Below are 201,175 nucleotides of genomic sequence, written 5' to 3'. Positions count from 1 at the left end.
GACGCCCAGCACATTTGTTTTCATCGAATATTTTGTTCAGTTTTCAAAGGTCTACTTGCATTGCTAAGAACTTATTCATCTCTTAAGCAACGTGTTATATCATATCATCAGAAGCGCTTGTCGTCAACAACTTTTTAAAATTAATTTTCAAAAGCTTTTCGTTGATGTGTTACCCGTCGCAACCGACAAGAACTATTAAACCATATACAAGTGACGAGCACAAGCCTTTTTTGTAAATTAGTTTCATTTTTTGAGATGTATTCCTTTACATTCAATTGAAAGGGGATTAAATTAGAACTGTTCTAACTAAATCAAGGAAGTGAACCCCATGTTAATGACTAATTCCAAAATTATCGCTGCTTGTTTCACCATATTATATGCGATTTTAATTTATTTAGTATTTGCTGGGCAAATGACTGCAGCTATGTACGTGATGGCTGTTGGTATGTTTTTAGAATCCCTGATCTGTCTAATTGATTGCTTTCGAAAATAACTAATACATAGGAGGAAGCTTAATGAACTCACCAATTCACGATTACTTTTTTGATAAAACCGCATTTGACTCCCGAGACGGTGCTTACATTCATTTACAACAACCGAATACTCCAGAAGCACCATTAAATGTTCCGGAGATGTTAACTCCAGATAAAGTAGATGGCGATGATATCTACTATACCCTAACCGCTCAAACAGGTTCTACCCAACTACTTACCGGAGCAGTTACCCAAACTTGGGGCTACAATGGCTCCTTATTAGGACCGACCGTTTTATTTGAAACTGGTAAAACCTACCATATTACCTTGAAAAATGCGCTAAACGAAGTCACTACCTTCCACTGGCACGGCTTAAACATTGTGGGTCCTTATGATGATGGTGGTCCCCACGCTCCAGTATATCCTGGTGGCGAACGCAAAATTACCTTTACCGTAGATCAGCCTTCTGCTACGTTATGGCTTCATCCCCATCCATGTCCAGAAACAGCTCGCCAAGTTTGGAACGGGTTAGCTGCCATGGTACTGATCAAGGACGACCACGAACGTTCATTAAATCTACCAGCTGACTGGGGCAAAAATGATATTCCGGTTATTATGCAGGACAGAACCTACTATGATAATCAACTGAACTATCAGAAAAGCTATGACGTCGATGGCACCCTTGGCGAATACCCATTAATCAATGGGACCCTCAATCCATACTTTGAAGTTACTAGCCCGATTGTGCGCTTGAGGTTTTTGGACGGTTCTAATAGAAGAGAATGGCGTCTACACTTCAGTGATAACCATCCCTTCACCCAAATTAGCAGTGACGGTGGTCTCCTTCCTCAACCAGTTGAATTCGACCACTTAATGCTAACTACCGCCGAACGAGCTGACGTTTTAGTTAACTTTTCTGACTACCAAGAGGGCGACGTGGTGACCCTTCAAACCGATGATTTGTCATTTTTGACTTTTAAAATCGGCAAGTTTGATCCTGAAGATTTGAATTTACCGGAAACTTTGGCTACAATTCCTGATCTTACCCCTGACGATCCCGAACCAACATTTCATACCGTTATGTCTGGAATGGATGACGAAGTTCGCTTGGATGGCAAGTTATTTGATATGCAGCGAATCGACACCCGGCAAGAATTAAACAAAGTGGCTCTCTGGGAAGTCACTAACACCAACGATATGGATGATGGTATGATCCATCCCTTCCACGTTCACGGTTGCCAATTCCAAGTTCTTAAACGAGATGGTCACGACGTCTATGCCAATGAACATGGTTGGAAAGATACCATCGGCGTCAATCCAGGTGAAACCGTCTTGATTAAAATTCAATTTACCAAGCCCGGAGTATTTATGTATCATTGCCATATTTTGGAACATGAAGATACTGGGATGATGGCTCAAATTGAAATTTACGATCCTAAGCATCCAGTTAAGTACCATTTATTATCAATGGATGAAATGATGCACGATCCAACTAAGAAATAAAAGTACTTAAATTTAAATAGGTAATAGTGATCAACATTGACCGCTATTACCTATTTTTTCGATTATTCTGAACGTTCTTGAGATTCCAAAAAATTATAAAGTCCCAAAATAGTTTTATCCTCTAGCTCAATGGGCTTACCATTAATGGTTGCATCTACCACCACGTAATAATCTTCTAGGTCCGGCACTTCTAATTGTTGGTTAGCTACAAAGTCTTTAGCTGAAGCATAGCTAATTTCTGCTGGTTCGCCACCATCTGTATACACAATTTCGAGCATCTCGGTCACTTTCCTTCTATATTATGATTAGATCTTCTTCTTGATTTTAAATCTTTAGGATTAAAATACAAATTAAACGACTTGTAAAGTAAAAACAGGACTTAGCTACATAAGCTAGGTCCTGTTTACTTTAATTATTTAACCCGAGCCAAGAAATACTTCTTCTTACCTCGCCGAACAATCACAAAGCGACCATCAAAATGATCAGCTGGATTAATAGTAGCATCGGTATCAGTCACTTTTTCACCGTTAATCCGGATGGCACCATTAGAAACGTCCTCCCGAGCTTGACGCCGTGAAGGTTCAATCCCAGTCACATCTACTAACCATTCTACGATGTTAGCTGGTTCACTAGTTACGTCCACAGTAGGCATGTTCTTAAAACCTTGTTCAATTTCGGCAGCGGTTAAGTTAGCGACATCACCGGAGAACAAAGCTGCAGAAATATGTTCAGCTTCCGCCACTGCACTTTCTCCGTGAACAAAGGCCGTAACTTCTTCAGCCAACCGACGTTGAGCAGCTCGCTTTTCAGGTTGGGTCTTCACTTGTTCTTCTAAGTCTTCAATTTCCTCTTGGGTTAAGAAAGTGAAGTACTTCAAGTACTTGATTACATCCCGGTCATCTTGGTTCAACCAGAATTGGTAGAATTCGTAAGGGGTGGTCTTATCGGCATCTAACCACACGGCTCCACCAGCAGTTTTACCAAATTTAGTACCGTCGGCCTTTAACATCAACGGAATCGTTAAGCCGTAAACGCCAGCGTTAGGGCCTTCAACCTTGTGGATCAAATCAATTCCGGCAGTAATATTACCCCATTGATCGGCACCACCTAATTGGACTTGGACTTCATTATTTTGGTAAAGGTGCAAGAAGTCGATAGATTGCAAAATTTGGTAGGTAAATTCTGTGAAGGAAATTCCGACTTCTAACCGGCTAGCCACTACTTCTTTGTTTAGCATGGTATTAACGTTAAAGAGCTTACCGTAGTCTCGCAAGAAATCTAGAAGTGATAATTGAGATAACCATTCATAGTTATTAACAATATCAAATTTACCGTCGCTACCAAACAACCCAGTTAGTTGCTTAGTAAGGGCTTGTTCATTATGGTGAACTTGGTCCATGGTTTGCAAAACTCGTTCAGAGTTCTTACCACTTGGATCACCAATTGAACCAGTTCCCCCACCGATCACGATTACTGGTTTGTGACCGGCTAATTGGAATCGTTTCAAGATCATGAAGGGAATTAAATGTCCGATATGCATACTGTCACCAGTAGGATCGATTCCCACGTAAATTCCCACGGATTTGTCGTTAACTAATTCGTATAAACCGTCGTGATCGGTTTCTTGGTTAATGGCGCCCCGCCACTTTAAATCATCTAAAATATTCATCAAAAGTTCCTCCTAAATAAAAAGTCCCCAACATCAATTGATGTCAGGGACGAAATTTTCCGCGTTACCACCCAGGTTATTATCAAATAAGATAATCGCTTCATTAGCATTGATAACGAAATGACCCGGATTTTAAATTGCTCCCAAATTGTAATTTCAAAGATTAGTTTGGCTAACTTGCAGCGTCCGTTAGCTTTCTATTTGGCCCCTAACCTTCTACTCTATTTGCTCAACGCAATATGATATTTTCATCTTACGGGGTATCACTATAAATGTCAATCACATCAAGCCATACTAGCTGGCAAAATCTAATATCTAGTTTTAATTTCCGAGATATTTTACTAATTATTTAAAAGTACACTTTTTCAGGTCAACTTAATTGTATTTGCCTAACTGTAGCGCTAGACTTTGGGTAAGAAAATTATAAATTTACATATTGAGGAGGAAGTTAGCTATGAGTGAAACCATTAATTCAGGCGTTGCCATGGTTCAAACCTTGGAAAGTTGGGGAGTCAATCATGTTTATGGACTACCGGGAGGAACCGTAAATAACTTGATGTATGCCTTAGATGCTGAAAAAGACAATATTAACTTCATTCACGTCCGCCACGAAGAAGTTGGAGCAATGGCTGCCAGTGCTGATTATAAAATCGCCGGTCAAATTGGGGTAGCGATTGGTTCTGCTGGTCCTGGCGCTACTCACTTGTTACAAGGAATCTATGATGCCAAAATGGATAAAGTTCCCGCCCTTTACCTAGTAGGTCAGTCCCCACAAAGTGATATGAATTTCGATGCTTTCCAGGAAATGGACGAAGATCCCCTCTTTCAAGATGGTGCAGTGTACGCACGTACAGTAACCACCGCAGTTAGTTTGCCACATGTGGTAGACGAGGCTATCCGTCGCGCATACGCTTATCACGGACCTGCCGTTGTTATTATTCCTAACGATTTAGCTGGGAAAGAAATTCCGGCAGAGGGTAACTATTCTTCTGCCAATGCTCACCGCTATAACCATTTAGCCGCTCCTAACGATCAAGACATCAAATCTGCCCTCAGCTTAATTGCTGAAGCTAAACGGCCGGTGATGTTTGTAGGGGTCGGTACTAAAAACGACGCAGATGCCATTATGGAATTATCCACTAAATTACAAATGCCTGTGATGACTTCTGCTATTGCCAAGGACATTATTCCTTCTGACTTTGAAGCATTGCTAGGATCTTCTATGCGAGTGGCATCTAAGCCAGCTAACGAAGCCCTTACTAAAACGGATTTGATTTTATTCGTTGGTTCTGATTTGCCATTTGGTCAAATTGAATTCCGACCTGAAGTTAAATTTATTCAAATTGATTCTAATCCAGCTAAGCTGGGTAAACGACACCACGCAGACGTAGCTATTTTAACTGATGCTTCCGAAGCCTTGGCCAAGTTAGTAGCATTAAGCACTCCAGCTCCTAAGTCTGATTGGTATGCTGCTAACGTAGCTAACGTTGCTAACTGGTGGCAGTACCTTAACCACCTCATGGATCGCACTGATGATCCAATGAGAGTCGAACCAGCTTTCAAGCAACTCAATCGAATTGCAGATCCAGATGCTATCTTTTCAATTGATGTTGGACAGGTTGATCAAAATGCCGTACGGATGTTAAGAATGAACGGTCAGAGACGCTGGTTTACTTCAGGACTGTTTGCTACGATGGGCTTTGGTCTTCCGGGAGCTTTAGCCGCAGCCTTACAATATCCAGGACGCCAAGTCTTTAACCTAACTGGTGACGGAGCCTTCTCAATGATTATGCAAGATTTAATCACCGAACGCCGTTACCATTTACCAATTATCAACGTCGTTTTCTCCAATGACGTTTTAGGTTTTATTCAAGATGAACAAGAAGACGAACACCACGAATTTTTCGGCATTGATTTAAATTCTATGGACTTTGCCCAAATTGCTGAGGCTCAAGGAGTCAAGGGCATTACGGTTACTAAAATGAGTGAACTAGAAGCCGCCTTTGATCAAGCTAATGAAGTAGCACAATCCGGCTCTCCAGTTTTAATTAACATTCACATTTTAGATGAACGTCCTATTCCAGTAGAACACTTACAATTAGATCCTAGTCAGTTTAGTGCCGACCAGATTAACGCCTTTAAGAAACGCTACCTAGCTGAAGATCTTCAACCACTTAGCTACTTCTTAGATCAACAAAATTAAACATTTTTTATCAGTACAAATCTGCTATAATAACGCAGAAGGGACTGATAATAATGGGATTTTCTCCTAAGTTAATTTTGGCGGATATCTGCCTAATCATTTCCATCTTGTTAGCATGGTACATTCAACGATCTGAATCAACAACCACTATTCGGGTATTACTCATTATTGTAGCCGTAATTTGTTTGGGAATTTCCATCTGGATTAACTTTGCTAACGCTAGGGATAAACGTAAATCAAAATAAAAGGACTTAACGAAAAATCGTTAAGTCCTTTTTTAATATTTAAATCAGTCGTCTTCTCGCCAACTATGGTAAATATTGACTAAGCCATCCGTACTTTCGTTGCCTAAGCCAGCACCATTAACCATCCTATCGTATAATCGTTTAGCCAGCTCGGTCGCTGGCAAATTCAATTCCATTTCGTCAGCAACGTCTAAAGCAATTTTAAGATCCTTCAAAAAATGTTTAGCGTAAAAGCCGGGCCGATAATCTCCCTTTAGAACTCTGGGGCCATAATTTGCCAAACTCCAATTTTGACCACCACCGTTATCCACTGTCTTGATTACTTGCTCTAGATCAAGGTTGGCTGCTTTAGCATATACTAACATTTCGCTCATCCCAGTCATCGTTCCGGCAATCATAATTTGATTAGCCATTTTAGCGTTCTGTCCCGATCCAGCAGCACCAAAATAAGTAATTGATTGGCCAACCACTGAAAATACTGGTTGCATTTTTTGATACGTGGACTCTAAGCCCCCTACCATAACAGTAAGGGTAGCATTTTGGGCCCCTACATCGCCACCAGAAACCGGCGCGTCCAATACTTCCACTCCCCGTTTTTTACCTTCAACAAAAATCTGTTGGGCTAACTTGGGAGAACTAGTGGTCATATCAACTAACACCTGGCCTGCATGAACCCGCTTGAAAATTCCTTTACTACCAAAATAAACACCTTTGACGTCTTTAGGAAAGCCCACCATTGTAATCACCACGTCAGATTGACTGGCCACTTCAGCTGGTGAATTAGCCCAGGTAGCGCCAGCAGCTATTACGGCTTGAGCATGCTCCTTTGTGCGATTATATACCGTCACTGCAAAATCAGCTTTCAATAAATTTTTAATCATGGCGCTCCCCATGACTCCGGTTCCGATAAATCCAATTTTCATACTTAATCCTCCGCTTCTACCATTAACTTACGGATTATATTAACAGCCGGTTCTTCCTTAGTTACCATCCCAGCAACTTGACCTGCCATCAACGAGCCGGTGGTAACATCACCGTGAATGGCTCGTTGTAAACTACCGGTGGTCAGTTCAGCTAATTCTTCAGGCCAGGCATTGTCTGCTGCCATCTGAAAATATCGTTTAGTTAATCCATTAGCGATTCCCCGCACTGCATCTGCTCCACTACCCGTTACCACCGTAGCAGTATCACTGGCCTCGATAACAGCTCGTTTGTATTCTGGTGAAATCGGGGTTTCCTTAGCCACTAAAAACGCCGTTCCAATCTGAACTCCTTGGGCTCCTAACGCTTGAACCGCTTTAACTCCACGATGATCAGCAATCCCTCCTGCAGCCACCACCGGAATATTCACGACCGTTGCTACTTGAGGTACCAAACTCATAGTAGTTAATTGGCCAATATGGCCTCCGGACTCCATTCCTTCAGCAATTACGGCATCTACCCCTAGCTTCTCCATTTTTTGTGCAATTTTAACGTTGGGAATCACCGCCAGGGTTTTAATTCCGGCCTGCTTTAAAGCAGGGATAAATTTTTTAGGCGTCCCGGCACTGGTAATTACCACCGGTACTTTTTGATCAATTACCGTATTAACTAGTGATTCTACGTTGGCATCTAGTAAAGTTAAATTAACCGCAAACGGATTATTAGTTAACTCTCTTACCCGCTGAATTTGTAGCGTGAGTTGTTTAGAATTCAAGCCAGTAGAGCTTAAAGTACCTAAACCACCAGCTTCGCTAACTGCTGCTACCAAAGGATAAGTTGAAATATGAGCTAGTGATCCTTGTATCAACGGATACTGAGTGCCCAATAAACTAGTAATTGGATTCATGATATGCCCCTCTTTTTGTCTTTTTCCAAAGTGTAATCGTTTTATTAAAAGGAAACAAGTGGCTTAATATCATAAAAAAGACGATCTTGTCAGATCGTCTTTTTCTTTACTATATTATTTAACGTCAACAGAAGCACCATAAATCCAGCCAACTAGTTTGCCGTTGTAATATGCTCGATAGTATGGAGTCTTCCAGCCATACTTAACCCCAGCAGCGTTAACTGTCAAAGTTTTACCAGCATAGGCAGAACCATTATGGGTCTTTTTAACAGTGTACTTACTGTTAGTAATGTGATTGTAGAAGTTAGAAGTTGGGTTAGCCTTTACTTTTACTTTCAAGCTAGGAGAAGTATAAGTAATCTTAGCGGCTAAAGCCTTATCGTAGATCCAACCAATCTTCTTACCCTTATAGTATGCTCGGTAGTAAGAATGAGAAGAACCAGATTTTATGGTTCCTTGGGAATCAACAGTAATGTTCTTGCCAGCATAAGCCGAACCATTGTGTAACTTCTTGTAGCTATAACGTCCTTCATTAGGAATATGGTTAAAGAAGTTATGTCCTGGATTATTTTTAACGGTAAACTGGCTATCGATATTAACGTAATTAAAGTTAGAACTTGGCTTAGTAGTAGAATTGCTGTTGTTTGAACCAGTGGAATCATCTGGATCGGTACTACCAGTATTATCGGTATCGCCACTATTATCTGAACCAGTATTACTATCAGAACCAGTGCTTGCTCCACTTAAGAACCAAGAACTATCCTTACTAGTTGAAACACTAGCATCTACTGATTGACCCAAAGAACTCATGTAGTATGAGTCCGTGTATTGCCACAACACGTGGCTAGCAGTAGTTGGTTCACTAGTTTGGTAAGCAGCTAACCAAAAACCGTCATAGTCTTTAACAGCCTTACTTGCATATGATTGCATAAAACTAGCGTAAGAATAAAGTAATACTTTTCGTGAACCAGCTAACGGCTTAATTGTGTTGTACCAATTAGTAGCTGCGGTATTAGTGTTGCCACTAGAAGTTTGGTCTTCGTAATCATTAACGTAAAATTCAGCATCCGGAGCTCGATTATACAAATCTCTAGCTTCAGTCTTAGCATCGCTAGCAGAACTATATTGACTAAATGAATATACCCCATAAGGCACACCATATTTTTGCATCAATGCTACGTTGTGATTGAAGGTCTTATCCTTGTAATCACTACCGTATTGAACTCGTAAAATAACAAATGGCACTTGATCCTTTAATTTTTTTACTTGGGCATCCGTAAAACTACCTTGCCATTCAGATAAATCAGGCACTGAATTGGAGCGACTAATGGAAACCCGTGACTTTGCAAACGCGTTGTACTGTTGCACTGGGTAACTAGATCCCATTGTTCCGGCAGGTTTTTCGCTTAACGTAGTATCGGCACTTGCCGTTGCTCCGCCAGCCATCAACATTCCACCGACTAACCCTAATCCTAATAATGCCTTACCTAATCTCGTTGTCATAACTGTATCCCTCTATTTTCCAAGCTTAAGCTAAATTAGCTGGTCGTGAATAACCAACTTTGTTCCACCATGGAGCGTTAACTTTTTCAATTACCACACCATTGTTTTGAGAATCAATCATATTGCCATTACCGATGTAGATTCCAACGTGGCTGATGCTTCTCTTGCTAGCACCAAAGTATACCAAATCGCCCTTTTGGACTTTAGAACTGGAAACCTTACTGGTACTATTGTACTGAGCTTGGGCAGTTCGAGCAAGGTTCTTTTTAATTGACTTTTTATATACATATTGAGTATAACCGGAACAATCGAATCCATAAGGAGTAGTCCCACCATAAATGTAGCGGGTTCCTAGGTATTTCTTGGCAGTGGCATACACATTAGCAAACGTTTTAGTGCTCTTAGCTTTTAAATAGCCACTCCAAATCCAACCATTAACGGTTTTCTTACTATTAGTAACGTAGTAAAAAGTTCCGGTCGTATTTTTAGAAGTAGTAACTTTCATTGACTTAGTTACATACCAAGTTGTGTTAGGGTAATTTTTTAAATAGTGGGTTTTCTTTCCCCAGTTAAATGTTTTATTAGCAGTATTAATATTATAAGTCCAACCAGTGGCCGACTTTCTAACGTAAGCTTTTTTGGTCACCGACTTCAAATTAGAAATAGTATTGGTGCCGGCAGCGTGTGCTGTTGATGTGGAAGTTACGTTTGCTCCAATCGTCATTGCTGAAACTGCGACGCCCACGATGGCTAATTTACTTATGTAATTTTTCAAAACATATCCTCCGAACTGATTTCTCTAATCTACAGTGAACATTGTACTGTGCAATTGCTACAGGAACCGAACGGAAAAATTTCAAACAGGTAAAGAAATATTACAACGTTTTAACCCTTATTTTTCTGAAAATACCGGTAAACTGGCTTTAATCGCATTTATTTTGTGACAATTGTTAAAAAATAATAGAATTTTGTAACTCGCAACATAACCATTTAGCCACAACACAATAACTAATAACGTTGTCCAAATAAAAAAGATGGTTAGCTACAGTAACCATCTTTAACCAATTAGTGCCATCCCGTCCTTACGGTAAGCAACTAACACTACTATTAAGTTAATCAGAACTAAAATACAAGTCATTAAAAAGACAAACCGGTAATCTAAAATCCCTGCCACTGCAGAAGCCAGCAATGGTCCCACCACGGAACCCATGGCTTGAGCTGATTGATTATAACTAAAAATCCGACTAATGGCATCTGGTGGAGTGTTTAGCATCGTTACCGTTTGGGTTACCGGCATTAATGCCGCATCAGCAATTCCAATTATGAATCGCAAAATCCCCAACACAACTACTGAAGTGGTGAGAAACATTGGGAAAAACATCGCAGCAGATAGAATCAAACCGCCTACTAATACTTTTCTAGGCCCAATTCGATCACCCAAAGCTCCCAGTCGTGAAGCCGTCGCCAATGTGGCGATTCCAGGCAATGCCGCAATAACCCCACTAACCCAGGCAATGTTACCAGTTCCGTGCATTAATTCCCTAACAAACAAACTCAAAATCGGGTTAATAGAATTGGTAGCAGCTTGAATTAACATGGAAGAAATAATCATTGCCCAAACAATCCACAAATTCTTGATTCCGGCAAACGCGCTTTGCTTAGCTTGTTGACTATCCTTTTCAATCGGAGTGAAGTCTTCTTTCACTCCAAAATAAGTTGCTAACGCTGCCAAGAACATTAATCCACCGAAAACGTAAAATGGAATTCGATAGCCCCAAATACCGGCAATAAAGCCGCCAAAAATGGGACCGACTAATTGCCCCCCCACACTTCCCGTGGTCAAGGTCCCCATCGTCTTGCCGCTTTGTTTTTGAGGAACTTCACTAGCAATCAAAGCAAAAGCGTTATTAATATATCCGGAAAACATCCCTTGAATAAACCGCAAACTAATCAACATCCACACACTAGTGGAAAAACCAGTTAACGTGGCGGTAATTGTCATCCCAATACTAGCTCGCAATAACATCGGCTTGCGACCAGTACGATCGGCTAACTTACCCCATAGCGGTGAGGCAATTGCTTGACTTAAATAGGTAGCAGCGTAACCTAATCCAGCATACAATGTTAATTCCCACTTAGGAAAATTTCCCATAGTGGCAATGAATAGTGGTAAAAACGGTAGGCTCATGCTAGAACCAGCTCCGGTAGCAAAATTACCAATCCACAATGCGTAGACGTTTTTTTGCCACTGGGGTTGCTCTTTATAATTCAATAATTTCAAAATTTATGCACTTCCCATTTTTTATTAACTATTTTAGTATTCACCCCCGCTAAAACTACGTCAAGACAGAATTGCAAACTATTTTCATCTGATTACAGTTCACTGTATACTATGACTTAGTAAGTGTATTCGAAAGGAGAAAACCATGACTGCCACTTTTTTTGTGTTAATTATACTATTAGGTGTAGTCGCAGCTAATGTAGTTAGTAACCATATCAAATGGCTACCACTACCCATGCTCTATATTCTTGGTGGCCTGTTACTATCGATAATTCCGTTTTATCGCCATTTTTTATTTAATCCAGAATTATTCATGTTCCTAGTGGTTACCCCTTTACTGTATAACGACGCTCAAAATGCTTCTCGTTACTGGATCGGCAGGGGGGCTGTTAACATTTTGTCACTATCGATCCTGTTAGTGGTTACCACCGTTTTAGTAGTTGGCGGCTTAATTAATTGGCTATTTCCAATTGTGCCGTTAGCCTTAGCATTTACCTTAGGTGCAATTGTTACCCCTACCGACGCTTCAGCTGTTAGTGCGTTTGCTAAGCCTAATCCTAAGTTTCAGATTCCGTTTATTATTTTACAAAATGAATCGTTATTCAACGATGCTACTGGATTTGTTGCCTTTAGCTTAGCCCTCAGTGCATTCTTGCAGGGACAATTCGCTTGGAGCCACGCCATCGCCTTATTTTTAGTTGAGTTTGTAGGAGGATTGGTATTAGGCTCTCTAATCGGTGTTTTATTTCATCGTTTACGACTATGGTTGATCTCATTAGCTGATGATAGTCCTTTAATCATGATCGTTTTGGAACTAACAGTACCATTTTTGGTCTACTACTTAGCTGAAGAATTAGATCTTTCAGGAATCTTAGCGGTCGTTGCTGCTGGATTGGTTCAGGGAGTAGAAAACGATAATCTTCGTTTTGTTTCTGCTCGAATGCAATTGGTGAAAACTAACGTGTGGGAAGTCTTAGAAAACGCCCTAACCGGCATTATTTTCATTTTGTTAGGGTTGTCCTTACCCACTATTACCCTTGCTATTTACGCTCAACACAAGAATCTCTTAGGTTTGTTGGTATTAATTGGAATAAGTTTATACATTTTTAAGTTCATTATTCGTTTAGTTTGGACTCGCTACCTAGTCTGGATGCATTTGAAGAGTCCTCATCGCTGGCAAGATAGTTGGTTGATGGCCGTCAGCGGTGCTAGTGGAACCATCTCGCTCTCATTGGCTTTTTCCATTCCAGACAATCTTCATTCCTATATTAATCGCAATTCATTAATATTTATTATTGCCGTTATCATTTTAATTAGCTTAACCGTTGCAGCAGTTTTTGTCCCAATTATCACTAAAGCAGATCCAGCCGATAACGCTAAAGCTCATAAGCATCAATGGTTGCGTGAAATGATCATGGTGGCCTTGAACAAAGTAAAGCAACAATCCTCAGATCATCCTGCTGAAAGTCAAATTGTAGTTGACGCTCTTAGCCAGCAGCTACATCAACATGGCCATACTAATAAACGATATTTGCGTCAATTGTATCAATTGGCCTACCATGCTGAGTTAACCGCCGTACAGGAATTAGAACAAGATAATAAAATCACTGCAACCGAGTCCCATTACTACCAAGAATTCATTTCAATGAGTCTTTACACGGTAAACAATAACCAATTAAAAAACTTTTGGTTGCGAGTCAGATTTGGAATGCATACTGGTCGGATGTCACAAAACCTACAAGCCACTCAAAATATGTTCTTAACTTCACCATTAATCGCAGAACAATACTACTGGAAGCATACATTTGATAAGCATGGAGAAGACTTTGCTAAAATCGAAAATATCGGCTACAACGCCGCAGAACATGCATTAAGAAATGCCCGTCGGCAGCACAAGGACACTGTCGAACTGCACCTAGTACGTCGCTTTTACTTACAACGTCACCGCCGAATCAACTACGGCGAGCCGGATCCAACCATTCTATATCAAACTTTTCTATTAGCTTTTCATAGTGAATACGAATTCATGCAGCAAGCCATAAGTGACCAGAAACTCTCCGTCGCTGATGCCCAAATTTTACAAGAACACATTGTTTACGATGAAATGGCCTACTTACAAAATAACGATGCTTTTACACCTCAATAATAAAGAGGAGTGAGTTTAAAAGTCCCTAACTTCTAAGCTCACTCCTCTTTTTATCTGGGTTTAGTTACCGCCACCCAGGTTCCCTGACTATACTTAGCTAATTCAGCCACTGTTAGTTCAATTGTGCTATCTGGACTTCCTGCTGCCGGATAGACCGTTTCGTATTGATTCAATGATTCGTCTAGATAAATTGAGATACCGGGATTAATTGCAAAAGGACACACTCCTCCCGGTTCGTGTCCCACTATGGTAGCCACTTCAGCAAACGGCACCATAGAGGCTTTTTGGTGAAATTGGGCCTTGTAGGCCTGATTGTTAATTTTATAATCACCGGCCATAACTACTAACACCACGCCTTCTTTTTGTTGAAAAGCCATGGTTTTAGCAATTTGCCCTGGCGAACAACCAATTACCGTTGCCGCATGTTCTACTGTATCACTAGCCTGATCGTGAACTACAATTCTACCTGCCAATCCTTGTTCTGCAAAATACTGTTTAACCGCCTCTAAACTCACCAACATCACCGCCTTCAATTTGCCCTCATTATAAACCGGTAACTCAAATTAACAACCATATTTTGAATTGCCGGCATTCAATGCTACAATATAAGCTACAAAACTTTCGAACTGGAGATGAAACCATGACTGATAATCGGCCAATTGGGGTATTTGATTCTGGAATCGGGGGGCTTTCAACTCTAAAAACTATGGCAACTATCTTGCCTAACGAGTCATTCATTTTTTTAGGGGATTCTAAAAACGCCCCTTATGGTGACAAGGAAAAAGACCAGATCCTCCAATTTTCTCGCAATAATGTGGAATTCTTATTGAACAAGGGTGTTAAAGCCATTGTAATTGCTTGTAACACGGCCACCAGTGCTGCTAAAACTGAATTAATGGCTGAATATAATGTTCCTATCATTGGCATTGAACCAGCCCTAAAACCAGCTGTGGAAGCTGGCAACCAAGATATCTTAGTGTTAGGGACCGCTTTAACTATGAAACTAACTAAGTTTCAGGCTCAATATCATCGCTTTGAAGATCAAACTCAAATTGATCTTAAGCCACTACCCGGGCTAGTTGATATTATTGAAACTGGGGTAGTTAGTGGTCCAGCTATTAAAGACTTTTTAGCTGATAACCTCAGTGAATTTAACGCCAACCAAATTGACGGCGTGGTCTTAGGCTGCACTCACTACCCATTTGTCCGTAACAGCATTCAAGAATTTTTCCCTAATGCCAACTTTTACGATGGTTTCTTAGGGGTAACCAAGATGCTCAAGCACAAACTCAACGAAGGCAACCTTAACACCGATAACCAGGAAAAAGGCCAAATTAGTTTTTACAGTACGGAAGATACCCCAGAAGAAATTGACCGTTACCAAAAACTATTTAACCAATACCAAGTCAGTGATGCGGATTTGCCAACCACCGGAACACTAGAATAATCATCCACAAAACTACAGTCAGTAAGATGACCATGATAGCTTTCAAAAAAAGGATTAACACAATTAAGTGTTAATCCTTTTTTGAGTTTAAAATAATTTCCCAATTCCGTAGTGAATAATAATAGTAATAATTCCCACCAAGATATTTCGAATAACGGCAACTTTGACGTTGCCTTTTCCTAGCTTAGCACTTAAATAACCAGTTAACGCCACGGAAACGCAGACTGCTAAAATAGTTCCCGGCCATTTAATGGCATCCGGCAATAATGTAATCGCAGCTAACGGAAAAATTCCTCCGGCCGCTGCGGAAAACAGTGATGCAAAAGCTGCATCCCACGGATTCATATAATGACCTAGTTTAATGTCGTACTTAACATCCACGATCGTTTCTAACGGCTTTTTAGCCATTAAATCTTGTGCAATTGCCAACGCCGTAGCTGGAGTCACTCCCTTAGCTATGTAATATTGCTGAACTACTTTGACTTCATCTTCAAAATTAGTTTGTAATAGCTGCTCTTCCTTAGCCACCGCTGCTTTTTCAGTATCTTTTTGGGTACTTACAGAAGCATATTCTCCGGAAGCCATTGAAAACGCACAGGCGAGTAAATCAGATAATCCAGCAATAAAAATAGTAAAACTATTAGTCGTCGCTGCCGCAACACTGAATAAAACGCCAACTACGGTTAGAATACCGTCATTGGAGCCGAGGACCCCGGCTCTTAACGCGTTTAATTTTTCATCCATCGTCATTTTATTCTTAGCCGGTTTGGTAGCTTGGGATGATTTATGAGTTTCAACTTGCATATTTTTCCCTCCTAGGCAAATAACGTCCCGATATAGTAAGTCACAATCATGGTAAGCAATCCTGCCACCACGTTCCGTAAAATGCCTCGTTTCCAATCGGACTTACCTAAGATGGCGGCAAAATAGCCGGTAACTGCTAACGCCAAAGTAACGGCAATAATAGTCGCGGTAACCCTGATGTCCTTAGGAAAGAGCCAAATAGCTAGTAAAGGTAAAACCGAACCGGTTGGAAATGAAATCATGGAAGCAATGGCGGCATCATAAGGACTGGTGAATTCATTAGCATCAAATCCATATCGTTCCCGGACTACTGCAGTTAATGGATCTTTGGCTAGCATTTCCTTAGTGGCTTGATGAGCCAGAGCTGGTGCCATACCAGTATCACTGTACTTGGTTTCTACAAATTCAAATTCCTGTTGGTAGTTATCTTTTAATGCCTGTTTTTCATTTTCTACCGCCTGTTTTTGAGCATCTTTTTGGGTATTAACTGAAACGTATTCCCCCATGGCCATGGATACTGTCCCCGCTAACATGCCAGCCAACCCGGAAATTAAAATTGCAAAGCTATTAGTGGTAGCACCAGCCACCCCAACAACGATTCCGGCTACTGATAAAATACCGTCATTCGCCCCCATAACGCTGGCCCGCAAAATATTAACTTTTTGAGCAAGTGATAGTTTTTTCTTCAAAATGTCATCTCCGTATGTAAATTAGAATCATTATTAACAAATTCTGATTCTACGCTATTTTGAATAAAAACGCAACTTACCAAGGATTGATAAGGAAGCTGAGCCTACTTTACTGGCCGTCTAATTCATTAATCCGCTGTAAGAAATTGGCAACTACCTGGAGATCCGCGGCAGAAAAATCGCTTAAAGCCTTTTTCATTTTTTGCTGGTTAATTCGATGAAACTCAATATGAAGTTCAGCTAACTCAGTTCCGCTAGTGGTTAATTGCAAATAAGTGTTCTTTAAATTATCACCTTGATGATATTTAGCAACTAATCCCAGCTTTACAAACTTATTTACCATTTTCGAAACGGTCCCCTGCCTTACATTAGTAAATTGCGTCAAATCACTTAGTCGACTTTCAGGATACTGTTCAATAATGGTAATTAAATCCAAATCAGTAATTTTTAACTTAGTAATTAAGTCCCTTACGGCTGATGAACTGTGCTGTTTGAACCATTCATTAGTTTGGGGATCAATTTCTCGATTACGAAACGTAGTCAATTCACTATTAATTTGATTGGCTAATGTATCCAAAGTTTCATTATTAATGTTTTTCATTTTATATTCCTCCGAATATATTTGACTTTTCTTTTACTATGTATATAATATTCCACGGAATATAAAAATGCAAACGAGGTAGTTAATTATGAAAACAGTAATCGTCTTTGATCATCCCTATACTTTAAGCGCTGGATTTAATCAGCCCCACCACCGTAGTTACGGCGCCGCTATCACTCAAGAATGCCTTCAAGTCCTTCAACAACGAAATGAAGAGGTCGACGTAATCGATTTACACGCAGACCACTTTAACCCGGTTATGAGTGCAACCGAACTAACTAATTGGCGAACCAAACAAATTGTCGATCCCGTTGCAGAGGACTATTATCAACGGCTAGCTCAAGCCGACCAAATTATTTTTATCTTTCCTATCTGGTGGGAAGTAATGCCAACCATGACCAAGGGTTTTTTAGACAAAGTCCTCAGTAAAAGCCACTACCAATCTAGTCGCCCCCATATCTTACCTAAGAAATCCAGAGTTGTTACCTTTACTGTCTCTGGTACCCCCACTTTCCTTTATAAACTGGTCTTTGGTAATCCCGTCAGCAAAGCCTTAAAACGTGGAACCTTTAACAAACTAGGGTTATTCAATTATCACTGGAACAATTTCAATCCAGAAAATCGATCTGAAACTCAACGTCAAGCCGATCTTAAGAAGGTATCTAAATATTTAATTTAAAAATATTATTTACCCCACTAAATAATATAGGGCGTGACTCAACTTTTTTATGATTTTTGTAATTTGTTATTGAATAATAAGTACCCTGTCATTATAATTAACCTGTAAGCGCTTATATTTTTTTCATAAACATATTGATTTGTCCCTTGAGACGGAAAGAAGGATTGTTTTTATGAGTGAACGCAGTTACGATTTCTTGATGCCCAGTGTGAATTTCTTTGGGCCTGGAGTCATTGAAAAAATTGGTGACAGAGCCAAAATGCTGGGAATGAAAAAACCAGTCATCGTTACCGATAAATTTTTGGAAGGCCTAAAGGACGGAGCAGCTCAACAAACCTTAGCATCTTTAGATGCTGCCGGAGTAGATTACGTTATTTATAACGGTGTTGAACCTAACCCTAAAGTACGCAACATTAAAGAAGTTAAGAAACTTTATGAAGAGTCAGGTGCCGACTCAATTATTACTGTCGGTGGTGGTTCTGCTCACGATACTGGTAAGGGTGCCGGCATTATTTTAACTAATGGCGATGATATCACCGAATTAGCCGGAATCGAAACTTTAAACAATCCCCTTCCTCCACTAATCGCTGTTAATACTACTGCCGGGACTGGTTCAGAACTAACCCGACACGCAGTAATCACTAACGAAGAAACCCACTTAAAATTCGTAGTTGTTTCTTGGCGTAACATTCCACTAGTTTCATTTAATGATCCAACCTTAATGTTAGATGTACCCGCATCTTTAACTGCCGCAACCGGGATGGACGCGTTTGTTCAAGCCATTGAACCTTACGTTTCTGTTGATCACAACCCCATTACAGATTCTCAATGTATTGAAGCTATTAAGTTAATTGAAGGTTCTTTACGAGAAGCTGTTGCAAATGGTCACAATCTCGAAGCTAGAACCGCAATGGTAGAAGCTGAAATGCTAGCCGGAATGGCATTTAACAACGCCAACCTAGGTTATGTTCATGCCATGGCTCACCAACTCGGCGGGCAATACGATGCCCCTCATGGTGTCTGCTGTGCTTTACTTCTCCCTTACGTAGAACAATACAATTTGATTGCTGATCCACAACGATTTGCGGAATTAGCAGAATTCATGGGCGAAAATACTGACGGTCTTTCAACCAGAGATGCCGCTGAATTATCCATTAAAGCCATGAAGCAAATGTCAGAAGACGTTGGTATTCCAAAATCCATCAAGGAAATTGGTGCTAAGCCAGAAGACTTCCGGATGATGGCTGAAAATGCCTTAAAAGACGGCAACGCCTTCTCTAACCCTCGCAAGGGAACTGTTGACGACCTCGTTAAAATTTTCCAAGCAGCATACGATGCAGAATAGCAATAATAAAAAGGAATGCCACTGGCATTCCTTTTTATTATTTTTTTGCTTCCGGTAAAGTTAATTGGGCCTTGTTATTATAAAAACCTTTATACGACCAATATACCGCCAAAAATGATCCTAAACTAGTGGCGGCTAGCAACATGAAAGTTACCATGATTTGGTATTTAATGGCATAGACTGGATTGACTCCGGCAAAAATCATCCCACTCATCATCCCAGGAAGTGCCACAATCCCCATCGTTTTGGTGGCATCTACCGTTGGCTGCATTCCAGTTTTAATGCTTTCTCTAATGATATGCATGGAAGACTGTTTTACCGTTCCCCCTAATGATAGCTTTTCCAGAACTTGCTGGCGTTCATCATGGAAATTAGAGTTAAGGTTACGATAACACAAACCAATTGCCACCATGGATTGAGAAGCCATCATCCCGGTGATTGGAATCATTTGAGCCGGAATGAATCTCAGTGCGTGAGTTAACACCATCGTCCCCACGGCTACCGTAGTACTGATAAAAATTGCACCGACTGAAATCCAAAAAGTGTGCGGGATTCCCTGGCTGCGCTTCATTGCATTATACCCAGCATTGAAAATGATAATCAGCATTAGGACAACCGTTAAAATAATACTGTCGACCTTGATTACATAACGCAGTAAGTAACCTACCAAGAATAACTGAATAACGGCTCTGATCACCCCAATGACCATATCACGGTCAATTCCCAACCGTTCACGATAACCAATAAAAAGAGCGACTAAAACTAAGCCGGCAGCCATTGCCAATGATGTATTTGAAATCGCTAAATTATTCACGGTTTTCATCCCCCTTAAGTTGACCATTTTCAATGGTAATTAACCGTTTAGCACTATCCATTTCCTCTTGATCATGGGTAATAATCAACATCGTAATTTTGTCGTCTTGATTGAACCGCTGCATCATCTGGTGAACAATATGTTTATTGGTTTCATCCAACCCAGCGGTAACTTCGTCTAAAATTAAAATCCGCGGAGGAAACATCACGTTTCTAAGTAAAGCAACTCGTTGTCGTTCCCCCCCAGACAGTTCCGTAATTTGTTTATCCAAATAGTTAGCAGCTAAATCTACTGATTGCAGAGCATTTTGAGCGTGTTGTTCATCAAAAGCTTGGTTACGAATGTCATACGGAAACTTCAAATTATCCCGCACCGTATCGCCAAACAGCGTTGGCTGTTGAAAACAGTATGACACTTCTCGCCGGTATTCAATCGGATCATAACTATCAATACTTTTACCGTTGTATGTAATCTCACCGGCAGTTCTAGATTGCAACGTAGCAATGATTCGCACCAACGTTGATTTACCACTCCCAGAAGGTCCCGAGATGGTCACCACTTCTTGGTCGGCCACCGTAAAATTAATGTCATTTAAAATTTGCCGATTGTCCGCTTGAAAGCCAACGTGCTCCACTTCTAAAATGTTCATTCCCTTGTCTCCCTCTTTAGAATCATTCCAATAATTATGTACTATCATTGTACGCTAATTTGGCATGGTGGTGAAGTAATGACCCCTAAATAAATCAGCCATCTTGCAGTAGCCGTTCAGCTATGCTAAAATCAAGCCAATCAGAAAAAAACGAGAAAAGCGGACAAGTAAGTTACTAAAGTTTTGAAGCGAGTTAGGAAGAGTGCGAGCCTAATAAAATTTGGTAACCGAATAACACCCTTTTAGTTGCCGTCTGAACTCCTTAGTAGGACGCGCCGTCACCGCAACGTTATCAAGCGGAACGTATGTTAGTACGTTTAAGCTGGTCCGGGCAGTAACGGACAATTTGGGTGGTACCGCGGAAGTCTTTCGTCCCTATCAAGGGAGGAAAGGCTTTTTTATTTTCTCAACTATCGAGAGGAGAACCATTATGGATATTACAGTTAAACAATTATTCAGCGACCAACACTTTGCTGAAGACGAACAAATCACCTTACACGGTTGGGTTAAAACCGTTCGGGGCTCTAAACGAGTTGGCTTCATCGAATTAAGCGATGGTAGCTGCTTCAAGCGTGCCCAAATCGTTATGCAAAGTGACTTACCTAACTACGAGGAACTCACTAAATTGCCAATTAGCTCTACGATTGGCGTTACTGGGACCGTTGTTTACACTCCAGAAGCTAAACAACCCTTAGAAATTCACGCTGAATCCATCGAATTAGAAGGTCATTCTGACAACGATTACCCACTTCAAAAGAAGAAGCACACTTACGAATACTTACGGACAATGGCCCACTTACGTCCCCGGACTAACACATTCTACGCTGTTTTCCGGATCCGTTCCTTAGCTGCTTTCGCTATTCACCAATATCTTCAATCAGAAGATTTCGTTTACGTAAACACCCCAATTATCACTAGTAGTGATGCTGAAGGGGCTGGCGAAATGTTCCGGGTAACCACCTTGGACATGGAAAACTTGCCACGCACCGAAGACGGAAAGGTCGATGACCACGAAGACTTCTTCAAGAAGGAAACTAATTTGACAGTTAGTGGCCAATTGGCTGTAGAACCATTCGCGTTGGCGTTCAAGAACGTTTATACTTTCGGCCCTACCTTTAGAGCTGAAAATTCTCACACTTCTCGGCACGCTGCGGAATTTTGGATGATCGAACCCGAAATGGCATTTGCTGACTTAAAAGACGTTATCGTAGAAGCCGAAGGACTCTTGAAGTACGTAGTTAGCTACCTCTTCGATCACGCTATGGATGAACTACAATTCTTAAACGATAACGTTGACGAACACTTAATCGAACGTTTGACTAAGACTCGCGAAGAACCATTTGCTCAAATCACTTACACCGAAGCTATCGACCTTTTGCAAAAGGCCGATGTTGACTTCGAAGTACCAGTTTATTGGGGGCTAGATCTTGAAAGTGAACACGAACGTTACCTTTCAGAACAAGTCTTTAAGAAACCAGTTTTCTTAACTGACTACCCTAAAGACATCAAGGCTTTCTACATGAGAGTTAACGATGATGATAAGACCGTTGCTGCTGTGGACCTTTTAGTTCCTGAAATTGGGGAATTAATCGGTGGTAGTCAACGGGAAGAACGGGAAGACGTCCTCGCTGCCAAGATTAAGGAACTAGATATGCCAATGGAAGAATACCAATGGTACCTTGATTTACGGAAATACGGGGAAACAGAACATTCCGGATTTGGTATTGGCTTTGAACGCCTCTTGATGTACGTAACTGGGATGGAAAACATCCGAGACGTGATCCCTTACCCAAGAACACCGGGGAATGCGGAATTCTAAAAATAGAGTACTAAGGAACTCGGGAACTAACGAGTTGCTAACCTAAAAATGACAGGTAGTTTGGCAATAGCCACTACCTGTTTTTTTGTAGTTAGGTGAGTTAGTTGGGTTCCGAAGCCGTTTTACAGAGTAATAAGGAGCTAAAATGAATTTGAATTATAAGTGATTTATTTATGAGCTTTTCGTGAACCCTTAATTTAGATTTATGTTATTCTTAATTTATTCAATAAGAGGGGGGATTTATATGATTGAATCATACAAACGTTTCTGGAGTAATCTAGGAAACTTTTCTGGAACTGCAAACCGGCCAGATTACTGGTGGCCAATGATCCTTAATTATATTTTAGCTATTGTTGTTGTTATTATTGCCGACTTAATTACCGGACACTCCATTGATAGTGACATTATGACCTGGAGTCAAATTACCACTAACTTGGTTGTCCAAATTGTATTTATTATTGTCTGGTTTGGAACCCTTTCAGTAAAGTTCCGCCGGTTGCATGATACCGACCACTCTGGTTGGTGGATTTTAATTTCGATCATTCCAATTATCGGGACCATCTGGTTCTTTATCTTAATGGTACTACCATCTAAGCCAAACCGTTGGAGCGATAACTACGTAGCAGAAGACTAAGAATAAAAAAAGTTTTGACAATAATGTCAAAACTTTTTTTCATTCAAATAAATGTTCGTATTCCTCAGCAAAGTAGCTGTCCTTTATCCAAACCAGCGTAAGTTCATGTTGCAATTGTAGGTCCTGTAATGGTAACTTAGCTAATAGGCCAGCATCAATTTCACTTTGAACTAATGACTGATACATAAAGCTGATCCCGGCGTTTTGTAACAATAACTCCCTAATTGCCGTCGGACTATCTACCGTTACTACCTGGCTAAAGTCAGTCAACTCAATATTTAACGAGCCCGCAAAATTTTTAAAAATATCGCGCGTTCCTGAACCAGGTTCTCTTAATAATAAGGATTGAGCTTGTAATTCCGGAACGGTCAAATTAGTTTGATTAACCAATTCATTGGCTACTGAGGCCACTCCAATAAATGGTTCCTGCCGAATTACTTGGTAATCGTAATTATCCTTATCAAAATTACCTTCAATCAGTGCAAACTGACTAGTTCCATCATCCAATTTTTTTAAAGCTGATTCAGTGTTTGCAGTTTGACAATCAATTCTAGTGTAGCCCAACTTTTGAAGCTTTAAAATCAATTGGGGAACTAAAAAATCACTCACTGATAAGGTAGCTGCAAACGAAATTTCCCGTTCTACGTTGGGGGTTCTTAATTGCTGCATTACCTGTTGTGATTGTACTTCAATCGTGGAAATAAATTGGGCTAGTTTTTGACCTTCAACCGTAATTTGCAGATGAGGTCGATGGTATCGTACTAATGGCACCCCAATTTCGCGCTCTAAGCTCTTGATTTGTTGAGTCACTGCTGGTTGACTAATATATAAGTGTTCAGCAGTAACGGTATAGGAACCGGTCTGAACCAACGTCAAAAAAGTATGGTAACGATGATCAAGCATGGTGGCCCTCCATTTTAGATAAGTTATTTTTATTAATGAATAACAATTAATAATTTTATTTTATGCAACAAAACTAGTAAAATCAATAGGTAATGTTTTTTTAGAGAGGAATGTATTCATGAAGGCAATTATCGAAACAATGTCCACCCGCAGCTTCTGGGTCGCAGCGATTTTCACTTTGATCTGTGCGGTAGCGGGGTCTTTCTTAGCCACTTTACCATATTTGGCAGTGGTTGGTTCATTAGTTATTTCATTATTGTTGGGAATGGTCTTTCAAGTTTGGCGTACCGGGGTTAACGCTGCTGAAAGTGGAATCGGCTTTATTTCCAACAAATTTTTACGGCTCGGAATTATTTTATTAGGGTTCAAGTTGAACTTGATTGACTTGGCAGCTGCCGGAGTCAAAACCATTACTTTAGCTATTTTTGTAGTTACCGGGACAATTATTTTAACCTACTGGATTGCTCGGAAAATGGGGGTAGATCCTGCCCTTTCTATCTTAACTGCCAGTGGGACTGGAATTTGTGGGGCCGCTGCGGTGATGGGAATTTCACCTCAAATTACGGTTTCCAAATCTGAAAGTCAAAAAAAGCACGAAGACGAAGTATTGGCTGTAGCCATCGTTGCCATTATGGGAACGGTCTTCACCTTGCTTGAAATTGGTTTGAAGCCAATTTTACACATGACTCCTACTCAATTTGGGGTTATGACCGGTGGTTCGCTTCACGAAATCGCCCACGCTGTTGCTGCTGGTGGTGCTGGTGGTCCAGTTAGTTTGGACACTGCCATTATCACTAAGCTTTCTCGAGTTTTGATGTTAGCCCCAGCTGCCTTTATCATTGGAGCATGGTGGCAACGTCAAGCTAAAAAACACGGCGTTCAATCTGAAACCAACGGTAAGTTACCAATTCCTTGGTTCATGGCCGGTTTTATTTTAGCTAGTGTGATTGGGACTTTCGTTCCCCTTGGCGCAACTGTTTTAACTTGGTTGGTTAAACTAGCCTACATCTTCTTAGGAATGGCCATGGCTGCCTTAGGAATGAGTGTTAATTTCCGAGTAATTGCTAATCGAGGTGCTAAACCATTTACCGCCTCAGCAATTGCTTCTACCATCCTATTAATTTTTGTAGCGGTAGTAAGTAAGTTATTCTTCTAATATTTACTTCATCGATTTATTGCGGGTAAGATGAATATAAATAAGAAACCTCCTAATTCGGATCAATTCCAATTAGGGGGTTTTTGTTTTACACTAATAACAATAAGTTAGGAGTGAGGATTGTGGAAACATACCTATCAACAGACCAAGTTAAACTGGCACGACAATTAGTGACCGATAATGATAATTTAGAGGGGCTGGTCATTAGTGCCGGCAGTTTAGATCCTAAGCTGGTATTAGTAGCTGAAGCCCCGGGCGCTAAGGAAATCGAAACTGGCCTACCGTTTATGGGCCCCAGCGGTCAAGAACTTAATAAGTGGTTAGACTATCTAGGTATTAAGCGTACTGAAGTCTACTTTGCTAAAACCGTATTTGGTAGACCCTTCAAGCTTAAAGCCGAGCGTAAGAGTGACCGAAAGCCCACCAATGCAGAGTTAAAAGCCTTTGCTCCGTTATTGGATGCCGAGCTCACTCATTTTACTGATCGCTTAATTGTCCCGGTCGGTGGCACCGCCCTATCTCGGTTGTTAGGAAAACAAGCAACCATTACCAACCTCCATGGTCAGTTAATCACCGCGCCCGTCCAACGATTAGATCCCGTTACTAACAAATACGAATTAACTCAACAAACTTATCAATTATTTCCGCTGTTTCATCCTTCATACGTTCGTCGGTTTCCTAGCAAACGTAATTTAGCCTATCAGGATTTAGATATCCTCAAGCAATTACTTAATCCATAGGATAAATTTCTTGGGCAATTTGTTTTACCGAGTCATACACCAGTTCTAGGATTTCCCTGTTCATGTGCTTGCTGTTTAAAAAGTATAGCGAACGCTTGAAGTGCGGATTTAGTTCAGTATACGGATAATCTGACGGCAACACACTTTTAGAAATAATGGTTTCGCCTACGCCACTAGCAACTAGTTCCATGATTAAATCATTACGGTTCAACATGATAGTGTGTTCTGGTTTGATATCATACTCGTTAAAGAAAAGTTCTGTGTAGTGTTCAATTCCCGATCCCGGTTCTCGAATTAGCCAGGTGCCAGTGGGTTCGCCGATCCGGACCAACTGGTCAGTTGCTAGTTCCCTTCTAACCACCAAGTCAGTATCAGTGAGCATGGACTTTTCAATTAAGCCCACGTCTAAGCGTTTATTATCAATTAAGCCCAGAATACTTTCGGAATTATCCACGGTAATATTCCAATCGTAACTGGGATTTTTTTGTTGGGCGCTTTTTAAAAACCGGGGAGCAATCGTTACTGCTAGTGTTTGTGAAAATCCCATTCTGACTAAGTGGCGTTCGTTATCGCCTACGTACCGAATTTCATCTTCGGTATCACGCCATAGTTCGCGCATCCTAATTGCTTGGTGGTACAAAATTTTTCCGGCTTCGGTGGGGACAATTTCCTGCCGGTACTTTCTGACAAATAATTGGACTCCTAACTTCTTTTCTAGTTGCTCAATTCTAACCGATACGGTCGGTTGGGTTACAAAGAGCTCTTTGGCGGCAATTGAAAAGCTCCGACTTTCGTAAACACTGATAAACGTTTCCAAGTAATCATTCATGGCCCTTACCCCTTTTTAGCAAATTTACTATTAAATATTTTTATTATAACAATAAAAATGATTGTTTTGACTTATTATAGTAATCTTTCTAAAATAAAAACCGTAAAGAAAAACATTTAAAAAAGGAGCTTACTATCTATGTTGGAAATCTTAAAAAAAGTTCCCATGGCCATTTGTGGTTTAATCTTGGGGATCGCCTCACTAGGTAACTTGTTTGTAAACGAAAATCTAGCTTCTATCGGTAACATCTGGGGAGTCATTGCCATGATTTTAATGGCTATCGTAATCTTAAAATTAGCCCTAGCCGGCGGTTCAGTTTGGCAAGAACTAACTAACCCGATGTCAGCAGCTACTATGCCTACTTTTACCATGGCCTTGATGGTCATCGCTACTTTCTGGGGGCGCTGGGGGTTTCATACCTTTGGCTTAATCTTATGGTGTGTAGCGATTGCCATTCACCTATTTATCACTGGAACTTTTATTTACCTTCATTTGATCAAGCCAGAAGTTGGAATTGAACATGTTTACCCAAGCTGGTTTGTAACTTTTGTGGGGATTGGCGTAGTACCAGTTACTGCCAGTCAATTCATCCCATTACTAGGTCGCATCCTTTTGTACGTAGCGCTCGTATTTTACGTTATTTTATTGCCAATCGTTTTATGGCGGTTGTACAAGTACAAGGAAATGCCGGAAGGCGCCTTACCACTTATCACCATTACTGCCGCTCCAGCTTCCCTGTGCTTAACTGGTTACCTATTCTCATTTGCTCAGTTTAATGTTCTTTTTGCCTCAGCACTGGGAATCTTGGCTCAGTTACTTTACTTCACCACTATTTTGACCATGTTACGAATTTACGTTTCTTCTCGACATTCCCTACTACACTTCTTCCCTAGTTTTGCAGCATTCACTTTCCCAATGGTAATTTCTTCTACCGGATTATTCTTGCTAATGACTCGCCTACCTCAAACCAGTTTTACTATTGCGGGAACTTGGTTGGCATACATCGAACAAGGCTTCTCCGTAGTAGTGATCTTGTTTGTATTAGTCCAATACGCTCGTTTTCTTAGAATTACGATTACGGAACATGTGCACACTAGTAACGTGGGTAACAAAGAAGTAAGTAATTATTAAAAATATACAAGTCAAAGTCGGTATTAGAATTAGTTCTAACACCGGCTTTTTCTTTTTATTCTCACCAACAATTCCTAATCATATTATCCCCAGAAAATTTATGGTACATTAAACATATAAATAATCTAGTTAGGAGTAGTCTCATGCATAACAACGTATATTCTATTTCACCAGCCGTTTACTGGTTGTGGATAATCCCGGTTGCTTGCTTTGCTATTTTTGCATTGCGATACCGGCACAACAAAGTGAAGCTAGTTGACGGTGTTTGGTTTAATCTCTTCTTCTTTTCATTTTTAATCTGCTTAGGCTTTAGTATTATTGGTACCCAAAACGCACTTCTAATTAATACTGCCATGTACATAGCTTTAGCCATTATAGTGATTATCATTCTTACTTTTATGCTCCAAGCCTTTTTCTTTATTTGGAACGGTATCATAATGTGGCGCAGAGAAAGTCATACTCTAGCTAATACTTTGACTCTGATTATTGGGATTGTGCTCTTATTAGAACCCATTGTCATCCGATTACTTCAACCGTTTTTACCCAAAGTCATTAACGTCTTTTTCACCAATCTTGGGGATTCAGTTCTCTTCTATATATTCGTTTGGGCCTATAATTTCCTTACCGTTTCGTTACTGTACCAATTTAACCGACCTAAACCGGATCAAGATTACATCATCGTTTTAGGTGCCGGCTTAATGAACGGGGACCAGGTTACCCCTTTATTAGCAGCCCGGATTAATCGGGGCTTAGCCTTTTATCAGCAACAATTAGCCCAAACGGGGAAAAAAGCCATTTTGATTTTTTCTGGTGGCCAGGGGCCTGGTGAAACTACTTCAGAAGGTCAAGCCATGTTACAATACGCGTTACAACAGGGTCTACCTGCGGAACAAGGGATCGCTGAAACTAAGTCCGCTAACACCTACGAAAATATGCGTAACTCTAAGGAAATCATTGAGCAACGTCCAGGAACTCACAATACCATCTTTGTTAGCAACAATTACCACACCTACCGGGCTGCTAGGATGGCCCGCCAAGTAGGCCTTAACGCTGATGGTATCGGGGCCAAAACTTCCCTCTTCTTCATTCCTGCCGCCCTCATTCGAGAATACGTAGCCATCTTTTTAAAATACAAAAAGTGGCACATCTTTTTCTTCATCCTTGCTCTTCTTTCAGCTTCAGCGGCAGCTTATTTTAGTACCCGCTAAGTCAAATTCCACTGCTTTTAGTCCATTAAGCGCTATACTAATGTTGTAAAAAATAAGGGGGAATTTTATTATGGATATGAGCAGTGAAGATCGAAACCAATTTATTAACGCCGTTAAAAAGGAAACCTCAGGTCAAATTGACTCCGCTAAAGTGATCGGTGATCGGCGCTTTGAAACCCACGAAGAAGCAGAAGCCGCACTGGGAATTGCCAAAGAAGTTGCTCCTAATAAGCATTTTGAAATTAAAGAGGCTAACGGCAAATACTACGTAGAAGTTAAGTAGCTTAATCGTTAAGCTACAACTCTAAACTTTATAAATAAAAACTGGAATCTTGACGTCAATATCAAGATTCCAGTTTTTGTTTGGTGCTATTTATTACTAGAATGGAGCCGTTAAACTTATCTAGCTTAACTATTTCTTCTTACTGGGAAGAACCAACAACCGGTATAACCACACCGTGAGTAAATAATAAACCAGATAGATCAGGACAAATATTAAAATGATCCAACCGATTTGGTAGTAAGGATCAGTCATTACCACCTTAAATAGTTGAAGGCCAAAGAGGACATCCACCACCCCTAAAATAGCTGGTAGTGTGAAGAGCACTAAAATTTCTCGGTTAATACTTTGTTTGAGTAATTTTTGTCGCGCCCCAATCTTGGCCAACATTTGGTAACGAATTTGATCCTGAGTAGCTCCGGATAAGATTTTAAACATTAAGCAACTAGCTAGCATTGCTAAGAAAGCAATTCCTAAGAAGTAGCCCACAAATTCCAAGCCCCCAAAGATGCCAATAACCAACTGATAAGTCGTGAAGGCCCCAAATCCACCAGTACCAACTGCTCTTGGGTGTTTTTGATTTTGGGAATCAGCCAGCTTAACTAGTTTTTGGTAGTTAGCTGGAATGTCTTGAACCTTCACCAAGGTTACCCGTTTAGTATTAGCCGCTAATTGGTTAAATTGGCTTTGCGAAACAAATTTTGCGTTTAGTTGCTTCTCGGTTCCCGCCAGATACCCAAACTCAGATTGTTGCCCGTTAGTTAATTTGTTAGTGGGGGTGTCTTGATACTTAGCCTGCGCATGGGCTTCATTACCAATCACCGCCGTCTGGTAAGGATGACTGGTGAACTCGGATTGGAGGTAATAAACCGTTTGGCCGACTATTTTTTGTTGATAAGTAATGGTCTTAGCATCACTTAGCCCACTAATTTGCTGCTTTTGCTGCTCGTCAGCATCATTAATCGCTAAAGTGTATGCTGATGAATTTTTGGCAATTGTGGGAATGTCACGCCGAAATCCCGTTCCAACGGTAATTGCCCCTAAAGCCATGGCAAACAACAGCGAAGTCACCGTCAAAATTTTAGTATAATCGCGAACCCGAAACATTATTTGAGACAGGGTAAAGCCGTTTAGGCCCTTAATAGCCCAGTTGGTTTTCTTTAGAGCCGATAATAATAATAGGACCACCGAATGAAAAATCAAATAACTTCCTAGGGTAATAGTAACTAAGGCGATTGGAACCGCACTTAACACTAACGTGGTGATGTTAGCCATTGCCCAATAACCAATCGCAAGTAACCCAATCCCAAGAATCGTTTGTAGAACTAACCAGCTCGGCTTAAAAACCACCCGGTCAACAGTGTCTGACTGTCGCAATAGTTTGAGAACCGGGGTCTTAATCATCCGCTGTAAGTTCATTAACGCTGCAATGATGAATAACGCCACGAATAACAATAAGGTAACTAAGATGGCCTTCGGATAAATTGGATTAAAATTGTGCATTACCAATCCTAATTGGTCCAACAACCAGCCAGAAAGCCACGCGGTAGCCAGAATTCCTAAGACAATTCCGATTGCGGTAGCTACTAACCCCACCAACAGGGTCTCTAGTACCATTAAGCGACTAACCCGGCTCTTTTTAGCTCCCAGCATCATGAATAAGCCGTAATCATGTTGCCGCATATTAAGTAAAAAACTATTGGCATACATTACATAGACTAAAGTGATTATGGCTAATAAAACTAATCCAAATATAAACATAATGGAAGCGTATTTAAAGTTAACGTTAGACTTAATCAAAGTCTCGTTAGTTGCTAAATTAGCAAACATATAAAAAATAGCTGAAGACATGACTAACCCGGTCAATAAGACCACGTAGTCTCGAATATGGCTTTTGATGTTAGCCATCGTTAATTTAACTATCATGACACCACCCTCCTTTCTACTGTTCAAACGTTCCTAGCTGTTCTAAAATATCGTGATAAAATTCTATTCGGTCGCGACCATCCCTGCTGATTTCTTTGCCGATAACCCCGTCTTTAATGAACAAAATCCGGTTACAGTAACTAGCAGAAAACGGATCATGGGTAACTAAGAGGACTGAAATATGTTGTTTACGGTTAATTTCAGTTAAGAGCTCCAATAATTCTCTGGCACTACTAGAATCCAACGCTCCAGTTGGTTCATCCCCAAATAACAGCGCTGGGTTAGCTATAATCCCGCGAGCAGCCGCTACCCGTTGTTTTTGGCCCCCGGATAATTCTGCCGGATACTTACTTAAAATATCCGTAATCGAAAGGGTTTCAGCAATTTTCTGGACAGCAGCGTTAATTGCACTACGATTAGTACCTTGCAGAGACAACGGTAATGCAATGTTTTCAAAGCTAGTGAGGGTCTCTAACAGGTTAAAATCTTGGAAGATAAACCCAATTTGCTTAGCCCGAAAGTCAGACACTTGATCTCCCCTTAACCGGGTAACGTCTTGACCGTTAATTTCTACCCGCCCACTAGTGGGCTGATCTAGCGTTGCAAGCATGTTTAACAAAGTAGTCTTCCCGGAGCCGGAAGCCCCCATGATACCGACAAAATCTCCTGGTTGCATTGTGAAATTAATGCCCTTCAAGGCCTCGTATTGCTTTTCACCTTTACGACCATAGGTTTTTCGCAAGTCCGTTACTTTAATAATTGGTTGTTCTGTCATAGTAATCTCCTCGATCCTAGTTTGTTTGTTGGTTAATCACTTGTGTAACTAACTATATTGGTATTCAATTTAAAAGTCAACTATTTTTCAGTAGTAACCTTGTTACACCCCCAGTTTACGTTATTTCATTCGAACTCACGAGCATTTAGCCCTATAATTCAATTAATGAAGTTGGGAGGTACCCAGATGAAGTTAATCGCTATTAACGCCCTAAATAAACATCTCAAATCTTTTTGGAAGCGACCAAATGATCAGCGAATTACCCTTTTAACGTTTAAAAAAGATCGTTCGTTAACCGTAGTGGGAATTGAAAATACCATTACCATTATAGAAACCGGCTATCGTCACCAAACTTATTCTGAATTAACCATCGCAGAGGCCAAGCATCAATTTAAGCATAGTTTTGCCACTGAATTTCCACGAAGCCATAATGTATACTTTGAACAGTATAAGAAAAACTAAACTAAAATGACTATACAAGTGTCATGATTAGCATTAGGCTAATAGTAGAGAAAGTGAGGTATTGCACATGCTTAATAATATTGAAGACACAGTCACTTTGGCTAACGGCGTCAAAATGCCCAGACTCGGGTTAGGCGTCTGGCAAGCAGCCCCCGAAGACACGATTAACGCGGTTAAAACCGCCATTGAAACTGGCTACCTATTAATTGATACCGCCAAAGCTTACGGCAATGAAGCCGAAGTTGGTGAAGGAATCAAAGCCGGACTAGCTGCTACCGGCAAAAGCCGAGAAGATTTATTTATCACCACTAAGTTAGCTAATGCGGACCAAGGTTATGAATCTACCCTAGAAAACTTCCAAGCTAGCTTGGACAGGCTACAACTTGATTATCTGGATCTCTACTTAATTCACTGGCCAGTCGCTGGCAAGTGGGCCGAAACCTGGCGGGCGTTTGAAAAACTATATAACGACGGCAGAGTTAGAGCGATTGGGGTTTGCAACTTCACCGAAGCTACCATGCAATCTTTAATCGCCCAAAGTGAAATTAAACCGATGGTCAACCAAATCGAATACCATCCCCTCTTGCAACAACCTGAATTGAAACAATATTTGGATGCTCAAGGGATTCAGGCCGAAGCCTGGTCCCCACTTGGCGGTACTGGTGGTAACTTGATGCAAAATCCAATCATTGGCGACATCGCCTTAAAGCACCACAAGTCACCTGCTCAAGTTTTAATTAGATGGGATCTTCAAAACAGTTACGTTACGATTCCGAAATCAGTTCACCCAGAATATATTCAAGCTAACGCCGATGTGTTCGATTTTGAGTTAGATTCCGACGATTTGTGTCAATTAAAGGCCTTAGACCAACATTTAAGAACTAGTTACTGGTTAACCACCTTTGATTGGTACACCGGTAACGAACAATAAATTACTAAAACCAAAACGCTTAGCATTCCCCGCTACGTTTTGGTTTTTTATTTTAGTCGCCAAACTGGTAAATTGACGTGGGCCAGACTCTTTCGTACGCTATACGTAAATAAAGTTTGAAAGGGGCGAGGCCAGATGCACAAATTTATCAAGGAGCTGGGCTATGGTGTGGGGTTAGGAATTATTACAGCGCTTATTATTGTTCTATTTACTAGTTTAGTTCACTGGGGAACTTGGCTACTTTGGGAATTTTTGCCGGCAGAATTAGGCCAACCGGTATTTTGGCCACTACTCATTGGTTTAGTGGGTGGCTTGGTGGTCGGACTTCTCCAAAAATACGTTGGCCCCTATCCTTACCATATGCAAGAAACCCTAAAAAGGACTAAGCAGCCTCAATTTTACCGGGGCAAAACCTGGCGTAATTTTGTAAACGCCATAGTGATCTTAATTTTTGGAGCGGGGGTCGGACCAGAAGCGGCCTTAGTTGCGATCGTAGCTTGCTTTGTAGTTTGGATTAATGATCGACTGCAGTACGCTGATTCTAATCCTGAGTTTTTGACCACCAACGGTCTTGGAGCGGTGATGGCCCTTGTCTTCACCAATCCCTTCTTTGGTCTGTCGGAACAAATCGATCACGAACCAGCCAAAACCAAATCCGCTGCCCACTACGCTGTTAACATTGCGACCATCGCTAGTGCTTGGTTAGTTTTTTCTACGCTGCAAAAATTGGTGAGCACTCCTTTTTTCCACCTACGTTTTCAACACTTTAACTGGTCTTGGAGCTGGTTATGGGCCGGATTATTAGCCTTTGTCTTAGCTGAAGCTTATAGTTGGTTGTACTTTCAAGCCATCAAACCGCTTGAAGCCCTTGGTAAACTGCCACAACCGATTTGGCTGGCTCTGTTAGGTGGGTTAGTTTTAGGTCTCACTGGAATGTGGTCTTCCTATTTATTATTTTCTGGCGAAGAAAGCATCGTCACCCTATTACAAAACTACTCTAAAATGTCCGTAGGCTTTTTGATCATCTTAGGCATTGGCAAAATGCTCTTAGCAATTTTTTATAATGCCACTGGTTGGCGTGGGGGTGATATTTTCCCTAATATTTTCGGATCAATTTGCTTAGGGTTAGCCGTCGGAGTCGCCTTGGGACTGCCAGTTATTGCAGTAGCAACGGTCTCTTGCGCGGTGATTTTAACTAACATTATGCAAAAACCATTATTGGTTTGTGGGCTGTTAATCTTAGTTTTACCACTATCACTATTTCCGATAGTGGTAGTTAGTAGCTTAGCCAGTGCTGGAGTACACAAACTACTGCCCCGTTCTGAATCTGCCGCCTAATTAACGGTTTAGCACTTGTATTTAGTAAGTAATAGTGCTAGGTTAAAGGTACTCAAATTTTCGGGAGGTAGCTTATGGCCGTGCACGATGTTAACTTTAGTACCTATGTTGGTTTAGAAATCATCGCCGACAAATGGAACGCCTTGATTTTAACACAACTGACTTCAGAATTTATTCCGTTTATGGAATTAAGAACCGCCATTCGGGGGATCTCGACCTTTAACTTTTTACTTAAATTAGAACAACTGGAAGAACTTAATTTAGTGGCTAGTAATACCGATTATGAATACCGGCTCACAGCAAATGGTCAACAAATCCAACGAATATTAGCCCACATTGAAACGCTAGGTCGCCAAGCTCTCAACCATTTGGCTACCGAAGTAAACTAAAAGCCACCAATCAAATGATTGGTGGCTTTTATTACGATTGGCGAATATTCTCTACTATTAATTGGCCAGTTGAGTTGGTTGTGAGCTCCCACACCTCAGTAAAGCGTTGAATTAACGCTTCATCTTGCTTGAACTGATTATACTGTTCAGATTGGTGCGGATATTCAAAGTAGTCTTTGGCTTGCGCAACCACCACTACATGAGTGGCGTGGGGATCGCTGAATTCTTGTTGTAAATCAACAATGGCCACGTTATCTAGCCGATTGATTTTACCTTCTTTTTGCCAATTAGTCAGAATTCGTTTTTGCTTGTCATAGTAGTCCGGGGTCATTAATTTCACTAACTGTTCCTGATCAGTTTGGGACCAAGCGGATTCCACCGTATAAAATAATTCTTCGAATTGGGCAGCTAGCTGCGGATCAATCGGGCCCACATCATGAGGCAGGTTACGTTCGAACTGCCGTTGCTTGTAGCGATTACGTCCCGCTAAAATTCCAATGAATCCTAACGGAGCTAGCAATGCCCAGCCAGCACCGCGACCATAGCCGCGGCCGCCGTAATAGCCGCCACCGTAACTGCTAGTGCCGCCACCAACATAGGTACTACCGCCGCCTCCAGTACTTCCACCAGCACTACCGCCGCCACCGGTGGAACCACCGGCACGGGCAAATGCTGGTAAAGCCGGCATCCATAGCAGTACAACTAAGCAGCCGATAATTGTTAACCATTTTTTCATGTAATTTAACTCCAAATTTAGTTTCGACTAGAACATTATCCCACAATCATTTTAACTTGACTGCATTTTTTCAAATTTAATTGGATCGTAACCGACTGATTGCTGGTATTAATTAAATAAGTTTAAAGTCACTGTAAAAGCTTGCTTTTCGGATGGAAACTGGTAAAATCATTTTTCAAATAAAAGAATTATGGAGGAACTTTAATTGACCCTTAACCTGTTTAGTCACAATCCGTTACGCTTTATTATTTCAACCGTACTAATCGTTCTTAGTCTGGTTTTAGCATGGCGGTTAATCTTAGCAGCAGTGGTTGTAGCTGCGGTTGTCGGCATCTTCTTTTTCGTCCGTAATCGTATTCAAACCCGTCAAGCTAATACCAAGGCCCAGGAATCCCCTCAGGCTGAATTTTTCCGTGACGACACTCCTCATCCTGAACGTAAAATCCTCAAGAATGTCGAAGAAAATGACCTATAGTATTTTTAAAATAATAAGTGCCCTTGGGGACAACCTTTAATATCTTTATGATAATGGGTGCCCTTGGGGACAACCTTTAATATCTTTATGATAATGGGTGCCATTGGGGACAACCATATCAATCCAAAAGAGCCGGAAAACTTTCCGGCTCTTTTTTACGCACTCGCAATCTGATTAAATTTATCCACAGCGGTAGCTTTTCCTACCACGGTCAGTCTATCATCCAACATTAATTCTGTGTCTGGACTAGGAGATACGTGGACTTGATCTTGGTGACTAATGGCAATTACCGTTACCTGATAACGATCATTTAACGCCAATTGTCTTAAAGTTTGACCCACTAACTGCTTGTTTTCTAACCGAACGTCAGACAAAGAAACATCTTTGTTCAGCATCAAATAATGCAAAATATTGGGTTCCAAAATTCGTTCCGCTACTCGCCGTCCCATATCCACTTCTGGTTGAATTACTTGATCGGCACCAACCTTTTTCAACACTCGCGCGTGCAATGGTGATTCTGCCTTGCAGATTACATTTTTTGCACCTAATTCTTTCATGATCAAGGTGGCCATGATACTAGCCTGCATGTTTTGACCGATGCAGATAAAGACGTGGTCAAATTGGCCTAACGCCAAATTTTTCATCGCAATCTCATCAGTAGCATCCGCAATCACTGCTTGAGTAACTAGCGGAGCATAATCATCGATCACCGTTTCGTTACTATCAATTGCTAACACTTCTTGGCCTCGTTTAACTAAGGTCTTACAAATACTGCCGCCAAACAGACCTAACCCGATAACCGCATAATTTTTTGCTGCTTGCTTAGCCAATTAACACACTCTCCTCTGGATAACGATAACCATCGTCGAGATGGTTAGAATTTAATACTGCGTACATAACGGTGTAGATTCCGACCCGACCGATAAACATCATAAAGATAATGACTAGTTGTCCCCAAACGGTTAGGTCCGGGGTCAGTCCCAACGTCGCTCCGGTCGTTCCAAATGCCGTTAGTACTTCAAATAAAATATACTCAAGACCCACATTTTGGGGCACCGTTTCAGTAGCAGCCATAATCATAACTGCTACTACTACCAAAGCCAGCGCAATAAAAAACATGGTCATAGCGTGCGCAACATTTTGGCGGGTAAATCTACGATGAGCAAAGGTGGCATCTCGCTTGCCACGTAAAGTAGCCATTCCTTGGATAATCAATACCCCAGCTGTGGTGGTTTTGATTCCCCCAGCGGTTGATCCAGGCGTTCCCCCAATAAACATTAAGACCATGGTGAAAACAATGCCGGCCATGGATAAATGTGCAAACGGAATGGTATCAAAGCCTGCCGTTCTAGGAGTGACCGCCAAAAATAAGGTATTAACAAATCTTTGCACTGGCGTTAGCTGAGACAGTTGCTGAGCATTTTGTTCTGTAAATAAATACACCACGACACTGAGTCCCAGCAAAATCCCAGATGTGGTCAGCGCCAATTTAGTATGTAACGTTAAATGGTGTTGTTTGCGGTAGGCTAATAAATCAGCCAAAACTAAGAAACCAAACGAGCCGCTAATAATCAACAGCATAATTACAATCAAAACATAGGGATCAGTAGCGAAATTTTCTAAACTATTCCCGAATAAATCAAATCCTGCGTTACAAAAAGCTGAAATAGCGTGAAAAAAGCTATACCACATTCCCTTACCTAGTCCGTATCGTGGAATGAAATCAAATGATAGCAACACCGCTCCCACCATTTGGACCCCAAAAGAAAACGAAACGATCCAGCGAATTAATGCGATCTGGGATAAGCTCACCAGATTTAGTGATTCTTGCGCCATCAGCTGAGTAGACAGATCCAAATGACGCCTGGTAGACATGAACAGTAATACTACGAAAGTCATAAAACCTAGTCCACCAATTTCAATCAAAGCTAAAATCACTAGTTTGCCAAAAATAGTCCAATGCGCTGCAGTATTCACAACGGTCAAGCCAGTTACGCAAGTTGCTGAGGTGGCCGTAAACAACGCGTGAATCAAACTGGTAGATTCGTGCGCCGATACGGGCAGCATCAACAACCCAGTCCCTAAAACAATGAAACCAATAAAACCTAATGTTAGCCCCTGCACCAATGACAGTCGGTGTTGGGTAAGTTTTTTAAACATGGAACAACTACCTCCCGTTAGTTTAAGTTTAACAAACCTAAAGCCAATTGGGGAATAAAGTCGTAGAAATTCCACTCGTTCATTCGATCAGATACAATTACCTGTAAACTAAGAAATGAGGTGGCAAAATGATTGCTAAAACCCGGATCATGTTTTACGTAGATAATGTTCAAACCATCAGTGAATTCTGGCAGACTAATTTGAAAGCTCAGGTAGTGGAAAACTTAGAATTACCAGAAAAGTTTGTCGGTACGGTGTTACAATTATCCCCAACTACCGAATTAGCACTCTTTTCCAAAGAATTTATTCGCAAATATTCCCCAGAAGTCTTGGACAACCTTCCATCGTTAATGTTATTTGTGGATAACTTTGAACAATTACACGCCCAGCTTCCCAATACCGGTGTAATTATGGCGGATAACGATATTGCCACTTTTAATTTTAGTGATCCTGAAGGCAATTATTTTGTTATTGCAAAGAATAGCTAAGTTTTCCACATGGGGATAAGTGCAAATAAAAAAGAGCTAACCCTAACTGTTCTTTTTTAATATATTTACGTTAGCCAATTGCTTTCATTTTATCGGCATTGAACTATAATGAGGATAATCTTGATTTGGGGGAATCTAATATGACAATGCTTGATGTAAAAGGATCTATTAATAATTTAACAACTACAACGGAGCAACACTTCAATTATATTCAGCAGCAACGCTCGTTTACCCGGGCATTTCCCATTCATTTTGAACTAGCCTATACTGACTTTCGGGTTATTGAGGTAGCTTTGCAATTAACTGGCGAGCAAAATCACGCCTTACTTGCCTCGTTTGCTGCAGCGTACGAAGCCGTTTACCAGTATGAGGATGCTTATGCTACTGGAGGCTTAGAAGGTTTTAACGATAAATTTGCTAACAACTTAAACGATTATCGGCAAGCCAAGGCCAAGCTCTTAACTATTATTGACGAAATTAACAAACTTCAACCTTAATTTAAAAATCCCAGCAGTCGTAATGATTGCCGGGATTTTTTTGACATTCTTTGGTTACTTCACCTTAAAGTTCGATTTAAAAATATAGCGACATTTCGGACACCGGTTCAATCCATAATGAATTGTCATACTACGCCCGCAATGAGGACAATTTCCAGAAATACTACGTTCATGTAATTGTGAAATATTGGTAGTCACGGTTGAGGTTCCTTTCGTGAATAAATTTCAGTCTTTCAGCTTCCCATCCACCATCGTATACACTCGATCAGCTTCCGCCAATAGGTCATCATCATGGGTCACCATGATCACAGCAACTTTGTGTTCCTTGGCTTGGTTTTTTAATGTTTGAACCACCTGAAAGGCACGCTTAGAATCTAATGCCGCTGTCGGTTCATCCGCAAAAATAACCGCTGGATGATTGTACAGCGCTCGGGCAATGGCCACTCGTTGTCTCTGCCCACCTGATAAATTGGCAGGTAAACTGGCGCGCTCGCTGGCTACTCCCAACTCATTTAACAACTGTTCAGCGTAACCATCGTGATCTTGCTTGCTAATCAGATCGACTAATTCAAATTGTTCTCCGACCGTCAAAAACGGAATTAAATTTGAAGACTGCAAAACAAATCCGTACTGATCAAATCTAACTTGGCCACGTTGTTTTTCCGTCATCTTGCTTAGATCTTGTCCCTTTAATAATACTTGGCCATTTGTTGGGGTTAATAATCCCCCCATCATTGTTAATAAGGTAGTTTTCCCGGAGCCTGAAGGACCAGTTAAAATAATGAATTCGCCAGCATCAACGGTTAGATCTAACGGTGCCACTGCAGTAGTTGCTGTCTCGTTGCTCCCGAAGGTTTTGCTCACTTGTTTTAACTCTAGTACTGCCATTATGCTGTCCCCCCAATCGCACTAATTGGATCAATTTTAAGAATTTGCCGAATTGAAAAGATAGACCCCAAAACAACCATAATTAGTAAACCGATAGAAAAACCGCCTACCAACAAACCATTATTCGCATACGGTATTGCCGCAGGTAAAACTAGCACTGTTAACTGGTTAGCAATCAGGCCTAAGCCAATACCAATAATTCCTAAGATTAAAGCCTGCGCCACAATACTATTCACTAAAATTCTGCTACTAATTCCCTGCGCACGCATGATTCCATAAACACTAATTTTTTGAACCGTCAAAATATACATAAAAATTCCCACGATAAATAACACAATGACAAACAATGAACCAATCATCAAACTAAAGGTTGAGTTTTGAGCACTATATCCCGGAATATTGTTAATTAACGTTTTGGGAGTGATCACTTCGGCATTAGTAATTCGCTTAATATCGGATTGCTTTTTGTATACAATGCCACTGATATTACCTGCATTAGCATTAGTATATTTAAGTTGATTATATGTTTGCAAAGTAGTGAAAACCACCGGTAATGTCCCGTATAAATTGTCCTGAGTTAACCCCACCACCCGGTAGCGCTGCTTACTTCCGTTAATTTTTAACCTATCTCCCAGTTTAACTTTACCGTCATTAAACTGTTCATCAACTACTACTTGGTTATTAGACCGCACTTGATGACCCTTCACTAATTTCGGTTTAATAAAGCTCTGAAAGTTAATTCCAAAAATAGTAGCATCAATGTTATCATCACCGCCGTTTAAGGTCGCTACCGCGTTCATTTCTCCTACTGGTGCCTGATTGGAGTTTAATTGCTTTAAATTGATTCCTGAAAGGGTTGAAGCCGCTAAATTACTGTCGGCATATTTACTGATACTGACTCGGTTAGCATCCCATTGATCAACCGCTAGCCGGTTGTTAGAAGCAAGCCCATAAGCTAATCCCGTAAGAAAATAAATCAAATATGCAATTAAAAAAAGCATCAAGATCACCAGTCCATAACGGCCCTTATTAGCTTTTAATTCATGTGTCGCTAAATACATAACACGAGATCCTCCTCTCCTACAACGAAGTTTAATCAATTGTACAACATTGAAACCGTTTGCTAAAGCTTAAAAAATAAAAAGGTATTTCCCCCGAAATACCTTTTTAGTCAATATTTAGATTACTGTTTATCCTTCGCAATCGACTTAGCAACCAATCTAGCAAAGTAGCGAACCCCAGTATTATTAGGATGAATACCATCACTAGTAAACCAGCCCGGATGCTTTTTAGCCAAACTGTACCAATCAATAATGTGAAGATTCTTATGCTTCTTAGAAGCGGCAATAATTGTACTGTTAACTTCGTTTTGCCAACTTCTATTTGGAACATAGGCGGTAGTCCAGTAAACATCACATTTCTTACCAACAGCGTCCATAACGGCTTCGACCTGATCGGAAGTAACTGTTCCGTTAGTTCCTAGGTTCAATAGCAAGTTGTTGCTAATTTTACCACTGCTTGCCATTTGCTGAACGATAGATTGGGCCGCATCCATTTGACGTCCAACCTGTCCATCTACGACAGCTCCTGGGAAGAGTTGTTGCAAGCCACCTGAAATATCAATCATAACGGAATCCCCTACACTGGTTAAAGGAGTATGTTGCAAAGTGACCATTTCCTGAGCAGTGATTCCGTATTCTTTCATAACTTTGCGTTTCTTAGCTGACAAGTGCTTAATTGCTTGCTTTTCTAACTTTCGATTATGTGCAAACTTCTTAGCCTGAGCTGCTTGCTTCTTTTGAAGCAATTCTGCCTTTTGGTTTTTCTTATCTGCAGCAGCTTGCCGGGCAGTAATCGTCTTCTTTAACGAGTCAGCAGTAGATTGTTCTGGTTTAGTAGCCATTCCCACAAAGGTCAAAACAACCATTACAGCCATAATAGCAGCAGTTACTGCTCTAGTTGGGTTCTTTAAGCTGGCACCTAATTGATGCCAATCAAAATGTTTAAGAGGTGTTTCAATGTAGCGGTAACTTAACTCACTAATTAAAAGAATAATCGCTACTTGAATCAGAGCATTAATCACCGGATGGTTACCAATACTCTTCACACTATTTTCGTAGAAAATCATTACGGGGAATTGGTAAACATAGATCCCGTAACTGCGTTTACCGATATAAGTGAATACCGGATTAGTTAACCACTGATTCCAATGACTAGCTGGATGGACAATAATAGCAACGAATAAAGTTGCCAAAAGTGAGAAGATAAACATTCCGCCATGGTAAGCCCAAGCATCTGAACCGGACATGGTGATATAGTAATAAATCATCCCTAGCATCAACAGCAAGCCCACTCCGTCAAACGTCAAGCGGCTTCCCTTGCTAGCATTTTCTGACAATTTATGAATTGGCCAGATGAACGCCAATGATGCTCCCAATAATAATGCGAAAAAGCGGGTATCAGTACCGTAATATACTCGGTTAATATTGTTAGGATCATACAAAATCGCCATTTCTACAGCTGACGCAATCGCACCTACAAATAAAATCAAGGCTGATTGCCACCGTTTCTTAGTAATGGTTAATAACAAAATAATTACAAAGGGCCAAATTAAATAGAATTGGCCTTCTAAAGACAATGTCCATAAGTGAGTAAATGGTGATTCCCCCATTGCCCGATCAAAATACGATTGGCCATGGCCAATTTCAAACCAGTTATACACAAAGGTTAGATTAGTGGCCAGAGTGGCCTTGATATTAGTTAATAGTGACCGATTAAATAACGTAATGTAAGCCGTGGTTGCCACCAAAACGGTCACTAACGTTGGATACAACCTGGATATTCTTCGCTTCAAAAATGCCCAAATATGTAATGAGCGTTCATTGTCCCAATCCAACAACATAAAGTAGGTTACCAAATAACCAGCTAATACTAAGAAAATTGGAACCCCTAAGAACCCCCCTTGAAGAGCTGACGGAGCCAAATGAAAGACAATCACACCAATAACCGCTAAGGTCCTTAGACCATCAATTCCTGAAATATAACGTCGTTTATGCGTTTTTTTTGCCATTTGTTGATTTCGCCATTCTGCACGTTTCATAATTCTTTTCCTCTAGACTTTCTTTCCCCAAAAATTATTAATTACTTAATTAAATTTACCATATTAGAACTATGATAGGGGGTAAATCTAAATATTTAAAAAAACCATAATATTTTCAATTATTCTTTACAATTGAACTTGACTAGGTCAATCGTTTTACTTCTCTATATGTAAATAATTCTGACATAATATTACGATCTTCAATTTCACAAGAATTAATAACCAATGAGTTTTTATAATGATAATTAAATGATATAGCCATTAGTAATAACTAAATATTTATTTTAGCTATTGCAACAAAAATTATATTAAAATAACTACCTTTAAAAGGATAACACATAAAACGGAAATTAATAAAATTCATTACTCTAATAATTTGACCTATTAAAAAAGTGCCCTATTTTATCAACTGGCACCTTTTCGTAGAGTTTATTTCAATTAATATTCCTTCGCGTTCGCACTAATCTCTAAGCAAGAATTAGTTTCATGACAGTTAGGGCACTTCAATTTGCGAGTAGCAAGCGTGTGAGCTGAGAAAAAGAAGGCCTTTTTAGTTGGTCGAAAAATGAAGCCGCAATTGGGGCAAACGTAAGCGACCCGGTGGTACATAAAATTAACTAACCAGGTAGCACCTAAAACAGCAAGCACGATGGCACCGATGAACCACCCCCACTGACCGGTTCGCAAACTAACCACAAACGCCACTACTTCCACGATATCAATTGCAATTCCCGCCGCAAATAAAACGGTTCTAGTGTTACGCAAATCTTTCTTATTTTGCATAATGTCCCCCATTTCTCCGATACTAGTGATCGGTAAATCATTTAAATGACTTAAATATGGCTGCAGAGCTTTTATAGTTTCCACTGATTCTTTAGCAGCATCAATTTCGGTTTTAAATTCCTGCAACTGTTTATCTAAACGATCCTGAATAAATTCACCGGGGTTTTCTTGCCTGAGAATTTCACGAATATCAGCTAATCGGAAACCGAGAACCTTGAGGAGCGCAAAGGCAAGAAATAATTTCAAATTTATTTTTATTGCCTTAGAGTCAACTTTAGGGATTATAGTAAGAACAATTAATTTTGAAAGGAGAATCATTATGCCAAAGAATTTAATTATTTACTTTTCGGCAACTGGAATAACCCAAGAGGCTGCTCAGCAATTAAAACAACTAATTAATGCTGATTTAATTCAACTTGAACCAGTACATGGATTTTCTGATGATTACGAAAGTATCGTTGCCTGGGGTAAGCAACAATTAGACAATCAACAGCACCCCCAAATTAAAACTAAATTACCAGATTTAACTACCTACCAAACTGTTTATATTGGTTTTCCAACTTGGTGGCAGCAACCGCCGATGATTATCCATTCTCTATTTGATGAAGCCGATTTTAAAGATAAAACTATTGTCCCCTTCACAACTAGCATGAGTACCCCACTATCTGATTCTTTACCTTACTTGAGAAAAATGAGTAAGAGCAGTGGAGCAACGTTAGCAGGAGGATTTCGTTATACTAATAAAAATGATCTAAAAAACTTTTTGTTAAAAAATAGTAGTTACTAACTGAAAAAAACAATTTAGATAATCAACTCATTAGCGTCAAATTAGTGACCGCTGGTGACCATTTCATCATACGGTATCGCAAGTTATCAAAAAAAGAGACCCTCTCACATTGGGGTGTACCCCTAAAGTTAAAGTATTTTTACTTCAACTTTAGGGGTATGGCACAAGTCGAAGGGGGCTTTTATTTTAGTTTGAGGTTTGCATACCTACTTAAAAAAGTAGGGCAGCAAAACGTCAAACAGGTATCAGCTAATTGCACCATAGGGTGCGCTGATACTCGGCTCAAAAGAGCCGACAGATCCGTCTGCAAGACCCCTCGGCGAGCCCACCTTTACGAAGTAAAGTATAGTGGGTTATACTTTACTTGGAAGTAATCACCGAATTCCAGTTAGAAACCATTTTGTAACTACGTTTTGAGGAGGAGTAAAATGCTTTCTTACGTCCGGCATTACCCACTAGCGATAGCTAAATTAATGTGTCTGTGCTCCCCTAAAATCTGCTGATTTATTACTGACTAATACAGGAGGTTTTTTATGGGACAGACAATCATATCTGCTATTGGTGTTTATATTTCCACCAGTATCGATTATTTAATTGTTTTGATTATTTTATTTGCACAGCTATCACAGAATAAACAGAAATGGCATATTTATGCGGGGCAATATCTAGGCACGGGCTTACTTGTAGGGGTGAGTTTAGTTGCTGCTTATGTCGTCAATTTCGTGCCTGAAGCATGGATGGTTGGACTGCTTGGTTTAATCCCTATCTATTTAGGGATTCGCTTTGCAATTGTTGGAGAAGGTGAGGAAGAAGAAGAGGAAGAGGAAGAAATTATTGAAAGATTAGAACAAAGCAAGGCAAATCAACTGTTTTGGACAGTTACATTGCTGACAATTGCGTCTGGCGGAGATAATTTAGGTATCTATATACCTTATTTTGCTTCGTTAGATTGGGCACAGACCCTCGTGGCGTTGCTTGTGTTTGCAATCGGCATAATTATCTTTTGCGAGCTTAGTCGGGTGCTATCCTCTATTCCGTTAATATCCGAGACAATTGAAAAATACAAGCGAATCGTTGTTCCCTTAGTATTCATTCCACTTGGACTATACATCATGTATGAAAGTGGCGCGATAGAGACTTTTCTAAACTTTATTTTATAGATAAAAAAGCCCCTTAAATGGGGCTTTTCTTATATTTTTTTAATCCTAACTTCAAAACCCCAGATACGTTTTTTTACCGCTAATTCGCCAAACCAAAGAATGGAGGACTTATGATGAGTTATTTAGTCGCAAGAATGCAAAAGATGAAAGCTGGAAATTTAGTCGGCATGGGTAATCATAATCAACGGTTAACTGACAATCATTCAAACAAAGATATTGATACGGAACGCTCGTATAAGAAAAGAGGATATCTTATGATAAGATATCCTCTTTTACTTTTCGTAGCTCGTCACTACTCTAATCATTCCAAAGGATTCGGAGATATTTCGGTTCAATTTGAGTTGCTTAATTGAATAGTTTACACTCAATAGTGAGCTATTAATTCTGAAAGGATGATTATCATGGGAAAAGGATCCCGAAAACGCAAAGAACGCCAAGCAGCCATGGCCAACTCAGGAGCAGATACTACACTGACTTGGCAGGATCAACCAATTCATACCAGTAACACCAATGATCCTATCAGTTTTACCGCCTTTTTGTCCGAACGCAAATCACGCGGACAACAATTACTTATTGCCGAATTCGACGATGGCGCTATTTATGGTGGCTACAATCTACATCCGATTGGTAACTACACTAAGTTTAACCAAGCTTTCTTGAACGGAATCGAAGACGTTTTTCACCAACCAATTACTTACAAGAACGACACAATGTTCTTCGGTGAAGACGAACTAGTCGTCATGGATTATCCCGTTCCAGACAAAAAACAGAAAGATATTGCTGTCTTCTGCCTAAATGCTGAACGTATTTATTCTCGCTTTAAACAAGGACCAGAATTAAAGCGTTACTTGGATCAACTCTATAACGTCATGGTTAAGCTGGCAGAACAACAAACTAAATAAAGACTATTCACAGCTATAATTATTAGAAAAGAGACTTTCTCACATTGAGACGGTCTCTTTTATTAAATTTTCTATGTTTTGGTTACTCTAAAATATGTCAAACTTATTTGACATTAAAAATTTAATTTCCTATACTCTAATAGTCAAATACTTTTTACATTTGGAGGCCCAATTATGGAAATCGCTATTTTAATTTTTGTATTATTTTTTTTAATCGTTTCGTTTGGTGCCATAATCACTATGTTTCGAACCATCAGTAAACAGGGTGACGAACGCCGCAAACAAATTATCATGACGGCTTCGGCCAACACTTTTTATATTCTCATGGGACTACTGGTTCTTGACGTGATTGGTCAAATTATTAGTATCTTTCTCAGTAAAACCCCCACTAACTTGAAGCCCTTTCACTTATTACTGATTAGCGCCATTATCTTTTTGCTAGAGTTACATACTACCTCTAAAAAGCTTGGTGATTAACATTGCAAAATCAAATTCGCATTTTACGTAAACAGGCTGGTATTTCTCAAGATACACTGGCTAAACTCTGTAACGTCAGTCGCCAAACTATTAATGCCATTGAAAATGACAAGTATGATCCAACCTTAAAATTGGCCTTTAGTTTAGCGCAACAGCTAGAAACAACGGTGGATACGCTATTTCATCCCACTTCTTAGTAATTTTGACTTATTTAATTTTTGGCCTCAACACCTTATAATCAAGCTAACAAATCCAATTTCACTTATATTCAGTAAAAAGAGACCCCCTCACATCGAGGCGGTCTCTTTTCTTTTGATCAATTTAATTAGTCAAGCTTAGTCTTTGATACTACGTTCAACTTATCATCGAAGTCGTACCACCAGTAGCCATTTCAAGGTTGATGATGTCTTCATCAGAAATGCCTTCGATTTACTTAATCAAGACATAGATTGTTTTCCGACATGTTTTATCTCCCAACTAGCCATCCCCGCTTTACGCATATAGACATCCAGGTTTTTATTGTTTACTACAGTAACGTAATACACATTCTCGTTAGATCCGCCTTGAAAATCTGAGGTGTCATAAACTTTATCTTTACTAGACAAGTTTCTTAGAAATAGATATGTATCATGATTATTGGCAACGGATTTCATTTGCTTATAATCTTTTTTGCTAATCATGTTATTCATCTGAGTATTCAATTGATTCACCGTATACATGTCAGAATTTAAATACATATATCCACCTGCAAAGCACAGTATGACAAAAACTAATACTCCGAAATATTGATAACCACTTTTTTTATTCATACAACACCTCTCATCCAAAAATAACACATTTTAAGTTATTAGTAAGTAGTTGTGAAGAAACTCGCCTCTAAGGCTTCAAATTCTATGACAAAGGAAATATCATAATTACAAATTTATCTTAGTGATTTAATTAAAATAAAAACAACCTGTGATTTAGCAATCCTAGGCTGTTTTAAGTCAACTATATTTAGTTAATCCATTTTGCTACCTGATCCGCAAATTCTTGGCCTTGTGGAAAAATCCCAAACTTATCTAAAAAGGCATGCGTCATTCCCCGATAATTAGAATAGTATGTAGAAACGCCGTTAGCAGCCAACTTTTTAGCATAAGCATATCCTGTCGGTCTTAGGGGATCAAATTCATCTGTAGCAATAAAAGCTTTCGGCATATTTTTATAATCTTGGTCCGCCATATTATACGGTGAAAATCTTGGATCCTTAGTATCGCCACCATTAATATAAACATCTATAATTGCCGGTAACCCTTTATCAGAAAAGATACTATCTTTTTGGTATCTAGCTTGCATAAAACTGTCTAAATGATATTTAGATTCTGGCCATGCAATCTGGTCATTGGTCTCCTTATCTAAGGTAACGCACGGGTAACACATTACTTGATGAGTAACATAGTTATGGCCGGCTTTTCGATCCATATAAGCTATTGCAGCGGCAATGGTCCCGCCTGCACTATCCCCATATACCACAACGATATTGGTGTCGACATGTAGCTTATCAGCATTTTCCACGATGAAATTAAGGGATTCAAAACAATCATCAGTGGCCGTATATTCAGGATACTCAGGAGCAAATCTATAATCCACGTTGAAAACTCGCAAATGAGCTTTTTGGGCGATGTATTTACAAAAATTTTCATTAACCAAAACGTTACCGCCAATCCAACCACCACCATGATAGGCAATAAAAGCTCCCAGCTTTTCATTAGGATTTTTAAGCTCTGGCGTGTAAACACTAATAGGAATCTGATTTTTATCAGAATAAATCTTGCTGGTAGTTACTCCATCAGAAATATCCACCCCCATAGATCCCATATGATCACGCCATTGGTAACAAAATCTTGCCGAAGGACTATCGGGTTTAACACCCTTAAATCGTTTCATAATTTCAGATTCAGGAGCATATGGTCCGCCGTTATCTTGCATGAAGTGGAGATTAAAATCATCAACAGAATATTTTGCAACTACTGAAAGATCTGAAACAACCCTAGTCATAACGTTGTTTTTATCCTTTTTAAAATCCGGGCTTTTCCGCAAACGATTTAATTTATTATAGTAATCTTTAGTTGTTGGTGTCCAAGCTAACATAAAAAATTCCTCCTTAAACCTTTTTCTATAACTAGTTTAAACAAGAAATTTATAAATTGGTTGTAATTTGATTTTAAATAATTACTGATACTATACAAATGAATTTTAATAAAAAGGAGACCCTCTCACCTTGAGAGGGTCTCTTTCATTTTGATCAATTTAATTAGTCAAGCTTAGTCTTTGATACTACGTTCAACTTGTCATCGAAGTCGTAAACCAATGGTTCACTAGTAGCAATTTCCAGGTTGATCTCTACGAGATCTTTAATGCCGTTCTCCATATTCTCCGTACTGGATCTCAATAGCGCCAGTTACCTCCCAATTGGCAAACGTTTTAAGGCTACTTCTGCCGCTGGTTAGAAACTGTTTGATATTTTCAAAAGCGCTGCAATAGAACTGACATAAAGGCTAAGGTCATCATCATAGCGTTCGTATGTAAATTGGCATCTTAGCGTTTTTAGTATTTTATTACTCAAGAGATTTTAGACAACTTCTAAGTTCTTACATAGGTGATGCTTTGTTATATTAGATGCTTTAATGAGCTTATTTAGATTTATCGAACACAGCTTCCCAATCTTGTGCTGCCTGTTGAACAGGGTCCCACGGTGACGCAATTGGCGGTGAATATGATAAGTCTAAGTCGTCTAGATCATTAATAGTCATTTTATTGAAAATTGCGGTTGCAAAAATATCATTTCGTTTTGCAATCTCACTTCCATAGTTCCCAATTAACTGTGCACCAAGTAGCAATCCGCTTTCTTTGTCAGCAGTTAATTTAATGGTGATTTTACTTGCATTTGGAAAATATGAGTTATGGTCGAACACTGTACTTGTACTGGATAAAGTAGAAAAACCAGCGTTTTCTGCTTCTTTAGGCAATAGCCCAGTTCTAGCAATAACTAAATTGAAAACCCTTATAACTTGGGTTCCAACGATCCCCCTAAACCGGCGTCGCTGCCCCACGACATTCAATCCGGCTATCCGGCCTTGTTTGTGTGCAGTAGTTCCTAAGGGTAGGTATGTTTTTCCAAGTAACCTATGGTCAGTCTCAACCAAGTCACCGGCGGCCCAGATATCTGGCAAAGTCGTATGCATGAATTCATCAACTGAAATTGCTCCGGCCACACCAGTCTTGGCACCAGCTGCTTCTAATAATTGCGTATTGGGCTGAACTCCAGTAACAATTAAGACCGTATCAAACGATCGTTCATCAGTGATATTGCCCAAATCTGTAGATTTAATTTTTACACTAGTATCAGAACTAACAACACTCAAAATAGTGCGGTCAGTCAGTACTGTTACTCGATTTTGTGTTAGTTCCTGGTGAGCCATAGATCCAAATTCATTTTCCACTGTGGAAAGAATTTCATTACTACGTTGATATAGCGTCACGTTTAATTTTCGTCGTGCCATTGCTTCGGCCATCTCAACACCGATATACCCAGCCCCGATGATGGCGGTGTTTTTAGCTTGGTTTAGTGCTGTATCTAACGACAAATAATCAGACATTGTGTGTAAAACGTGAATCTTACTATTGTTTTCTTGGGTATCATTAAATGAAAAACCTTGAAAAGCGTCTACTTTAGGAATTGCTCCCGTGGCAACTATCAATTTATTATATTTATAAGTAACAGCACCATTCGATCGAACACCTGACACGAGATGATTTTCTGCGTCTATTGAGTTAACTAAAGTGTTTAAGTCAAACTCAATTCCAAGCGCTTCTAGCTCCTTAAGCCCACGGTGAGAAAGCGAATGCCAATCTGGTACTTCTCGACTAGCAGCATATGGAAAACCACAAATGGATAAATTAGGGTATTCGTCTGCAAGGATTATTTTAACTTGTAGTGTAGGCTCACTCTCTTTAGCTTGAATTGCCGCTGAAATACCAGCGTCGCTACCGCCAATTATCAATAGTTGTTCATTTTTAACTGTCATAAATAGACTCCTGTGATTTATTTGATAACATATGGATGTCTATATTATATATAGACGATTAACTATGTGTCAATGAGGAGAAAAAATGAATTATACAGATTATGCTATGGTTATCAAAGCAATGGGCGACGCAAGTCGCCTTGAAATTATCGACATGTTATCTTGCGGTAAAATGTGTGCCTGCGATATTTTAGATCATTTTGATTTTACCCAACCAACACTTTCTCATCATATGAAGGTATTACAAACTGCGGGGATAGTAGATGCACAAAAAGATGGCAAGTGGCAGCACTATTCATTGAATTCAAAATTTATAACAAGTTTCCCTGAATTTACACATCAACTGTTACAAGTTGAGGAAATCTGTGTCTGCCATCCACTATTTTAAATTATATTTACTTTTGACAAAAACATTTTGAAAGTATATTATATAGATAAACATCAATGTATGGAAGGTGTATACATGAACTATAACCAACTGGCTAAAATTTTTAAGGCTTTATCCGATAAAAATCGAGTTAAAATCGTTGATTTATTATCTGCTGGGGAAAAATGTGCTTGTGATTTATTAGATCAATTTGAATTTTCACAGCCAACACTTTCGCACCACATGAAAGTCTTAATTGAGGCAAATATTGTCATAGCCCGAAAATCTGGCAAGTGGCAACATTACTCATTAAATGTTGATTTTGTAGACAGCCTTGATGAACAGATTAAATCATTGTTATTAGAAAAAATAGCTAATTAGGCTATATTTTTTATACAATAAATAGATACATTTAAATGTGTTGATATGATATTGGAGGAGTTTATTATGAAAAAAGTAGAATTATTTGAAGCAGCACTATGTTGTAATACTGGTGTTTGTGGTCCAAGTGTCGATAAAAATTTAATGTTAATGACTGCTGCATTTAATACCATGGTTAAAAATACTGATACCTTTGATGCTTATCGCTATAACCTAAATAGTACGCCGGACGCATTTGCTCAAAATCCGGATATTTTAGCGCTTATTCAACAAGAAGGTAATGCTGTTTTACCAATTTTACGTGTTGATAACGTCATTGTTAAATCGGGTGACTACCCAACTTTGGCGGAACTATCAGAATTTACCGGTGCCTATTTTGTTGAACAATCTTCTAATGCTTGCTGTGGTGACAATACAACTAATTGCTGTGAATAATAAACTAAAAAGGATGGTTTACTGATGAATTTTAACTTATATAATCCGAATGAAGTGCTCGACACAAAATACTTATTCTTCACGGGAAAAGGCGGCGTTGGCAAAACAACCTCAGCTTGCGCAACTGCCATCCAGCTGGCTGACAATGGTCGACGGGTCATGTTAGTTAGTACTGATCCAGCTAGTAATTTACAAGATGTTTTTCAACGAGAACTAACAAACCAAGCAACTCAAATCGAAGAAGTCCCAGGTTTAAGTGTTGCTAATTTTGATCCAGTCACGGCTGCTGAAGACTATAAAGAATCGGTAATCGCACCTTATCGTGGTGTTTTACCTGAATCTGCAATTGAAAATATGGCAGAACAGCTATCCGGGTCTTGTACCGTTGAAATTGCCGCATTTAATGAATTTGCTAATTTCTTAACCAGTCCAGATGTCGCCAACAGCTTCGATACAATCATTTTCGATACTGCCCCTACTGGTCACACACTCCGTTTGTTACAACTACCATCAGCTTGGAGTGGCTACTTAGATGAAAATCAACAAGGGGCTTCTTGCTTAGGTCAACTAGCAGGTATGGGTGACCGCAAGGCCGTTTATGAAAAAGCGATGGCAACCCTAAATGATGGTACGCTAACAACCCTCATAATGGTTACCCGTCCACAGCTTGCCCCGTTACTTGAGGCCGATCGCGCTTCAACTGAGCTTAAAAATCTCGGCATTACCAATCAAAAATTAATTTTAAATGGTGTTTTTGAAACAGCCACCGACGCTGTCTCTCAAATTTTCTACGACCGTCAACAAGCTGATTTGGTCCGGATGCCTGATACTTTAAAACAACTTAAAAGTTATCAAATTCCCTTACGGGCTTACAATATTGCTGGGATTGATAATGTTAGAAACTTATTAAAGAAGTCACAACCGATTACTAAAATTACGAATAATAGGGACACCAATCTACCCGAATTTGGTTTAATGATTGATGATTTCGTCAATACTAACAAGAAACTTATTTTCACGATGGGTAAAGGCGGTGTTGGTAAAACTTCAATTGCCATTAAAATCGCAACTGAACTCGCTAAACGTGGTAAACGTGTTCATCTTGCATCAACTGATCCAGCCGATCATATCTCCGAAATATTAACTGACACTACCAATATTAAATTAAGTCACATTGATGAAGCCCAAGAATTAAAACATTATCAAAATGAAGTGATTGCTAAAGCTGCTTTGACGATGTCACCAGCTGATGTTGATTATGTCAAAGAAGATTTACAATCGCCTTGTACTCAAGAAATTGCAGTCTTTCGCGCTTTTGCAGAATTAGTAGCCGACGATGATTGTGATATTGCCGTCATTGATACTGCACCAACCGGGCATACATTACTCCTATTAGATTCCAGCCAAAGCTATGCCAAGGAAGTAGAACGGACGTCTGGAGACGTTCCTGAATCAATCGTCAATTTACTACCAAAACTCCAAGACGCTAGACAAACGGAAGTGGTCATGGTCACTTTACCAGAGACAACTCCGGTCTATGAATCAATGCGCTTAGCTGATGATTTGGATCGCGCTAATATGGCCCATTCTTGGTGGGTTATTAATCAAAGTTTATTAGCCACGCACACTAATAATCCGATTCTAGCATCACGTGCAAACAACGAAACTGCTTGGATTAATAAGGTTGATCAATTGTCTGCCGGGCAATACAACGTCATTAGCTGGCAAGCATAAATTTTAATTGAGAAGGCGAACGGCTTTCTCGATACATAGGAGGATATTATGCAAGTTACATTTGCAGTTAGCATTTTTTTATTAACACTTTTATTTGTTATTTGGCAACCTAAGGGCTTATCAATTGGCTGGTCAGCCATGGTAGGAGCTGGTTTGGCCCTACTATTTAGAGTTGTAACGCTTAAAGATGTTTGGACGGTTACGGGTATTGTTTGGAACGCAACATTATCATTTATCGCCATTATCATGATTTCGCTAATTCTTGATAAAGTTGGCTTCTTTGAATGGTGTGCGCTACACATGGCTAGAATTGCTGATGGCCATGGCATTCGCATGTTTGTCTTAATCTCAGTCTTAGGGGCCTTTGTTTCTGCACTCTTTGCTAACGATGGTGCCGCACTAATCTTGACGCCCATTGTTTTAGCGATGGTCCGGGCCCTAAACTTTGATGAGGAAAAAGTATTTCCATTCATTATCGCTAGTGGTTTTATCGCCGATTCAATGTCATTACCTTTAGTTGTTAGTAATTTAGTCAACATTGTTTCTGCTGATTTTTTTGGTATTAGTTTTTCAACATATGCATTGCACATGTTAATCCCAACATTGTTTTCACTCATAGCTAGCATTATCGTTTTATACCTTTATTTCAGAAAAACATTACCACGACACTATGATGTTTCCCAAGTTGCTGACCCTAAAACGGCGATTACTGATCCATTCTTATTCAAATTTTCTTGGATCGTTTTGATCACTCTATTAGCGGGCTACTTCATTGGTAGTTTTTTAAAGATTCCCGTCTCTTTCATCGCGATTACAATTGCTGTCATCTTCTTGTTAGTCGCTAATCGTAGTGCTGCGATTGAAACTAAAGCAATTATTAAGGGTGCTCCTTGGAATATTGTCTTCTTTTCAATCGGCATGTACGTTGTTGTTTATGGACTACAAAATGCCGGTATCACCACTTTAATTGCATCTGCTATTACGTACATTGCCCAAAAAGGGCTCTTTATTGGCACAGTCGGTATGGGCTTTATTGCAGCGATTCTATCGTCCTTAATGAATAACATGCCAACCGTTATGATTAATGCTTTATCAATTGATCAGGTTCAGGCTTCTGAACTCGTGCGTAAGGGCCTGATATATGCCAACGTAATTGGTTCCGACTTAGGGCCCAAGATCACCCCGATTGGATCACTTGCAACCTTATTATGGTTACACGTTTTAGCCCAAAAAAATGTTAAAATTAGTTGGGGGCAGTACTTCAAGATTGGGATTACCATCACGATTCCAGTTCTATTTATTACGTTGTGTGGCTTGTATTTATCATTACTATTATTAGGTTAGGTGGATAATATGAAAATCGTCGTTATCGGTTCTGTTGCGGCAGGTACCAGTGTCGCGGCTAAGGCTCGGCGAAACAATGAAAAGAATAAAATTACAGTTTATGAAAAAGGAGAAGATATTTCTTATTCCGTCTGTGGTGGATGTAAGCTGATTCCTGAGACAACTTTTAAGAGAGTGATATGACCGATGTTTCTGGGAATCAATCTGGGTGGTTAACCCGCGTTTTAATTCGCGAGAAATGGTGCTGGGACTCCGGTGAAGCCGGCTGGCGATCTGACGAACGCCAAATCCTAATTGAATCACGTCCCATTTCGCGTCTGCGGATTTATAGTAGTTATTTGCTCACCGGGGTTTTAACATCAAGTATCACTTTATTCATGATGACTTTTGGTTTGTTTATTGGTCAAAATAGTTCTTTAAGCGATCCATTTTCATGGTCAGCAATCAGCAGAATATTCATTGGGTATTGGCCGTTAATGTTATTTATTTTTGGTTTATTATCGGTACTTACTGGATGGATTCCCAAAGCAACCATCATTATTTACCCTGTAATTATTTTCGATTTTATTATTTTAATGTTTGGTAAATTACTTCAGTTAGATGACTGGATTATGAATTTAGTTTCTTTCCATTGGGGATGATCGTTACCATCTGATAGTATAGATTGGACAGTATCTTGGTACACATTCCTGGTCACGATAGCATTATTCATTATTGGCTATTGGGGTTATCGTCGTAGAGACTTATAATGGTGTTCCAAAAATACTACGTGTTAAGTGGCGCTCATGTATAAAAATATATAAATACGATAAAATTACCAGTAAAAGTCGAGCATATGCTCATTTTTACAAAAAATCCTTTTCTATTTTTATCCTCACCCTAATAGTACCGTTAGGGTAAAATATAAGTCACTAAGTCGCAAACACTATAGACTTAGACTGGTAGGCTATCAGATCAATAATGCGCCTAAAGGCGGAATTAAAAATTCCATCACCGTTAGTATGACTAATAGCAAAAAAATGAAAATCAAATTCAATCAGTCTCACAATGATAAATGGCATAACACCACTTATTACAAATGCTAAGCAAAGAGGATATCTTATGATAAAATATCCTCTTTTACTTTTAGTAGCTCGTCAATACTCTAAATATTTTTCATCATATGTTATGAAAGTTAACAAAAAAAGAGCCCATCTATTTTGGATGAGCTCTTTCATTTCAATCGATTTAATTAATCAAGCTTAGTCTTTAATACTACGTTCAACTTATCGGCGAAATCGTAAACCACTAGTTCACCGGTAGCCATTTCCAGGTTGATGATGTCTTCATCAGAAATACCTTCAACGTACTTGCTTAAGTTACCGTGGACAACAATGATAATGTGCTTGCTGTCAAGCATTTAGGAGTAATTTCATCTTCCGTCAAATGTTTTACACAGAATATAAATGATCAGCGTCCATTTAGTGACCACTAGTGACCATTTCATGACACGTTATCGCAAGTTAGCGACAAAAAAAAGAGCCCATCCATTTTGGATGGGCTCTTTCATTTCGATCAGTTTAATTAGTCAAGCTTAGTCTTTGATACTACGTTCAACTTGTCATCGAAGTCGTAAACCACTGGTTCACCAGTAGCCATTTCAAGGTTGATGATGTCTTCATCAGAAATGCCTTCGATGTACTTGCTCAAGGCACGAAGTGAGTTACCATGGGCTGCAATGATAATATTTTTACCATCTAAAAGCTTCGGAGCTATGGCATCTTCCCATAGTGGCATAACACGTTCCAAAGTAACCTTAAGGTTTTCACCACCAGGAACGATGTGTGGATCAAGGTTAGCGTAACGACGATCGTTAGCTGCTGAACCTTCATCGTCTGCACTCAAAAGTGGAGGCAATACATCGTAAGAACGACGCCAAATGTGAACTTGATCTTCACCAAATTTTTCAGCGGCTTCCTTCTTGTTTTGGCCTTGCAAAGCACCGTAGTGACGTTCGTTCAAACGCCAAGTCTTAGTTTCTGGGATCCAGAGTTGGTCTGAGCCTTCAAGTGCGTAGTGCAAAGTCTTGATGGCCCGAGTCAATACTGAAGTGTAAGCGAAATCAAATTCGATTCCAGCTTCCTTGATTAACTTACCAGCGTTTTGAGCTTGCTTAACGCCTTCTTCACTAAGATCAACGTCAACCCAACCAGTAAATTGGTTGGAAAGGTTCCATTCACTTTGACCGTGACGAATCAATACTAATTTTGCCATGTTTATTACCCCTTTTCAATTTCTCTTAATCCATATTATTTTACATCATTTCACGCTAAAATTCAGCTTTTATTTGGGCTGATCACCGGTAATTCCTTTAGTATGATCCGCACTCTCCGTTTGAACTCCAGTAATATCTAGGAAGAACGTGAAGATTGGTACCCCACAAATCAATCCCCAAGTACCAAAGAAGTGTTCTGCCACTAATAACACCACAAAAGTGTAAAAAATGGGCAGATTGGTTCTAGACGACATAAACTTGGGATTTAGTACGTAAGCTTCTAAGGTATGCACCGCTAAGATCATCAACCAAATATACAAAACATCGGTGAAGCCCCCAATAGAGTAAGCCACTAATGATAGTGGTACTAGTGACACAATCACTCCAGCAACTGGAATTAAGCTCAAGATAAAAATCATAATTGAGAGAACTGCCAATTCTGGCATGTGCATAAAGTACATGACAATCGTGGTTAACACGGTATTGACAATGGCAATGAAGAATTGAGCTTCAATCACTACCCCGAAGCTACCCACAAACTTTTTACCAAAGAAGTAAAGATCGCTGAAGAACCAGCTAATATCACTACTTAAAAACTCTTTAGAAAATTTAGCCATGGAGTTTTGTTCAACTGCATAAAAGAAACTAAGAATCAGTGACAGGAACAAGGTAACTCCCATTGCTCCAACACTAGTCACGTAGTGCCAAACCAGCGACACGCCGTTTTGAACTTGATCCATCAAATGTGCCTTTTGAATCGCATCATTGATCCACCCCATGGTCTGGCCATCAGGTAAGTTCTTCGGATCAGAATAAAAATCAATCATATCCTTAGTAGAACTAATAGTTTGATCCAATAACTGAGGCAAGTAGTCAGTGATAGTAATAAACAACCCAATCAGGATTAATACATACACCACTACTACCACCAAAGTACGCGGAATCGGTGTCTTCTCACTAACAAAGTTAGAAAGTTTAACCACAATCAAAGTAAAAATAAAGGTCAACAAGATCATACTCATCATCCCTCTAAACACTACCAAGATTGCAATTGCTAAGGCTAAAACCACAATTCGCCTTAATTGAATATTATTAACAAATTTTTCCCACACGTGTTAATTGGCCCCCGTTATTAAAAGTTTTCCTTAGCATATTGTGCCAAGGATTCATTCTTCTTGAGTGCACCGTTAATTGCATCAATAATGTCTTGATCACTTAATGCCCCTTCATCTACTCCAGCAGCTTTAATGGTTGCTCTAGCTTCCTTAATTTGCATAGCAGTAGCATCTTTACCATTAATCTTCTTCTTAGAATCTGGAACGGTGTATTCATTACTTCCCTTGTAATTATCAGCGGCTTTTTTCTCCGAACTAGTCAGACTAGCACTAGAGCTAGAAGAACTAACAGCTGAGTCCTTAGATTCACTGGTGCTAGCTGTATCAGAACTGGCACTACTGGAGCTAGTAGAATTAGCTGCCACATTCGGGTTATCCACCGGATCATTACTTGGTTGTTCAAAGTTATCGGCTTCATTAGGATCAGTTGGGATGCTATTGTTTTCAATCGCACTGTTATTAGAATCCCGTAATTTTTTAGCCTTGTTAAAAATAGTTTTGTAGTAACTTTGACTAGCATTCTTATCAGTCAAAATTTCATTCAAAGTAATATTAGAATCAACATATTGACCAGCTTTTTGCTGTTGTAATGCTTTGTTATAAACTTTGGTGTACTTGGCTAAATTGGTTTGAATCTTTTTAATCAATGATAATTGATCCTTAGCCCGATCAACTAATTGCTGATTACCACCCTTGGTGTTAGTAACCTGGGTATAACTTGTTTTAGCATCCGGATACTGCCGCGCAGCAAAACTGCTATCGCCTGCAGCATATTCCTGCGTTTGCTTCAATAAGACATTAGCCCGTTTATCTCCTGGTTTCTTCTTAAGGGCGTTCATAAACTCAGTTTCAGCAGCAGTATATTTTTTATTGGAAATCTGTAAATTTCCCTGTTCAATTGCATCTTCATAAAGTTTTTGATTTTCAGCATGGCGAGCATAGGAATAGCCTCCAACCGCCAAGCCGACGATAATGGCGACGACTAACCAGATCCACTTTTTCACGTGACCCCTCCTAAGCTTTAAATATTTGTTTCATTATACCATTAAGTCCCCTAATGTTCGAACAGGGGAATTTATTATCTCCCACTTACAAAAAAGAATCCAAAAGAGTTATAATGCTAATTGTGTATTTTATAGTGAAAGAAGGAGAAGTTCATATGTTGGAGAAAAGATTTTACCATACTTTTTTCAAAAATGGTTTCTCCATTCCCTTACAAGTAACGTATTGGGATGGCAAAACGGAAACCTATGGAGAAGGAATTCCAGAAATATCCATTGTATTCCACCAAGAAGTACCGGTTCGGGCAATTTTGAAAAATGCCTCAATTGCGTTAGGTGAAGCTTATATGAACGGCACCATCGAAGTTCATGGCAGTCTAGAAGACCTACTAACTTCTGCATATGATACCGCTGGTAGTTTCTTCCATAACAAGAAATTCATCCACTATCTACCAAAGATTTCACATGATGAGACTGAAAGTAAAAAAGACATTCAGGAACATTATGATATCGGTAACGATTTTTATCGGTTATGGTTAGACAAAACGATGACCTATTCTTGTGCTTACTTTGAAACTCCAGAAGACGATTTGGAAACGGCTCAACTCAACAAAGTTCACCATATTTTGAAAAAGTTGGACCCTCAACCAGGCAAAACCTTCTTAGATATTGGTTGTGGCTGGGGTACATTGATGCTTACAGCTGCCGAAGAATATCATTTGGACGTTACCGGGATCACATTGAGTCAAGAACAGTATGACTACGTTCACGACCAAATTAGAGACCGGGGCTTACAAGACGTAGCCCATGTCAAATTAGTAGACTACCGCGAATTAGGTGATGTTCAATTCGATTACATTACTTCCGTGGGAATGTTCGAACACGTGGGTAAGGAAAACCTTGGTGAATACTTCAAGTGTGTTAACAACTACTTAACAGATGATGGTGTAGCCTTGATTCACGGAATTACCCGTCAACAAGGTGGAGCTACTAACGGTTGGTTGAACAAATGGATCTTCCCAGGTGGTTACGTTCCCGGTTTAGTAGAAAACATCCAACACATTGAAGAAAACGATTTGCAGATCTATGATATGGAATCTCTTCGTAGACATTATCAAAAGACTACCGAAATTTGGGATGCTAACTTCAACGAAGTCCGTGACCAAGTAGTTGAAATGTTTGATGAAGACTTTGCTCGGATGTGGGATCTTTACCTCCAGGCCTGTGCAGCATCATTTAAGTCAGGAAATATCGACGTGATCCAATACTTAATTTCTAAGGGTGCGGCCGGCAAGTCATTACCAATGACCAGAGATTATATGTATAAGTAAAGTGCTGAGGGGATCGGGAACTAACGAGTTTCTAACCTAAAAACAACTGGTAGTTCGGCGACAGTTGCTACCTGTTATTTTGTAGTTAAGTGAGTTAGTTGATCCCCGAAGCCGTTTTTAGTAAAGTGCTAAGGTTTTGCTTTTTGAAACTCATTCAACTACTGCGCTTGGAAACTACGGTTTATTTCGGAGTAATTAAAAATTAATCTAATAAAAAGACCGCAAACTAAGTTTGCGGTCTTTTTCTAATTTTTTAAATGAACGCTGCTAACAAGAACACAGCAACTAATCCCAAAATAACAGACAAAGCCATGGAACGAGTCCAATAAGCAATTCCGATTACTAACACTGCCGCAATCATTTGCGGTGCTTTATCAGCAAGGGAGAATGCATAAGCTTCGTTAATAAAGATGTCCTTAACCACCAACGCCGTGAATAGCGAAATGGGAACGTATTTCATCCATTCGTTAAACCATGTGGGAATTTTTCTAGTTCGGAAAAACAATAGCGGAATAAACCGTGGAGCAAACGCCACCACGAAGCACGCTAAAATTAACCACACATGTTGCATCGTATTCCATTCCATGCCTTACTCCTACTCTTCTTCGTCTTCAAGATCTTCTTCCACCGGTGATCCCGCTGGGTTCTTCATTGGATGAATCCACCGACTCTTAGGATTATGCTTGCGAATTTGAGCTTCAATTGCAAACCCGATCAACGAAGATACGATCGTTGAAATAACTAATCCCAGTGTCGACTTCGTCAAAACTAAGAAGAAGACGGCCAAAAATCCTGATAAAATGCAGATCACAATTAACAGCCATTCCTTTAACTGCATCACGATCATGTATAAGAACAAGGCCGTTAACGCAAAATGAACCACCGTTAAATCAATATGAATAGCGTTACCAATTAAGCTTCCAATAATATTACTTACCGCCCAAAAGAGTAGCGTAAAATGTTCCACCTTCAAAGCATCCTGAGGGGTAAATTTTTTATCAGTTGAAAACTTCAAGTAATTGATCGCGTAGTTTTCATCGTTCATTGAAGCGGCGAAAATCGCCGTAAATTTCAGTGACTCTCCGTGTAAATACTTGGAGAGACTGGAACCTAACAACGCATACCGCAGTTCAAGAAAGAATAACATCAAAACTACCGAATACATAGGGGCATTGGTCGCTAGTAACGATGCAATCAAAAATTGCGCCCCACCAGAAAAGACCATTACTGATACCATCAGTGTTGTCCAGACATTAAATCCAGACGCGTTGAGTAAAATCCCACAAGCTAAACCAATAGGAATATAACTCAAATCAACGGGTAAAGAGACGTTTAAAATCTGTCGCCACTTTGGCAACTCTACCCTAGAATTAGCTACTTTGTTGGCCAAAAGGAATCCTCCATCTAATTAAAACCGAATTGATTCAAAAAGAAAATCCAGGATTTATTATAGGTGATTTTCACAAAATAATAAACCCCTTTACACACCGGTTTTCCTAAAACCAGTTAACAATTGCCCGCCAAGCCCGCACAAAGATGTTGGCTTTATCCACTGAATTAACAGTGGTCAAAGAAATTGCACTGGAATTAGATGGCAAATACGTTGGGCTTGTTCCATCAACTTTAAAATACGCGTTACCTACTGCCACATTATTAACTACCGGCGCCGTCAAAGTCTTTTCGCCATTATCTAGTTGCAAACTTCCAGTGACAGAATTTTTACCGTCTCTTTTAGGAATCCATACACTTTCGATATTAGCAGTTCTTAATCCAACGGTAGTTTGCTTACCATTAGGAACTTCGGCACTGCTGGCTCCCTTTAACTTAGTGCCCGCTGCTATAGTGACTGGTTTAAAAGTCTTATAAACGTATTTCATTAATTTAGCAGTCTGTTGGTAACGAGCTGGGTCAGTTGGCGATTGATTGCCAGCGTGCAAGACCACGGTGACAATTCGGTGCCCCCGTTTAGTTGCCGTTCCCACAAAAGATCCGCCAGCGGCATCGGACGTTCCAGACTTCAAACCATCCACGTTTAATCCGGGTTGTGCTTGAGACTGCCCCTTTAATAAAAGGTTATGTCCTTCGTAAGTAGTCCCCTCAAAATTAAGATTGGTCTTTTTAGTAATTTGGGTAATACTAGGCATTTCTTGCAGAAGCTGACTAGCTAACAATGCCACTCCTTGAGCGCTCATTTTATTTTCAGCATCATCAGAAACCCCAGTTAATTTTAACCCACCAGCTAAACCGTTAGTTACCCCAGCAGCGTTGTATAATTTTGCGCCCTTAATACCTAATTGCTTAGCAGTGGTTTGCATTAGTTTCCTAAAGTTCGCACTCGACCCGGAAACCTTTTGTCCCAGTACCAATGCTGCTGCGTTAGCTGACACCACCAAGCTAGCATTTACTAGTTCGCGAACCGAGTACGATTCACCGCTAACCAGTGGTACGTTGGTTAATTCGCTGTTTTGACTAATTTTAGCAACGGCAGGAGAAATCTTAACTTGATCCGTCCACTTTAATTTTCCGGCCTGGATTTGTTGAACCACAATGTAAACAGTCAGCAATTTAGAAATGGATGCAATCGGCAGTGTTTGCTTAGTATTTTTGTGATACAAAATTTGACCGGTAGAACTATCCACCGCAATTGCTGCCTTGACAGCAATTTTAGGAGTTGTCGTGGTGGCAGCTAGAGCCGGGGCTACAGTGAAGCTACTAGCTAATCCGATCGTTGCAGTACCGATCAGCAAAGTTTTCTTGAATCGCATCATTTCTTTTCTCCTTGCTTAGAAATTAATTGGTGGGATTGAGGATTAGTAATTTGATCATTTCTAGTAATCGGGATATGAATTGCAAACGTAGTAAACTCATCATCCGAAGTAACATCGATGTAACCACCATGGAGTTGCACAATACTTTGGGCAATCGCTAACCCCAGACCGGCTCCTCCAGTATCCTTATTTCGGGATCCTTCCACTCGATAGAACCGTTCAAAAATTTGGTTAAGTGATTCTTTGGGAATTTTAGGACCATCATTGATAACCTCAATGACGGCTTCTTCATCATTTTTTTTCGTGGCCTTGAGGTAAATGTGCTTACCACCCACCCCATATTTAATGGCGTTAGCAATCAGGTTATTAAATACCCGTCCCAGTTTTTCAGCATCCGCTTCAATGAACAATTGGGAGTCATTATCGTCAGCCGTAACCACCAAGTCATGCTTGTTAGCTTCTAACTCAAAGCTGGCCACTAACTGCTCTAACATTTGGTCTACGTCAATTCGATTATACGACAACTGCGTCCCGGTTTGTTGTACTTTAGTGTACTCAAACAAATTATCAACCAGCGACTTCATTTGCTTTGACTTTAAATACGCAATTTCCGTGTATTTCAACAGGTCTTCTTCGCTATGGTACTGTTTGTCTTGAATTAAGCCGAGATAGCCTAAAATTGAAGTTAACGGCGTTCTCAAATCATGGCTGACGTTAGTAATCAACTCATCCTTAGAATGTTCGATTGCCCGTTCTTCTTCAATAGATTCAATCACACTATCTACCAAAGCATTAATACTTTCCACTACTGTTTGAGTATTTCCCGACAAATGAAAATCAATTCGGTGATCCAAATGACCATTAGCAATGTAATGAAGCTCGTTAATGATGTGGCGCAATTCAATTTGATGATAACGCCGGATTAATCTCCAATATACAACTGCGGCGTCAAAAACAAACATTGCAGCAATGAAAATATTTTCCCAGCTCCAAATCTGATAATGGTTGGGACCAATCACGATAGATCGTTTTATAATAAAAATCCCGTCTTGTAAGCCGGGATTAGTCGATAAGGTTTCGTTGATTAGAACAATGATCGACAAGTTCAAAAGCAGTAGCAGAATAACCGTAACGACCCCTTCTAAAAATAATTCAGTTTTTTCACGGCCAGTTAGTTTCACGTTATCTGCTTCCTTTTCTTAGATTAATGGGATTCGATTTTATAGCCTACGCCCCAAACAGTTTGAATAACCTTTTCACCGTTGGTAGCTTCTTCAATTTTATCACGTAAATGACTCACATGAACCATAACCGTTTTAGCGGAAACGATACTTTCTTGCCGCCATACCCGTTCAAAAATTTCGTCAGCAGAAAAGACCCGGTTCGGATGACTAGCTAAGAGGTATAAAATACCAAATTCCAAGGCTGTCAACTGGATTGGGGTACCAGTGATAGTTTTTACTTCGTGAGAGTCCTTATTAATCGTTAACGGACCGATGTCTAAAATATCTGGGGTATCATCGGTTACATGCTCTTCTGCTCGCCGGAGTAATGATTTCACTCTAGCCATTACTTCTAGTGGGTTGAATGGTTTGGTAACGTAATCGTCCGCACCACTGATCAAGCCTTGAATTTTATCCATATCTTCGGTCTTAGCAGAAAGGACGATAATTGGAATTTGAGAGTCTTTACGGACTTCCTTAATCACTTCAATTCCGTTCATCTTAGGCATCATGATATCTAAAATCATCAAGCCGATATCTGATTCAGTCCGTAACTTAGTAAGTGCTTCTTGACCGCTATAAGCAGAGACTGGTTCATACCCTTCATTTCGAATGTAAATTTCTAATAATTGTGCAATTTCTTTATCGTCATCAACAACTAATATTTTCATAATAGTAACCTCATTTAATAATTAATGATAGATCAACCTAACTTAATTCTACACTTTTTGGATATGATGACCAACTAGGGGCCTTTAAGCTTAACGAAAACTATAGAGTGCTAGAACCAACGTAGTTTAAAGTGCTTCTAATTTTTCAAATATCTATAACTAAATAAAAAGCCGGCATTAACCGACTTTTTCTTTTAATGTTCTGAATAGTTTGGAGCGTCTTTTGTCATTTTGACGTCGTGCGGATGAGATTCAATCAGGCCGGCATTAGAAATTTCCACAAATTGAGCATTATCGTTCAACGCAGTAATGTTAGCAGATCCTGTGTATCCCATTCCGGAACGTAATCCTCCAACTAATTGGAAGATAATATCGTTGACGGAACCCTTGTAAGCAATCTCTCCTTCAATTCCTTCAGGAACCAACTTGTTAGCTTCGTTAACTCCACTTTGGAAGTAACGATCTTTAGAACCATGAGCCTGTTCCATCGCAGCCATGCTTCCCATTCCGCGGTAGGTTTTGTACTTGCGACCATTGTCTTCAAAGACTTCGCCTGGAGCTTCATCGGTACCAGCAAGCATGCTGCCTAGCATTACGGCGTTACCACCAGCAGCTAATGCTTTCACAATATCACCAGAGTACTTGATGCCACCGTCGGCGATAATTGGCTTACCCCATTTGCGAGCAACTGAAGCAGCATCATATACAGCAGTTAATTGAGGCACCCCTACCCCAGCAACTACCCGGGTCGTACAGATAGAACCTGGTCCGATACCCACTTTAACTACGTCAACTCCGGCTGCAAACAACGCATCGGTACCTTCACCAGTAGCCACGTTACCAGCAATCAATGTGGCGGCAGGGAATTGGTCTCTAATTTCAGCAATTTTACGCAAGACACCAGCAGAGTGACCATGAGCAGTATCAATCACGATGGCATCTGCGCCAGCATTTAACAATGATTCTGCCCGTTCAAAGGTATCTGAAGTTACCCCCACTGCAGCAGCTACCACCAAATGACCGTTAGCATCCACAGCAGCGGTATCCGTTACTGGTGCTGCCTTAACTTTGGCAATTTCAGCAGTTTGGGCTTCGATACTTAGGTTTTTATGCACTACGCCTAACCCACCTAGTTGAGCCATTGCAATAGCCATTGGCGCTTCGGTAACGGTGTCCATTCCGGCACTAATAAATGGCACCCGTAATTTCAAATTGCCCGCTAAGCGAGTACTCAAATCCACTTCATTAGGTAACACGTCGCTAGCCGCTGGAATTAGTAGCACATCGTCAAAAGTATATCCCTTTTTGCTAAATTTAGTTTCCCATTTTCCCATTAAAAAATCCTCCTGTTTATAAAAAACGGGTCGGCGCTCATGCGTCTATCCCGTTTAGTAACCATTAAAAAATTGTATTGCTAATTGAGTAATTCCGTTTAATATACCACATTCCAAGAGCAGCGATAACACCCAAAATAATATCCACTGCAGGTGGCATGATTGGATTGATTACTCGTGGGATGACTGCGGCCCCAAAGAAAATGACCATCCATACTAAGAACAACCCAATCAAAAATAGTACTCGTATCCAGCCAGAGTAACGGTGCTTAGCCTTAGGATCGAATAGGTTGGAAACTAGTGGAATAGTAGCTCCGGCCACTAATGAACTAACGATAATTCCAGTAATTCCCATTGTGGTGTTAGTGTTAGCATTCTTAGCCATCATGGAAGTAATTCCGTACAACAAAGTGAAGATCATAAAGAACATCAAGGTGTTGTAAGCAGCGTTAGGCCAGTAGTTTGCTCCCATTACGCCTACTTCTTTTTGGGGTGGGTTAACTGTGTTTTGCACTTTTTGTTCGACAGTCCCCCACATGTTACGAGCAGTTTTACCAGATTTTTGGCCGTCTTTTAATTCTGCTAGCATAGTGTCAATGGTATTAGCCTTAACCTCACCGCTTAACTTAGTGGCATTTAAAGCTTGGCTAAATTTAAACATGTATTCTGCGTTACGCTTAGTTAAGCCTAAATCGTCAAACCGTTGGTGACCTTGTTTAGCAGTCCGGTTGCGATCCTGGTGAACGTTAGCGTTACGCTTTTCTTCATTATTGCTCACTTAAAAAGCTCCTTTATACGTTAAATCTAAATTCAACAATGTCGCCATCTTGCATGACGTATTCCTTACCTTCCGAACGCAACTTACCGGCTTCCTTAACGGCGGATGGAGTTTCTAATTCGTCTAAATCAGTAAAGGACATTACTTCGGCCCGGATAAAACCACGTTCAAAATCAGAATGAATAATCCCGGCTGCTTGAGGGGCCTTGGTTCCGGCCTTAAAAGTCCAGGCCTTGGTTTCTTTACCACCAGCGGTGAAGAAAGTTTGTAATCCCAAAAGTTTGTAAGAAGCGCGAATCAAGCGGTTCAAGCCGGGTTCTTCTACCCCTTCAGCAGCTAAGAAATCAGCTTTATCAGCATCATCTAATTCGGCAATTTCTTCTTCGGCTTCGGCAGCCACAGCAATAGCCTCTGCATTTTCCTTAGCAGCATATTCCTTAATTTGTTGGAAGTATTCTGATGCTTCTGGATCAGCCATATCATCTTCGGCAATGTTAGCTACATAAAGAACTGGTTTAGAAGTTAATAGGAATAGGCCTTTAACAATCTTTTGTTCTTCTTCGTCGAATTCAATGGTCCGAACGGCTCCACCGGCTTCTAAGACGGGTTTGATTTTTTCTAAAACGGCTAATTCAGCTTTAGCATCTTTATCGTTTCCTTTAGCAGCCCGTTGAACCTTACTCAAGCGTTTGTCGACAGCTTCTAAGTCAGCCATCCCTAATTCCAAATTGATGGTTTCAATATCGTCAATAGGATCCACTTTTCCAGAAACGTGAGTGATATTATCATCATCAAAGGCCCGTACCACGTGCACAATGGCGTCTACTTGGCGAATATTTTCTAAGAACTTGTTACCGAGGCCTTCACCCTTGCTGGCCCCCTTAACAATTCCGGCAATATCGGTAAATTCAAAAGTAGTTGGAACCACCTTATCAGCTGGAATCAATTCTTGAATACGATCTAAACGATCATCTGGAACTTCAACCATTCCCACGTTAGGATCGATTGTGGCAAACGGGTAGTTAGCCATTTCGGCGCCCGCCTTAGTAATAGCGTTAAACAAAGTTGATTTGCCGACGTTAGGTAAACCAACAATTCCTGCAGTAAGTGACATGTTAAATCCTTCTTCCGTTAATCGTTTGCTTTTTGAAGTACTTTTTTGAGCTTATGTTCAAATTCTCGCCGGGACAGCATCACCACGTGACCGCAGCCGGTACATTGAATTTTAATGTCGGCTCCCATGCGAATAATTTCCCACCGGTTGGTACCACATGGATGGGGCTTTTTCATTTCAACTAAATCGTGTAATTCGTACATTTTACGTCCTCCTAATCTAGGTTGACATTTAATAGATCCAAAATGCGGTTCAAATCATCATCTGACATATAGGCAATTTCAATTTTCCCCTCACCTTTTTTCTTGTTGGTGGAGTTAATGGAAACTTTAGTGCCAAAGTGTTCTTGCAGTTGATTTTCCGACTCCTTAACAAAAGGCGTTTTTACTACTCGGCTTCTCTTCGTTTCACCCTTGTGGTTAGCGGAGTTCAATCTAGCCACTTCGCGTTCTAGTTCGCGAACCGTCATTCCATTTTTAACCGTCTTAGCAGCTAGTTCTGGAATTTGGTTTTTGTTTTCTAATCCCAGTAAAGTTCTAGCCTGGCCCATCGAGATCTTTTCTTCTTGCAAAAGATTTTTGATTTCTTCAGGTAGTCCCAAAATACGAAGATAGTTTGCGATATACGGACGACTTTTCCCTAACCGATTAGCAACTTCTGCTTGAGTCAAATTAAGTTTGGTCATCAAAGCATTATACGCTTCTGCTTCTTCTAGTGGGGTTAAATCTTCTCGTTGTAAGTTTTCGACTACCGCAATTTCCATCATTTCTTCATCGCTAACATCACGAACTATCCCAGGAATTGATGATAGACCAGCCAATCGAGAAGCACGTAAGCGCCGTTCTCCGGTTAGTAACTCATACGCATTAATTTCTGGATTAGGACGTCTGACAGTCACCGGTTGAAACACACCAGATTCTTTAATGGAAGCTGTTAAATCAGCTAATTTACTTTCATCAAATTGATGTCGGGGTTGATAAGGATTAGGCATGATAGCATCGACCGCCAAATCATGAACCTCTTCCTTACTGGTGTCGACTGCATTATCTGCAAACAACGCCTCAATTCCTCGGCCTAACCCGGAGCCTTTTCGTTTCTTATCCTCCATGTGCTGCCAATACCTCCTTGGCTAAATTCAAATAACACTCAGCTCCCTTGGACTTAGGATCGTAATCACTAATCGGCATTCCATAACTAGGCGCTTCAGATAAGCGGACATTACGAGGAATGACGGTGTCATACACTGAGTCTTTAAAATAATCACGTACTTCTTTATTAACTTGCGCTCCCAAGTTAGTTCGAGCATCGTACATCGTTAACAATACTCCTTCGATTTTAAGATCCGCATTAAAGTGCTTGCGAACAAGGGCAATCGTATTAAGCAATTGACTTAACCCTTCTAAGGCGTAGTACTCACTTTGGACTGGGATGAGAATCGAATTGCTAGCAGTAAAGGCATTAATTGTAATAAGTCCTAACGATGGTGGACAATCAATTAGTACATAATCATACTGTTCCTTTACCGTTTCTAACGCCTGCTTAAGACGAATCTCTCTGGCCATTTGGGGAGTCAATTCAATCTCAGCTCCTGATAATTGAATAGTGGCCGGAACAATATCTAAATTTTCATGTTGCGTTGCCATAATAACATCTGCAAGTGGTGCTTCATTAATCAACACATCATAAATATCTTTTTGGATATCAGCTTTGGAAATGCCCACCCCACTAGTTGCGTTTCCTTGGGCATCAACATCCACTATCAACACGCGGTTACCCAAAGTAGCTAAGTCAGCTCCCAAGTTAACCGTAGTGGTGGTTTTACCCACTCCCCCCTTTTGATTAGCAAGGGCAATTACATCGGTCATCTGAATCCTCCTTTAGCTTACGCCTGAATGGGTTCCTTATTTGGAGTTCCCGGTTTACGTGGAAACTTTTTCGGGGTCTTCTTGTTCTTCTCGATTACCACTATATGCCGTTCATCTTCGGTAATTGGTAATTTTAAATCGTAATCGGCTTCGATAGTGCCACCCAATACTTTCAATGCCTTTTGAGCGTCTTCTAATTCGCTTTGGGTCTTAGTAGCTTTAAGAGCAACTAAATGGCCGCCAACTTTTACCAATGGCAAGCATAATTCACTTAAGACACTCATGCGAGCCACCGCGCGAGCAGTAACCATATCAAAAGTTTCCCGGTGATCAGACTTGGCAGCCCCAAACTCTTCAGCTCTGGCATGAACTAAATGCACGCCAGTTAAACCTAGCTTTTCTACCAACTCTTTCAAAAAGTTAATCCGCTTGTTTAAGGAATCAACAATTGTCACTTCAATTTCTGGGAAAACGATCTTCAACGGAATTGATGGAAAGCCTGCCCCAGCACCCACATCACATAATTTAATCGGAGTATCTCTGATTTCGGCAACAAAAAAAGCGGGGGTCAAAGAATCATAAAAGTGCTTCAAGTACACCGCCGAATGTTCTGTAATGGTTGTTAAATTAACGTGTTCATTGGTTGCTACCAATAATTGGTAGTAATCTTCAAATTGTTGCAATTGCTTATCACTCAAATGAATTTGGTGAAGAGCAAGTTCAGCTTTAAACTGTTCGATGTTCATATTTTTTCTCCTGCAAAGTGTGAAACAGAATGTTCCACGTCTTCTTATACTTTAACGTAAAATGCCCGTGGTGACAACCGAGTCAGCCGATTTTAATGGCCGAAAAAGGCATTTAATTGTACAAAAAAAGATTCGTCCGGTTAAACCGAAAACGAATCTTTCATTTGGAAAAGACCAACCTAGTCTTTAATTTGGCTAACTTCTTCTAAGAACCACTTGTTAAAGGCTGCTGCATCAATATCCACAGCGACTTTAGCATTAGTCTTGCCATCATGGTAAGCACCACGAATGTCACCAACGGTTTCACCAATGGCAGGGCCATCAGTAATGACGTCGATCCACATATCTTTAGTGGTGATAGCTTCTGGATGAAGTAAGTAGAAAATAGTGTTAACATCGTGCATTGCACTACCAGCTTCACTCTTATCGCCGTCGTTAGAAATAATGTCATGAAGCATTTTACCAGCTTCATTCATGTGTTCTAACTTAGTAAGAGATTCCGGAGTCAATAATGCTTTCATAGTGATGTCTAAGCCAATCATCACGATTGGTACCCCAGATTGATACATGATTTTAGCGGCATCCGGATCAGTGAAGACGTTGAATTCGGCAGCACTAGTCATATTGCCCATTCCCAAGGAGCCACCCATGGCCACGATACGATCAATCTTAGTCTTAACTTCTGGGTATTCACTGAACAACAAAGCGATATTAGTGTATGAACCAGTAGGAACCAAAGTAATGTTTTCGTCGCTTTCCATAATGTACTTATGCAAAGCTTCCACTGCAGTCATATCAAGGGGTTTGGGTAAATCTTCAGGGAAGTCGTAACCGGGCATTCCTGATTCACCGTGAATTCGCGCAGCGTCTTCGAATTCTTTAATCAATGGTTGTTGAGCACCAGCAGCTACTGGCACGTCGGCGTTGAAGAAACGGACAATTTTTTGAGCGTTCTTAGTGGTTTTGTCAACTGTCACGTTACCGGCAACTGAAGTTACCAACGCTAAATCGATTTGAGGATCGTTAATTGCCATTGTTAATGCTGCTGCATCATCAATTCCTGGATCTGTATCCATAATAATCTTAATGGTCATGATAATTACCTCGACTTTCTTAATTAAAGTAGTGCACTAAGCACCAAATCTACTAAAAACAAACCACCCAACACATACGTTGGAATCGAAATTTGTTTAGCCTTTCCAGTTGCAATTTGAAGCAACGGATAAGTCACAAAGCCAAATGCTAACCCGGTAGAAATACTAGTGGTAAACGGAATCAGCACAACGATTAGAAAGGCTGGGAACCATTCTGCAAAATCATTTAAATTAATACGAGCCAACGCTGCCATCATTAACGCTCCGGTAATAATAATCACGGGAGCAATTGCAGCTTGGGGAACATACGCCAATAAGGGAATGAAGAATAGCGACAAAGTAAACATGATTCCGGCCACAATGGCCATTAGTCCGGTCCGACCCCCGCTTTCAATTCCGGAAGCACTTTCGGCCGCCGCCACAGTGGGACTTGTCCCTAAAATTCCAGAAAGAAAACTAGTTACCGAACTGGCTTGAAATGCTTTGCGGAACTTTTTCGGGTTCGGCAAAATTCCTTCTAGTAACCCCATTGATTCAAATACCAAAATCATAGTTAATGAAAAAATGGCTAAAATCACAGGAATGCTAGCAATATGGCTAAAATCGCCAGCAAATAAAATTTTACGATATTGACCGAAGTCACTCAAAGTAACGGTTGGGGCTGATTGGTCTTTGATATTGAAGATCACTCCGAGAATCGAGGTGACCAAAATACCGATGAAAAAGCCACCCGTTACGTTGCGCAAAAAGAGAACCAAAGTTAGCAATAAGCCAAATAAAGCTAATAAAGTAGCGGGTTGAGCTAAATTGCCAACCGCCAACAGTGAGCTAGTCCCCTTTTTGATTAACTGTGCCTTTTCTAATCCAATTTCCACCAAGAACAGACCAATTCCGGCAGTAATCCCGGCCTTTAAGGTTTCCGGAATTCCATCTGCTAAAATCGTAGCTAGCTTAGTAAACGCGACCAACGCGTAAATCACACTAGCTACCATCGATATAGCGATGGCTTCTTGCCAAGTAAAGCCCATCCCTACTACAACGGTGTAGGTGAAGAAGGCGTTCACTCCCATCCCCGGTGTTAAAATTACCGGGGCGTTGGCCCAAAAGCCCATGATGAAGCAACCGATCGCTGAAGCGATGATGGTAGCAAAAACACTTAAATTAGTTGGTATCCCTGCATCCTTTAGGATCAATGGATTTACAATAATAATATATGAAATGGCGAAAAAGCCAGTAATACCAGCAATAATTTCGCGTTTTAAAATTTGTTTATTCCTTAATGCGTCCAGAAGAGGTAGCTGGTTAGCTACCTCTTCTTGGTTAGAAAACTTATTCAAATAAATAACCTAACTTTCTAACACTCAGATTACCAAACGAATAAACCGATAACCCCAGCAGACATAAGTGAAACTAAGATTCCGGAAAGTAACATAGTCAAAACATTTTTACTGATCAAATCATTCTTTTCTTTGTCAACAATTCCTTTGAAGGCCCCGATAATCATACCGGTAGTACTGAAGTTGGCAAATGAAGTTAAGAAGACAGTCAATTGTGCTTGATAATGTGGATTGAATAAATGAGTGTTGTTAATAGTTGGTGCAATCTTACCCATAACAACGAATTCGTTGGTTACTAACTTAGTACCCATGAATTGAGCGAATTGGAATGCATCGTGAACATTAAGACCCATTAACCAAGCAAATGGGAACATGATAATTCCTAAGATGTTTTCCAAAGTCAAGTTTTGGTTGAAGAGTTGCAAAATCTTGTCAATCAAGGCTGCCAAGGCAACGAAAGCGATAACGTTAGCGGCAATGATCAAGATTAAACGACCAGCGCCCAAGATTGAGTCACCCAGAAATGAGAAGAATGGTTCTTTTTTGCCATCTTCTTCGCCCAAAGCTTGTGCATCAGTAGTAGCAACGTCGTCTTGATTGCTGTTGCTGCCACCGATCTTAGCGATAGTATCTTCTTCAGGAGTAACTTTAACTGGGTTGATCATGTTAGTAATGATAATGGCATTTAAAATGTTCAATGGAACGGCAGTCAATACGTATTGACCTGGAACCATTTGAGTATAGGCTCCTAAAATAGAAGCAGTGATACAAGACATTGACATCATAGCGATAGTCAAGTTACGTTGTGCTGACATTTGCTTTAATTGCAAAGTAGAAACCGCAATGGCTTCGGTGTTACCTAAGAACATCATTTCAACAGCAAAGAATGATTCGAACTTTGGTTGACCAGTGATGAATGACAAGCCACGACCAACCCACTTGATGATCCATGGTAATACCCCGATGTAAGTCAAGATATCGAACAATGGAACAATCATCAAGATTGGAAGAAGGGAGCTGGTAACGAAGTCCATTTGCTTAACGTTAACCCAACTAGCAAGGGCAAAGCCAATTCCTTGATAAGAAACTTGAACCAGCCAGTTGAATCCATCGGCAGCTGCCTTAACGGCATCACGACCACCAGAGAAACTGGTAAGGACCCAAGCGAGAATTAAATTAATAGCTAAAACAATAATAATTGATTTCCAGTTGATATTCTTGCGATCCTTTGAGAATAAAAATGCGATTCCCAAGTAAACTAGGATACCGATAATGTTAACAATCAAATACATTATGTGAATTCCTCTCTTTTCTATGTGTGCTAATAAACGTTAACGGTGGACCTCGCCCCTCCTCTAAAATTGAATTTGGTTTGAAAGATTAAACCCGAATTAAATTATTGCATTTCTCCCAGGAAACTGCGGGCGATTGGTTGCTTAATTGGCAACAAATCAAAAACATCTAGGGTAGAAATAGCAATGTCTCCCAGTGTCCGACGAATGCCAAGAGAGTGGCCCGTCTTAATCTGAGGAGTGTACGCCAACAGCGGCAAATACTCACGCGTCGGCCTTGGCCCATCCATTAAGAAGTCATGCGCATAGCTAGCAGTGATCAATAAGATATCACTAGCAAACATGTCATCCATAATACGACCCAAATGGCGATCAATATGCTCTAAAGAAGTCATATAACGGGTGGGATCTTGTTCAATAGCAGCAGTTTGACAATCAACCAATCGAGTGTAAATCACTCCGGGAGTTCCCAATTCGATTCGCTCCCGTAGTGCATTAAACGCCTGTTGGTCACCCGCAATTGCCACTTGGTCCTCTACCCCGCGCTGATTAGCTAAATAGCTGGTAAACGGTGCCAGCAAACTAACCCGCGTATTGTGCAGTTGAGCAGCTTTCAAGGTTCCAAACAAACTTTCAACTCGATCAATTCCTTGATAATCAAACATTTCTCTTAAGCCGGCAAACTCGGATCGACTTTCACTTGCCATATGTATCTGACTGAAAAAGCCCCGGGGATTACTTACCTGCGGAACGGCCGTAAGCGGATTGGCCCAGCGAATATTGCCTAATCCTAGAGCGGTCAAGTTAGGCAAAGCAACCGAACGATTAATCGATGATAAAACGTGGCCCAGTGTATCTGCGCCAACCGAGTGAAACCGGTTAGCATCACTAGCTTCACCAATCCCTAGTGAAGGAATATCCAAAATAATTACTCGATTAAAATTCAAATTAACTCCCCATTTCCGAACAATAAGTTCCTAATTATCATTATATTGTGGTTAAACCGGAACATATGCCCTATATATAGGATAACTAATTATCGGGGCCCTGTAAATACTTGACATCCCTCTAAAAATTGGTTCGAAAATGAGCAATTAAATGAAAGCTTGTGTTAAACGGTTTCACTAATAAAAAAAGTAATATTTTAATATTTAAATACCAATTTTTTTATATTTAAGTAAGATTGGTCCGGACAAAAAAAGACTTCGATTACTAAATTAATTAGATAACCGAAGCCTCAATCGGAAGGGATATTCATTGGGCTTAACACCCGCTTTGCGGAGAAATTAATGTTCTATCGCCTCATTTTGAAATATTTGTTCCAAGAGATTGAAAATTTAACTGTCACAAACTTTACTTTAAATATTTTCATACATATAGTGTTTGTCGGAAATTTTCAAATTCGTAAATTTAACTATCGTCAGTTTTTGCTTGGGTAAATAGTGAACCATCTAAAACGACTAATTTACTTTTTCTTGAATTGAATCTTAGTTGTACCTTTTCTTACATCTGTGAAATCGAAATCTTACCATCAACTGTCAAATCACTTCATTAAGCTTACTACAAGTTACTTCTAAATCGAGATTTCTCTATATTATTGTATAAGTTTTAATAGTAAACCTAATTCATTTTAGAAATTAACTGTGCAAATCCAAATTTTTTCAAATATCTTAGTTCCTTTCGAATTTGACTAATAAGCATGAAGCGGGATGAACCCTCTTGTTACTTGGTATTACTTCCCTTCCTTGACTATATATTAACACATTAGAAAGCGTTTGCAATTATTAGCTCCGAAATATTTAAATTAATTTCCGGATAGCTAAATTCCTACTTCATTAGATATTTAAATGGATCAATAATCGCCGCAATTGCGATAATTGAGATAGCTATAGAGCCTGCTACAGTTACTGGAATTAATACACCTAGATTATTATTTTCATCACTATCAGTGTATAAGTAACTATGGTCTGGCGATACCACTACCACTCCATTTTTTTGTGCTTTTTTATTTTTAGTGCTTTTAATAACCGGATGGCTAGTAAAGGAGCTATCGTCGTTAGGTTGCTCTAGCGTTTCTCCTTTATTGTTTATCAATTTGTCATCATTATTAATAGAAGAATTATAATCATTCTTGTCACGGTTAATTAAATTTTGTTCTACAGAAAACGATTGGTTGTTATTATTTGAAGCCGTCTTAACTGCTCCCGCACCAGTTAACCGCTCTTTACTCAACGGCACGCTCCATTGAAGCTGCCCATCATTGTCACTAAATTTATATGCAGTATCTTGATTATCATCGGTAATTGGGGCCTTGGTTTTATTGATATTTGTCTCTACTTTTTGAGCCGATGGCTGTTTGGGTGCATAAGCTAAATTATTTGCTCGGTCATCAGTAGGAGTTACAGCAGAATTATTACTAGCGTTATTTGAAATATTTGCTGATGAATCATCAGTGGTTGTTGGAGTCACTTGCATTTGAGAATTAGTTTTTTCTTGTTGAAGATTGGTAGATTGGATGACTGTCCCATCAACGACATTATTGTCAGAATGATCAATGGCATCTTCACCGGTTGATTCATTAGATGCCTGGTTATTGTCAATGGTACTAGGATTATCCATTGAATTACTCTCTGAATTATCGGTAGAATCCCCCACTTCGCCCGCTTCATTCAGGTTACTGTCATGGTTATCGTTTCCTGGTCGCCAAGGCTGATGATGTCCCCATCCCCAGCCCCAACCATTATTGTCGCCAGGATTGTTCGGTAGATTACTTTGATGTGATTGGTTACTAGCTTTATCACCAGTTATCTTAGTGCTTCTATTCATTACATTATTACTGTTCGTAATGTTAGAAGTGCTTTGCATGGTATTTGCTGAACTTAACCGTCCTCCACAGATAAGTAGCATTCCACCCATCGCTAATGACAAAAGCTCCTTTCTAAATAATTGCTTCATATTTTCCCCCTAAAAAATTCAAATATGCTAGAATCGTAGTCTGCTTAAAAATATGATACAGCCAAAGCATAAAAAATTCAACTTATCTTCATATTATATTTGTAATCTTTGTGTAATAAATTTTTCATTTTAATTTGCTAGAATAGGACTGAGATATAATCAAGGGAGAGCTACTAATAATGGAGAAGAGCTTAAAATATGCGTTGGCCCTAGGGCTTAGTTTGATGACCTTAACCGGTACATATTCAGTAAACGCGGCAAGTAAAAAACAAACCACAGATACAACCGATACTACAACTAAAACTGGTGCGGACAAACCAGCCGCCACAGTTATCAGTTCTACTGATATCGATGAACAACTACCATACCATCTGTCAGGTGGACAAGTATACAGTAGTACCGACTTAACCGATACCTTTGGTAATTGGAAAAAATTCGCAAACACCACTTGGTATTCAGTTAAGAACGTTAAAATGGATCGTTCCAGCCAAGGCAGTGGAAATTCTTTATTCACCGAAATTCAAAGTGGTAACAAAAAATATACTGCTTGGGTCTGGCACGGATATTTACAACCAATCACACAGGGGAAATTTGATATCGCAGCTAAAAACAGTGAATTATTTGCAAACAAAAAAATCGTTACTCTTGGTGATTCCATTACCCACGGATACGACGGCTCCACTAACTTAGAGAATGGAACTTATCCACAATGGCTACAACGTTACCTAAACACTTCGGTGGATAATTTAGGTTACAACGGTGCCTTTATGGCTTCTGAATCCACAGAAGGTGACTTCACCCCCGTCGTTAAGAAAACTAACTTTGCGGATTATGACGTAGCCACAATTGCTTACGGAACCAATGACTACGGTCACAGTCGTTATACCTTAGATGCCATCAAGGAAGTAATGCTTGATAACATTCACGAAATGAAGCGAGAAAACAAGAAGTTAATCATCTACGGGATTTTACCGATTACCCGCTACGATAATGATATTAATTCCGATGATATTACTGGTCGCGGTAACTACACAATGAATGAACTCAGAGATATGCTTAGTGAAGTTTATCAATCAGAAGATATTCCTGTCTTAGATTGGCGCAATGATGCCACTCAGTTAATCACTGATAACAACCGTAAATATCGGTTATTTGATGAACGGCTTCACCCATCAGCTCGAACTTACCAAATGATGGGTAAAGAAATTGCTAATTTCATGATTGAAAACTATCCTGAAAGTGCCAAAGAAACGGTCCCTGCTGATAAAAGTAAAGGCAAGACCACAACTGACGGCAAAGTAAAAGCAAATTCAAAGAAAAAAGCATCATCTAAATCAAAGACTAAGACCACCACTACTACTAAAGCTAAATCAAAGACTACTAATAAGAAATAATCAAAATACCGATATCGTTTAAGATATCGGTATTTTTTGTTCATGTTTTGCTTAATAAAAGAACTATTATGCGTCATTTTAAATATTAATTGTACAAAAGACGAACTTTGTTATACACTATTAAAAAATGAATTGGAGTGGTTTTAGTGCGTAACGTATATTTTAATCATGATGGTAACGTAGATGATTTAGTTTCTCTAGTTCTCTTGTTAAGAATGCCAAACGTTAATTTACTAGGTGTGGGAGTGATTAATGCGGATGGATTCATTGACGAGGCGGTTAGTGCTTCATGTAAAATAACCGACTTAATTGGTAACCATGACGGCCTTGAAATTGCCGCATCTAACTCCCGGCCAGTTAACCAATTTCCGAACAATTGGCGATTAAGTTCCATTTCTTTTGACGCTCTTCCCATTTTAAACGAACACGGGGCACCCCGAACTAAGAAAGCCTCTAAACCCGCTCATCTAGATATGATCGAAAAAATTAACGCCGCCGATGCTCCTACCACTCTGGTCATGACCGGTCCTTTAACTGATTTAGCGCGGGCGCTGGAAGTCGATCCTACCATCACTAATAAAATTGATAAATTATATTGGATGGGTGGAACCATGAACAACAAAGGCAACGTCTTCGAACCTAATAGAGACGGAACCGCAGAATGGAATGCCTACTGGGATCCTGAAGCAGTTCAAACCGTTTTCGATTCCGACCTAAGCATCCAAATGATTGGCCTAGAAAGTACTGATCAGGTTCCCTTAACTGCCGAGGTACGCCAACACTTTGCTGAAAATCGACGGTATCCATTATATGACTTAATTGGTCAAGGCTACGCCATGATCATGTCATACGAAGCAGATTCTACTTACTACTTATGGGACGTTTTGACTACTATGGCCAGCAATTATCCAGAATTAGTCACTACCAAAAGCGTTTCTGGCAAAGTCATCACCGATGGCCCGGCTCAGGGAAGAACTTACGAAGACCCTAATGGACGCCCAATTACTTTAGTAACTCACGTAGATGGTCCTTCTTTTTATCGCCAAATAGACGAATTGATTATGAAATAACAGAAATCAAAGAGGCAATGGTCAAAAGACCATTGCCTCTTTTCAGGTTAATTGCCACTAATTTATAAGTGCTCAATAGTCAATTAACACTTTAGCCTAAAACGGCTTCGACCTTCAATTAGCTCCCTTAACTACAGAAAACGAGATAGCGATACAAAATAAGTATCGAACTATCTCGTTTTCTTAGGTTAATTATCGCTAATTCCCGAAGGTCTCAGCACTTTAGCTTCTTACATTCACCGCAATGCTAGTTCCCAACTTTGCATCTTGAGAAATACTACGGTTATCAGCTAGCTTGTAAGTGTATTTCTTACCATTGACAGTCACACTGCCGCCATCTTTAAACGTGCTAGCAAACAATTGCTTAGCAGTTTGACTGCTAGAAGATACCACTGCGCTCTTACCTACAATCGCTGTTTTAGTTAGATCAAAATAAGTAACTAAAAAGCCATTCTTAGGAGCAACGTTAGGGGAAACGAAGATCGTAATGGTGCTACCATATTTAGCCCCAATAATTGCATTACCATTAGCTTTATGTTGAGCAGTAGTCAATCCTTCATAGTCGTAACCAGGCATGACAGACTTCAAGCTACCAGCAACTAAGTTACCATTACCAATCTTAGTAGTAACAAACTTAGTAGCGTAAGTTGGTTGGCTACCGGCAGTAATAGAACTATCCACTAATGTTTTTTCACCAACAGTTTTACCAGTAGTTCCATCCTTAAACGTTACGGTTACAGAATTGCTACTAGTAGGGTTGCTTGGTTCAGTTTCAGCAGCATCGGAAGTAACTCCCTTGTAGTAGATCCAACCAGTTATATCACTATCGTTATTGTCAACAACCTTGTAGTAAAGGGTGTTGCCCCGAGTTAACCGCCGGGATTTAGTAACCGTAAAGGTATCATTGGCGTAATCAGAAGTGTCTTTCATTAACTTTTTAGAACCATATTGTGCCATGTAAGGAAAATTCCAAATCACATGACTAGTCCCAGGATCAGCTAATTGTACTTGAGTATTGCTAGGCATCTTAGCCGCTTTAGAAGTATTGGCTAACTTCAATCCACCAGCAGTATTTTGGTAAGCCCCTTGTGGGTTAACCTTCCCTACATAGATCCAACCGCGATATTTCTTATCGAAAGAAACTACCTTCATGTAGAAATAGCCATTACTAGTACGAGCTACTCGATAACCAAAGAAGTAGTCTTGGCCTTTATTAGATTCCGCTAACTTAGCCATGGTAGCTTTACTAGCCACCAATTTAGCACCCTTTAAAGTTCCCGCCTTAGTAAATAAAGCGTTACTTCCTGTGGGGACAAAATTACGAGTGGTTGCCCCACCCCGAGCTGGATTATTAGCAGTGACAATAGGATAAGTTTTGGCACTAGCGTTCAAACTGCCAGCAACTAGTAATCCCATCGCAGCTGCAGTAGTTAAAAGCGTGGTCTTAATCTTTTGATTCATTATTCTTCCTCCATATTTGTTCTTATGTAATTGTATCATGCTAAGGAAGTATCCGCATTCACATTTGTGTAACAAATCATCTTCAATAATTAACTAACATCCTGAAATATAAATCTATTTATATGGACAATTAATTCAAATTAAATAAAGCGTTTCCATTAGATTTATTTTATGCTATCTTAAAATTGTTATGTTGCTACTAGCAACTAAATCTACTTAATGTTGGAGGAAGCCATATGACAATACCTGGAATAACGCAGGCCGCTACATATTATCACCAAGACGGGATCGACTTTAACCAATTAAAGGTTAGTCACATTAATACCCAAAGTTCCGCAGAGTTGATCAATTGGTCAACCACGTTGGTACTACTGCCACTTAATTCCACCACCCATAAAACCGCTGTGGTAGATAGTAAACGAGGCATCTATAAGGTGAAAGAGTCTACCAATAGTTTGATTAACAACCACTTAAACCGCGGGATGCAAGGATGTAGGCAAATCATTAACCAGATAGACCGCCAAGCCAAAATCAAAGAATACCGACCGGTCTCACACGGAACGGCCATCTTTTTCCCTCTTAAATCAATGTCCAACAACGACAACGCCATCTGGATCGCTTGCCACCACATGGAAGCACCTACGCAACCCAATCCCAAAACGTCGGTCTTTTACTTCAAAAATTGCGATATTAAGGTGATTTTGCCAGTCACCTGGTACTTTATCAATTCTAGAATCAACGACTGTAATAACCACTATTTCGAGGTAGAAAAGGCCTGGCAAGAAATGGATAATTACATCCATAACCCGGTTGAACCAGATCCTCACCCCTGCTATATCCTTAAAAAAATCGTTCAGGGGCTACTAATGGACTACGGGGAATTTTTTGCCCACCAGTATGATTTTGAAATCACCACTAAGGAGTTAGACAAGAATATCAATCAATTTATGCGGGAAAATTAGCATAATAATTGCTATGATCATTAAAAAACAACCGATTTTTATCGGTTGTTTTTTGGTTACTTATTAAACTCCTGAAATCTCTTCTGCCTCAACAACACCTTCAACAGTCCATAACCAATTACTACCCCAACTAGGGCACTCAGGAAAAAGCTCGGAACAAACAAGAACAACGCTCCGTTAGCTCCCATTAGCCACTTAGCCACCGGATAAGCAACCAGAGCCCCAATTATCCCGGTACCGATCAATTCGCCTAATCCGGCCAACCAGAGCTTCTTAGTGTACCTATACGCCAAGCCCACCAACACGGCCCCGAACATACTTCCCGGAAATGCTAATATGGTTCCGGTCCCCATTAAGTTGCGGATTAAAGACGTTAAGAATGCCTGGGCCAATGCCCACCATGGACCTAACAGCACTCCGGAAACTAAGTTAAGTAAATGCTGCATTGGGTCCACCTTAGCAGCCCCAATACTAAATTCCATTACACTCCCGCCAATGGTGCCAATAGCGGAAAACAGCGCGGTTAATACCAAATTACGTAGTTGTTTTGATTGCAAAATAAAAGACCTCCCGTGTTCGAAGACAGAAGAGGTCACTGAAAGTACATGAACATTTCCTTCCGCTGGTGTTAACCAGATCAAGTTCAAGGGTCCGACCATGTCGTCTCAGCCCGCAAACGGGCTCCCCTAATGTCATCGAAATTTTTTACTATTATCTTTTACAAGTATAAGTCACTAACAAATAGTGGTAAAAATAACCTTTAAATCTTTATTTTAAAATAATATTTAAATTATATAACAATCGTGATATAATTTTCCGGGAGCTCGATGAGCTATATAATAATTTTATTTCAGTATGGAGGATTTTATAATGCAATCTAGTTTGAAGAAATCATTATACGTTGGTTTAGCAGCCCTTGGCTTCGTAACCGTTGCCGGTGCAGCTAACGCTAACAATGCAAGTGCTAAAAGTTATGCAAAAGTAACATCAAATGTTACCATGACTAAAACTAATGTTAACTTTACAGGTTCTAACGCCCTTTACACTAAGGCTGGTACTTTAAAAGGTGCTAAGATTGTAGCTACTACTACTACTGTTAAGGACCTTGCAGATTCAAAGAGCAGCAAGAAAAACTTCGTAGCATACCGTGTTGCAACTACTAACCGTGGTTCTGTATACTACAAGGTAGTTTCATTTGACAAGACTTACCGTGGTTGGATCTACGGTGGTAAGAGTACTTCTACTATTGCCGGCGGTCTTGAAAACTTCACCACTTTCAAAGAAGACGCTACTGCAACTACTACTGGTAACTTCAAGTTTGCTAAAGTAGGTACTACTAATGATGGTACTATGTTGACTTACAAGAACCCAATGTACACTGTATATGGTTCAGGTCGTCAAATTACTGACTCAACTAAATACGCTAATGACGTATTAACTATTACTAAGACTGGTACTCGTACTCGCGAAGGCGACCAATGGGTATACGTAACTGACGAAGCTAACTCAACTGTAAACGGTTGGATTCTTAAGAGCGGTTTAACTACAATTAAAAATGATGCTCCTTCAACACCTAGCACTCCTTCAACACCAGAACCTAAGCAGGCTCCTTTCAGTATTAAGCATCAAGCTAAAATTATTGGTGGATCTTACTTTGATTTAGGTGATATTCAAACTGTTGATGGAGTTAATGGTGCTCAATCACTTGCTAAAATTTCTAGCTCAGTAGATGACTATATGTACACCATCGCAACTGGAAACGATGGGGAAGAAGTCCCTGTAGCAACAATTAAGTCTAAAATATCTTCAGTTGGATTGGACAATATTATATACAACGGTAAAAAATATAAACTTAATATTACCAATAATGGTAAATATAAAGAAAACGTTGGATATTTACTACTTTACGCAGCAGATGATGCTAAGTAATATAAATCAAGTAATAAAAAAGCTTTGGAATAATTATCCAAAGCTTTTTTTATTACTTGATTTATGAAATTTTTAAGAACATTAATAATACTAACATTCCCAAATATAAATTTATTTATCAAAAAGACACACCGAAGCGTGTCTTTTAAATTTAATTAATTTTTAGCTGCTGTATAAACTAAGGCAGCAGTTCCACCAAATTCAGTGTCGGTGGTACTAGTTAAAGTATAGGTAATTTTAGATGAAGGGTTAGTCAAAGTACCGAGACCTTGAGCCTTAGCGGCAGCCAAAATCTTTGCACTGGTAGCCTTAGCACCCACACTACCATTTAAGTTAGCCAAAGTGCTAGATTGAATGGTGTAACCATTAGCGTCAATTAAGCCGTTAACAGAAATTGCAGAAGTAGTTCCATCAGACTTAGCAACGTTCAAGGTAAACTTGATAGAAGCAGACTTAGTAGTAGCAACATAGTAGCTTACGGTAGAGCCACTAGTAGCTGAAACGACAGCTGCATAATTAGCACCGGAAGCAAATCCAAGTGACAAGCCAGAAGCAGAAGTTTCACTAGCCTTATCAGTGTAACCAGTAGGAACTACCTTAGAGATATCACTAACCTTGTAGTTCATGTTCATTACTGGGTTGCTAGCATCTGAATTAGTAGCACTGAAGGCAATTACGGTACTACCAACATTTTTACCATTAGTAGCATCAATATAGTTAACTGTTACGCCCTTAGTAGTAGGAACACTATCAGTAGCAGTTAAACCACTTCTTAGAATCCAACCAGATACTTTAGCGTTGGTATTATCAGTTACGTATACTTAAAAAACACACGTTGACTGCCGGAATTTGGGCAAAATAAAAGAGCTCCCTAATTGCTAGGGAGCTCCGTTAATTTATTATTAGTCAAACAATCCTGGGCGATCCATAAAGCCGTAGTCTTCCGCTTTAATCCCATTAATAACGGTGGAACGGTTTAGCTATAGTTTCATTAACCTACCACCGTTGTCGCCCACCAATTCAAAGTTAGCCCCGTGGCAAGCCACTTCTGCAACATCGTCGTACGTCTGAATCGCTCTACCGTTGGTTATACCGGTTAAAAGATCGGACGACAGCGACTGTTAATGAAGCACTAACTAAGTTCCTAACCACTTTTAATGGTCCGGTGCACAGCTTTACTGTGAACCGTGGCACGGAGTTTAGTGGGCTAGTATCACTTGAATCACAAGATGGTATTATGACCTATTACTGCCATGCTTATACGCCAGCTAAACGTGGTAGTAGTGAACGCTTTAATCGGAATTTACGTTATTTTTATCCTAAAGGGACTCGTTTTGAGCACATTAGTGCTCAAGATTTAACGACGACGTTACTCCAAATTAACCAGCGACCGCTTAAAATACTCGACTGGCAAACACCGTATCAGGTTATGCTGACAAATTTGTCCAAAAATTCGGATTAAATTTGCAATCTACCAAAATTGGAAAGTCTAATTATATATCATAGTGATGCCTTTAATCTTGCACATAAATTAGTTACGACTTTTGTTGTATCTGTGAAGCGCATAGACCCGCTGACTGGTGACACAGCAATTGAGTTGTTCAGCGGCCCTTTGAGTAATGAATACCAGATTATAAAATAGATTGGGCAAGGTTGCTCGAAACCCACTTCTCACATTGAGAAGTGGGTTTTATTATGGGATAAGATGTAGTCTGTAATCTAAAAATAAAGTGAATAACAGAATCGACGGACTTTTATTTTCAGCTTCACTAAGGACCACTAATGGGGCTTTTAAAGGATTAAGCCCCCCGGGCAACGGCTTCACAACTCGCATAAAAGGACTTGTTATCGATTAAGAAGAACACCCCATGAAGTTCATCATCAGTAAACAATTTCATCACTTTCGTTAGCTTTTACCTGTATTGTAGCACAAAAGCAAACGTGCGTTCCCCAAAAAAACTGCTAGAAAGCTGATTAAAAAAGTTGAAAGCAATCAAAAAGCCTCCGAAAGAGGTTGTGCGCTTAGGGCAACTTTCGAGGGCCTTTTAATACCTAGGAATTCCAATGGAAGTAGGAACAGATTTAACCTTAGCATACGTTGGGGGGTGATCAGCAATGACAAATGACACTATTTGAGTATTAAATTGTATTTTCAGTTCACTTGGAGCCGAAATCCATCTGACTATTCGGTTAAAGATCCTAAAAACATCAGTTTCACTACCGAATCAACATATTATGAAATTAATTATTTCTTACCACATATCAGCCTTGAATCTGATGGATAAAATTAATCCATTTATCTGCTACATTTTTTTGCGAGTAGGGAATCATTGCTGACTTTGCCTCGTGACTGTAATGTTTTAAGATATTGCGATTTGCTAATAAATGTGACAAAGTACGCTGTAAGGTCCAAGTATCGCCAGCAGGAACTAGGACTCCTGTTTTTTTGTCCTTAATAAGTTCTTTGGGGCCGTAATTGATATTGTAACTAACTACTGGACAACTATACCCGAGAGCTTCTAAAATCGCCATCGAGAAACCTTCGTAAGCACTCGTCAATACTGCAATATCAGCAGTTCGGTAAACTGATGTTAAGTCTTTTCGATAGCCACAAAAGTGAATATAACCATCAGCGTTAGCATCTTCAACTATTCGATGTAAGCGAGTTGAGGTTTCATAATTCTGCCAATCATCATCGTAACCATATATTTTCAAATCGACAAACGGTAACTTTTGGTGAGTAAGAATAACTGAATTAATTAACTGGTCCAGTTGTTTAACTGGTGTTAAACGTGCGATTGCAATTATTTGACCAGGAATTCTATCTTCAAAGGGAGAAGATTGGGTCAATAGTTCCTCCGTTAAGTAACTCACGGGAATTGAATAACACGGTACATGTATTTCTGGACGATTTTTAAGGTCCATAGCTTCTTGCCGAGTTGCACATATAATACCATTAATTTTACTTTGCAGTTCAAATAATTGTTTTATATATGGAAAGGGTTCGCCCTGTGGCTGAGCATTTTTTGTAAAGGCAGAATGTAGAACAACAAATTTTATGGCTGGTTCTGTCATTAATTCAAAGGGTTTGAGAACATAATCTTCTCGATCGGAGTATAGGACAGCTGCAGGATCTCTTTTAATTAAATAGTCTAGGAAATAAGCCCAAAAATCAGCTTCCGTGTCAAACTGATACCAACAGTTTGAATTTTTCAGTTGAATCAGGGTTAAAACGGGGATATTACCATCTCCACCGCGATAATGATAAGTTAAAAAAGTGTCTCCTTGACCGTTATAGTAAGTACGCGTGATCAATTTACCACCATCATCAAAATATTCAGAGTAACTAAGGTGATTACTAACGTAGAAGTCCCGACGATCAGTGAATCCCCAGCGGTCCAAATAGGTGACATAATCAATTTCCCCTTGATATTCTGTAGTCTGAACTCGAAGTTTCTGGTCAATAAATCCCTGGTTTTCTCTAATAGTTAACTTTTTATCATTCAACACTTTTTTTAATACGTCGTGAGTGCTATTTTTACTCGTGTCCAATTTTTGAAAATATTCAACGGGGTTAATAACATCGTTACTAATACCCAATTCCTTCCAAATTTTACGCTGATAGCGAAAGTAGTCGAGTGTGACAATTTTTGCCGGAATATTTAATGTTTTAAAAAGTTTTAGTCGTTTGATTTCGGCTAGTTCAATGGCCGAAGTTAAACTGTCAATTCTTGATGTGATAAAATAATGCATTTGTAGAACCTCCTATTATGAACTCAAAGGTGGGAGTGATTAATTTCACTCCCACCTTTGATTTCTTTCAAGATTGTTTAGTTAATCTTTCCACTTTTTTCTGAAAGTCAGCCAACTGGTTAAACTTCCTAAAGCCAGTAATAAGACACCTAGAGCTGAAACAGAGCTTTCTGATTTTTCACTAGTTTGTGGTAAAGCTTCTCTATTTTTAGAAGGATTTTTTTCTTTATCATTTACCAATAAAACTGTTTTTTTCTCATTAACATTAGTTTTAATCAATTGAGTTGGCTGTGTCGGTTGAGTTGGCTGCGTCGGTTGAGTTGGCTGCGTCGGTTGTGGATGAATATCCCATCTGTGCGATTCACCGCCGGTTATATTAACGATATTAGCAACAATATTCCCATCAATGTTAACTCCAGCATTAATAGTCGCATTAGGTGCTAAAATACTTCCCATAAACCGACCACTGCTGAAATTGAAGGCTTGTTCACCGGTACCTAAGTTCCATAATACATGGTTAGGCTCTGAATGTCCTTCACTATTGGGTAAAGAATTAGTTCCATCATCATAATATAATTGAACTTGTGTAGAAATATTTTGATCACCATTTGGAATATCAGTAACGTTAATGACGACAGTAGGACCATTTTCTAAATGAGATATTCCCTTGATCGTAATCGGCTGAGAAGCACTCAAATATTTAAATGGAACATTTACATAAATAATTTGTGTTCCAGTTGCTACTTTCGAAACATCAACATAGCGATTATTCATGTCATCATAATTTGAAATAACACCTTTTGACTGAGGAGTACTAGCATAACTGGTAGATGCCTTTACTAGTTGTTGAAATACATCACTAAAATCAATATAGGTCTGCCCATTGATATCTTGATAAACATCTTCAGGTTTTAAATTATCCATAGTGATACCATTGATCAAGACCTTGTTATTTTCAATTGATACACTAACATCTTTACCTAATACTACATGATTAAATGTTTTATTTCTAAAAGCGTTACTTTGAAGATTCTTGGCCAATTGTTGAATATAATAAATATCACCGCTAGTTAAATTGTATGAATCACCACGTGTACCAAAATCGTTAGAGCCATTTAAAATTTTAACAGCTAAATTACCATTAGTATCCGCTGATAAACTAGCTTGATTTGCAAAAATATGGAACAAAGAAGCTAATTTTAGAACACTGTTAGTATTTAGGTCGTTAATATCAATTCCTAAATTTTTTAAATAAGTATCATCACTAATGGAAGTAGCTGGTTGAACACTATTAGATGATAAGGCCACGTTTTCAAGATTGTCTTTCTCTTCTAAATGATTACTAACAAGTGAAGATTTAATTTTTTTTGAATTATCAGTTGGTGTAGCATATAAACTAGTTTTCTTGCTGGCGGCACCAGTATTTACTGAACTATCAGTTGATGTGACAGGTACAGTAGGATTCTTGCTGGCGGCACCAGTATTTACTGAACTATCAGTTGATGTGACAGGTACAGTAGGATTCTTGCTGGCGGCACCAGTATTTACTGAATCATCAGTTGATGTGACAGGTACAGTAGGATTCTTGCTGGCAGAGCCAGTATTTACTGAACTATCAGTTGATGTGACAGGTACAGTAGGATTCTTGCTGGCGGCACCAGTATTTACTGAACTATCAGTTGATGTGACAGGTACAGTACTATCTGCTTTTACAATATATGTACTTTCACTTAACCCAACCCCTAAAGCAATTACAGTAACTGCTGCAAAAACCCATTTTTTGCCATCTTTATACATCTTGTAATGTTGTTTTTCCATAGAAACTCCTCCAAAACAAAGCATCCTTAATCAAACTGGGTACACCTAGATTAAACACCGAAAGTATAATATAAATTCTTCTAAATAACAATACTTCTCTAAATACTCTTGAAATAAGTGCAAAATCCTGCTTTCCTAAGATTGATATCAACAAATTAATTTAAAATAAACTGTTCAATTTAAGTATACCCATTAATCGCCTTCACGAGTCCGCGTTCCTTGCTTAGTAATGGTTAAAACATCATTCTTATAAGCAGCTGAGCTCTTGATTACTCGACCAGCACCATAAGCGGTGTACATAGGAGCTTTATAAGTCAACATAGTTCCATTATTAGTGGTCCCAGTCTTCTTGAAAGTGAAGTTCTTGTTAGCATCAGAAGCACTAACACTGCTATTCTTGAAAGTAGTGTAGCTCTTCACCCCACCAGCAAAGCTCTTAGTACTCTTACCACCATAGATCCAACCACGATATTGCTTATCAAGGGATACTACCTTGTAATAAACTGCACCTTTATTAGTTGTAGCTACACGATAGGCAACAAAGTTATCTTCACTATTCTTAGATTTAGCCAACTTCTTCAAAGTGGTAGTAGAAGCAACTAGCTTAGCACCCTTTAAAGTACCAGCTTTAGTGTAAAGAGCATTGGTACCATTCAACACAACATTATTGTCAGTACCGGCACCAATCTACTTGTTACTAGTAGCTTTAGCGTATGTCTTAGCACTAGAATTATTAGCGTTTACTGTACCAGCAACAGTTACAAAACCTAAAGCAGCAAGACCAAATATAGGGATTTTTTTAAACTTGAATTCATACATTTCCTACAAAATAATAATTGTTTTGTTAAACGCCTTTCAGTTTATCATAACAATTCAAAATGCGCAGAAAGAATTTAATTTTATGTACAAAAAAAGAGTGCAATTAAGCACTCTTTTTATAAGGTAAATATATTAAATTACTTAGCAGCAATGTTAAAGTAAGCATCAATACCCTTAACAATTGAAGCGTTAGCAACAGTTGAATCAGGTGTTACTTTAACATAAGTTGCAGTGTAAGTTTTACCATCTTTACCGGTGAAGTCAAAGTTCTTAAGGCCAGCTTGGTCAAGAATCTTTTCGATGTTACTAGTTGTTACAGTAGTACCTTGAACAACTTGGTTAGCTGCATCTTTTGTAGCTGCAACAAGCTTATCTTTTTGATCTTTACTTAACATATCGTAAAAATCAACATTTACAGTAACACCAGCTTCTTTGTTGTTAGTGTTACTCTTCATACCAAAGTTAATTTGAGTAGTTTTATCCTTTTGGTTTACGTAGTAGTTTGTTGAACCACCCTTGGCAACAGATTCAGCACCTTTTGCCCATGGGTTCTTATCAGCTGAGTAACCAGCAGGAATGTTTACAGTACTATTAGTTACATTCATAGTACCATTTTCAGCACCGGTATACTTAACAACTTGAGTAGCAACAACTTTACCCGTAGCTTTGTCAATAACATTAATAGTTACACCTTGTGATGCAGGAACTTCGCCGTTAGCATCTTTCAAAGCTGAGCTAAGAATCCAACCATTAACAGAAGTGTTAGCTTCATCTTCAACGTATGACCATTCTTTACCATCACGTGAGCTAGTTACAGTCTTAGTAACTTTCAATACGTCATTCTTGAATGGAGTTGAATCTTTGATAGCACGACCTGAACCGTATACAGTGTACATTGGGTCCTTGTAAGTTAACATAGTACCATCATTAGTAGTACCTACTTGAGCAAACTTCTTGTAAGTTGCAGTAGTTACATCTTTAGCATCCTTAGTAGTGCTGTATGATTCGATACCACCAGCAAAGCTATCAGTGCTCTTACCACCGTAGATCCAGCCACGGTAGTCTTTATCAAGTGATACAACCTTGTAGTAAACTGAACCGCGGTTAGTAGTTGCAACACGGTATGCTACGAAGTTGTCCTTGTTGCTAGTTGACTTAGCAAGACGCTTCAAAGTAGTAGTAGTAGCTACAGTCTTAGCACCTTTCAAAGTACCAGCCTTAGTGTAAAGGGCGTTGTTACCATTGAAAGTAATGTTGTTAGCTGCAGTAGCACCAATCCACTTGTTGCTTGTTACTTTAGCGTAAGTTTTAGCACTTGCAGTGTTAGCGTTAGCTGCACCGGCAACGGTTACGAAGCCAAGGGCTGCTAAACCAACGTATAATGATTTCTTCAAACTAGATTGCATTATAAAATCCTCCATACTGAAATAAAATTATTTATGTAGCTCATCGAGCTCCCGAAAAATTATATCACGATTGTTATTTTATTATCAACAGCGATTATTTTAGGAGGTCTTGAACTTTACAAACATCAGTATAAACGCCCAAATTGGACCAGGCAAGCTTAATCGGTTAGTGTCACCAAACTGTTATGTTTGTAAAATTCCAAACCGCTTTAAATCAACTTTTGCGGCCGTTTTATGTCAAAATTAGTTAAAGCTAAAATTTCGCTCGTAAAGTCTGTCATCTCCGCTTTTACACATGTATTTCACAAAAGATTCTTATTAGGTTCATATATGATTATTTTAAGAATTTATTCGATTTTCTTTCCTCAATTGCCTATTTTAACCATAAAAAGCCCCTGATGTCAGGGGCTTTTTGTTTGTTAGAGGTATTAGTTAATGGTTATGAAGCGGAACGGGTATCGAAGATCGGATCGGTATTAGTTTCCACATAACGAGCAGCTACCGGTTCAACATACGGATTCACTCCGTTATTATCAAACATTTTCAAAGCAGCAATATCTTGCATCGCTTTCTTAGTGGCAGCTTCCGTTAAGTTTTCTTGCGCGTAAGTTAACCGTAAGGTGGTTAACTTAGAATCACTATTGCGGTAGATCAATTCTAAATGTTTCATTATTCTTCCTCCAATTAATTAGACTAGGCAACTACACTACTGTCGGTGATGTTAAGGCCAGAGACTTGGCCGATGATTAAAGTTTCCAATGCGGTTTGAAAGCCCGCCAATTGTTCTGCCGTTGCGTCTTGCTTAAGGTGACTGAATGTCCGCTTAAGGGTTTTATCTTCCTTTTCGCCAACGCTGATAACGGTCATACTAGATTTAAGCCATTGTTTCTTCATGATAGTGAACTCCTCTATATTAGTTTAGTAATCGGTGGCGCCAACCGGTTACATCTATTAGTAACCAATCGACAGCCACAATGTGTTACCCTTTGTGCCAAATTATTTTGGCTTTTTGTGCCACGCCGGCTTTCCACCAGTAAATCGTCTTGCGCGATACCTCAAACTCACGTGCCATTTCGGACACGTTGAGCCCTCGAACATAAGCGGCTGTCAGATAACGCCGTTCGTTAGGACTTAATACCGATAGTAATTGCTGGTACAATTGGTTAGTTTCCAGCGTCGGCTCTAAGTCGGTGGCTTGTACCGGTAGCGTGGTTACTTCCGTCTGATGCTCTCCTTTGCGGCGGAATTGGTCTAAACAATTAAGGAGGTGCCAATAAACTCCTTGGTAGATATATACTAATAATTTATGTTCATTCTTACGAACAGCCTCCGGAGCTCTTAAGTAGCTCCGAACAAATGCCAGTCGACCTTCTTGTACTAGATCGTCATATGCTTCATAGCTTCGATAAATATGCAGCCGTTTGATAGCACCATAAATAACATTTTGGTGGTCACCAGTTAATAAGAATTCAAACGCTGCTTGTTGGGGCGTTTCAAAAACGTCAGTTGCTTCTCTTGGATACTTCATTGGACTCATTCCTTTGTCTGGATTGATCCAAGGGCCCTTTTCACAAGGTCTATATTATTAGGAAGTAACTAAAACAAGTAGTCCGAAGTTTTATTAGTACGAACACCTACAGCATAAGGGATTGATAGCAATTCTTAAGTGAATCAAAACCAACTTTTCAAATTAAAAGGACCCCAGATAATTCTGGGGTCCTTTAATTAAGCTGATACGCAATTCAGCTGAGTTCAATTATTTTCTATTCGTAACTCAAGCTTTCAATTGGATCCAATCTAGCGGCCCGACCTGCTGGTGCCAAGGCTGCAAGTAAGCTAATTACAATTGAAATAATGACCCCAAAAGCAATGTTTCCACCTGAGATCTGCATAATTGCATAGTGAATTCCTGATTGAGATAACGAGTTAGCTCCGACTTGAATCAACAAGGCCAACACAACGGCCAAGATAGCTGAGAACAAGCCAATGAAGAAGGCTTCGGAGAAGAACAAGTTACGAATGCTCCCCTTAGAAGCGCCCAATGCCCGCAAAATTCCGATTTCCTTAGTTCGTTCAGAAACACTGATGTAAAGCACAACGATAATCATGATGGCAGAGACTAATAGTGAAATCCCAGCAATCGCAGCCAACACGTTTACCGCCAAATCAATGTAAGTATTTAACGTATCGACGATCGCTCCAGCACCAGTAATAGTGTAAGTTGCTTTTTTGCCGGTCTTGTAACTCTTGATTTGAGTTTGCACTGGCTTAACGTTCTTAGCGTTTCCCTTAATCACCACGGTCATAAAGTTGGGAGCCAATTTCACGTTTTTAGCATCATACATTTGGTTTAACGTATCGTAAGTAATCGAAGTAGCACCAGAATTGGCAGCGGCAATTCCACTAACCTTCAACATTTTCTTCAATTGGACTGGCTGTTTCTTAGAGTTCATTACCGTTTGGGTGTAAACAATCTTCTTGCCGATCATGGCATTCGGATCTTGCTTGTTAAACTTCTGAGCATTTTCCTTAGTTAACAAAATTTCACCGGTTTTGGGTGCCGATCCCTTTTTAATTGAGTTTTTCTTAATGGTATCGTTGTAGGTTTGCATTATTTGCAAATTAGCGGTCTTCTTTCCCCGTTGCAAACGAGTGCCACCTTGGACGTAATACCCCTTTTGAACATCCTTAACGTTCTTAATACTTTCGAACCGTTGCTGGTCCTTATCGGTTAAGTTGACCTTGTTAGATCCATCCGCCAATTCATCAGCAGAAATATTCTTAGCTACTTGAACGGCATTCGGGTTGATTTGGGAGTAAATTTCATGATTAATGTAACCTTGTACCCCGTTACCTAGCCCCTGCATCAAGATTACCGAGAAAATCCCGATAGCGGCGCCGATAATAATTAAGAGATTACGCTTAAAATTGTAGCGCATGTTATCTAACGCCATTTTCAGCGTTGCTCCAAACCGCAGGGTGTGAGTGGTTAGCTCGTTATCACTAGCAGCCGGATAAGCTGGCTTCAAAGTAGTGTCTTCACTAATCTGACCATCGGCTAACCGAACAATTCGGGTTCCATAGTCGGCTACCGTTTGGGAGTGGGTAACCGTGATGACTAATTTACCGTCAGCCGCGATTTCGTCTAACAGTTGCAAAATTTCTTTAGTGTTTTCACTATCCAAGGCTCCAGTTGGTTCGTCCGCAATGATGATTTCCGGATCAGAGGCTAGCGCCCGGGCAATGGCTACCCGTTGCTTTTGGCCCCCCGATAATTGGTTCGGAAACTTCTTCATGTGATCAGTCAAGCCCACCTTAGCTAACAATTCTTTGGCCCGGTCCTCTTGTTCTTTATGCGACAACGTGGTCATTTCTAAGGAAACCATCACGTTTTGTAAGACCGTTAAGTGGCTGATCAAATTGAAGTTTTGGAAAATAAACCCAATCGTTTGTCTTCGGTAGGCATCTAATTGTTTGGCAGTATCGTGACGCAGGGATTCTCCCTTAAGTAATACGTCACCTTCATAATTGGAATCTAAGCCCCCAATAATATTCATCAGAGTGGACTTTCCGCCCCCGGATTCTCCTAAAATGGAAACAAATTCCCCCCGGTCAAAGTTTAAATTGATTCCTTTTAGCACCTTAAACTCTTCGTTACCGAGATAATAAGACTTGCGAATGTCCCGTAACTCTAAATAGCTCATATCATTCCTCCAAAAGTTAACCTCATAAATTAATACTGACGAGTATATCACACCAACAAGTAAATGAAGCAACTTAGCGGATAAATTTTGTATTAATCACACAACATATATCACCTTATCAACGCAACCCCAGCCGATGTTGCCAACTTCGTTTCCTACTTAGCATCACCAAAGTCAGATTATATGACTGGACAATCAGTTCAAATCGACGGCGGCATTCAATTTATTTAATTAAACAAAAAAGCAAGCCAATGGCTTGCTTTTTTATTGTCTCATTAAAATTTAATTCAATGGTTGACTAGACTTCATTAACTCTGGTGGCCAAAGCATTAATAAGTAGCCATAACCAGATTGATCAAAGGCTAGACCTTCAAATTCTCGCTTAGAATTAAATACTTGATAATGAATATCTTTTGCACTAAAGACCCCATCACGAACTTTGTCGGCTGGAATAGAGGTCAAAATATCATCTGAAACAAAGTAAACTCTGTTATTTTGTGGGTTAACGGCTACAAATTGGTTAGTGTTACCGCCCCGTTTGCCTACGATGGTTTTACTTGGTGCAAATTTGACTTCATTTTCATCTAATCTACCATGGAACAGCATATAACCGGAACCTTTTTTACGACCCCAGTATGCATTTCCTTCAGAATCAAAGGCTAATGTATGCAATTGGAAATTAGAATTATCGTGTAACATCTTGAATCTGTATTCACGCAATGGTTGTAAGGTATGGGGATCCATTTCCAAAACTTCGTTGTTATCACTAATGCTTAGATCACTTAAAGTTTCATCTTCCGCCAAGTACAAATGCTTGTTAGCAGGGTTGAAAGTCAATGTTTGTCCGTGACCAATGTCAATAAGTGGACTTAATTGAGCAGTTTGAGCAATCGCCGCATTTTGGAACATTTCTGGGTTACTTGCTTTAGCGTCATCAATTTGTTTTTGGTATCCAGCCAAAGTATTGTTGTAGCCAGTAATCTTCTTGTTATAAGCGGTAACTTTTTGCTTGTGCTTTTGGTAGCTGCTCATCCAAACGGCCATTTTGTTCTTAGCCTTGGTTACTAACTTCTTAAACTTCTTGCGGGTAGCTGGTTTGTATTTGCTAGTGGTGTATTTAGCATACTGAGCTTTTTTAAGTTTCCAAGCTTGGTAGTGTGTCTTAGCACTATTTTTATAGTTCACTTGGTTGTTTTTCCACAGTTCATTTTTATCAATCGTATTTTCTAACGCGGTTTTCTTTGCAAAAGGTAACTTTTTGTATGCTTCTTGGTACTCTTTATTATGTTCTTTACCCTCATCGGTATATGGATTGAAGTATTCAAAAGCCATCCAGATTCCAGTAATGTTGGTATCTAATCCTAAATCATTAAGCTCACTAAGGTTGAACTTAACAATTGCCCCCCTATTAGTCCCGGTTCCGTTAGATTCAACAAAGTAAATGTTATCTTCGTCATCTAGCGCCACACTTTGGAAGTTACCATGTTGCAGGTCGGATACGTTAAACCCATCAGGTAAGTACCATTGTGTTGAAAAACTATTACTTTGAGAACTGCCACTAATAGTTCTGTAGGTATTAGCGGTAATATTTTCGTTAGGATCTAATTCGTACTTTTTATACTTCTTAGATGTATTTCCATTAGGAGAAGAATTGTTAACCGTGTTCAATTCATCATCCGAATATGTACTTAAAACATTTCCAGAATTTATTACTTTAACTTCATTAGCTACGCCAGGTGCTTCGATAACGTTAGCAGCATATCCATTAATTGGTGTAGCTGCCAATCCCACACCTAAAAAGGCCCCAGCTATCATCAACTTAAATCCGTTTCTCATAATTTATCCCTCTCTAAGCTATTAAATTATCCCTCAATTACCACTTTAACTAAAAAAATTCGGTTTGGAAAATATTCCGCCCGAATTTATCAAAAATGAAATTTTAGTAATCGTTTTGTAATCTTATGTTAGAAAACTTCTTTAATAATTGATACTGATTTATCAACATTTTCACTTTTAGAAATCATTGAAATTACAGCAGCTCCGTCAGCGCCGGAACCTCGTAATTGGTCGATATTATTTTCGGCAATCCCACCAATTGCTACTACTGGCTTTTTGCTAACCTTCACCAGGTCAGTTAGGCCGGCAACCCCAATTGCGGGATCAGCATCGTCTTTAGATTGAGTCGGAAAGATTGGTCCGGAACCAATATAAGCTACCCGGTCAAATTGATTAGCTGCTTCAACCTGTTCCACCGTGTTAGCAGAAAGTCCGACAAACATTTGGCGAACAGAAATGCGTTCCACGACGGTTTCAATTTTATCGTCTTTTTGTCCCACGTGGATACCATCAGCATTAAGCTCTAATGCTAGATCAAGATCATCATCAATGATGAACGGAATATTGGCCTTTAAACACCGTTTTTGCAAAATTTCTGCTAGTTCTCGTTTAGCCACTCCAGTTAAGGCATTAGGCCCCTTTTCTCGAAATTGAAAGGCAGTAATTCCTGCTTCAATGGCTTCATCTAATAGGCTAGGTAAATCTCTTAACCCCGTCAAATCTTGCGTTCCTGCTACGAAATAAGCTCTCAGTAGCCCTGGTTCAAATGTAACACTCATTAATCATCTTCCTCCTTAAGTTGCCGACCAGCCCAGTGATTCAATGGACCGTGACCGTGCCCTACTTCAATTCCGTTAGCGATGGTAGCAGAAACATACCGTTTAGCTCTTTGAATTGCGGTTTTAACGTCCGCACCCTTGGCTAGTTCGGCAGTAATTGCTGACGATAAAGTATCGCCGGTTCCGTGAGTTCTATTAGTTTCTACTCTAGGCGCTGATACCCAGAAAGATTCACCATTTTCTAGTAGGACAAAGTCATTAGCGGTATCGCTAGTTTCATGACCACCCTTAACAATCACGTTCTTGGCTCCTAGTTCTTGTAGTCGGTGACCGGCTAATTGCATGGTAGCTTCATCACGAATGTGCATTTCCGTTAACACTTCAGCTTCTGGTAAGTTCGGTGTCAAAATGGTAGCTAATGGTAGTAATTCATCTCGGACCGTCGCAATAGCATCTTCTGCTAATAGTCTAGCGCCGCCCTTAGCGATCATTACCGGATCCACCGTTAAGGGACCAAAATCATACTTTTGTAAGTTAGCCACTACCGTTTTCACACTTTGGCTATCAGCAAGCATCCCCGTTTTCACTGCCCGAATCTTTAAATCTTCGGCTACGGCTTGGAACTGCTCATCAATTAGCTTGGTAGGCATCGCCATAAAATCAGTTACCCCAATTGTATTTTGAGCCGTTACTGCTACCACAACCGCTGCAGCGAAAACGTGGTTTTCTTGCATCGTCTTAATATCGGCCATAACACCAGCACCGCCACCACTGTCCGTACCAGCAATCGTTAGTGCTTGTGGAAAATCATTCACCATCCAACTATCCCTCCTTGAAATCACCGACAGCTTCGACGGTGCTCTTATTAATTAAGTATAACTCATCTATTAACCGGGGGCCAAAACTACCGGCTAAAGGTTGCTCCATTTTATTAGCTACCACTTGACCAGCCACTGCAAAAGTCAAACTAGCCATTTGTGCTGCTTCGTATGGATCAGCCCCAGTTCCTAAAAAGACTCCGATCGTACTAGAAAGCATGTCTCCTGAACCCACGTGTAATTTGAATAAATCAGTTTGATTGTAGACCTGAGTTACCCTACTACCATCAGTGATCACATCAGTCTTGCCACTCAAAACTACTACACAGTTCCGCTTATTAGCTAATGCTTTAGCCATTGCCACCACGTCAGCATTACCGTCACCAGCATCAATACCCTTGCTTTGCCATTCTACGTCTGCTAAGGCCGCCACTTCACCAGCATTACCACGAATGACCGTCACCGGAAATTCGTCTAATAATTGATTGCAACGTTCTAAACGGTAAGCGACCGCGCCCACAGCCACTGGATCTAGGACTACTGGCTTAAAATTATCTTGAGCTGCTAGGCCCACTGCTTTGATTTGGTCGAGTTGGGCTTCGGTAAATGCCCCTAGATTAATCGTTACGGAATTGCTCATCTGGACCATGGCGTTAGCTTCGTTGATTTCCTCAGACATGATTGGTGAACCTCCGATGGCATTAATGCCATTAGCTACGTCTTGGACGGTCACAAAGTTGGAAATATTAAAGGCAATTGGATTTTGGGTTCTGACCTGATCTAATAATTCAAATTTCATTATAGTTTCCTCCTCATAATTGAGGCAGCAAAAAAGCCGCTACCTAATTACTTGCGGGTAACGGCTCAGTAAAACAGCACACATTCCCTACGCAAGTATTAACTTACAGGTTCCAAGGGATTGGATAATTCCATCTCAGCCACAAAGGCACCCCTAGTGTTTTTTCTTAGTTATTTAATTAACGATTAATCGCGATTTCGTGGTTAACCATCTTAGAAGTATACCGATACATTGCTGTCATCAAAGCATCCATAGCGCGATCAGAAAGGACTTTGCGAGCACACAATCCCAGCTTAGCACCAGCACCACCAGCGTAACGAGTCTTTGGCCGGCGACTAATCGCTGCCATATCAACTAGTCGAGCTACTACGCGAGGTTGAGAAGCAAATTGACTAGTGGCAGTCATAAAGTTCTGAGCTTGACGGGCCATTCCAGCGTAAGGACCATTAGCAGAACTATCCACCAACTTATCCATTGCTACTGCTGACCATTCTGAGGCCACTACCCCTGGTTCAACTACGATGACGTCAATTCCAAATGGCTTAAGTTCTAATCTTAATGCGTCACTGATCCCTTCAATGGCAAACTTAGAACCAACGTACCAACTGCCCATTAATTGAGCAATTTTACCGTCTACTGATGAAATATTAATAATCCGACCACTGTGTTGTTCACGCATCGTTGGCAAGACAGCTTGGATCATCTTCATTGTTCCAAAAACGTTGACTTTGAATTGGTACTCGCCTTCTTCTAACGGTACTTCTTCCACCGCCCCAAAAGAACCATAGCCAGCGTTATTAACTAAAACGTCAATTCGACCAGTTTGAGCTACAATTTGCTTAATTGCGGCATCAACACTGTCTTCATCAGCTACGTCTAGATACATGGTGTTAATCCCCAAATTATCTAATGCGTTCATTTTGTCTACTCGCCGAGCCAAGCCAAAAACGTTGAAGCCATTTCGCTTTAGGTTCTTGGCAATTTGCATTCCAATTCCAGATGAAGCACCCGTCACAATTGCTACATTTCGTTCCATACTATATCCTCCTCGGGGTGGTGTTTACCACGATTTTTTCGGTATAATTCTTTAAATTAACCGTAACCAGATAGCGTTACCATTGTTGTTAACATGCCATCGGTTACTGAATATATTGTATATATTATCATGTTTTCAGAAATTAAACTGCTATATATTCTTTTTTACATTAAATTTGACTAAATTTGATTTTTATTTAGAATGTATTTACTAAAAGAAATTGGAGGGATCGTTTTGGCAGGATTAACTGATACATATACCCTTTCTAACGGAAATAAAATTCCAGTAGTGGGCTTTGGTACTTGGCAAGCTGATGGCGACGAAGCTTACGATTCAGTATTGGCAGCGTTAAAAGCGGGTTATCGTCACATTGATACCGCCGCTGGCTATGGCAACGAAGAATTTGTGGGCCAAGCCATTAAGGATAGTGGTGTGGATCGCAAAGACATCTTTGTTACCACTAAACTTTGGAACAACGATCACGGTTATGAAGCAACAAAGCTAGCTTTTGCTGACTCATTAAGTAAATTAGGTTTGGATTACGTTGATTTATACCTCATTCACTGGCCTAACCCAGTCAACTTCCGTTCTAACTGGAAGGAAGTTAACGCCCAATCTTGGAAAGCCATGGAAGAATTTTATAAATCTGGCCAGGCTAAAGCGATCGGGGTTTCTAATTTCAAACCTCACCACCTAGATGCCCTACTAGAAACCGCTGAAATCACTCCAATGGTTAACCAAATCTTCCTAAACCCTAGTGATTTACAACCTGGGGTAGTAGAATACAATGACGATCACGATATTTTATCCGAAGCTTACAGTCCATTAGGTACTGGTTCAGTTCTTAAGATCCCGGCCCTTAATGACATTGCCGCTAAATACAATAAGTCTGCCGCTCAAGTAGTCCTTCGTTGGTCATTACAACACGGTTTCTTACCATTACCTAAGTCCGTTCACGAAGAATATATCAAGGCCAACGCCGATATTTTTGACTTCGAACTAGAACCAGCCGATATGAAAACTATCGATGGGTTCCATGGTCAAGCTGAATTAGTTACGGATCCAGATACCGCAGATTTTTAAGCAAATTTAAGTTAACTTATCCGCTTGGTTAGTCACCCTTACCAAGCGGCTTTTATTTTATTAAAATGCTAGGCTAATCTGACAAACATTGACCATCTCTGTTATAATGAGCGAATACTAAGCAGTAAGGAAGTTCCCATGACTAAATACGAAAAAAATTACAATAACTACGATCGCGACGGTGTTTCCGTAACACCTGGCGAACAATTCAAAATTACTATCAAACGCCTAGGAATCAACGGAGAAGGTATTGGTTACTACCAACGCAAACTGGTTTTCGTTCCTGGTGCTTTACCTAATGAAGTGGTGCGGGTCACCGTTCGAGAAGATCTTCCTCGCTTTATTCGGGCAGATCTCACCGAAATTTTACAAACTTCAGCCGATCGCATCGAACCGGTAGATGCTTACGCTAACGAAGTGGGTGGCTTTGAACTCGAAAACTTGGCCTACCCAGCTCAGTTACAATTTAAACGGGACATGATCATTAGTGCCCTCGAAAAATTCAAGCCAGCCGGTTATAAACACTACAAAATTCCGCAAACTATCGGGATGGATAATCCCGTAGCTTACCGGAATAAAGCGCAATTCCAGGTTCGCGAACAAGATGGACAAGTAGTTGCCGGTTTGTATGAAGCTCGTAGCCACAACGTGGTAGACCTCAAAACCAGTGCCTTACAATATCCACTAGTAATGAAAGTCATGAATGCCGTTGTTGCTATGATAGCCGACCTCAACATTCCCGTGTATGACGAAGAAAAGAACTCCGGTATTATTAAAACAGTGGTGGTCAGAGCGGCCGTTGCCACTAACGAAGTTCAAGTTACTTTTGTGACCCAAAGTCCTAAACTATTGAAGAAACGTCAACTTCTAGAACGGATTGCCACCGAATTACCAGAAGTGGTTTCCGTTAACCAAAACGTGAACCCCGGCAAGACTTCATTAGTCTGGGGCGAGCAAACCATTCACTTAGCAGGTAAAAAGGTAATCACCGAAGTGCTCGACGGCCTCGAATTTGATTTATCACCAAGAGCCTTCTTACAGTTAAACTCATTTATGACCCCTACTCTTTACCACGAAGCTTTCAAGTCTTTGAAACTAACTGGTAAAGAGAAACTTGTGGATGCCTACGCCGGTGTCGGGACAATCGGTCTCCTTGCTGCAGACAAAGTTCGCGAAGTTCGCGGTATGGACACCATCGAAGAAGCGGTAGACGATGCCAACCATAATGCCTTAAAAAATCATATCACTAACGCCTTTTACGAAGTGGGTGAAGCTGAAGAACTCTTGCCAGCCTGGCTAGAAGATGGCTTTGATCCCGATATTATTATCGTGGATCCTCCCCGTACTGGCTTAGCTGATTCGTTAATTGATGCTATTTTAACCAGTGCTCCCAGCCAATTTGTTTACATTTCATGTAATCCATCAACTTTGGCCCGCGATTTAGTTAAATTAACGGATAAATACCGAGTAGACTTGATCCAATCCATCGATATGATGCCTCAAACTGCTCGTTGTGAAGCAGTTGTTAAATTCACCAAAAAATAATTCCAGAAAGCAGGCTATACTATGCAAAATCCGTTTGGTAACGGTAATGATGATCAAAATAATAACAACATGATCCCAATTCCACCCAATTTTGCGGTAGTTAAACGCGCCGATGGCCAGATGCGAATTGCCAAAGTAGGCTTTTCTTGGACTAGCTTGATTTTTGGGATGCTACCATCAATTTTTCGCTCTGATTGGTACAATTTCCTAAGCATGATTAGTATTCAATTAATCATGGGAATGGGGATTTCCATGGCAATGGGAGAAACTTTTGAGGTTGCTTACTATATTGGGGCTAACATTTGTCGGTTTATCTGGGCTGGCCTTTATAATATGATGTACTTCAAGCATTTATTTAATATTGGTTACCAACCAGCTGACCAGCGTTCCAAGCAACTGTTAATTGAGAATCGATACCTCAGCGAAGAGAAATAAAAAAGAGTGAACACATTGGTGTTCACTCTTTTTTTAATCTTCCAAATCAGTTAACCGGAAAGTCCGAGTAGCGGCAACTGCCGCTTTCCAACCGCGGTAAAGTTTGGAACGTCGATCAGCAGCCATGTCAGGTTTAAATAAGCGCCCGGTTTCTACAAAACCTTTAATTTCATCAATATCCTTCCAAAAGCCAACCGCTAAGCCAGCCAATACAGCGGCCCCAAACGCAGTCGTATCTTCATCACTAGCTCGAATAATTGGGATGTTTAAGATATCAGCTTGAAATTGCATTAAATAACGGTTTCGTGAAGCTCCCCCATCGGCCATCAGTTGGGGGATCCGAATGTGGGTATCTCTTTCCATTGTTTCAATAATGTCCTTAGTCCCATAAGCAATAGATTGCAAAGTGGCCTTTACAAAATCATTTCTAGTGGTTCCCCGCGTCATCCCAAAGGCTGCCCCGCGCACGTCTTGGTCCCAATATGGCGCTCCTAACCCGTTAAATGCTGGAACCACATATACTTCATCGTTATCAGTGGAATTCATAGCCGCCTGTCTAGATTCCGGGACATTATCAATCAGTTGCATATTATCGTGGAGCCAACTTACCGCGGAGCCCGCTGCAAAAATAGAACCCTCCAACGCATAATTAACAGTCCCATCGATATTATAGGCGATCGTAGTCAACAAGTTATCATCCGCCAACTCCGGTTTCAATCCGGTGTTCATAATCAAGAAGGCCCCGTCCCCATATGTATTCTTAATCATTCCGGGTTCAAATGCCATCTGACCAATCAAAGCAGCCTGTTGATCCCCAGCAATCCCGGCGATCGGAACTTCAATGCCGTAGAACTGATAGTTTTGCGTAGTGCCATACACTTCACTAGAGGTCTTCACTTCTGGCAAGATCGCTGCCGGAATATTTAACAACTTCAAAATATCTTCGTCCCAGCGTAAAGCGTGAATGTTAAACAACATAGTTCGACTGGCGTTGGTGTAATCGGTAACGTGATAACGGCCCCCAGAAAGTTTCCAAGTTAACCAAGTATCCACCGTTCCAAATAACAATTCTCCCTTTTCCGCCCGTTCTTGAGCTCCCGCAACGTGGTCTAAAATCCAACGAATTTTAGTTGCTGAGAAGTAAGAATCCACAATTAACCCCGTTTTTTTATGAATTAAATTCGAATAACCATCCGCCTCTAATTTCCGAGCCAATTGAGCAGTTTGCTTAGATTGCCAACCAATCGCATTATAAATCGGCTCACCAGTTTCCTTATCCCAAATAATCGTAGTTTCACGTTGGTTAGAAATTCCAATTCCTTCTATGTCTTCAGGATGAATTCCGCCGTCAATTAGCGCACTGGCAATTACCGACAAAACTGAATTCCAAATTTCGTTAGCGTCTTCTTCAATCCAGCCGCTATGAGGGATGATCTGATCGATCTCCTTATAACCCTCAATAACTTTGCGTCCCGAATGATCGAAAAGCATAGCTCGAGTACTAGTGGTTCCTTGATCGATTGATAAAATATACTTTTTTTGATCTGTTAACATGCTAGACCTCCAATTTACCGCAAGCGATTTCATTTTTTTATAGTTAATATCGTATCATAATTTCATTGCTTAGAAATTAAAAAACCCTAAAGCCTACGTCACGAACTATACCATAGCGTAGTCATTAGGGCAAATATATTGATATCATGGGCATTAATTCACTAAATAAATATATACCAATTATCGTTTGGGATGCCACCCGCAGTGTTGATGAAGGTAACAACGCTTACCATTAGCAAAATCTTCGGGGCTAATTAAAAATACCGCTCCACAGTGGTTATCATGCGAAATCAACATGGGTTCATAAGGACGTCCATTATATTCATCCACCCAATGGTAGTTATGGCCATCACTCGCTTGATCTAAAACGGTCTGTGCATAATTTTTTAATTCAGTTGCCATTTTATCACCTTGCTTACTTTTTCACATATTATAACCACTTTATGGCTCACTGCCAATAGTTTTGCTTACTTAATAATAAATTGTAGTCCGGCCGCTAAGAAGCCCCCTAGCATAGGTCCCACCATCGGTACCCATGCATAACTCCATTCTGCGCCTGACTTATTCGGGATTGGCCAGATAGTATAAGCCAATCGAGGACCCCAATCTCGCGCCGGATTAATCGCAAAGCCGGTGGTGGTCCCTAAGCTGACCCCTAAAACCATAATCAGCATCCCCACGATAAAGGGCTTCAAACCAGTAGTGAAATCACCTAAGTTAAGCAATACAAAAATGAACACAAAGGTGGTAACTACTTCTGAAATCAAATTATAAAGTGGAGAAGCAATCGCCGGTCTCGTAGCAAAAATTCCTACTGAGTTACCCTCTGCTTCGTTTTTAGTAGCCTTGAAGTGGGGAATAAATTGAAAAATAGCTAACGTGGCTCCCACAAATGCTCCTAAAAACTGACCCAAAACATATGGCAATACATCATGCCAAGGAAACATCCCAAATACCGCATATGAAACAGTTACTGCCGGATTTAAATGCCCTTGTGCGCCAAAGGCTGCAGCAACGTAAACTCCCATGGTAACTGCCATCCCCCAAGCTAAACAGATCAAGAGCCAGCCGGCGTTATTTCCATATGTTTTTTTCAAATTCACCCCGGCTCCAGTGGCAGTCCCAAAAATAATCAGAACCATGGTTCCTAAAAACTCTCCAATAAATCCATTCATTAAAAAACCATCCCTTCAGCGTTAAACGCTTTCATTTCTCATTAAGAATATCAGAACTAACTAATTGGTTCAAATTTTGCTATAAAAAAACCGTCAGTTTTTAAACTGACGGCTTTAATTACTTATTTCTGTTGTTTTGTTCGTTGTTCAATTCGTTGAGCTGCTTGTTTTCGCCGACTATCCGTTAAAACTACGATATTGTCTGGCAAATTACGATGCTGTTTGACTACCGACAAGGGTACAAACATATTGCAATCTTCAGAAAAACGTTGTTGGTCTTGCTCCGTAAAGCCATCTGTCCAACCTAAAATGATGCGCATACCTTGTTTCTTACTATCATCCCAGTATTTAACGTCACTACTGTGGTTAACAAATTTTTGGGGATCCAGAGAATCCAGTGCGTTAATTAACGTCTGAGCATTACTAATTTTGTGTTGGGCGCCTAAAAAGGCAAAATAACGTCGCATCACTGGAAACACTGAGTTAAAGAAAACTTTATCAGCAGCAATTTTACGAGGAAAGTATTCCTTAAAAACTTCTTTTACGGAAGCTGCCGTCCATCTTCTAGGCGATCGTAGTTGGTACCGATAAGCTAAACCTACAAATGCTTGGGTAATGTAAAAAGCATTAGCTTTTTGAGCCTGGTCTAACTTAGCATACGAGCGGGTAGATCTAAAGCGAATAAACCAATAGTGATTTTTAGAAAAATTTTTCTCCGCAACTTCTTCTAAGTATTCTTGTGTCATAGCTTATCACCTCTGCTCTTATTTAATAATATCACGATAATGAGTGCCACAGATTATTTTTGCCTTATTTCCCGGAATGTGACTATAATAAAATTATTACGAATTTCAAAGGAGATTGAAATGCCCGCGCTCAAAGACTTCAATCAACGGTTTAAATATTTATGTCTCTCAATTATCATTAATGCTGCTGGAAACGCCTTAGCAATTTCAACCAATCTAGGGAGTGCCGTTTGGACGGGGTCGGCAGTTAACCTTTCTCATTGGACCGGCATTCCGCTAGGCACAGCGATGTTTTTGTACGGCGTAGCGGTTACGATCTTAAACCAGCTTTTGCTGGGACACTTTGATCGGCGCCGGTTCGTCTCTAATATCATGTACACTATCCCATTTAGCTACTTAGTGGCTGGATTTGAATACATTTGGAATATTTTAGGAGTTCCTCAGCTAGGATTAGTTCTTCGAATTATTCTAGACGTTGTTGGTTTATTCATGGTTGCTGTTGCCGTTTCCATGTATACTCGCAGTAACCTGATTATGCACCCCAATGATGATTTGGCCTACATTATTCGGTTTAAATTTGGAAGTGGCAGTGCCATTATTTCTCAGTGGCTTAGCTACTTACCACCACTAATTATCATCGGTCTATCTTATTTCTTCACGGGTCGCCTTTACGCTATTGGGTTCGGAACCGTTTGGGCCTTAGTAACCCAAGGAGCCGTGATGAAATGGTCAGATTACCACATGTTTCCTAAGCTCAAACACCATATTGATCTTTAATGAATGCTGCCATCTTTTGGATGGCTTTTTTAGTTTCCGGAAGCTCGAACCACAAAACAAAGTCGTGAAAACCAGCGGGGTATTCTAACAATTCAACCGAATTATGCAAGGTTAACTCAGTTACTAGTTGCTTATCGACCGGCAACAACATTTCATGTCCGCCAACAATCACCTGGACTGGTCCCACTTTTCCTAGTGGTTGCTGAAGTAGTTGCTGCTGCTTAGGAGTTAATCCCTGCCAGAATTGACGACCAATCGTTTGCATGGTACTTAAATCTAGTAGTACCTCTTTGCCCGCTAAATTAACCACATTAGAACTAGTTAACTGCCAGTCCAGCCACGGAGAAATTAAAATGGTGGCCGCAACCAACTTGGGTTGTACTTGCCATAAATATTTGACCAACCACGCCCCAGCAGAATCCGCTAACAAAATAACCGGCAAACCTGATGTTGCCACTTCGGTTAATGCTGTAGTGGCAAAAGTTAAAATTTGATCACTAGAAGCACTTCCTAATAACGGATAATCTGCTATCACGGCATTAACCATCGGATCTTGGGTAATTTGATTAACCAGTTGTACCTGGTCAGCATTTAACGGAGCGGTTAGTGCCCCACCATGAAAATACAAAACAATAGCCTTAGCCCGTGAATTATCGGTTAGCCAGTTTAAAGTTCCACCGGCCACTTGACGTTGCTTAGTCATTAACTCTGGTTGTTGAGCAAATAGATTATAATTTTGGTTAGGTTGAATAAAGGTTTTGCTTACCAACTTCTTATAATTCCGCTTTTTTAGTTGGGATCTTAAGCGCAGCATCACTAAGCTCATGGAGGCGCCTCCAATTATTTTTTACTTATAATAACTTTAATCTCAGATGTCATTAATGACAAGGGTGTTTTCACACTTAGTTCACATTTTTTCAAGTGGTTTACAATTTCTAATATTGGTATATTTTGCTAAGTAATATATCCCCTTTATCGCTTTAACACCAATTGGTTTACCCTTTTAAATCATTCTCATTTTAGAGTTTCAAAAAAATTTAAAATTACTTAATTAGTATCACAAAAAAATCACATTTTGATCCTTGTTTCATTAAACAAATCATGTATATTATTACTTGTAGATAAGAAGGACTCAAATGATTTTCCGAAATCATTTGGCAATCTCTTCTTCCCCTACATTCTAATAAATTAAATTCCCCCTTAATTTATGAGATAGATTTACTACTTTTCATATATTCTTCCCCTAGAATAGTAAAGTGAGACGGCCTCAAGCGGCTGTCTCCTTTTTTTATACATAATTACTTGATCTCTATAAAATATATACTAGTATAGCGTTATAAAGCCGCTGAGCTAATCATACTCAGTTACGGAGGAATCCAATGAATAGAAGAACATTCGAAAGTCTCTTAATTATTATCAGCGGCATTTTCATGGTTGGTTATGAACTACTGCACCAAAACTGGCGAAATACAATAACCCAAACCGTTCTTTTTATTATTATTTGGATTATATGCCAGCAAAAATATTCTAAAAAATAAAAACCATTCAATTTGATTGAATGGTTTTTATCTTATGAATTATTTATTCGCCTTAGAGGTAATCAAGGTCATTTGACCCGTTAATTCAAATTCATTAACGTCGTTTGGCAAAATCAAAGACTGCCCTTTGGTTAAGTCATAGTCTTGACCAGCAACCTTCAACTTACCAGAACCATCGATCACCGTCATGATTTGGTAAGGTTTTAAAGCTTCTAACTTAGTAGTACCATTTACTTCAATCTTAGCAACGTCAAAGTACTTGGCGTGAACTAATTTAGTATAAGTACCATCTTGAATTGCGATCTTTTCTGGTTGCGTAGGATAATCCTGATGGGGTACCGTCGTAACTTCAATCGCCTGATCAATTTGTAATGGTCTTAACTTACCAGTTTGCTTGTCTGGACGATCAAAATCATAGAACCGGTATGTAATATCAGAACTTTGTTGCGTCTCTAAGGCAATAATTCCGGCTCCTAGGGCATGCAAAGTTCCGGATGGGACATAGACAAAGTCTCCAGCTTTAACTGGCACAGTCCGCAAAACATCATCCCAGCGGCCTTCATTCACTGCTTGCGCCAGTTCTTCTCTAGTTTGTGCAGTATGCCCGAAGTAAAGTTTGGCATCCGGCGTAGCTGCCAAAATGTACCAGCTTTCGGTTTTACCGTATTTTTCACCATGTTGGTTGGCATATTCATCGTCAGGATGTACCTGAATTGATAAATCGGTGTTAGCATCTAAAATTTTAACTAACAACGGAAAGGCCTGATCCGCTGGATGGCCACCGAAAACTTCTGGGTGTTGTTCCCAAACTTCGCCTAAGGTTTGACCCTTAAAAGGACCGTTTTCCACGGTACTTTGGCCGTGTTGATGGGCCGAAACAATCCAGGCTTCCCCTACGTGGTCGGAAGGCAGGTCAAAGCCGTACTCAGTTAGGTGATCCCCGCCCCATAATTTATCGTGTAGTGGTGCATTTAAAAAAATTGGTTCACTCATTACCATTTTAGTACCTCCAATTTTAAATCCGTTCTACTTTGAGTATAGAATATTTTTTAAAATTAGTCTGTACCAATTTTAAAAATTCAATAAACAAAAAAAGTTAGCCAGCTTAATATTTAAGCTGGTTAACTTTTTGTTTATTTGAGTAATTTTTCTAAAGCCTGGTATTGACTAGTCATCCATTCCAAATAGGTTTGACCCTTCGGCAAAGTTTCGGTGACTTTCAAAACCGGAACGTTATTTTCTTGAGCTAGTTCCACTAAATCAGTCACGGTATGACTGGAAACTTGCTTGTTATCCACAAAAAAAGCAATGCGATGATCTTTAATATCGGTTTGAATTTTCTTGATATCAGCTGGTGTAGGATCTACTCCTTTATCAATAGCATTTTCAAAGTGCCGATCATTAATTTTCACGTTTAACGCTTCTAATCCATAATCAAAAATCGGTTCACTCACGTCCGCCTTTTGACCACTAACCTTGGTTTTCACCCGACTAATTAGTTGGTTTAGCTTTCGAAGCTTTCGTTGATACTTATGAGCATTAGCATAGTACTGCTGCTTATGCTGAGGATCAATTTTGCTATAGGTAGCAGCTAGTTGGGTGGCTAACTTTCCCATTGTTTGCGGGTTATACCAAACATGCTCATTATCACCGTCATGCTTATGCATTACCTCTTCTCCAACTAATACGTTTTTAGCTGTCTCACTGCCGTTACTGGTGAGTCGCTGCATCCAATCATCATACCCTAATCCATTAGCGATAGTAACATTGGCTTGTGCTACTTTCTTAGCATCTCCAGTAGTTGGTTCAAAATCATGGGGATCAACGCTAGGATTATTAATCAAGGTTGTCACTTTCCCATGATCACCCAGGACTTCTTTAGCAACCTCACCGTAGAAATCAAGAGAGCTTACCACGTTAATTTTACCAGTTTTAGGTTGAGCAGATTGGTTACCACATCCAGTTAGAATAAACACCACTACTGCTAGCAATAAAACCAGCATCCAGACCCCTAAATGTTTTCTCATTCAATTTCTCCCGTTTTTAAAAAGTAATAATTACTATTTAAATCTATCAAAAAATGAAGTGGGGTGCAAATCTTTTTTCAAAAACTTAAATTTAAACCTGCTTTGCCTCACTACTTTTTCCGTCCAACATAAAAATGCTAAATAGCGATTTAAAAATAAATCGAACTATTTAGCATTTTTTCATTGGTACTCGAAAGTACCCGAAGCGCAGTAGTCGGCTGAGTTTCAAAAAAGCAAAACTCTAGCCAACCTTGCGAAGGTTCAACTAAAAATTTCTTTCAGAAATTTAGTTTCTCTCTCCAGCACTTTACTAAAACGGCTTCGAACTTCAATTAGCTCTCTTAACTACCAAAAAACGGGATAGCGCGATACAAATTCGTATCGAACTATCCCGTTTTCTTAAATTAATTGTCGCTAATTCCCGAAGGTCTTAGCAATTTATCTTAATACCAACCATTAGCTTGCCAGAATGCCTTAGCAGCACTCCAAGAACCATAACGGCTAGCAACGTATTTATCAGCCACTTTTTCTTGGTTAGCTGCTGAGTAATCCCCATTTAAGTATGATGAGGAAAGTTGATATTTCCCAATGTATTGACCGTTGGTAGCTGAATAAGAGCCACCAGATTCTTTATTGGCGATCCAAGCTTTAGCAGACGCATCGGAACCAGAAGCACTAGAAGTATAAGAGCTAGAAGTTGAGTTAGCACTAGTGTTAGAACTAGTAGTTGCATAGTTACCGCTAGTGCTGTAATTAGTATTACTCTTAGCTGTGTAACTAGTCTTAGCTTTAGGGGTTACATAACTATAGTTAGTAGTTGTGGTTTTTTGAGGAGCTGAATAGCTATAACTAGCAGTGCTAGTCTTTGGGGTTGAATAATTGTAATTTGTGGTGGTGTTAGCGGTATTATTATCAGCACCCACTTTAAGTTGTTGGCCCACCACGATTAAGTTAGCATCAGCCAAGTTATTCCGTTGTTTAATTCCATTAACCGTATCGTTGTATTCTGTGGCTAATTTAGCAACAGTATCTCCCGCCTTAACGGTAATAGTGGATGAAGCATCAGCATAAGTGTAACCCGCAAAGTACAAACCAACTGCAGCAGCACCGGTAGCAAGTAATAATGATAATTGTTTTTTCAAAGAATTCACTCCTATAGTCTCTAGAATTTTAATTTCCATTTTTCATAATCGGTAGCACGATGAGTACTTCTTACCGATTCAACATAGCTTACTATAAGGCATAGGTGTTACTACGTAATATCAACAGGATTAAAAAACAATCGGTATTTCGTAATAATGTAAATTATAAGTAATAATTGAGACGTTACTTTAGTCATGATTACCTGCTGTGCTAATTGCCAGCTAGCTCTTTACTGTCCTTTGAATTGGATTTTAAATGTTTCAAACCAATCCCCGTGTAAGCACTTAGTAATGAAAAAATTGGTGAAGCTAAGCTGAAAAAGACAAATGGCAAGTACTGCAAAGTAGGAATTCCTAAAGCATTGGCGGTAAATACTGCTGCCACACCCCAAGGAACCAAGTAATTAATCACGGTCCCGCCGTCTTCTAATACTCGACTAAGGGCTACTGGGGCTAACCCAGCTCGCTTGTAGGTTTCTTTAAAGGCGTTACCGGGTAAAATACTGGCGAGGTATTGTTCGCCGACGAATAAATTAACTCCGATACCACTTAAAATCGTGGCAGTCACTAATGCACTAGGTGACTTCAAATGTTTGGAGACTGGTACCATCACCGCTTCAATAATTCCCAAGTTCATCAGCATCCCGCCTAACCCTAGCGCCATGATAACCAGAGAAACGGTACTCATCATCGCTAAAATACCGCCCCGGCTAAGCAAAGTATCCACATTAGTATTACCAGTTTTAGCAACGAAGCCATTCACAATCACGTCTACAATTTTAGCTAAGGATGTGCGCGGTTGAGTCATAAAGATCATCCCTACCGCCACCGCAATATTAATAAACAACGTCGGAATCGACGGAATTTTGATCCAAGCACAAACAAACATTAATCCAATTGGCAACAGCGCCCAAGGACTAATAAAAAAGTGCTGGTTTAACGTGGTCACCGTTTTAGTAATCGCACTACTATCAAATTGCGAACTAGTAGGTCCAATTAACATGTATCCAATTAAGGCCACGAAGAAAGCTGGAATCGTCGACCACATCAAGTTTTTGATATGACTAAACAGATCAGCGCCCACAATTGCAGCAGCCAAATTAGTGGAGTCAGATAGTGGTGAGGTCTTATCCCCAAATACTGCGCCAGAAATAATTGCCCCCGCAATCATCGCTGGATTAAGTCCCATGGTGATCCCCATTCCTAAAAAGGCAATTCCTACGGTAGAAATAACGGTCAGAGCACTACCAATCGCACTACCTACAATTGCACATACTAGAAAAACTGATGGCAAAAACCAACGTGCAGTAATTAATTGAAACCCAAACACCATTAAACTAGGAATTACGCCACTCATAATCCAGGTACTGATTAACGCCCCAATTAAAATAAAAATAAAGATGGGGATAATTCCAGTACTTACGCCTTCGACCAGTCCCTGGTTAATACGATCCCAACTAAAATGACGCACTCGCGCCCACAGCATTAAAAGCCCAATCACTACTAAAATCGGAACTTCCGGACTCAATTGAAATTTAATCACCCCAAGGCCTAAAATTAGCATCATCACTACTAAAATAGTAATTCCTTCTGTCAAACTAACTTGAATCTTGGTCTGTTCTTGTTTCATAGCTGTTCGCTTCCTTTCCTAAAACTTTATGACCATAAAAAAAGTCCCTACTGTAATTAATTACAGTAGGGACGCATAACCGTGGTACCACCCAATTTCAAAGACCACCCACTACGGGCGTCTTTCTCACTAGATAGTAACGGTTCTAGTTATTTTCCGGTCATAAAGACACTAGCTACAGTATTTGGCTTCAATTATCCTGACCGATTCGCAGCACCCACCGGCTTTCTGACACCCAGATAATCAGCTACTTGATATAGCATCATCGTTTTTTAATTTGAATGGTTAACATGTTAACAGTTGACCAGATGGACGTCAAGTTTAACTATGGTCAATACCAAAATATTCGTCTGGGTAATATATTTTACCGCCCTTATTATATAAACTTCCATCACGCAATTGTTTAACCAAATTACTGTAAATATCCACTGGCATTGTGGATAACAGGTTAAAGTTTTCCCCAGCGACATAGCCAGAATTAAAGAAGAAATCACCACTGTCAATAGCACTCACAGCAGGATAGCCTGCCAATTGGGCCCGACTTTCTAATTCATGCAAAATGCCCTGTCCTACCGCATGGTGTTGGTAAGCTGGATCAACAATAATGCTAATCACCGACACGATTTGATAATCATTTCCCATGCCGCTGACTTGAACCGGAATCATTAGGCTATGACCAATTACTTGTCCATTATCAGAGGATTGAGCCACAACTTCAAACTGAGGGTTATAATTATCCCATTGGCGCAAACGCTCGATCATTGCCGCTCTAGAAGCCCCTTTAGGGTAACTAGCAGTAACTAAGTTATTAACAACTTCAAAATCAGTTGGTACAATTGTCCGAATTGAAAATTTCACGATAACATCTCTTTATTCTCTAAATTTGTGGTTTAATATTTACTAACATCTGTAATTCTAAAGGAGCCTTGTATGAAACCTAAAACTAAATGGATTTTACTAAGTATTCTAGCCTACGTATTATTTGTCGGCTGTGGTCTCGGATTTGGCTTTTTGGATCCGGCCAAGATCAGCTGGCCCTGGACCGCATTTTGGCTCATTGCAGCGTTAGGCATCGCCTATTACTTAGGCTTTAAAAACTTGGTTTTTGAACGGACCATGTACTACGCAAAACAACTAGATCTTACCAAAGCCGATTTAGTAACCATGCTGCCAGAATTATCAGGCCGACAAGAAGTCCCAGATCCTCAAAAACGACATTGGCTTAGTCCCGTGTTTAACTTTTCCCTGCAAAACTTAAATATTTTGGATCATCAACTAGCTCAGTTAGCTCAAACTAAAGGCATTAAGCCGTTTGACTAGCTTCAGCTAGTTTTTTATTGAGGTACGTCTTAAGCTTGTCCTTAGGAAAAATTCCGGTTACCTTTTCTTTTGCAACTCCATTTTCAAACACTACTAAAGACGGAATACTCAAAACGTGGTACTGTTCAGCCAATTCTTGGTTGTCATCCACGTTGAGCTTAGCGAAATGGATTTGGTCACCCATTTCAGCTTCTAATTGTTCTAGAACTGGATCCATGATTTTACAAGGGCCGCACCACGGCGCCCAAAAATCAATTACCGTCATTTTGTTAGTCACTTCAGTCGTTAAATTATCCTTTGTGATCGTCACTGCCATTTTTGGTTGTTCGTCCTTCCTTAACATAGTGAAAAATAATTGTGCCAATTACTGCTGCTACCACGATAATTCCAAAAACCGTTGATGGGATTTCAATATCGATTGCCGGAATAGATAGGATCAATTTTACAGCAATAAACGCAATTAAAACATAGGCCATTGGTTGTAATTCAGGAATTTTGGCCATTAATTTCATAATAACTTCGGCAACTCCTCGCATCGCTAAAATTCCAATCATCCCCCCGATCAGGACAATGACTGGATTAGATGAGATTGCCAATGAAGCTAACACGGAATCAATCGAAAATACGATATCCATAAATTCAATTTGCAGCACTACCGACCAAAATAAAGAAATGCGACTTCCCTTTTTGAGTTTACGAGTGTGGGTTTTCTTAGTTTTGCGAAAGAATGAGTAAACCAGATAAAGTAAATATCCACCACCAATTACCTTAATTTCCCAAAAATGAATCAGATAAGTCCCAATCCCAATAATTAAGAATCGGAAAATATAGGCCCCCCATAATCCGTAAAAAAGGGATTCTTCTTGTTGCTTTTTAGTGGGTAAAGCCTGCGTTTGTGCAGCCAATACCACCGCGTTATCTACAGATAACAAACATTCAATCAACACCAGAGACAAAATTATTAACCAATCTTGTCCAGATGAAATCACCGTTTCCCAATTGTGTAAATCAAAAAACGGTGCGTACAAATTAATAAGCCAGTTCATACATTAGGTTCCTCTCATCCTAAATTAATTACTATTGCCGTTAATAGCGGCTAAATCATATTTACTCAAGTTGTACTTACGAATAATTTGGATCAATTTCTTCGCGTAATTTGGATCGGTTGCGTACCCATTTTGTTGCAATAATTTGGCAACTTTACGGTATGATAACACGTTACTCTGATTAATAAACTGTTGAGCTAGTAAACGGTTATGATCATTAATAGCGGCCAATAAACTAGGATATTTTCGAAATGCTGCTTTCACCGTAATTCGCTTACCAGAAATTACCTCTGCTGTATCATAACGAATTGACTGGCCTTGGTAGCTACCCTTAATTCCAAATGGATTGTTAGCATTGCGGTATAAATCTGAATTCCCCCAGCTCGACTCTAAAACCGCCTGAGCCACCACAATACTAGGTAACACTTGTTGGTTCTTTTCATATAATTTGATTGCTGGATGAGCAACTTGACTAATAAAACTATCGTGTTCACGCTTAGTTTTATCCACTACGGTCGTGCTACTTTCACTGACGTAATGACTTTGCGAATTAGCGATTCGATTACTACGAACATAAAAAGCCCCGCTCACCACAATTACAATCAGTACCAAACCGGTCATAATGGCCCCAATTTTTTTATTCAAATAAGTTAAACTCCTTAATTAATTTCTTTGAAAGTTATTTTATCATTTACCGGGAAGAAACGAAGTTGATTTAACCTAATTAGTTCGTTAGTTAGTCGAATCTTAACTACTTGTTTGGCGTGATAAGGTTGGTAATAGTAACTAAGACTATCACAATCTACTGCCGCTCTATAAACAGAATAGGTTGCCTGGTGTTCGGTATTTTGTGGGACGTTAACCGAATCTAAGAGATGCCAAGCGTTATCCACAGCGGTGTTTTCGTCCGTTGCCAAATTAATTCGTTCTTTATAATAAGCCGCCCGGACAAACCGAGAATTGGGGGTGTAGGATCCCGGTGGAATTGATTTTCCAGAAACGTTACCGGTCGTCACCCGCGGAGTGTTGAGGGGTACCGTACCAGCATCAAATTCTGGTGTAAATTCTACGTACTGCCGTAACTTATCAATTTGGCGTCCAAAATGATTACTATTAGTTAACACTCCCAATGGATTCTCAATAATTTTAATGGGATGTTGGTCTGGTTCTATCACCACCACTCGTCCAGTAGGATCTGCAGCAGCAAAGTGTAATTCCACTTTACCGTACTTTTGGTAACTGTAATGGTCAGTCATCAATTCAATTTCAGCCAAATGGTCGCTAATATCTTGAACCGACTTAAAATTAGCCAACAAATAAAACGATAATTCATAAGGCGCCAGATGAATTTTTCCCGGAGTCGGTTCGTCAACTAATTGAGTGCCATTAGTAAATGTAAGTTTTTGCACGGCAAGACCATGCTCATTTACTCCGTCGGAAACGTCGAGTTCGTGATCATGATAACCACCGCTACCAATTAGAGCATACTTAGTTTGATATTGCTGGTGATCGTAGACACTTTGCCATTCAAAATTCCGCGGGCAAAATACCGGTCCGGCTCCTAAAGTGGGCCAATCCATTGTACGCGCTAACACGTGAGCAGGTTGATTGGGATCAGTGCTGATCTGAAAGATACTGGTACACATACTTTCCCTCCAAATTTTATCGCTAATTCTTCATTGAAAATGATATGATATAGTAGTTAATAACTATATTGCAACTAAAATATCGTTAGGTTTCTTTAAAATATTTTTAAGCTTTAGAAAATTTGTCTAAATTTGAGCAAATCAATTGTACTAAATTATAAAATAAAAATACTTAGTATTACGGAAAACAACAGCGGGGAGAAGTTTTGCCATGAAAGAGGCTATCCATAAATTACATAAGAATCGAATTTTTTCACTAATATTTTGGTTAATCTTAGTATTTGTCGCCATTATTCAAACACCTAACATTAACACTTTAACAGAAAACGCCAGTAACATAACATACGGATCCAAGTCTCAACCAGCTAAGGCAGAGGCGATTAAAAATAGATGGGGCTATCAGCTCAATAATACCACTGGTGTGACGATCGTCTATAACAATCCTAACGGGGCCATTAAAGCTAAGCAACAAGCTCAAATTGATGAAACCATTCAAAAGCTCCAGAAAAACAAATCATACTATAGCGTTAAAAAAATCACTACTACTAAAACTGACCTAGCTGGTAAAGGCCAATTGGTTTCTGAGGATAAATCTACTGAATTAGTTGAATTAGATATCGATCCTCAAAGTAATAACTTAACTATTTTAACTAATCAACTAGTTAATCAAGCTAAGGTAAACGGCCTAAAATCTTACGTTACTAGTCCAGAAATTGTGCGCAATACTCAATCTCAAAAAGTTGCCGCCATTAATGACTTAATCACCATTGCTTTATTCATCGTGGCAGTACTAGTAGTTGGTATTTACTTCCGTTCGATTTTAGCTGCTTTTGTATCATTAATTACGTTATTCAGTAGCTATGTCGTTTCTTTGGGAATAGTAACTAACCTAACAACTAGATTAAACGCCCCATTTTCAGTTTATACACCGTTAGAAATTGCCATTGCCACTATTATTATGGGGCTAATCTGGAATATTTACTTATTTAGAAGAATTAAAAACACCTTAATCCTTCAAAATGAAAGTGCCGCGGCCACTCGCCAAACCATCAAGGCTAGCCGTTTTCCAATCACCATGACTGGTTTATTATTAGCGGCCGCTTTTGGGATTTTAATCCTAGTTAATTTCAGCCCCATTAGTTCCTTGTACGCAGTTGGAATTTCATTCTTAATTTTAATGCTGGCCGTTTTGACAATTAATCCGATCTTTACTTCGGCATTAGGCGAAAGCGTCTTTTGGCCCAACGTCAAACCAGAAAAGCACCGGCAACCTGGAGTTTGGAATCGCATAGTTAGTTTTTCACTATGGCAACCCCTTGCCGGCTTGCTAATGGCCATCTACTTAACTTTCCCATTTATCTATAATTTCCGCCCCAGCCTTAGTTACACACAGTTGTCTACTTTGACAGCTAACGATCAAGCGGTTCAAGGAGCTGAAGTGTTACAAACCCACTTCGCAGAGGGAAAGGCCACCCCGGTAACTATCTACTTGGAAAATGACAAAGCCCTTAATAAAGAAAAATACCTTCAACAAATTGATGCTTTAACTACAAAGCTTCAAAGTATGAAGGGGGTTAACTCAGTATATTCAGTTACCCAACCAAGCGGAATGCCAATTAGTAAGTATTACGTTACTAACCAGTTAGGCGATATTCAATCGGACGTTAAATCAGCAATTAGTAAATTGACTCGAGTTTCCACGGGAATTGCGTCTAATCGTCGGAATATTAATATTGAACAACTAAAAAAACAAGTTAATTACCTTAAAACGTTAACGAATAAAAGTGACAAGATTAACTCCAAGAGCACCGATATTCAAAAACAAGTCAGCGATGCGTCTAATAACGCTAGCGTTAATCAACAAAGTAGTGCTAATTCTAAGGTTAAAAAATACGAACAAAAGTTGGACAAATTGAACTCCCAACTAGACACCACTTCAACTGATATGGATGCCTTAATTAACCAGGCTAACAATATGCAAATGTATTCTCAAACCATCTATAACAATATGCAAACGTACAACGAAGCACTGCAAAAAGTTAAAAGTGATTTGAAATCTTTGCAATTGCAAGTCAAAAACGTCCAACGAGGCTTAAATAATGTTTACGACTACTTAGCAGCGCTACAGAAATCAACTGCTTCTGATGTTTATTACATTACTAATGCTCAATTAGAAGATACCGATTTCTTGCAAACTATGTATAATTACACTAGTCAAAACCAAAAGATCACTGCCCTGCAAGTAATCTTTAACAATGCGCCTAACAGTTCTGACACACCTAAACAGGTTAAGTTGTTACAAGAACAGATTAAGACTCAGTTGCAAGGAACTACCTTAAAAAATGCCGATGTAGCAGTAACCGGCGAACCAGTTTATCAAGCCCTAGAACAATCTCACTTGCAACGCGGCTTCCTAATTATGGCTACTATTATGATTGTAGCCATTGCTTTAGCGGCCTTTATTCTTAGTCGAGCCATTTTGCAACCATTCTATTGGCTAATTGCTCTAATTATGTCAGTAATTACCGGGACTCAATTAACTTACCTAGCACTGGATTATGTTGCTAATGTTTCAGCGTTTGATTGGCAAGTACCAATTTTAGCGATGGTGGTAATCACCGCAGTCGGCGCTTGGCAAATCATTTCATTAGGCCTCTCAATGAGATATACTCGTTTGAACTCATTAGACTGGATCCGTCCAAGCATGGCTAGTTATGGACAGGTATTACGGTATATTTTATTAGTAGTCATTTTGATTTCTTTAGCTTTAACTTACGGTTCCTCAATGGTAATGATCGAAACCGCTATGATTTCCGGCTTCACCTTCATTATTTACTACTTAATTTTACCAATGATCGTTTCTTCACTTGGTAAAATGGCAGTCACGGTTCCCGATAAAACGAAACTATTGAAGAAACACACAGATGACGAGTAATTTTTAACATTTATTCAATACTACAAAAGAGAACTAACTCCCAAATTGGGGTTAGTTCTCTTTTTTACAATTGTAATTATAGCTCTCAAGCCTTGGCAGCCGTAAAGTTTAAGATTTTTCGTTAATTCTTAAGAAAGTATTTAATTACTTTGATACTTTTTTGTTACACGTTTGCAATATTCTCTTGTTAAAGTAAGAGCATAAATAAACGGGGGTTAGTTTTAAAAATGAAATTACATAAAAATATTTTACTTAGTTTAGTTGCATTCTTTAGTTTATTAGCCGGTGGTTTTATGGTTGCTGACAACAGTCAAGCCGCTACCACTAGCGATAATGCTCCTACATACTCATCAATCTACAAATTAGCTAAGAAAAACCTTGGCAAGCCATACGTTTACGGTGCTACCGGCCCTTCAGCATTTGATTGCTCAGGTTTTACCAGTTACCTTTACAAAAAGGCTGCTAATGTAACTATTCCACGAACTGCTGCTGCTCAATACCAAGCTGCTAAGAAAGTTTCTTACAAGAAAATGAAGAAGGGTGACTTAGTATTCTTCGGCTACAGTGCTTACTCAATCTACCACGTTGGGATTTATGTTGGTCACGGTCAAATGATCGATGCTCAAAATAACGGTGTAGTTAAAGAAAAAGTTATTGCTCCTTGGTGGGATTACTACGGATCAGCTCGTGTTACTAATTTGAAGTAAACAATAACTTTCCTTTTGAAGTTAGCCCAAACGACATAAAAAATAAAAAACATCCAGCTGGATGTTTTTTTTATTGCTCTAAATTCAATTTTAACAATTGATGCTGAATTCCAGCTTCCATAAATACCGGACCAACTGCTCGAAATCCTAGGCGTTCATAAAATGGTAGTGCAGTTAACTGAGCCCCTAAATAAAATTGAGGTTTAGACAACGTAGCTACTACCGGTTTAAGATCAGCCATTAATTGATTTAGTAACTGTTTGGCATACCCCCGTTTTCTAGCCGCTTGAACTGTAGCCACTCGCTGTATATGAACTCCTTGATCTGTGACTGTTGCACGTGCTGTAACTACCGGAATGGCATCTACAAAGCCCACATAGTGGATGGCACCTGCATCGCTACCATCATATTCTAACGTCGGATCAATCCCCTGTTCATCAATGAAGACCGCATCTCGAATTTGATGAGCCGCAGAGATAATTTGAGGATCCGATTTACCAGATTTGATCTGTAATTTATTGGACATTAAACGCAGTCACCTCAATTTGATCATCATGGAAATGAAGCTTAGTGATACTACCGTTAGCTGGCCGCTCTGTAACGTCAAATTGCCCGTTACCAAAGCATTCCACTAAGCTCAATAAAGTGTTACCATGACTAACCAATAAGACGTTATCGCCGTCATGAATTTCTGAATTATCTTTAATTAAGGCTAATCCTTGATCTAACCGTTGCCAATACTCGGCATTGTCTTCCGCATCATGAAATGGATCTGCAGCTTTTAATAGATCCTTGGCCTTACCAATAGACTCTTGTTCCACAATTGACCGAAAAGTAGGCATTCCGTGTGGCGCCCCAGCTAAATACCAAGCTTGATCCATGTCCGTTCCTTCAAAGTAACCGTAAAATTCCTCCCGGAAAAACTTGGAAACTACGGGTGTATCCAAATCAGAAACGGTATTTTTAGCTAAAATCATATTAGCCGTATCCATTGCCCGGGTGGTATCGGAACAATAAGCAGCTGTAAATTTGATATTAGCCAGCTTATTGCCAGTATCCACAGCATTTTGAATTCCCTTGTCAGTTAATGGTGAATTACTCCACCCCTGTAATTTGTTATAAATATTGAAATAGGTTTGTCCGTGTCGGACCATATACAGTGTAAAATCTGCCATTAATCCCACTTCCCTTCTTAGATAACTATAGTATAACTAAAATCCAGTTGAATTTAGCAATATTAGGTTAAGTTTCTATTTTTTTCTACAGAAATTGTCAGCTTCTGATAAGATGGAAGCAGCTAAATTTTTAAGGAGTATATCCGTGAAATACTTAAATAATATTTTAAAACGTAGCAGTACGCGTATCGGCTTTATTGGCCTGTTGACTGCTTGTTTTTGGTTAAAAACCATGTTGGCCTATATCGTTGATTTTCGGTTAGGAATTAGCAATCCGTTTCAATTCTTAATTGTTTTAATCAATCCCTTAGCAACTACCGTTTTGCTACTAGGAATCGCCCTATACTTCAAAAAGGCGCGATATTTCTACCCAATTGCAATTATTATTGATATTGCCAATACTGTCTTACTATATTTAAATGTCATTTACTTCCGGGAATTTACCGATTTTATGACGGTTAGTACCATGACGGGATATTCCAAGGTTAATCAAGGACTCAGTGGTAGTTCTTTAGCCCTCACCAATATCCATGATGTTCTTTACTGGCTAGATTTAGTAATCATCATCTCCCTGCTACTAGCCCGCAAGATTAAAATCGATAAGCATCCCCTCAACAAACGGGTGGGACTAGCTGTTACTTCGGCTTCCATCTTATTTTTCGTCTTTAACCTTACCTTAGGCGAAATGGATCGTCCTCAATTGTTAACTAGAACTTTTGACCGAACCTACATCGTTAAATACCTGGGAATAGACGCCTTTACCGTTTATGATGGTCTCAAATCACAACATAATAACGATCTCCGCGCTACCGCTACCAAGTCAGAACTTGCTAAAGTTAAGCAGTTTACTGATAATCACTACGCTAAACCTAATTCCAAATACTACGGCATCGCCAAGGGTAAGAACGTGATCGTTTTACATCTAGAAAGTTTCCAACAGTTCCTAATTGGGCAAAAGATTAATGGGCAAGAAGTTACCCCATTCTTAAATAAGCTGTACAAGAGCCAATCTTCGTACTCATTTAAAAACTTCTTCCACCAAGTGGGACAAGGTAAAACTTCAGATGCTGAAAATATGATGGAAACTAGCACCTATGGCCTACCACAAGGTTCCCTATTTGCTCAGCTAGGCAGTGATAATACTTTCCAAGCGGCTCCTGCTATTTTGAACCAACGAGCCGGTTATTCCTCAGCCGTCTTCCATGGCAATATTGCCAGCTTCTGGAACCGAAATAATGTTTATAAGAACTTGGGGTATCAATACTTCTTTGATGCTAGTTACTATGACACCACCGGTGACCGTTCCTTAGGATATGGCTTAAAGGATAAATTATTATTCCGTGATTCGGTCCCTTATTTTGAAAACTTGCAGCAACCATTTTATGCTAAGTACATCACCGTTACTAACCACTTCCCATATGACTTAGACAAGGAAGATACCAACTTTAAAACTACAAATACTGGAGACAGTGCGGTAGATAATTACTTCTTGACGGCTCATTATTTAGATCAATCGATTCGAGAATTTTATAGCTATTTGAAGAAAACGGGAATGCTGAAAAATTCCGTGATTGTTTTATACGGTGATCACTATGGCATTTCTAATTCCGAAAACAAGAGCTTAGCTAAAGCCTTGGGGAAAGATCCAGATAAATGGAACGACTTTGACAACGCCTCAATGCAACGAGTGCCTTATATTATCAATATTCCTGGCCAAACTAACGGTCGCATTTTTGATGAATATGCTGGCGAAATCGATGCTTTACCTACGCTAATGCACCTCTTAGGGATCAGTAGCAAGCGTTATATCCAATTCGGAACTGACGTCTTCTCTAAACAACACGATCAATTAGTGGCCTTTAGGAACAAAGATTGGGTTTCACCTAAATACACCTCAATTGATGGGACGGTTTACGACAGTGCTAGTGGTAAAGAAATCGTCAATCCTTCTAAAGCTCAAACGAAACTGTTTAAAGCCAACGACGCTAAAGTTGATAACGAGCTTAACCTTTCTGATTCACTTAATGAGAAGAACCTCTTACGCTTCTATCACCCTAAAGGATTTAAAAACATTAACCCTAGTGATTTTAACTATGCCAACGGTTTAAGTAAGGAACGCAAAATCGAAAAAGAACTAGGAAATAAATCCACTAGCCTCTTCTCCGAAAATGGTAATAAATCTACGTTAAGTGATTACGTCACTAACGCTCCCGAAGTTAGCCATAAAACTACGGATTCTAACCGTATTAAGATTACTAATCCGGATGCTAACAACGAATCTACTCATTAAAAGAAGGCGAATTCCATGCCACCGCACAAGTTAAATCGTGTTTTATTAGCCTACCAGGTAATTATCGTTAACCTAGCCCTATTATCCATTGGGATGGTTTTAGCTAGTCACCAACAATTGATTAGCTTAAATCATGGGCCATGGCATAAAATTTACCTAGCTATTTGGCTGATCTTCTTGTTTGATTACGTCATTAGGTTTGTGTCTGCCACTTCCAAAAAGAAGTTTTTGATTGAAAACCTCTTTGATTTAATTGCTTTAATTCCTTCTCATCCCATCTTTGTGTTCTTTCGCTTGGGAAGAGTGGTTTCCATCATTCAGTTTTATCACCTTTTTTGGCGATTAGGTTGGTCTGGCGGTTGGAGTAAAAAGTTGCATAACTTTTTATACGATACCGGTTTTATCTACCTTTTTTCTATTAGTTTAGTGATTTTAATTTCTGCTTCCCTTCTGTTTTCACTCTTTGAACACCGCTCACTAGACCAATCACTGTGGTGGTCAGTAGTGACCGCCACTACCGTTGGTTATGGTGACGTGACGCCTAAATCAGAAGGTGGCAAGGTAGTTGCTACCGTCCTAATGTTTGGTGGAATTGGCTTTATTGGTTTGTTAACCTCCACTATCACCGACTATTTCACCAAAAACGATGAAAAAGACGAAGCGGTCAAAGCTATTGAGCAACTAACTAAACAAGTCACCCGCCTTAGCAGACAGGTGGACAAATTAGAAACTGAACTGCGAAAAACTAAACGGAACAGAACTAAGCAAAAATAAAAAACGCATAACCTATTTAATTAGGTTATGCGTTTTTTTATCGTTTAACTCAAATAATTATAAATGAATTGAAGTACTATGCATTGGTCCGCGGCCATTTGGATCCATAAATTTAAAAGCTGAATTAACCGCTAGCGGAGCTTCTCCCATCCCGGTAGCAATCAGTGCTTGCTTATCGGCAAAGGTTGCCACGTCGCCAATCGCATAAATACCAGCGACCTCGGTATTACCACCCTGATCAGCCAAAATTTGGCCTCGCTCGTTAGTTAAATGGACGTCCCAGTTATCTAAAATACTGTTTTCCGCGCTAAAGCCGTAGTTAACCACAATGTCATCCACTACTAACTCGGTCATTTCGTCATCAGTTCTCATTTTTTTGGCGGTAACCTTTACTCGCTGTTCATTCGTCAATTCCAGGTTCTTAATTAAATATGGTGTAATTAATTGAATTGAAGAAGCATGCAGACGATCTACCGCGCTTTCTAACGCTCGGAACTGATCTCTGCGATGCAGTAAATATACCTGACTAGCTACCCCGGTCAACATTAACGCTTCATCAATTGCAGCATCTCCTCCGCCCGCTACTAATACTTCGCGATTACGAAAATGCTCTAAATCCCGAACACTATAAAATAAATGACTACCTTCAAAGTCAGCACTATTATCCACAGCTAGTTTCCGAGGATTAAAGGCCCCAACACCAGTAGCCACAATCACAGTTTGACTGGTAGTTACGCCGTGATTAGTGGTAATTTTAAATTCCGTTTCGGTTTTATTGACGTTAGTAACGGTAGTGTCTAACTTCACATCCACATCCATTTCAGCTAGTTGAGCTTCTTGTTGTTCAATTAGATCTCTACCTTTAATTTGCGGATACCCACCAATATCTAAAATTGTTTTTTCCGGATAAATAGCAGTTACCTGTCCACCTAATTCGGGTAAGCTTTCAATTAATTGCACTTTGGCATTACGCAACCCAGCATAAAAAGCAGCAAAAATCCCACTGGGACCGCCACCAATAATAGTAATTTCATAATCAGCCAACTTTATGGCCTCCTCGTTTTTTCTTTTTAACAATTAACTGGCCTTGCAAGGTACGAACTTCTCGTAACCCAGCATCAATCATAACAAAAATCAAAAACCAGCCAATGACAACTACAATCAATTCTTCGGTAATGGAAGTCGCCAATCCAGTACCCGGAATATCCCAATCCCACAAAGTATGTAAGCCAATCGCGATTAATAAGAAGACAAAAAAACGGGGCTTAGTCACAAAATCCCTCAGCGTAAACGGCTTTTTTCGTACTTTCCCTAGGATAATCGCGCCCCCAATAATGGCAGCCCAAATCGTGTGGGTCCCTATAGCCTGAAAGCTTCTAGTATAAATGGTTACTAAGCCATATTCACTAACATAACCAGAACTTTCAAATACTGAGAAACCAGCTCCCACAGCAGCCCCAATTAAAACGCCGTTAAAAATATAATTTAATTTATAGGCGTTGATAAATAAAATAATCACTACCGTTTTGGCTAGCTCTTCTACCACTCCTACTAATAGGGCAGATTCAATGCTAATGTTAGTTTGAATCGGTAATAAAAGATAAAACAGCATTGTGACTAGTAATGACAGAATGCCCCCCACTAGAAATGTCTGCATTACCTGCAAAAAAGAGACATTTTGGTAAACATTGATTTCAAAAAACATCATTAATAATGAAAACGGCACTGCCAACGAGCCGATAAAAATCATTCCGGGAATCGCCTTATCGCTTCCGAATAAATATAATAGTAACATCAGCATCGTAAAACTTAATGCCAACACTAAAAATACGCGGGTAAAAAAACACGGCTTCACTGGTCGACTTGAAACCTTACGTAGCCCTGGGGTAGTAGCTTTCGTTCCAGCAATAAAAATTCGGTCTGCTTCGTCTTTAGTATGCCATTTAAAAACACTAGAAAACATTTTCGAGAGGTGAATCTCGACTTGTTCATTGGTTTCATCCACTTTTTCACCTAAACGCTTAGCGATCGTATCGTCTAAATTATCATAATTACGCCGCACCCCGGTCCAGACAAAATCTAAGAATTGAAAACCGTCATTATACCATTTACTTTTCATTGAACTCTCCTAAACTATGGTTTAATTATAGCGACTCTCGTTATAAATGCCAATCATTCACAATTACCAATTGAGAATAAAGCGCTTTTACGCTATGATAGGAATACACATAATTTCATTTACTGGAGGTTACAAAATGGCTCAAAAGAAAATGATTCTTGATTTGGATACCGGGATAGATGATGCAATGGCGATTGCTTATGCAGTTGCTAACCCAGAAGTTGATTTGATTGGAATTATCGGTTCATACGGTAATGTATATGTTGAAGACGGGGTAATTAACTCCCTTAAAATTCTGGAACTACTAGGAGCTACCGACGTCCCAGTATATACAGGCTTACAACATTCTTCAGAATCTGATCATTTCGACCGGATGCCAATCAGTGCTGAAATCCACGGTGAAAATGGAATCGGGCAAGTTGAATTACCAATGCCCGCACGCAAGCCGGAAACTGGTGATGCAATCGACTTCTTAATTGATTCCGTTAAGCAATACGGCAAAGACCTTATTTTAGTACCAACCGGTCCATTAACTAATCTTTCTGCAGCCATTGAAAAAGCTCCTGAAATTACTACCGAAATCGGCAACGTTACTATCATGGGCGGGGCCTTAACCGTTCCTGGTAACGTTACTCAAGTTACCGAAGCCAACATCAACCAAGATGCTAGCGCTGCTAATAACGTCTTCACTAGTCCCCTTCACTTAACGATGGTCGGATTAGACGTTACCTTGCGGACCCTCTTAACCCGTAAAGAAACCCAACAATGGCGTGACCTAGGGACCGCTTCTGGTAAAGCTTTCGCTGACATCGTGGATTACTACATCAAAGCTTACGAAGTAACTAGCCCAGACCTTCACGGCTGTGCCCTTCACGATCCATTTGCTGTCGGAGTAGCAATTGATCCATCATTTGTAACTACTTTGGACCTTAACATGTACGTCACTACCGATAAAGAATACTACGGCCGTACAGTTGGTGATCCTGCTCGCCTAGACGAACCAGAAACTAACGTTAAGGTAGCCGTCAACGCCGATGTTGATGCCTACTTAGCAACGTTCATGAAGTTATTGACCACCTTGTTTGAAGAACACTAAGAATAAAAAAGGACCTTGGCAAACGCCAAGGTCCTTTTTTATGTTAATGTCCCAATCAATTATTAATGTTGTTTTGCTTTAAGCAGCACCTTAACCAAAGGCTGTTTCAAGATAATGAGCCACCCCATCGTGATCATTATCAAAATCCGTCACCACATCCGCAATTTCTAGCATTTGAGGTTGCCCATTTTTCATTACGACCCCTGTGCCGGCAGCCTTAATCATGCCCATGTCATTTTCAGCATCTCCAAAGGTCATCAAATTACTAAAATCCCAACCAAAATGGTTCAATAAATGACTCAAACCGACTTGCTTATCCATGTCCATTGCCAAAAATTCAGTGATAATTGGTTGCGAACGCACAATATGATAGTGCTTGTTAGCTTCAGCAGGTAATTGAGCCAAATATTCATCCAGCAATGAAGGAGAATCACACATCACGGCTTTTGGAAATTCATCTTGGTCGCTAATGTCAGCGTAGTTTTCAGCTTCAAAATGCAAGACTCCTGGTTTAAACTGATTTTGATAATTGGAAGGCTTTAAGTCAGTCAACGAGTAGGCTTGTTCAAAATCCAGTAAGTCCAAAGGAGCATGAACCCGCTGAGCAAATTGATGCAGCCGATCGAAGTCATGCTTCTTTAGGCCCTGTTTAAACAGTTCAGCCTTATTGTCGTTTTCTACCACTAATGCTCCGTTAAAAGTGATTGTATAGTCTTCGCTACCCACTAAATCCAGTTGCTTAATAAACCGCCAAATAGCATTAATAGGCCGCCCTGTGCACAGAACTACTTTAATACCTGCACTATGTAAATTTTTTAATACTTGTTGAGTATAATCGCTAATTTTTTTGTCGCTGGTCAATAAAGTCCCATCTAAATCTAGGGCAATCATCTTAATCTCATTATTCATTACTTCTCAACTCTCCTTCAAAACTTCAAATTAAAACCACCCTTAGTATACTCCTTAAATTAGGATCTGCCATTCAAAAATAAAACCGCAAACTTAAAAGTTTGCGGTTTTACTATCTATTGGGGACCCTGATTAGCTAATTCTAGCTTCCAGTGTCTTAAGTTCGGCTTCTCGAACCTCACGAGGTAAGAAACGACGAATTTCTTCTTCGTTAAATCCAACTTCCAACCGACGGTCATCAAAAATGATAGGCCGTTTCATCAAATCAGGATATTTAACAATTAAATCAACTAATTGAGAAACTGATAAGTTATCAATATCCAAATTTAACTTCTTGAAAATGTTAGAACGTGTCGAAATAATATCTTCACTACCATTTTCAGTCAGTCGTAAAATTTGTTTTACCTCATCGGTATTCAGTGGTTTGGAATTAATATTTCTTTCCTTAAAATCAATATTGTGTTCCGTTAACCATGCTCGTGCCTTTCGACTCGATGCGCTACTTGGTGCTACATATAAGTTTAACATACAAAATCCACCCCTTATCACGAACTATGTAGTAATTAGATTTTCCCCGAGTGTAACGTTCTGTGATGTTACACTAATCCAATTGATCTACGAGATAATCGTATCATATACTATCAAATTGTCAACCACCTTTATTATTTTTTTCGAATAAAATGTGAAGAAAGTATGCGCTTATTTGTCTTTTTGAATTTTTATTTCTATAATTAAGAACAAAAGTTAGTACATAAGGAGTTTAACTAAATGGAAATATTCTACTCTGTCTCTTTATTGGTGGTAGCAGCCGTGGCCGCCAACATTATTTATACCGAATGGCCTAAAGTTCCACTGGCCTTTTACCAAATTGGTGCCGGTCTACTGCTTTCATTTCTGCCCTTATTTCATCATTACGTTTTATATCCAGAAATGTTTATGCTAATTATTATCGCACCATTACTATTTAGCGATGGCCAAGCCACCAACTTTAGAAACCTCCAACGTTCAGTTAGTCAGATCTTATCTCTTTCCGTTGGATTGGCCTTAGTCACCGCAATCGGAATCGGGTTACTAACCCACTTAATTTATCCGACTCTACCGTTGGCCTTAACATTTGCTTTGGCAGCCATCATTACACCAACTGATTCAGTAGCCCTAGGTTCCATTACCAGTGATTTAGAGATGCCAGGGGGCATTAATTCTGCCTTAGAGAATGAATCTCTTTTTAACGACGCCTCTGGTATCGTAATTTTTGACTTAGCCCTAGTGGCGTTTTCTACAGGTAATTTTTCATTAACTAACGGCCTAAAAAGTTTTGTAGTTAGTTTTATTGGCGGGTTAGTAATTGGAGGTCTACTAGGCTATTTCTTTACCGAAGTACAGAGCTGGTTTATTAAACAGTCTATGGACACTACTAGCGTCATTGTTCCCTTTAGTATTATGACTCCGTTTGCTATCTACTTAGTTGCCGAAGCCTTTGGGTGTTCGGGAATTTTAGCCGATGTGGCCGCTGGGATTGTGTTTGGTATTGCTAGAAACCGTCTGCGTTTAACTTCTACAAATGTACAAGTAGTCAGCAACGCTACGTGGAGTATTTTAGTTAACATCTTAAACGGTTTCGTGTTCGTATTATTAGGAGTCACATTACCCACTGTAATTACTAACATGACTAACTATTCTTCCACGCAAATTGGGTTGCTGGTTTTACTAGCAATTCTTCTATACATCGTGATGGTCGCTATTCGTTATGTATGGGTAATGTTGGGTGGAGGTAAAATTCGTTACCCCCACAGCCAAAATCAACATAACCGCAACCTTCGATCCCGGCCTAACAGCAAAGATTCCTTTATCATGGCGGTTAGTGGAATTCATGGAACTATTACCCTTTCAATGGCCCTTTCTATTCCCTTAACTTTAAGCGGCCACTTATTTCCGTTTAGAAATGAACTGATTTTCTTAGCAGCCTTGGTTATTTTACTAAGTCTCTTAATTCCCACAATTGTTTTACCGCGTTTATTACCAACCATTACCAAATTAGACCAAAACTCTATTGCTACTTATCGTAACCAAATGGTTGATTACAGCATCCAAAGACTTAAAAATAATACTTCAGCTAATCCTCGGGATCGAGACTACGTTATCGATACCTTAGTTAGTCAAAAAGGCCAGCAGGTGGATCGTAAGCAAGTTATGCTGTTAATGCGTCAAACCGTTCAAGTAGTTCAACAAACCCTAACCGATTTAAGTAACCAAGGAAAGATTAACAATAAAGTCGCCAACATTATTGCCCAACGAGCTTCCATGTCAACCGATCGCCGGTTTAGTAATTATCTTCGCTTCTTATTAAGACGGTTTTCTCGCAAAAGTCGCCAAAATCGTCAAAAATTTCGCGAACGCAAGCAAAATTTCTTAGAATATTCTAAGACCGAGGAAGGTAAAAAAACAATCGCTGACTTTCAAAATCAGATGAAGTTAGCCGAAGACGCCACTTTCAAAAGTGTTTCTAAGTTTTTAGCCCAAACTGAAACCAAAGAAAATTCAGGTGCCGTCGCCTTCATTCGCCGTTTTTATAACGTTCAGCATGAACGAATTAGTAACTCGGATGCAGACAATGATCGTCGAATTCAACTTTTTATTGCCGCATTACAAGATGAATATTCTTTCGTTGCCAATCAATATGCTCAAAAAAAGATTACTAAAGAACAAGCTGATCAACTCAACCAAAGTATTTCTACTGATCAATTAATTTATATGCAAAACATTAGTGGGGCTGGTGAATAGCAAGTTTATGCCTTTTTATTTCTAATTTAGTTGAAAAGTTTTACTTTACTTACCAAGTTGCTTATAATTTAGACATTAAACTTATGACAGGTGAGCGTATGAAATTAACTATTTTGGCAACCAGTGACACCCACGGCTTTATTCCGCCCACTAATTTTGTGGAACTTGAAGAAAATAAACCGTATGGCCTGGAAAAAGCAAGCAGCGTAATTTCACAATATAAAGCAGAGCACCCCGATGAAATTGTCATTACTGTTGATAATGGTGATTTTTTGGAGGGCTCTCCTTTAGCGTACTTTACTGCTAAACGGGCCCGGCCAATTCAACGAGAATCTTTTACAGATGCTTATAATCAAGTTCACTACGATGTTGGTACCATTGGTAATCATGAATTTGATTTTGGCTTAAACTACCTAGAAGACGCAATGGCCAATTCAGACCGTCAATTTTTATGTGCCAATATCGTTGATAACGACGAAAATCCGTTAATTGGTGAACCATACCAAATTATTCAACGAGCTGGTATTAAAATTGGTATTTTGGGCCTTACAACTACCAGTGCCCGGAAATGGAAAAACATTAATCAATTAAATAATTTTCATTTGTTATCCGCCGTCAAAACGGCACAACGTTATGTTCCCTATCTACAAAAGCATGCCGACGTAGTGATAGTGGTTTATCATGGTGGCTTTGAACGTGACACATCAGGAACCTGGACCGATATTACCCCGGGAGAAAATGAAGGTTACGCTTTACTAGAACAAGTTCCTGGTATCGATGCCTTAATTACCGGTCATCAGCACCGGAAGTTAGCTGGTGAACTATTTGGCGTTCCTTACATTCAACCGGGGCATCGGGGCGAATTTGTTGGTAAAATTTCGTTAGAACTAGAAAAACAAACTTCGTTTATTCTGGAAAATTCTGCCGAACTATTACCGTGCACTGACGTAGATATTGATCCTAACGTGGCAGCCAGTATTCAGCCTTTAAAGCACACATTAGAGGAATGGCTAGACCAACCATTAGCTAAAATTGTCGGTGATCTTACCTTTTCCGATCCTAATGCTGCCAGAAAATCAGAAACTGCATTTATCGAATTTATCCAACGGGTCCAAATGGCGGCGATGCATACTGATATTTCCGCCACTGCTTTGTACAACAACGAAGCCCACGGATTTGAAAACCCGATTACGATGCGGAATGTAATCACCAATTACGTGTACCCTAATTCACTAGCGGTGGTCAAAGTAACCGGAGAGGATTTACGAGCGGCCTTAGAAGTTTCTGCCCAGTATTTCTCACTAGACGATGCCGGCAAAGTAATCGTTAATCCGCGCTTTATGTTTCCTAAGCACCGTTTTTATAACTATGACATGTATGAGGGCGTAGACTATACGTTAGACATTTCTAAGCCGGTGGGCCAGCGAGTAACTGAACTTAAGTATCATGGAGCCGACTTAATGGACGACGAAGTATTAGAAATTGCTTTAAATAAATACCGGGCTACTGGCGGCGGCCATTACCCGATGTTTGATGAAAGTAAAATTGTTCGCACTAATCCAACCATTATGAGCCAACTAATCTTTGAATATTTAAAAGTTAATCCGGTCGTGGTAGCGACCAATAACCACAATTTCAAAGTAATTGGCTAAATAAAAAAAGAATGACTAAAGTCATTCTTTTTTTATGCTCTTTTTTTCTGTTTTGATTTCTTTTCTGCCCCCACATAGGCGGTAGTCCGAAAATCTCTTACCGTAGTTACCTTAATCTTACCAGGGTAAGTTAATTCAGATTCAATTTCATCCCGAACCTCTTCAGTCAAACTTTGGTTAGCTTGATCATCAATTTTTCTAGGATCGACAATAATCCGAATTTCTCGACCTGCTTGAATTGCGTAACTTTCTTTGACTCCCGGTTGTTTATTAGCAATCTGCTCTAAACTACGTAACCGGTTAATATATTCTTCGGCGGATTCACTTCGGGCACCCGGGCGACCACCAGAAACAGAATCTCCGGCTTCAACTAATGCCGCAATTGGACTTGTTGCTTCTGTATCACCATGGTGCGCAGCAATCGCATTAATAATGGCCGGATCTTCACCGTATAATTCGGTTAAGCGAACTCCCAATTCTACGTGGGTTCCTTCAATATTTCTATCAATTGCCTTACCAATATCATGCAATAAGCCCGCGCGTCGAGCTAACTGTTCATCAACCCCTAACTCAGCCGCCAACACGCCGGCCATCTGAGCCACCTCGATTGAGTGGTTTAGAACATTTTGTCCATAACTAGTTCTGAATTTTAAGCGCCCTACTAATTTCATTAAATCAGGATGCATCCACCCAATATGGAGTTTAACGGCAACAGATTCGCCGGTGTGATGCAACTCGTTAATTACAGTTTGGCGGGCATCATTAATCGCTTTTTCAATCGCTAAGGTGTTCCATTGGTGACCAACCACTAGATTAGTTAGCGCGACTCTGGCTTCTTCTCTACGTAATGGATCGCCAGTCACAATCTCTAGTTCGGTTTCCGCGGTTGGATCAAAAATCAAGTCCGTCCCGGTTACCGCCTCCAAGTGACGTAACATCTGTTCGTCGTGATCTAATAACTTTTGTCTAACGTCGGCCTCTGGAATTGAAACCGTGTGTTCAGTGTGTTCCCTTGGAAAATCAACCGGTCCACGTTGAATAGCATCAGTAGCCAATAGTTTACTCATTTTAGCAACGTTACTTTCATCGTCTTCGCGTTGGAATCTTAGGTTAGCTTGCTGTTCTTGTTGGAGTTGTTGATTTAGGTCACTTAAGATTTGGTGCTGGGCCTCAGCTACTTTTAACTGAGCCTGAGCTTCCAAAGTATCAGTTCGCTTAGTTACTAATTCATCAGCATTGATTTTGGTATTTTCAATTTGCTGCTTCGCTTCGTTTAACTCATCTCGTTCAGCATTTAGCCGTTCCGCGGTTTCATCCAAATGACTTCTAGCAGCCACTAAGGCCTTTTCCCGTTGATTAATTCGGTCCTGGCGCGTTTGATTATCTAACGCAAAACTATCTAATTCATCATTGATGTTTTGTTGGTAATTAGCCGTTTGTTCAGCATTCTTAGCCAGAATTTGTTTCGCTTTTTGCGCTCCCTTGCTTTCGCCATCTTGCTTAATTTTGGCAGCCTGCAATCGGGCAGCAGCGATCTCCGCACGTTGTTTCTTAGTTTGTAAGTACGCTCCCAACGTGCCACTTAAAACTATCAAAATCAATAAACCTAGATATAACATTGCTTCCCTCCTTTACTTTTAATATTGGTATTAAAATTTAAAATTAGTCTAGTTCCTTACTATTATACCGCAATTAGTCTATATACCGGGCCAAAAATTCGCGAACGGTATTGGTATATAATTGTGGATCAGTTTCATAAGCCTTAGCGTGAGCTGCCCCTTTAACAATTAGTAATTCCTTCGGGCCCTTAGTGGCGTGATATAGTGGATAAACCATTTTAGTTGGCACAAAGTGATCATCCGATCCATGAATAAATAACATTGGTTTGTGGTTTTTCTTTACCTGTTTCAACGCGCTGGCCTGACCAAATGAATATCCGGCCTTAACCTTAGAAATTGCACTGACTACCGGTACCATTGGCCATTCAGGTAGATGATAAAGCTCTTGGGCTTCATACTTAATTTCATCATAAACACTGGTATAACCACAGTCTTCAATGTATGCTTTGACTTGCTTAGGAACGTTACTTTCACCACTAACCATCATGGTAGTAGCGCCTCCCATACTAGTCCCAAACATAACGATTTGAGAATCATTGCCATTTTTGGCAATTACCTGTTTAATCCATTTAACGTAATCACCCTTATCTAGCCAACCATAACCGATATACTTTCCTTGACTCTCGCCATGAGCCCGGTCATCTGGTAGTAAGACATTATAACCTAACTGATGAAACATATAGGCGTATTGGTACATTTTGTCTTTATTGCCCATAAAGCCGTGAGCAATTACCGCCGTTTTCTTAGTGTGCTTAACTGCTGGAATGTAATAGGCATCCAGCTTTAAATTATCACTAGTTGCAGTTTCGTACCAATGTTGCTTATTGGCACTTTGATACCATTGTTGCGCAGGATACAAAGTGCTAGCCTTAGTAATCTTTTGATCTTTACTCAAAAAGGCCTTAGGACTAGGAACCACTGCTACTTGGAAGAAATACAGCCCTGCTCCCACAATCCCAACTACTACTAAAGTTAGTATTCCGCCAATTGTAATTAACCACCGTTTTGTTTTTTTCTTCATATGTTCACCATTAATAATCTTTAAATTCGAATTACTAAAATTATAAGCGCCAATCTAACCGTACGCAAGCGTCGCATAGTTTTTCAAATCTCATAAAAGCAGTATAATAAGAACGAATAGGAAGGTGATCACATGTTTCCAGAACGACTGCGCGCCCTACGTAAGGGGCAAAAAATTACCCTGGCGGAATTAGCAACTGCCTTAAACCAACAGTTTCCAGTAGCCCCAGAGCACCAAAATACAGCATCCCAAATCGGTAATTGGGAACGCGGAGTAAGAACCCCGTCGTACTTAGAAGTTCAAAAACTAGCACGCTTTTTTAACGTCACCATGGACTACATCACCGGTTTAGCCGAAAATAGTCAGTCCGATTTAGGTCGGTTATTTATTTCTGGAAAGGAACTAACTTTTAACCAACAACTCCTGACCGGACAAGATCGCTATGAAATTTATCAATTGATCGAAGGTTATCTTCACGGTAAAGAACAACGACATGTTAGTCACGATCAAGACATTCAGCTAGACCTAGGACTAGCAGATAGAAACGGAGAAAAATAATGGTTTCCAATAAGCAACGCAAGAAATTACTCAAAAACCACAAAGTGACCGCCAAAGCTAAACCTCAACCCGCTTATATCGAACGCATGACCCACTATGGTCAGTTATTTGCAGACTACCCAGCAATTAAATTTTTAGTAAATAATGTTTTGCAAGCTGACCGTCTAATTGCTCAAGGGTTACTTCCTCAAGACTTGCCGGAATTAATTTTACCTGATGATATTCAAGATCAAATTTTTACCAAAATTAACGCTCAATTTGCTCCTAAAGATCCTAAGGGTGACCAACTTTGGGACACTTTAAGCGTTGCTCTTCCCAAGTTAGACCAAGATTTACGTTCATTTAGGGATTATTTAGAAGATCAATACGGAATGTGGGCGTATATTTCTGCGCCATTTATTGCTGATTTGGCTGACTACGTTAACGGACACGGAGTCTTAGAAATCATGGCTGGGAATGGTTATATTTCCAAAGGTCTTAAAGACCTCAAGCAGCCTGCTATTGCTACCGATAGCTTGGCTTGGACTAACGAAAACCAAACCGGAAACCACCAAGTCACAACTGTAGAAAAGCTAGACGCCTTAACCGCCATTAAGAAGTATCAAGATACCGTAGATTACGTGATTATGAGTTGGTCTCCAGACGGAATGGACATTGATCAACAGGTACTGCAAACCATTCGCGAACAACCTAATCAAAACCTAAAGCTCATCGTAATTGGTGAAAAAAATGGTGCTACCAATTCCGCTGCGTTCTGGCAACTAGCTAACTACATTGAACCAGCTACCACCCAAAAGCTTAATCGGCACCACCAACCATTTGATTTAATTAAAGACCAGGTCTATTTAATTGACTAAGATGCGGAAGCGGCAACCGACGAGGGGCCGCTTTTTTTGTGATCACGGTTTGCTCTAATTCTAGTAACTTTTGTTTAGCAGCAACTCCGCCCCGATACTTGCCTAAATCTCCATTAGCTTTAATTACTCGATGGCAAGGTACCAAAATTAATAATGGATTCATTGCCACAGCATGCCCTACCGCCCTCACGGCTTCGGGGCGGCCAACTTGTTCAGCTAACTGTTTATAGGTGATCGTTTGCCCATAAGGAATTGCCTGAATAGCCCGCCAGACCTGTTGTTGAAATTCAGTCCCGGTATCAGTTAAATCCAAAGGCACATCAAATTGTTCCCGCTTACCAGTTAAATATTCTTCTAATTGTTCTTTAACCGGCTTAGTTTGCTTTTCTTCATATTTATATTCTAGGTCATATTCTTGACCCGGATAAAAGTCATAGATTTCGGATAAAAAGCGACCGGGACTGGAAACGAAGTTCACCCCGCGCTTGGTCATCGTGAAGAAAAATTTTTGTTCTTCTTCGACACTATCCCAGTATAGTTGTTTCATCTTTTAATTCTCCACTTCGTCTGTCTGCGATAAAAACATTGTAACATTTTTACCAGACTTCATCAGCTAAGACGACAACCAGTCATCAATATCCACGTTTAAAATGGTCAGACATTTTTGTTCATATGTAATTTGGCCTTGTCGTTTTAGTTCCTGTAGCACTTGGCTAGTGGTTTCACGACTAGTGGCACTAATCTGGGCCCATTCAGTAATGGCGATTGGATAGTTGATAATAACCTGTTGGTTCTTTTTATCCAGCTCTCCAATTTGCTTAGCTACAAACCAAATCGCTTGCCGTAGTCGTTCCTTAGCATTATTGGTTACCATCAATTGAAGTTCATTTTCGGTTAAATCAATTACTTCTCCCATGGCACGCACTAAATTTGCTAACCCTGCAGGATTAGCTCTAACAATTTGTTCATAACAGCTCATAGGAATTGCCGCAACTTCAACCATAGTGCTAGCTTCAGCTACGTACGCATAATCGTTATTAGTCAACATCCCTACTAACGGCAAAACACCGTTGCGGTGGCGAAAAGCATAAAAGCGTTCCAACCCATCCACATTTCTGTGAAATAGGCGAACCAAGCCGGAGACCACAAAATAAAACCAGTTTCGCGGAGTTCCTTGATCGAATAAGAGCTCTCCTCTTTGATAGTTTTTCAGCCGTGTTTGCTCCGCAATTTGAGTCAATTCCGACGGTGACAGTGCACTAAACTCTGGTTGCTGTTGCATTTTGGCCAGTAGATTTTGTTGTTTTAATGTCAACTCCATTTTGTGAATCTCCCCACTACTGTTTTGATTAAAGTGTACCCTAATTCAAGAATAGATGCCAAATCAAAAGGACCTTAACTCTATCACTCGTTAAGGTCCTTTATTCAGGCTATAAATCAGCTCGCGCAATTGGACAGCTCATGCAACGAGGGCCGCCCCGTCCTCTGGACAATTCACTGGAAGCAACTTCTAACACTTTAATACCGTGCTCAATTAATAATTGATTAGATACAAAGTTACGGTCGTAAGTGACCACTACTCCTGGAGCGATCGTCAACGTGTTTGACCCATCGTTCCACTGTTCTCTTCCGGCAATAATTGGATCACCGCCACCAGTTTGAATCATGTCTAACTCACTTACGTTGAGTACTTCTTTTAATACGTTCTTCAAATCAGTTCGATGAGTCACCCGCAAATCATGCTGGTCATCACCAGGGTGCATAATCCAAGTATCAATATCGCCCTTAGCGTCTAAAATGCCAGGATAAACGGTAAATTGATCATGGTTCACCATGGTAAATACCGTATCTAAATGCATTGTGGCATGCGTTTTAGGAATTGAAATCGCCAATACCGTATCAAATTGACCGGCAGCAAATAAACTCCGGGCTACATCTTCAATGGCTTCAGCAGAAGTCCGTTCTGAGATCCCGATCGCCACTACGTGATCGTTTAAAATCAGCTCATCGCCACCTTCAATACGGCCAATCTGGTTTCTGTCTCGCCAAACTGGGATGTTTTGCCCAGCAAACATTGGGTGGTAATTAATCACTAATTCGGTAAACAACGATTCGCGTTTACGGGCCGCAAAAGTCATATTATTAATAGTCAATCCACTACCAATAAACGCTGATGGGTCACGAGTGAAGTACAGGTTAGGCATTGGATCCAAATAATATGGATAATCCTCATCTTCAGCCGCCCGGACCAAACTCCAAGCTCCCACGTCTAGTTCTGATTTTCTAATTCCGGCCATGATTTTGGCAACCATTAAATCAGTAGGCATATTCAATAAGAATTCATTTAAGGCAGCGGTAATTGCTCCTCTAGTGTGACCAGATTCAGCTAAAATCGTTTTAACAAACTGTTGCTTTACTTCGGGCCGCTGCCCGTTGAGCACCTCGGCTACCAGTTCTTCTAAGTACAAGACATTAGCACCGTTATCTCGGAGAACTTGGGCAAATTGATCATGTTCCTTTTGGGCAATCGGTAGATAAGGAATATCGTCGAATAACAACCTTTGCATCATCTGCGGAGTGAAGTTTTGTACTTCGTCAGCTGGTCGTTTCAACATTACCGTCTGTAAATTACCGATTTCTGAGAAAATATGAATTGGATTTGTCATAAAAAAAGTCCTCCCTTGTACAGTTTAGTGATTTTAGAATAACTGTTTTTAAACTTTTAAAATGCCAAATTTTTGGCATTTTTATCCCAACATAACAGGACATTAATCAAAATTCAGAATATTTTCACACCGTTTGAAATATTTTGCTTAAAAGTAATTATTTTAATTTATTTTTATGCAACGAACTGTATATTTGAAGAAAGTTAGATATTTGCTGATTACTAACTAGCTATAAATAAAAAAGCCCCAAATAGCTAATTCAGCTATTTCGGGACTCGTTAATTATAGTTCAGTAGTATATTCGTTGATAAATTGGTTTAATTTGGTAGCCTGATCGACGCCAGGGCTGAATAAAACAATGGTATCATGCCCGGCTAACGTTCCCGTAACCGTTTCTAACTTCACGTCGTCTACTATGGCTGCTAATACATTGGCATAACCGGGCTGAGTATGAATGACGTTCACAAATTCAATTTGAGTAACTTCCGTTACGGTACTGCTAATCATGCGTTGCAGCCTAGTCAATTCATTTTGGTTACCACTTTTAAAAATGGTGTAGTGCGGATTACCAAAACTATCTGGCTGTTTAACAATCTTCATTTCCCGAATATCGCGTGACAGCGTTGCCTGGGTAACATCAATTCCAACTTCTTTTAACTTAGTCATCAATTCTTCTTGAGTGGCAATTGATTCTTGGTTAATAATTTGTTCGATTCGGGCTTGCCGGGCTTCTTTTTTCATTTTGTTCCTCGCTTTACACTCAATTGGTTAAAAATTCGCTCACCGGTGTTACTTTGTATATTTAAAAGTATACCATACAAAATTTATTAGCTAAACTTCCGGTTGAATAACGGTTTTAGTTGTATCAGTCGAACTCAGTATCACTGGCGTATCCCAAATTACCAGTTGCATCCCCGGACCAGATAGTAGCCGGACGGTAACTTGCTGGGGTTGAATTTCAAATTGATATTCACTATCCGCAATTTGCAGCTTAAAACTCAGGCGTTGCCATTGCTTAGGTAAATTGGGATTTAAAGTAAACTGATCAGCATTATTAACAAGGCCGGCAAATCCATAGACAACGTCCATCCACGAGCCGCCCAAATTCCCCGCGTGAACGCCATTAGCTGTATTGCCCTGTAAATCGCGCAAATCCGTTTGAACTGATTGAGTAAAGAAGTCATAAGCGGCAGTCTCTTCCCCAATTCTAGCAGCTAAAATAGCAAACATAGTCCGCGATAAACTAGAATCATGCGTAGTAATGGGCTCATAAAATTCATAGTCACGAATTTGTTGGGCTAAGGAATTACCAGCCGGATATAAAATGTCAGCCATGATAGTATCGGCCTGCTTATTGACTTGATAATGATATAACGTCAACGGGTGAGAATGTAGCAATAATGGAAACCGCCCCTTATCAATTTCAGTTAATGGTAAGCGGGATAATTGCTCAAATCCTTGAAATTGCAGCTTAACCTCTGAGCATTTATCATAAGGTAAAATCATCAATTTAGCCGCATCCGTCATACTCTGAATTTCAGCCGGGGTTACCGCTAACTTAGTTAATAAGTCCGGGTCACTATTTTGTAACTGTTGAGCGTACTCTACCGCACTAGCTAAATTATGCTGAGCCATTACGTTAGTGTAGTAGTTATTATTGACTAAGGCGCTGTACTCGTCAGGACCAGTTACCGTATTAATTCCAAAGCGGTTCACGCCCTCAATCTCGGTGTAGTTTCCGTATTCTAACCAAAAACGGGCGGTCTGCAAAATTAGTTCAAAGCCCCCATCCCGTAAAAACTGTTGGTCTCCAGTTACGGTAACGTAATGATCTACTGCATAGGCAATATCAGCATTAATGTGAAATTGCGCCAATCCCGCAGGCCAATACGAGCTAGCTTCTCGGCCGTTAATAGTTCGCCAAGCGAAAGTCGCACCAGCAGCAAAACCCAAATCACGTGCTTGTTGGACCGCCAAGTCCATAGTTTGCACTCTGAATTGCAGTAGTTTGCGTGCGGTTTGCGGTTGAGTATAGATGAAAAATGGCAGCATAAAGATTTCCGTATCCCAAAAATATTGTCCACCGTAACCATTGCCAGTTAAGCCTTTAGCGGGAATGTTAGTTAATCCATCTCGTCCCGCAGATTGATTTAATTGAAAGAGGTTAAACCGCAAACTATTTTGTACATCGGGATCCCCATCAATTTCCACATCGCTATGTTGCCAAAAGAATTGCCACTTTTTAGTAGAGTGTTCTAGTTCTGGTTGAAACTCGCTTTCCGCTACGGTTGTCAATAAATCTTGATCAGCAGCTGCTAGATTAGTAGAAATGGCACTTAGGCCATACATAAAGCTGAACTGGATAGGAGTATTCTTTTGAGGGGCAACTTTTAATTGGTAACCAGGGACTTCAGCCGAGAGCTGATTAACTTGAACATCTTCATTCACTTGATCCAATTTCCAAGCCGCTGTTAACGCTTGTTGACTTCGTGAAGTAGTTATCACCATCGCCGGAATCACAGTATCCTTTAACGGCCAACCATGTAGTAATCCCTCGCTTTCCTTTACGCGGACATCGTTCACTGAAGTGCGAGAAAGCTGATTTACAGCTGGGTGAGATTTAGTAATAGTAATTGGCCCGGTAAAATTTAACGGCAAAATAGTATATTGAATTCCGTATAATCGCTTATCTGCTAAACTAGCAAAGCTTTCTAAGATCAAGTGAAACCGTTCTTGCAGCGGAGTAGTTACTTCAAAAGTTTCCGTTAGCTTGCCAGTTTGCATATCAAGATTTTTATCCAAAATCTTACTATCGAAAAAGCTAGTGGCAGAGTCACTATCCCCAATTTGAATTCGTAAATACCGCGGATCAAATAAGCGATTAATCACTTGATCATTCTCGGGGTAATTACTGTACTTTTCTCCATAACTGAGTGGATAATAGTCGTAAAAACCATTAACGAATAATCCGGGAGAGCCTAAATACAAATCTGAATTTCCCTGGAGTGGATTAGAATCTCGAACCCCCAAATGACCATTGCCAACACTATAAATAGTTTCTAAAAAATCAGGAGTCTGTTTTTTCAGCTCCGGTAAATGAATTTGAAACGCTAAATCACCTGCCATAATTTCACCTACTTCACTAAGTTAATATCACCCATATCCTACCACCAAATCAGCATTTCATCGTGGCATATTCTCATTAATTTCACAAATGTTAAAATTGTTATTAGATTAAAAAAAAGGGCTGCGAGCATTGCCCGTAGCCATGTATCATTAGATATTAAAGATATTACCAGCTTGCTTTTTTAACACCAGGTAGTTGTCCTTCATGGGCTAACTTTCTGAAGTTAATTCTGGATAATTGGAACTTACGCATATAGCCACGTGGACGGCCATCAAGGGTGTCTCGACGGTGACGTCTAACTGGAGAAGCATTCTTAGGCAAACGACTCAAAGCTTCATAGTCGTGATTAGCTTTTAGTTCTGCTCGTAATGCTGCGTATTTTAAAACCGTTCGTTCGATTTTTTGTTCCTTTGCAATCTTTGACTTCTTTGCGATAACTATTCCTTCTTTCCATATATATTGTTCTTAAAAAGTAACTATTACTATTTAGAAGAATACCATATTGTAAAAGAAAGTCAATTATTTTTATCCATTTTGCGAGTTAATTGCATTCCGGTTACAGCGCTTTACTAGGTCTTACTTAGTTGCTATAATTTTATAGACTACGTTACACTGATCGTATCGTTACTATAAGGAATGATCATCGTTGTTAACGGGGTGCATTATGTTAACCTCACGACGATTTACTTATTTTTCTATACAATTGTGTTTATAAAAGGAGATTATATTCATATGAATCGTAAATTGTTATCGTTCCTAGAAGAAATCAAGGCTCAAGGCAATATGTCTAAAGCCGCTGAAATTCTCTTTGTTACTCAACCCTATATCAGCCGGGTAATTAAAAATGCTGAAACCCAATTTGGGGTTCGATTGATCGATCGTTCCTCTCACCCCATCCAACTTACTTATGCGGGTGAACGTCTCTTAAGCTACTTACAAGAAGAAAACCGTTTGCGTTCTAATCTTGATCGGGAAATGACCCACCTATCAGAATTTAAATACGGTCACTTAACTATCGCTTCCAACGAAGTTTTGGATAACGGGATCTTCAAACCTGTTTTAACCCAATTTTATAATAAGTACCCTAAAATTCATGCTCAACTCCTTAAAATCACTAGTCGAGATGCTGAAAATCGTCTTCTATCCGGTTCACTTGACTTCTTCATGGGTCAACCACTTCACAATAACAAGATTGAATACGTACCAATTACTAACTTCCCATTAGTGTTGATTGTTCCACGTCAATCTAGTCAATTTGAAGAAGGAACCCTCTGGTCAACTTACTCTAATGAAAAGGTTGAAGAAATGGGCGGCGAATCCTTCATCGGTATTCCTCACGACAGCAATTATCAACGAATGGTTAATAACTTCTTCACCGATCACGGTATTTCCGTAGAATACAGTATCGAAGTTCCTGACATTCACCTTGCTACTGCATTAGCTTTAAAGCAACTAGGTGCCATCATCACTCCTAAGCACCTTCTAAACATTGATGAGCTAGATGAAGAAACTAAGCAAAACATTAACTTAATCGAAATTCCAAGTGATACTTTCACTTCTAACTTCGGGGTTTCATACGTTAAAACCAAGCAAAATTCCGAACCCGTTAGCGATTTAGTTGATATCGTTACCAACGTGGTAAATGACTTAAAAGAATAACAAAAAAGAAGCCAGAATTTTAATTCTGGCTTCTTTTTTGTTATTCTTCAACTTGTTCTTTAATGCGGGTGTCATTTAATAACGCGTTTAATAATACAGCTGTGATTCCTCCAACTACCATTCCGTTACTAAGCAAGGTTTGGACGCCGGCAGGTAATTGTTGAAATAGGGCTGATACACTAGTAACTCCGATTCCTAACCCTACTGAAATCGCAATGATTAAAAGGTTCTTATTGTTTAATTCTACTTGAGATAAAATCTTAATTCCTTGAGCCCCTACCATTCCGAACATGACTAGCATAGCGCCACCTAACACGGAAGTAGGAATTAATGTTGCAACTGCTCCAAACTTTGGAATTAATCCAATCACCATTAGCATTCCAGCAGAATAATAAACGGGAGTCAACGTTTTAATCCCTGATAATTGCACGATTCCCACGTTTTGGGAAAAGGTTGAATATGGAAAAGTATTGAATAAACCACCTAAGATAGCTGACAATCCTTCAGAACGGTAACCCCGTTTTAAATCATCGTCAGTTAACTTAGTCCCTACGATGTCAGCCATGGCAAAGTAAACTCCGGTAGATTCAATCATACAAGTAATGGCTGCTAAAGCTAAAGATATTGCTGATGACCATTCGAATTTAGGAGTAGCAAAGTAAAAGAAGTGTGGTAATGACAGCCACTGAGCGGTACCAACGGAATGAAAATTAACCGTTCCAAGGCCCATAGCTAGCAACATTCCAGCCAAAATTCCCACCAAGATTGCAATTTGCTTGAAGAATCCTCGTCCCCAAATATTAATTGCGATAATCACTATCGCTGTAAAAAGAGCTAGTCCTAGTTGAGTAGGATCGCCAAAGTTTTTAGCGGTAGGATCACCACCACCCATATTTTGGAAGGCTACGGGAATCAAAGTTAATCCAATTAAAGTAATTAGAGATCCCGTCACTACCGGTGGGAAGAAGCGTCGTAATTTAGCAAACGGTCCCGCCAATAGCATTACCAGTAACCCTGCCATGATAATGCCTCCGTACATGTAGGCTAACCCGTAGTTCTTGCCGATAGCTTCTAACGGAGCAACATATTCAACTGCACACCCTAAAACTACTGGTAATCCAATTCCTGTTAAGGGAGTTCGTTTAATTTGTAGAAACGTTGCCACCCCACACATGAAAATATCAGTGGAAATCAAATAAGTCATTTGCACAGCGTTAAAGTGTAAAGCTCCACCAATTAACAGCGGTATCAAGATATCACCAGCATACATTGCTAGTAGATGCTGCAATCCTAAAACAGCATTGCGGCCAATCGAGTTTTCACCTGAAACAGAAACATTTTTCATGATACCCTCCGGTTTATTCGTTTTTTTAAATTAGAACTATATTATCATCTCTCCTAATGAACATCAACAGCCAATTCCGAATAATAAGCTGTTAACCCTAAAAAAATTTGGTTTTATTTCGAAAATAAGCCTCTAATTCAAAAATAATTAGTTGATTATTCGTGTCTTACCGAATGATTATTTTTTCACAATAAAAAGAGCTGAAATAGTTTCCTATTTCAGCTCTTTATCATCAGTTGGCTTTTTAGTACCAACCATAGTATTGCCAATGTCTCTTAGCATTAACCCAGCTACCGTAACGGTTTTTAACGTAACGGTCTGCAGTTACTTCTTGATTATATTTGGAGTAGTCACCCTTAAGGTAAGAACGGGTAAGTTGGTAACGACCAATATAGATCCCATTACGAACAGTGTATGAACCACGAGATTCACGATAAGCGATCCAAGCTTTGGCTTTACGATTAGCTTTTGAAAGTTTACATTTGTATACTTTAGTTTTAGCACTAGCAACTTCGGTAGCGGGAGTGTCAACGTTAACTAAACTACCAAGGTTCATTGTGGTAAATAAAGCCATTGAGCTCACAATTACCATCATAATCTTTTTAAAATTCATAGCTATTTTTTCCTCCAATTCGTTTTCAACATCGTCTACTATAACCAATTGGATTTACAGACAAGTTAATGTCAAATTACAAACATGTTAAATAAGATTACAGGAGATTACACTCCAGGCGTCATTTTTGAATTTTATAATTACTAACAGGTAAACTTAACTTATCTTAAGAGATTCTTAACCCATAAAAATTGGAGGTAATGGCTATGTATAATAAAATTTTAGTTCCCGTCGATGGTTCCCACAACGCTAACTTGGCTTTAGATCATGCTTTAACTCTAGCTGAAAAATTCGATTCAGAAGTAATGATTATTTCTGCAATCGATACTCGGCGAATCTCACAATACGGATTTATCGAAGCTCATACCAACGTCTTAATGGACCAAATCGTTGAACCAATGCATGAATCTGCTAAACGCCACGTAGAGGCAGCCGCAGATGTAGCTAAACAACGAGGGATTAAATACACCACCCTAGTTGTTAAAGGCGATCCCAAAACATTAATTGCAAATGATTTGAGTGATGAATACGATATTGACCTGATTGTAATGGGTAAATCTGGGGTGGACGCCATCACTAGAATTACAATTGGATCCACTACCGCTTACGTAGCTCGTCACGCAACTCATAATCTTTTAATTATTTCTGATGACGATGCGGACGAAAATTAACTATTAACATTTAAAAATAGGTGACTTGTTAATGATCTGGTGAATTTCCAGTGTCATTAACAAGTCACCTATTTTTTATCATTTTAATATAGCCCCAATATATTATTCCCCCAATGATAACTCCGAGGGCATTAGCTAGCACATCATTAATGTCTGAACTCCGATTTAACAACCAGAGATGTGAAATCACGTACTGGGTAGTCTCAATTACCCCTCCCGTGATTAATCCTGCTAATAACAGCGACCAACTTGGGTGATAATGCTTAATAAGCATCCCTAATGGTACTGTCAAAGCCACGTTTTCTAAGACTGAAAAGTGCCACAGGTCAACGATTAGAGATACTCGTCCGGTTCCTGGAGGCATTACCGCAATCTCAAAATTATTAATAGATAGAGGAGCAAAGACAATAAACACCAATGCTAGTAGATACAAAACGCCCCACGGATTAATGCGGTGTTGACTGAGAAAATACCACAACAATATTAAAAACATAACCAGAATTGAAAATAACCATCTCATTATTACACCTTCCATTGCTGTTTTCTTGTTAATTTTAGGTTAGGATAGATAATAATCCCAAATTAGAGGTGCTGCTTAAAATGGATCCCCAATTTAATCCTATTACCCAGGCGGGCTATGATAAGTTAACCGCTGAAATCAATCAACTAGAAACTGATCGACCTAACAAAATCGCTATTCTCCAAGCCGCTAGAGCCTTAGGTGATCTATCTGAAAATGCCGAGTATAGTGCTGCCAAACGTGATTTAAGACACCTAGAAAGTCGACTGCGCTTTCTTCGTAAGCAGCAACAATATGCCAGGGTAGTAACCCCTTCTGCCAACTCCACAGTAGAGATTGGTAACTTGGTGACCGTACAATTCACTGATGATCTTTCCACCGCAGATTATCAATTAGTTGGAACTGCTGAAGTCGACATTGATGAAGGCAAAATCTCCATTGCTTCTCCACTAGGAAAAGCCATCCGTAATCATCAAGTGGGGGATACCGTAACGGTTAAGGCCCCAGATTTTACTTACCAGGTTAAAATTATGAGCGTAAACCTACCTTAAAAAACAGCACTCTTTATTAAGGGCGCTGTTTTTTATATTTATAACCTAGCCAGATCAATCCGCTAATCATCACTACCACCACAATAACAATTAGCCAATCTTCTACGATCGTTAAGATAGTAGGCCAAGCTTGGCCCGCATAATGACCAACCAAAATCAAAACCGTATTCCAAATCAACGTTCCACTAAGGGTCAGCCAACTAAATTTGGCAAACGGATACTTCACCATTCCCGCCGGCAATGAAATCAAACTCCGCACTACCGGCACAAAGCGTCCTAAGAAAACAGCCCAGCCACCTTTACGGCGAAAATACGCTTCGGCTTTAGCAACATCACTAGCCTTTAAATGCAAAATTTTCCCCCACCGTCCTGCTAGCCAGCGTTCAATTTGTTCCGCGTTCAATAATCTACCTAGCCAATATAAAACCACGGCGCCGATATAAGCCCCCAACGTGGCAGCTACTATGGCACCCCAAATACTAAGTTGACTGGTGGTCGTTAGATAACCGGTAAAAGTCAACACTAATTCTGACGGAATGGGTGGAAAAATCGTTTCAATGGCAATTAATCCGGCCACTCCCAAATACCCGTAGGCGTTGATGAAGTCGATAATTGTCTGTTGATCCAAGTTAGGTCCTCATTTCGTTTATGGTAAGTGAATTATATCATTTTGCTTCCGGGGCGTCATGGTCAAGATGTTTAAAAAATGGTAAGATAATTAGTTGTTAAAATCATTCGCATTACGAAAGGATTTCCCATGCCGAAAAGAAATAAACGTACCCAAACCACGTTGAGTTCCGTCATCGTTGCCGTTTTACTGGTAATTGGTGGTTTATATACCAACAGTCAACATGGTGGCTCTTCTAAAAGCAGCAGTGATGTTATTAGTTCCGTTATCAACAGTGTAACTGGTGGTTCTAGTAATACTCCTAGCAAGAACGTTGCTTCTCAAAGTAAATTGGCCGAATTAGACTTTAAATCTGGATCGAATCCGGTAGTAGCCGTCAACCATAACAAAGCTACCTTAAAAGCTTCTAGCTGGAAGACTAACCACGTCACCTACCAAAACTTAGACAGCCTAAACCGGACCAGTTCCGCCAATATCGGCTACCTCGAAAAACGAAATTTGGCCAATGGTAGCCTGCGTGTCCGTCAGTACGTCGAACCCACCGGTTGGCACCAAAAATTTGTGGACGGTGAGCCAATTTTGAACCGGGGCCACTTGATGGCTTACTCGATTTCTAAGGGAATCAGCGCTAACGGTCAGTACGATCCCAGCGACCAGTCGGGGGACCAAAACAACCCTAAGAATCTCTTCACCCAATCAGCTTACTCTAATCAACAACTCCAAACTAAGTACGAAGAAATGATTCGCAGTGCCCTAAAACAAAATCAAAAAGTGATCTACGAAGCCCAGCCCATTTTCCGTGGGAACGAACTAATGGCCCGCGGGGTGCATCTACAGGCTTTAAGCACTAACGGACAACTTAATTTCAACGTCTACATCTTTAACGTCCAGCCCAAAGTCAAATTTGACTATGCCACTGGCCGTTCCACAATTGATAGAAGTATGAAAGTAGCAGAATAAACACCAAAATAAAACCTTCCTCAACGGAAGGTTTTTATTTATTCACCTAATACGGGTTCTTCACCAAAGTTGTCAACTAACCTGAACGTGACTCCTTCGTTATCTTTTAACAGTTTGGCGGTTGGGCATTCATCCAATGCGATGTTAATTACTTTTTTGGCATCTGCTTCACTATAATCCGGCATTAAAATCTGTGCTTCCACGGTAAATTTATATCCCTGAGTATCCTTGAATTCATCCACCCTAGTCCGTACTTCAGAATTAATAGGCATTTTCAGCCGGCGTTGCACAATTCGTAAAGTAGCATTGAAACAGGTAGATAGGGCAAAACCAATAAACTGTTCTGGATTAGCCCCTGGTGCAGGAACTAACGAACTGCTGACCCCTAACGAGAGGCCCTCTTGGCCCACCACGTAACTAAGACCCACTAATCCATCTTGATTATGCACATAGGTATGGTATAACGATTTTTCTGTCATTTAACTTCCTCCTATCAAATCCAAGGTAGCGGTTTCATTAGCCAAATTGTAGCACTTTTACTATTTATTTACTAGTGATTTGTTAGGATAAACCGTTAACTAGCGTCCCTATTTTAATTATTCCCCAAGTGCAATTCATTGAACCCACCCCATTACAACCCTATACTGATTAACTAGGGAGGGATAAAGATGAATAATGATCGCTTTTTCTTAGAACGTAAAAATGATACCCGTACTTTTCCAATTTTTGATGATGAAACTCCACTTGCTAAACGGAATCTATGGTGGTTAATAGTATTACCACCCCTCATCTTTGCAATTGTGGTGATTCCCCAAATTCTTTGGCCAGATATTGATACGAGCACCAAGGGAATGGTGGAAGAAACCCTCATCGTCTTGTGGCAGGACGTTATGCCACTAATCCTTTTTATTTTAATGCTTCATGAGTTAGCCGGCAGATCGTTACGTAGTTTTTTCAAGAAATTAACATGGCATGATATCGGTGACGGAGTAGTTGCCTTGCTATTAGGAAATTTATACGCCATTATTACGTCACTTACTTTAACAGCTATTTCTAAAAACTTAGTGGCCGCTAATATCACCACCGGTTCCTTTAAGGCTGGTATGCCCAAAAGTGAGTTAACCACTAACTTCATCCGCGAAGTGCTGACTGATATTCCTAGTCTTCTTTGCGAAGAATTATTAGCCATCATCCCTATGTTAGCGGCAGCTACCTTAGCATACCGGTATTACGGCCAAAGCCGCAAAAATTCAATTTGGATTGGTTTACTAGTTTCTATTTTTGTTTTTGGTCTAGCTCATTTTTCAGCCTACGACTGGCATTTAGCTCAAATGTTTATTGTCATCGGGATGAGCCGGCTCTTTGATACTGGGGTATACATTCGTACTAAGAATCTCTGGGTTTCTTATATTTCCCACTATCTTTGGGACACCGTTTCTTCGGGGATTCTATTCTTAATTGCCATGAATAAATAATGAATCGTTTCCAATTTAACCTAATAAAAAACCAGGACTCTGACTGAATGTCAAAATTCTGGTTTTTGATTTTACCATGTTAATTAGGCCCTTTGACCACCATCAATCACAAATTCGGCCCCATTGGCAAACTTGGATTCGTCACTTCCCAAGTAAACACAAATTTCACCGATATCTTGGGGTTCACCTAAGTGGCCCACCGGGATGGTTTGGATAATCGCATCCTTTTGGTCTTCGGGGATGATATTAGTATCGATCCAGCCGGGATGAACGGAATTAACTCTAATGTTTAATTTCTGTTGAGCTAGTTGTAACGCTGTGGCGTGAGTCAATAATCTAGTCCCACCCTTACTAGCTGAATAGGCTGGACTCATTGGCAAGCCGACTAACCCAGCAACAGAAGAGATGTTAATAATCGAGCCCTTGCCATCGTTGTAATCTACCATTACTTTAACAGCGTATTTTTCACCCAGGAAATTCCCGGTTAAGTTAGTGGCGATCACCTTATTCCAATCTTCTAACTTAGTATCTTGAATTGGGCCCCCAACGCCACCGACGCCGGCATTGTTGACTAAGATATCCACCTTGCCAAATTTATCAACGGCAGCGTCCATTACCCGTTCCCAAGCATTTTCGTTAGCAACGTCTTGTTGCACAAACAAAGCGCGGTCTTCACCAAATCGTTCTACGGCTTTTTTACCACCCTCAACGTTATGGTTAGCTGTTAGCACCACGTTGGCGCCTTCGGCAATGTAACATTCAGCAATTCCTAACCCAATCCCGGCTACCCCGCCAGTAATAACCGCTACTTTATCCTTTAACCGATCCATAAGAATGCCTCCACTTCATTTTATTTAAACTTTAATGTAAGTGTAGCATTTTCCTAATGGACTGTAATTATTTTCGCCTTACGACTTTAATTTATATTACAATTAAGCCAAGCCAATTTAGGAGGATAACCATTATGACTTTAACCGACAACATGCGCACCGCGGCTGACGAGCTATTCACTGCCAGCTTTAATCACCCGTTTATTACCGAACTCACTACCGGTAACCTCCCCATGGACCGGTTCCGTTTTTACTTAAAACAAGATGCTTACTACTTAAAAGAATTCAGCAGACTGCACCATTTATTAGCACTGCAGTTGGCCGAACCAGCAGACGTAAAATTCTTAGAAGCCGAAGCTAACGGTCTTAACAACAGCGAACAAGATGTTCGGAAAGAATTTTTTCAACAACTACAAATTACCGCTGATGAGTTAACCAATACCCCAATGGCTCCTAACACCTACAACTATGTCACCCACATGGAACATGAATTAGCTACCAATCCCGCTCAGGGAGCTGCGGCCTTATTGCCTTGTTACTGGCTCTATAACCAAATCGGTGAACGGCTAGTACAACAGTCTTCACCGGTCAAAATTTACCAACAATTTATCGACACCTACGCCAGTCCGGAATTCACCATTGCTACTAACACGATGATCGACATTGTCGACCGGTTAGGTGAAGAAACCACTAGCGTCGTGCAATCAGCAATGATTACCGCCTTTCTTCGAAGCAGTTATTTCGAACTTAATTTCTGGCAAACCGCCTACGATGAAGCCACTTGGCCCTTTTAATTTGCTAGTGAAGTTACCGCTACCGCTGGTTGAGTAGCCACCCGTTCCATAAAATCAACGTCGTGATCGATAATCAACATAGTCGCTTGAGACGCTAGGATTACCTCTTCAATTTGCTGGCGGGTTAAGAGGTCCAAATAATTTAAGGGTTCGTCCCAAACGTAGAGGTTAGCAGGTTCACCTAACGATCTGGCCAACCCGATTTTGCGTTGTTGGCCCATGCTCATTTTTTCTAGCGGCGTTTGAAAACTAGCTCGTTCAAAACCTAATTTCCGGAGTAAATTAAAGAACTGCTCCACCTGCAAATGGTGCTGCTTAGCATAATTAGTCAGCGATCCCCGGAGTTCGGTAAAGGTTTGTTCCAAAAACGAAACGCGAACCTGACTGGCCCAAGTAATTGCTCCACGGTGCTCAATTTGGTCCCGAAATTGTAACGCGGTTAGGATGGATGATTTGCCGGTACCATTGTTACCGGTTAAAAATAATCGTTCACCCTTGTTAATTTGAAAACTAACCGGTTGAGCTAACCAATCATCCGTATACTTCACTTGGAGATCAGTCACCGTTAATAACGGTTGGTTAATTCTTACCGGCTGATAATCCATTGTTAACGTCGACACTTCGTCGACGTTTTTTAGTAGTTTGCGTTTTTCGGAAACCGCTCGTTCAGCCTTATCAGCTGCAGCCTTGGACCGTTTCATAATTTTGGCCGCCTTATGGCCTAAAAAGCCTTTATCTAAATTAGCGTGTTGTTCCTTTGGATTTTTCTGTTGTTTTTGCCCTTCAGCTTTACCAGCCCACCGTTTAGTTTGCGTAGCACTAGCCTTTAGCTGCTTAATTTCGTGTTGTAACTTAGCCTGTCCTTTAGCCTCAAATTGATTTTGTTGGTCAAAGCTGGCTTGCCAAGTATCGTAATTTCCATTTAGGAGTTGCACCTGTTGCCGTTCAATTGCTAAGACATGGTCAATAATTTGGTTAATAAACTGGCGATCATGGCTTACCACGATAAAACCTTGTTTGCCTTTCAGGTAATCTGCTACTACTTGGCGACCAGCTTGGTCTAAATGATTGGTAGGTTCGTCAATCAACTGAAAACTTTGGGGCTGACAAAATAAGGCCGCTAACTGCACCTTGGTTTGTTCGCCCGGACTAAGGGTGTTAAACGGCCGCCACAAAACATCATCGCTCAGTTGAAGAGTTGGCAATTCTGCTTGAACACGCCAAATTTCAGTATCATCTAACTGGGCCTGCTGCAAAACCACTTCACTAGTCTCCAAACTGGGATCACTGACTGGCTGTGGAAAGTAACGAAAAGTTAAGTTGGTTTGGACCGTTCCCTGGTACTTCAATTGCCCTAATAAAATTTTAAGCAGAGTAGTTTTTCCACGACCGTTCCGGCCAATTAGTCCTAATTTCCATTTTTCATCAATGTTGATATTTAAGTTAGTAAAGACGGGATCCACTGCCCCATCATATTGAAAGTTCACGTCGGTAATTTTAATCATACCCATGTAAATCGACCCCCTAATATTTTAGTGGACTGAGGGTTATTTCAGCAGATTGCTGGTTTTAAGACACAAAAAAAGGCGCCTTTGCGCCTTTTTTCGTTTAGCCGAATTAAGTTTGCAAATCGTTAGAAATAACCCCAGTCTTTTCGACTAAGATTAATATTCATTTTCTTAACGGTTTGCATTCTTCAACTCGTTCACTTCTTTCCTTAATTTAGTTTGATTGTAGCTGAAACTAATTAGTTTAGCAAGCTTAATTATCTAAATACTTGCTGGCTTCGCGTTGCGCCAAGTTCGATAACTCATGAGTAGCAATAAAATCGCCCACCCAACCCGGATTTACTTTACTGTAATTGCGCAGCGCCCAACCAATCGCCTTTTGTAAGAAAAACTCATTGGTGTATTGATCTGTTTCAATGGCTTCCGTGAGCATTTCAGTATCTAGCGTTTCCTTTTCAGTCAGTTGAAAAATGATGGAAATTCGGCGCAACCACATACTTTCATTTTGGAAAAACCAATTGAAAATAGTGAGCTTATGCTCTGGAAATTTGATGGCGTAACTAGCAAATACTTTGCGCCAGCTGTCCACCGTATCCCACCAAGCCTTTTGGTCAACGATCACCAGTAACGTTTTTAACTCCTCTAATGAAAAACGTTGATAATTTCGTTGAGCTAAATCAATCGCTACGTACTGATATTCGCGCTCCGGTTTCTGGTAAAGTGTTTGAATTTCCAAAATTAAGTTTGCAGTATCCCAGTTACGACTTTCCTTTAATAATTCCCGTTCCTGCAGCTTTCTGTCTGGTGATTTAATCCCAAGAAACGGAAATTTATTTTTCATATAGCGTTCCATTGGTTCGCGATTTACTTCTTGACCGAGTAATTTAAATTCCACCTTTACACCCCATTAAAAGCATCTAAATACCGTACTGTTCCATTGATATTGTCTAAGCCCTGAGGCGTAATGGCCTTAGCCATAAAGTTTTCATCAGGAACATCAAAGGGCGCCCGAATATTAAATTGGCTAGCTGGAAGATACCCAAACTTAGAATAATAATCTGCCCACCCCATCACAATAATGAACTGAATTCCCAAATCTTTGGCTGCCTGTTCAATAGCTTGCATTAGCGCTTTGCCAACACCTTTGTGTTGCCACTGAGGATCTACTGCTAACGGTGCTAAAGCTGCACCATGGCTATTTGATTGTGGCCCATCAACAATAATTGGCGTAATCAATACTTGGCCAATCATTTGGCCATTATCATCCTTAGCTACCAATTCGGCTTTGGGATTGTACTTAGGATCTTGGCGCAAGGCAGTCACTAATTCTGCCTCGCCATCGTAACCGTGAGGTGTATCAGTAAAGGCCTGTCTCAACAATTGTTCTACCGCAGAATGGTCTTCTACTTTAACTGTTTCAATTTTCATCGCAATCCCCTCCTGGCCTCATTATACTGATTCACTTTCACCAAGCCAACCTTTAACGCTAATAAAAAAAGCCCACCAGACTGGCGAGCTTTTCAACGTTTATTTTCCTGAGAAATGATATTTTTTATCTAATGGATAGTAGAAGCAAATCCCGATTAAAGTTAAAACAATTCCGATAGCTGAAGTCAACCATTGAGTAAATAGGGTAACTACCAAGATAAATACACCACCGATAATAGCAATAATTGGAATGATTGGGTAAAGAGGAACCTTATATGGTCGTTCCAAATCAGGTTCTCGTTTCCGCAATACGAATACCGCAATAAATGCCATTACGTAGAAAATCCAAATTACAAACACTAACATGTTAGTGATCGAATCAAATTGACCTGAAAGCATCATTAGACAAGCAATGATCAATTGAACAATTCCACTAAACCAAGGAACAGCGGTGCCCTTAGTTAATTCTGAGAACTTGTCACCCCATGGTAATTTGTGTTCTTGTCCCATCTTCATTGGAATTCTCATCCCGGTGGTAGTATAACCGTTTAACCCACCATATACTGAAATCAAAATCCCAATGGTAACCAGCTTACCACCAATACCACCGAACAAAAGTCCTGCAACGTCTGAAGCGGCATTTAAGTTACCAGCAATGTGATTAATTGGCAAGATGTAAAGAAAAACAGCGTTAACTAACAAGTAAACTGCCATGATAGTCACGATCCCCATTGAGATTGCTAATGGTAAATCCCGCTTAGGATTCTTCATTTCCCCTGCAATGTTACCAACGTGAATCCAACCATCATAAGCAAACATAGTTGCAAAAGTAGCATTACCCAGCGCAGTCCAGAAGCTGTGATGTGGTCCAGCAACAACTGGGAATAATGAGAAGTCTCCCCCACCTTGGTGGAAGAAGCCAAAAACAACAATTAATGCTAATGGAATTAATTTAACAACTGTCGCAATAGTTTGAACGTAACCAGCCGCCTTAGCCCCTGCAAAGTTAATAAGCGTCAAAGACACTGCAGCAACAATAGCAATTGGAACGATTAATCCATTTGATAAACCTAATAAGTTACAGGTTTGAGTCCCAAAAACAATTGCCAAAGCAGCAACGTTCGCTGGGAAATAAATAATTCCTTGAGCCCAACCAGCTAGAAAACCCCAAAATGAACCATAGGTATGTTCAATATAAGTAGTCAATCCACCAGTTTGTGGAATAGCAGCAGCTAATTCAGCCCCTGTTAATCCAGCACAAATCGTAACAACCCCACCTACAAACCAAGCAAGCATAGATAAACTACTAGACCCCGTATATTGGGTAACAGCTGAGGCTTTAAAGAATACCCCGGCACCAATAACCGTACCAACTACCATTGAAAGGGCTGGCCAAAAAGTGATGGTCTTTTTAAGTCCTGATTTTTCTTCCATAACGAATCTTCTCCTTAACGAGACTTAACATGATCTTGTGAACGAGTCATAAATAAATTTAAAATAGCAAACGACACTTTTCAAATTCTATATTTATTGAAAAGTGTCTTGAATCATGGTTCCAAAATGACTCGGATCACATTGTACAAAAAATCACAATTGTTTTCAAAATAAAAGATGCGCAAATCCATCAATTATTAATTAGTGGATAACGCATCCCTTACTTAAAAATCTAATTATCCAACAACACCTTTAGAAGTGTCTGGTTCAACAAAGAATTGGTCAATAACTTTTTCAACTCGAGTCAAATCAACGTTACCACCTGATACAAGGCCAACAACCTTCTTGCCCTTCAACCACTTATCATCAATCTTGTGGGCTTCAAGAGCAGCAGTTGGAAGTGCACCAGCACCTTCAGCAACAACCTTAGTCCGTTGAAGAAGATCCTTCATAGCTTCTGCAATTTCGTCTTCTGAAACGAGGACAATTTCGTCAACTAAGTTTTGAACGATTGGGTAAGTGATATCACCTGGAGTTGCCACATCAGTACCATCTGCAAGAGTGAAATCATCGTGATGAGTAACAATCTTGCCGGCTTTAATTGATGCTTCCATACCGTGAACGTTTTCTGATTGAACACCAACAATGTGAATTGATGGGTTAAATGACTTCAAAGCAACGGCAATCCCAGAAATCAATCCGCCACCACCGACAGGAACGATAACAGTATCAACATCCCAGATTTCATCAAGGATTTCAAGACCGATAGTTCCTTGGCCAGCGATAACATACTTGTCGTTGAATGGATCAACGATAGTCTTGCCTTCTTTTTCAGCACGTTCATGCATCCATTTGTGAGCATCATCAAAAGTAGCACCATGAATATCAACTTCGGCACCGTAACCGCGAGTAGCATCACGCTTCATTTGTGGAGCTTCGTCTGGCATAACAACAGTTGCGTCGATGCCAAGCAATTTACTTGTTAAAGCAACACCTTGAGCATGGTTACCAGCAGAAGCAGTGATAACACCACGAGCTTTTTCTTCATCAGTAAGATGATTAATCTTGTTGTTAGCACCCCGGAATTTGAATGATCCAGTTAATTGCATATCTTCAAGTTTCAAGTAAACGTCGCCACCAACAACGTTATTACTTAAAAACATTGACTTAACAAGTGGAGTTTTCCGAGCATACTTGCTAACAATAGAACGAGCTTCTTGGATGTCATGCAAGTCTACAATATCATTGGTTTTTTCTACTAATTTGTTTGAAGCCATAATCTTAATCTCCTAACGTGAGTTAAATTATTTAATCTACTAACTGTTAAATATTTTTTAATTAAAGGACACTGTTAAGATCAACGTATGGTAAGTCTAATGATTTAGCTAGACCTTCGTTAGTTACTTTACCTTCGTATACGTTAACTCCTGATGCCAAAGCTTCATCAGTCTTGATTGCATCAACGATTCCGCGTTCACCAATTTCAAGTAAGAAATCAATGTTCCCAGCAGCAAGACCCATAGTAGCAGTACGTGGTACGGCACCTGGTTGGTTAGGAACACCATAGTGAACAACGCCATGCTTGATGTAAGTTGGTTCATCAATAGTAGTTGGGTGCATAGTTTCCACAGTACCACCTTGGTCAATGGCAACATCGACGATTACTGAACCTGGCTTCATTGACTTAACCATTTCTTCAGTAACCAACTTAGGTGGACGAGCGCCTGGGATTAAGATAGTTGAAATAAATAGGTCAGCTTTCTTAATTTCGCTTGAAAGAGTGTCATCATTGGATTCAAGAACAGTAACATCTTGGCCGCTGTAGTTTTCTTCCAACCATTTGATCCGGTCTGGATTCTTTTCGATGATACTTACGTGGCAACCGATACCTAAGGCCATGTCAGCAGCGTTAGTTGCGGCTGAACCACCACCAAAGATAACAACGTAACCGGCAGGAATTCCGAATTGTGGAAGACCTGGAAGTAAGATACCTTCACCACCGTGTTCAGCTTCAAGATATGCAGCACCTTGAAGTACTGAACGACGGCCAGCAATAGCACTCATAGGTGCAAGCAAAGCAAGCTTACCATCGATAAAGATAGTTTCAGCACCGATAGCAGTAGTACCAGCCTTCATCATTGCTTCAACAGTTTCTTTAGATGATGCAAGATGTTGGAAGCCCCAAACAACTTTGCCTTCAGTAAAGTACTTGTATTCAGCTTTATCTGGTTCCTTAACCTTCAAAACAAGGTCTGCAGACCATGCTTCTTCAGGTGTAACAATTTTAGCACCAGCTGCTTCATATTCTTCGTTAGTAAAACCAGAACCGATACCGGCATTGTTGTCAACTAAGACTTCATTACCAGCGTCGACAAGTTTTTTAACGTTTTCGGGGGTTTCGGCTACTCGACCTTCGCCCTCTTTTAATTCCTTGACAACACTAATCTTCATAGAAAAGCACCTCACAAAAATTTATCAATATAATTATATTGCATCTTTATGATATTCCATTCATGAAAAATGTCAACAGTTAATTATTTTTTTCACAAACATTTTCATCGGCATTTGTGATTTCAAAATATATTTCAGCGATTAATGTATCCGTTTTCTTTTAGTGCCGCGGTTGCACCGTCGCTCATCTGCTCAAACATTTTACTAATCCATTAGAATCAATGCTAAAACATTTTTTATTTCACAATTAAATTTGGAAAATAACGCTTTATTTGTGATCGAAATTGGTTGTTTTTTTCTACATATTGGAATGGTCCAATATTTCAGGATTTTGTGAATCTTTTTCACATTGTGTGTAATAAATAACAAATGCAAATATATTTTTGAATTAGTTAACACTTGCACAATCAACGTTTTATGGAGTTTATAATCCCGATCTAAAAAAATTTTAACCTGGAGGGGTTGACATTATTTTTTAAAACGGGCATAATCAATTGCAAATAAAGAGACATGACTCCTACTTCTCATCACAGGGAGAGCGAATCTAGCCTGGAAGTTCGCTTGTTTAGAAGGTAGTGGTTACCACTTTTTATCACTGAACGACGGATAATGTTGTTCCGGTTAGTAATCGTTAACAACTACTAGAGTACTTAATGATTAAGTAAAAATGGGTGGAACCACGCTAAATTGCGTCCCTAGAATGTCTAATGACATTCTAGGGACTTTTTTTGGTTTCACCAACATATGAAAAGGAGCGTATCAATATGGCAGAAATCTCACTTAGTTTTCCAGATGGCAACGTTAAATCTTTTGAAGATGGCGTTAATGCATTAGAAATTGCCAAATCAATTTCTAATAGTTTGGCTAAAAAGGCCGTTTCTGGTCGTTTAGACGGTGAATTAGTTTCATTAACTCAACCCCTTCACAAAGATGGCAAGATTGAAATTCTTACTACAGCTGACGCGGAAGGTCTTCAAGTTTTACGACAAACCGGTGCCCAAATCTTAAAGATGGCGATCAGCCAAAACTTCCCTAACGTTTTGTTTGGTGAAAGCGAAGCTGATGAAGATGGTTTCTTTGTTGATACCGACAAACCAGAAACTCAAATCAGTGTTGATGAACTTGATGGATTAGCAGATGCTATGAAGAAGATCATTGATCAAAAACTTCCAATTGCTACCGAAGAAATTTCAGTTGATGAAGCCTTACAATTAGTTGCTGGCGATCAATACCAAGAAGCTTTAATTAAAGATAATGCGGTTAATGATAGAGTATTTATCAACCAAATCGGAGATTTTAAAGCCTTATCTGAAGGGGTTACACTTCCAGATACTGGTTCTGTTAAATTCTTCAAACTACTTTCAGTTGCCGGTGCTTACTGGCAAGGTAAGTCATCAAACCCAATGCTTCAACGGATTTATGCCACTGCCTTCTTCAAAGAAGCTGATTTGGATGAAGACCTTAAACAACGTCAAGAAGCTCGCGAACGCGATCACCGGGTTATTGGTAACCAATTAGATCTATTCTTCGTTGATCCTAAAGTTGGTGCTGGTCTTCCTTACTGGATGCCAAACGGTGCTACTATCCGTCGGACTCTTGAACGTTACATTATTGATCGTGAAGTTGAATCTGGTTACCAACACGTTTATACTCCAGTGCTTGCTAACCTTGACCTTTACAAGCAATCTGGTCACTGGGATCACTACCGTGAAGACATGTTCCCACCAATGGACATGGGTGAAGGTGAAATGCTTGAACTTCGTCCTATGAACTGTCCTTCCCATATCCAAATTTACAAGCACCACATCCGTTCATACCGTGAACTTCCACTTCGAATTGCTGAAATCGGTATGATGCACCGTTACGAAAAATCTGGTGCTCTTAGTGGATTGCAACGAGTTCGGGAAATGGAATTAAATGATGGTCATACTTTCGTTGCCTTGGAACAAATCGAAAAAGAATTCCAAAGCATCTTGAAGTTGATGGTATCTGTCTACCATGATTTCGATATCAACGACTACACTTTCCGTTTGAGTTACAGAGATCCTGAAAACACTGAAAAATACTTTGACGATGACGAAATGTGGAACCGCGCTCAAAGCATGTTGAAGAGTGCCATGGATGACATGGGCTTGGAATACACTGAAGCCGAAGGGGAAGCTGCCTTCTACGGTCCTAAGTTGGACGTTCAAACTAAGACTGCCCTTGGCAATGAAGAAACCCTTTCAACTATCCAATTAGACTTCATGTTGCCAGAACAATTTGACCTTCACTACGTTGGTGAAGATGGTGAACAACACCGTCCAGTTATGATCCACCGGGGAATTATTTCAACTATGGAACGATTCACTGCTTACTTAACTGAAATTTACAAGGGTGCCTTCCCAACTTGGCTTGCTCCACACCAAGTTCGTATCATTCCAGTTAGTGAACAAAAGCATGGTGAATACGCTGAAAAACTTAACGAAGACCTTCGTCGTCACCACATTCGTTCTGACGTAGATGCTCGTCCAGAAAAGATGGGTTACCTAATTCGTGACGCCCAAACTAATAAGATTCCATACACATTAGTTGTTGGGGACGCTGAAATGAACGATAACACCGTTTCAGTTCGTCAATACGGTCATGAAGATAGTAAAGAAGTTAACTTCGAAGACTTCGTAAGTTACGTTCAAAAAGACCTTGAATCATACTCACGGGCAACCGATGCAGAACTATAATCCTTAGAGATTTTAGTTATTAATCACACTCACAAAAAATAAAACCAAAAAGCCGTAGTTTATTGATCCTACTCAATCAATAAGCTACGGCTTTTTATTTTTTCTACTATATTAAGAGTAATAATTCATCAGGAGCAATAATCTTTACTTGTCCCCCCTGATTTTGAATTAATTGCAGATCGCTTAACTCAGTTAAGGCCCGGCTAATACTTTCAGGTGTAGTACCTAAATAGGTAGCAATATCTTTTTTCTTCAAAGGTAGTTTAAATGGATTTTCAGCCAAGCTAGCTTGAGTATCCAGTAGATAACGTGCTAATTGGCCCTTTACGTCACTTATTTTGGCAACGGCTCGTTGAAGCTCCAATTCCTTGATCTTTTGGCTCATTGTCTTTAATAAGTTCAAGGATAAGTCTGGGCTATCCGTCAACAGTTGCTGAAAATCCGCTTGGTTAATCTGACAGACAGTAGCTTTAGTTAGGGCAGTTGCTGTGACATCACGGGAACCAGAACCAAATAAGTTCGGCTCGCCATCGAAATCACCGCTAGACAATACTCGGGTAATACTTTCTCGGCCATTCACAGAAACAGTAGCCAACTTAATTTGACCATGTTCTACAATCAAGAAGCGACCAACATCTTCAGCTGCCAAATAAATTATTTCATTTTTTTCATACTGCTTTTGAGTTACTAAAGCAGCCACTGCTTTACGTTGGGATAACGGTAAAGATTGAAATAGCGGCACTAATTCTACACATTCTAAAGCTTCATGAGCCTTCATCTTAATGATCTCCTTCATCTTAATGATCTCCTTCAACTGATAACTGGTTTAAATCCGTCAACCAAGCACGAGTTCCTGGATCACCAGCAGGTTTCACTTGTCCGAGCAAGCTAGCAACTTTCTGCCATTTAAGTTCCTGTGAATCATTAAAACTAGTTTGAAGTTCTGTAATTTTTGCAGCAGGTAATTGGCGCATTAGAATCGAATTATTTTGGGTGGCAGTTAAAAAGAAATTAACCGCCAGTTGGTGGCTAATAATCTCCTCCAATTCCAAATTATCAATCTTATCTTCAATAATTAGTGGTTGAGTTAACGGAACAGCCGGTAATTCACGAATTAAAAAGGCCTGAAAATCATCCCAATTTTCAGCTATCACATAGTAAAATTGCCAAGGAACTTGGTTATTAACCCGTTGCAGGGTTTCCGTAATCCACGTTTTCATTGACCATTGAAAACCACTTGGCACATTTTTCATTAAAGCTTGTAATAGTCGCTGAATAGTTTCAGCAGATAACTTCGTCAATCGTTTTTTTAGTGTCAATCCGTAACGAACTAGGATAAATTCCGGTAGCTGCTCAACGTTGATAGTTCTTTGACTTAACTTCACTCGTTGCTTTAGGCGTTGTTTGATTTGTTTTTGCCGTCGACTGGCAGCCCGTTGCCCCTGTTTCACCATTTTTCAACCTACTTTTTTGTTTTTCTTCATTGTAATAGCCTTCCTTTAAAAAGGCAAAAAACGGGGCACCTGATTAAACTCAGGTACCCCACTTCAAATATTAATAATTAAAGGACGTCATTAACGCTTCCTTTACTTCAGCGATGTTTTTAGTCCCCGCTAATTGCATTACTGTTTTCAATTCCATGTTCAAATGATTAAAGACATCTTCAACTGCAGGTGCTCCGCCTAGTGCCAAACCATAAATTACCGGGCGGCCAATAGCAACCATATCAGCGCCACTGGCAAGAGCCTTGAAAACATCGGATCCTCGACGAATACCACTATCAAAAATCACCGGTACTCGGCCACCCACTGCCTTAGCAATAGCTGGCAAAACATCGAAGGACGCTGGTCCCCCGTTTAATTGGCGACCGCCATGATTAGAGATCCAAACTCCAGCGGCACCCCCGCCAATCGCTAACATTGCATCTTCAGGGGATTGAATTCCTTTTACGAAAACCGGTAATTTAGTGAAATCGGCAATTCGCTTAATGTCATCTGGAGTTATCTTTTGAGCAGCAGAGGCAAAAATTTCTTTGATTCCAGTTCCCTGACCATTTTGACTATTCTTACTAATGTTTTCCAAATTTGCCATTGGCATTGGAAACTTAAAATTATTAATGATGTCAGCTTCCCGATAACCACCAACAGTAGCATCAGCAGTCAAAATAATAGCTTTCACTCCTGATTTCACCGCAGTGCTTAACCAGGCTTCATTAATATCCCAGTTCTTACTTAAGTAAAGTTGGAAAAATTGAGGTGCTCCGTTACCAACTGCAGCAATATCTTGGATAGAGAAGGTGGAATAAGTGCTAGAGCTCATAATGGTTCCTGCCGCTGCGGCTCCCTTAGCAGTATCTTTTTCCCCTTGTGAGTGAGCTAATCCATGGGCTGCTAAAGGTGTCATTAAAATCGGCATGCTGGTATCGATTCCTAATAAACTGGTTTCGGTTGACGGATTATCTACCCCCGATAAAACTCTAGGGACAATTTGTTTATGGGTAAACGCCTGTTGGTTAACCTTTTCTGTCCAGTCATTTTCTGATCCCCCCGATATGTAGCCAAAGCCGCCTGTTGGAATAACTTTTTGAGCTTCTTCCCCTAAAGTGGGTAAATCAACCACTTCAATATGATTTTCGTCGTCACTTTGTTGGTAACCGTTAATTTCAGTCATAATAAATTCCCCCTTAATATATAGTTGACATTATTAACTTCAGCTCAATTATAGATAACCCCAGGGGCAATACAAGCAATTAAGCTCATTAATATCTTTCTACTATATTAGGTAGACCAATTACGGATTTCGGATTCTTATAATTTTCTCATAATTCAAATGGAAACTAAAAAGTAACTATACATAAGATCATACTCATAATTTAGTAACTCGATAAACGCCTGTTCTCATTGAGTTTGGAAACGGTCGCAATTGTTTCACAAACTCAATGACGGAAATTATGAATTTTTGATGATCTCATTCTTTCATCATTTTTGGCTAAATTCCCCACTTTCCCACTTAAAATTGGTATTTACCGCTAAATTATCCTAATAAACCCATTTATTTTAAAAAATGACCCCCATTTTAGTTCAAAAATGGGGTGCTAATTTTATAATTTTGGCCTATTTTTTCGTTTTAATATTTTTGTAATATTTCACAAAAGGTCAGTATTATCACATGAATAAGCTGTAATAATTTTGTCTTATTTAAAAAGTGGGTTGACGATTTTTTTGGATTTGTTATGATTATCCAGCGTAATCAAATCGAATAGTTATTTCGACGAGATACGAAAATCGATTTTTTACTTGATCGATAAATTCAAGGTTGTATCGGCAACTTTTATTAGGAGGTTACTTTATCGGAAAATGTTGGGTCATTTGACTCTTATGTTGAAAGTAAAGTTTGATTAATTATTGTTGTCCGTAGGATTTGAAAAAGAAAATTTCAAAAGAAAGAATTTAAAGGTGGTTATCATTATCAAAAAGAGTTTAGTTACATTATCAGTTATTGCAGGTTTCTTAGGTTTAGGTAGTTTGGCAGCTAGCGCTGACACTTACACTGTTCAATCAGGTGACACAGTTGCTAACATCGCTGCTTCACACAACGATACTATTAACGGTATTGCTTCACGCAACAACTTGAGCAACGTTAACCTTATCTTCGTTGGTCAACAACTTGAAGTTGGTCAAAACACTACTTCAAACAACACTCAAGCAGCTGCTACTACCACTGCAACTACTGCCCAAACTCAAAGCACTCCAGTAGCTTCAACTACTACTAACAATACTAGTGCTTCATACAACAACACTAACACTAATACTGCAGCTCAAAGCACTAACACTGCTTCTTCAAACACTGCTAACACTTCATCATCAAGCAGCAACTATGGCACTGGCTCACACGCTGACGTATTAAGCCAAATGGAAGCACGGACTGGTGTTTCAGCTTCAACTTGGAACTACATCATTAACCGTGAATCAAACTGGCAATCATCAGTTCGTAACAGCACTTCAGGTGCCTACGGATTGTTCCAAAACATGCACATCAGTGGCGGTTCTGTTCAAGACCAAATCGATGCTGCTGTAAGTCTTTACAACCAACAAGGTATGGCTGCTTGGTCAATGTAATCACAGCTTAACCTTAAAAAACACCCCTAGTGGGTGTTTTTTTGTCGCCCTGATTTATTCACTTCATTAGATTAAATCCACAAAAAAAGCGGCTTGAATTGTAATCAATTCAAGCCGCTTTTAATTTGCTTAATTTTCAGCCGCATGTTGTGGCTTAGTCTTATTCCCCATAAGATAGATTAACCATAAAATTAAAACGAGAACCCCCATAATTAGAAGGAAGATCATTTCTCCTACATTAATATCAATCCCGCCAGTGAGACATTGGCGTAGTGCCAAGTTCGTATAATGCACTGGTGACAATAATCCTAAGTAATCACTTAAAGAATTAATAGTTTCAGACGGATAAATATCGTTTGAGAAGAAGACTGAAGTTCCCAGTACTGCTCCCGCAAGTAGAAAGGCCCAGTACTTCAAATACTTAAAGAGGACAATTTCAATCATTGCGGTTACTATCGATAATAAAATCCCTAGAATAACAAATTGAAGTGGATGATCAACTTGCTTTAAAATCATGATAATTACAGCCGTGGTGACAAAGCCCTGAAGGCCAGCCAATCCCACCGTTTCGTAAATAGATCGCTTGGTCTTAAAGCCGGTTAAACGAGCCATTAAGGCGGCAATAGCTGTTACCCCAAGCAAAGTCAGTAATGAAATAACAAATGGTGCCATTGCAAACCCAAAGTTTGGTACGTAATTAGTACTATCACGTTTAACGTTAGTAGGGGCTGCAAACATTTGCGCCATCTTGTTATTTAACGGTACTGCCTTAACCTGATCAGCTCCCCCTTGAAGCGAAGTAGATAAGGTGTTATCCCCGTTAATTAACTGTCCGGTTCCACCATTTAGCTTGCCTGAGTTAGCATCTAATTGACTAGCACCATCATCTAACTGCTTAGCCCCGTCAATCAAAGCTCCAGTAGAGCTATTTAACGTATTTAATCCGGTACTTAATTGGCTTCCCCCATCAGCTAACTGTTTTACCCCTGATTGAAGCGCTGGAGTACTTGATTGTAGAGTTCCTAACCCGGTATCTAATTGACTAGAACCATTTGCTAACTTAGAAACTCCACTTACTAAAGTTGGTACCTGGCCATTTAAACTTTGAAGACCTGTGTTTAATTGTCCGGAACCGTTGGCTAATTTATGAACACCGTTCACTAAGGTTGGCACCTGACCATTTAAGCTTTGCATTCCATCGTTTTCAGTGGTAGAACCAGCTGCTAATTTACCAATTGCACTAGTCAAAACAGGAACTTGTTTATTTAACTGTCCCAATCCAGTACTTAACTGTTTGGCACCACTATTTAGGGCACCAGAATTCTTGTTCAAGGTAGCAGAACCATTTGCCAACATCCCAATTGCATTAGTTAAGGTTGGCACCTGACTGTTCAACTGAATTAGTCCGTCATTTAGTTGAGTTTGGCCGTCCATTAAAGTCTTATTGTTAGCAACCAAAGTTTGCGAACCATCATAAAGTTGCGTAATTCCGTTCACTAAAGTTGGCACTTGGTCATTCAGTTGATGAAGCCCGGTATTAATTTGCATTATGCCACTCACTAAATCAGGTGATTGACTACTGAGCTTATTTGCGCCCGCCAATAATTCACTGGAGCCATTAGTCAATTGATTCAACGCTTCGGTGATTCCAGGATTAGTATCAGTACCATCACCATTGGCGGTAGCAATTTGAGCTTTTAATTGATCCAAAACGCCGGTAATTTTAAGAGCCGCCATTCCGTTTAAAATCATTTTAATAGAGTTAAATGATGCTTTCGCAGTAGATGCAGCCTTCGTATTGGTTGCTTTATCTGCTGCCATTTGCTTTTCTAACGCTTGAACTTCAGCTTTAATGGTAGCCACCTCTGCTAAGTTAGCCTTAGGAGCTTCTGAACTCGTTGTAGCAGTTGTGGCAACCGTTTTATCATTAGTTGATTTATTAGAATCAACGACGTTAGCATCAGCCACTGCCACAGACTGTTGCTTTGCCGCCGTTTTTACTGCAGCCATATCGGCTTTAATAACTGCTGTATTATTTGAAGCAGTTTCCTTTGAAGTAGTCGTGGTGACCTTAGTAGAATCACCGTTATCAGCGTTTGCCTGAGTAGTATTATCAGTTCTAGAATCCTTCAAAGCGGATTTTAAAGCTGCCGTTTGCTTAGGAGTTAAATCTTGCTTTTGACTAACAGCGTCAATCTTAGCGTTAATTTCCTCACTAGTATCACCAGTCTTATCCGAATTAACTTCGGAATTAGTTGCTGGTTCTGTAGCTTTAGATTTCACTGACGTGGTAGTAGTTTTAGTACTATTAGCCACATCGGTTTGTAGTTTCTTCACCGCTTGATTAAGGGTTTCTGTACTATCAGCAACATCATCGCTGCTTTCACTATCATTGGCTTTCTTAGTTGCTTTATCGCTATCACCCAACTTAAACGTTGGCACTACCGTGTTATTAGTAGAATCTTGATTAGAAGTTGTGCTAGTTGCTTGGTTACTATTTGTAGTACCAGTATTTAACGCATCCAACTCATTTTCGATTTTTTTCAAAGCCGCTTGGTTAGCGGTATTTTGACTAGTAAGAGTTGAATAGAGACCATCTGCTGCCTGATACCCATCAGTTGCGTTACTTAGCACGCCTCCCTTAATAAAAGCTGAATAATCTTTTCCAGTTAACGTCTTCATTGCTCCAGCGGCATTGTCATTTAAAGAGTCGTAAAGAGCTTGTAACTGGACTGGTAAATCTCCCAATTGTTCTTTTAATTGAGTTAATCCAGTGTTTAACTGAGATAATCCACTAGCTAATTGTTGAGTTCCGCTTACCAGTTCAGGACTATCTTTTGTTCCACTACCTATAACTTTATCAAGCATTTGGTCTGAGCCATCAGTTAGTTGTTTAACCCCGTCCGCCAGAGTTCCCTTTGAATCATCCAATTGCTTAATTCCGGAGTTCAATTGTGTGACTCCATCAGTATATTGCGTCCAGCCCGGTAATAACTTACCAGAACCAGCTACTAATTTGCTGACCCCATCAGCTAAATCACCTTTTTTAGCGTTCAGTTGTTGGAGACCATCATTAACCTGATAAACTCCATTAGTATAGGTGACCACTCCAGATTTCAATTGGTTAGACCCGTCAGCAAGTTTAACCACTCCGGTAGATAAATCACCCTTCTTGTTGTTAAGTTGCTTTAATCCATTGTTAATCTTGCTAGAACCGTTGGCTAATTGACTAACACCAGATTTTAAAGTTCCAGTATTGCCGTTTAAGGTTTGCAATCCATCATCTAATTGAGTTCCACCAGTGGCTAGCTTGCCAACCCCGGACTGTAAGGTTCCCGTTTTGTTATTCAAAGTTTGTAGTCCGGTATTCAATTGACCTGAGCCATCAGCAAGCTGATTAACCCCATTAACTAATTGGCCGCTTTTATCGTTTAATTGATTCAAACCAGCACTAAGTTGATTACCACCAGTGGTTAATTTTTGGACCCCACTAGGCAACGGCTGAACACTAGTGTACATAGTATCCATTCCGTTTTTAAGCGTCTTAACCCCGGTTGTGTATTGTTTTAATCCAGATTGCAGCGTAACGGTTCCATCCTTTAATTGGGTAGCACCGTCAGCTGCTTTTTGAAATCCCTTCCCAGAGGTTTTAATCTGAGAAAATAAAGCTAGAGCATAACTTTTGGTTACTGCTGCCCGCACTTGTTCGTTCACTTGAGTAAGCCCTACGCTACTCATGACCCCTGCAATGTAATTCATAGAATCATTAGTTTTATACTTCAACTGCATTGTTTTAGGGTTCTTATTCATAACTGTCGTTGCATTTTGAGAAAAATTCTTAGGTATCGTAACGACTGTATAATACTTATTGTTTTTCAATCCATCTTTGGCAGTCTTAGCATTCACAAAATGCCATTGCATGCCGTGATTTTGCTTTAGTTGGTTTACCATTTGATCCCCAACAGCCATGGTCTTGCCTTGATAAAGCACTGCCTTATCGTTATTCACCACCGCAATTGGTAATCGGCTAGTATGGCCAAACGGATTCCACACAGATTGCAAGAACAGTAACGCCGCAATAACCGGCAAAGTCACTCCCAAAACAATTGCAGCAATCCGGACCCCCCGTCGCTTAAAAATATTAAACACACCTTTCTGCTCATAATTTTGCATTTTACCAGGACGTATAAATAGTTATAAAGGCTAGAAACCAGGTATTTTAATGTATGCTTAAAAGTATAATCCCGATTCAAAAAATAGTAAATATCATAAACTAATTTAGAATGGTATTCTACCTGATCTAATTCCCTTGATATAAGCGACTTTCCGGCTTTTGTTTAAAAAACAATATGGTTAATGCCCCGTTGAAAAAATATGCAAAAATAAAAATGAAGCCCAATTTATCCCTCCACAATAAGCAAAAACCACGATAGTCCCCGTCAACTAGGCTAACTATCGTGGTTTATTTAACTAGTAGAGATCATCACCTGAACCATTAGCTACGATGCCGTGTTCAATGATATCCATCTCCATTTTAATTTCGGTGATTAACTCCGTCATTTGATCAATGCTTTTAACATCGGGATGACTTTGTAAATAACTCTGCGCTCGCTCGGTCATGCTTTTAACGTTATTCAGTAAGTAGCGCCGAACTACTTGCTTGTCTAATTCTGGTCGAATCTTTAAACGATCGAAAACAGGGTTAATCAAGCGATCGACATTCTCCTTCGTCCACTGACCAAATGTCCGGTGTAGATTTTCACCAGAACCATCTGGTAGATTATCGTCATTCTTATAAACCGCAATCAATAACGCAAACTCATCCGGAAACCGTTGCGCTAACTCCAGTTTATACTGGGTTGCTCTCACAATCATACTGACCAAATCAGTTGACTCTGTCCACACCGTTAAATCCGCCTGATTCATTACGTTATCTAAAGCGGCATCGACTACTTCACTATATAATGTCGCCTTATTAGCAAAATAGCGAAATACCGTGCCTTTAGAAACACCAGCCTTAACTGCAATCAGATCTGTACTAGCCCCGTAACCATTGATTGCAAATTCGTGAAGGGCCGTTTTTAAAATAGCTGCCTTTTTCTGGGGGTCTTCAGCTAATCGTTTAGTCATGTTGTCTCCTCTTTCTATCGATCTAAGTCCCGTCTATTATAGCCAATAAAACCGATAACTATCAAGATCGCAGCGAGAACCAATATAAACCACCAGACTGCCCAGTCAACCTTGTCTACTGGTACTTTTCTTAACCAGTAAAATGGAGATAGTTTAAGACCCCATTCCGGTAACTTTAACAGTTTGCCAAAGTAAGAAATGACAAACGCCAATCCTAAATAACCCCAAGTCACAGAGCGCCATTTAGGTAACCACCCAACTAGTGCTACTAATAACCCAATTAATAGTAAAATTATTGGCACCATTGCTACGGCAGTTTGCCAATAATAGTGAGCAGCGAGGGGACGTTTCATCACCGCGTTAGCGGCTAACTGAGTTCCGGCAATCGCACTAGCCAAAACGGTAGTGGCTAGCCCACCACCATAGGCTATTACGGTCGCTAAATTGCGATTGCGGCTAATTGGTTTGGCACCTACTAATCCTAAGTAACCCTTTTGGTTATCGGTTTCAATTTTATTAACTACCATCCCACCGGCGATCACCGCTAGGATACTAAAAATCATTCCTAAGATACCAATAAAGTTGAGCACTTGTAGTTTTTCGGCGTGCCGCACACCACTGGTTCCGAGCACTTCTTGAATAACTGGTGATGTTTTGACTAATTTGCCAATACTATCAAACACCGAGCCGTAACTAGCTCCTAACACAAACACTCCCACTATCCAGACCAAACTGGTAGTTTTTTGGGTACAAAATAATAAGCTCCCGGGACCGGCTAAAAAGTTACTGGTTTGCTTGCCCGGCCGAACAGCAATAATCCCGGCATCGATATCCCGGTTTGCGTTTAACGCGAACGCGATCGCTAACATCGCAAACCCAGTTACAGCGTACAAAATCATCGGTAGCCAGTTGTTATCAACGTAAATACTAGTTTTTTCAACCCAGCCTAGTGGTGAAAGCCAAGTCCAATCCGGATTGGTTACGTCAGTAATCATGCGAATAAGGTAGGTCGCTCCAAAAAATAGATAACCACTCAGCATGGCGTTGTGCGCGTCATTAAATAATTGCGCAAAAACCAATGCAACCATTCCAAACGTCCAACCAACAATCCCTAACGCTAACGCCAGCAACCAGTTACCATTAGTATTGGCTCCTGGTAAATTTGCTAGCTGAAGGCCCACTCCACTTAAAATGGTAAATAATCCATCAATCAAAGTTAGTTCTAGGATAGCGGCCAATAGTGGGGCCTGGCGTCCAACGGGATGACCACCACGAATCATTTCAGTCAAGCCGGACTCTTCTTGGCTCCGAGTGGCCCCAATGGCTAATGAGTAATTAAAGATCACCATAAAAATGGCCCAGAAAATTAGCATTTCAGATGCGAAAATAATAGCAGTATTTAAATTGGTACTACGAGCTAACGGGCCAAATAAAGATTCCATTGCTTTGGATTTTAACGTTTCGGCAATCGTGTTAATTTGACTAGGACTACCATATAAATTGGTAAATTTATAAGCCACCGCTAAAAATAGTCCTGCTAACACTAACATCCACACAATAATTTTAGTCCGATCCCGCTTTAGGTCCGCTAATAATAAGCGTTTAGTTTCTGCCAATTGGGTCATGATTGTTCACCACCCTGCCCGTTGTTTTCGTAATACCGCAGGAACAAATCATCTAACGTTGGGGGCGTAGTCTTTAATTTAACAATTAAATTTTCGGCTAAATACGCCATCACTGCAGTAGTAGCATCACCGTCCAAGCTAAATTTGGCTTGGAGTTTATTAACTGACAACGTTAACTGATGAACCCCGTGCATCCCTTCTAATTGATCTAACGGCTTTTGGGTAGTCACGGTGACCTGATTACGAGTCAAATGTTGCATGGAAGCTAACGTCCCGGTTTCAATAATGGTACCTTCACGAATGATAGAAATGACATCCCCCATCCGTTCTACTTCTGACAAGATATGGCTAGATAATAAAATACTTTTTCCAGCTGCTTTTAAAGCCGCCACTTCATCTTGAAAAATTTGTTCGTTCAATGGATCTAATCCCGAAGTAGGTTCGTCAAAAATGTATAGTGGCACATCAGTAGACAGTGCAGAAATCAACGCCACTTTCTGCCGGTTACCTTTCGAATAAGTTCGATTTTTCTTGCCGGTATCCAGTTCAAATTTTTGAATTAATTCATCAGTTTTTTTAGTATGGTTTTGGTGTGACATGTGCAGTAACAAATCAATAGTTTGACCACCAGTCAAATTAGACCACAGATAGACGTCACCCGGAACGTAAGCCAATTGTTCATGAATCTTAACCGCGTCTTTCCAAGCATCCTGCCCGAAAACGGTGGTGGTCCCCTCGGAGGCTTTAATTAATCCTAAAATCGTCCGAATAGTAGTCGATTTACCGGCACCGTTAGGGCCAATAAAACCTAAGACCTGTCCGGGATACAAAGTTAAATTAATATCCTTTAATGCCTCAAATTTACCAAAATATTTTTGTAAATGCTGGATTTGAATCACTGGTTGTGTTGTCATCACAATCCCTCCCTCAACAAGCTAATCCCTTAATTGAGGTTCATTATACTATTAATGACTATATAGTCAATGACCATGTAGTCATTTTAGGTTGAATAAAAAAAGAAACGGTCCCTAAGACCTGATTAGTCATTAGTTTCCGTTTCTTAGCCCATTTATTTTAGGGCTGCTGGTTGCTTAATATTTTTAATTTTAAAGGTCATGAAAAATGACAATAACATGAACACTACTACCACTAAGTATGGGTAGTGATAATTATAATCCAATAATGCTCCAGAGGTAATTGGGCCAATAATATTACCGATACTGGTTAAGGACATATTTAACCCATTAACCAATCCTTGGTCAGTCATACTAGCCTTAGTTAACATCGTGGTAATTGCTGGCCGTAACAAATCAAAAGTAGTAAAGACAATTAAAGTAGCAACAATCACTGCCCACTTTTGGTGCGCCATAATAATCCAAAGGGTGCCGATGAGCGCAAATAAGAAGCAGTAACGGATCACGTTTTTTTCGGACCACCACATTACCATTCGATCGAACAACAAGATTTGGAACAGTAAAGAAATAATTCCATTAAGCGTTAAAACTAACGCAATGTTACTCATAGTAAAGTGATGGACCTCGTTAACGTACAAACTATAGATACTTTCGAAACTAACTAATCCAAAAGCAGAAATTAAAATCATAATGAATAATAAACTCATCGGACCAGTTAATAGTTTCCAAGAATCTTGTAGTAAGTTACTTGGTTCTTTAGCAGTCTCGCCAGTTGGCCGATTAACCATTAATTGCTTAAGCTCACTTTCTTTAGGCATTAAAGCAATCATTGCAAACATACTTAACAAGCCTAGTCCAGCAGCAACCCAAAACGGCGTCTTATAACTAAATTTAGCTAAGATACCACCAATCCCAGGGCCTAACACCAATCCACCACTAAAGGCGGCTGATAGCCAACCAATAACTTTAGCTCGTTGCTTCGGAGTGGTAATATCAGCAGCTAGCGCGTTAGCAGTAGGCACTACCATCGCAGCTGAAATCCCCCCGATGGTTCTGGAAATATCCATCACGATTAACTGGTTGGATAAGGCAAAAAGTGATTCGCCGACAAAGAAAAGGGCTAGCCCCATTACTAACACTCGTTTACGACCAGTACGATCAGATAAACGGCCAATAATGGGCGAACCAATCAATTGAGCCAAAGCATATAAGGAATTCATAATCCCCATATCTAAGGCTGAAAAATGAAGTTCGTTTTTAATGAACGGCATTACCGGGAAAATCAGGCTCATCCCAATGCAGACCAAAAAACTACTAAGAATTAAAACAAAAATGGCTTTTTTTACTTGTGATGACACGGTGGTCCTCCCTTATTCGTTAATAGAGTCTGTTTACCAGTATATCTAAACAATCCGGGCGTGTCCACCTTTATCAATCATCATTTCTTCTATAATATAGTTATCTAGATAAAGAAAAGAGTTGTATCCCTTGGGACACAACGCTTTTTTGCATCTTAGACGTCTTGAATTTCAAAATGAGAATTAGCATTTCGGTCCACAATTCCCAAAATTTTCTGCTTTTTACTATCATCAACGAATCCAAAATCAATAATTCCTCTATCTTCTTCGATGATAATATCTTGAATCTGGTTTTCCATAAAGTGTTTAACAATCGGTAACTGTTCTTGCAATTTAAGAGCTTGTTCTACCGCGCCCTGTAATGTATATCCTTCGTCTTGGAAATGCTTAATTCGAAAGATTTTGAGTAAGTTTTGGACATTATATTGCCTAGAAGTTTGTTTTTCATTATCGGATTTTAAGGTACTAATGTATCCCTGACTCTCCCAATAACGTAACGAACGGGATGAAACACCGGTGATTTTGCTTACCTGCCCAATGCCAAAGATTAAATTATCAGTATCCATAAACTTGCCAATTGGATTTCCCATTATTTATTCACTCGTTTCCGTTTAAGATAATTGCGACCCCTTTACGATGAAACACTATAACAAATTCTAACAGTTATGGCAAATTTTCGTACGTCATTGTAAGAAAAAATGATAGCATTGTCAATTTAGTTGACAATGATTTTTACTAGCGTTAGTATATTAAAGTCAATTTAATACAAAAGGAGCAACATACACAATGGCTGAAAAGCAACAAACATTAGACGCCAACGGCAAACCATATAATCGTACCATGATGATGGTGGCTATTATTTTGGGTCTATTTATGTCCGTATTAAGTAGTACCATGTTAGCGACTGCTTATCCTACATTAATGGATTCCTTTGACGTTTCTACATCTACAGTTCAATGGCTTACCACTGGCTACATGATGGTCAATGGGGTCATGATTCCTATTTCTGCCTGGCTAATTAGTCGGTTTGGCAGTGGGGCCTTATTTAATACCGCCATGTTCTTCTTTTTAGGCGGATCAATCTTGGCCTGGACCGCTACGAGCTTTGGCATGCTCTTTGCTGCCCGAGTTATTCAAGCGGTAGGGGCCGGAATCGCAATGCCCGTTGCCCAAACGGTATTACTTTCTATTTACCCACCAGATCGCCGTGGGGCCGTCATGGGAATGATGGGCCTTGCCATCGGTCTTGCTCCCGCAATTGGACCTACCCTTTCTGGTTGGTTAATTGATAACTACAACTGGCGAGCATTATTTAGTACTTTAATTCCATTTACTATTTTGGCATTGGTAGTGGGCTTAATCTTTAATAAGAAAGTTCTTGCAACCAAGAAGAGTAACTTGGATTGGATTTCTGCTGCCGAATCTACTTTAGGTTTTGGCTTATTACTTTATGGTTTCTCTCAAGTTGGGGACAACGGTTGGGGCGATCCTACCGTTATTGCTCCCATCTTAATCGGAGTAATCGCAATCGCTATTTTCGTTTATCGGCAACTTCACTTGGAAAATCCATTTTTGGAATTACGTGTGTTCAAAACTCGGGACTTTACTATCTCCGCCATTCTTTCGTCAGACGTTAACATGGCCATGGTCGGAGTAGAAATGGTTCTTCCAATTTATTTGCAAACTATTCGGGGCGACTCAGCGCTAGAATCTGGATTAACACTTCTTCCTGGGGCTTTGATGATTGGGATTGCTAGTCCTATCACCGGTCGCTTATTCGATAAATACGGGGCTAAGCACTTAGCTACTGCCGGAATGATTCTTTTAACTCTAGGAACAATTCCATTTCTTTTCTTAACTAAGGAAACCCCATTACTATTTATTATCGTTACTTACTGTATCCGAATGCTCGGAGTAGGGATGGTTATGATGCCAACCTCTACTGCCGGAATGAACGCATTACCAACTAACATGATTAGTCACGGTACTGCTGTTAACAACACTGCTCGCCAAGTTGCTAGTTCAGTTGGGACCGCCATTTTGATTAGTATTTTAACCAACGTTACTAAGGACGATATGCCCGCTAAACACGTTTTGCACAATAATCCCCTCGTTTACAAGGAAGGTGCCCAAAATGCCGTGTTAAATGGTTATTCCGCTGCCTTTTCTATCGCAGTGCTCTTCTGTCTGGTTGGCTGGGGATTGTCATACTTGCTGAAGCAAAAACAAACTGTAGGAGGTGACAAATAATGGCTCTAGCATTAATTATTATTAGCGCATTATTGTTCATCGTTTCCTACGTGGTTATGCAACACGGAATCGGTCGCGTAATTTTGTACGTAGTGTCATTTGCTTTACTAGTCTTTTCTCTGACCGCCATTACGGCTGCAGACAGCTGGCATTGGGGAATGAAGAAAGAAACCGTCACTACCACTAAACAAATCAAACCCGTTAGTGCTATCAAACAAATGGATATGAACATGTTGGTGGAACAAAAATTAGGAACCAAAGACGAAAAAATCGTCGTTTATAAGTTAACTGACAAGGGTAAAACTAAGCATACCCAAGTAGACGTTAACACCACCAATAAGTATAAGCACGTCAAAACTGACAACGCTAAGTTAGTTACCCAAACCAAACAATACGTTTATAAGAATGATTTCTATAAAATCTTATTTGCTGGGTTGGGTGATGGTTCCGTTTATAAATCTAGAATTAACACCTTTGAACTTCCAGATAGCTACGTAGTCTTAACTTCTAAGCAAGCTAAAGACTTGCAAAAACAAGCTAAAGCTAACAAAAAACAACAAGCAGCTCAAAAAGCCCAGATGGCTAAAGTGGTCAAACAACAAATGATGGCCGCCATGCAAAAAAATCCGACGATGAGTGCCGCCCAACAAAAAGCTTTGCAAAAACAAATTGTGGCTAAGGTAACTGCCACTGCAATGGATAAGCAAAAGCAACAGTTGATTAAGATGGACCAAAGTAGATAGGTTGTTAAACCCTATTATACTGGGGTTATTTCTAAACACTAATCAAAAACAGTCAATGGCTCAACCTAACCGGTTGCTATTGGCTGTTTTTAAGTAACTAGACCTATTTAATGAAAACCATAAATTAAATTTCAAAATGATATTGAATTTATATAAAAATATAATCATAAAAAAATAAATTTCAATTTAAGTATTGCTAATTTATTCACTATCTTAAAAAATAATCCTGCTTAACTTCACATAAATCGGCCCCTACAATTACTGCTACTATTGCTTTTTTGAAATGTTTTACCAATTAAATTTTTGGTTTCAAAATTATCTAATAGCTTGGTAAATACATCAGTTAAGCCCTTCACATAATTTTGGAACGGATATAATTTAATATTGGAACGTATCAATTCTAAATAAGGTTGACTTTTCGTTAACATTAGGTATTCTTATAACTGGTAAAGAAAAATTTATCAACTCATTTTTAAAGGAGTATTAATTAATGACAGTAGATTACGATTCCAAAGAATATTTGGAAAAAGTTGACGCCTGGTGGCGTGCAGCTACTTACCTTTCTGGTGGTATGATTTTCTTGAAATCAAACCCATTGTTCTCAGTAACTAACACCCCTATCCAAAAGGATGACGTTAAAGTTAAGCCTATTGGTCACTGGGGAACTATCTCTGGCCAAACATTCTTGTACGCACATGCTAACCGTTTGATCAACAAGTACGACGCTAACATGTTCTACATTGGTGGCCCTGGTCACGGTGGCCAAGTTATGGTTACTAACGCTTACTTGGACGGTACTTACACTGAAGACTATCCTGAAATTACTCAAGATGTTGAAGGTATGTCACGTTTATTCAAGCGTTTCTCATTCCCTGGTGGAATTGGTTCTCATATGACTGCCCAAACTCCAGGTTCACTTCATGAAGGTGGAGAACTTGGTTACTCACTATCACACGCTACTGGTGCTGTTTTAGATAACCCAGACCAAATCGCATTTACTGTCATTGGTGATGGTGAAAACGAAACTGGTCCTGCAATGACTGCATGGAACTCAATCAAATTCTTGAACCCTAAGAATGACGGTGCCGTATTGCCAATTCTTGACATCAACGGTTTCAAGATTTCTAACCCAACTCTTACTTCACGGACTAGTGATGAAGATTTGGCTAAGTTCTTCGAAGGTCTTGGATGGTCACCTCGTTTCATCGAAAACGACGACATTCATGACTACATGACTTACCATGAAAAAGCTGCTGAAGTCTTTGATAAAGCTATGGAAGACATCAAGCAAATTCAAAAAGACGCTCGTGAAAACGGCCGTTACGAAGATGGCGAAATTGCTGCATGGCCAGTAATCATCGCTCGTTTGCCTAAAGGTTGGGGTGGTCCAACTCACAACAAAGCCGGCGAACCAATCGAAGGTTCATTCCGTGCTCACCAAGTGCCACTTGACTTGAAGCAAGGCGACTTGAGCCAATTACCAGAATTCGAAGAATGGATGAACTCATACAAGCCAGCTGAATTATTCAACACTGATGGTTCATTGAAGGCTGACGTTGCTGACTTCGCACCTAAGGGTGACAAGCGTATGGCAGCTAACCCAGTTGCTAACGGTGGTCGTGAATTCGGTGCTGCTCCTAAGTTACTTGACTTACCAGACTGGAAGTCATTAGCTAACGACATCAACGAAGACAACCGTGGTACTGAATTAGCAGACGGCAAGCGGAACATGGATATGAACGTTCTATCTACTTTCTTTGCTGGTATCGCTACTAAGAACCCAACTTCATTCCGGGTATTCGGTCCTGATGAAACTATGTCAAACCGTCTCTGGGATATGTTCAACGTTACTAACCGTCAATGGGAAAGTAAAGTTAACGAACCTTACGATCAATACGAAGCTCCAGAAGGCCGTATCTTGGATGCTCAATTATCAGAACACCAAGCTGAAGGTTGGCTTGAAGGTTACACTTTGACTGGTCGTTACGGTGTATTTACTTCATACGAATCATTCCTTCGAGTTGTTGACTCAATGACTACTCAACACTTCAAGTGGATTCGCCAAGCTGCCGCTCAAAACTGGCGTAATGATTACCCATCATTGAACTTGGTATCTACTTCTACTGTATTCCAACAAGATCACAATGGTTACACTCATCAAGATCCTGGTATGCTTACTCACTTGGCAGAAAAGAAGTCAGACTTCATCCGTCAATACCTACCAGCTGATGGTAACACATTGCTTGCAGTCTTCGACCGGGCCTTCAAAGACCGTCAAAAAGTTAACCACATTGTTGCTTCTAAGCAACCTCGTCAACAATGGTTCTCAGTTGAAGAAGCTGATGAATTGGCTAACACTGGTCTTAAGACTATCGACTGGGCTTCTACTGTTGCTGAAGGTGAAGATGCTGATATCGTCTTTGCTTCAGCCGGTGTAGAACCAACCATCGAATCTTTGGCTGCTGTTGATCTTATCAACGAAGCCTTCCCTAACGTTAAAATGCGTTACGTCAACGTTGTTGAATTAGGACGTCTTCAAAAGAAGAATGGTCTTCTTAACCAAGAACGTGAATTAAGTGACGCTGAATTCAACAAGTTCTTCGGCGAATCAGGTACACCAGTTGTATTTGGTTTCCATGGTTTCGAAGACTTGATTGAATCAATGTTCTACGAACGTCAACACTTAGGCTTAAACGTTCACGGTTACCGTGAAGATGGTGATATCACCACTGCTTACGATATGCGTGTATATTCTAAGTTAGATCGTTTCAACCAAGCTAAAGACGCTGTTAAGATTCTTATGGACAAGGGTGTTATCGACAATGCTGCCGGTGCTGCCTTCGATAAGAAGATGGACGACATCTTAGCTAAGCACTTCAAGGTTACCCGTGAAGAAGGTCATGATATTGAAGAATTCACTGACTGGTCATGGACTCCCCTTAAGAAGTAATTTAAGTTAAAGAAAAAACCGACTTTGCTAAGTCGGTTTTTTTGTGTTCAAATTTTTACCACCATTCATCAAACTGCTGCAGTAATTGCTCCAATGCTCGGCCACGATGACTAATTGCGTCTTTTTCGGTCTTTGTCATCTCGCCAAAGCTCTTGTCGTAACCGTCTGGCATAAAGATACAATCGTAGCCAAACGCTTCAGAACCGCGTTTTTCTGGCAAAATTTGACCGGGAACTTCCCCTACCGTCTCCAATTCTTCTCCGGTGGGTTTTAGCGCTACAATTGTGGTATGAAATACCGCTGTCCGATCCATCTTATCTTTGAGGCCGTCCAATACTTTTTGCCGGTTAGCTTCATCATCGTGGTCGCCAGCGTAGCGAGCAGAATGAACTCCTGGTTCGTTATTTAATGCCGTAACCATCAAGCCGGAATCGTCAGCAATCACAGGCAACTGGAAGTAACTAGCAATTGCTTGCGCCTTGATGTGGGCATTTTCCGAAAAGGTCGCCCCGTTTTCATCAATTGCTGGGACTTGGTCAAAATCCGCCAAGGACTTTATCTCAACATCCAAGCCCTTCAACATTTGTTGGTATTCAGCCACTTTATGGGCGTTTTGACTGGCAATGATTAGAGTTTTCATCGTTTTACCACCGTTTCTATCAAATTAGTTACTTTGAGTATAGTAGAAATAATTTAATTTTTCTAGCCAACTAAAAAACCCCAGCAATCGCTGGGGGTCATTGTTGAAAAGTTTACATCACGTCATCGCGACTAACCCAACCAATAATATCACGGTTAGGAGTCGTTACTTTTACTTTAATGTAAGTTTGCATTAAAACATCAGTATGCGTTGACTTAATCAATTGGCCTTCCAATGCTTCCACTGGTAATGGTTTTTCCAATTTATCGTAATATTGAATGAACGAAACGTCTTCGTTGCTAGTGAAATCCTTATTTAGAGCCCAGATAGCAGCTGCATCGCGTAATTCGATTTGTTGATCCCCAATTCCTAAGGCGGACAAATCGCCCTTTACAGGAACGGTCTTCATGTTGTCTCGATCAAACAATTCATTAACCACTCGTTCACTAGCTTTACCGTCCATCCATTCGTCGAACCGTTCGGTAAAGTTAATGTATTGTTGATCTGGTTGCCAGCCGTTTGTAAAGATATCGGCTAATTCGTCTCCTACTTCAGTAGTCGTTTTCACTAATTTACCAGGAGCTGCCTTGGTAAAGTCAAAGTAAAATCCTCGGATAGTACCTGCATATTGTTCCAAATCATAAGTGTAGAAAATGATTGGGCGCCGTAAAATTGAGTAATCAAACATTACTGAAGAGTAGTCGGTAATCAAGACGTCACTAATTAGATACAACTCACTAATATCTTGGTAATCACTCACGTTGACCGCGTTAGTAAACTGCGTCAAATCAAGAGAATTAGCAATCATATAATGGGTCCGGATCAAGAAAGTCACATCACTACCAAACCGATCTTGAAGTTCAGCCAGATCCAACCTTAATTGAGCGGTAAACTCATGGGCCTTAACAAACTCATCATCTCGCCAAGTTGGAGCATATAGAACTAATTTTTTATTCGGATCGAGACCTAAGTCACCCTTAATCCGTGCGATATCTTCTGGAGTGTAGTTAATTAAAATATCGTTACGAGGATAACCGGTTAGCATCATTTGGTTGGTATCTTTTCTAAACGCCCGACTCATAATGTCAGCCGAGTATTTATTCGGAGCAATCAGGTAGTCCCAACGGCTAGAATCCCGAACCACTTGTTGATGGTACTTGCCTGGATCATGAACTGGCATGGTCACTAATTGAACGTCCGTTCCAATAGTCTTAAGCGGGGTTCCGTGCCAAGTTTGCAGCAAAGTGGTTCCCTGTGGCTTATCCCATCTAAATGGACGCCGCGTATTAGTAATGAAGTACTTGGCCTGAGCTTGTTTTAACAAACCTTTATAGCCAAAACGAACAGTATACGGAATCTTGTGTTCTTGGAAGTAAGGAATCAAGTCTTCCCTGACGTTCCAGTACAACTTATACTGTGGATAGTTTTTCTTAATATACTCGTATAGGGCCTTAGGATTATCGGAGAATTGGCGACCGAAGAAACTTTCAAAGATGATGATATTCTTCTTAGGCAATACCCGTCCTAAGTAGTTGAGTAAGTTAGATTGGAAATCTTTAATCTTAAAGAAATGCCAGAACTTGTCCCAAATAACTGCTGTAGGTGGTTCTTGATCCAATTCCTTAGCATTAGCATTCAACATTGTTTCTACAACCGTCTTAGTTGCTTCACCGTCTCGACCATATTGAGCAAACCGGTTTGCGAACTCTGTTAATTGCTCAGCGTACTGAGTTTTAACAGAATCTAGGTTTTGAATAGCAGCAGCCACGGCAGCCGTATCAGAAACAATTGGTCCAGGCATTTGACTATCATAGTCAAAGTAAGTTTGCCGTGGACTGTCTTTGAGGAATTCTTCTTCGTCGTAGGCAAAGAAAATCATTGGACGGTTTAGGTAAGCATAGTCAAACATACTGTTGTCGTAGTCGGTAATCAAGACGTCACTAACCAAGAACAAATCGTTAATTTCTGGATAGTCACTAACATCGTATGCAAAACCTTCATACCGGCTCAAATCCAGTGAATATGCTAAATACTTATCTAGGTAAAGTAATACCACATAGTCCTCGCCTAACTGTTGCCGCATTAGATCTAAATCTAAGGTTAAATCGTTATTCTTACTACCCCGTTTTAGTGGCTTGTATAAGACCACTTTTTTACCTAATGGCAATTTGAATTGCGATTTAAGCGCATCTTTGCGATGTGGATCGCGATTAGCGCGCACTAGTTCGTCATTTTTCGGGAACCCGGTTTTCAGTACGGTGCGATCATAATCAAAGGCTTTAGACGCTACTAATTCCATGTAATCAGATGGAACTACCATGTAATCCCAACGCCGAATTCGATCAGCAAAGTCTAGTTGAATTTTAGCAGTGGCCGTTCGGTATTTAGGAGCATCGAAGCCCATTTCACGAAGAAAAGTTCCTCTTAAAGTTTCTACTTCGATCTGCCCTTTTCGCTTGTAGTACTGATTAGTTAAATTAGTACTTTGGACAAAATACTTACCAACAGCTAAATAGTACCAATACTTAAGGGTATTAGTTCTAACCACTTCTGCTCCTAAGGGAACATCTTCTTGGTCGTTACTAAATATCCAAACCGGTTTAATTTCTGGATGGTGTTCGGCGACGTACTCGTAAATAGCCTTATCATTACCGTCATAGTTAACGTTTGTACTATGAGCATCAAAGACCATTAACCGCTTATTAAGTGGTAAGAGCCGCATTAATGGGTAAATTAACGTGTAACTAACTGCACGTCTACCCTTCCCCTGGTTAAACCAACCAGCATACGGTTGCCGTACCCTTAATACATGGGAGTTATCCTTAGCACTAGCGAGGGTGAATTGAGCAACCTTGCCACCATTAAGAGTTAATCTGTCAATGAAGTTAGGGTTATCAGCCGATTTAGCTGGATCTCGATACTTCTGATCGATAACACTAAACCGCTGGAATGCTTGTAGTTTTTGATCAAACAATTCTAAAGTGTAATTATAGTTACCCGATAAAATTGCTAACCGCCCATCATCGTATTGAAGTGGTAAAACAATATTTAACTGTTTTTCATCTTTAGGTTTAGCTCCTAAGATATCAGCCAATACGAAAATATTTCGCCGCTTTTTGCTACTGCTGACTAAAATCAACCGAGATTTTTTCAAATCATAATTTGCAACTGGCTTAAGTAATTTTATGCTTTCTTTAAGTTGGTCATTAGCAAATTTATCACTAGTAACCGTTACCGCTGGATAGTTAACAGATACTAATAGCCGACGAGTTGATGCGTAGTTAACGTTTATCATGCGCTTATCAACGTTAAATGTATCAGCTGGTTTTTGGTAATCATACAAATAAGTACGATCATAGTTAGTAGTTAGATTTTGTACCAATAACTTCAAGGAAGTTCCCAATAAATCATTAGGAACCGTACTTAGGTCAAAGCGAACCGTCCCATCATTAATTTCTCCTACTACCGGAGCTAGTTCATCTGAACCCAAATCAATAATGGCCCGTTCTTCTGAGGCATCTAAGTTGGTATCAAAAACCAGTTCGCCATCCTCTTCTCTAGCGTTTTTAAGCCAGAAAGTAGAGCGAGCTTCCTTTGTGGCACACACAAAGCTTAAAGCATTTTGGCGATTATAAAGGGTGGTTACCACATTATTGCCTTGAACAAATTTCATTTTAAATTTGCCGGCTTTTTTACTTGGTTGATCAATAAAGGCATCCACCTTGTATTGTCCTGCAACCTCATTGGTTACTCTAATTTTCCAAATTCCTTGCCCTAACTGCTTAGTTGCGTCGTTCAAGTCAATAGAAAAGGCGTAGCGAGCGTGGGTCCATGGAGAATGAGATTTAAAAATTCGTTTATGAATTGGGGTGGTATCCCGGACGAAGTTAATAGGATAAACCGCATGATTAACAATATTGACCAATTCAGCCGAAATTTGTTCGTTAACATTGTTGTTAGAAAATGGACGCTTGGTTAGCGGCATTCGCTTAATTCGGAAATATCCTTTACCGTTAACGGTGTTAGTGTCCTTATCCAATTTCAATGAACTCAAATTTTGTACCGTTGGTAAAACATTGTCACTAGCATCCAACTGGTCAACGATTTGTTGGTCAGTACCGGGGATGCTTAATTGATAATGTCGACCGGCATGTTCTTTAATTTGATAAACGCGCTTAGCATATGAATATCGCTTCAACAAGTTCAAGTTACCGTGCGCAATTGCCCAGTATTGAAGTTGAGTTTTAAGATCTACTTGTTTTAAGGCCTTAGAGCCCCATAAGTTCCAATCACGTAAGAAACCATAGATTAATTCTTGAATATGGTATTGGAAGTTTTCAGCAGTATCCGCAACATCAGTAAAGAAGCTAGGAAGGTCTAAACTAACTACTTTATGAATAAACGTAGCATATAGTTCAGAGTCCTCAGTGACTCCGTTATCGATTAAAATAGTTCGACAAATATTAAGCTTGGCAGTTCGAGCTTCAAAATCACTAAATTCGCCCCGATCAGGACCATTGTAATCATGGATTTCTCGTGCTCGCCAAAGGTAGGCAGTCTTAGTGATTACAGAAGTATTTTTAGAAGCTAAATGAGCTGCCAAAGTAAAGCTCATATCAGTATCAACAGATTCTGGAGTGAACTGGATACTGTTGTTAGCCAAAAATTCTCGCCGGTAGAGCTTATTGTTAATCAAAGTATCGTAAATCAAATTAGGAGTTTCGACCAACGTAGTCTCAAAGCGAATATCACTAACTCCCAGTTGGTTAGGGAATGCATCTGTGTTACCGTCAGCATCAAATTGTTTAGTATAACCCACGACCATGTCTGAATCATGGTCTAATGCGGTTTGCACTAAGTTCGTGAATGCTCCTTTAGGAGTTTGATCCCGACTGTCCATGAAGATCACGTAAGTCCCAGTAGCTTGCTTCAAACCAGCAGTTCGATATTCACTGATTTCCCCCATTGGCACAACTACAGTTCTAAAGTTCGCAAACCGTGGTTCGTAGTCTGCAATTATTTCCGTCGCTAATTCATCACTTTGATCATTCACCAAGATTACTTCAAAACTTTCTTGGGGAAATTTGGTTTCTAATAATGAGTTTAATGATTCCTTAAGTTCGGTCGAACCGTTGGTATACGTGACGATAACGCTCAATAGTTTTTCGTTATTCATTACTAACAGATTTCACCTTTCATTTCCAATCATCAACTTAGCGCTTAGGCATCGGTTGATCTAAAAATACCGTGTTCACTACTCTTTCAGTAGCGTGACCATCTTCCCAATTGTTGAATCGATTGCTGAAGGCTTGATAACGATCGTGATATTCAGCAGTTACACCATCAATATGCTTAATAGCATTAATCACTTCATCATTAGTTTTCAACAATGGTCCTGGTAGGTCTTTATCCATATTAAGATAAAAGCCCCGCAAAACACTAGCATATTTTTCATAATCATAAACAAAATAAAGAATTGGACGTTTTAAGACCGCATAATCGAAGAACACACTAGAATAATCGGTAATTAAAATATCCGAAATTAAATATAATTCTGCAATATCATCATAACTAGATTCGTTAAAAACAAAATCGCCAAATCCAGAAGTATCCAAATGATCCGCAATGAAGTAATGAGTTCTCAAAACCAATACGTAATCATCGCCTAATTCTCGTTTTAAGCGTAAAATATCTAATTTCAAATCAAATTTATACTGCCCTACCCCATAGTACTCGTCGTCTCGCCAGGTAGGTGCATATAAAATTACCTTTTTATCAGCAGGAATGTGTAGTTTAGCCTTAATCTGAGCTTGCCGTTCATCTTTATCTGGCGCATTTAAGATATCATTTCTAGGATAACCTGACTTGATCATCTTATCTTCTGGATACATAAAAGCATGCTTGAATACATCAACAGAAAACTGGTTAGCCGTTACTAAGTAGTCCCATTGCCGTGATTGCTTATAAAAAATTTGTTTGTATAGCGGATTGGCTGACGCCACATTATCCATATCAAACACTAAATGCTTCAATGGTGTTCCATGCCAAGTTGATAGGAATTTGGCTCCAGGACGTTTTTGGAACCACTGTGGTTGACGCATATTAATAACTTGATAATTAGAAACGGCCATATAGTACATATATCTAAAGCTAAAGCGCCGAACAGTAATAGTATCTTTATGCTTAGGAATGTTAACATCTGCTCCCTTGGCTACAATCCAAACGTGCTTGTATTTGCCGGGAAAATTTTTGCGTAAGTATTCATAGATATACTTAGGACTATCAGAATAATTACGACCCAAAAATGACTCGTAAATCACCAAATTCTTTTTAACTGGTAACTTGGTGAAAACTGTTTGATACATAGCTCTAGGAAGACCACGACCGTGTTTTAAGAATGCTCGTTTTAAGTACCGTAAAGATACTATCCGTTTCATTTGGCGGTAAGCCGATACGTTTCTACCATCCCTTACCTTCTTCAAAATACTGCGACTAGTTCGGCCCAGATTATGAGTGGCTTCGGCAGGCAACGTTTGCAAATAAGTGGTCAAACGATTAAGAACTTCAGGTTGCTCTTCAGCACTAGTTTCGCTGACAACCCCCTTATAGAAGAATCGGTGAATTCGCCGTAATGCGTATCCATCAACAGCCGCCTTTAATTTAGGGGAAGTTAATTTAGAAACTTCGGTGGTCAATTCAGTCAACCAATTCTGCCAATTTTCCGCAAATGAAGCTTGGGTCACCGATGGATCATTAATGGGATCATTATGCCGTTCCTTAATATAGGTACGACGCACAAGTTGGGCAATAGTTTGACAATGATCCAAGATTGATAGTGTAAATTGATAATCACCATATTGTTGATTACCTTCATCAAATCGAGAGTTAGTGTCTAATACTAACTGACGGGACACTATCTTTCCAGCCACTGGCAAGAAATTATGAATTGCATAATCCCAATTATCTTGACTAAAAACAGTGTACTTATTAGTTAACCACTGTTGATAATTCTTGCCATTAGCTATTTTAGAATCAGCAATAGCTACCTGATTATCACTCAATAGATTCAACTGATGCCAATCAACGTGCTTTTTACGTCCTCGTCCTCCCCAATCAGGCAAATTGTCATTAGCCTCGTTAGAAATAATACTAGTCAAAAAGGAGCTAGCAGGTTCATACGTTGGATACTGACATAAATTTAAAAGTTGGAACTGTTCCACTATTGGTAAATACTTAGCCAGCGTGCCAGGTACCAAAAAGTCATCGGCATCCACAAATACTAAGTAATCACCAACTGCAGCGTCTAATCCGGTATTTCTGGCTCCTCCAACGGTGTCAGTAACACCTTTAAGAACGTGAATCGGATAGTCACTTTGCCAATCAAAATTAGTATTAATTAATTCTTGGTTACCAATTAGTAACCATTCAATATCATTAGTGCCCTGTTTATCCAAATTTTCTTTGAGTAATGGGAGTTTTGAAATATCGGCCGTTTTGACGGGAGTTATTATGCTGTACTTCATGTTAGATGCTTAACCTCACTTTACTTCGCTTGCCGAATAACCATCAGTAATGGATAAATCAGTTTGAATTTGCCGCTTTAAACTTGATCGTAAATTATTATCCAGGGCCTTAAAAGCTGGAGATTCAATAGCAGCTTGTAGTTCTTGGATAACATATGGATGGTATTGTTCATTGAATGCAATTGGCTGAGGAGCTTTCATCGCTGCCAGCAATTCGTTAATCCGATTTTGAGGAGCAATAATTCGCCGATCACTAGCCATAATAGGAACCCCTAGGTAAACCACATCTTCTGTATGCTGCAAAACGTGCATTTGCTGAGCTATGCTAGTTAAAGGTAAATTAAAGTTAAGAGCACTGATCTTTAAAGCATTACCATACGGCCATAATCTATCGGTCAGATTTGAAAAACGATCATTTTTAGTAAAAACTCGATAGCGTTGGATCATTGGTAACACAGCCAGTTTGTCAGCTACAGACCATGTTAAAAATGGCTTACTATCTAGCCCCACTTCTTGAACGGGTGGCAAAGTCATCAGCCTATCTGGGGTAGATCGATTAGTTATAAAGTCCGTCAAACTACGTTCCAGGTCTTGGTTGACATCCAAATAATAGCTAGTAATAAATTTAGTAGGATGAGCAGCTACTACCGCTGCGAGTTGAGCCAATGCCCCTGGAAAGAGTTTGTCAGTCACTCTCAAATTTAACAGATAATCGCCAGTAATCGGGCTAGCCTGTCCTGCCACCACAACTTCTACCGGAATAGCAACATTTGCCGTAGCATTTTTCACTGCGGTTACTTGATCAGCCGTTACTTCTAACCGTAAAGTAACAGGTTGATTTTGACCTGCTAACTGTTTTATGTACGCTATCAAATCTTCTTCAGTTGTTAGCGAGCTTAACGGTGTATTAATAACAAAATCCATAGTTTCTCCCTTTAATTTGAATCGTTTCTAAGACGTTTGCGACTAGCTAACTGTCGCTTAATTTGTTCATATACTAAGCCAATTAATAATGGCACGATTACCCCCAGGATGACTTGGCTTTCCCAGTTTCTAAAAATCATAAACCGATTAAAGTAGTCAAACGTTAGGCGATGCAAATACATGATAATCATTGAATGCTTACCAACAACGCTTAACCAACCAAATAAACTAGTTTGTTCCATCCAAATACAAATAATAAAAATTCCAAAACACAAAACTAGCGGTAAATACATTAATAGGAAAGTATTATTAAAAGTATGTGCTTTCAAAAACATCCTAAATTTAAAGTGACCATTATAAGAAAGGTAGATAAGAAATAGATACAGCCCCATAATTGCTACTCCTAATGAGTAATGCCATGAGGTTTCTTTGAGATGCTTGAAAACATAATAGCCCACTAACATATAAAAGGTAGTGATCAATACTACATCCATATCCAAGAACTTAAATTCTACAAGGTCCCAGTGCTTATAACTTACCCCTACCGCAAACATAGAAAGCGCCGTAATGAACTGAGCAGGCACATTTTTAATCCACGAAATAATGGCCGTAGTCGTAATTAAGGAACCCGTGTAAACAGTAATAAACCAAAAAACGGTTAAATTACCATTTAAGGAACGACCACCGTAAATCAGGCGAATAAAATAATCACGTGTATACGCCCAAGTAGATCCATCTAGGTAGTGACTAGCTAAAATTAAGAACGTCCCGGCAACAAAGTAGATAACAATGTTAGGCCAGACCTTTTTCTTAAAAAATTCCCAAATACCTTCCCAGTTAGTTACTATCGGTTTTAAGAAAAAGCCACCGATAATAAAAAACAGGGGCATATGCCACCAATAAAGGACTTTAAAACTCACATCAAAAAAATGTGTATCAATTGGATGAATCGCATGACTAATAACAACGGCAATAATACCAATCCCCTTAGCTATGTCCACCCACTGAATTCTCTTCTTCACAAAAACACCCCAATTATCCCATATTAAAACAATACTATGTTATCAATTATTAGTGTGATTTGCAAATTAGCTAAAAGCGATAAAGCAGTGTCAAATCAACGTTTACTCCCTTTATCCGAATAAAAAAGCCATAGGTTTCATAAAGAAATCTATGGCTTTTTTATTTTTTAAATTCTTAAACTGAGGGCGTTAATCGCCACAATAATGGTACTTAACGACATAATTGCCGCTCCGACCATTGGATTCAACATGAAACCAATTGGTGCCAAAATGCCGGCGGCCAGTGGGATGGTAATAATGTTGTAACCCGCTCCCCACCAAAGGTTTTCGGTCATCTTACGAGTTGATCTGCGAGCTAGATCCAAGAACGCCACGACGTCGTTTGGATCACTTTTGACTAACACAATATCAGCTGAATCAATCGCCACGTTAGTTCCGGCGCCCATCGCAATTCCGATATCGGCGCGAGCCAAACTAGGGGCATCGTTGACCCCGTCTCCAATCATAATGACGTGGTTACCTTCACTTTGGTACTGAGCAACAACTTTTTCTTTATCTTCTGGTCGGAGTTGGGCTTTGACTTCGGTAATTCCTAATTGCTTAGCAACGTTTCGGGCACTTTGGTCATTATCACCAGTCAACATTACCGGCGTAATGTTTTGAGCTAACAAGCTATCAATTAAATGTTTAGCGTTTGGCTTGATCTGATCTCCTTGCGCCACAAAGCCTAATACTTGATCACCACTAATAAGGTAACTAATCGAATTGCCGGCACTAGCTAATTGATCAAATTGTTGCTTATCATACTGTAATTTTTGTTTGTCCAGGTAAGCTGCTGAAACCAAAGTATACTGCTTACCATCCACTTCCCCACTCAATCCAGCTCCAGTTAGTTGCTGAACGTTGGTAGCGGCCGACCAGTTCAACTTTTGTTCCTTAGCAGCGGTCAAAATTCCGCGAGCCAGAGGATGGCTAGAACCGTCTTCTAAGCTAGCCATAATGGTTAAGACTTGGTCAGCGCTCAAACTAGCAGAAACCGTATCGTATTTGTTAACCTTAAAGTTACCCTCGGTGAGTGTTCCGGTCTTATCCATTAAAGCATAGTTAATTTGGTTAACCTGTTCCATTGCGTTGCGGTTGCGGATTAACAACCCGTGGTGGGCAGCAATCGAAGTCGTTCTAGCAATTACCAACGGCACCGCCAATCCTAAAGCATGAGGACAAGCAATGACTAGCACGGTCACGGCCACTGATAACGCCACCGCCAAGTTATCTACTAATAGCCAAGTCACAAAGGCCACCAACGCCACCGTTACCGCCGCATAGAAAAGATAGCCAGCCACCTTGTCCGCCATGTTTTCCTTAGCGGATTTGTGTTGTTGAGCACTGTTGACTAGGTCCATTACTTTAGCTAAATATCCGGTTTCACCAGTCCCAGTAACCTTCATAACAAAGGTCCCATCACCGTTCACTGAGCCACCAACCACTTCATCATCCGGTTGTTTAGTAACTTGTTGAGCTTCACCAGTCACCAAAGATTCATTAACGCTGGTGGTTCCACTGACGATTTTTCCATCGGCAGGGACCTGTTCTCCGGCTCGAACTTGAACTTGATCACCAACTTGTAGGTCCTTAATTGCCACATCTTCTGGCTTACCATTAACTAGCTTGTGAGCCTTATCTGGTAGTAGTTTTGCTAAGCTATCTACCGCTGAACCAGCATTCATCACCGTATCCATTTCAATCCAGTGACCCAGCAACATAATATCAATCAAGGTAGCTAATTCCCAGAAGAAATCAGTCACCATCGGTGTCACGTGCAAAATATCATTGGCGATCACGGCGTAGATACTATAGAGATAAGCTACCGAAATCCCCATTGTAATCAGGGTCATCATAGCCGGTTTCTTCTCACTCAGTTCACCACGAGCCCCAGTAAAGAAAGGCTTACCACCGTAGAAGAAAATAATCGTCCCAATAATAGCTACTAAATAATCAGACCATGGTAAAAAGGTGATCTGAAATGGTAACCGCATCCCCATCATCGGACTCATTATGATAACCGGAATCGTTAAAATTAAAGACACCCAAAACTTTTGCTTCAAGTTGCCCATGTGCATCATGTGATCACCATGCATCATCATATCGTCGCCACCGTGATCGTGGTGACCGCCACCCATGTCCATCATCTGATCGTGATTCATGTGACTATGATCCATGTGGGAGTGATCCATTTGAGAATGGTCCATCTGCATTTCGTGGGAATCATTCTTATGCTCATTCATTAGCCCGTACCTCTTTTCATTTATATTTGTAAATCATATTTTTCTACAGTCTACATTTGTAGTCAGTAAAAGTCAATAAATAACTCTGATAAATAAAAAGGGCTGACAAAATTGTCAGCCTTTTCTTTTATAAAACCATAGTTGAATCAATTCTATTAAACCTAGTTATACTATCTAAACGGAGATAGCGACCATTTCTTTGATACTCTTGGCCCCATTGTTTTTTTACTATATCGAAAATAACGATTGCCCACTTGCTCCTTAAATACCGTTGGAACATCTTTACTAGTTATTGTTCTAACGTTGCTTATATACGATCCCTTATGGGCCACAATAACCCAACGATTTTGGTTAGTATACTTTCCGGTTTTAAATTTAAGCCATTCACCGTTGCCAAATGGATCATCTGAAATGAACGTATCAACTTCTGATTTATTCTTAATAGGTAAGACTCCATATCCCACTTGAGTAACCAAAAATGGGTTGATGCGGTCAATTAATTGATTTTGTGTGGCTCTACCATAACTTAACAGCAAAAGCGCTGTAACTATCAACGCTAAAATACTGGTAACAATCAAAGCATATTTCTTGTATCTCCCCTTAGCTCTCACATCGCTACTAATCTTACTTACCACATCCACTTCTCCCTTCAACAATGAATCTAATGATAAATTTAACAAGTTACTAATCTCCACTAACGTGTCCAAATTAGGGTAACTGAGATTATTTTCCCAGCGAGATACAGTTTGTCTAGTAACAAACAACTGATCAGCCATTTCTTGTTGAGTCATTTGTAATTCCGTTCTGCGTTGTTTTAACATTGTTGCAAATTGCATAACTGCCTCCTTTCTAGTTTTAGATTAATTAAAAAATCGGCAAACGTAACGCTAGCAACGTGTTACATTTACCGATTCATGACAAAAAATCGCAAACCTAATCGCAATTTTATTAGTGTAAAAATAGCGACACAAAACAAGCTAACATCTCAAACAACACGGTCTCCATTCCGATATCACAACAACATTCCAACCAATTAGTTTTCCCGTGGATTGCGGCCATTACCGACCAGTAACTAGTTGCATTCCAGGCAATAAAAAGCGCACGACTCGCTCGTATACCGATTTGATTGAAGTTCAAGAAGAGAAACCATTTATTGAGCAATATGGTGATTACTACCAGAAACCAAACGGTGGTAACTAACAGATCTAATGCTATAGTCTTTTTCATTTTACTTCCTAATTTTAGTTCTTCGCCTCATTGATTTGTTTCCGATGATCAGTCCAACCAGGAGCATAAGCTACTCCCTTGATTTTAGCTTTAGGAACCAGGCCCCAGCTTCGGCTATCATACGACACAGTTCTATTATCACCCATAACAAAGTATTGATTTTTGGGAACGGTTGTTATCCTTTGCCCATGATAACCGCGCCATTGTTGGGAAAGCGTCTTTAGGTCAAAACCGTTAGGGGCAACATTCGCCAAAGTTTCAGTTGTTCGCTGAGTTTTGCTTATAAACTTTTGTGGCACTAGTTTACCGTTGATATAAAGATTTCCCTGCTTAGTGTATTTAATCCGGTCCCCCGGAACTGCAATTACTCGCTTTATAAAATTGCTCCCTTTGGTTGCCCCAGGCGCCACTTGGTAAGCATCAAAAATCACTACTGAAAAACGTTTAATTGGCTGTTTTCTTAGTAAAAAAACCCGTTCATTATTGGTCAAATTCGGTTGCATCGAGGAACCATCTACCCGAACAAAGGAAACTAAATACGTTTGAATTCCGATGGCTAAAATAATTCCCAGTGCTATTGGCAGTAGCCAACTTATTATTTTTTTCAATTTCATTGCTCCTAATTATTTTTGATTAGATTCTATTTTTTCAATAGATTGCTCTAATATATCTTAAATATTTTGGCAAATAAGTAATAAAGCAAGTATCCCATCAATCCACCGATTACCACTACAGATAAAAAGTTCATCAACGGAGACAGTTTTAAAATATTTATTAATTGGACAATGTATATTGCTAATATAGCCGCAATAACACTCTGTATCGCTGCAATAATTTGTTTTCTTTTCATGCTTTCTTACTAACCTCACTTTGCACTTACTCTCACCATCTTAAAAATGATTCAGATGCTGCTTCGACTTTCCGTTCCAATATTGCAATTCCATCGTGACCACCAATACAACCACGGTCCCAATCATTAGGGTAAGGCACCCCTGCATCCAAGTGATTTGGTTATTGCCTAAATCAACGGCGAGTTTATGAGAAACAACATCTGCTCCACTAAAGTAAGTCATGGGCAACCAATGCGCTATGTCAGCGAGCGGCGCCATAATCGGAATTAACATGTTCATTCCTACTAACGACAAAATAGCAATAAAAAGTGTCGGCAGCGTTTGCTTTAATACCTTAGCAATTAAATTAACACTGCAAACAATAAACAGCACGCTCAATATCTGGAGAAGTAACCCCTTACCAAGGGCAGTTCCTTGAAAAACATAGCCAAAAGCATGCGTTTTTAGTTGGTACGAACCCCAAGGATATTGAAAATTACCTATTCCAGAGATTAACGACGCAACCACAAATGATAATCCTAATACTAAAATCACTGCGCCCAATGCAATCAGTAACCCGCTTAAAATCGATTGATTAACAACTGCGAGTTCAGACAGTGGCAACAATGATGCCTTATCCAGTTTGCCAACGTATTGCTTAGTAAACAGCTGCGTACAAATTAAAATGATTACTAGGGTTAATAATATTGGCGAAATAAACTTTTCCAACCACAATGTAAACCCAATTCCAGTTGTCGGATTAGTTTCTGAAATCTCCAGAACGTTTAATCTTTTTAAAGCGGTGTACCAGCGATTTTCTTGTATTAATGAATGGGTTAACGAATCATCCTGCCCATTTCCAGTCTGGCGTTCGCTATTGATTAGTTTCTGATTTTGGCGAATCTGTAATTGATACGCTGTCGCCCAACGGTGGTGAGCAAGAGACCGCATAATTTGCTGATTGTAATTAATGTCTCTTCGTTGCTCCTTTACCGCTTGGTTTGCTTCAGAGGGCGTTTCTTTTTCTAACGGCTTTAATTGTTTTTGTTGAAAAATTATTTGCTCTCGCGTATTAGCAGATAAGGTATCATGAGTTCGATTTTGATAATTAAAAAATAAACAACCTAAACTAATCAAAGTAATAACAACTAAAATAACGCTAACCGAACGATCCTTAATTGTTTTTTTAATCAAAAAATTTACATAGTTCATTGCCAAATCTCCGTCATCGTTTCATTTTTTAGTTCTAATACGTGGTCGATAGCTGTCGAAGTCTCCTCACGGTAATGCGACGATAATAAAATACATTTATTGCGCTGGTTAGTTAAAGCTCGGAGGCGGTTAAACAATTTGTCGCGGCTTTCTTCGTCTAACCCATTACTGATTTCGTCCATAATTAGATAATCTGCATCACTTATTAAGTACATGGCGATCAGTACCCGTTGCTTCATCCCCA

At 39.8% G+C, this 201,175-nt stretch carries 186 protein-coding genes, 7 pseudogenes, 2 riboswitches and 2 other annotated features (1 of these 197 cut by a window edge); of the genes and pseudogenes, 67 read left to right on the top strand and 126 right to left on the bottom strand.

The window, feature by feature from the left end; genetic code table 11:
* Positions 1-328 precede the first annotated feature (328 nt).
* Positions 329-493 (top strand): hypothetical protein, encoded by a 165-nt coding sequence (locus FC56_RS08105; protein WP_156410657.1) that lies wholly within the window; start codon positions 329-331, stop codon positions 491-493.
* Between the two features lie 22 nt (positions 494-515).
* Positions 516-1,976, top strand: a complete 1,461-nt coding sequence (locus FC56_RS02645) for a multicopper oxidase family protein (RefSeq protein WP_056977895.1) — start codon at positions 516-518, stop codon at positions 1,974-1,976.
* A 62-nt stretch (positions 1,977-2,038) separates the two neighbouring features.
* Here FC56_RS02645 and FC56_RS02640 read toward each other — a convergent pair whose 3' ends face one another.
* Positions 2,039-2,254: a hypothetical protein gene (locus FC56_RS02640; protein ID WP_054671695.1), complete on the bottom strand. Its 216-nt coding sequence runs from the start codon at positions 2,252-2,254 to the stop codon at positions 2,039-2,041.
* Between the two features lie 134 nt (positions 2,255-2,388).
* Positions 2,389-3,645 carry a tyrosine--tRNA ligase gene (tyrS, locus tag FC56_RS02635; RefSeq protein ID WP_056977893.1) on the bottom strand — a complete coding sequence of 419 codons (1,257 nt, stop codon included), beginning with the start codon at positions 3,643-3,645 and terminating at the stop codon, positions 2,389-2,391.
* A gap of 42 nt (positions 3,646-3,687) precedes the next feature.
* Positions 3,688-3,887, bottom strand: a binding site (T-box leader).
* A gap of 212 nt (positions 3,888-4,099) precedes the next feature.
* Between tyrS and spxB the strand changes: the two genes are divergently transcribed.
* Together spxB and FC56_RS02625 are read left to right on the top strand one after the other, a co-directional pair.
* A complete protein-coding gene (gene spxB / locus FC56_RS02630) occupies positions 4,100-5,848 on the top strand; it encodes a pyruvate oxidase (protein WP_056977891.1) in 1,749 nt (582 codons plus the stop codon).
* Positions 5,849-5,901: 53 nt separating this feature from the next.
* The gene (locus FC56_RS02625) at positions 5,902-6,093 is read left to right on the top strand and encodes a hypothetical protein (RefSeq protein ID WP_054671692.1); all 192 of its coding nucleotides are present in this window, start codon (positions 5,902-5,904) and stop codon (positions 6,091-6,093) included.
* Between the two features lie 44 nt (positions 6,094-6,137).
* Here FC56_RS02625 and FC56_RS02620 read toward each other — a convergent pair whose 3' ends face one another.
* The 5 genes from FC56_RS02620 to FC56_RS02600 form a co-directional block, all read right to left on the bottom strand.
* A complete protein-coding gene (locus tag FC56_RS02620; protein ID WP_056977889.1) occupies positions 6,138-7,016 on the bottom strand; it encodes an NAD(P)-dependent oxidoreductase in 879 nt (292 codons plus the stop codon).
* 2 nt (positions 7,017-7,018) lie between these two features.
* Positions 7,019-7,921 carry a nitronate monooxygenase gene (locus FC56_RS02615; protein ID WP_056977887.1) on the bottom strand — a complete coding sequence of 301 codons (903 nt, stop codon included), beginning with the start codon at positions 7,919-7,921 and terminating at the stop codon, positions 7,019-7,021.
* Between the two features lie 114 nt (positions 7,922-8,035).
* A complete protein-coding gene (locus FC56_RS02610) occupies positions 8,036-9,424 on the bottom strand; it encodes a GH25 family lysozyme (protein ID WP_056977885.1) in 1,389 nt (462 codons plus the stop codon).
* Between the two features lie 25 nt (positions 9,425-9,449).
* Positions 9,450-10,199: a C40 family peptidase gene (locus tag FC56_RS02605; protein ID WP_056977883.1), complete on the bottom strand. Its 750-nt coding sequence runs from the start codon at positions 10,197-10,199 to the stop codon at positions 9,450-9,452.
* A 282-nt stretch (positions 10,200-10,481) separates the two neighbouring features.
* Positions 10,482-11,696: an MFS transporter gene (locus FC56_RS02600; protein WP_056977940.1), complete on the bottom strand. Its 1,215-nt coding sequence runs from the start codon at positions 11,694-11,696 to the stop codon at positions 10,482-10,484.
* 154 nt (positions 11,697-11,850) lie between these two features.
* Between FC56_RS02600 and FC56_RS02595 the strand changes: the two genes are divergently transcribed.
* Positions 11,851-13,851: a cation:proton antiporter gene (locus tag FC56_RS02595; RefSeq protein WP_056977880.1), complete on the top strand. Its 2,001-nt coding sequence runs from the start codon at positions 11,851-11,853 to the stop codon at positions 13,849-13,851.
* Between the two features lie 50 nt (positions 13,852-13,901).
* Here the strand turns inward: FC56_RS02595 and FC56_RS02590 are convergent, their stop codons facing one another.
* Positions 13,902-14,366: a YbaK/EbsC family protein gene (locus FC56_RS02590; RefSeq protein WP_056977937.1), complete on the bottom strand. Its 465-nt coding sequence runs from the start codon at positions 14,364-14,366 to the stop codon at positions 13,902-13,904.
* 125 nt (positions 14,367-14,491) lie between these two features.
* Between FC56_RS02590 and murI the strand changes: the two genes are divergently transcribed.
* Positions 14,492-15,298, top strand: coding sequence for a glutamate racemase (murI, locus tag FC56_RS02585; RefSeq protein WP_056977878.1), 807 nt, complete (start codon positions 14,492-14,494; stop codon positions 15,296-15,298).
* Between the two features lie 87 nt (positions 15,299-15,385).
* Here the strand turns inward: murI and FC56_RS02580 are convergent, their stop codons facing one another.
* The 3 genes from FC56_RS02580 to FC56_RS02570 all read right to left on the bottom strand — a co-directional run bounded on the left by FC56_RS02580 (position 15,386) and on the right by FC56_RS02570 (position 17,392).
* The gene (locus tag FC56_RS02580; RefSeq protein ID WP_056977876.1) at positions 15,386-16,102 is read right to left on the bottom strand and encodes a VIT1/CCC1 transporter family protein; all 717 of its coding nucleotides are present in this window, start codon (positions 16,100-16,102) and stop codon (positions 15,386-15,388) included.
* A gap of 11 nt (positions 16,103-16,113) precedes the next feature.
* Positions 16,114-16,791: a VIT1/CCC1 transporter family protein gene (locus FC56_RS02575; protein WP_056977874.1), complete on the bottom strand. Its 678-nt coding sequence runs from the start codon at positions 16,789-16,791 to the stop codon at positions 16,114-16,116.
* 109 nt (positions 16,792-16,900) lie between these two features.
* Positions 16,901-17,392, bottom strand: coding sequence for a MarR family winged helix-turn-helix transcriptional regulator (locus tag FC56_RS02570; protein ID WP_056977873.1), 492 nt, complete (start codon positions 17,390-17,392; stop codon positions 16,901-16,903).
* A gap of 88 nt (positions 17,393-17,480) precedes the next feature.
* Here FC56_RS02570 and FC56_RS02565 point away from each other — a divergent pair, with 88 nt between their 5' ends.
* Both FC56_RS02565 and FC56_RS02560 read left to right on the top strand, forming a co-directional pair.
* Positions 17,481-18,071, top strand: coding sequence for an NAD(P)H-dependent oxidoreductase (locus FC56_RS02565; protein WP_056977869.1), 591 nt, complete (start codon positions 17,481-17,483; stop codon positions 18,069-18,071).
* Positions 18,072-18,243: 172 nt separating this feature from the next.
* Positions 18,244-19,416: an iron-containing alcohol dehydrogenase gene (locus FC56_RS02560; RefSeq protein WP_056977867.1), complete on the top strand. Its 1,173-nt coding sequence runs from the start codon at positions 18,244-18,246 to the stop codon at positions 19,414-19,416.
* Between the two features lie 37 nt (positions 19,417-19,453).
* Here FC56_RS02560 and FC56_RS02555 read toward each other — a convergent pair whose 3' ends face one another.
* Together FC56_RS02555 and FC56_RS02550 are read right to left on the bottom strand one after the other, a co-directional pair.
* Entirely contained in the window at positions 19,454-20,194 is a 741-nt protein-coding gene (locus FC56_RS02555) for an ABC transporter permease (RefSeq protein ID WP_235803850.1), read from the bottom strand.
* 28 nt (positions 20,195-20,222) lie between these two features.
* Positions 20,223-20,879 (bottom strand): ABC transporter ATP-binding protein, encoded by a 657-nt coding sequence (locus FC56_RS02550; RefSeq protein WP_056977863.1) that lies wholly within the window; start codon positions 20,877-20,879, stop codon positions 20,223-20,225.
* Positions 20,880-21,023: 144 nt separating this feature from the next.
* Positions 21,024-21,259, top strand: a binding site (T-box leader).
* A 50-nt stretch (positions 21,260-21,309) separates the two neighbouring features.
* Between FC56_RS02550 and asnS the strand changes: the two genes are divergently transcribed.
* Both asnS and FC56_RS02540 read left to right on the top strand, forming a co-directional pair.
* Entirely contained in the window at positions 21,310-22,698 is a 1,389-nt protein-coding gene (asnS, locus tag FC56_RS02545; RefSeq protein ID WP_147649663.1) for an asparagine--tRNA ligase, read from the top strand.
* Positions 22,699-22,942: 244 nt separating this feature from the next.
* Positions 22,943-23,332: a DUF805 domain-containing protein gene (locus FC56_RS02540; RefSeq protein ID WP_054671661.1), complete on the top strand. Its 390-nt coding sequence runs from the start codon at positions 22,943-22,945 to the stop codon at positions 23,330-23,332.
* Positions 23,333-23,371: 39 nt separating this feature from the next.
* On the opposite strand, the gene FC56_RS02535 is transcribed toward FC56_RS02540, so the two are convergent.
* On the bottom strand, positions 23,372-24,235 hold the full coding sequence (locus tag FC56_RS02535) for a LysR family transcriptional regulator (protein ID WP_056977861.1): 864 nt from the start codon (positions 24,233-24,235) through the stop codon (positions 23,372-23,374).
* A gap of 118 nt (positions 24,236-24,353) precedes the next feature.
* Here FC56_RS02535 and FC56_RS02530 point away from each other — a divergent pair, with 118 nt between their 5' ends.
* Both FC56_RS02530 and FC56_RS02525 read left to right on the top strand, forming a co-directional pair.
* Entirely contained in the window at positions 24,354-25,391 is a 1,038-nt protein-coding gene (locus FC56_RS02530) for a YeiH family protein (protein WP_147649661.1), read from the top strand.
* Positions 25,392-25,513: 122 nt separating this feature from the next.
* On the top strand, positions 25,514-26,131 hold the full coding sequence (locus FC56_RS02525) for a uracil-DNA glycosylase (protein WP_056977859.1): 618 nt from the start codon (positions 25,514-25,516) through the stop codon (positions 26,129-26,131).
* Here the strand turns inward: FC56_RS02525 and FC56_RS02520 are convergent.
* Positions 26,121-26,960 carry a LysR family transcriptional regulator gene (locus FC56_RS02520; RefSeq protein WP_056977857.1) on the bottom strand — a complete coding sequence of 280 codons (840 nt, stop codon included), beginning with the start codon at positions 26,958-26,960 and terminating at the stop codon, positions 26,121-26,123. The two genes, FC56_RS02525 and FC56_RS02520, sit on opposite strands and share 11 nt — an antisense overlap.
* 138 nt (positions 26,961-27,098) lie before the next feature.
* Here FC56_RS02520 and FC56_RS02515 point away from each other — a divergent pair, with 138 nt between their 5' ends.
* The 3 genes from FC56_RS02515 to FC56_RS02505 all read left to right on the top strand — a co-directional run bounded on the left by FC56_RS02515 (position 27,099) and on the right by FC56_RS02505 (position 29,582).
* Positions 27,099-28,091, top strand: a complete 993-nt coding sequence (locus tag FC56_RS02515; RefSeq protein ID WP_056977856.1) for a TDT family transporter — start codon at positions 27,099-27,101, stop codon at positions 28,089-28,091.
* 143 nt (positions 28,092-28,234) lie between these two features.
* Complete coding sequence (locus tag FC56_RS02510) at positions 28,235-29,299, top strand: YdcF family protein (protein WP_056977854.1); 1,065 nt, start codon at positions 28,235-28,237, stop codon at positions 29,297-29,299.
* A 70-nt stretch (positions 29,300-29,369) separates the two neighbouring features.
* Complete coding sequence (locus FC56_RS02505) at positions 29,370-29,582, top strand: hypothetical protein (protein ID WP_054671647.1); 213 nt, start codon at positions 29,370-29,372, stop codon at positions 29,580-29,582.
* 129 nt (positions 29,583-29,711) lie between these two features.
* On the opposite strand, the gene FC56_RS02500 is transcribed toward FC56_RS02505, so the two are convergent.
* The gene (locus tag FC56_RS02500) at positions 29,712-31,505 is read right to left on the bottom strand and encodes an FtsX-like permease family protein (RefSeq protein ID WP_056977852.1); all 1,794 of its coding nucleotides are present in this window, start codon (positions 31,503-31,505) and stop codon (positions 29,712-29,714) included.
* Between the two features lie 16 nt (positions 31,506-31,521).
* Positions 31,522-32,280: an ABC transporter ATP-binding protein gene (locus FC56_RS02495; RefSeq protein ID WP_056977850.1), complete on the bottom strand. Its 759-nt coding sequence runs from the start codon at positions 32,278-32,280 to the stop codon at positions 31,522-31,524.
* A 186-nt stretch (positions 32,281-32,466) separates the two neighbouring features.
* Here FC56_RS02495 and FC56_RS02490 point away from each other — a divergent pair, with 186 nt between their 5' ends.
* From FC56_RS02490 to FC56_RS02475, 4 genes are all read left to right on the top strand, one after another.
* Positions 32,467-32,742, top strand: a complete 276-nt coding sequence (locus FC56_RS02490) for a hypothetical protein (protein ID WP_054671644.1) — start codon at positions 32,467-32,469, stop codon at positions 32,740-32,742.
* A gap of 67 nt (positions 32,743-32,809) precedes the next feature.
* Complete coding sequence (locus FC56_RS02485; protein WP_056977848.1) at positions 32,810-33,673, top strand: aldo/keto reductase; 864 nt, start codon at positions 32,810-32,812, stop codon at positions 33,671-33,673.
* A gap of 135 nt (positions 33,674-33,808) precedes the next feature.
* The gene (locus tag FC56_RS02480) at positions 33,809-35,011 is read left to right on the top strand and encodes a chloride channel protein (RefSeq protein WP_056977846.1); all 1,203 of its coding nucleotides are present in this window, start codon (positions 33,809-33,811) and stop codon (positions 35,009-35,011) included.
* Positions 35,012-35,085: 74 nt separating this feature from the next.
* On the top strand, positions 35,086-35,400 hold the full coding sequence (locus FC56_RS02475) for a winged helix-turn-helix transcriptional regulator (RefSeq protein WP_056977844.1): 315 nt from the start codon (positions 35,086-35,088) through the stop codon (positions 35,398-35,400).
* A 31-nt stretch (positions 35,401-35,431) separates the two neighbouring features.
* Here the strand turns inward: FC56_RS02475 and FC56_RS02470 are convergent, their stop codons facing one another.
* A complete protein-coding gene (locus FC56_RS02470; protein ID WP_056977842.1) occupies positions 35,432-36,136 on the bottom strand; it encodes a Tim44 domain-containing protein in 705 nt (234 codons plus the stop codon).
* Between the two features lie 205 nt (positions 36,137-36,341).
* Between FC56_RS02470 and FC56_RS02465 the strand changes: the two genes are divergently transcribed.
* On the top strand, positions 36,342-36,611 hold the full coding sequence (locus tag FC56_RS02465; RefSeq protein WP_054671632.1) for a hypothetical protein: 270 nt from the start codon (positions 36,342-36,344) through the stop codon (positions 36,609-36,611).
* 155 nt (positions 36,612-36,766) lie between these two features.
* Here the strand turns inward: FC56_RS02465 and FC56_RS02460 are convergent, their stop codons facing one another.
* Together FC56_RS02460 and FC56_RS02455 are read right to left on the bottom strand one after the other, a co-directional pair.
* Complete coding sequence (locus FC56_RS02460; protein ID WP_054671629.1) at positions 36,767-37,441, bottom strand: potassium channel family protein; 675 nt, start codon at positions 37,439-37,441, stop codon at positions 36,767-36,769.
* Positions 37,434-38,771, bottom strand: coding sequence for a TrkH family potassium uptake protein (locus FC56_RS02455; RefSeq protein WP_056977840.1), 1,338 nt, complete (start codon positions 38,769-38,771; stop codon positions 37,434-37,436). Before FC56_RS02455 ends, FC56_RS02460 begins: the two co-directional genes overlap by 8 nt.
* 128 nt (positions 38,772-38,899) lie before the next feature.
* Between FC56_RS02455 and FC56_RS02450 the strand changes: the two genes are divergently transcribed.
* Together FC56_RS02450 and FC56_RS02445 are read left to right on the top strand one after the other, a co-directional pair.
* A complete protein-coding gene (locus tag FC56_RS02450) occupies positions 38,900-39,259 on the top strand; it encodes a VOC family protein (protein WP_054671627.1) in 360 nt (119 codons plus the stop codon).
* 146 nt (positions 39,260-39,405) lie between these two features.
* Positions 39,406-39,756, top strand: a complete 351-nt coding sequence (locus tag FC56_RS02445; protein ID WP_054671697.1) for a hypothetical protein — start codon at positions 39,406-39,408, stop codon at positions 39,754-39,756.
* Between the two features lie 225 nt (positions 39,757-39,981).
* On the opposite strand, the gene FC56_RS02440 is transcribed toward FC56_RS02445, so the two are convergent.
* The 4 genes from FC56_RS02440 to FC56_RS02425 form a co-directional block, all read right to left on the bottom strand.
* Positions 39,982-40,644: an ABC transporter ATP-binding protein gene (locus FC56_RS02440; RefSeq protein ID WP_056977838.1), complete on the bottom strand. Its 663-nt coding sequence runs from the start codon at positions 40,642-40,644 to the stop codon at positions 39,982-39,984.
* The gene (locus FC56_RS02435; RefSeq protein WP_056977836.1) at positions 40,644-41,705 is read right to left on the bottom strand and encodes an ABC transporter permease family protein; all 1,062 of its coding nucleotides are present in this window, start codon (positions 41,703-41,705) and stop codon (positions 40,644-40,646) included. The genes FC56_RS02440 and FC56_RS02435 overlap by 1 nt, the downstream gene beginning before the upstream one ends.
* Positions 41,706-41,827: 122 nt before the next feature.
* Positions 41,828-43,744 (bottom strand): acyltransferase family protein, encoded by a 1,917-nt coding sequence (locus FC56_RS02430; RefSeq protein WP_056977834.1) that lies wholly within the window; start codon positions 43,742-43,744, stop codon positions 41,828-41,830.
* Positions 43,745-44,182: 438 nt separating this feature from the next.
* Positions 44,183-44,653, bottom strand: coding sequence for a hypothetical protein (locus FC56_RS02425; protein WP_147649659.1), 471 nt, complete (start codon positions 44,651-44,653; stop codon positions 44,183-44,185).
* A 193-nt stretch (positions 44,654-44,846) separates the two neighbouring features.
* Here FC56_RS02425 and FC56_RS02420 point away from each other — a divergent pair, with 193 nt between their 5' ends.
* The 6 genes and pseudogenes from FC56_RS02420 (at position 44,847) to FC56_RS02395 (ending at position 48,050) form a co-directional block, all read left to right on the top strand.
* On the top strand, positions 44,847-45,314 hold the full coding sequence (locus FC56_RS02420; RefSeq protein WP_056977830.1) for a flavodoxin: 468 nt from the start codon (positions 44,847-44,849) through the stop codon (positions 45,312-45,314).
* 533 nt (positions 45,315-45,847) lie between these two features.
* Positions 45,848-46,474, top strand: coding sequence for a CadD family cadmium resistance transporter (locus FC56_RS02415; RefSeq protein ID WP_056977828.1), 627 nt, complete (start codon positions 45,848-45,850; stop codon positions 46,472-46,474).
* Between the two features lie 113 nt (positions 46,475-46,587).
* Positions 46,588-46,710, top strand: a pseudogene (locus FC56_RS08225) (plasmid recombination protein); the annotation flags it as partial.
* Positions 46,711-46,875: 165 nt separating this feature from the next.
* The gene (locus FC56_RS02405; RefSeq protein WP_054671607.1) at positions 46,876-47,376 is read left to right on the top strand and encodes a hypothetical protein; all 501 of its coding nucleotides are present in this window, start codon (positions 46,876-46,878) and stop codon (positions 47,374-47,376) included.
* A 174-nt stretch (positions 47,377-47,550) separates the two neighbouring features.
* Positions 47,551-47,853: a hypothetical protein gene (locus FC56_RS02400; RefSeq protein WP_056977826.1), complete on the top strand. Its 303-nt coding sequence runs from the start codon at positions 47,551-47,553 to the stop codon at positions 47,851-47,853.
* Positions 47,854-47,855: 2 nt separating this feature from the next.
* Positions 47,856-48,050, top strand: coding sequence for a helix-turn-helix transcriptional regulator (locus tag FC56_RS02395; RefSeq protein ID WP_054671601.1), 195 nt, complete (start codon positions 47,856-47,858; stop codon positions 48,048-48,050).
* Positions 48,051-48,290: 240 nt separating this feature from the next.
* Here FC56_RS02395 and FC56_RS02390 read toward each other — a convergent pair whose 3' ends face one another.
* From FC56_RS02390 to FC56_RS02380, 4 genes are all read right to left on the bottom strand, one after another.
* A complete protein-coding gene (locus FC56_RS02390) occupies positions 48,291-48,662 on the bottom strand; it encodes a hypothetical protein (RefSeq protein WP_056977824.1) in 372 nt (123 codons plus the stop codon).
* A gap of 187 nt (positions 48,663-48,849) precedes the next feature.
* Positions 48,850-49,983: an alpha/beta hydrolase gene (locus FC56_RS02385; protein ID WP_056977822.1), complete on the bottom strand. Its 1,134-nt coding sequence runs from the start codon at positions 49,981-49,983 to the stop codon at positions 48,850-48,852.
* A 163-nt stretch (positions 49,984-50,146) separates the two neighbouring features.
* The gene (locus FC56_RS08220; RefSeq protein WP_404819892.1) at positions 50,147-50,284 is read right to left on the bottom strand and encodes a hypothetical protein; all 138 of its coding nucleotides are present in this window, start codon (positions 50,282-50,284) and stop codon (positions 50,147-50,149) included.
* A 241-nt stretch (positions 50,285-50,525) separates the two neighbouring features.
* Positions 50,526-51,920 (bottom strand): FAD-dependent oxidoreductase, encoded by a 1,395-nt coding sequence (locus FC56_RS02380; protein WP_056977820.1) that lies wholly within the window; start codon positions 51,918-51,920, stop codon positions 50,526-50,528.
* Between the two features lie 85 nt (positions 51,921-52,005).
* Here FC56_RS02380 and FC56_RS02375 point away from each other — a divergent pair, with 85 nt between their 5' ends.
* The 6 genes and pseudogenes from FC56_RS02375 to FC56_RS08090 form a co-directional block, all read left to right on the top strand.
* On the top strand, positions 52,006-52,308 hold the full coding sequence (locus FC56_RS02375) for an ArsR/SmtB family transcription factor (RefSeq protein ID WP_056977817.1): 303 nt from the start codon (positions 52,006-52,008) through the stop codon (positions 52,306-52,308).
* 75 nt (positions 52,309-52,383) lie between these two features.
* Positions 52,384-52,668, top strand: a complete 285-nt coding sequence (locus FC56_RS02370; protein ID WP_054671585.1) for an ArsR/SmtB family transcription factor — start codon at positions 52,384-52,386, stop codon at positions 52,666-52,668.
* A 66-nt stretch (positions 52,669-52,734) separates the two neighbouring features.
* Entirely contained in the window at positions 52,735-53,103 is a 369-nt protein-coding gene (gene arsD / locus FC56_RS02365; protein WP_035147270.1) for an arsenite efflux transporter metallochaperone ArsD, read from the top strand.
* Positions 53,104-53,127: 24 nt separating this feature from the next.
* On the top strand, positions 53,128-54,837 hold the full coding sequence (arsA, locus tag FC56_RS02360) for an arsenical pump-driving ATPase (protein ID WP_056977815.1): 1,710 nt from the start codon (positions 53,128-53,130) through the stop codon (positions 54,835-54,837).
* Between the two features lie 48 nt (positions 54,838-54,885).
* Positions 54,886-56,181: an arsenic transporter gene (locus tag FC56_RS02355; protein ID WP_056977813.1), complete on the top strand. Its 1,296-nt coding sequence runs from the start codon at positions 54,886-54,888 to the stop codon at positions 56,179-56,181.
* Between the two features lie 9 nt (positions 56,182-56,190).
* A pseudogene (locus tag FC56_RS08090) lies at positions 56,191-56,319 on the top strand (NAD(P)/FAD-dependent oxidoreductase); the annotation flags it as partial.
* Positions 56,320-56,358: 39 nt separating this feature from the next.
* On the opposite strand, the pseudogene FC56_RS08270 reads toward FC56_RS08090, so the two are convergent.
* The 5 genes and pseudogenes from FC56_RS08270 to FC56_RS02335 form a co-directional block, all read right to left on the bottom strand.
* Positions 56,359-56,478: pseudogene (locus tag FC56_RS08270) on the bottom strand (helix-turn-helix domain-containing protein); the annotation flags it as partial.
* A gap of 934 nt (positions 56,479-57,412) precedes the next feature.
* Positions 57,413-57,600, bottom strand: a pseudogene (gene gpmA / locus FC56_RS08000) (2,3-diphosphoglycerate-dependent phosphoglycerate mutase); the annotation flags it as partial.
* A gap of 144 nt (positions 57,601-57,744) precedes the next feature.
* A complete protein-coding gene (locus FC56_RS02345; protein WP_054671580.1) occupies positions 57,745-58,434 on the bottom strand; it encodes a 2,3-diphosphoglycerate-dependent phosphoglycerate mutase in 690 nt (229 codons plus the stop codon).
* Positions 58,435-58,503: 69 nt separating this feature from the next.
* A complete protein-coding gene (locus tag FC56_RS02340; protein WP_263862240.1) occupies positions 58,504-59,505 on the bottom strand; it encodes an AI-2E family transporter in 1,002 nt (333 codons plus the stop codon).
* 62 nt (positions 59,506-59,567) lie between these two features.
* Positions 59,568-60,554 (bottom strand): hypothetical protein, encoded by a 987-nt coding sequence (locus tag FC56_RS02335; RefSeq protein WP_054671577.1) that lies wholly within the window; start codon positions 60,552-60,554, stop codon positions 59,568-59,570.
* Positions 60,555-60,709: 155 nt separating this feature from the next.
* On the opposite strand from FC56_RS02335, the gene FC56_RS02330 reads away from it, so the two are divergent.
* Positions 60,710-61,882 carry an SAM-dependent methyltransferase gene (locus tag FC56_RS02330; RefSeq protein ID WP_056977809.1) on the top strand — a complete coding sequence of 391 codons (1,173 nt, stop codon included), beginning with the start codon at positions 60,710-60,712 and terminating at the stop codon, positions 61,880-61,882.
* 253 nt (positions 61,883-62,135) lie between these two features.
* On the opposite strand, the gene FC56_RS02325 is transcribed toward FC56_RS02330, so the two are convergent.
* The 17 genes from FC56_RS02325 to FC56_RS02245 form a co-directional block, all read right to left on the bottom strand.
* Positions 62,136-62,468 carry an AzlD domain-containing protein gene (locus tag FC56_RS02325; RefSeq protein ID WP_054671571.1) on the bottom strand — a complete coding sequence of 111 codons (333 nt, stop codon included), beginning with the start codon at positions 62,466-62,468 and terminating at the stop codon, positions 62,136-62,138.
* A gap of 9 nt (positions 62,469-62,477) precedes the next feature.
* The gene (locus tag FC56_RS02320) at positions 62,478-63,272 is read right to left on the bottom strand and encodes an AzlC family ABC transporter permease (protein WP_056977807.1); all 795 of its coding nucleotides are present in this window, start codon (positions 63,270-63,272) and stop codon (positions 62,478-62,480) included.
* Between the two features lie 106 nt (positions 63,273-63,378).
* Positions 63,379-64,650, bottom strand: coding sequence for a D-alanyl-D-alanine carboxypeptidase family protein (locus FC56_RS02315; RefSeq protein WP_225425400.1), 1,272 nt, complete (start codon positions 64,648-64,650; stop codon positions 63,379-63,381).
* Entirely contained in the window at positions 64,647-65,831 is a 1,185-nt protein-coding gene (locus FC56_RS02310) for a sensor histidine kinase (RefSeq protein WP_056977804.1), read from the bottom strand. The genes FC56_RS02315 and FC56_RS02310 overlap by 4 nt, the downstream gene beginning before the upstream one ends.
* A 23-nt stretch (positions 65,832-65,854) precedes the next feature.
* Complete coding sequence (croR, locus tag FC56_RS02305; protein ID WP_056977802.1) at positions 65,855-66,544, bottom strand: response regulator transcription factor CroR; 690 nt, start codon at positions 66,542-66,544, stop codon at positions 65,855-65,857.
* A 194-nt stretch (positions 66,545-66,738) separates the two neighbouring features.
* The gene (gene guaB / locus FC56_RS02300; protein ID WP_056977800.1) at positions 66,739-67,878 is read right to left on the bottom strand and encodes an IMP dehydrogenase; all 1,140 of its coding nucleotides are present in this window, start codon (positions 67,876-67,878) and stop codon (positions 66,739-66,741) included.
* A 64-nt stretch (positions 67,879-67,942) separates the two neighbouring features.
* Entirely contained in the window at positions 67,943-68,656 is a 714-nt protein-coding gene (locus tag FC56_RS02295) for a DUF1129 family protein (protein WP_056977798.1), read from the bottom strand.
* 13 nt (positions 68,657-68,669) lie between these two features.
* On the bottom strand, positions 68,670-69,770 hold the full coding sequence (gene ychF, locus FC56_RS02290; RefSeq protein ID WP_056977796.1) for a redox-regulated ATPase YchF: 1,101 nt from the start codon (positions 69,768-69,770) through the stop codon (positions 68,670-68,672).
* Positions 69,771-69,787: 17 nt separating this feature from the next.
* Entirely contained in the window at positions 69,788-69,973 is a 186-nt protein-coding gene (locus tag FC56_RS02285; protein ID WP_056977794.1) for a DUF951 domain-containing protein, read from the bottom strand.
* A gap of 11 nt (positions 69,974-69,984) precedes the next feature.
* Positions 69,985-70,878, bottom strand: a complete 894-nt coding sequence (locus tag FC56_RS02280) for a ParB/RepB/Spo0J family partition protein (RefSeq protein WP_056977792.1) — start codon at positions 70,876-70,878, stop codon at positions 69,985-69,987.
* On the bottom strand, positions 70,868-71,635 hold the full coding sequence (locus FC56_RS02275; RefSeq protein ID WP_056977790.1) for a ParA family protein: 768 nt from the start codon (positions 71,633-71,635) through the stop codon (positions 70,868-70,870). The genes FC56_RS02280 and FC56_RS02275 overlap by 11 nt, the downstream gene beginning before the upstream one ends.
* A 17-nt stretch (positions 71,636-71,652) precedes the next feature.
* A complete protein-coding gene (gene rsmG / locus FC56_RS02270) occupies positions 71,653-72,381 on the bottom strand; it encodes a 16S rRNA (guanine(527)-N(7))-methyltransferase RsmG (protein WP_056977788.1) in 729 nt (242 codons plus the stop codon).
* 179 nt (positions 72,382-72,560) lie between these two features.
* Positions 72,561-73,475: a ribonucleoside hydrolase RihC gene (gene rihC, locus FC56_RS02265; protein ID WP_056977787.1), complete on the bottom strand. Its 915-nt coding sequence runs from the start codon at positions 73,473-73,475 to the stop codon at positions 72,561-72,563.
* Positions 73,476-73,498: 23 nt separating this feature from the next.
* Positions 73,499-74,812, bottom strand: coding sequence for an NCS2 family permease (locus tag FC56_RS02260; RefSeq protein WP_056977785.1), 1,314 nt, complete (start codon positions 74,810-74,812; stop codon positions 73,499-73,501).
* 29 nt (positions 74,813-74,841) lie between these two features.
* Positions 74,842-76,104: a NupC/NupG family nucleoside CNT transporter gene (locus FC56_RS02255; RefSeq protein WP_056977783.1), complete on the bottom strand. Its 1,263-nt coding sequence runs from the start codon at positions 76,102-76,104 to the stop codon at positions 74,842-74,844.
* A gap of 104 nt (positions 76,105-76,208) precedes the next feature.
* Positions 76,209-77,051, bottom strand: coding sequence for an alkaline phosphatase family protein (locus FC56_RS02250; RefSeq protein WP_056977782.1), 843 nt, complete (start codon positions 77,049-77,051; stop codon positions 76,209-76,211).
* An 880-nt stretch (positions 77,052-77,931) separates the two neighbouring features.
* Positions 77,932-79,059 (bottom strand): hypothetical protein, encoded by a 1,128-nt coding sequence (locus tag FC56_RS02245; protein ID WP_056977780.1) that lies wholly within the window; start codon positions 79,057-79,059, stop codon positions 77,932-77,934.
* Between the two features lie 179 nt (positions 79,060-79,238).
* Here FC56_RS02245 and FC56_RS02240 point away from each other — a divergent pair, with 179 nt between their 5' ends.
* Both FC56_RS02240 and FC56_RS02235 read left to right on the top strand, forming a co-directional pair.
* A complete protein-coding gene (locus FC56_RS02240) occupies positions 79,239-80,453 on the top strand; it encodes an SGNH/GDSL hydrolase family protein (RefSeq protein WP_082620550.1) in 1,215 nt (404 codons plus the stop codon).
* A gap of 146 nt (positions 80,454-80,599) precedes the next feature.
* Positions 80,600-81,523 carry a nucleoside hydrolase gene (locus FC56_RS02235; protein WP_056977778.1) on the top strand — a complete coding sequence of 308 codons (924 nt, stop codon included), beginning with the start codon at positions 80,600-80,602 and terminating at the stop codon, positions 81,521-81,523.
* 222 nt (positions 81,524-81,745) lie between these two features.
* Here the strand turns inward: FC56_RS02235 and FC56_RS02230 are convergent, their stop codons facing one another.
* Positions 81,746-82,984, bottom strand: coding sequence for a GW dipeptide domain-containing protein (locus FC56_RS02230; protein WP_056977776.1), 1,239 nt, complete (start codon positions 82,982-82,984; stop codon positions 81,746-81,748).
* A 236-nt stretch (positions 82,985-83,220) separates the two neighbouring features.
* Between FC56_RS02230 and FC56_RS02225 the strand changes: the two genes are divergently transcribed.
* On the top strand, positions 83,221-83,946 hold the full coding sequence (locus tag FC56_RS02225; RefSeq protein ID WP_056977774.1) for a competence protein ComK: 726 nt from the start codon (positions 83,221-83,223) through the stop codon (positions 83,944-83,946).
* A 56-nt stretch (positions 83,947-84,002) separates the two neighbouring features.
* Here FC56_RS02225 and thiW read toward each other — a convergent pair whose 3' ends face one another.
* Positions 84,003-84,503 carry an energy coupling factor transporter S component ThiW gene (gene thiW, locus FC56_RS02220; protein WP_056977772.1) on the bottom strand — a complete coding sequence of 167 codons (501 nt, stop codon included), beginning with the start codon at positions 84,501-84,503 and terminating at the stop codon, positions 84,003-84,005.
* Between the two features lie 40 nt (positions 84,504-84,543).
* Positions 84,544-84,644, bottom strand: a riboswitch (TPP riboswitch).
* A 172-nt stretch (positions 84,645-84,816) separates the two neighbouring features.
* On the opposite strand from thiW, the gene FC56_RS02215 reads away from it, so the two are divergent.
* Positions 84,817-85,875, top strand: a complete 1,059-nt coding sequence (locus tag FC56_RS02215; RefSeq protein ID WP_056977770.1) for a hypothetical protein — start codon at positions 84,817-84,819, stop codon at positions 85,873-85,875.
* Positions 85,876-86,030: 155 nt separating this feature from the next.
* Here FC56_RS02215 and FC56_RS02210 read toward each other — a convergent pair whose 3' ends face one another.
* Positions 86,031-86,507, bottom strand: coding sequence for a hypothetical protein (locus FC56_RS02210; protein WP_054671990.1), 477 nt, complete (start codon positions 86,505-86,507; stop codon positions 86,031-86,033).
* Positions 86,508-86,956: 449 nt separating this feature from the next.
* Between FC56_RS02210 and FC56_RS07995 the strand changes: the two are divergent.
* A pseudogene (locus FC56_RS07995) lies at positions 86,957-87,337 on the top strand (IS30 family transposase); the annotation flags it as partial.
* Between the two features lie 267 nt (positions 87,338-87,604).
* Here the strand turns inward: FC56_RS07995 and FC56_RS08285 are convergent.
* The 9 genes and pseudogenes from FC56_RS08285 to FC56_RS02170 all read right to left on the bottom strand — a co-directional run.
* Positions 87,605-87,773 (bottom strand): annotated as a pseudogene (locus tag FC56_RS08285) (excinuclease ABC subunit A); the annotation flags it as partial.
* Positions 87,774-88,137: 364 nt separating this feature from the next.
* On the bottom strand, positions 88,138-89,628 hold the full coding sequence (locus FC56_RS02205) for a glycosyltransferase (protein WP_054671985.1): 1,491 nt from the start codon (positions 89,626-89,628) through the stop codon (positions 88,138-88,140).
* A gap of 81 nt (positions 89,629-89,709) precedes the next feature.
* Entirely contained in the window at positions 89,710-91,446 is a 1,737-nt protein-coding gene (locus tag FC56_RS08175; RefSeq protein WP_056977768.1) for a collagen-binding domain-containing protein, read from the bottom strand.
* Between the two features lie 192 nt (positions 91,447-91,638).
* Complete coding sequence (locus tag FC56_RS02195) at positions 91,639-92,103, bottom strand: hypothetical protein (protein WP_056977766.1); 465 nt, start codon at positions 92,101-92,103, stop codon at positions 91,639-91,641.
* Positions 92,104-92,402: 299 nt separating this feature from the next.
* On the bottom strand, positions 92,403-93,671 hold the full coding sequence (locus FC56_RS02190; RefSeq protein ID WP_054670825.1) for a hypothetical protein: 1,269 nt from the start codon (positions 93,669-93,671) through the stop codon (positions 92,403-92,405).
* Positions 93,672-94,110: 439 nt separating this feature from the next.
* On the bottom strand, positions 94,111-94,341 hold the full coding sequence (locus FC56_RS02185) for a DUF2922 domain-containing protein (RefSeq protein WP_054670821.1): 231 nt from the start codon (positions 94,339-94,341) through the stop codon (positions 94,111-94,113).
* A gap of 23 nt (positions 94,342-94,364) precedes the next feature.
* The gene (locus FC56_RS02180) at positions 94,365-94,565 is read right to left on the bottom strand and encodes a DUF1659 domain-containing protein (RefSeq protein ID WP_054670818.1); all 201 of its coding nucleotides are present in this window, start codon (positions 94,563-94,565) and stop codon (positions 94,365-94,367) included.
* A gap of 85 nt (positions 94,566-94,650) precedes the next feature.
* A complete protein-coding gene (locus FC56_RS02175; RefSeq protein ID WP_056977764.1) occupies positions 94,651-95,199 on the bottom strand; it encodes a sigma-70 family RNA polymerase sigma factor in 549 nt (182 codons plus the stop codon).
* Positions 95,200-95,434: 235 nt separating this feature from the next.
* Positions 95,435-97,375 carry an ABC transporter ATP-binding protein/permease gene (locus FC56_RS02170; RefSeq protein ID WP_056977761.1) on the bottom strand — a complete coding sequence of 647 codons (1,941 nt, stop codon included), beginning with the start codon at positions 97,373-97,375 and terminating at the stop codon, positions 95,435-95,437.
* Between the two features lie 129 nt (positions 97,376-97,504).
* Here FC56_RS02170 and FC56_RS07985 point away from each other — a divergent pair.
* A pseudogene (locus FC56_RS07985) lies at positions 97,505-97,606 on the top strand (SDR family oxidoreductase); the annotation flags it as partial.
* 51 nt (positions 97,607-97,657) lie between these two features.
* Here the strand turns inward: FC56_RS07985 and FC56_RS02165 are convergent.
* The 5 genes from FC56_RS02165 to FC56_RS02145 all read right to left on the bottom strand — a co-directional run bounded on the left by FC56_RS02165 (position 97,658) and on the right by FC56_RS02145 (position 102,643).
* Positions 97,658-99,211: a hypothetical protein gene (locus tag FC56_RS02165; protein WP_056977759.1), complete on the bottom strand. Its 1,554-nt coding sequence runs from the start codon at positions 99,209-99,211 to the stop codon at positions 97,658-97,660.
* 128 nt (positions 99,212-99,339) lie between these two features.
* A complete protein-coding gene (gene thiE / locus FC56_RS02160) occupies positions 99,340-99,990 on the bottom strand; it encodes a thiamine phosphate synthase (protein WP_056977757.1) in 651 nt (216 codons plus the stop codon).
* Entirely contained in the window at positions 99,990-100,808 is an 819-nt protein-coding gene (gene thiD, locus FC56_RS02155) for a bifunctional hydroxymethylpyrimidine kinase/phosphomethylpyrimidine kinase (RefSeq protein WP_056977755.1), read from the bottom strand. The genes thiE and thiD overlap by 1 nt, the downstream gene beginning before the upstream one ends.
* A 4-nt stretch (positions 100,809-100,812) precedes the next feature.
* Positions 100,813-101,607, bottom strand: a complete 795-nt coding sequence (gene thiM / locus FC56_RS02150; protein ID WP_056977752.1) for a hydroxyethylthiazole kinase — start codon at positions 101,605-101,607, stop codon at positions 100,813-100,815.
* Positions 101,608-101,673: 66 nt separating this feature from the next.
* Positions 101,674-101,772, bottom strand: a riboswitch (TPP riboswitch).
* Between the two features lie 13 nt (positions 101,773-101,785).
* A complete protein-coding gene (locus tag FC56_RS02145) occupies positions 101,786-102,643 on the bottom strand; it encodes an oxidoreductase (protein WP_056977750.1) in 858 nt (285 codons plus the stop codon).
* A 234-nt stretch (positions 102,644-102,877) separates the two neighbouring features.
* On the opposite strand from FC56_RS02145, the gene FC56_RS02140 reads away from it, so the two are divergent.
* The 3 genes from FC56_RS02140 to FC56_RS02130 all read left to right on the top strand — a co-directional run bounded on the left by FC56_RS02140 (position 102,878) and on the right by FC56_RS02130 (position 105,706).
* Positions 102,878-103,726: an aldo/keto reductase gene (locus FC56_RS02140; RefSeq protein ID WP_225425399.1), complete on the top strand. Its 849-nt coding sequence runs from the start codon at positions 102,878-102,880 to the stop codon at positions 103,724-103,726.
* 138 nt (positions 103,727-103,864) lie between these two features.
* Positions 103,865-105,271 (top strand): 23S rRNA (uracil(1939)-C(5))-methyltransferase RlmD, encoded by a 1,407-nt coding sequence (gene rlmD / locus FC56_RS02135; RefSeq protein WP_056977746.1) that lies wholly within the window; start codon positions 103,865-103,867, stop codon positions 105,269-105,271.
* Between the two features lie 21 nt (positions 105,272-105,292).
* Positions 105,293-105,706, top strand: coding sequence for a hypothetical protein (locus tag FC56_RS02130; protein WP_056977744.1), 414 nt, complete (start codon positions 105,293-105,295; stop codon positions 105,704-105,706).
* A gap of 33 nt (positions 105,707-105,739) precedes the next feature.
* Here the strand turns inward: FC56_RS02130 and glpK are convergent, their stop codons facing one another.
* The 4 genes from glpK to FC56_RS02110 form a co-directional block, all read right to left on the bottom strand.
* The gene (gene glpK / locus FC56_RS02125; protein ID WP_056977742.1) at positions 105,740-107,260 is read right to left on the bottom strand and encodes a glycerol kinase GlpK; all 1,521 of its coding nucleotides are present in this window, start codon (positions 107,258-107,260) and stop codon (positions 105,740-105,742) included.
* Positions 107,261-107,440: 180 nt separating this feature from the next.
* Positions 107,441-107,662 (bottom strand): hypothetical protein, encoded by a 222-nt coding sequence (locus FC56_RS02120; RefSeq protein WP_056977741.1) that lies wholly within the window; start codon positions 107,660-107,662, stop codon positions 107,441-107,443.
* A 65-nt stretch (positions 107,663-107,727) separates the two neighbouring features.
* Positions 107,728-108,435, bottom strand: a complete 708-nt coding sequence (locus FC56_RS02115) for an MIP/aquaporin family protein (RefSeq protein WP_056977739.1) — start codon at positions 108,433-108,435, stop codon at positions 107,728-107,730.
* 122 nt (positions 108,436-108,557) lie between these two features.
* The gene (locus FC56_RS02110; RefSeq protein WP_056977736.1) at positions 108,558-109,181 is read right to left on the bottom strand and encodes a hypothetical protein; all 624 of its coding nucleotides are present in this window, start codon (positions 109,179-109,181) and stop codon (positions 108,558-108,560) included.
* Between the two features lie 120 nt (positions 109,182-109,301).
* On the opposite strand from FC56_RS02110, the gene FC56_RS02105 reads away from it, so the two are divergent.
* Positions 109,302-109,958: a YczE/YyaS/YitT family protein gene (locus FC56_RS02105; RefSeq protein WP_056977734.1), complete on the top strand. Its 657-nt coding sequence runs from the start codon at positions 109,302-109,304 to the stop codon at positions 109,956-109,958.
* On the opposite strand, the gene FC56_RS02100 is transcribed toward FC56_RS02105, so the two are convergent.
* Positions 109,936-110,784, bottom strand: a complete 849-nt coding sequence (locus FC56_RS02100) for an alpha/beta hydrolase (RefSeq protein WP_056977732.1) — start codon at positions 110,782-110,784, stop codon at positions 109,936-109,938. The genes FC56_RS02105 and FC56_RS02100 overlap by 23 nt on opposite strands.
* Positions 110,785-111,337: 553 nt before the next feature.
* Between FC56_RS02100 and FC56_RS08085 the strand changes: the two genes are divergently transcribed.
* Complete coding sequence (locus FC56_RS08085) at positions 111,338-111,496, top strand: hypothetical protein (protein ID WP_156410656.1); 159 nt, start codon at positions 111,338-111,340, stop codon at positions 111,494-111,496.
* Positions 111,497-111,535: 39 nt separating this feature from the next.
* Here the strand turns inward: FC56_RS08085 and manA are convergent, their stop codons facing one another.
* From manA to FC56_RS02075, 5 genes are all read right to left on the bottom strand, one after another.
* The gene (gene manA / locus FC56_RS02095) at positions 111,536-112,489 is read right to left on the bottom strand and encodes a mannose-6-phosphate isomerase, class I (protein WP_056977925.1); all 954 of its coding nucleotides are present in this window, start codon (positions 112,487-112,489) and stop codon (positions 111,536-111,538) included.
* Positions 112,490-112,629: 140 nt separating this feature from the next.
* Positions 112,630-113,523 (bottom strand): metal ABC transporter solute-binding protein, Zn/Mn family, encoded by an 894-nt coding sequence (locus tag FC56_RS02090; protein ID WP_056977730.1) that lies wholly within the window; start codon positions 113,521-113,523, stop codon positions 112,630-112,632.
* Between the two features lie 443 nt (positions 113,524-113,966).
* On the bottom strand, positions 113,967-114,665 hold the full coding sequence (gene apf / locus FC56_RS02085; RefSeq protein WP_225425398.1) for an aggregation-promoting factor: 699 nt from the start codon (positions 114,663-114,665) through the stop codon (positions 113,967-113,969).
* A gap of 211 nt (positions 114,666-114,876) precedes the next feature.
* A complete protein-coding gene (gene nhaC / locus FC56_RS02080) occupies positions 114,877-116,295 on the bottom strand; it encodes a Na+/H+ antiporter NhaC (protein WP_056977726.1) in 1,419 nt (472 codons plus the stop codon).
* A gap of 321 nt (positions 116,296-116,616) precedes the next feature.
* Positions 116,617-117,153, bottom strand: coding sequence for a GNAT family N-acetyltransferase (locus tag FC56_RS02075; protein WP_225425397.1), 537 nt, complete (start codon positions 117,151-117,153; stop codon positions 116,617-116,619).
* 72 nt (positions 117,154-117,225) lie between these two features.
* Here FC56_RS02075 and FC56_RS02070 point away from each other — a divergent pair, with 72 nt between their 5' ends.
* Positions 117,226-117,615 carry a hypothetical protein gene (locus FC56_RS02070; protein WP_054670781.1) on the top strand — a complete coding sequence of 130 codons (390 nt, stop codon included), beginning with the start codon at positions 117,226-117,228 and terminating at the stop codon, positions 117,613-117,615.
* Here FC56_RS02070 and trxA read toward each other — a convergent pair.
* Genes trxA through FC56_RS02050 form a run of 4 tightly spaced genes read right to left on the bottom strand, consistent with a single transcriptional unit; the run spans position 117,599 to position 120,307 of the window.
* Positions 117,599-117,931: a thioredoxin gene (gene trxA, locus FC56_RS02065; protein WP_056977724.1), complete on the bottom strand. Its 333-nt coding sequence runs from the start codon at positions 117,929-117,931 to the stop codon at positions 117,599-117,601. The genes FC56_RS02070 and trxA overlap by 17 nt on opposite strands.
* On the bottom strand, positions 117,906-118,661 hold the full coding sequence (locus FC56_RS02060; RefSeq protein WP_056977722.1) for a TerC family protein: 756 nt from the start codon (positions 118,659-118,661) through the stop codon (positions 117,906-117,908). Before FC56_RS02060 ends, trxA begins: the two co-directional genes overlap by 26 nt.
* Before the next feature lie 24 nt (positions 118,662-118,685).
* On the bottom strand, positions 118,686-119,306 hold the full coding sequence (locus FC56_RS02055; RefSeq protein ID WP_147649655.1) for a glycoside hydrolase family 73 protein: 621 nt from the start codon (positions 119,304-119,306) through the stop codon (positions 118,686-118,688).
* Between the two features lie 14 nt (positions 119,307-119,320).
* Entirely contained in the window at positions 119,321-120,307 is a 987-nt protein-coding gene (locus FC56_RS02050; protein WP_056977719.1) for a linear amide C-N hydrolase, read from the bottom strand.
* Positions 120,308-120,518: 211 nt separating this feature from the next.
* Here FC56_RS02050 and FC56_RS02045 point away from each other — a divergent pair, with 211 nt between their 5' ends.
* Both FC56_RS02045 and FC56_RS02040 read left to right on the top strand, forming a co-directional pair.
* A complete protein-coding gene (locus FC56_RS02045; protein ID WP_056977717.1) occupies positions 120,519-123,242 on the top strand; it encodes an MMPL family transporter in 2,724 nt (907 codons plus the stop codon).
* A gap of 227 nt (positions 123,243-123,469) precedes the next feature.
* Positions 123,470-123,949, top strand: a complete 480-nt coding sequence (locus tag FC56_RS02040) for an NlpC/P60 family protein (RefSeq protein ID WP_056977715.1) — start codon at positions 123,470-123,472, stop codon at positions 123,947-123,949.
* A 70-nt stretch (positions 123,950-124,019) separates the two neighbouring features.
* Here the strand turns inward: FC56_RS02040 and FC56_RS02035 are convergent, their stop codons facing one another.
* Both FC56_RS02035 and FC56_RS02030 read right to left on the bottom strand, forming a co-directional pair.
* Positions 124,020-124,475: a GNAT family N-acetyltransferase gene (locus FC56_RS02035; protein ID WP_082620547.1), complete on the bottom strand. Its 456-nt coding sequence runs from the start codon at positions 124,473-124,475 to the stop codon at positions 124,020-124,022.
* A complete protein-coding gene (locus FC56_RS02030; RefSeq protein ID WP_054670777.1) occupies positions 124,465-125,124 on the bottom strand; it encodes a histidine phosphatase family protein in 660 nt (219 codons plus the stop codon). Before FC56_RS02030 ends, FC56_RS02035 begins: the two co-directional genes overlap by 11 nt.
* A 145-nt stretch (positions 125,125-125,269) precedes the next feature.
* On the opposite strand from FC56_RS02030, the gene FC56_RS02025 reads away from it, so the two are divergent.
* Together FC56_RS02025 and FC56_RS02020 are read left to right on the top strand one after the other, a co-directional pair.
* A complete protein-coding gene (locus FC56_RS02025) occupies positions 125,270-127,414 on the top strand; it encodes an LTA synthase family protein (protein ID WP_056977713.1) in 2,145 nt (714 codons plus the stop codon).
* A gap of 15 nt (positions 127,415-127,429) precedes the next feature.
* Positions 127,430-128,188, top strand: a complete 759-nt coding sequence (locus tag FC56_RS02020; RefSeq protein ID WP_054670774.1) for a potassium channel family protein — start codon at positions 127,430-127,432, stop codon at positions 128,186-128,188.
* Between the two features lie 57 nt (positions 128,189-128,245).
* On the opposite strand, the gene FC56_RS02015 is transcribed toward FC56_RS02020, so the two are convergent.
* Entirely contained in the window at positions 128,246-129,232 is a 987-nt protein-coding gene (locus FC56_RS02015) for an NAD(P)/FAD-dependent oxidoreductase (RefSeq protein ID WP_056977711.1), read from the bottom strand.
* On the bottom strand, positions 129,225-130,307 hold the full coding sequence (locus FC56_RS02010; protein ID WP_056977709.1) for a PrsW family intramembrane metalloprotease: 1,083 nt from the start codon (positions 130,305-130,307) through the stop codon (positions 129,225-129,227). Before FC56_RS02010 ends, FC56_RS02015 begins: the two co-directional genes overlap by 8 nt.
* 136 nt (positions 130,308-130,443) lie before the next feature.
* On the opposite strand from FC56_RS02010, the gene FC56_RS02005 reads away from it, so the two are divergent.
* On the top strand, positions 130,444-131,403 hold the full coding sequence (locus tag FC56_RS02005; RefSeq protein ID WP_056977707.1) for a nucleoside hydrolase: 960 nt from the start codon (positions 130,444-130,446) through the stop codon (positions 131,401-131,403).
* Between the two features lie 90 nt (positions 131,404-131,493).
* On the opposite strand, the gene FC56_RS02000 is transcribed toward FC56_RS02005, so the two are convergent.
* Complete coding sequence (locus tag FC56_RS02000; RefSeq protein ID WP_225425396.1) at positions 131,494-132,312, bottom strand: Cof-type HAD-IIB family hydrolase; 819 nt, start codon at positions 132,310-132,312, stop codon at positions 131,494-131,496.
* A 132-nt stretch (positions 132,313-132,444) separates the two neighbouring features.
* A complete protein-coding gene (gene spx / locus FC56_RS01995; protein ID WP_054670769.1) occupies positions 132,445-132,840 on the bottom strand; it encodes a transcriptional regulator Spx in 396 nt (131 codons plus the stop codon).
* A 240-nt stretch (positions 132,841-133,080) separates the two neighbouring features.
* Between spx and FC56_RS01990 the strand changes: the two genes are divergently transcribed.
* Together FC56_RS01990 and FC56_RS01985 are read left to right on the top strand one after the other, a co-directional pair.
* On the top strand, positions 133,081-135,093 hold the full coding sequence (locus tag FC56_RS01990) for a cation:proton antiporter (RefSeq protein ID WP_082620546.1): 2,013 nt from the start codon (positions 133,081-133,083) through the stop codon (positions 135,091-135,093).
* Positions 135,094-135,191: 98 nt separating this feature from the next.
* Positions 135,192-136,745: a bifunctional metallophosphatase/5'-nucleotidase gene (locus tag FC56_RS01985; RefSeq protein WP_056977705.1), complete on the top strand. Its 1,554-nt coding sequence runs from the start codon at positions 135,192-135,194 to the stop codon at positions 136,743-136,745.
* Between the two features lie 32 nt (positions 136,746-136,777).
* On the opposite strand, the gene rny is transcribed toward FC56_RS01985, so the two are convergent.
* A complete protein-coding gene (rny, locus tag FC56_RS01980; RefSeq protein ID WP_147649653.1) occupies positions 136,778-138,364 on the bottom strand; it encodes a ribonuclease Y in 1,587 nt (528 codons plus the stop codon).
* Positions 138,365-138,437: 73 nt separating this feature from the next.
* On the bottom strand, positions 138,438-139,385 hold the full coding sequence (locus FC56_RS01975) for an alpha/beta hydrolase (RefSeq protein ID WP_056977703.1): 948 nt from the start codon (positions 139,383-139,385) through the stop codon (positions 138,438-138,440).
* 132 nt (positions 139,386-139,517) lie between these two features.
* Here FC56_RS01975 and FC56_RS01970 point away from each other — a divergent pair, with 132 nt between their 5' ends.
* A complete protein-coding gene (locus FC56_RS01970) occupies positions 139,518-139,943 on the top strand; it encodes a helix-turn-helix domain-containing protein (RefSeq protein WP_056977701.1) in 426 nt (141 codons plus the stop codon).
* The gene (locus FC56_RS01965; protein WP_056977699.1) at positions 139,943-140,800 is read left to right on the top strand and encodes a hypothetical protein; all 858 of its coding nucleotides are present in this window, start codon (positions 139,943-139,945) and stop codon (positions 140,798-140,800) included. Before FC56_RS01970 ends, FC56_RS01965 begins: the two co-directional genes overlap by 1 nt.
* Here FC56_RS01965 and FC56_RS01960 read toward each other — a convergent pair.
* The 6 genes from FC56_RS01960 to rpsN all read right to left on the bottom strand — a co-directional run bounded on the left by FC56_RS01960 (position 140,772) and on the right by rpsN (position 147,028).
* On the bottom strand, positions 140,772-141,347 hold the full coding sequence (locus tag FC56_RS01960) for a methylated-DNA--[protein]-cysteine S-methyltransferase (protein ID WP_056977697.1): 576 nt from the start codon (positions 141,345-141,347) through the stop codon (positions 140,772-140,774). The genes FC56_RS01965 and FC56_RS01960 overlap by 29 nt on opposite strands.
* Positions 141,348-141,413: 66 nt before the next feature.
* Entirely contained in the window at positions 141,414-142,121 is a 708-nt protein-coding gene (locus FC56_RS01955) for a Crp/Fnr family transcriptional regulator (protein WP_054670752.1), read from the bottom strand.
* Positions 142,122-142,230: 109 nt separating this feature from the next.
* Complete coding sequence (gene arcA, locus FC56_RS01950; RefSeq protein WP_054670748.1) at positions 142,231-143,466, bottom strand: arginine deiminase; 1,236 nt, start codon at positions 143,464-143,466, stop codon at positions 142,231-142,233.
* A 282-nt stretch (positions 143,467-143,748) separates the two neighbouring features.
* Entirely contained in the window at positions 143,749-144,207 is a 459-nt protein-coding gene (argR, locus tag FC56_RS01945; RefSeq protein ID WP_054670745.1) for an arginine repressor, read from the bottom strand.
* A 90-nt stretch (positions 144,208-144,297) separates the two neighbouring features.
* Complete coding sequence (locus FC56_RS01940) at positions 144,298-146,592, bottom strand: glycoside hydrolase family 65 protein (protein WP_056977694.1); 2,295 nt, start codon at positions 146,590-146,592, stop codon at positions 144,298-144,300.
* A gap of 166 nt (positions 146,593-146,758) precedes the next feature.
* Positions 146,759-147,028, bottom strand: coding sequence for a 30S ribosomal protein S14 (gene rpsN, locus FC56_RS07980; protein WP_082620545.1), 270 nt, complete (start codon positions 147,026-147,028; stop codon positions 146,759-146,761).
* A gap of 297 nt (positions 147,029-147,325) precedes the next feature.
* Here rpsN and FC56_RS01935 point away from each other — a divergent pair, with 297 nt between their 5' ends.
* Positions 147,326-148,252: a LysR family transcriptional regulator gene (locus FC56_RS01935; protein ID WP_056977692.1), complete on the top strand. Its 927-nt coding sequence runs from the start codon at positions 147,326-147,328 to the stop codon at positions 148,250-148,252.
* Positions 148,253-148,292: 40 nt separating this feature from the next.
* Here FC56_RS01935 and FC56_RS01930 read toward each other — a convergent pair whose 3' ends face one another.
* Together FC56_RS01930 and FC56_RS01925 are read right to left on the bottom strand one after the other, a co-directional pair.
* A complete protein-coding gene (locus FC56_RS01930; RefSeq protein WP_056977689.1) occupies positions 148,293-149,597 on the bottom strand; it encodes a nucleobase:cation symporter-2 family protein in 1,305 nt (434 codons plus the stop codon).
* A gap of 244 nt (positions 149,598-149,841) precedes the next feature.
* Positions 149,842-150,153 carry an aggregation-promoting factor C-terminal-like domain-containing protein gene (locus tag FC56_RS01925; RefSeq protein WP_404819895.1) on the bottom strand — a complete coding sequence of 104 codons (312 nt, stop codon included), beginning with the start codon at positions 150,151-150,153 and terminating at the stop codon, positions 149,842-149,844.
* A 263-nt stretch (positions 150,154-150,416) separates the two neighbouring features.
* Here FC56_RS01925 and FC56_RS01920 point away from each other — a divergent pair, with 263 nt between their 5' ends.
* Positions 150,417-150,881 (top strand): universal stress protein, encoded by a 465-nt coding sequence (locus FC56_RS01920; protein WP_056977687.1) that lies wholly within the window; start codon positions 150,417-150,419, stop codon positions 150,879-150,881.
* A 64-nt stretch (positions 150,882-150,945) separates the two neighbouring features.
* On the opposite strand, the gene FC56_RS01915 is transcribed toward FC56_RS01920, so the two are convergent.
* Entirely contained in the window at positions 150,946-151,401 is a 456-nt protein-coding gene (locus FC56_RS01915) for a VanZ family protein (protein WP_056977685.1), read from the bottom strand.
* Between the two features lie 80 nt (positions 151,402-151,481).
* Here FC56_RS01915 and greA point away from each other — a divergent pair, with 80 nt between their 5' ends.
* Positions 151,482-151,952: a transcription elongation factor GreA gene (gene greA / locus FC56_RS01910; RefSeq protein ID WP_056977683.1), complete on the top strand. Its 471-nt coding sequence runs from the start codon at positions 151,482-151,484 to the stop codon at positions 151,950-151,952.
* A gap of 16 nt (positions 151,953-151,968) precedes the next feature.
* On the opposite strand, the gene FC56_RS01905 is transcribed toward greA, so the two are convergent.
* The gene (locus FC56_RS01905; RefSeq protein WP_056977681.1) at positions 151,969-152,580 is read right to left on the bottom strand and encodes a DedA family protein; all 612 of its coding nucleotides are present in this window, start codon (positions 152,578-152,580) and stop codon (positions 151,969-151,971) included.
* A gap of 129 nt (positions 152,581-152,709) precedes the next feature.
* Between FC56_RS01905 and FC56_RS01900 the strand changes: the two genes are divergently transcribed.
* On the top strand, positions 152,710-153,540 hold the full coding sequence (locus FC56_RS01900) for a DNA/RNA non-specific endonuclease (RefSeq protein ID WP_056977679.1): 831 nt from the start codon (positions 152,710-152,712) through the stop codon (positions 153,538-153,540).
* A gap of 38 nt (positions 153,541-153,578) precedes the next feature.
* Here FC56_RS01900 and FC56_RS01895 read toward each other — a convergent pair whose 3' ends face one another.
* Positions 153,579-154,019 (bottom strand): OsmC family protein, encoded by a 441-nt coding sequence (locus FC56_RS01895; RefSeq protein WP_056977677.1) that lies wholly within the window; start codon positions 154,017-154,019, stop codon positions 153,579-153,581.
* Positions 154,020-154,208: 189 nt separating this feature from the next.
* Between FC56_RS01895 and FC56_RS01890 the strand changes: the two genes are divergently transcribed.
* On the top strand, positions 154,209-155,015 hold the full coding sequence (locus tag FC56_RS01890) for a CPBP family intramembrane glutamic endopeptidase (protein ID WP_054670716.1): 807 nt from the start codon (positions 154,209-154,211) through the stop codon (positions 155,013-155,015).
* Positions 155,016-155,098: 83 nt separating this feature from the next.
* Here the strand turns inward: FC56_RS01890 and FC56_RS01885 are convergent, their stop codons facing one another.
* The gene (locus FC56_RS01885; RefSeq protein WP_056977675.1) at positions 155,099-155,845 is read right to left on the bottom strand and encodes a glucose 1-dehydrogenase; all 747 of its coding nucleotides are present in this window, start codon (positions 155,843-155,845) and stop codon (positions 155,099-155,101) included.
* A gap of 134 nt (positions 155,846-155,979) precedes the next feature.
* Here FC56_RS01885 and tenA point away from each other — a divergent pair, with 134 nt between their 5' ends.
* Positions 155,980-156,639, top strand: a complete 660-nt coding sequence (tenA, locus tag FC56_RS01880; protein WP_056977673.1) for a thiaminase II — start codon at positions 155,980-155,982, stop codon at positions 156,637-156,639.
* Here the strand turns inward: tenA and abc-f are convergent.
* From abc-f to ald, 6 genes are all read right to left on the bottom strand, one after another.
* Entirely contained in the window at positions 156,636-158,150 is a 1,515-nt protein-coding gene (gene abc-f, locus FC56_RS01875; RefSeq protein WP_056977671.1) for a ribosomal protection-like ABC-F family protein, read from the bottom strand. The two genes, tenA and abc-f, sit on opposite strands and share 4 nt — an antisense overlap.
* 250 nt (positions 158,151-158,400) lie before the next feature.
* Positions 158,401-159,042 (bottom strand): DNA alkylation repair protein, encoded by a 642-nt coding sequence (locus FC56_RS01870; protein ID WP_225425395.1) that lies wholly within the window; start codon positions 159,040-159,042, stop codon positions 158,401-158,403.
* 2 nt (positions 159,043-159,044) lie between these two features.
* Positions 159,045-159,575 (bottom strand): GNAT family N-acetyltransferase, encoded by a 531-nt coding sequence (locus FC56_RS01865; RefSeq protein ID WP_056977669.1) that lies wholly within the window; start codon positions 159,573-159,575, stop codon positions 159,045-159,047.
* Positions 159,576-159,674: 99 nt separating this feature from the next.
* Positions 159,675-161,009: an APC family permease gene (locus FC56_RS01860; protein ID WP_056977667.1), complete on the bottom strand. Its 1,335-nt coding sequence runs from the start codon at positions 161,007-161,009 to the stop codon at positions 159,675-159,677.
* 236 nt (positions 161,010-161,245) lie between these two features.
* The gene (tdcB, locus tag FC56_RS01855) at positions 161,246-162,286 is read right to left on the bottom strand and encodes a bifunctional threonine ammonia-lyase/L-serine ammonia-lyase TdcB (RefSeq protein ID WP_054670713.1); all 1,041 of its coding nucleotides are present in this window, start codon (positions 162,284-162,286) and stop codon (positions 161,246-161,248) included.
* A gap of 61 nt (positions 162,287-162,347) precedes the next feature.
* Positions 162,348-163,460, bottom strand: coding sequence for an alanine dehydrogenase (gene ald / locus FC56_RS01850; RefSeq protein WP_056977665.1), 1,113 nt, complete (start codon positions 163,458-163,460; stop codon positions 162,348-162,350).
* A gap of 764 nt (positions 163,461-164,224) precedes the next feature.
* Here ald and thrS point away from each other — a divergent pair.
* On the top strand, positions 164,225-166,180 hold the full coding sequence (gene thrS / locus FC56_RS01845) for a threonine--tRNA ligase (RefSeq protein ID WP_056977664.1): 1,956 nt from the start codon (positions 164,225-164,227) through the stop codon (positions 166,178-166,180).
* A 106-nt stretch (positions 166,181-166,286) separates the two neighbouring features.
* On the opposite strand, the gene FC56_RS01840 is transcribed toward thrS, so the two are convergent.
* The 3 genes from FC56_RS01840 to FC56_RS01830 form a co-directional block, all read right to left on the bottom strand.
* Positions 166,287-166,976 (bottom strand): Crp/Fnr family transcriptional regulator, encoded by a 690-nt coding sequence (locus FC56_RS01840; RefSeq protein ID WP_225425394.1) that lies wholly within the window; start codon positions 166,974-166,976, stop codon positions 166,287-166,289.
* A 1-nt stretch (position 166,977) separates the two neighbouring features.
* The gene (locus FC56_RS01835) at positions 166,978-167,634 is read right to left on the bottom strand and encodes a hypothetical protein (protein ID WP_056977662.1); all 657 of its coding nucleotides are present in this window, start codon (positions 167,632-167,634) and stop codon (positions 166,978-166,980) included.
* Positions 167,635-167,734: 100 nt separating this feature from the next.
* A complete protein-coding gene (locus FC56_RS01830) occupies positions 167,735-168,850 on the bottom strand; it encodes a lactate oxidase (protein WP_056977659.1) in 1,116 nt (371 codons plus the stop codon).
* Between the two features lie 785 nt (positions 168,851-169,635).
* On the opposite strand from FC56_RS01830, the gene FC56_RS01825 reads away from it, so the two are divergent.
* On the top strand, positions 169,636-170,298 hold the full coding sequence (locus FC56_RS01825; protein ID WP_054670700.1) for a LysM peptidoglycan-binding domain-containing protein: 663 nt from the start codon (positions 169,636-169,638) through the stop codon (positions 170,296-170,298).
* A gap of 129 nt (positions 170,299-170,427) precedes the next feature.
* Here the strand turns inward: FC56_RS01825 and FC56_RS01820 are convergent, their stop codons facing one another.
* From FC56_RS01820 to FC56_RS01795, 6 genes are all read right to left on the bottom strand, one after another.
* Positions 170,428-174,447 carry a YhgE/Pip family protein gene (locus FC56_RS01820; RefSeq protein ID WP_056977657.1) on the bottom strand — a complete coding sequence of 1,340 codons (4,020 nt, stop codon included), beginning with the start codon at positions 174,445-174,447 and terminating at the stop codon, positions 170,428-170,430.
* Between the two features lie 321 nt (positions 174,448-174,768).
* The gene (locus FC56_RS01815) at positions 174,769-175,428 is read right to left on the bottom strand and encodes a TetR/AcrR family transcriptional regulator (RefSeq protein WP_056977655.1); all 660 of its coding nucleotides are present in this window, start codon (positions 175,426-175,428) and stop codon (positions 174,769-174,771) included.
* Between the two features lie 14 nt (positions 175,429-175,442).
* Positions 175,443-177,053, bottom strand: a complete 1,611-nt coding sequence (locus FC56_RS01810; protein ID WP_056977653.1) for an ABC transporter permease — start codon at positions 177,051-177,053, stop codon at positions 175,443-175,445.
* Positions 177,050-177,967 (bottom strand): ABC transporter ATP-binding protein, encoded by a 918-nt coding sequence (locus FC56_RS01805; RefSeq protein WP_056977650.1) that lies wholly within the window; start codon positions 177,965-177,967, stop codon positions 177,050-177,052. Before FC56_RS01805 ends, FC56_RS01810 begins: the two co-directional genes overlap by 4 nt.
* Positions 177,968-178,122: 155 nt before the next feature.
* The gene (locus FC56_RS01800; RefSeq protein WP_056977648.1) at positions 178,123-179,325 is read right to left on the bottom strand and encodes an MFS transporter; all 1,203 of its coding nucleotides are present in this window, start codon (positions 179,323-179,325) and stop codon (positions 178,123-178,125) included.
* A 155-nt stretch (positions 179,326-179,480) separates the two neighbouring features.
* The gene (locus FC56_RS01795) at positions 179,481-179,915 is read right to left on the bottom strand and encodes a MerR family transcriptional regulator (protein WP_054670685.1); all 435 of its coding nucleotides are present in this window, start codon (positions 179,913-179,915) and stop codon (positions 179,481-179,483) included.
* A gap of 196 nt (positions 179,916-180,111) precedes the next feature.
* On the opposite strand from FC56_RS01795, the gene FC56_RS01790 reads away from it, so the two are divergent.
* From FC56_RS01790 to FC56_RS01780, 3 genes are all read left to right on the top strand, one after another.
* Positions 180,112-181,575: an MDR family MFS transporter gene (locus FC56_RS01790; RefSeq protein WP_056977646.1), complete on the top strand. Its 1,464-nt coding sequence runs from the start codon at positions 180,112-180,114 to the stop codon at positions 181,573-181,575.
* The gene (locus tag FC56_RS01785) at positions 181,575-182,318 is read left to right on the top strand and encodes a DUF4811 domain-containing protein (RefSeq protein WP_054670680.1); all 744 of its coding nucleotides are present in this window, start codon (positions 181,575-181,577) and stop codon (positions 182,316-182,318) included. Before FC56_RS01790 ends, FC56_RS01785 begins: the two co-directional genes overlap by 1 nt.
* A gap of 490 nt (positions 182,319-182,808) precedes the next feature.
* Positions 182,809-185,268, top strand: a complete 2,460-nt coding sequence (locus FC56_RS01780) for a phosphoketolase family protein (RefSeq protein ID WP_056977644.1) — start codon at positions 182,809-182,811, stop codon at positions 185,266-185,268.
* Between the two features lie 55 nt (positions 185,269-185,323).
* Here the strand turns inward: FC56_RS01780 and rdgB are convergent, their stop codons facing one another.
* From rdgB to FC56_RS01720, 10 genes are all read right to left on the bottom strand, one after another.
* The gene (rdgB, locus tag FC56_RS01775) at positions 185,324-185,908 is read right to left on the bottom strand and encodes an RdgB/HAM1 family non-canonical purine NTP pyrophosphatase (RefSeq protein WP_056977642.1); all 585 of its coding nucleotides are present in this window, start codon (positions 185,906-185,908) and stop codon (positions 185,324-185,326) included.
* Between the two features lie 112 nt (positions 185,909-186,020).
* Entirely contained in the window at positions 186,021-191,084 is a 5,064-nt protein-coding gene (locus FC56_RS01770; protein WP_056977641.1) for a CDP-glycerol glycerophosphotransferase family protein, read from the bottom strand.
* Positions 191,085-191,121: 37 nt separating this feature from the next.
* Positions 191,122-193,431, bottom strand: coding sequence for a bifunctional glycosyltransferase family 2 protein/CDP-glycerol:glycerophosphate glycerophosphotransferase (locus FC56_RS01765; protein WP_056977638.1), 2,310 nt, complete (start codon positions 193,429-193,431; stop codon positions 191,122-191,124).
* Positions 193,432-193,446: 15 nt separating this feature from the next.
* Positions 193,447-194,355, bottom strand: coding sequence for a hypothetical protein (locus FC56_RS01760; protein ID WP_056977637.1), 909 nt, complete (start codon positions 194,353-194,355; stop codon positions 193,447-193,449).
* A gap of 11 nt (positions 194,356-194,366) precedes the next feature.
* Positions 194,367-195,377 carry an acyltransferase family protein gene (locus FC56_RS01755; protein WP_162256151.1) on the bottom strand — a complete coding sequence of 337 codons (1,011 nt, stop codon included), beginning with the start codon at positions 195,375-195,377 and terminating at the stop codon, positions 194,367-194,369.
* A 167-nt stretch (positions 195,378-195,544) separates the two neighbouring features.
* Entirely contained in the window at positions 195,545-197,611 is a 2,067-nt protein-coding gene (locus tag FC56_RS01750; protein ID WP_404819894.1) for a heavy metal translocating P-type ATPase, read from the bottom strand.
* 221 nt (positions 197,612-197,832) lie between these two features.
* Positions 197,833-198,498, bottom strand: coding sequence for a helix-turn-helix transcriptional regulator (locus tag FC56_RS01745; RefSeq protein ID WP_056977630.1), 666 nt, complete (start codon positions 198,496-198,498; stop codon positions 197,833-197,835).
* A 405-nt stretch (positions 198,499-198,903) separates the two neighbouring features.
* Positions 198,904-199,503 carry a signal peptidase I gene (lepB, locus tag FC56_RS01735; RefSeq protein ID WP_056977628.1) on the bottom strand — a complete coding sequence of 200 codons (600 nt, stop codon included), beginning with the start codon at positions 199,501-199,503 and terminating at the stop codon, positions 198,904-198,906.
* 276 nt (positions 199,504-199,779) lie between these two features.
* A complete protein-coding gene (locus FC56_RS01725; protein ID WP_056977626.1) occupies positions 199,780-200,931 on the bottom strand; it encodes a hypothetical protein in 1,152 nt (383 codons plus the stop codon).
* Positions 200,928-201,175, bottom strand: partial view of an ATP-binding cassette domain-containing protein gene (locus FC56_RS01720; RefSeq protein WP_056977623.1) — the 3' end only. The gene runs 373 nt beyond the window's last position; 248 of the gene's 621 nt are visible here — the last part of the coding sequence; its start codon lies off the right edge, out of view; it ends in the stop codon at positions 200,928-200,930. Before FC56_RS01720 ends, FC56_RS01725 begins: the two co-directional genes overlap by 4 nt.

The sequence above is a fragment of the Lentilactobacillus senioris DSM 24302 = JCM 17472 genome, from assembly GCF_001436555.1.
Lineage (GTDB): Bacteria > Bacillota > Bacilli > Lactobacillales > Lactobacillaceae > Lentilactobacillus > Lentilactobacillus senioris.
This window is presented reverse-complemented; position numbering and strand designations above follow the sequence as displayed.

Excerpts from the sequence above, each read along its gene's own strand:
- FC56_RS08105 (WP_156410657.1), top strand. The coding sequence starts at position 329 with ATGTTAATGACTAATTCCAAAATTATCGCTGCTTGTTTCACCATATTA.
- FC56_RS02645 (WP_056977895.1), top strand. The coding sequence starts at position 516 with ATGAACTCACCAATTCACGATTACTTTTTTGATAAAACCGCATTTGAC.
- FC56_RS02640 (WP_054671695.1), bottom strand. The coding sequence starts at position 2,254 with ATGCTCGAAATTGTGTATACAGATGGTGGCGAACCAGCAGAAATTAGC.
- tyrS (WP_056977893.1), bottom strand. The coding sequence starts at position 3,645 with ATGAATATTTTAGATGATTTAAAGTGGCGGGGCGCCATTAACCAAGAA.
- spxB (WP_056977891.1), top strand. The coding sequence starts at position 4,100 with ATGAGTGAAACCATTAATTCAGGCGTTGCCATGGTTCAAACCTTGGAA.
- FC56_RS02625 (WP_054671692.1), top strand. The coding sequence starts at position 5,902 with ATGGGATTTTCTCCTAAGTTAATTTTGGCGGATATCTGCCTAATCATT.
- FC56_RS02620 (WP_056977889.1), bottom strand. The coding sequence starts at position 7,016 with ATGAAAATTGGATTTATCGGAACCGGAGTCATGGGGAGCGCCATGATT.
- FC56_RS02615 (WP_056977887.1), bottom strand. The coding sequence starts at position 7,921 with ATGAATCCAATTACTAGTTTATTGGGCACTCAGTATCCGTTGATACAA.
- FC56_RS02610 (WP_056977885.1), bottom strand. The coding sequence starts at position 9,424 with ATGACAACGAGATTAGGTAAGGCATTATTAGGATTAGGGTTAGTCGGT.
- FC56_RS02595 (WP_056977880.1), top strand. The coding sequence starts at position 11,851 with ATGACTGCCACTTTTTTTGTGTTAATTATACTATTAGGTGTAGTCGCA.
- murI (WP_056977878.1), top strand. The coding sequence starts at position 14,492 with ATGACTGATAATCGGCCAATTGGGGTATTTGATTCTGGAATCGGGGGG.
- FC56_RS02580 (WP_056977876.1), bottom strand. The coding sequence starts at position 16,102 with ATGCAAGTTGAAACTCATAAATCATCCCAAGCTACCAAACCGGCTAAG.
- FC56_RS02570 (WP_056977873.1), bottom strand. The coding sequence starts at position 17,392 with ATGAAAAACATTAATAATGAAACTTTGGATACATTAGCCAATCAAATT.
- FC56_RS02565 (WP_056977869.1), top strand. The coding sequence starts at position 17,481 with ATGAAAACAGTAATCGTCTTTGATCATCCCTATACTTTAAGCGCTGGA.
- FC56_RS02560 (WP_056977867.1), top strand. The coding sequence starts at position 18,244 with ATGAGTGAACGCAGTTACGATTTCTTGATGCCCAGTGTGAATTTCTTT.
- FC56_RS02555 (WP_235803850.1), bottom strand. The coding sequence starts at position 20,194 with ATGGCTGCCGGCTTAGTTTTAGTCGCTCTTTTTATTGGTTATCGTGAA.
- FC56_RS02550 (WP_056977863.1), bottom strand. The coding sequence starts at position 20,879 with ATGAACATTTTAGAAGTGGAGCACGTTGGCTTTCAAGCGGACAATCGG.
- asnS (WP_147649663.1), top strand. The coding sequence starts at position 21,310 with ATGGATATTACAGTTAAACAATTATTCAGCGACCAACACTTTGCTGAA.
- FC56_RS02540 (WP_054671661.1), top strand. The coding sequence starts at position 22,943 with ATGATTGAATCATACAAACGTTTCTGGAGTAATCTAGGAAACTTTTCT.
- FC56_RS02535 (WP_056977861.1), bottom strand. The coding sequence starts at position 24,235 with ATGCTTGATCATCGTTACCATACTTTTTTGACGTTGGTTCAGACCGGT.
- FC56_RS02530 (WP_147649661.1), top strand. The coding sequence starts at position 24,354 with ATGAAGGCAATTATCGAAACAATGTCCACCCGCAGCTTCTGGGTCGCA.
- FC56_RS02520 (WP_056977857.1), bottom strand. The coding sequence starts at position 26,960 with ATGAATGATTACTTGGAAACGTTTATCAGTGTTTACGAAAGTCGGAGC.
- FC56_RS02515 (WP_056977856.1), top strand. The coding sequence starts at position 27,099 with ATGTTGGAAATCTTAAAAAAAGTTCCCATGGCCATTTGTGGTTTAATC.
- FC56_RS02510 (WP_056977854.1), top strand. The coding sequence starts at position 28,235 with ATGCATAACAACGTATATTCTATTTCACCAGCCGTTTACTGGTTGTGG.
- FC56_RS02505 (WP_054671647.1), top strand. The coding sequence starts at position 29,370 with ATGGATATGAGCAGTGAAGATCGAAACCAATTTATTAACGCCGTTAAA.
- FC56_RS02500 (WP_056977852.1), bottom strand. The coding sequence starts at position 31,505 with ATGATAGTTAAATTAACGATGGCTAACATCAAAAGCCATATTCGAGAC.
- FC56_RS02495 (WP_056977850.1), bottom strand. The coding sequence starts at position 32,280 with ATGACAGAACAACCAATTATTAAAGTAACGGACTTGCGAAAAACCTAT.
- FC56_RS02490 (WP_054671644.1), top strand. The coding sequence starts at position 32,467 with ATGAAGTTAATCGCTATTAACGCCCTAAATAAACATCTCAAATCTTTT.
- FC56_RS02485 (WP_056977848.1), top strand. The coding sequence starts at position 32,810 with ATGCTTAATAATATTGAAGACACAGTCACTTTGGCTAACGGCGTCAAA.
- FC56_RS02480 (WP_056977846.1), top strand. The coding sequence starts at position 33,809 with ATGCACAAATTTATCAAGGAGCTGGGCTATGGTGTGGGGTTAGGAATT.
- FC56_RS02475 (WP_056977844.1), top strand. The coding sequence starts at position 35,086 with ATGGCCGTGCACGATGTTAACTTTAGTACCTATGTTGGTTTAGAAATC.
- FC56_RS02470 (WP_056977842.1), bottom strand. The coding sequence starts at position 36,136 with ATGAAAAAATGGTTAACAATTATCGGCTGCTTAGTTGTACTGCTATGG.
- FC56_RS02455 (WP_056977840.1), bottom strand. The coding sequence starts at position 38,771 with ATGTTTAAAAAACTTACCCAACACCGACTGTCATTGGTGCAGGGGCTA.
- FC56_RS02450 (WP_054671627.1), top strand. The coding sequence starts at position 38,900 with ATGATTGCTAAAACCCGGATCATGTTTTACGTAGATAATGTTCAAACC.
- FC56_RS02445 (WP_054671697.1), top strand. The coding sequence starts at position 39,406 with ATGCTTGATGTAAAAGGATCTATTAATAATTTAACAACTACAACGGAG.
- FC56_RS02440 (WP_056977838.1), bottom strand. The coding sequence starts at position 40,644 with ATGGCAGTACTAGAGTTAAAACAAGTGAGCAAAACCTTCGGGAGCAAC.
- FC56_RS02435 (WP_056977836.1), bottom strand. The coding sequence starts at position 41,705 with ATGTATTTAGCGACACATGAATTAAAAGCTAATAAGGGCCGTTATGGA.
- FC56_RS02430 (WP_056977834.1), bottom strand. The coding sequence starts at position 43,744 with ATGAAACGTGCAGAATGGCGAAATCAACAAATGGCAAAAAAAACGCAT.
- FC56_RS02420 (WP_056977830.1), top strand. The coding sequence starts at position 44,847 with ATGCCAAAGAATTTAATTATTTACTTTTCGGCAACTGGAATAACCCAA.
- FC56_RS02415 (WP_056977828.1), top strand. The coding sequence starts at position 45,848 with ATGGGACAGACAATCATATCTGCTATTGGTGTTTATATTTCCACCAGT.
- FC56_RS02405 (WP_054671607.1), top strand. The coding sequence starts at position 46,876 with ATGGGAAAAGGATCCCGAAAACGCAAAGAACGCCAAGCAGCCATGGCC.
- FC56_RS02400 (WP_056977826.1), top strand. The coding sequence starts at position 47,551 with ATGGAAATCGCTATTTTAATTTTTGTATTATTTTTTTTAATCGTTTCG.
- FC56_RS02390 (WP_056977824.1), bottom strand. The coding sequence starts at position 48,662 with ATGAATAAAAAAAGTGGTTATCAATATTTCGGAGTATTAGTTTTTGTC.
- FC56_RS02385 (WP_056977822.1), bottom strand. The coding sequence starts at position 49,983 with ATGTTAGCTTGGACACCAACAACTAAAGATTACTATAATAAATTAAAT.
- FC56_RS02380 (WP_056977820.1), bottom strand. The coding sequence starts at position 51,920 with ATGACAGTTAAAAATGAACAACTATTGATAATTGGCGGTAGCGACGCT.
- FC56_RS02375 (WP_056977817.1), top strand. The coding sequence starts at position 52,006 with ATGAATTATACAGATTATGCTATGGTTATCAAAGCAATGGGCGACGCA.
- FC56_RS02370 (WP_054671585.1), top strand. The coding sequence starts at position 52,384 with ATGAACTATAACCAACTGGCTAAAATTTTTAAGGCTTTATCCGATAAA.
- arsD (WP_035147270.1), top strand. The coding sequence starts at position 52,735 with ATGAAAAAAGTAGAATTATTTGAAGCAGCACTATGTTGTAATACTGGT.
- arsA (WP_056977815.1), top strand. The coding sequence starts at position 53,128 with ATGAATTTTAACTTATATAATCCGAATGAAGTGCTCGACACAAAATAC.
- FC56_RS02355 (WP_056977813.1), top strand. The coding sequence starts at position 54,886 with ATGCAAGTTACATTTGCAGTTAGCATTTTTTTATTAACACTTTTATTT.
- FC56_RS02345 (WP_054671580.1), bottom strand. The coding sequence starts at position 58,434 with ATGGCAAAATTAGTATTGATTCGTCACGGTCAAAGTGAATGGAACCTT.
- FC56_RS02330 (WP_056977809.1), top strand. The coding sequence starts at position 60,710 with ATGTTGGAGAAAAGATTTTACCATACTTTTTTCAAAAATGGTTTCTCC.
- FC56_RS02325 (WP_054671571.1), bottom strand. The coding sequence starts at position 62,468 with ATGGAATGGAATACGATGCAACATGTGTGGTTAATTTTAGCGTGCTTC.
- FC56_RS02315 (WP_225425400.1), bottom strand. The coding sequence starts at position 64,650 with ATGATGCGATTCAAGAAAACTTTGCTGATCGGTACTGCAACGATCGGA.
- croR (WP_056977802.1), bottom strand. The coding sequence starts at position 66,544 with ATGAAAATATTAGTTGTTGATGACGATAAAGAAATTGCACAATTATTA.
- guaB (WP_056977800.1), bottom strand. The coding sequence starts at position 67,878 with ATGGGAAAATGGGAAACTAAATTTAGCAAAAAGGGATATACTTTTGAC.
- ychF (WP_056977796.1), bottom strand. The coding sequence starts at position 69,770 with ATGTCACTTACTGCAGGAATTGTTGGTTTACCTAACGTCGGCAAATCA.
- FC56_RS02285 (WP_056977794.1), bottom strand. The coding sequence starts at position 69,973 with ATGTACGAATTACACGATTTAGTTGAAATGAAAAAGCCCCATCCATGT.
- FC56_RS02280 (WP_056977792.1), bottom strand. The coding sequence starts at position 70,878 with ATGGAGGATAAGAAACGAAAAGGCTCCGGGTTAGGCCGAGGAATTGAG.
- FC56_RS02275 (WP_056977790.1), bottom strand. The coding sequence starts at position 71,635 with ATGACCGATGTAATTGCCCTTGCTAATCAAAAGGGGGGAGTGGGTAAA.
- rsmG (WP_056977788.1), bottom strand. The coding sequence starts at position 72,381 with ATGAACATCGAACAGTTTAAAGCTGAACTTGCTCTTCACCAAATTCAT.
- rihC (WP_056977787.1), bottom strand. The coding sequence starts at position 73,475 with ATGACCATTAAGATTATTATGGATACAGATCCAGGAATTGATGATGCA.
- FC56_RS02255 (WP_056977783.1), bottom strand. The coding sequence starts at position 76,104 with ATGTATTTGATTGTTAACATTATCGGTATCCTAGTTTACTTGGGAATC.
- FC56_RS02245 (WP_056977780.1), bottom strand. The coding sequence starts at position 79,059 with ATGAAGCAATTATTTAGAAAGGAGCTTTTGTCATTAGCGATGGGTGGA.
- FC56_RS02240 (WP_082620550.1), top strand. The coding sequence starts at position 79,239 with ATGGAGAAGAGCTTAAAATATGCGTTGGCCCTAGGGCTTAGTTTGATG.
- FC56_RS02230 (WP_056977776.1), bottom strand. The coding sequence starts at position 82,984 with ATGAATCAAAAGATTAAGACCACGCTTTTAACTACTGCAGCTGCGATG.
- FC56_RS02225 (WP_056977774.1), top strand. The coding sequence starts at position 83,221 with ATGACAATACCTGGAATAACGCAGGCCGCTACATATTATCACCAAGAC.
- FC56_RS02215 (WP_056977770.1), top strand. The coding sequence starts at position 84,817 with ATGCAATCTAGTTTGAAGAAATCATTATACGTTGGTTTAGCAGCCCTT.
- FC56_RS02210 (WP_054671990.1), bottom strand. The coding sequence starts at position 86,507 with ATGAACATGAACTACAAGGTTAGTGATATCTCTAAGGTAGTTCCTACT.
- FC56_RS02205 (WP_054671985.1), bottom strand. The coding sequence starts at position 89,628 with ATGCATTATTTTATCACATCAAGAATTGACAGTTTAACTTCGGCCATT.
- FC56_RS08175 (WP_056977768.1), bottom strand. The coding sequence starts at position 91,446 with ATGGAAAAACAACATTACAAGATGTATAAAGATGGCAAAAAATGGGTT.
- FC56_RS02190 (WP_054670825.1), bottom strand. The coding sequence starts at position 93,671 with ATGCAATCTAGTTTGAAGAAATCATTATACGTTGGTTTAGCAGCCCTT.
- FC56_RS02185 (WP_054670821.1), bottom strand. The coding sequence starts at position 94,341 with ATGAAACATTTAGAATTGATCTACCGCAATAGTGATTCTAAGTTAACC.
- FC56_RS02180 (WP_054670818.1), bottom strand. The coding sequence starts at position 94,565 with ATGAAGAAACAATGGCTTAAATCTAGTATGACCGTTATCAGCGTTGGC.
- FC56_RS02175 (WP_056977764.1), bottom strand. The coding sequence starts at position 95,199 with ATGAAGTATCCAAGAGAAGCAACTGACGTTTTTGAAACGCCCCAACAA.
- FC56_RS02170 (WP_056977761.1), bottom strand. The coding sequence starts at position 97,375 with ATGAGCTATTTAGAGTTACGGGACATTCGCAAGTCTTATTATCTCGGT.
- FC56_RS02165 (WP_056977759.1), bottom strand. The coding sequence starts at position 99,211 with ATGAGAAACGGATTTAAGTTGATGATAGCTGGGGCCTTTTTAGGTGTG.
- thiE (WP_056977757.1), bottom strand. The coding sequence starts at position 99,990 with ATGAGTGTTACATTTGAACCAGGGCTACTGAGAGCTTATTTCGTAGCA.
- thiD (WP_056977755.1), bottom strand. The coding sequence starts at position 100,808 with ATGGTGAATGATTTTCCACAAGCACTAACGATTGCTGGTACGGACAGT.
- thiM (WP_056977752.1), bottom strand. The coding sequence starts at position 101,607 with ATGAAATTTGAATTATTAGATCAGGTCAGAACCCAAAATCCAATTGCC.
- FC56_RS02145 (WP_056977750.1), bottom strand. The coding sequence starts at position 102,643 with ATGGAACGAAATGTAGCAATTGTGACGGGTGCTTCATCTGGAATTGGA.
- rlmD (WP_056977746.1), top strand. The coding sequence starts at position 103,865 with ATGACTAAATACGAAAAAAATTACAATAACTACGATCGCGACGGTGTT.
- FC56_RS02130 (WP_056977744.1), top strand. The coding sequence starts at position 105,293 with ATGCAAAATCCGTTTGGTAACGGTAATGATGATCAAAATAATAACAAC.
- glpK (WP_056977742.1), bottom strand. The coding sequence starts at position 107,260 with ATGTTAACAGATCAAAAAAAGTATATTTTATCAATCGATCAAGGAACC.
- FC56_RS02120 (WP_056977741.1), bottom strand. The coding sequence starts at position 107,662 with ATGGCAACTGAATTAAAAAATTATGCACAGACCGTTTTAGATCAAGCG.
- FC56_RS02115 (WP_056977739.1), bottom strand. The coding sequence starts at position 108,435 with ATGAATGGATTTATTGGAGAGTTTTTAGGAACCATGGTTCTGATTATT.
- FC56_RS02110 (WP_056977736.1), bottom strand. The coding sequence starts at position 109,181 with ATGACACAAGAATACTTAGAAGAAGTTGCGGAGAAAAATTTTTCTAAA.
- FC56_RS02105 (WP_056977734.1), top strand. The coding sequence starts at position 109,302 with ATGCCCGCGCTCAAAGACTTCAATCAACGGTTTAAATATTTATGTCTC.
- FC56_RS02100 (WP_056977732.1), bottom strand. The coding sequence starts at position 110,784 with ATGAGCTTAGTGATGCTGCGCTTAAGATCCCAACTAAAAAAGCGGAAT.
- FC56_RS08085 (WP_156410656.1), top strand. The coding sequence starts at position 111,338 with ATGAATAGAAGAACATTCGAAAGTCTCTTAATTATTATCAGCGGCATT.
- manA (WP_056977925.1), bottom strand. The coding sequence starts at position 112,489 with ATGAGTGAACCAATTTTTTTAAATGCACCACTACACGATAAATTATGG.
- FC56_RS02090 (WP_056977730.1), bottom strand. The coding sequence starts at position 113,523 with ATGAGAAAACATTTAGGGGTCTGGATGCTGGTTTTATTGCTAGCAGTA.
- nhaC (WP_056977726.1), bottom strand. The coding sequence starts at position 116,295 with ATGAAACAAGAACAGACCAAGATTCAAGTTAGTTTGACAGAAGGAATT.
- FC56_RS02070 (WP_054670781.1), top strand. The coding sequence starts at position 117,226 with ATGAAACCTAAAACTAAATGGATTTTACTAAGTATTCTAGCCTACGTA.
- trxA (WP_056977724.1), bottom strand. The coding sequence starts at position 117,931 with ATGGCAGTGACGATCACAAAGGATAATTTAACGACTGAAGTGACTAAC.
- FC56_RS02060 (WP_056977722.1), bottom strand. The coding sequence starts at position 118,661 with ATGAACTGGCTTATTAATTTGTACGCACCGTTTTTTGATTTACACAAT.
- FC56_RS02050 (WP_056977719.1), bottom strand. The coding sequence starts at position 120,307 with ATGTGTACCAGTATCTTTCAGATCAGCACTGATCCCAATCAACCTGCT.
- FC56_RS02045 (WP_056977717.1), top strand. The coding sequence starts at position 120,519 with ATGAAAGAGGCTATCCATAAATTACATAAGAATCGAATTTTTTCACTA.
- FC56_RS02040 (WP_056977715.1), top strand. The coding sequence starts at position 123,470 with ATGAAATTACATAAAAATATTTTACTTAGTTTAGTTGCATTCTTTAGT.
- FC56_RS02035 (WP_082620547.1), bottom strand. The coding sequence starts at position 124,475 with ATGTCCAATAAATTACAGATCAAATCTGGTAAATCGGATCCTCAAATT.
- FC56_RS02030 (WP_054670777.1), bottom strand. The coding sequence starts at position 125,124 with ATGGCAGATTTTACACTGTATATGGTCCGACACGGACAAACCTATTTC.
- FC56_RS02020 (WP_054670774.1), top strand. The coding sequence starts at position 127,430 with ATGCCACCGCACAAGTTAAATCGTGTTTTATTAGCCTACCAGGTAATT.
- FC56_RS02010 (WP_056977709.1), bottom strand. The coding sequence starts at position 130,307 with ATGAAAAGTAAATGGTATAATGACGGTTTTCAATTCTTAGATTTTGTC.
- FC56_RS02005 (WP_056977707.1), top strand. The coding sequence starts at position 130,444 with ATGGCTCAAAAGAAAATGATTCTTGATTTGGATACCGGGATAGATGAT.
- FC56_RS02000 (WP_225425396.1), bottom strand. The coding sequence starts at position 132,312 with ATGAATAATGAGATTAAGATGATTGCCCTAGATTTAGATGGGACTTTA.
- spx (WP_054670769.1), bottom strand. The coding sequence starts at position 132,840 with ATGTTAAACTTATATGTAGCACCAAGTAGCGCATCGAGTCGAAAGGCA.
- FC56_RS01990 (WP_082620546.1), top strand. The coding sequence starts at position 133,081 with ATGGAAATATTCTACTCTGTCTCTTTATTGGTGGTAGCAGCCGTGGCC.
- FC56_RS01985 (WP_056977705.1), top strand. The coding sequence starts at position 135,192 with ATGAAATTAACTATTTTGGCAACCAGTGACACCCACGGCTTTATTCCG.
- rny (WP_147649653.1), bottom strand. The coding sequence starts at position 138,364 with ATGTTATATCTAGGTTTATTGATTTTGATAGTTTTAAGTGGCACGTTG.
- FC56_RS01975 (WP_056977703.1), bottom strand. The coding sequence starts at position 139,385 with ATGAAGAAAAAAACAAAACGGTGGTTAATTACAATTGGCGGAATACTA.
- FC56_RS01970 (WP_056977701.1), top strand. The coding sequence starts at position 139,518 with ATGTTTCCAGAACGACTGCGCGCCCTACGTAAGGGGCAAAAAATTACC.
- FC56_RS01965 (WP_056977699.1), top strand. The coding sequence starts at position 139,943 with ATGGTTTCCAATAAGCAACGCAAGAAATTACTCAAAAACCACAAAGTG.
- FC56_RS01960 (WP_056977697.1), bottom strand. The coding sequence starts at position 141,347 with ATGAAACAACTATACTGGGATAGTGTCGAAGAAGAACAAAAATTTTTC.
- FC56_RS01955 (WP_054670752.1), bottom strand. The coding sequence starts at position 142,121 with ATGGAGTTGACATTAAAACAACAAAATCTACTGGCCAAAATGCAACAG.
- arcA (WP_054670748.1), bottom strand. The coding sequence starts at position 143,466 with ATGACAAATCCAATTCATATTTTCTCAGAAATCGGTAATTTACAGACG.
- argR (WP_054670745.1), bottom strand. The coding sequence starts at position 144,207 with ATGAAAAAAGAAGCCCGGCAAGCCCGAATCGAACAAATTATTAACCAA.
- FC56_RS01940 (WP_056977694.1), bottom strand. The coding sequence starts at position 146,592 with ATGGCAGGTGATTTAGCGTTTCAAATTCATTTACCGGAGCTGAAAAAA.
- FC56_RS01935 (WP_056977692.1), top strand. The coding sequence starts at position 147,326 with ATGAATCGTAAATTGTTATCGTTCCTAGAAGAAATCAAGGCTCAAGGC.
- FC56_RS01930 (WP_056977689.1), bottom strand. The coding sequence starts at position 149,597 with ATGAAAAATGTTTCTGTTTCAGGTGAAAACTCGATTGGCCGCAATGCT.
- FC56_RS01925 (WP_404819895.1), bottom strand. The coding sequence starts at position 150,153 with ATGAACCTTGGTAGTTTAGTTAACGTTGACACTCCCGCTACCGAAGTT.
- FC56_RS01920 (WP_056977687.1), top strand. The coding sequence starts at position 150,417 with ATGTATAATAAAATTTTAGTTCCCGTCGATGGTTCCCACAACGCTAAC.
- FC56_RS01915 (WP_056977685.1), bottom strand. The coding sequence starts at position 151,401 with ATGAGATGGTTATTTTCAATTCTGGTTATGTTTTTAATATTGTTGTGG.
- greA (WP_056977683.1), top strand. The coding sequence starts at position 151,482 with ATGGATCCCCAATTTAATCCTATTACCCAGGCGGGCTATGATAAGTTA.
- FC56_RS01900 (WP_056977679.1), top strand. The coding sequence starts at position 152,710 with ATGCCGAAAAGAAATAAACGTACCCAAACCACGTTGAGTTCCGTCATC.
- FC56_RS01895 (WP_056977677.1), bottom strand. The coding sequence starts at position 154,019 with ATGACAGAAAAATCGTTATACCATACCTATGTGCATAATCAAGATGGA.
- FC56_RS01890 (WP_054670716.1), top strand. The coding sequence starts at position 154,209 with ATGAATAATGATCGCTTTTTCTTAGAACGTAAAAATGATACCCGTACT.
- FC56_RS01885 (WP_056977675.1), bottom strand. The coding sequence starts at position 155,845 with ATGGATCGGTTAAAGGATAAAGTAGCGGTTATTACTGGCGGGGTAGCC.
- tenA (WP_056977673.1), top strand. The coding sequence starts at position 155,980 with ATGACTTTAACCGACAACATGCGCACCGCGGCTGACGAGCTATTCACT.
- abc-f (WP_056977671.1), bottom strand. The coding sequence starts at position 158,150 with ATGGGTATGATTAAAATTACCGACGTGAACTTTCAATATGATGGGGCA.
- FC56_RS01865 (WP_056977669.1), bottom strand. The coding sequence starts at position 159,575 with ATGAAAATTGAAACAGTTAAAGTAGAAGACCATTCTGCGGTAGAACAA.
- FC56_RS01860 (WP_056977667.1), bottom strand. The coding sequence starts at position 161,009 with ATGGAAGAAAAATCAGGACTTAAAAAGACCATCACTTTTTGGCCAGCC.
- tdcB (WP_054670713.1), bottom strand. The coding sequence starts at position 162,286 with ATGGCTTCAAACAAATTAGTAGAAAAAACCAATGATATTGTAGACTTG.
- ald (WP_056977665.1), bottom strand. The coding sequence starts at position 163,460 with ATGAAGATTAGTGTTGTCAAGGAATTAAAAGAGGGCGAAGGTCGAGTA.
- thrS (WP_056977664.1), top strand. The coding sequence starts at position 164,225 with ATGGCAGAAATCTCACTTAGTTTTCCAGATGGCAACGTTAAATCTTTT.
- FC56_RS01840 (WP_225425394.1), bottom strand. The coding sequence starts at position 166,976 with ATGAAGGAGATCATTAAGATGAAGGCTCATGAAGCTTTAGAATGTGTA.
- FC56_RS01835 (WP_056977662.1), bottom strand. The coding sequence starts at position 167,634 with ATGGTGAAACAGGGGCAACGGGCTGCCAGTCGACGGCAAAAACAAATC.
- FC56_RS01830 (WP_056977659.1), bottom strand. The coding sequence starts at position 168,850 with ATGACTGAAATTAACGGTTACCAACAAAGTGACGACGAAAATCATATT.
- FC56_RS01815 (WP_056977655.1), bottom strand. The coding sequence starts at position 175,428 with ATGACTAAACGATTAGCTGAAGACCCCCAGAAAAAGGCAGCTATTTTA.
- FC56_RS01810 (WP_056977653.1), bottom strand. The coding sequence starts at position 177,053 with ATGACCCAATTGGCAGAAACTAAACGCTTATTATTAGCGGACCTAAAG.
- FC56_RS01805 (WP_056977650.1), bottom strand. The coding sequence starts at position 177,967 with ATGACAACACAACCAGTGATTCAAATCCAGCATTTACAAAAATATTTT.
- FC56_RS01795 (WP_054670685.1), bottom strand. The coding sequence starts at position 179,915 with ATGGGAAATCCAATTGGCAAGTTTATGGATACTGATAATTTAATCTTT.
- FC56_RS01790 (WP_056977646.1), top strand. The coding sequence starts at position 180,112 with ATGGCTGAAAAGCAACAAACATTAGACGCCAACGGCAAACCATATAAT.
- FC56_RS01785 (WP_054670680.1), top strand. The coding sequence starts at position 181,575 with ATGGCTCTAGCATTAATTATTATTAGCGCATTATTGTTCATCGTTTCC.
- FC56_RS01780 (WP_056977644.1), top strand. The coding sequence starts at position 182,809 with ATGACAGTAGATTACGATTCCAAAGAATATTTGGAAAAAGTTGACGCC.
- rdgB (WP_056977642.1), bottom strand. The coding sequence starts at position 185,908 with ATGAAAACTCTAATCATTGCCAGTCAAAACGCCCATAAAGTGGCTGAA.
- FC56_RS01770 (WP_056977641.1), bottom strand. The coding sequence starts at position 191,084 with ATGAATAACGAAAAACTATTGAGCGTTATCGTCACGTATACCAACGGT.
- FC56_RS01765 (WP_056977638.1), bottom strand. The coding sequence starts at position 193,431 with ATGAAGTACAGCATAATAACTCCCGTCAAAACGGCCGATATTTCAAAA.
- FC56_RS01760 (WP_056977637.1), bottom strand. The coding sequence starts at position 194,355 with ATGGATTTTGTTATTAATACACCGTTAAGCTCGCTAACAACTGAAGAA.
- FC56_RS01750 (WP_404819894.1), bottom strand. The coding sequence starts at position 197,611 with ATGGATCACTCCCACATGGATCATAGTCACATGAATCACGATCAGATG.
- FC56_RS01745 (WP_056977630.1), bottom strand. The coding sequence starts at position 198,498 with ATGCAATTTGCAACAATGTTAAAACAACGCAGAACGGAATTACAAATG.
- lepB (WP_056977628.1), bottom strand. The coding sequence starts at position 199,503 with ATGAAATTGAAAAAAATAATAAGTTGGCTACTGCCAATAGCACTGGGA.
- FC56_RS01725 (WP_056977626.1), bottom strand. The coding sequence starts at position 200,931 with ATGAACTATGTAAATTTTTTGATTAAAAAAACAATTAAGGATCGTTCG.